The sequence below is a fragment of the Moraxella sp. FZLJ2109 genome, from assembly GCF_024296965.1.
GTDB lineage: Bacteria > Pseudomonadota > Gammaproteobacteria > Pseudomonadales > Moraxellaceae > Moraxella.
This window is the reverse complement of record NZ_CP101112.1, coordinates 1,960,232-2,190,917: the sequence shown is the minus strand read 5'-3', so window position 1 is coordinate 2,190,917 and position 230,686 is coordinate 1,960,232. Positions and strand designations below refer to the sequence as shown.

General features: G+C 43.9%; 216 protein-coding genes, 3 tRNA genes and 6 pseudogenes (1 of these 225 only partly in view). 132 read left to right on the top strand and 93 right to left on the bottom strand.

From position 1 onward, the window contains the following. The 5 genes from narJ to glp form a co-directional block, all read left to right on the top strand. Positions 1–186 carry the 3' portion of a nitrate reductase molybdenum cofactor assembly chaperone gene (gene narJ / locus NKU06_RS10465; RefSeq protein ID WP_254730848.1) on the top strand. It extends 612 nt beyond the left edge of the window, so the window shows 186 of its 798 coding nt (coding positions 613–798); the start codon falls outside the window, past its left edge; the stop codon is at positions 184–186. Then, entirely contained in the window at positions 183–911 is a 729-nt protein-coding gene (gene narI / locus NKU06_RS10460) for a respiratory nitrate reductase subunit gamma (RefSeq protein WP_254730846.1), read from the top strand. The genes narJ and narI overlap by 4 nt, the downstream gene beginning before the upstream one ends. Positions 912–1,136: 225 nt before the next feature. Beyond that, positions 1,137–1,565, top strand: a complete 429-nt coding sequence (locus tag NKU06_RS10455; RefSeq protein ID WP_254730843.1) for a hemerythrin domain-containing protein — start codon at positions 1,137–1,139, stop codon at positions 1,563–1,565. A 92-nt stretch (positions 1,566–1,657) separates the two neighbouring features. After that, positions 1,658–2,719, top strand: a complete 1,062-nt coding sequence (locus NKU06_RS10450) for a peptidylprolyl isomerase (RefSeq protein WP_371928012.1) — start codon at positions 1,658–1,660, stop codon at positions 2,717–2,719. A gap of 13 nt (positions 2,720–2,732) precedes the next feature. Continuing rightward, the gene (gene glp, locus NKU06_RS10445) at positions 2,733–4,010 is read left to right on the top strand and encodes a gephyrin-like molybdotransferase Glp (protein ID WP_254730840.1); all 1,278 of its coding nucleotides are present in this window, start codon (positions 2,733–2,735) and stop codon (positions 4,008–4,010) included. Between the two features lie 4 nt (positions 4,011–4,014). Here the strand turns inward: glp and NKU06_RS11740 are convergent, their stop codons facing one another. The 13 genes and pseudogenes from NKU06_RS11740 to NKU06_RS10385 all read right to left on the bottom strand — a co-directional run bounded on the left by NKU06_RS11740 (position 4,015) and on the right by NKU06_RS10385 (position 13,342). Then, complete coding sequence (locus NKU06_RS11740) at positions 4,015–4,170, bottom strand: type IIL restriction-modification enzyme MmeI (RefSeq protein WP_371928054.1); 156 nt, start codon at positions 4,168–4,170, stop codon at positions 4,015–4,017. 24 nt (positions 4,171–4,194) lie between these two features. Continuing rightward, positions 4,195–4,557, bottom strand: a pseudogene (locus NKU06_RS11735) (type IIL restriction-modification enzyme MmeI); the annotation flags it as partial. A 142-nt stretch (positions 4,558–4,699) separates the two neighbouring features. Beyond that, positions 4,700–5,320 (bottom strand): ATP-binding cassette domain-containing protein, encoded by a 621-nt coding sequence (locus NKU06_RS10435; protein ID WP_371928011.1) that lies wholly within the window; start codon positions 5,318–5,320, stop codon positions 4,700–4,702. Further along, on the bottom strand, positions 5,317–6,006 hold the full coding sequence (gene modB, locus NKU06_RS10430; RefSeq protein WP_254730834.1) for a molybdate ABC transporter permease subunit: 690 nt from the start codon (positions 6,004–6,006) through the stop codon (positions 5,317–5,319). Before modB ends, NKU06_RS10435 begins: the two co-directional genes overlap by 4 nt. Continuing rightward, positions 6,003–6,797 (bottom strand): molybdate ABC transporter substrate-binding protein, encoded by a 795-nt coding sequence (gene modA / locus NKU06_RS10425; protein WP_254730831.1) that lies wholly within the window; start codon positions 6,795–6,797, stop codon positions 6,003–6,005. Before modA ends, modB begins: the two co-directional genes overlap by 4 nt. Further along, positions 6,790–7,278, bottom strand: coding sequence for a molybdenum cofactor biosynthesis protein MoaE (locus NKU06_RS10420; RefSeq protein ID WP_254730828.1), 489 nt, complete (start codon positions 7,276–7,278; stop codon positions 6,790–6,792). Before NKU06_RS10420 ends, modA begins: the two co-directional genes overlap by 8 nt. Position 7,279: 1 nt before the next feature. After that, complete coding sequence (locus NKU06_RS10415) at positions 7,280–7,531, bottom strand: MoaD/ThiS family protein (RefSeq protein ID WP_253223598.1); 252 nt, start codon at positions 7,529–7,531, stop codon at positions 7,280–7,282. After that, positions 7,521–8,018: a cyclic pyranopterin monophosphate synthase MoaC gene (moaC, locus tag NKU06_RS10410; protein ID WP_253223597.1), complete on the bottom strand. Its 498-nt coding sequence runs from the start codon at positions 8,016–8,018 to the stop codon at positions 7,521–7,523. Before moaC ends, NKU06_RS10415 begins: the two co-directional genes overlap by 11 nt. A 24-nt stretch (positions 8,019–8,042) precedes the next feature. Further along, positions 8,043–8,693 carry a molybdenum cofactor guanylyltransferase gene (locus tag NKU06_RS10405; protein WP_254730825.1) on the bottom strand — a complete coding sequence of 217 codons (651 nt, stop codon included), beginning with the start codon at positions 8,691–8,693 and terminating at the stop codon, positions 8,043–8,045. Between the two features lie 22 nt (positions 8,694–8,715). After that, entirely contained in the window at positions 8,716–9,282 is a 567-nt protein-coding gene (moaB, locus tag NKU06_RS10400) for a molybdenum cofactor biosynthesis protein B (protein WP_254730822.1), read from the bottom strand. A gap of 77 nt (positions 9,283–9,359) precedes the next feature. Beyond that, entirely contained in the window at positions 9,360–10,421 is a 1,062-nt protein-coding gene (gene moaA, locus NKU06_RS10395) for a GTP 3',8-cyclase MoaA (protein WP_254730819.1), read from the bottom strand. A 129-nt stretch (positions 10,422–10,550) separates the two neighbouring features. Further along, positions 10,551–11,210: a two-component system response regulator NarL gene (gene narL / locus NKU06_RS10390; protein ID WP_254730816.1), complete on the bottom strand. Its 660-nt coding sequence runs from the start codon at positions 11,208–11,210 to the stop codon at positions 10,551–10,553. Between the two features lie 101 nt (positions 11,211–11,311). Then, positions 11,312–13,342, bottom strand: a complete 2,031-nt coding sequence (locus tag NKU06_RS10385; RefSeq protein ID WP_254730813.1) for a type IV pili methyl-accepting chemotaxis transducer N-terminal domain-containing protein — start codon at positions 13,340–13,342, stop codon at positions 11,312–11,314. A 375-nt stretch (positions 13,343–13,717) separates the two neighbouring features. Between NKU06_RS10385 and NKU06_RS10380 the strand changes: the two genes are divergently transcribed. Together NKU06_RS10380 and NKU06_RS10375 are read left to right on the top strand one after the other, a co-directional pair. Next, positions 13,718–14,923: a nitrate/nitrite transporter gene (locus NKU06_RS10380; RefSeq protein ID WP_371928053.1), complete on the top strand. Its 1,206-nt coding sequence runs from the start codon at positions 13,718–13,720 to the stop codon at positions 14,921–14,923. Positions 14,924–14,981: 58 nt separating this feature from the next. Beyond that, positions 14,982–16,328 carry a NarK family nitrate/nitrite MFS transporter gene (locus NKU06_RS10375; protein WP_254730807.1) on the top strand — a complete coding sequence of 449 codons (1,347 nt, stop codon included), beginning with the start codon at positions 14,982–14,984 and terminating at the stop codon, positions 16,326–16,328. Between the two features lie 93 nt (positions 16,329–16,421). On the opposite strand, the gene NKU06_RS10370 is transcribed toward NKU06_RS10375, so the two are convergent. After that, positions 16,422–17,216: a HesA/MoeB/ThiF family protein gene (locus NKU06_RS10370; RefSeq protein ID WP_254730804.1), complete on the bottom strand. Its 795-nt coding sequence runs from the start codon at positions 17,214–17,216 to the stop codon at positions 16,422–16,424. Positions 17,217–17,353: 137 nt separating this feature from the next. On the opposite strand from NKU06_RS10370, the gene NKU06_RS10365 reads away from it, so the two are divergent. The 7 genes from NKU06_RS10365 (at position 17,354) to NKU06_RS10335 (ending at position 22,999) form a co-directional block, all read left to right on the top strand. After that, the gene (locus NKU06_RS10365; RefSeq protein WP_254730801.1) at positions 17,354–17,782 is read left to right on the top strand and encodes a MarR family winged helix-turn-helix transcriptional regulator; all 429 of its coding nucleotides are present in this window, start codon (positions 17,354–17,356) and stop codon (positions 17,780–17,782) included. Between the two features lie 137 nt (positions 17,783–17,919). Continuing rightward, a complete protein-coding gene (locus NKU06_RS10360) occupies positions 17,920–19,572 on the top strand; it encodes an FAD-dependent monooxygenase (RefSeq protein ID WP_254730798.1) in 1,653 nt (550 codons plus the stop codon). 13 nt (positions 19,573–19,585) lie between these two features. Beyond that, the gene (locus NKU06_RS10355; RefSeq protein WP_254730795.1) at positions 19,586–19,771 is read left to right on the top strand and encodes a DUF2783 domain-containing protein; all 186 of its coding nucleotides are present in this window, start codon (positions 19,586–19,588) and stop codon (positions 19,769–19,771) included. Between the two features lie 150 nt (positions 19,772–19,921). Then, complete coding sequence (locus tag NKU06_RS10350) at positions 19,922–20,581, top strand: thiamine phosphate synthase (protein ID WP_253223585.1); 660 nt, start codon at positions 19,922–19,924, stop codon at positions 20,579–20,581. A gap of 37 nt (positions 20,582–20,618) precedes the next feature. Further along, positions 20,619–21,302: a response regulator transcription factor gene (locus NKU06_RS10345; protein WP_254730792.1), complete on the top strand. Its 684-nt coding sequence runs from the start codon at positions 20,619–20,621 to the stop codon at positions 21,300–21,302. Beyond that, positions 21,295–21,651: a YnfA family protein gene (locus NKU06_RS10340; RefSeq protein ID WP_254730789.1), complete on the top strand. Its 357-nt coding sequence runs from the start codon at positions 21,295–21,297 to the stop codon at positions 21,649–21,651. The genes NKU06_RS10345 and NKU06_RS10340 overlap by 8 nt, the downstream gene beginning before the upstream one ends. Before the next feature lies 1 nt (position 21,652). Then, on the top strand, positions 21,653–22,999 hold the full coding sequence (locus tag NKU06_RS10335; protein WP_254730786.1) for an ATP-binding protein: 1,347 nt from the start codon (positions 21,653–21,655) through the stop codon (positions 22,997–22,999). Positions 23,000–23,032: 33 nt separating this feature from the next. On the opposite strand, the pseudogene NKU06_RS10330 reads toward NKU06_RS10335, so the two are convergent. After that, positions 23,033–23,320, bottom strand: a pseudogene (locus NKU06_RS10330) (IS30 family transposase); the annotation flags it as partial. Positions 23,321–23,392: 72 nt separating this feature from the next. On the opposite strand from NKU06_RS10330, the gene NKU06_RS10325 reads away from it, so the two are divergent. Further along, on the top strand, positions 23,393–23,701 hold the full coding sequence (locus NKU06_RS10325) for a transposase (RefSeq protein WP_254729037.1): 309 nt from the start codon (positions 23,393–23,395) through the stop codon (positions 23,699–23,701). Next, a complete protein-coding gene (locus NKU06_RS10320; protein WP_371928052.1) occupies positions 23,662–24,567 on the top strand; it encodes an IS3 family transposase in 906 nt (301 codons plus the stop codon). The genes NKU06_RS10325 and NKU06_RS10320 overlap by 40 nt, the downstream gene beginning before the upstream one ends. Here NKU06_RS10320 and NKU06_RS10315 read toward each other — a convergent pair. From NKU06_RS10315 to NKU06_RS10305, 3 genes are all read right to left on the bottom strand, one after another. Continuing rightward, complete coding sequence (locus NKU06_RS10315; protein ID WP_254730781.1) at positions 24,504–25,223, bottom strand: IS30 family transposase; 720 nt, start codon at positions 25,221–25,223, stop codon at positions 24,504–24,506. The two genes, NKU06_RS10320 and NKU06_RS10315, sit on opposite strands and share 64 nt — an antisense overlap. A gap of 205 nt (positions 25,224–25,428) precedes the next feature. Then, complete coding sequence (locus NKU06_RS10310; protein WP_254730778.1) at positions 25,429–26,421, bottom strand: peptidylprolyl isomerase; 993 nt, start codon at positions 26,419–26,421, stop codon at positions 25,429–25,431. A 220-nt stretch (positions 26,422–26,641) separates the two neighbouring features. Continuing rightward, complete coding sequence (locus NKU06_RS10305) at positions 26,642–29,500, bottom strand: LPS-assembly protein LptD (protein WP_254732059.1); 2,859 nt, start codon at positions 29,498–29,500, stop codon at positions 26,642–26,644. Positions 29,501–29,756: 256 nt separating this feature from the next. Between NKU06_RS10305 and NKU06_RS10300 the strand changes: the two genes are divergently transcribed. The 3 genes from NKU06_RS10300 (at position 29,757) to NKU06_RS10290 (ending at position 31,729) form a co-directional block, all read left to right on the top strand. Then, positions 29,757–30,791: an aminoglycoside phosphotransferase family protein gene (locus NKU06_RS10300; RefSeq protein WP_254730775.1), complete on the top strand. Its 1,035-nt coding sequence runs from the start codon at positions 29,757–29,759 to the stop codon at positions 30,789–30,791. 12 nt (positions 30,792–30,803) lie between these two features. Continuing rightward, a complete protein-coding gene (gene murU / locus NKU06_RS10295; protein WP_254730773.1) occupies positions 30,804–31,511 on the top strand; it encodes an N-acetylmuramate alpha-1-phosphate uridylyltransferase MurU in 708 nt (235 codons plus the stop codon). Between the two features lie 142 nt (positions 31,512–31,653). Beyond that, positions 31,654–31,729, top strand: a tRNA-Gly gene (locus tag NKU06_RS10290). Positions 31,730–32,038: 309 nt separating this feature from the next. On the opposite strand, the gene NKU06_RS10285 is transcribed toward NKU06_RS10290, so the two are convergent. After that, the gene (locus NKU06_RS10285; protein WP_254730770.1) at positions 32,039–32,257 is read right to left on the bottom strand and encodes a helix-turn-helix transcriptional regulator; all 219 of its coding nucleotides are present in this window, start codon (positions 32,255–32,257) and stop codon (positions 32,039–32,041) included. Positions 32,258–32,398: 141 nt separating this feature from the next. Here NKU06_RS10285 and NKU06_RS10280 point away from each other — a divergent pair, with 141 nt between their 5' ends. The 9 genes from NKU06_RS10280 (at position 32,399) to NKU06_RS10240 (ending at position 42,699) form a co-directional block, all read left to right on the top strand. Then, positions 32,399–32,614, top strand: coding sequence for a hypothetical protein (locus NKU06_RS10280; protein ID WP_076555708.1), 216 nt, complete (start codon positions 32,399–32,401; stop codon positions 32,612–32,614). Between the two features lie 9 nt (positions 32,615–32,623). Beyond that, positions 32,624–33,799: an Arm DNA-binding domain-containing protein gene (locus NKU06_RS10275; protein ID WP_254730767.1), complete on the top strand. Its 1,176-nt coding sequence runs from the start codon at positions 32,624–32,626 to the stop codon at positions 33,797–33,799. 29 nt (positions 33,800–33,828) lie between these two features. After that, on the top strand, positions 33,829–34,128 hold the full coding sequence (locus tag NKU06_RS10270) for a hypothetical protein (RefSeq protein ID WP_254730764.1): 300 nt from the start codon (positions 33,829–33,831) through the stop codon (positions 34,126–34,128). A gap of 218 nt (positions 34,129–34,346) precedes the next feature. Beyond that, the gene (locus NKU06_RS10265; RefSeq protein WP_254730761.1) at positions 34,347–34,895 is read left to right on the top strand and encodes a hypothetical protein; all 549 of its coding nucleotides are present in this window, start codon (positions 34,347–34,349) and stop codon (positions 34,893–34,895) included. 206 nt (positions 34,896–35,101) lie between these two features. Continuing rightward, the gene (locus tag NKU06_RS10260) at positions 35,102–37,189 is read left to right on the top strand and encodes a hypothetical protein (protein WP_254730758.1); all 2,088 of its coding nucleotides are present in this window, start codon (positions 35,102–35,104) and stop codon (positions 37,187–37,189) included. After that, positions 37,179–40,199: a site-specific integrase gene (locus NKU06_RS10255; RefSeq protein ID WP_254730755.1), complete on the top strand. Its 3,021-nt coding sequence runs from the start codon at positions 37,179–37,181 to the stop codon at positions 40,197–40,199. The genes NKU06_RS10260 and NKU06_RS10255 overlap by 11 nt, the downstream gene beginning before the upstream one ends. A 155-nt stretch (positions 40,200–40,354) precedes the next feature. Continuing rightward, positions 40,355–41,005, top strand: coding sequence for a LexA family transcriptional regulator (locus NKU06_RS10250; RefSeq protein WP_254730752.1), 651 nt, complete (start codon positions 40,355–40,357; stop codon positions 41,003–41,005). 111 nt (positions 41,006–41,116) lie between these two features. Next, on the top strand, positions 41,117–42,397 hold the full coding sequence (locus NKU06_RS10245) for a Y-family DNA polymerase (RefSeq protein WP_254730749.1): 1,281 nt from the start codon (positions 41,117–41,119) through the stop codon (positions 42,395–42,397). Further along, positions 42,394–42,699 (top strand): integrase core domain-containing protein, encoded by a 306-nt coding sequence (locus NKU06_RS10240; protein ID WP_254730746.1) that lies wholly within the window; start codon positions 42,394–42,396, stop codon positions 42,697–42,699. Before NKU06_RS10245 ends, NKU06_RS10240 begins: the two co-directional genes overlap by 4 nt. A gap of 526 nt (positions 42,700–43,225) precedes the next feature. On the opposite strand, the gene NKU06_RS10235 is transcribed toward NKU06_RS10240, so the two are convergent. The 8 genes from NKU06_RS10235 to NKU06_RS10205 all read right to left on the bottom strand — a co-directional run bounded on the left by NKU06_RS10235 (position 43,226) and on the right by NKU06_RS10205 (position 47,997). Further along, the gene (locus tag NKU06_RS10235) at positions 43,226–43,654 is read right to left on the bottom strand and encodes a hypothetical protein (protein ID WP_254730743.1); all 429 of its coding nucleotides are present in this window, start codon (positions 43,652–43,654) and stop codon (positions 43,226–43,228) included. Positions 43,655–43,769: 115 nt separating this feature from the next. Further along, the gene (locus NKU06_RS10230) at positions 43,770–43,907 is read right to left on the bottom strand and encodes a hypothetical protein (protein WP_254730740.1); all 138 of its coding nucleotides are present in this window, start codon (positions 43,905–43,907) and stop codon (positions 43,770–43,772) included. A 205-nt stretch (positions 43,908–44,112) separates the two neighbouring features. Further along, complete coding sequence (locus NKU06_RS10225; protein ID WP_371928010.1) at positions 44,113–45,123, bottom strand: hypothetical protein; 1,011 nt, start codon at positions 45,121–45,123, stop codon at positions 44,113–44,115. 1 nt (position 45,124) lies between these two features. After that, on the bottom strand, positions 45,125–45,277 hold the full coding sequence (locus NKU06_RS11730) for a LysM peptidoglycan-binding domain-containing protein (protein WP_371928009.1): 153 nt from the start codon (positions 45,275–45,277) through the stop codon (positions 45,125–45,127). Between the two features lie 67 nt (positions 45,278–45,344). Beyond that, complete coding sequence (locus tag NKU06_RS10220; RefSeq protein WP_254730734.1) at positions 45,345–45,734, bottom strand: hypothetical protein; 390 nt, start codon at positions 45,732–45,734, stop codon at positions 45,345–45,347. Positions 45,735–45,838: 104 nt separating this feature from the next. After that, positions 45,839–46,795 (bottom strand): PoNe immunity protein domain-containing protein, encoded by a 957-nt coding sequence (locus NKU06_RS10215; protein WP_254730731.1) that lies wholly within the window; start codon positions 46,793–46,795, stop codon positions 45,839–45,841. Positions 46,796–46,823: 28 nt separating this feature from the next. Beyond that, the gene (locus NKU06_RS10210) at positions 46,824–46,982 is read right to left on the bottom strand and encodes a hypothetical protein (RefSeq protein ID WP_254730728.1); all 159 of its coding nucleotides are present in this window, start codon (positions 46,980–46,982) and stop codon (positions 46,824–46,826) included. Between the two features lie 250 nt (positions 46,983–47,232). Beyond that, positions 47,233–47,997 (bottom strand): T6SS immunity protein Tdi1 domain-containing protein, encoded by a 765-nt coding sequence (locus NKU06_RS10205; RefSeq protein WP_254730725.1) that lies wholly within the window; start codon positions 47,995–47,997, stop codon positions 47,233–47,235. A gap of 102 nt (positions 47,998–48,099) precedes the next feature. On the opposite strand from NKU06_RS10205, the gene NKU06_RS10200 reads away from it, so the two are divergent. Then, positions 48,100–48,408, top strand: a complete 309-nt coding sequence (locus tag NKU06_RS10200; RefSeq protein ID WP_254729037.1) for a transposase — start codon at positions 48,100–48,102, stop codon at positions 48,406–48,408. Then, positions 48,369–49,274: an IS3 family transposase gene (locus NKU06_RS10195; RefSeq protein WP_371928051.1), complete on the top strand. Its 906-nt coding sequence runs from the start codon at positions 48,369–48,371 to the stop codon at positions 49,272–49,274. Before NKU06_RS10200 ends, NKU06_RS10195 begins: the two co-directional genes overlap by 40 nt. On the opposite strand, the gene NKU06_RS10190 is transcribed toward NKU06_RS10195, so the two are convergent. From NKU06_RS10190 to NKU06_RS10180, 3 genes are all read right to left on the bottom strand, one after another. Further along, positions 49,211–49,492 (bottom strand): hypothetical protein, encoded by a 282-nt coding sequence (locus NKU06_RS10190; protein WP_254730723.1) that lies wholly within the window; start codon positions 49,490–49,492, stop codon positions 49,211–49,213. The two genes, NKU06_RS10195 and NKU06_RS10190, sit on opposite strands and share 64 nt — an antisense overlap. Positions 49,493–49,768: 276 nt before the next feature. Then, positions 49,769–51,061, bottom strand: coding sequence for a type VI immunity family protein (locus tag NKU06_RS10185; RefSeq protein WP_254730720.1), 1,293 nt, complete (start codon positions 51,059–51,061; stop codon positions 49,769–49,771). A 23-nt stretch (positions 51,062–51,084) separates the two neighbouring features. Continuing rightward, a complete protein-coding gene (locus NKU06_RS10180; RefSeq protein WP_254730717.1) occupies positions 51,085–51,492 on the bottom strand; it encodes a hypothetical protein in 408 nt (135 codons plus the stop codon). A gap of 574 nt (positions 51,493–52,066) precedes the next feature. On the opposite strand from NKU06_RS10180, the gene NKU06_RS10175 reads away from it, so the two are divergent. The 23 genes from NKU06_RS10175 to NKU06_RS10065 all read left to right on the top strand — a co-directional run bounded on the left by NKU06_RS10175 (position 52,067) and on the right by NKU06_RS10065 (position 69,714). Then, positions 52,067–52,210 carry a hypothetical protein gene (locus NKU06_RS10175; RefSeq protein ID WP_254769556.1) on the top strand — a complete coding sequence of 48 codons (144 nt, stop codon included), beginning with the start codon at positions 52,067–52,069 and terminating at the stop codon, positions 52,208–52,210. A gap of 29 nt (positions 52,211–52,239) precedes the next feature. Next, positions 52,240–53,313, top strand: coding sequence for a hypothetical protein (locus NKU06_RS10170; protein ID WP_254769555.1), 1,074 nt, complete (start codon positions 52,240–52,242; stop codon positions 53,311–53,313). Between the two features lie 116 nt (positions 53,314–53,429). Beyond that, a complete protein-coding gene (locus NKU06_RS10165; protein WP_254732057.1) occupies positions 53,430–54,194 on the top strand; it encodes a prolipoprotein diacylglyceryl transferase in 765 nt (254 codons plus the stop codon). 4 nt (positions 54,195–54,198) lie between these two features. Continuing rightward, positions 54,199–55,245 carry a hypothetical protein gene (locus tag NKU06_RS10160; protein ID WP_254730710.1) on the top strand — a complete coding sequence of 349 codons (1,047 nt, stop codon included), beginning with the start codon at positions 54,199–54,201 and terminating at the stop codon, positions 55,243–55,245. Positions 55,246–55,254: 9 nt separating this feature from the next. Then, complete coding sequence (locus NKU06_RS10155; protein WP_254730707.1) at positions 55,255–56,772, top strand: radical SAM protein; 1,518 nt, start codon at positions 55,255–55,257, stop codon at positions 56,770–56,772. 335 nt (positions 56,773–57,107) lie between these two features. Continuing rightward, the gene (locus tag NKU06_RS10150) at positions 57,108–57,416 is read left to right on the top strand and encodes a transposase (RefSeq protein WP_254729037.1); all 309 of its coding nucleotides are present in this window, start codon (positions 57,108–57,110) and stop codon (positions 57,414–57,416) included. Beyond that, positions 57,377–58,282 carry an IS3 family transposase gene (locus tag NKU06_RS10145; protein WP_371928036.1) on the top strand — a complete coding sequence of 302 codons (906 nt, stop codon included), beginning with the start codon at positions 57,377–57,379 and terminating at the stop codon, positions 58,280–58,282. Before NKU06_RS10150 ends, NKU06_RS10145 begins: the two co-directional genes overlap by 40 nt. A 185-nt stretch (positions 58,283–58,467) precedes the next feature. Beyond that, complete coding sequence (locus tag NKU06_RS10140) at positions 58,468–58,836, top strand: hypothetical protein (RefSeq protein ID WP_254730704.1); 369 nt, start codon at positions 58,468–58,470, stop codon at positions 58,834–58,836. Positions 58,837–58,851: 15 nt separating this feature from the next. Beyond that, entirely contained in the window at positions 58,852–59,319 is a 468-nt protein-coding gene (locus NKU06_RS10135; RefSeq protein ID WP_254730701.1) for a hypothetical protein, read from the top strand. Positions 59,320–59,393: 74 nt separating this feature from the next. Further along, positions 59,394–59,702 (top strand): transposase, encoded by a 309-nt coding sequence (locus tag NKU06_RS10130; RefSeq protein ID WP_254729037.1) that lies wholly within the window; start codon positions 59,394–59,396, stop codon positions 59,700–59,702. Next, a complete protein-coding gene (locus NKU06_RS10125) occupies positions 59,663–60,568 on the top strand; it encodes an IS3 family transposase (protein ID WP_371928036.1) in 906 nt (301 codons plus the stop codon). The genes NKU06_RS10130 and NKU06_RS10125 overlap by 40 nt, the downstream gene beginning before the upstream one ends. A 242-nt stretch (positions 60,569–60,810) precedes the next feature. Continuing rightward, positions 60,811–61,845 carry a hypothetical protein gene (locus NKU06_RS10120; RefSeq protein WP_254730698.1) on the top strand — a complete coding sequence of 345 codons (1,035 nt, stop codon included), beginning with the start codon at positions 60,811–60,813 and terminating at the stop codon, positions 61,843–61,845. 785 nt (positions 61,846–62,630) lie between these two features. Continuing rightward, complete coding sequence (locus NKU06_RS10115) at positions 62,631–62,942, top strand: hypothetical protein (protein WP_254730694.1); 312 nt, start codon at positions 62,631–62,633, stop codon at positions 62,940–62,942. A gap of 15 nt (positions 62,943–62,957) precedes the next feature. Next, positions 62,958–63,800, top strand: a complete 843-nt coding sequence (locus NKU06_RS10110; RefSeq protein ID WP_254729032.1) for an integrase core domain-containing protein — start codon at positions 62,958–62,960, stop codon at positions 63,798–63,800. Further along, positions 63,797–64,420: a hypothetical protein gene (locus NKU06_RS10105; RefSeq protein ID WP_254730691.1), complete on the top strand. Its 624-nt coding sequence runs from the start codon at positions 63,797–63,799 to the stop codon at positions 64,418–64,420. Before NKU06_RS10110 ends, NKU06_RS10105 begins: the two co-directional genes overlap by 4 nt. A 238-nt stretch (positions 64,421–64,658) precedes the next feature. Continuing rightward, complete coding sequence (locus NKU06_RS10100; protein WP_254730688.1) at positions 64,659–65,012, top strand: polymorphic toxin type 44 domain-containing protein; 354 nt, start codon at positions 64,659–64,661, stop codon at positions 65,010–65,012. Between the two features lie 53 nt (positions 65,013–65,065). Next, positions 65,066–66,250: a hypothetical protein gene (locus NKU06_RS10095; RefSeq protein ID WP_254730685.1), complete on the top strand. Its 1,185-nt coding sequence runs from the start codon at positions 65,066–65,068 to the stop codon at positions 66,248–66,250. A gap of 382 nt (positions 66,251–66,632) precedes the next feature. Next, entirely contained in the window at positions 66,633–66,806 is a 174-nt protein-coding gene (locus NKU06_RS10090; RefSeq protein WP_254730682.1) for a hypothetical protein, read from the top strand. 28 nt (positions 66,807–66,834) lie between these two features. After that, positions 66,835–67,794, top strand: coding sequence for a PoNe immunity protein domain-containing protein (locus NKU06_RS10085; protein ID WP_254730679.1), 960 nt, complete (start codon positions 66,835–66,837; stop codon positions 67,792–67,794). Between the two features lie 105 nt (positions 67,795–67,899). Further along, the gene (locus NKU06_RS10080) at positions 67,900–68,295 is read left to right on the top strand and encodes a hypothetical protein (protein WP_254730676.1); all 396 of its coding nucleotides are present in this window, start codon (positions 67,900–67,902) and stop codon (positions 68,293–68,295) included. 19 nt (positions 68,296–68,314) lie between these two features. Beyond that, positions 68,315–68,887: a DUF2345 domain-containing protein gene (locus NKU06_RS10075; RefSeq protein WP_254730673.1), complete on the top strand. Its 573-nt coding sequence runs from the start codon at positions 68,315–68,317 to the stop codon at positions 68,885–68,887. Then, the gene (locus NKU06_RS10070; protein WP_254730670.1) at positions 68,871–69,374 is read left to right on the top strand and encodes a hypothetical protein; all 504 of its coding nucleotides are present in this window, start codon (positions 68,871–68,873) and stop codon (positions 69,372–69,374) included. The genes NKU06_RS10075 and NKU06_RS10070 overlap by 17 nt, the downstream gene beginning before the upstream one ends. Positions 69,375–69,537: 163 nt before the next feature. Next, positions 69,538–69,714, top strand: a complete 177-nt coding sequence (locus tag NKU06_RS10065) for a hypothetical protein (RefSeq protein ID WP_254730667.1) — start codon at positions 69,538–69,540, stop codon at positions 69,712–69,714. Here the strand turns inward: NKU06_RS10065 and NKU06_RS10060 are convergent. After that, the gene (locus tag NKU06_RS10060; RefSeq protein WP_254728721.1) at positions 69,711–70,364 is read right to left on the bottom strand and encodes an IS1595 family transposase; all 654 of its coding nucleotides are present in this window, start codon (positions 70,362–70,364) and stop codon (positions 69,711–69,713) included. The two genes, NKU06_RS10065 and NKU06_RS10060, sit on opposite strands and share 4 nt — an antisense overlap. Positions 70,365–70,763: 399 nt before the next feature. Here NKU06_RS10060 and NKU06_RS10055 point away from each other — a divergent pair, with 399 nt between their 5' ends. Both NKU06_RS10055 and NKU06_RS10050 read left to right on the top strand, forming a co-directional pair. Continuing rightward, a complete protein-coding gene (locus NKU06_RS10055) occupies positions 70,764–71,093 on the top strand; it encodes a hypothetical protein (protein ID WP_254730664.1) in 330 nt (109 codons plus the stop codon). A gap of 85 nt (positions 71,094–71,178) precedes the next feature. Then, on the top strand, positions 71,179–72,261 hold the full coding sequence (locus NKU06_RS10050) for a type VI immunity family protein (RefSeq protein ID WP_254730661.1): 1,083 nt from the start codon (positions 71,179–71,181) through the stop codon (positions 72,259–72,261). On the opposite strand, the gene NKU06_RS10045 is transcribed toward NKU06_RS10050, so the two are convergent. Beyond that, on the bottom strand, positions 72,247–73,113 hold the full coding sequence (locus NKU06_RS10045) for an IS3 family transposase (protein WP_305884404.1): 867 nt from the start codon (positions 73,111–73,113) through the stop codon (positions 72,247–72,249). The genes NKU06_RS10050 and NKU06_RS10045 overlap by 15 nt on opposite strands. Then, positions 73,113–73,421: a transposase gene (locus NKU06_RS10040; protein ID WP_254729037.1), complete on the bottom strand. Its 309-nt coding sequence runs from the start codon at positions 73,419–73,421 to the stop codon at positions 73,113–73,115. Before NKU06_RS10040 ends, NKU06_RS10045 begins: the two co-directional genes overlap by 1 nt. Before the next feature lie 277 nt (positions 73,422–73,698). Between NKU06_RS10040 and NKU06_RS10035 the strand changes: the two genes are divergently transcribed. Beyond that, positions 73,699–73,851, top strand: coding sequence for a hypothetical protein (locus tag NKU06_RS10035; protein ID WP_254730655.1), 153 nt, complete (start codon positions 73,699–73,701; stop codon positions 73,849–73,851). 109 nt (positions 73,852–73,960) lie between these two features. Then, on the top strand, positions 73,961–74,941 hold the full coding sequence (locus NKU06_RS10030) for a DUF1542 domain-containing protein (RefSeq protein ID WP_254730652.1): 981 nt from the start codon (positions 73,961–73,963) through the stop codon (positions 74,939–74,941). Positions 74,942–74,979: 38 nt separating this feature from the next. Here the strand turns inward: NKU06_RS10030 and NKU06_RS11725 are convergent, their stop codons facing one another. The 5 genes from NKU06_RS11725 to NKU06_RS10010 form a co-directional block, all read right to left on the bottom strand. Further along, positions 74,980–75,093: an IS3 family transposase gene (locus NKU06_RS11725; protein ID WP_371928050.1), complete on the bottom strand. Its 114-nt coding sequence runs from the start codon at positions 75,091–75,093 to the stop codon at positions 74,980–74,982. 464 nt (positions 75,094–75,557) lie between these two features. Next, complete coding sequence (locus tag NKU06_RS10025; RefSeq protein WP_254730649.1) at positions 75,558–75,674, bottom strand: helix-turn-helix domain-containing protein; 117 nt, start codon at positions 75,672–75,674, stop codon at positions 75,558–75,560. Positions 75,675–75,732: 58 nt separating this feature from the next. Continuing rightward, positions 75,733–76,422, bottom strand: coding sequence for a hypothetical protein (locus NKU06_RS10020; protein ID WP_254730646.1), 690 nt, complete (start codon positions 76,420–76,422; stop codon positions 75,733–75,735). 389 nt (positions 76,423–76,811) lie between these two features. Then, complete coding sequence (locus tag NKU06_RS10015) at positions 76,812–77,747, bottom strand: hypothetical protein (protein WP_254730644.1); 936 nt, start codon at positions 77,745–77,747, stop codon at positions 76,812–76,814. A gap of 104 nt (positions 77,748–77,851) precedes the next feature. Further along, positions 77,852–78,343: an NF045616 family extracytoplasmic (lipo)protein gene (locus NKU06_RS10010; protein WP_254730641.1), complete on the bottom strand. Its 492-nt coding sequence runs from the start codon at positions 78,341–78,343 to the stop codon at positions 77,852–77,854. 45 nt (positions 78,344–78,388) lie between these two features. On the opposite strand from NKU06_RS10010, the pseudogene NKU06_RS10005 reads away from it, so the two are divergent. From NKU06_RS10005 to NKU06_RS09995, 3 genes and pseudogenes are all read left to right on the top strand, one after another. Beyond that, positions 78,389–78,747: pseudogene (locus tag NKU06_RS10005) on the top strand (hypothetical protein). A 490-nt stretch (positions 78,748–79,237) separates the two neighbouring features. Continuing rightward, a complete protein-coding gene (locus NKU06_RS10000) occupies positions 79,238–79,657 on the top strand; it encodes a lipoprotein (protein ID WP_254730638.1) in 420 nt (139 codons plus the stop codon). A gap of 32 nt (positions 79,658–79,689) precedes the next feature. Continuing rightward, positions 79,690–80,106, top strand: a complete 417-nt coding sequence (locus NKU06_RS09995) for a hypothetical protein (RefSeq protein WP_254730634.1) — start codon at positions 79,690–79,692, stop codon at positions 80,104–80,106. Positions 80,107–80,361: 255 nt separating this feature from the next. On the opposite strand, the pseudogene NKU06_RS09990 reads toward NKU06_RS09995, so the two are convergent. Then, positions 80,362–80,627 (bottom strand): annotated as a pseudogene (locus NKU06_RS09990) (transposase); the annotation flags it as partial. Between the two features lie 52 nt (positions 80,628–80,679). Here NKU06_RS09990 and NKU06_RS09985 point away from each other — a divergent pair. Together NKU06_RS09985 and NKU06_RS09980 are read left to right on the top strand one after the other, a co-directional pair. Beyond that, entirely contained in the window at positions 80,680–80,988 is a 309-nt protein-coding gene (locus NKU06_RS09985) for a transposase (protein ID WP_254729037.1), read from the top strand. Next, positions 80,949–81,854 (top strand): IS3 family transposase, encoded by a 906-nt coding sequence (locus NKU06_RS09980; protein WP_371928049.1) that lies wholly within the window; start codon positions 80,949–80,951, stop codon positions 81,852–81,854. The genes NKU06_RS09985 and NKU06_RS09980 overlap by 40 nt, the downstream gene beginning before the upstream one ends. Positions 81,855–81,861: 7 nt before the next feature. Here the strand turns inward: NKU06_RS09980 and NKU06_RS09975 are convergent. Beyond that, positions 81,862–82,272 (bottom strand): annotated as a pseudogene (locus NKU06_RS09975) (IS1595 family transposase); the annotation flags it as partial. Positions 82,273–82,333: 61 nt separating this feature from the next. Here NKU06_RS09975 and NKU06_RS09970 point away from each other — a divergent pair. The 8 genes from NKU06_RS09970 (at position 82,334) to NKU06_RS09935 (ending at position 89,906) form a co-directional block, all read left to right on the top strand. After that, the gene (locus NKU06_RS09970; protein ID WP_254730628.1) at positions 82,334–82,753 is read left to right on the top strand and encodes a hypothetical protein; all 420 of its coding nucleotides are present in this window, start codon (positions 82,334–82,336) and stop codon (positions 82,751–82,753) included. A gap of 478 nt (positions 82,754–83,231) precedes the next feature. Then, positions 83,232–84,206: an IS30 family transposase gene (locus NKU06_RS09965; RefSeq protein ID WP_254728850.1), complete on the top strand. Its 975-nt coding sequence runs from the start codon at positions 83,232–83,234 to the stop codon at positions 84,204–84,206. 204 nt (positions 84,207–84,410) lie between these two features. After that, a complete protein-coding gene (locus tag NKU06_RS09960) occupies positions 84,411–85,973 on the top strand; it encodes a WG repeat-containing protein (protein ID WP_254730625.1) in 1,563 nt (520 codons plus the stop codon). Positions 85,974–86,061: 88 nt separating this feature from the next. Continuing rightward, complete coding sequence (gene ybeY / locus NKU06_RS09955; RefSeq protein WP_254730622.1) at positions 86,062–86,532, top strand: rRNA maturation RNase YbeY; 471 nt, start codon at positions 86,062–86,064, stop codon at positions 86,530–86,532. A gap of 820 nt (positions 86,533–87,352) precedes the next feature. Continuing rightward, positions 87,353–87,619, top strand: coding sequence for a HigA family addiction module antitoxin (locus NKU06_RS09950; RefSeq protein ID WP_254730620.1), 267 nt, complete (start codon positions 87,353–87,355; stop codon positions 87,617–87,619). A 36-nt stretch (positions 87,620–87,655) separates the two neighbouring features. Further along, complete coding sequence (locus NKU06_RS09945) at positions 87,656–87,868, top strand: hypothetical protein (RefSeq protein WP_254730617.1); 213 nt, start codon at positions 87,656–87,658, stop codon at positions 87,866–87,868. A 33-nt stretch (positions 87,869–87,901) separates the two neighbouring features. Beyond that, entirely contained in the window at positions 87,902–88,423 is a 522-nt protein-coding gene (locus NKU06_RS09940) for a hypothetical protein (protein WP_254730605.1), read from the top strand. 271 nt (positions 88,424–88,694) lie between these two features. Then, positions 88,695–89,906 carry an ATP-binding protein gene (locus tag NKU06_RS09935; RefSeq protein WP_254730602.1) on the top strand — a complete coding sequence of 404 codons (1,212 nt, stop codon included), beginning with the start codon at positions 88,695–88,697 and terminating at the stop codon, positions 89,904–89,906. 67 nt (positions 89,907–89,973) lie between these two features. Here NKU06_RS09935 and NKU06_RS09930 read toward each other — a convergent pair whose 3' ends face one another. From NKU06_RS09930 to NKU06_RS09920, 3 genes are all read right to left on the bottom strand, one after another. Continuing rightward, complete coding sequence (locus NKU06_RS09930; RefSeq protein ID WP_254730599.1) at positions 89,974–91,230, bottom strand: Fic family protein; 1,257 nt, start codon at positions 91,228–91,230, stop codon at positions 89,974–89,976. A 296-nt stretch (positions 91,231–91,526) separates the two neighbouring features. Beyond that, the gene (locus tag NKU06_RS09925; RefSeq protein WP_254730596.1) at positions 91,527–91,805 is read right to left on the bottom strand and encodes a helix-turn-helix transcriptional regulator; all 279 of its coding nucleotides are present in this window, start codon (positions 91,803–91,805) and stop codon (positions 91,527–91,529) included. Positions 91,806–91,915: 110 nt separating this feature from the next. Next, entirely contained in the window at positions 91,916–93,043 is a 1,128-nt protein-coding gene (locus tag NKU06_RS09920; protein WP_254730593.1) for a Fic family protein, read from the bottom strand. Positions 93,044–93,651: 608 nt separating this feature from the next. Here NKU06_RS09920 and NKU06_RS09915 point away from each other — a divergent pair. Together NKU06_RS09915 and NKU06_RS09910 are read left to right on the top strand one after the other, a co-directional pair. Next, complete coding sequence (locus NKU06_RS09915; RefSeq protein WP_254730590.1) at positions 93,652–94,533, top strand: transporter; 882 nt, start codon at positions 93,652–93,654, stop codon at positions 94,531–94,533. A 362-nt stretch (positions 94,534–94,895) separates the two neighbouring features. Then, positions 94,896–95,675 (top strand): MipA/OmpV family protein, encoded by a 780-nt coding sequence (locus NKU06_RS09910; protein WP_254730587.1) that lies wholly within the window; start codon positions 94,896–94,898, stop codon positions 95,673–95,675. A gap of 195 nt (positions 95,676–95,870) precedes the next feature. Here the strand turns inward: NKU06_RS09910 and yghU are convergent, their stop codons facing one another. From yghU to NKU06_RS09880, 6 genes are all read right to left on the bottom strand, one after another. After that, a complete protein-coding gene (yghU, locus tag NKU06_RS09905) occupies positions 95,871–96,689 on the bottom strand; it encodes a glutathione-dependent disulfide-bond oxidoreductase (RefSeq protein WP_254730584.1) in 819 nt (272 codons plus the stop codon). Positions 96,690–97,015: 326 nt separating this feature from the next. Beyond that, a complete protein-coding gene (locus NKU06_RS09900) occupies positions 97,016–98,974 on the bottom strand; it encodes a 2-oxo acid dehydrogenase subunit E2 (RefSeq protein ID WP_254730582.1) in 1,959 nt (652 codons plus the stop codon). 26 nt (positions 98,975–99,000) lie between these two features. Then, positions 99,001–101,739, bottom strand: coding sequence for a pyruvate dehydrogenase (acetyl-transferring), homodimeric type (gene aceE / locus NKU06_RS09895; protein WP_254730579.1), 2,739 nt, complete (start codon positions 101,737–101,739; stop codon positions 99,001–99,003). Positions 101,740–102,076: 337 nt separating this feature from the next. Next, positions 102,077–102,550, bottom strand: coding sequence for a bacterioferritin (bfr, locus tag NKU06_RS09890; RefSeq protein ID WP_254730576.1), 474 nt, complete (start codon positions 102,548–102,550; stop codon positions 102,077–102,079). A gap of 18 nt (positions 102,551–102,568) precedes the next feature. Next, positions 102,569–103,063, bottom strand: coding sequence for a bacterioferritin (gene bfr, locus NKU06_RS09885; protein ID WP_254730573.1), 495 nt, complete (start codon positions 103,061–103,063; stop codon positions 102,569–102,571). 428 nt (positions 103,064–103,491) lie between these two features. Continuing rightward, positions 103,492–103,686, bottom strand: a complete 195-nt coding sequence (locus NKU06_RS09880) for a bacterioferritin-associated ferredoxin (RefSeq protein ID WP_254730571.1) — start codon at positions 103,684–103,686, stop codon at positions 103,492–103,494. Positions 103,687–104,057: 371 nt separating this feature from the next. Between NKU06_RS09880 and NKU06_RS09875 the strand changes: the two genes are divergently transcribed. The 3 genes from NKU06_RS09875 (at position 104,058) to NKU06_RS09865 (ending at position 108,160) form a co-directional block, all read left to right on the top strand. Beyond that, positions 104,058–105,191, top strand: a complete 1,134-nt coding sequence (locus NKU06_RS09875; protein ID WP_254730568.1) for a WG repeat-containing protein — start codon at positions 104,058–104,060, stop codon at positions 105,189–105,191. A gap of 57 nt (positions 105,192–105,248) precedes the next feature. Further along, complete coding sequence (locus NKU06_RS09870; RefSeq protein WP_254730565.1) at positions 105,249–106,661, top strand: L-serine ammonia-lyase; 1,413 nt, start codon at positions 105,249–105,251, stop codon at positions 106,659–106,661. Between the two features lie 242 nt (positions 106,662–106,903). Continuing rightward, positions 106,904–108,160 (top strand): NRAMP family divalent metal transporter, encoded by a 1,257-nt coding sequence (locus tag NKU06_RS09865; RefSeq protein WP_254730562.1) that lies wholly within the window; start codon positions 106,904–106,906, stop codon positions 108,158–108,160. Positions 108,161–108,305: 145 nt separating this feature from the next. Here the strand turns inward: NKU06_RS09865 and NKU06_RS09860 are convergent. Beyond that, a protein-coding gene (locus tag NKU06_RS09860; protein WP_254728775.1) for an IS3 family transposase occupies positions 108,306–109,759 on the bottom strand; the annotation gives its coding sequence in 2 pieces (ribosomal slippage) (positions 108,306–109,249 and positions 109,249–109,759; 1,455 coding nt in all). 234 nt (positions 109,760–109,993) lie between these two features. On the opposite strand from NKU06_RS09860, the gene NKU06_RS09855 reads away from it, so the two are divergent. After that, complete coding sequence (locus tag NKU06_RS09855) at positions 109,994–111,187, top strand: ornithine--oxo-acid transaminase (RefSeq protein WP_254730559.1); 1,194 nt, start codon at positions 109,994–109,996, stop codon at positions 111,185–111,187. Positions 111,188–111,318: 131 nt separating this feature from the next. Here the strand turns inward: NKU06_RS09855 and NKU06_RS09850 are convergent, their stop codons facing one another. Continuing rightward, positions 111,319–112,044, bottom strand: a complete 726-nt coding sequence (locus tag NKU06_RS09850; protein WP_254730556.1) for an NAD-dependent epimerase/dehydratase family protein — start codon at positions 112,042–112,044, stop codon at positions 111,319–111,321. Positions 112,045–112,410: 366 nt separating this feature from the next. On the opposite strand from NKU06_RS09850, the gene rpsT reads away from it, so the two are divergent. After that, complete coding sequence (rpsT, locus tag NKU06_RS09845) at positions 112,411–112,677, top strand: 30S ribosomal protein S20 (RefSeq protein WP_078253793.1); 267 nt, start codon at positions 112,411–112,413, stop codon at positions 112,675–112,677. Between the two features lie 81 nt (positions 112,678–112,758). Here the strand turns inward: rpsT and NKU06_RS09840 are convergent, their stop codons facing one another. The 3 genes from NKU06_RS09840 to pdxA form a co-directional block, all read right to left on the bottom strand. After that, positions 112,759–113,610 (bottom strand): symmetrical bis(5'-nucleosyl)-tetraphosphatase, encoded by an 852-nt coding sequence (locus NKU06_RS09840; RefSeq protein WP_254730553.1) that lies wholly within the window; start codon positions 113,608–113,610, stop codon positions 112,759–112,761. A gap of 93 nt (positions 113,611–113,703) precedes the next feature. After that, positions 113,704–114,549, bottom strand: a complete 846-nt coding sequence (gene rsmA / locus NKU06_RS09835; protein ID WP_254730550.1) for a 16S rRNA (adenine(1518)-N(6)/adenine(1519)-N(6))-dimethyltransferase RsmA — start codon at positions 114,547–114,549, stop codon at positions 113,704–113,706. Positions 114,550–114,679: 130 nt separating this feature from the next. Next, positions 114,680–115,765 carry a 4-hydroxythreonine-4-phosphate dehydrogenase PdxA gene (gene pdxA / locus NKU06_RS09830; RefSeq protein WP_254730547.1) on the bottom strand — a complete coding sequence of 362 codons (1,086 nt, stop codon included), beginning with the start codon at positions 115,763–115,765 and terminating at the stop codon, positions 114,680–114,682. Between the two features lie 123 nt (positions 115,766–115,888). Between pdxA and dnaB the strand changes: the two genes are divergently transcribed. The 8 genes from dnaB to NKU06_RS09790 all read left to right on the top strand — a co-directional run bounded on the left by dnaB (position 115,889) and on the right by NKU06_RS09790 (position 126,923). Next, positions 115,889–117,289: a replicative DNA helicase gene (dnaB, locus tag NKU06_RS09825; protein ID WP_253223533.1), complete on the top strand. Its 1,401-nt coding sequence runs from the start codon at positions 115,889–115,891 to the stop codon at positions 117,287–117,289. Positions 117,290–117,413: 124 nt separating this feature from the next. After that, positions 117,414–118,529: an alanine racemase gene (gene alr / locus NKU06_RS09820; RefSeq protein WP_254730544.1), complete on the top strand. Its 1,116-nt coding sequence runs from the start codon at positions 117,414–117,416 to the stop codon at positions 118,527–118,529. Between the two features lie 172 nt (positions 118,530–118,701). Then, complete coding sequence (gene argF / locus NKU06_RS09815) at positions 118,702–119,622, top strand: ornithine carbamoyltransferase (RefSeq protein WP_254730541.1); 921 nt, start codon at positions 118,702–118,704, stop codon at positions 119,620–119,622. Positions 119,623–119,821: 199 nt separating this feature from the next. After that, positions 119,822–120,511 carry an SIMPL domain-containing protein gene (locus NKU06_RS09810; protein ID WP_254730538.1) on the top strand — a complete coding sequence of 230 codons (690 nt, stop codon included), beginning with the start codon at positions 119,822–119,824 and terminating at the stop codon, positions 120,509–120,511. A gap of 22 nt (positions 120,512–120,533) precedes the next feature. Continuing rightward, the gene (locus tag NKU06_RS09805) at positions 120,534–121,589 is read left to right on the top strand and encodes a L,D-transpeptidase family protein (RefSeq protein ID WP_253223529.1); all 1,056 of its coding nucleotides are present in this window, start codon (positions 120,534–120,536) and stop codon (positions 121,587–121,589) included. A 245-nt stretch (positions 121,590–121,834) separates the two neighbouring features. Then, positions 121,835–125,422: a bifunctional proline dehydrogenase/L-glutamate gamma-semialdehyde dehydrogenase PutA gene (gene putA / locus NKU06_RS09800; RefSeq protein WP_254730534.1), complete on the top strand. Its 3,588-nt coding sequence runs from the start codon at positions 121,835–121,837 to the stop codon at positions 125,420–125,422. A gap of 77 nt (positions 125,423–125,499) precedes the next feature. Continuing rightward, on the top strand, positions 125,500–126,024 hold the full coding sequence (locus NKU06_RS09795; RefSeq protein ID WP_254729162.1) for a helix-turn-helix domain-containing protein: 525 nt from the start codon (positions 125,500–125,502) through the stop codon (positions 126,022–126,024). After that, positions 126,000–126,923: an IS3 family transposase gene (locus NKU06_RS09790; protein ID WP_371928037.1), complete on the top strand. Its 924-nt coding sequence runs from the start codon at positions 126,000–126,002 to the stop codon at positions 126,921–126,923. Before NKU06_RS09795 ends, NKU06_RS09790 begins: the two co-directional genes overlap by 25 nt. Before the next feature lie 88 nt (positions 126,924–127,011). Here the strand turns inward: NKU06_RS09790 and NKU06_RS09785 are convergent, their stop codons facing one another. The 10 genes from NKU06_RS09785 to NKU06_RS09740 all read right to left on the bottom strand — a co-directional run bounded on the left by NKU06_RS09785 (position 127,012) and on the right by NKU06_RS09740 (position 138,109). After that, positions 127,012–128,331, bottom strand: a complete 1,320-nt coding sequence (locus tag NKU06_RS09785) for a S41 family peptidase (RefSeq protein WP_254730528.1) — start codon at positions 128,329–128,331, stop codon at positions 127,012–127,014. 30 nt (positions 128,332–128,361) lie between these two features. After that, positions 128,362–129,921, bottom strand: coding sequence for a 2,3-bisphosphoglycerate-independent phosphoglycerate mutase (gene gpmI, locus NKU06_RS09780; protein WP_254730525.1), 1,560 nt, complete (start codon positions 129,919–129,921; stop codon positions 128,362–128,364). Positions 129,922–130,018: 97 nt separating this feature from the next. Beyond that, on the bottom strand, positions 130,019–131,548 hold the full coding sequence (gene purF / locus NKU06_RS09775) for an amidophosphoribosyltransferase (protein WP_253223508.1): 1,530 nt from the start codon (positions 131,546–131,548) through the stop codon (positions 130,019–130,021). 93 nt (positions 131,549–131,641) lie between these two features. Next, positions 131,642–132,151, bottom strand: a complete 510-nt coding sequence (locus NKU06_RS09770; RefSeq protein WP_254730523.1) for a CvpA family protein — start codon at positions 132,149–132,151, stop codon at positions 131,642–131,644. A gap of 12 nt (positions 132,152–132,163) precedes the next feature. Further along, positions 132,164–133,192: a quinone-dependent dihydroorotate dehydrogenase gene (locus tag NKU06_RS09765; protein ID WP_253223506.1), complete on the bottom strand. Its 1,029-nt coding sequence runs from the start codon at positions 133,190–133,192 to the stop codon at positions 132,164–132,166. Between the two features lie 139 nt (positions 133,193–133,331). Next, entirely contained in the window at positions 133,332–133,880 is a 549-nt protein-coding gene (locus NKU06_RS09760) for a methylated-DNA--[protein]-cysteine S-methyltransferase (RefSeq protein WP_254730521.1), read from the bottom strand. 58 nt (positions 133,881–133,938) lie between these two features. Further along, positions 133,939–134,880: a signal recognition particle-docking protein FtsY gene (gene ftsY, locus NKU06_RS09755; protein ID WP_254730520.1), complete on the bottom strand. Its 942-nt coding sequence runs from the start codon at positions 134,878–134,880 to the stop codon at positions 133,939–133,941. Between the two features lie 364 nt (positions 134,881–135,244). After that, entirely contained in the window at positions 135,245–137,365 is a 2,121-nt protein-coding gene (locus NKU06_RS09750) for a PhoX family phosphatase (RefSeq protein WP_254730519.1), read from the bottom strand. A gap of 101 nt (positions 137,366–137,466) precedes the next feature. Beyond that, positions 137,467–138,000 (bottom strand): DNA-primase RepB domain-containing protein, encoded by a 534-nt coding sequence (locus NKU06_RS09745; protein ID WP_254730518.1) that lies wholly within the window; start codon positions 137,998–138,000, stop codon positions 137,467–137,469. Next, positions 137,960–138,109, bottom strand: coding sequence for a hypothetical protein (locus NKU06_RS09740; RefSeq protein ID WP_254730508.1), 150 nt, complete (start codon positions 138,107–138,109; stop codon positions 137,960–137,962). Before NKU06_RS09740 ends, NKU06_RS09745 begins: the two co-directional genes overlap by 41 nt. 112 nt (positions 138,110–138,221) lie before the next feature. Between NKU06_RS09740 and NKU06_RS09735 the strand changes: the two genes are divergently transcribed. The 3 genes from NKU06_RS09735 to NKU06_RS09725 are packed head-to-tail and all read left to right on the top strand — an operon-like array spanning position 138,222 to position 140,805. Next, positions 138,222–138,971, top strand: coding sequence for an XRE family transcriptional regulator (locus NKU06_RS09735; RefSeq protein WP_254730506.1), 750 nt, complete (start codon positions 138,222–138,224; stop codon positions 138,969–138,971). Between the two features lie 36 nt (positions 138,972–139,007). After that, entirely contained in the window at positions 139,008–140,150 is a 1,143-nt protein-coding gene (locus NKU06_RS09730) for a DUF262 domain-containing protein (protein WP_254730497.1), read from the top strand. Continuing rightward, entirely contained in the window at positions 140,131–140,805 is a 675-nt protein-coding gene (locus NKU06_RS09725) for an MAE_28990/MAE_18760 family HEPN-like nuclease (RefSeq protein ID WP_254730494.1), read from the top strand. The genes NKU06_RS09730 and NKU06_RS09725 overlap by 20 nt, the downstream gene beginning before the upstream one ends. Here NKU06_RS09725 and NKU06_RS09720 read toward each other — a convergent pair. Continuing rightward, the gene (locus NKU06_RS09720; RefSeq protein ID WP_254728721.1) at positions 140,802–141,455 is read right to left on the bottom strand and encodes an IS1595 family transposase; all 654 of its coding nucleotides are present in this window, start codon (positions 141,453–141,455) and stop codon (positions 140,802–140,804) included. The two genes, NKU06_RS09725 and NKU06_RS09720, sit on opposite strands and share 4 nt — an antisense overlap. 133 nt (positions 141,456–141,588) lie before the next feature. Next, positions 141,589–142,608, bottom strand: coding sequence for a DNA cytosine methyltransferase (locus NKU06_RS09715; RefSeq protein WP_254732056.1), 1,020 nt, complete (start codon positions 142,606–142,608; stop codon positions 141,589–141,591). A 201-nt stretch (positions 142,609–142,809) separates the two neighbouring features. On the opposite strand from NKU06_RS09715, the gene NKU06_RS09710 reads away from it, so the two are divergent. Genes NKU06_RS09710 through NKU06_RS09700 form a run of 3 tightly spaced genes read left to right on the top strand, consistent with a single transcriptional unit; the run spans position 142,810 to position 143,623 of the window. Next, a complete protein-coding gene (locus tag NKU06_RS09710) occupies positions 142,810–143,160 on the top strand; it encodes a helix-turn-helix domain-containing protein (RefSeq protein ID WP_253223497.1) in 351 nt (116 codons plus the stop codon). After that, the gene (locus NKU06_RS09705) at positions 143,160–143,366 is read left to right on the top strand and encodes a hypothetical protein (protein ID WP_253223496.1); all 207 of its coding nucleotides are present in this window, start codon (positions 143,160–143,162) and stop codon (positions 143,364–143,366) included. The genes NKU06_RS09710 and NKU06_RS09705 overlap by 1 nt, the downstream gene beginning before the upstream one ends. After that, a complete protein-coding gene (locus tag NKU06_RS09700; RefSeq protein ID WP_254730483.1) occupies positions 143,363–143,623 on the top strand; it encodes an ImmA/IrrE family metallo-endopeptidase in 261 nt (86 codons plus the stop codon). Before NKU06_RS09705 ends, NKU06_RS09700 begins: the two co-directional genes overlap by 4 nt. Positions 143,624–143,687: 64 nt before the next feature. Here the strand turns inward: NKU06_RS09700 and NKU06_RS09695 are convergent, their stop codons facing one another. The 8 genes from NKU06_RS09695 to NKU06_RS09660 form a co-directional block, all read right to left on the bottom strand. Beyond that, complete coding sequence (locus NKU06_RS09695; protein ID WP_254730480.1) at positions 143,688–144,125, bottom strand: HIT domain-containing protein; 438 nt, start codon at positions 144,123–144,125, stop codon at positions 143,688–143,690. Between the two features lie 94 nt (positions 144,126–144,219). Beyond that, positions 144,220–147,786 carry a transcription-repair coupling factor gene (gene mfd, locus NKU06_RS09690; RefSeq protein ID WP_254730477.1) on the bottom strand — a complete coding sequence of 1,189 codons (3,567 nt, stop codon included), beginning with the start codon at positions 147,784–147,786 and terminating at the stop codon, positions 144,220–144,222. Between the two features lie 164 nt (positions 147,787–147,950). Further along, the gene (locus NKU06_RS09685; RefSeq protein WP_254730475.1) at positions 147,951–149,405 is read right to left on the bottom strand and encodes an aldehyde dehydrogenase family protein; all 1,455 of its coding nucleotides are present in this window, start codon (positions 149,403–149,405) and stop codon (positions 147,951–147,953) included. Between the two features lie 62 nt (positions 149,406–149,467). Beyond that, positions 149,468–151,111, bottom strand: a complete 1,644-nt coding sequence (gene mdlC, locus NKU06_RS09680; protein WP_254730473.1) for a benzoylformate decarboxylase — start codon at positions 151,109–151,111, stop codon at positions 149,468–149,470. 75 nt (positions 151,112–151,186) lie between these two features. Further along, the gene (locus NKU06_RS09675; RefSeq protein ID WP_254730471.1) at positions 151,187–152,548 is read right to left on the bottom strand and encodes an MFS transporter; all 1,362 of its coding nucleotides are present in this window, start codon (positions 152,546–152,548) and stop codon (positions 151,187–151,189) included. 463 nt (positions 152,549–153,011) lie between these two features. Further along, positions 153,012–153,923: an IS3 family transposase gene (locus NKU06_RS09670; RefSeq protein WP_254732055.1), complete on the bottom strand. Its 912-nt coding sequence runs from the start codon at positions 153,921–153,923 to the stop codon at positions 153,012–153,014. Then, on the bottom strand, positions 153,914–154,438 hold the full coding sequence (locus tag NKU06_RS09665) for a helix-turn-helix domain-containing protein (protein WP_254730468.1): 525 nt from the start codon (positions 154,436–154,438) through the stop codon (positions 153,914–153,916). Before NKU06_RS09665 ends, NKU06_RS09670 begins: the two co-directional genes overlap by 10 nt. Before the next feature lie 135 nt (positions 154,439–154,573). Next, entirely contained in the window at positions 154,574–155,872 is a 1,299-nt protein-coding gene (locus NKU06_RS09660) for a lytic murein transglycosylase (protein WP_253223489.1), read from the bottom strand. Positions 155,873–156,232: 360 nt separating this feature from the next. Between NKU06_RS09660 and NKU06_RS09655 the strand changes: the two genes are divergently transcribed. Genes NKU06_RS09655 through NKU06_RS09645 form a run of 3 tightly spaced genes read left to right on the top strand, consistent with a single transcriptional unit; the run spans position 156,233 to position 158,425 of the window. After that, the gene (locus tag NKU06_RS09655; protein WP_253223488.1) at positions 156,233–156,565 is read left to right on the top strand and encodes a YbaB/EbfC family nucleoid-associated protein; all 333 of its coding nucleotides are present in this window, start codon (positions 156,233–156,235) and stop codon (positions 156,563–156,565) included. 34 nt (positions 156,566–156,599) lie between these two features. After that, positions 156,600–157,193 (top strand): recombination mediator RecR, encoded by a 594-nt coding sequence (gene recR / locus NKU06_RS09650; protein WP_253223487.1) that lies wholly within the window; start codon positions 156,600–156,602, stop codon positions 157,191–157,193. A gap of 11 nt (positions 157,194–157,204) precedes the next feature. Continuing rightward, positions 157,205–158,425, top strand: a complete 1,221-nt coding sequence (locus tag NKU06_RS09645; protein WP_254730465.1) for an HRDC domain-containing protein — start codon at positions 157,205–157,207, stop codon at positions 158,423–158,425. A 115-nt stretch (positions 158,426–158,540) separates the two neighbouring features. On the opposite strand, the gene NKU06_RS09640 is transcribed toward NKU06_RS09645, so the two are convergent. Further along, on the bottom strand, positions 158,541–159,857 hold the full coding sequence (locus NKU06_RS09640; protein ID WP_254730462.1) for a Na+/H+ antiporter family protein: 1,317 nt from the start codon (positions 159,855–159,857) through the stop codon (positions 158,541–158,543). Positions 159,858–160,128: 271 nt separating this feature from the next. Between NKU06_RS09640 and lon the strand changes: the two genes are divergently transcribed. Then, positions 160,129–162,567: an endopeptidase La gene (gene lon / locus NKU06_RS09635; protein ID WP_254730455.1), complete on the top strand. Its 2,439-nt coding sequence runs from the start codon at positions 160,129–160,131 to the stop codon at positions 162,565–162,567. Positions 162,568–162,679: 112 nt separating this feature from the next. Continuing rightward, positions 162,680–163,291: an inner membrane-spanning protein YciB gene (locus NKU06_RS09630; RefSeq protein WP_254730451.1), complete on the top strand. Its 612-nt coding sequence runs from the start codon at positions 162,680–162,682 to the stop codon at positions 163,289–163,291. Positions 163,292–163,484: 193 nt separating this feature from the next. On the opposite strand, the gene NKU06_RS09625 is transcribed toward NKU06_RS09630, so the two are convergent. Continuing rightward, positions 163,485–163,856, bottom strand: a complete 372-nt coding sequence (locus NKU06_RS09625) for a hypothetical protein (RefSeq protein ID WP_254730448.1) — start codon at positions 163,854–163,856, stop codon at positions 163,485–163,487. A 173-nt stretch (positions 163,857–164,029) separates the two neighbouring features. Further along, a complete protein-coding gene (locus tag NKU06_RS09620; RefSeq protein ID WP_254730445.1) occupies positions 164,030–164,251 on the bottom strand; it encodes a hypothetical protein in 222 nt (73 codons plus the stop codon). Positions 164,252–164,564: 313 nt separating this feature from the next. On the opposite strand from NKU06_RS09620, the gene NKU06_RS09615 reads away from it, so the two are divergent. Beyond that, entirely contained in the window at positions 164,565–164,864 is a 300-nt protein-coding gene (locus tag NKU06_RS09615; RefSeq protein ID WP_254730443.1) for a YciI family protein, read from the top strand. Positions 164,865–164,873: 9 nt separating this feature from the next. Beyond that, positions 164,874–166,793, top strand: coding sequence for a tRNA (5-methylaminomethyl-2-thiouridine)(34)-methyltransferase MnmD (gene mnmD / locus NKU06_RS09610; RefSeq protein WP_254730441.1), 1,920 nt, complete (start codon positions 164,874–164,876; stop codon positions 166,791–166,793). Positions 166,794–166,881: 88 nt separating this feature from the next. On the opposite strand, the gene NKU06_RS09605 is transcribed toward mnmD, so the two are convergent. Further along, entirely contained in the window at positions 166,882–167,523 is a 642-nt protein-coding gene (locus NKU06_RS09605) for a MarC family protein (RefSeq protein ID WP_254732053.1), read from the bottom strand. Positions 167,524–167,656: 133 nt separating this feature from the next. Here NKU06_RS09605 and queC point away from each other — a divergent pair, with 133 nt between their 5' ends. From queC to NKU06_RS09590, 3 genes are all read left to right on the top strand, one after another. After that, the gene (queC, locus tag NKU06_RS09600; RefSeq protein WP_253223478.1) at positions 167,657–168,358 is read left to right on the top strand and encodes a 7-cyano-7-deazaguanine synthase QueC; all 702 of its coding nucleotides are present in this window, start codon (positions 167,657–167,659) and stop codon (positions 168,356–168,358) included. Positions 168,359–168,467: 109 nt separating this feature from the next. Beyond that, positions 168,468–168,809: an SMR family transporter gene (locus NKU06_RS09595; protein WP_254730438.1), complete on the top strand. Its 342-nt coding sequence runs from the start codon at positions 168,468–168,470 to the stop codon at positions 168,807–168,809. 26 nt (positions 168,810–168,835) lie between these two features. Next, positions 168,836–169,462: a TetR/AcrR family transcriptional regulator gene (locus tag NKU06_RS09590; protein WP_254730436.1), complete on the top strand. Its 627-nt coding sequence runs from the start codon at positions 168,836–168,838 to the stop codon at positions 169,460–169,462. Between the two features lie 78 nt (positions 169,463–169,540). Here the strand turns inward: NKU06_RS09590 and NKU06_RS09585 are convergent, their stop codons facing one another. Then, positions 169,541–170,854, bottom strand: a complete 1,314-nt coding sequence (locus tag NKU06_RS09585) for an NCS2 family permease (protein WP_254730433.1) — start codon at positions 170,852–170,854, stop codon at positions 169,541–169,543. Between the two features lie 234 nt (positions 170,855–171,088). Between NKU06_RS09585 and NKU06_RS09580 the strand changes: the two genes are divergently transcribed. After that, positions 171,089–171,574, top strand: a complete 486-nt coding sequence (locus tag NKU06_RS09580) for a peroxiredoxin (protein ID WP_254730430.1) — start codon at positions 171,089–171,091, stop codon at positions 171,572–171,574. A gap of 11 nt (positions 171,575–171,585) precedes the next feature. Further along, positions 171,586–172,800, top strand: a complete 1,215-nt coding sequence (locus NKU06_RS09575) for a glycosyltransferase (protein WP_254730427.1) — start codon at positions 171,586–171,588, stop codon at positions 172,798–172,800. A 166-nt stretch (positions 172,801–172,966) separates the two neighbouring features. On the opposite strand, the gene NKU06_RS09570 is transcribed toward NKU06_RS09575, so the two are convergent. Together NKU06_RS09570 and mnmG are read right to left on the bottom strand one after the other, a co-directional pair. After that, positions 172,967–173,923, bottom strand: coding sequence for an AEC family transporter (locus tag NKU06_RS09570; RefSeq protein ID WP_254730424.1), 957 nt, complete (start codon positions 173,921–173,923; stop codon positions 172,967–172,969). A 200-nt stretch (positions 173,924–174,123) separates the two neighbouring features. Beyond that, entirely contained in the window at positions 174,124–176,025 is a 1,902-nt protein-coding gene (gene mnmG / locus NKU06_RS09565) for a tRNA uridine-5-carboxymethylaminomethyl(34) synthesis enzyme MnmG (protein ID WP_254730421.1), read from the bottom strand. A 507-nt stretch (positions 176,026–176,532) separates the two neighbouring features. Here mnmG and NKU06_RS09560 point away from each other — a divergent pair. The 15 genes from NKU06_RS09560 to nrdA all read left to right on the top strand — a co-directional run bounded on the left by NKU06_RS09560 (position 176,533) and on the right by nrdA (position 191,810). Continuing rightward, positions 176,533–176,608 (top strand) — tRNA-Val (locus tag NKU06_RS09560). A gap of 4 nt (positions 176,609–176,612) precedes the next feature. Further along, a tRNA-Asp gene (locus NKU06_RS09555) sits at positions 176,613–176,689 on the top strand. Positions 176,690–176,841: 152 nt separating this feature from the next. Further along, complete coding sequence (gene alr / locus NKU06_RS09550) at positions 176,842–178,089, top strand: alanine racemase (RefSeq protein ID WP_253223470.1); 1,248 nt, start codon at positions 176,842–176,844, stop codon at positions 178,087–178,089. Between the two features lie 230 nt (positions 178,090–178,319). Further along, on the top strand, positions 178,320–179,555 hold the full coding sequence (gene alr, locus NKU06_RS09545; RefSeq protein WP_254730419.1) for an alanine racemase: 1,236 nt from the start codon (positions 178,320–178,322) through the stop codon (positions 179,553–179,555). Positions 179,556–179,630: 75 nt separating this feature from the next. Further along, on the top strand, positions 179,631–180,542 hold the full coding sequence (locus tag NKU06_RS09540; RefSeq protein ID WP_254730413.1) for a bestrophin family protein: 912 nt from the start codon (positions 179,631–179,633) through the stop codon (positions 180,540–180,542). A 60-nt stretch (positions 180,543–180,602) separates the two neighbouring features. Then, positions 180,603–181,505 (top strand): glycosyltransferase family A protein, encoded by a 903-nt coding sequence (locus tag NKU06_RS09535; RefSeq protein ID WP_254730410.1) that lies wholly within the window; start codon positions 180,603–180,605, stop codon positions 181,503–181,505. Positions 181,506–181,737: 232 nt separating this feature from the next. After that, entirely contained in the window at positions 181,738–182,361 is a 624-nt protein-coding gene (locus NKU06_RS09530; RefSeq protein WP_253223466.1) for an aminodeoxychorismate/anthranilate synthase component II, read from the top strand. 24 nt (positions 182,362–182,385) lie between these two features. Next, the gene (trpD, locus tag NKU06_RS09525; RefSeq protein ID WP_254730407.1) at positions 182,386–183,474 is read left to right on the top strand and encodes an anthranilate phosphoribosyltransferase; all 1,089 of its coding nucleotides are present in this window, start codon (positions 182,386–182,388) and stop codon (positions 183,472–183,474) included. Positions 183,475–183,506: 32 nt separating this feature from the next. Then, positions 183,507–184,334 carry an indole-3-glycerol phosphate synthase TrpC gene (gene trpC, locus NKU06_RS09520; protein ID WP_254732051.1) on the top strand — a complete coding sequence of 276 codons (828 nt, stop codon included), beginning with the start codon at positions 183,507–183,509 and terminating at the stop codon, positions 184,332–184,334. Positions 184,335–184,383: 49 nt separating this feature from the next. Beyond that, positions 184,384–185,442, top strand: a complete 1,059-nt coding sequence (gene trpS / locus NKU06_RS09515; protein WP_254730404.1) for a tryptophan--tRNA ligase — start codon at positions 184,384–184,386, stop codon at positions 185,440–185,442. Position 185,443: 1 nt separating this feature from the next. Continuing rightward, on the top strand, positions 185,444–186,340 hold the full coding sequence (locus NKU06_RS09510) for a ScpA family protein (protein ID WP_254730402.1): 897 nt from the start codon (positions 185,444–185,446) through the stop codon (positions 186,338–186,340). A gap of 8 nt (positions 186,341–186,348) precedes the next feature. Then, positions 186,349–186,915, top strand: coding sequence for an SMC-Scp complex subunit ScpB (gene scpB, locus NKU06_RS09505; protein WP_254730400.1), 567 nt, complete (start codon positions 186,349–186,351; stop codon positions 186,913–186,915). 227 nt (positions 186,916–187,142) lie between these two features. Then, positions 187,143–187,943: a Sir2 family NAD-dependent protein deacetylase gene (locus NKU06_RS09500; RefSeq protein WP_254730398.1), complete on the top strand. Its 801-nt coding sequence runs from the start codon at positions 187,143–187,145 to the stop codon at positions 187,941–187,943. Between the two features lie 156 nt (positions 187,944–188,099). Then, positions 188,100–189,074: a 23S rRNA pseudouridine(2605) synthase RluB gene (gene rluB, locus NKU06_RS09495; protein ID WP_254730395.1), complete on the top strand. Its 975-nt coding sequence runs from the start codon at positions 188,100–188,102 to the stop codon at positions 189,072–189,074. A 459-nt stretch (positions 189,075–189,533) separates the two neighbouring features. Next, the gene (gene nrdA / locus NKU06_RS09490) at positions 189,534–191,810 is read left to right on the top strand and encodes a class 1a ribonucleoside-diphosphate reductase subunit alpha (RefSeq protein WP_254730393.1); all 2,277 of its coding nucleotides are present in this window, start codon (positions 189,534–189,536) and stop codon (positions 191,808–191,810) included. Between the two features lie 114 nt (positions 191,811–191,924). Here the strand turns inward: nrdA and ppk2 are convergent, their stop codons facing one another. From ppk2 to glmM, 3 genes are all read right to left on the bottom strand, one after another. Further along, entirely contained in the window at positions 191,925–193,142 is a 1,218-nt protein-coding gene (ppk2, locus tag NKU06_RS09485; protein ID WP_254730389.1) for a polyphosphate kinase 2, read from the bottom strand. Between the two features lie 248 nt (positions 193,143–193,390). Beyond that, on the bottom strand, positions 193,391–194,026 hold the full coding sequence (pdxH, locus tag NKU06_RS09480; RefSeq protein ID WP_253224677.1) for a pyridoxamine 5'-phosphate oxidase: 636 nt from the start codon (positions 194,024–194,026) through the stop codon (positions 193,391–193,393). A gap of 162 nt (positions 194,027–194,188) precedes the next feature. Then, on the bottom strand, positions 194,189–195,544 hold the full coding sequence (gene glmM, locus NKU06_RS09475; protein WP_254730386.1) for a phosphoglucosamine mutase: 1,356 nt from the start codon (positions 195,542–195,544) through the stop codon (positions 194,189–194,191). A gap of 394 nt (positions 195,545–195,938) precedes the next feature. Between glmM and NKU06_RS09470 the strand changes: the two genes are divergently transcribed. Beyond that, positions 195,939–196,847, top strand: a complete 909-nt coding sequence (locus NKU06_RS09470; RefSeq protein ID WP_254730383.1) for an alpha/beta fold hydrolase — start codon at positions 195,939–195,941, stop codon at positions 196,845–196,847. A 4-nt stretch (positions 196,848–196,851) separates the two neighbouring features. After that, the gene (locus NKU06_RS09465) at positions 196,852–197,634 is read left to right on the top strand and encodes a CPBP family intramembrane glutamic endopeptidase (RefSeq protein ID WP_254730380.1); all 783 of its coding nucleotides are present in this window, start codon (positions 196,852–196,854) and stop codon (positions 197,632–197,634) included. A gap of 52 nt (positions 197,635–197,686) precedes the next feature. Here the strand turns inward: NKU06_RS09465 and dusA are convergent, their stop codons facing one another. The 4 genes from dusA to NKU06_RS09445 form a co-directional block, all read right to left on the bottom strand. Beyond that, positions 197,687–198,658, bottom strand: a complete 972-nt coding sequence (gene dusA / locus NKU06_RS09460) for a tRNA dihydrouridine(20/20a) synthase DusA (protein WP_254730379.1) — start codon at positions 198,656–198,658, stop codon at positions 197,687–197,689. Between the two features lie 279 nt (positions 198,659–198,937). Beyond that, positions 198,938–200,968 carry an exodeoxyribonuclease V subunit alpha gene (recD, locus tag NKU06_RS09455; RefSeq protein ID WP_254730357.1) on the bottom strand — a complete coding sequence of 677 codons (2,031 nt, stop codon included), beginning with the start codon at positions 200,966–200,968 and terminating at the stop codon, positions 198,938–198,940. Between the two features lie 56 nt (positions 200,969–201,024). Further along, positions 201,025–204,912, bottom strand: coding sequence for a UvrD-helicase domain-containing protein (locus NKU06_RS09450; protein ID WP_254730355.1), 3,888 nt, complete (start codon positions 204,910–204,912; stop codon positions 201,025–201,027). Continuing rightward, entirely contained in the window at positions 204,909–209,171 is a 4,263-nt protein-coding gene (locus NKU06_RS09445) for an exodeoxyribonuclease V subunit gamma (RefSeq protein WP_254730353.1), read from the bottom strand. The genes NKU06_RS09450 and NKU06_RS09445 overlap by 4 nt, the downstream gene beginning before the upstream one ends. Before the next feature lie 161 nt (positions 209,172–209,332). Here NKU06_RS09445 and NKU06_RS09440 point away from each other — a divergent pair, with 161 nt between their 5' ends. From NKU06_RS09440 to NKU06_RS09385, 12 genes and pseudogenes are all read left to right on the top strand, one after another. Beyond that, positions 209,333–209,494, top strand: coding sequence for a hypothetical protein (locus NKU06_RS09440; protein ID WP_254730340.1), 162 nt, complete (start codon positions 209,333–209,335; stop codon positions 209,492–209,494). 58 nt (positions 209,495–209,552) lie between these two features. Next, complete coding sequence (gene dnaE / locus NKU06_RS09435) at positions 209,553–213,293, top strand: DNA polymerase III subunit alpha (protein ID WP_254730338.1); 3,741 nt, start codon at positions 209,553–209,555, stop codon at positions 213,291–213,293. 56 nt (positions 213,294–213,349) lie between these two features. After that, positions 213,350–213,999 (top strand): annotated as a pseudogene (locus NKU06_RS09430) (IS1595 family transposase). 53 nt (positions 214,000–214,052) lie between these two features. Then, positions 214,053–214,874, top strand: a complete 822-nt coding sequence (locus NKU06_RS09425) for an RNA methyltransferase (protein ID WP_254730336.1) — start codon at positions 214,053–214,055, stop codon at positions 214,872–214,874. A gap of 196 nt (positions 214,875–215,070) precedes the next feature. Further along, positions 215,071–215,877, top strand: coding sequence for a serine O-acetyltransferase (cysE, locus tag NKU06_RS09420; RefSeq protein WP_254730334.1), 807 nt, complete (start codon positions 215,071–215,073; stop codon positions 215,875–215,877). 41 nt (positions 215,878–215,918) lie between these two features. Next, positions 215,919–216,485 carry a DNA-3-methyladenine glycosylase I gene (locus NKU06_RS09415; RefSeq protein WP_254730332.1) on the top strand — a complete coding sequence of 189 codons (567 nt, stop codon included), beginning with the start codon at positions 215,919–215,921 and terminating at the stop codon, positions 216,483–216,485. Positions 216,486–216,542: 57 nt separating this feature from the next. Next, complete coding sequence (locus NKU06_RS09410; protein ID WP_254730329.1) at positions 216,543–217,652, top strand: FUSC family protein; 1,110 nt, start codon at positions 216,543–216,545, stop codon at positions 217,650–217,652. Positions 217,653–217,841: 189 nt separating this feature from the next. After that, positions 217,842–219,737 carry an RNA polymerase sigma factor RpoD gene (gene rpoD, locus NKU06_RS09405; RefSeq protein WP_254730326.1) on the top strand — a complete coding sequence of 632 codons (1,896 nt, stop codon included), beginning with the start codon at positions 217,842–217,844 and terminating at the stop codon, positions 219,735–219,737. Positions 219,738–219,838: 101 nt separating this feature from the next. Next, complete coding sequence (locus NKU06_RS09400) at positions 219,839–220,993, top strand: AAA family ATPase (protein ID WP_254730323.1); 1,155 nt, start codon at positions 219,839–219,841, stop codon at positions 220,991–220,993. A 100-nt stretch (positions 220,994–221,093) separates the two neighbouring features. After that, positions 221,094–221,396, top strand: a complete 303-nt coding sequence (locus NKU06_RS09395) for a YbeD family protein (protein ID WP_253223442.1) — start codon at positions 221,094–221,096, stop codon at positions 221,394–221,396. A gap of 66 nt (positions 221,397–221,462) precedes the next feature. Continuing rightward, entirely contained in the window at positions 221,463–222,791 is a 1,329-nt protein-coding gene (locus NKU06_RS09390) for an exonuclease SbcCD subunit D C-terminal domain-containing protein (RefSeq protein ID WP_254730319.1), read from the top strand. A 32-nt stretch (positions 222,792–222,823) separates the two neighbouring features. Next, positions 222,824–226,741 carry an AAA family ATPase gene (locus NKU06_RS09385; protein WP_254730315.1) on the top strand — a complete coding sequence of 1,306 codons (3,918 nt, stop codon included), beginning with the start codon at positions 222,824–222,826 and terminating at the stop codon, positions 226,739–226,741. Between the two features lie 122 nt (positions 226,742–226,863). Here the strand turns inward: NKU06_RS09385 and prfB are convergent. The 5 genes from prfB to NKU06_RS09360 form a co-directional block, all read right to left on the bottom strand. Further along, a protein-coding gene (prfB, locus tag NKU06_RS09380) for a peptide chain release factor 2 (RefSeq protein WP_253223439.1) occupies positions 226,864–227,959 on the bottom strand; the annotation gives its coding sequence in 2 pieces (ribosomal slippage) (positions 226,864–227,886 and positions 227,888–227,959; 1,095 coding nt in all). A 104-nt stretch (positions 227,960–228,063) separates the two neighbouring features. Then, positions 228,064–228,738, bottom strand: coding sequence for an HAD family phosphatase (locus NKU06_RS09375; RefSeq protein ID WP_253223438.1), 675 nt, complete (start codon positions 228,736–228,738; stop codon positions 228,064–228,066). 133 nt (positions 228,739–228,871) lie between these two features. After that, positions 228,872–229,573: a YidB family protein gene (locus tag NKU06_RS09370; protein WP_254730312.1), complete on the bottom strand. Its 702-nt coding sequence runs from the start codon at positions 229,571–229,573 to the stop codon at positions 228,872–228,874. Between the two features lie 204 nt (positions 229,574–229,777). Further along, positions 229,778–230,278 (bottom strand): hypothetical protein, encoded by a 501-nt coding sequence (locus tag NKU06_RS09365; RefSeq protein ID WP_254730309.1) that lies wholly within the window; start codon positions 230,276–230,278, stop codon positions 229,778–229,780. A gap of 53 nt (positions 230,279–230,331) precedes the next feature. Beyond that, entirely contained in the window at positions 230,332–230,592 is a 261-nt protein-coding gene (locus tag NKU06_RS09360; RefSeq protein ID WP_253223435.1) for a succinate dehydrogenase assembly factor 2, read from the bottom strand. Between the last annotated feature and the right edge of the window lie 94 nt (positions 230,593–230,686).

Sequence of the window (230,686 nt, the reverse complement as noted above, 5' to 3'; positions counted from 1 at the left end):
GAAGAAGAAGTGGTGGACTTTTTGTCCGCCGAACAACAAGACCGCTGCCCAAGCAACCAAGTCAATCAGCGCGTCGCTGAAACCTTGGCGCAAACCGCTAATAAAAACGCCGAAATCCCTGTACATTGGGTCGGCTTTGACAAACCGAATACTCGCACCAACCGTGATAAAGGGGTGAACCTATGACAACTGCCGTAACCGCCGCATCAATGGGGCTTGATCATCTTAATTGGCTACAGATTTTTGTTTTTGGCGTGTATCCTTATATTGCCTTGGCTGTGTGCGTGATCGGCACTTGGGCACGCTTTGATCTGTCGCAGTATTCATGGAAAACCGGCTCAAGCCAAATGCTCAATGACAAAGGTATGCGCATCGCAAGTAACCTATTTCACATCGGCATCATTGGCATTTTGCTTGGGCATTTTGTCGGTATGATGACACCTGCTGCGATTTATCATCATTTCATCAGCACCGAGCATAAGCAGCTACTGGCGATGGTCGCAGGTGGTGTGATGGGTGTACTGTGCTGGATTGGTCTTGCCATGCTTCTAATCCGCCGCTTTACCGATCCGCGCATCAGCCATACTTCTAGCTTCGCTGATAAGATGATTTTGGTGATCTTGTTCATTCAGCTGAATCTTGGCCTAGGCACGATCGTGGCATCGACTCAGCATATGGATGGCTCGGTGATGGTCGCGCTGTCAAGCTGGGTGCAGAACATCACGATTTTGCGCCCTGTACACGCGCTCAATCAGCTGCATGACATCGGTCTTGTGTATCAGCTGCATGTGGCATTGGGGATTACCATCATTTTACTGTTCCCATTCACGCGCCTTGTGCATATCATTTCTGCACCGATTTGGTATTTGGGTCGCAATTATCAAATCGTGCGTCAGAAAAAAGCACAATAAACCACCAAGAATAACTATAATAATAAACGCTATCAGCTCCACCACTGACCACAAAGGCTTACGCATCCTTGCCTTTGTGGTTTTTTTATGGCAGTTTATTATGAAATTATGGTAAATTATTAGGATAAATTATTGAATCAAGTTATTAAGCCAAAACACCAAAGCCGTATCAGTTTTTGAGCTAAAATAACAAAATCATCATCTTATAAACCCCAAGGACAACGCATGAAACGCCATCCTTATCTACAGCCTTTATCTCGCGAACATCATTTAGGCTTGGCGCTTGCCAATCATGCAAGACATTGCCAAGATCCTAATGAGATTCACACACATTGGCAAGCGATCACGGCATATCTTGATCAGCAGATGCAGCAGCACTTTGCCATCGAAGATGGGCTGATCGCACAGTTCGTCACTGACAGCGGTGATTCAGACGCGATGGCACTGATCGCCCAGATGCAAGGGGAGCATCGCGATATGGATAAACTTCGACATACTACTGATCCAAGCTTGACAGACCTGCATGCCTTAGCCGATGCCTTGACGGCGCACATTCGCTATGAAGAGCGGCAAGTATATCCAGTGATTGAGCGGATTTTGGATGATGTGCAGCTATTAGCGATTTATCACGCCAGCCATCCTGATGTCAAATAGGCGATAAATCCGCCCACATTCCCCCAAAGAAGTATGGCAAAATCTGCACCCATCCTTGATAATGGCTTATCATCAATCTTAAGGGGAAATGTATGAGCGTTGGCACTTTTACACCGTCAGCAGACAAGACCGACACTAAGCCTACCACAGGTGGCTGCGGCGGTGGCTCATGTGGCTGTGCAGGTGAGCACGAACAGACGCATACCGTCGAAGAATTTACACCGATTGGGCTTGTCGAAGACGATGACGGCATTCGTATCATGCCGACTTCAGATGATCTGACCAAGCCATCATCAGATGCTGAATTCATCAAAAAAGCACTCAGCGAAGAAAAATCCAATCACAGCAATCTGATCGCATCCAGTCGCCAAACCCTGCCAAAAATCAGTGTCAATGGCGTAGCAATCCCAGAATCTGCCATCGCTGCAGAGACCCAGTATCATCCTGCCAAAAGCCAAGAAGACGCGCTGTATCTAGCCGCTCAAGCCCTAGTCGTGCGCGAGCTACTGCGCCAAGAAGTCGCCAAGCAGCAGGGCGATGACGCATGGAAAGCGGACGAAGAATCCGCGATCGCCGCACTCATCGAACAACAAGTCCACGCCAAAACGCCTGATCGCGCCATCTGTCAGCAGTACTATGACGCCAATCGCGCGCAGTTTATTACACCGCCGATCATGAAAGTGCGCCATATCCTGCTGAGCAGCCCGCCCGAAGAAGGCGAAGAGCGACTACAGCTAAAAAAACAAGCCAGTGAAATCATCACCACACTTAGCCAAAGCACAAGCCGTGACAGTGATTTTATTGAATTTGCGCGTCGCTACTCGGCGTGTCCATCCAAAGAAGATGGCGGCGAGCTTGGCGTGATCCAAAAAGGCAGCACTGTGCCTGAGTTCGAAAAAGCAGTATTCGCGCTGCCTGTGGGTGTCGGCGTCAATCCGATCGAGACACGCTATGGTGTGCATATCGTCGAAGTGCTGGACAGACAAGACGGCAAGCAACTTGATTTCGATGGTGCGTATCCGATGATCGAAAATCAGCTCAAGCAGCAGTCATTTCACCACAGCCTGTGCGATTATTTATTTGAACTAAGTAAAAAAGCAGACATCGTCGGCATCGAGCTTAGCATGAACGAAGAAAATGTCTATCGTGGCTAATAAGTAGGTGAATATGATCAGTGTCAATCAATTAAAACAAGCCATCAGCGAGCGTGTCGCTGCCTATACCGCCATAGATAATCCTTTATCAGCTCGTCAGACGATGCGTATCGCGCTTGATGATGCCTGCCATCACATACTGGCGACAGACATCACAGCCCATCTGGATATCCCACGCCAAAACCTATCGGCAATGGACGGCTTTGCGTTTGCTCATGGTAGTGATCTTGGTGATGGCAGTATGCATGAGATCATCGGTGAATCGTGTGCAGGTGCGCCGTTCGTAGGCGATCTGAAAGCCAATCAAGGCGTACGCATCTTCACAGGTGCAGTCGTGCCAAGCGCGTGCGATACGGTGGTAATGCAAGAAAATACCAACTTCACAGACATCAAAGACACACTGGATAAAAGCAAACCCTATCAAATCACACTCACCAAATCCGCCGCCATCGGCGCGAACATCCGCCGCCAAGGTGAAGAGATCAGCCGCGGTGATGTGCTGCTGCACACAGGCAAACGCCTAAACCCCAGTGATGTCAGTCTGCTTGCCAGTATGGGCTATAATGCCGTGGCTGTCTATGCGCCACTTGTGGTGGGGATCATCGCCACAGGGGATGAGCTGGTTGCCATTGGTAATTCACTGGATAATTTAGCACAGATTTATAATTCGAACACACCGACACTCAAGGCATTATTGCAAAAGCTGCCAATCACCATCAAAGACTATGGCATCACCAAAGACACACTCGATGCCACCATGCAGACAGTTGCGCGCGCCATCAAGGAGTGCGATGTCATCATCTCCAGTGCTGGGGTGTCGGTGGGTGATTATGATTTTTTGACCCAAGTGGTTGATAGTCTTGGTAAAATCAATCACTATAAAGTGGCGATGAAACCGGGTAAGCCCTTTGTCTTTGGGGAATTTGGTGATGGTGATCGCACGGTGCTGTATTTTGGATTACCAGGCAATCCACTCTCCACCGTGGTCGGCTGTATCAACTTCGTGCGTCCTGCACTGTGGCAGGCATTAGGTGCGATTGATCCACCACAGATTTTAAGATTATCTGCACAATCTGCCAATGCGATCAAGAAAAACGCAGGGCGGCGCGAATATCAGCGCGGATACTTTGAGCAGGGTGAACATAGCTTGGTGGTGTCATCCGCCAGTGCCCAAGACTCGCACCGCATCAAGCAACTATCACAAGCCAACTGCCTGATCGTCCTAGATGAAGACTGCACAGGTGTGGCAGCAGGCGATCAGGTGATGATCGAAGTGTTTGATTGGGCGTGATGGGTCAAGCCATCTCCCCATAACGCTCAAACAAAAACGCCACTCGCTCGGCTTCATCTTTAAACTTTTCTTTACGATAGGCTTTGTCCACTGCCAAATCTAAATTTTTATGAGCTTGCGTTAATGCGGCGATGATGTTGGCTTGTTCTTCTAGGCGCATTTGGCTAACTGAGTCACGCATGAAGCCAAATAGATGAATATGATCGGCTAATCGGCAAACTTGAATAATGGTCTGCATCATCTCAGGCGTATCAGCTTCCAAGTCATACAAATGCAACCACTCAAAATCACAAGTGATGACATAGCGCGGCAGATCTTCGCGCGCGACTTTGGCGGTGGCTTATAGATAGTCGATGGCTTGCAGATAGGCTTTATTGAGATCTTGACCGCGAGATTTCTGTTCGCAGATCAGCTTATCACGCCAAAATACATCGATGAAACCTTGTGAGCCTTTGAGCTTTTTGAGCCCAGCTTCAAAGATGGCGAAAAACTCATTCCAAAAGGTTTGGCTTTCGGCTTTTTCGCTGGTTTCGTCCGCCCAACGCAGGCTGAATGCTCGGGCGTTTTTTTGATGATTTGATTGCGTAAAACGGCATGGTGCTTCCTTTGTAGCCTAAAGGTTCGGTGGCGGTATTGTAGCACAGTTTCACACAGGATGGGGTAGGGGATAATGACACCAAAATGCCACTTTATAGATAATAAATCTCATCTGTCAGCCGTTCGATCTCTGCCTTGTCATGGCTGACATACAGCATAGGAATGTCGGTGCTGTCGATCACAGTTTGGAAAAATGGCAAAATCTCAGCCTTATGCGCACCATCCAATGCCGATAACGGCTCATCTAATAGTAAAAGTCGCGGCGAATACAGCAGGGCGCGACCTAGGGCAACGCGCTGCTTTTCACCGCCAGAGAGTTTGGCAGGCATCCGCTTAGTCAAGTGTTCTAATTTTAATAATTGAACAATCTCATCAGGGTGGAATTTTTGTTCACTTAAAGTGATATTGCGATAGCCATAGAGCAGATTATCCATCACGCTTTTGTGGGGAAATAGCTGTGCGTCTTGGAATACAAGTCCTGTGCGGCGGCTTTGGATGGGAATATTGGTGCGCGTTTGGGCGTCGAACCACACTTGATCATCGATACTGATGATGCCTGATCGCGGTGTGTGAATGCCTGCGATCGCGTGCAGAATGCTGGTCTTGCCCGTGCCTGATGCGCCGTATAGTCCGATGACTTGTGCAGAGCTACACAGATCGACATCGAGCATGAATCTACCCAACTCTAGGGTGAATTGACAATTAAAACTCATCGTCCTAGCCTTGTTTTTTGGATACGGTTATACCACTGCGCAAGCCACATCGCGACGAACGCCACCGCGATGCTGATGAGCATTAAGCGTAAGATTTTCTCATCGCCATTGGGCTGCTGTAGTAGACTGTAGATCGCCAAAGGCAAGGTGCGCGTCTGTCCTGCGATATTCCCCACGAAGGTGATGGTCGCGCCAAACTCACCAAGGCTACGACAAAAGGCAAGCATTGCACCGACCAAGATCCCAGTTTTTGCCAAAGGCAGGGTAATGCCAAAAAATACCTGCAAGCGACTTGCGCCCAAAGTCATCCCCGCGATCTCAAGCCGTCTATCCACAAGTTCAATGGCAAGACGCACCGACTGCACCATCAAGGGAAAGCCCATCACGCTACTTGCCAAGACCGCACCTTTCCAATCAAAAGCCAAAGTCATGCCGATCTTGGCTAAATACTGCCCAAGCACGCCTTGACTGCCGAAGGTAATCAAGAGCAAATACCCTGGTACGACAGGCGGCAATACCAAGGGCAAAAATACAAGCGTCTCAAGCAAAGACTTACCAAAAAATTCCTTACGCGCAAGCACATAACCCATCAGTAGCGCAGGCAGAATACTGATAGTAAGACTACTCAAAGCGATCTTGCACGACAGCGCGATCACTTGCCATTCGTCATGGCTTAGACCCATCATGGCAGCACCACAAAGCCGTATTTATGATAAATCGCCTGCGCTTGCTTACTTGATAAAAAATCCACATACTGCAAAGTAGCATCACGCCCACTTACCATCGCCACAGGATAGATGATCGGATCGTGGCTGTCAGTAGCAAATCGCGCCACCACGCTTACGCGATCAGATGCCGCGACATCGGTGGCATAGACGATGCCAAGCTCGCACTCGCCTTTATCGACGAAAGTCAGCGCCTGTCTGACATCTTCGGTCTCGACAAGCTTGGGCGTCAATGCCTGCCACATTCCCAAGTGGCTCAAGGTCTGCTTGGCATATCTGCCTGCAGGGACGCTATCAGTATTACCGATACACAGCTTACCACGAAAGACAGCAACATCGAAGCTGCCATCATCGGCGATTGGCACAGTGGTCGGGTGATTTTTTGGGGTGATGAGCACAAGCCGATTGGACAGTAGCTGATGATAAGCCTGATTTGCCAAAGCTTTCTTATCAGCCAAATACGCCATCCACGCCGTATCCGCTGAGATAAAGACATCGGCAGGGGCGTGATTTTCGATTTGCTTGGCAAGCGTGCCTGATGATGCATATGATGTGTGAATGCTGATGCCGTTTTGGGCTTGATAGATGGCATTGATCTCATCGATGGCATTGGCAAGGCTCACTGGCGCAAAGACGGTCAGGCTATCTTCTCCATCATTACGCGCGCCATCAGACTGCGTACAAGCAGCTAGCACCATCGCCGCCATCATCCAAGCCATTCGCGCCATCGTCTTAACCCATTGATCAGCCATTATTCGACAGCCACAGACTCTCATCGCTGTCAGTGTAGAACTCTTGTTTCCACACAGGAATCTCAGCTTTGATCGCGTCTAGTAGCCAGCGACACGCATCAAAAGCAGGGTAGCGATGGTGTGCCGTCACGCCGATCCACACCGCCATATCACCGATGGCAAGATCACCGATGCGGTGCATGGCGACGGCGTGTTCGATGTCAAATTTGGCTTTGGCTTTCTTGATCAAAAGCTTGCCTTGATTGAGTGCAAGCTGTTCATAGCCATAATAAGTCAGCCGATCGACAGGGCGAGCATTGTTGTGATTACGCACCCAACCTTCAAAGGTCGCAAGTGCACCACAGCTACCATCGAGTAGAGATTTTTTAAGCACAGTTTCATTAATCGGCGTATCCATCAGCGCAAAGCCATCAGTAATGGCAGTCTGATACGCGTCATCATGACTTAATGTGATAACTGATGATCCTTGGTGTAGTCGCATATCAGCCCCCTGCCACAGGTGGAATAAAAGCAATAACATCACCATCATTTGCAGGTGTATGCCAATCGGCGATGTGATGATTGATCGCCACAGCAAGCTCATCTTGGCTAAGTGTAAAGCCATAGCGATCGCTTAAATCTTGATAAATCTTAATAAGATCACCGCTATCGACAGTCAGCACTTCTTCATCACGCTGTACGATCTCGGCTAAGCTTGCGAAATACAGCACGGTGATTGTTACATTATTTGACATAATCAGACTTTCCCCCAGTTTTATTGACAAGGCAAATATCACTGATGGTGATGTCATGGCTTAGTGCCTTGGTCATGTCATAGACGGTCAAGCACGCCACAGATACCGCAGTCAAGCTTTCCATCTCTACGCCTGTCTTGTGCGTAACCTTCGCAGTGGCAGTGACGATGATCGCGCACATTTCATCATCATAAATAAAGCTCATCTTAATGGTGTCAAGTGGTAGGGCGTGGCATAGCGGGATGAGTTCATGGGTTTTTTTACCCGCCATGATACCTGCGATGTGCGCGGTGGCGGTGATGTTGCCTTTTTTAGTCTGTCCATCGGTTTGCTTGATCGCTTGATAGATATCCGATGGAAAAATCACCTTGCCTGTGGCGGTGGCGGTGCGCGTGGTTGCGACCTTGTCACCGACATCGACCATGGTAATGTTGCCATCTTTATCCAGATGACTTAGGGTGTGAGTGTGTGCTGTATGATCTGTCATGAGTATATTTATTAGATTAAGTTATCAATGATATGCTTGTAAAGCCAAATGAAAATCTTGTAAAGTATTAAAATTCACTAACTGCCGCCACGCACTCGGCACAGTGACAGTCGCAGTACGCTGATCAGCCAAAAACCGCATCACCGAACGCTCGCCTGCATCCAGATACGCCATCAAGCTTGGCAGAAGTCGCGTATGATACAGTCCAAGCAGTGGATAATCCTTATGATCTTTCAGATAGATCACATCGTAGGGCAGAGCGTGCGTATCGTTTTGCTCATCATTATTCACAGATGTTTGTGAAAGCTTGTCTTGTAAATGTACAAACAGCCGATCCGCCTTGATAAGACTATCGCAGCTGATGATAAGCAGATAGCCATCTGCTGTGGTTGGATTTTTCATCACATATTTCATCGCGCCGCAGATGGCAGACAGCGCACCTGCACCTTTGCCATCGGTATCGCTCGGCAGATGGTCGCTGATCGTCTGCACTGATGATTGCTTGCTGAAGTTTTTGCCATTATCAGCAAGCAATACAGGACAGCCGAGCACCTGTGCGTGGCATAGATGATGATCAAGCACGGTCTTACCATCAGGCAAGGGCAGCAGTGCCTTGGGCTGTCCCATACGGCTGGACTGTCCCCCTGCTAGGATTACGGCGGCAGATGGCTGCATAGGGCTTAAGCCTTTGGCAGGCTTAGTGCGATGGATTTTCGCGCAGCAGATGCGGCACGAAGTTGCACGGACGCGTGCGATTATCCAGTTGGTCTTTGATGATGCCTTCCCAACCCGTACGGCACGCACCTGTCGAACCTGGTAAGCAGAAAATCACCGTACTGTTCGCCATGCCTGCCACCGCGCGCGACTGTAGCGTGGACATACCGATTTCGCCATAAGACAAATGACGGAACATCTCGCCAAAGCCTTGCACTTCTTTATCAAACAGTACCGACAGCGCTTCAGGCATATTATCACGATGATAAAAACCCGTACCGCCTGTGGTGATGACGGCATTGACATTCGGATCGGCGATCCATGCACTCACTACCGCGCGGATTTGATAGACATCATCAGTGGTAAGTTTGCGATCGATCAGCGTATGACCTGCAGCGATTAGACCATCCGCCAGATATTTGCCCGATATATCTTCATCAAGCGTCCGCGTATCCGACACCGTCAGCACCGCGATATTTAGCGGTACAAAAGGCTTGTCGGCTTTTTTGGTCTCTGGTTTGTGATTTGGGTCATTGCACAGTTCGCACATGGTGATTTTCCTTGATTGAGATTTTTACAATAATAAATAAGTGGCAAAGATGATGGCAAAGTCAATTGGCAAAGCAATCAACCGCCAACCATCGACAGATTACGCATGATACCGCTATCGGCACTGTGTAGGTGGTGATGTTCAGGTTTGATTGGCATCAAGCCTTGCAGCGCACCGATCAAGCCATCGGTATCGCCTGCGCTCAGATAAGGGCGGATGTCATAATTTTGGTGATCGAACAGGCACAGATGCACTTTGCCAAGACTGCTGACGCGCAAGCGATTGCAATTATCACAAAAACGCGGCGCATACGGCTCAATCAAGCCAATCTTGCCCAGATAATCAGGGTGTCTGTATTCGATCGCAGGGCCGCCATCTGTAGGGCGCGCCGTCGCCGCCCAGCCATGCTCTTGTAAGTAGGATTTGATGTGCTGACTGCTTGCGTGCTGCGCAAAAAACAGCTGACTGTTGTCCGATGTCTGCATGAACTCGATAAAGCGGTAAGCGACAGGACGATCTTTGATGAAATCAAGAGCTGCCATCAGATTATCATAAGCAGTGTCCGCCATCAAAATCCCATTTAATTTCAATGAGATATCAGTAGTATCAAGCAGCTTATCAATGTCATGTAGCAGCTGTGGCAAGCTGTCATGTCCTGTGATCTGATGGAAAATGGCAGGATCAAAGCTATCAATGCTGATGTTCAGCTTATCCAGTCCTGCGCTGCGCCAAGCCGATAGGTGCTTGCCAAGCTTATAGCCATTTGAGCTGATGCACGCGGTCTGAATGCCTGCAGTGGATTTGGCAAGGGCGATGATGTTGGGTAAATCACGGCGCACCGATGGCTCGCCACCAGTAAGACGCACCTTGGTCGTGCCAAGCGCAGCGAAGCCTGTGAACAAGGTTGAAATTTCATCTAAGGTCAATTCGTTATCAGGTCGCTTACCTTGATAACCGTTCGGCAGACAATAATTGCAGCGAAAATTACAAAAATCGGTCACAGATAAGCGCAGATAAGTCAGCTTACGATGAAAATGATCCGTCAGATGATCAGGGGTCAATTCACTATGATGAAAAACAGAACCAGACAAGCGATGCTCTGCAAGGGCTGCAGATGGGGTGTGGATTGACTTTTTCATGACAGTGAACTTATGGGCGTTGCCTCGGTGATGGGTATGGCACTACTATAACAAAGTTCGGCAAACGCCCCTATAACCCCATGGGCAGGGTTTGTGTCGGATTACTACTACTTTGGGTGTATGCAGGGCTTATAATTGATACTGTCCCACCGCCCAGACCGCGATCTCGACACGCGTACGCAGACCGATTTTGCCCAAGATATGCTTAACATGAACCTTCACCGTCGATTCGGCGATACCAAGCTTATTGCCGATCATCTTATTGCTCATGCCTTGGGCGATCATCTGCGCCACTTGCACTTCGCGTTCTGTCAGCTCATAGCCGCTGTCAGCTTGCACAGGTTTTCGCATCGCTTGGGCCAGGATTGGCGCAAGGCTTGGACTGATCACCAGCTCCCCACGCAGAATCTTGCGCACATCGGTGATGATCTCTTCAGGCTCCATGTCCTTAAGTAAATAACCATCGACGCCCAGCTGCAGCGCGTCTTGGACATCTTTGCTGTTATCCGATACGGTGAATAACAAAACCTTAGTCTCAAGCCCAAGCTCGCGGATCTTTTTGAGCGTCTCGATGCCGTTTAGCACCGGCATACTGTGATCCAAGATCACCAAATCCACCGACTGCTCCGCCAAAACCTCCAAAGCTTCCGCACCGTGATTGGCTTCGGCGATGACTTGCACATCTTTTTCTAGGCTTAATAAATCCGCCAAGCCGCGGCGCAGCATCGGATGATCATCGACAAGCAATAGACGCGCAGGACCGGCAGCGGTGAAGATTTTTAGGGTCATGGAAAAATCCTTAAACTGATATAAATTTAAACGATATGTAAATTTGGCTAAACTTAGTCGAGATAATGTCAATATATTATCAATAAAATTAATAAAATAATTCAGCAATTCATTCTTTCATAAAACTTCGGCAAAAAGCAAATCTTAACAATCGTGCCCGATGGCGCGTTATCACGGATCTGAAATTCACCGCCTAAGCTGTGGGTGCGCTCTAGCATGATCTTGAGCCCATGATGCTGCTGACCGCCTGCGTGCTTAGACAAGCCCACGCCATCATCGCTGATCTGCAGATGCACGCGCTGACCTGTATCATCCGACTGCTGATATAGCTGGACAGAAACTTGCTTGGCGTGCGCATGACGCTGAATGTTCGACAGTGCTTCACGGGTGATTTGTAATAAATCAATCTGCTCACCTGCGCTTAGGTTTTGGCTTAGGATACGATTATCAAGCGTGATTTGAAAATTGCCCTTAGCCGCGAACTCATCACACGCTTGCTCGATGGCGTGATCGAAGCTGCCTGATGCGATTTTTAAACGGAAAGTGACCAACAGCTCTCTTAGCTGTGTATAAGCGCTATCAAGCCCAGTGCGCGCCTGTGTCAGCACTTGTAATAGGCTGTCGCTTGACTGTGCCACACTTTGCCCATCGGTGCTGCCGTCAGCATTGGCATCAGTATTTTGCGCCGCTTCAGACAGCTGACGCGCGTGCGTGCCAAGCATGGCAAGCTGAATCTTCAGATACGACAGCGACTGCGCCAATGAGTCATGTAGCTCGCGCGCGATGGTATTGCGCTCTTCTAATAAGATCAGCTGATGCTCTTGCTGACGCTGCTTTTGGATGGTGAACACAAGGCTGATTAGGCTTGCTAGTGACCGCACAAGCTCATCGGCGACAGCAGGGTTTGGGTGCGCGCTTGACTGCTCATGCACCATCAGCTCACCCCAATAGCTGTTCTGCGCGCTGATCGGATAGATGCGCGTCGTTGGGCGCGACTTGAGCGAACACTGTGCGCAGTTGCCGATGGTGCAGATCTTGCCCATGCGCGGCGCTGATGCATCTTGATCATGTCCGTGATAATCATCCAACTGATGGCTGTGAATGCTGACGCTGTCTTTGATCGAACCTTCTTTGGATGAGATGATAATCTTATTCGGATCGGTCGTATCCATCACCAATTCATCGACATCATTGATCTTTAAGCGATCATGCAAGCACAGCGTAAAGCCGAAATTTGGATTAATCTTGGAGAAGTTTTCAAGCAAGTGATGCAGCTTGGATAAAGTCACTGGCTCTTGGTTTAATTGATTAGAAAAATGATACAATAAAGTCAATAGTTGATTGGCTTGGGTTAGATGCTGCGTTTTATTTTGTACTTCTTGGTTCAGCTTGGCTTGATGCGCGCTGATGGTATTTGCCATGTCATTGAACGACTTGCTCAGCGTCTCAAACTCACGATAACCTGCTAATAGCGCAGGCACATAATGCCCACTGCGAAAATGCCGCGTGCTAAAAATCAGCGAACGAATCGGACTTAGTACATTGTGCTTCAGCTCATACATTCCCATCAATAGCGTCAATAAAATCACCACCAATGCCGACATCTGTAGTACCTGCTGCCAGTGCTGACGGCGTTCGCTGCGCACTTGGATGCTCTTGGTCAGCTCATTGGCAGCGGTGATATACTCGCCTGATGCATCAAGCACGGCAGGGGCGTTATTTTCAAGTAAAGCAGGCTTGAGTACCTGTTGCCAATGCTGCATCAAGGCTTGGGTTTGTCCATCGATCTCCGTATCTTTATTACAAAGCAAATCTTGATACGCATCTAGTACATCAAGGCGCGACTGCATATCATTGATCAGCTGCTCATTGATCGGCAGATTCGGATCAAGCTTAAAATGCGTATCGATCGGCAAGGTGGTATTGGTCTTTAGCAGATAGTTAATTCGATAAGTCGCCATGCGAATCGAGCCGACCGAGTTTAAGGCTTGAGCGTCCGATTTTGACACCCAAGCCAGCAGCGCCGATGTACTTGCTGTCGCCGCCGCGAAAAACACGATCATGCACACCGCCACCCACGCGCGCACCGACAGCGATCTGGGCAAAATGGCATCGAGTCGCAAGTTTGGCATATATACCCCCAAAAAGCCATCGGATTTTTAATCAGTGAAAAAATATTGATTATAATCAGCCAAGCCAAAACAAGTCTTTGAAAACACTGACAATTATACGCTAATCCCTGAGAAATCCAACTACCGCTTAAGTAGTAGTTGATGGTATTTTAGCCAAAAGGAGTGTCTTAAATGCTTGATTTAAATCAACTAATTCAAAAAATTTTCACTTTATTATAGTTTGTAAATCTTCCTTACAGCCGTTCAATCCAACCTTATGATATTGAACGCATTCTTGTTATGTTAATTTAACATAGTTAAACAAAAGAGCATCTCATGGCTACGAAATCCACCCTTGTACTCATCTCATCAACCATCGCTTTTACGGTGTGTTTTATGATTTGGATGATGTTTGCTGTGCTTGGTATTCCCATTCAGCAGGCACTTGATTTGAACGAAACGCAATTTGGCTTATTGGCTGCCACGCCTGTGCTGACAGGTTCGCTGGTGCGTTTGCCACTTGGCATGATGACGGATAAATACGGCGGACGCATCGTGTTTTTTGTGCTGATGTTGTGTACCGTTCTGCCGATTTTTTTGATGGGTTATGCTGATCAATATTGGCAGTTTTTGTTATTGGGTCTGTTTGTCGGTTTGGCAGGCGGCTCGTTCTCAGTTGGCATCGCCTATGTCGCCAAGTGGTTCGACTCAAGCAAACAAGGCTTTGCCATGGGTGTGTTCGGCGCAGGTAATGCCGGCTCAGCCTTGACCAAAATGGTCGGCCCTGCGATCATCGCCATGGGCGCATCGACTGCTGTGAGCGCGGCAGAAGGGTGGCGGTTTTTGCCAAAGGTCTATGCAGGCATCATGCTAATCACTGCAATTGGCTTTTGGTTTTTTAGTTTTGATAACAAAGCACATCGCACCGCAAGCAATGTCAGTATCAGCAGTCAATTAGCTGTGCTAAAAGATAAAAATGTTTGGCGATACAGCCAATATTACTCGATCGTCTTTGGTGGCTATGTCGCATTGGCATTGTGGATGACCAAATATTATGTCGGCGAATATGGCTTTAGCCTGCAGACAGCGGCATTTTTGGCGGCGTGTTTTAGCTTACCCGGTGGTGTTTTGCGCGCACTGGGTGGCTGGCTGTCGGACAAATATTCAGCACATACCGTCACTTGGTGGGTGCTGTGGGCGTCATTTTTGCTGCTGTTTGTGCTGTCATATCCACAGACATTTCTCACCATTCAGACGGTCGATGGCGAACAAAGTTTTTATCTCGGCTTAAATGCCACCGTCTTTACTGTCTTGATTTTCTTACTTGGCATTGCCTTTGCCATCGGTAAAGCATCGGTGTTCAAATACTTGTCCGATGAATATAAAGACAACATGGGCGCGGTCTCAGGCGTGGTCGGTTTGGCAGGTGGCTTGGGCGGCTTTATTCTACCGATCATGTTCGGTGCTGCCGTGGACATTACAGGCGTGCGCTCATCAGCATTTATGATCATGTTTGGCGTGGTGTGGGTAAGCTTGATTTGGATTTATTTATCAGAAGTTAAGCCAAAAATGGAAAAAGACCATCAGCCAAAACGCGGCTAATTGTGTAAAATTTATTAAAAAATACTCGCACACATAATGTGCGGATTTGGAGAATGTAATGAAAGATGAACTCAAAGGCGGTCGCCGTATTGACGACTGGCAACCAGAAGATGAAGCCTTTTGGGAAAATGGTGGCAAACAAGTTGCCAGCCGCAATCTATGGATTTCAATCCCTGCGCTACTGCTTGCCTTTGCGGTGTGGGTGATTTGGTCGGTGATCGTCGTGCGTATGCCTGAAGTGGGCTTTGGCTTTGATAAAGCGCAACTGTCGTGGCTGCTTGCCTTACCTGCCTTATCAGGGGCGACGATGCGTATTTTTTATGCCTTTATGGTGCCGATTTTCGGTGGCAGACGCTGGACGACAATCTCAACCGCATCACTACTGATTCCGACCGTGTGGCTTGGTTTTGCAATCCAAAACCCTGACACGCCGTTCATCACCTTTGCGATCATCGCGCTGCTGTGCGGCTTTGGTGGGGCGAATTTCTCATCAAGTATGTCGAACATCTCGTTTTTCTACCCAAAATCCAAGCAGGGCATGGCATTGGGTCTAAACGCAGGGCTGGGTAATTTGGGCGTCTCAGTGCTGCAGTTCGTCGTGCCTGTGGTGATTGGCTTTTCGCTGTTTGGTGCATTGGCAGGTGGCGGACAAGTCACCCAAGAAGGCAAGACGCTGTACTTACAAAATGCAGCTTTTGTCTGGGTGATTCCGATCGTCATCATGACACTGCTTGCTTGGTTTGGCATGAATGACTTAAGCGGCGCGAAAGCATCATTTAAAGAGCAATCGGTGATCTTTGGGCGTCAGCACAACTGGATCATGTGCATCTTATACCTAGCGACTTTCGGCTCATTCATCGGCTTTAGCGCGGCTTTTCCGATGGTTATCAAGCAGTCTTTCCCTGAAGTCGATCCTTTAAAAGTGGCATTTTTGGGCCCGTTGGTCGGTGCATTATTCCGTCCTGTCGGCGGCTGGCTGTCGGATAAATTGGGTGGTGCGCGCGTAACTTTGTACAACTACATCATCATGACGGCGGCCGTCATTGCGGTGATGCATTTTCTAAAAGCAGGAAATTTCACCGGTTATTTTGCTTGCTTTATTGTGCTGTTTATCACCACAGGTATCGGTAATGGCTCAACTTTCCGCATGATTCCTGTGATTTTCCGCACCATGCACGAGCGCCTAAACTCGCCAGATCTCATCAATCAAGCGCGCAAAGAAGCAGCGGCTGTGGTGGGCTTTGCAGGGGGTTTTGCGGCGTATGGCGGCTTTGTCATCCCAAAAATGTTCGGCTCAGGTCTGGGTGTCAATGGCACTTTCATCGCGCTGATCGTATTTTATGTGGTGTGCATCGTGCTGACATGGTGGTACTACAGCCGAAAAGGGGCTGAATATCCGTGCTAAGATAGCAGATATTGTGAAGTTTATATAAAATAAAAATGGCTTAGATTTTTTGCTAAGCCATTTTTTATTGTGTTTATTTTTTTAAACGATTAATTAGCGCAAAGCGCAAGTCGGACAAATTGGGTTTTTATTAAATTGCATTTTCTGTAAACTTGCACGCGCGCCGTGCCAAATCACCAACTGATTGGCGATGGTATTGATGTCCTTGCCCAGATAATGCAAGGCAACATCTGCGCCTAGTGCGCCAATCATCGCCACCGTGCTTGCCAACACACCCGATGTCGCGCAGTTGGCTTGCTTAGCTTTTGGTGCACCAAAAACACAAGTGTAGCAGCCTGTTTTATTCGGTTCGAACAGAGCCGCCTGCCCAACTTCTGCGATCGCAGATAAAGACAACAGCGGCGTGTTCAGCTGCAGACTGGTTTGGTTCAATAAAGTTCGGATGGTAAAATTATCACTACAATCAATCCATAGATCTGCGTGAAGATTGTGTAGATGATTTACAATATTATCATGATCCAGTTGGGTATGGTGTGCGTGGATGTCCACCAGTGTATTTTGTGCGCTGAGTGCTTGTTTGGCGCACAGCACTTTGGGTTTGCCGATGTCATCTGTCGTATAAAGCAGCTGCCGCTGTAGGTTACTGTCATCGACGGTGTCATGATCAAATAGATGCACCACGCCCACGCCTGCACGCACCAGTACAGGCGTGACCATCGCTCCAAGTCCGCCCATGCCGATGATGGCAATGGTGCTGTTTTTGAGTCGAAGCTGTGCATCGATGTCCCATCCGTCCAATAAAATCTGACGGCTGTAGCGCATCATCTCAGCATCGCTCAGCATATCGATGGGGTGTTTGTCGCTTTGATTTGTTAAGTTTATTGACATAATACTTACTCGTTGTATATTGGTATAGTCTGCCTATTTTATTTATCAGCGTCAATACACCTTATGGATAAGCGAATGGGCTTAAATTTTGGGGTGAAAATTGTTATACTTCAATTTTCATTATCAAGAAATTTCCCATGAGCACCTTCATCCTAGACGAATTTTTGACCTATAAATTACACCGCCTATCCAAGCTCATCGACCAAAAGCTTGACTTTGGCAACGATGAATACGACATTTCCTACAGCGAAGGACGAGTGCTTGCGGTGATTGGCTATCATAAGACTTTGTCGGTCAATGGGCTTGCCAACAAAAGCAACCTTGATAAAAGCCAAGCCAGTCGCGCTACCGCAGCCCTTGTGGATAAAGGCTTGGTCGCCAAAACCAAAAGCGATAGAGACAGCCGCAGCTTTGAGTTAAGCCTGACCGCTAAAGGGGAGCTTGCCTATCACGCCATCATCCCGCGTATCCATGAGCGTAATGAGCTTGCCTTGTCCGCTTTAGATGATGATGAGCGCAAGCAATTACTTGCCTTGCTTGATAAAGTGGTGGATGGATTGGGGTGATATTCTAATCATCATCAATTATCATATTTTTCAATAAATATCACAGATTTACCGACAATTGAAATCTTGAATGCATGGCATTATTTTCTTATAATAGTTGCGTACACAACTAATTTTTAGCATAAGGAAATGAGCCAATGACGCACAATCCCACCACCACACCGCGACACTCTTTGTACCACGATTATATCGTCCATCCGCATTTTTATCCCAAAGACGGCACGCAAACGGATGCGCCTGTTACCATCGTCGGCGCAGGTCCGATTGGGCTTACTTCAGCGCTGCTACTTGCCAAGCAAGGCATCAAATCCATCGTGTTGGCAAGCGAGCTACAAGTCTCTGAAGGCAGTCGCGCGCTCGTTTATACCAAGCGTTCGATGCAGATTTTGCACACAGCAGGGGTGGCAAAGCGCATTGTTCAAAAGGCTTTGCCGTGGACGGCAGGCAATTCGTTTTATCATGGCAAGCAAGTATTTCGTATGCAAAACCCAAGCGATGATCACGATGTCTTTGCACCGCTTAATAACTTGCAGCAAAACCACCTTGAAGGCTATTTAATCGATGAAGTACTAGCCAACCCAAATATTGAACTTAGATTTGGCAATCTATTGATCGATTTTACATCTGAAACTAATGGCGTGGTACTGAAAATTGACACGCCAGAAGGTGAGTACAGTTATAAGACGCCTTGGCTGATTGCTGCAGACGGCGGTCGCTCTTTTGTACGCAGCAAACTTGGGCTGAAGCCTGAAGGCAGCAGCTATGAAGGGCAATTTGTGATTGTCGATATTAAGGTGGAGTTGCCGCTGCCGACCGAGCGTTTGGCGTATTTTTCGCCTGAATGGAACAAGGGCAATACCATTTTATTGCACAAAGAACCCGATGGCATTTGGCGATTTGATTATCAGCTGCCACTAGAAGTTTCTAATGAAGAAGCGCTAAAACCTGAAAACATCGCTCACGCGGTCAATTCTCAACTTGCCATGATGGGCTATGGCGATTTGCCTTGGGAGCTGGATTGGGGTTCGGTGTATTCGGCGCGTGCTTTGACTTTGCCAAATTATGTCTATGATCGCATTTGCTTTGTTGGTGATGCGGCGCATTTGTTGCCAATTTTTGGGGTGCGTGGGGCGAACACGGGCTTTCAAGATGCCATGGATTTGTGCTGGAAATTGGCAAGTGTGATTCAAGGCTTTGCAAGTGAAGATTTGCTAAATAGTTATAGCGATGAACGCGTCACGGCCACGCGTGAGATTATTGATGAAGCGGGCAAAAGCACGCGCTTTATGGCGCCACCGAGCAAGGGCTTTCGTCTGCTGCGTGATGCGGTGTTGTCGCTATCACTTGAGCATGAATTTGTTCGTCCGCTGTATCATTGGCGCACATCGCGACCACACAGTTATACGCATTCTAGCTTAAATGCAGCAGGCGATGATAATGCGATTATGCACGCAGATCTTGCCAATGGTAGCCTATTCCCTGATGTCAAAATGGATGATGGTAGCCTATATGATGCCTTGGATTATCAGTTTACTGTGGTCTATTTTGGACAGACAGTACCACAGGATTTACACGATGAAATCACAGCCATCGCTAATAAATTACCAATTAAACTTGTAACAATCAGCGACGCCAGTGCTGATGTTGTGGTGGATGCTGCTGTGATTGATGCGCGCTACCATGCTCAAAGTGGTGAAGTCTATTTGGTGCGTCCTGATCATCATATCGCAGGGCGTTGGCAGAGCTTTCAAAAAGATGCTATCAATACCTATTTTGATAAGTTTAACTAAATAAGGAAAAATTATGAAACAACTAACAACTCAAGAATTGGAAACCATTTATGATGCTTTGGCAACCGCGCTGGATGGTATCAATGAAGAAAAGCAGCTGTTATTTTTGACCAAATTAACATTATTGCTTGCCAATGAAGTGGGTGATCTGCCCGTCATCGAAACGGCAATCAAATCCGCTGCAACTTTTGAAAACTAAAACAATCCAAGCAAATCATAGATACACCAAGTTGGCTTTTTTAACTTGGTGTTTTTTATACCCAAACCCCTACATCATTCATCAAAATTTATTCGAAAATAAGTTAATAAAGGTCTATAATAGGCAAGAATAATGACAAGGAAATTTGCCATGGCACAAAATACAGACAAAGCACCGAAATTGTACTTACTAACCAATGACGATGATATTCACACCTTGCTTGATAAGCTTGAGCGCGTGCTATCTACTGGCGTAGTATCGCTACTGCAAATCCGCCGCAAAGCCACGCTGAAGCAATTCGACCTTGCCACCGTGTATAAAGAAGCCGAGCTGATCGTCAGCCTTGCCAATGACTACGACATCGATATCGTGATGAATGATGATCTTGAGCTGGCTTCACACTTTGGTACAGGGCTGCACCTAGGGCAGCGCGACGGCAGTGTGCGCGTGGCGCGTGAGATCTTAGGCGATGATGTGGTGATTGGGCGCACTTGTCATGCTGATATTGCATTGTTTAAAGAAGCTAAACGAGAAGGGGCGAGCTATGGTGCGATGGGGACGGCATTTGCATCGATCACCAAACCACGCGCAAGCATCGTACCGCGTGAGATCTTACGAAAAGCAAGCCAAGTGGATCTGCCGCTGTGCGTGATTGGTGGTGTCGCACTTGATAATATCTATCAGCTGCGCGATGATCTGCAAGGCACGCCACTGGACTACATCGCGGTGACGGCTGACATCATGGGGCATTCGGTGGACACCATCGAACAAAAATGCCACGCATGGGCAAACAAGCTACAGCACTGGTAATTATTAAGAATTTATTAAAATTAAAACTTGGTGAGTGATGAGAATTTTATTGGTCGAAGATGATGCGTCCTTGGGTCAGACTATCAAAGACTGGCTGGATATGGACGGCTTGGCAGTTGATTGGGTACAAAGTGCAGCGATGGCGATCGGCGCGCTCAAGAACCACAGCTATGACTGCGTACTATTAGACCGCGGTCTGCCTGCGATGAGCGGCGATGAAGTACTGCGCTTTATCCGCAGTGATCGGCTGCCTGTCGCGGTCATCATGATCACCGCCCAAGACAGCATCAAAGATCGCGTGACGGGTCTTGACTTGGGTGCAGACGATTATCTGATCAAACCCTTTGATTTAGAAGAAATGTCAGCGCGCATCCGTGCCGCAGTGCGCAAATACAGCGATACAGCACGCACGCCGCTACTGACGCACCAAAGTGCAGCAGGGCGTATCACGCTCAATCCTGCCGCCAAGACCGTCACGCTCGATGATGCACCCATCGCACTCACCCAAAAAGAATACATCGTCCTACACCGCCTGCTGAAAAATCCCCAACACATCATCTCAAAAGAACAGCTCGAAGATGCGCTATACAGCTGGGGTGATGAGATCGAAAGCAACGCCATCGAAGTGTATATCTCACATTTGCGCAAAAAACTTGGCACGGCAAGTATCAAAACCATTCGTAAACAAGGCTACACATTAAGTGAGAGTGATAATGTCTGATCACTTCACAAGTTTTTCACTGATGCGTACGCTGTTGTTATTTTTCGTGACTGCTGTTGCTGAGATTTTGGGCTGTTATTTTCCGTATTTGATGTTCAATCAAGGCAAGTCCGCTTGGTTGTGGCTGCCGACTATCATAAGCTTATTGGCATTTGTGTATCTACTTAGCCTACACCCTGATGCATCGGGTCGTATCTATGCAATGTATGGCGGTATCTATATCTGCACGGCATTGATTTGGCTAAAAGTGGTGGATGGCGTCAGCCTAAGTACATGGGACATCACAGGGGCTGCTGTGGTGCTAGTTGGTGCCTTGATCATCATCCTACAGCCGCGTCAGGGGATCTGATATGAGCACCGCCGTTTCTTTAAAATCCCAACTGATCAAAAGCAGTTTGTTCATCAGCTTGCTATGCGCCATACTTGGCTTTGTACTGATTTGCCTATCGGTTTCTTATAGCAATGATGAAGTGTTTGATGAATTACTAGAAAGCAATGCCCATGCACTGCTTGGTGAAAATAGCGCTGCTTATCCTGACATAGAGCACAGTTTACAATATCTCAATGATGAGATGGATATTGAATATCAAGTTTATAATCAATCAGATCAATTAATAAGCAAAACTGAACACGCACCGACAGTGGCATTTGTTGATCAATTTGATCATGACAGCTTTTATAATGTCTGGCAAGATGGCAGACTGTGGCGTGTGTATGCCGCACATGATCATGACCAAAACCGCTTCGTACAGATCGCTCAGCCGTGGCGACAGCGTATCGAATTTGCCTTGCCGATCGTTAGTAATTATGTCGGTTTGATGCTACTACTCATCATCGCGCTGGCACTGGGTAATGCATGGTCGGTGCGCAAAAATCTTAAGCCGCTCAATCAGCTGCGTGAAGAGATCAGCCAAAAGCACCTACAAAATCTAACACCGATCACGCCAAGCGTTATCATCAGCGAAACCAAACCGCTACTAACCGCGATCAATGCCTTATTCACGCGGCTTAGTCAAGCCAAAGAAGCCAACGAACGCTTCACCGCCGATGCATCGCATGAGCTGCGTACGCCACTGTCTGCGGTTTCGATGAAGCTACAGCTGCTTGCGCGTAAATATCACGAGCAGCCTGCCTTGACCCAAGATCTGGATGTGCTGCGTCACGATGTCGGACGCATGACACAACTGGTGGAGAGTCTATTGACCTTAGCACGGCTCGATGATGAGGCGACAACGGCTGCGCTTGAGCCTGTGAACATCGGTGATCTGATCAATGAAGTTCGTACGCTTCATCACGCCAATATTATGCATAAGAACAAACGCCTAGATGTGCGCATATCGGCGGATGTCGCAGTGCTGAGCTTATCGCTCAATCGTCAGCTGATACTTGTAGCACTTGGTAATCTGATTGATAACGCGCTAAAATACGGCGGCGATACCATCTGCATGAGTGCGGTACGACAGGGTGTACAGCTTATCATCACTGTGGCAGATGATGGTGATGGTGTCGATGGTACGGCCTTGGCGCGATTGGGCGAGCGCTTTTATCGCGTTTTGGGTACAAATCAGCGCGGCTCAGGCCTAGGCTTATCCATCGTCACCAAGATCGCCGAATATCATCACGGTAGTGTCGCGATCACGACAGGCATGCCATTAAGCGGTTTGGCAGTCAGTATTCATCTACCGATCACGCAATGATTTTATCCACTGATTTATCATACGCTTGAATTGTCAAACCAACTGCAACACCTTTTGATAATAAACCTCATAAGGTGTTCGCCAATTTAAACATTTTCTCGGTCGTAGATTAAGTCTAGCAACCTTTGTTTGTATGTATTGTTCATCCCACTGGTTAATATCTTGTTGCTTTGGAAAATATTCCCGAAGCAACCCATTGGTGTTCTCATTACTTCCTCTTTGCCAAGGCTGGCTTGGTGGTGGAAAGTAGAAGTTTGCTTTTAGACTGTCTGTTACTTGTTTGTGTTTGGCAAATTCTTTTCCCCTATCTGGCGTAATGGTAAACTGTACCGGTACAATATTCCCAGACACCCCATAAGAGGTTATACTACCCCAAACTAGGAGTAATCTCTCATGACAAAACAGCGTAAGCAGTACAGCACTGAGTTTAAACTAGAAATGGTCAAACTCATTGAAGAGCAAAATCAGCGTGTTGTTGATGTTGCTAGGCAATATGATATCGGTAAATCTACTTTAGAAAACTGGCTTAAACGTTATCGTCTTGAACTTCAAGGCAAGCCATTAGCCACAGGTCATGCTCTAACACCAGAACAACGAGAGCTTGAACGACTTCGTAAAGAAAATGCCCAGCTAAGACTTGAGCGAGATATTTTAAAAAAGGCATCCGCTCTATTAGCTCAAGACAGCTTACTATCCCGCTAATAGAGCAATTGATGGGGCAATACAGCATCAGTAAAGCAAAGCTGTGTCAGCTATTTGGTATTTGCCGAAGTACTTATTATGTCAAGCAAAAACCAAAACTGCCAACACGTAAAGAGATTAATCTGCGCCTATGGGTAAAACAAGCGTTTGATTGCTCTAAAGGATCGGCAGGCTCTAGAAGTATTGCTGCTATGGTTAGTCGTGCTCATCAGATTAAACTAACACGCTATAAAGCGCGTCAATTAATGAGAGCACAAGGACTCATCAGTCGCCAAAGCATCAAGCATCGCTATCGCTTAGCTGATCAAGCACATACAGTGCATGACAACTTGCTTAAACGGCAGTTTGCACCAGCTGCACCCAATCAAGTATGGGTATCGGATGTGACGTATATTCACACCAAAGCAGGATTTTGTTATTTGGCAGTGGTGATGGATTTATATGCCAGACACATCATTGGCTTTGCCATGAGTGATCGTCCAAACAGTGAGCTGACCACCAAAGCATTAATCATGGCTTATACCATACGCTTTCAACCAACCGGTGTGTTATTTCATTCAGATCAAGGATCTCATTACACCAGTCGCACCTTTGCTGATACTATTGCTAGATGTAAGATGACACACAGTATGAGCAGAAAAGGCAACTGTTGGGATAATGCACCAACAGAAAGATTCTTTCGAAGTTTTAAATATGAGTGGATGCCAAAACATGGTTATGAGAATATTCATGAAGCAAAAGTAGATGTGGCAAGTTATATTCTTGGCTATTACAGTCAACTCAGACCCCACAGCTTTAATAACTACCTAAGCCCTGTTGAAAAAGAACGACAGTTTTTTAACAAAACCCTCTTAGGGGTTGTTTGAAAATAGTTGACCGGTACAAACACAGGGTGATTGGCTAAAGCATGGATGATTGCTTGACTGATTAATTCTGCCTTTTTGGCTTTAGCGGTTGCACAAATCAAAAAGCGACTACATCTATCCACCAATGTCACAAGACAAGCCTTGCCTGATTTACCCAATACTGTATCAGCTTCCCAATCACCAATTCTTAGGCGTTCATTGGCAATCTGTGGTCTGTCTTTAAGATGATGAGTAATTGGTATCTTACCTCGCTTTTCTTCATGGTTTTTGGTGTGACGAGTTCTGCCTTTGTGCCTTAGCTTTCTTGTGGCAAGCTTACCATCCACATCAAATAAGCCCTTGTATAACCCTCGATAGATGGTTGCATAGCTAATCTGTATTTGACTGTCTTCATAGGCTAAACGATGTTGTATTTGCTCAGGTGACCATTGGTGGTTAAACAGCTTGTCTTGTACTAAGTTAAATACAAGTGGGTTATTAAGCTTTAACTTAGGGTGACAAGCCTGTCTTCTTGTTTGGTATAAGCAATTTGCCTTGGTTGCTGAATAATTGCCATCATAGCCATTTCTTTTTATCTCACGGCAAATGGTGGATTTGGCTCTGCCTAACCGTTTGGCAATCATACCAATGGATTTGCCCAAAGATAGTAAAACCATTATCTTTTCACGTTCATCTATGCTAAGATGTCTATAAGAAGTGTTCATATGCTTTAATGTCTTGTTTTGTGTGGTAACTTAATGATACATTAAATTGATGAACACTTCTTTTTTATTTGGTGTTGCGGTTAGATTGTAAATTCAAGCGAATAAAAAAACAGCGCTTGATACCAAACGCTGTTTTTACATGAATTTACCACCAAAATCATTCCAAGATCTTGATATACGCCGATGAGCGCAACTCTTGTAGCCAATCTTCTTCAGCTTGTGGCGCTTGGCGTGTGAATAGATACTCGCGCGCGGCATTTTTGCGGTATTGATTGGTGACATCGCGCTCGCGTTTATTATCCACTTTTAGGATATGCCAGCCAAATTGTGAACGGAATGGCTTAGAATAGCTGCCTGCTTCGGTGGTTTTCATCACAGTTTCAAACTCAGGCACCATCTGACCTTCAGACACCCAACCTAGGCTGCCGTATTGCTCAGCTGAACCTGGATCATCTGAATAAGTCGCCGCTAAAGTTTTAAAATCAGCGCCTTTTTCGATCTCAGCGTACAGGGCGTTGATTTTTTGTTCAGCAATGGCGGCGTTTTGAGTATCATCGATACGCGCTAAGATGTGGCTGGTTTGCCATTCTGGGACGAGTACCTGATCAGAGTTGGCGATTTTTGCGCCTTCTGGTGAGCGTAGGAAAGTCTCAATCTCTTGATCGCTGATATACACGCGGTTTTCGACTTGGTTTTTCCATAGGGCAGAGATTGCCGCATTTTCGATCAAGCTGTTGCGCAGCTGTGCGTATTGACCTGCTTTTTCGCCATCAAGTTTGGCTTGCAGTTCGCTTAGACTGGTCAAGCCTTGCGACTGGGCAATTTGTAGCAGTTGCTGATTGATGACATTTTCGTTGGTCACCATGCCTGAGCGATTGATTAGGCTCATTTGTAATTTACGCGTGATCAGCTCGTCAAGTGCTAGCGTGTTAATTTGCTTTTGGGTTGCTTCAGTGCCTGCCTTGCGCAGCTGCTCACCGATCACCGCCGCTGCTGTGCTCAGCTCACTTTTTAAGATGACTTCATCATTCACCAAAGCCACGACACCATCGGTGCTGTTACCTGATAAAGATGCATGAGCAAGCCCAGTGGTCAGCACCATGCTACTGATCGCGATTGCCATCGCCTTGGCCAAAAAATTTTGTCGCATAAAAATATCCTAAACTCTCAAAAGGCGGCGCTACGCGCCATCACTATTTGTATAAATGGCACAAGTGTAGCATTTGTCTTGACAATCGTCAAACTCACAACGGCGGCGTTTTGACAAATCTGCACGGTAGTTACAAAATTGCTAATCTTGTGTAAGCTATGTGTGCCAAATTGATCGGCAAACACGCAGCTTTGACCACAGCTGATCAGCAATTAGCTGATTAGTAATTGCGCTCCCACGCACGCTGCGCCTGATCATAGCCAAGCACACGATCGCTCAGCAAACGATTTAGCTTGCCGCCTGATGTGATGCCATTTAGGCGAAACTCCGCCATGATCGCCGTGTTCGGCTTATCTTGCGGATTGATCTCATCGCGATAACGGCGCGCATAGACCGACAAGCCGTAGCAGCAGTCTTCATAATTGACACCAACCAAAGCATCCAGTAGCAAATCATTACGATAATCATACTGCGCCTGTCCAAGCAGTCGCCAGCTGTTATTGATCGGGAATACAGCCGATGCGGTATAAGCTGACAGCGGACGCTGATTGGTCGCACGGTGTTCTTTGCGCTCGATCACGCCGAAGTTGAACAGATATCTGTCGTCTTGTTGGTAGCGTAGCTGTACCGCGGCACTGTTCAGATCATAGCTTGGCGTGAACGCACCTGCTGTATCGATCCACAGATTATCCATCGGCTGCATACTAGCTTGCCATGCCAGACCAGAGCTTTTGCCAGTATAAACTTCACTGCTGTCAATACCGACACGCAAGTCATCCAACAAAATCTGCTCAGCCAAATTACCTTCAAAGCGCGTACGACCTGAGCTATCGATGTAGCGATAATTAATCGCAGGGGTTACAGCGTGTAGATCTTGGATGCGGTCATAGCCCAGATACCAACTGTCGGACAATAGCTGATCATAGCTTGTCTGCGCGATACCGGTATCGAAATTTGGAATGCCTTCTTGGTCGCGGTAGGGCGTATAAGAGTATTTGATGTGCGGTGTCAAAGTCTGATAACCGCCCAAGCTTTTATCATATAAGCCAAACGGACTGCCTTGTTTTTGGAAAAATAAACCTGCATCGACACTTGCTGTTGGCGCAAATACCGAATAAGAACCGTCTTTTGCGCTTAAGTTTTGCGCCGCCAAGCTGTCTTCGTCATAGCTGGCATAAAGGTGCGTTAGGCTTAATTTTGGCGTGACATAGCCCCATGATTTGATCATTGGATAGCTTGCCGAGATTTGGTTATACATACGCACGCCGCTTTTTTCGGCTTCTGAGCCATCTTTGATTGATTTTTTGAAATAAGCAGTGTTGTGCACGCCTGCGATGTCAAGATTTTCATCAAAATGCGTCCATGTCTCTGGCACGCGATAATTGATCGACAGCTGCGGCAGACGCGCATAAGGGCGGTCTTTATCAGCGATGCGCACACCGCCAAGATCTGTACCGTCCAAACGCTGAAAATCTTCTACGCGCAAATCGGCAAAGATATTTTCGTTAAAATACTGCACACCAGCACGACGCGGTAAGTTCAGTTCATTATTTTCAAGGTTTAATGAATCAAAATCCGACAGATATTTGGCATCAGACAGACGCTGATACAGGGCATATGCGCTCAAATTCTTGATGGACTTAGAACGCCACAAATGATCATAACGGATGCGATAGCGATCTTCGTTGTTGAACTCTTTATCACTTGGTAAATACGATGTCGTCAAAGTGCCTGCGCCAAGATGATTGGTCAGATAACGAAACTCACCTGTGATCATCGGGTTGCGATTGGTAAAGATGGTCGGCGTGATGGTCGCGTCATAGTTTGGCGCAAGGTTTAAATAATAAGGCGCGCTGACTTCAAAGCTGCCTGATGCACCAAAACCCACCGACGGCAACAAAAAGCCTGTGGCGCGGCGATCATCGATCGGGAAATTAAAATAAGGCAAGTATAAGACAGGCACTTCTTTAACGCGCAAAGTAGTATTACGCGCGACCGCTCTGCCTGTGTCGCTGTTAATATCGATGCGTTCGGCATCCAGATGCCATTTGCGATTGGTTGGTGGACAAGTGGTGAACATCACATCTGACATCTGATATTCGCTGCTACTCAGCTTATCCATCTGACCTGCATAGCCATGCGCACCAATGCTGGTGCTGGCAAAAGCAACATCGGTTGCGCGTGCGGTCGTGCCATCGGTATCGTACTGTAGATTATCTGCCACACCGATGATGCCTGCGCCATTATTGGCTGTGCCTGCATCGCTAAACTGCACCTGACCTGATGCCACCGCTTCACCTGTGACGGTGTCAAGCTTGATCTTATCTGCCATCACGCGCTGACCGTTTTGTTCGACGATGACATTACCTGATAATTCAGCATAACGCTTGGCATCATAATAGCCATAATCCGACTGCGAATAGATCGCGCCTGCAGGCAGGGCGGTGCCACTGCTATCAGTCTGCGCGCTGACTGTCGCGCTTTGGCTTTGCGGGTGCAGCCACACGCCTTGACAGCGCGCATCGTGGCTTGGTAGGGTCTGATAGCTTTCGGCAAGCTTGGCTAGACTTTGGCTTTTTACGCCATTACCTTCAAAGCCTAAGCGCGCGATAAGCTGATCAGCAACCGATGGCTCGGTATTGGCTTGTGCGGTATTGACATCGCCTTGTGCATCGGCTTTTAGGACGGCTTGATCGGCGGTATTGGCGGTCGTATCAGTCGCATCAGTGGCTTGCTCCGCTTGTTCTACTTGCTCAGCTGCTTGGGTATCTTGTGTTTGAGCGGCAATGGCATCAAAATCCACGCCGTCAAAGACATTGGCATCTGTGTTAGCCGCTGTATCAGTCGCACCAGTGTTTGCACTTTGTACATTCACGCTTTGAGCGTTGGCATTGATCACATCTGCGGTTTGTTCAGCCAAGCCTACGATCTGCTGATCAATCACCAATTCAGCATTGGCAAATGGCGCGACAGGCAAGATAATCGCACCAAACAGCACGCTTTTGATCGCCAAATGCAGCGGCGATTTGACGGCAGATGATGACATTGCACGGCGACGAGAAGACTGACGATGACGCATATTCACAAGTTTTGCCCTAAAAAAATACACAAATATCTGCCTATTTTACACTATTTTTGGGGTGAGTGCGAAAAATTTGGCAACACTTGCCAAAGAAAATCAAGCAATCATTGCTCGTTATTAACTTTGTCTAAATGGCGTGAAAAATTTGTACGCACAAGTAGCCAAAAGCCAACAAATTTACTGGTGAAATCAGCGAAAATCGGCTAAACTAAGACACATTTTCAATGAAATAAGATTTTTTAAGGATCATATTATGAGTGACGCTCGCCATGATGAGATGATGAGTTTTTTGAATGCCAATATTGCCAAGGGCTTTACGGTTGAGAGCCTAGCAGGGGACGCCAGTTTTCGCCGTTATCACCGCATTCATCTACCTGTCGAAGCTGAGACGGGCAAAGAACACATGACTTATCTACTGATGGATGCGCCGCCTGAAGTTGAATCTATCGATCAGTTTTTGCATGTGTGCGACATCTTAAGTGAAGCGGTGAATGTGCCTGACATCATTGCGCGTGATATTGAGCGTGGGTTTTTGTTGTTACAAGATTTTGGCACGGTCGAATTTGCCCATCTGATCGCTGACGATGCCGCGAATAAAGATGCCTATTATACCAAGGCGCTACAGACTTTAGTTCAACTACAAAGTATCGATCCGCACGCCGATCTGCCTATTTATAGCGCGGAGAAATTGGCACAAGAAATGGATCTGTTCAGCGAATGGTTCTTACCATTCATCAAAGTGAAAATGAGTTCAAATGCCCAAAAAATGTGGCAAACTTTCAAAGATAAAATCATCGCCGACATTCAATCTCAACCACAAGTGATCGTTCATCGTGATTATCACAGCCGCAATCTGATGGCAGATAAAGGCAGTGATGCGCTTGGTGTGATTGATTTTCAAGATGCGGTGATCGGTGCTTATACTTATGATTTGGTGAGCCTTGTGCGTGATGCATACATCGATTATGATGAAAATTGGGTAGAAAAACGCATTCATGAGTTCTATAAACTGATCGATGCACCTGTTGATTTGGGCAGCTTCATCGCCGAGACGAACATCATGGGCATTCAGCGTCACTTAAAAGTGTTGGGCATTTTTATCCGCCTATCAGAGCGCGACGGTAAGCATCGTTATCTTGAAAATATCCCAAAAGTCATGCGCGATCTGCGTGCTGAATTGTCATGGCTACAATCAAATCACATCAGCGGTGTGTATGCAGAATTTTTAGCTTGGCTTGAAAAAGATGTCTTGGCAAGCTATCAAGAAAAGTTCAAAAAATACCTATAAAAGCGAAATCACATGATCAAACAAGCAATGATTCTGGCAGCAGGCAAGGGTACGCGGATGCGTCCTTTGACCTTGACCACGCCAAAGCCACTCGTCCCTGTCGCAGGCAAGTCCTTGATCGTCTGGCACATCGAACGCCTTGCCGCTGCTGGCATCACGCATATCGTGCTGAACGCAGGCTATCTGTCTGATGTGCTGATCGCAGGCCTGGATGCGCTGGATCTTGAGAATAAACTTGGCATCACACTGAATATCTCTGTCGAAGAAGGCGAGCCGCTTGAGACAGCAGGGGGGATTAAATATGCACTGGATCAGGGCTTGTTGCACGATGCACCATTTATCTTGGTCAATGGCGATGTGTGGACAGAGTTTGACTTTGGCGCGCTTTTGGCGCATGAGCTGCAGGACAATCTTGCGCATTTGGTGATGGTACCCAATCCTGAGCATAATCCCAATGGTGATTTTGTGCTGCATGATGGCAAGCTTAGTAGCAAGGCGGATAATAGCACGGCTGAGACGACTTTTGCAGGCATCAGCGTGATGTCACCAAAGATCGTCACAAATGTCGCGCAGGGCGAGATCGCCGCACTTGCACCACGCCTAAAGGCAGCGATGGCAGATGGGCGTGTAACTGGTGAAATCACTGCCGCCAAATGGGTGGATGTCGGTACACTTGAGCGCTTGGCAGAAGTTGAAGCGTATGTGCTAGGTAAGGATTAAGCAAAGTCTTTGTATTTATTGATAAAAATTTTTGCAAAAATCGCAAATTTTTTGAAAAAAGTGCTTGACGGAGAAATTTAATCCTGTATAATACGCACCCATACAGCGACAGATGCTAAGCAAATAAGCAAAACGCTGATATGCGGGAATAGCTCAGTTGGTAGAGCACAACCTTGCCAAGGTTGGGGTCGCGAGTTCGAATCTCGTTTCCCGCTCCAAATTTTAAAAAGTCCAAATCGAACGGTTTGGGCTTTTTTGTTGTTTAAAATCAAGGGTTTGGGCGGTTGTTTCTTTGTATTGTTGTGTGACCACTTTTCTTTACTTGGTCACTGCCGATTTTGATGGTGACCAAAAGGTGTCCACTTTGGTGACCAAAGGTATTTTTTGACACACTGTGTCAATTGCCAATTTGACCCCAACTCGTTTTTGTGCCATCTTTTTCAATCTTAAGTACAAATAAGTAATTTGCCAACAAGAAGCATTTTGTAAATCACAAAATGCTTCTTGTTGGCACTCACAATCCAATCCTATTTGGTAAACTCCGAATTTGGTACATGCTCAAAAATATCCCCTACTTGCACATCTAACGCCTCACAAATTTTATCAATTGTCTCAAAATCAATCCGTGTTGTTTGGTCATTGTAAATCTTATGTACTGTGGATTTACTAATCCCCGTCATGCGAATCAGATCTGCAACTTTCAATCGTCTTTGTGCCAATAATACCGGCAAATTGCTTTTAATCATCAAAAACTCCAATTTTTTTGCAAAAAGTACTTGCATCGAATAATAAAATACGCTAATATACTTCCATCGAAGTACAAAAGACTTCAAAAGAAGTGTTTATGATTTCGATATTTATATTTTCGACTTCAAATGGAGAATATTATGACACAAACCTACCTCACCACTCAAGAGCTTTCGCAGATGATTAAATATGATGAGCGTACCATTCGCAATCAGCTAAAGGATTCTGTATTGATTGAAGGCATTCATTACTTTAGACCATTTGGCGGTCGCAAGATCTTGTATATCTGGGAGCAGATTGAAAAAGATATGCGTACTGGCATTATGGGTAGTATTAATGGTATGGCACTACAATAGGAGAGTAATATGGCAACAATTACCAAGCGATACAACAAATTGATTGTCGATTTTCGATATTTGGGCAAGCGCTGCCGAGAAACAACCAATCTGACTGACACACCGGCAAATCGTAAAAAGCTTGCTAAGGTGCTTGAGAAGATGGAAGCGGAGATTTTATTGGGTAGTTTTCGTTATGAGCATTATTTCCCAAAGAGTGATAAGGCTGCCTATTTTGATGCGCTCAATGACCGACGATTAAGCCTACAAAGCGATACGCCGTTATTTAAAGAGTTTGCAGAACTGTGGTTTGAAGAAAAGCAGATTGAATGGCGTAAAACTTATCAGGAGAAAATTATGATTATCCTAAACAAGTATTTATTGCCTAAGTTTGCAAATCGGGCTTTATTTATGATTGAAAAGTCGGATGTCTTGGCATTTCGTAGTTCCCTCGCCAAAGTGACCTACAATAATACCAAGAACACCCTGTCTGCAGCCAGAATCAATGCAATTATGACCACATTGACTATGATACTAAAAGAGGCGTCAAAACGCTACAACTTTGACAATCCTTGTGAAGATATTAAGCAGTTAAAGACACCAAAATCACAGATTGAGCCGTTTAGTATTGATGAAGTGTGGCAATTCATCCACGGTGTGCGAGCTGATTATAAAAACTACTATATCGTACGATTCTTTACTGGTATGCGCACGAGTGAAATTGATGGATTGACATGGGAGCATGTGGATTTTGAACGCAAAGAAATCCGTATCAGACAAGCATTGGTCAATGGCGTGATGAGTGAACCTAAGACACTAGAATCTAATCGTGAGATTATGATGTCACCATTTGTCTATGAAGCACTCAAAGCGCAGTATCAGGTGAGCTATGGCAAATCCAAATTTGTCTTTTGTTCGCACACTGGAGAGCCGCTTGACTATCACAATGTCAATCGCCGTATTTGGCACCCAACCCTAAAAAACCTTGGGTTAAAGCCAAGAAGTGCTTATCAGACCAGACATACAGCTGCGACATTGTGGCTATCAGCAGGAGAGGCGCCTGAATGGATTGCACGGCAAATGGGTCATGTCAATACCATGATGCTATTTAAGGTGTATAGCCGTTATGTACCAAACGCCACTCGCCGTGATGGCAGTGCTTTTGAGGCATTACTACTAAACAGCCAGCTTGAACAAGCCAGCTAACTCAATGACTGATTTTAAGGAATGTATTTATGAACAATCTATTTGCAAGCACTCAACCAATGCACAATCAATCACTTAACTCAATGACAGCCATGCAATTGACCAGTAAGCTGACCAAGCAGCTGATTATCTCACTCAACATCCAAGAGGGGCATGGACTGTGTTATTTTCTTGGTGTCAGCCCATGCTATCAAAACTACTTGGCAATCTGGCGATGGGTGATGGGCCAAGTAGAAGCATTAAGCACACAAACGCTTGATGACTACACCTTTGATCAGCTGTATTATGATCTAGAATCTTACTTTGTGCATCAGTTCCCAACGGGGTGAGTGATATACAAATGGGTTAGAATTAAGAGATATTTTAGAAAAATAACATACCGTCTGGAAATATTCAGGCGGTATTGTTATTTTATGTCATTTATAGTAACGTTTAGCAAACTATCTTTGCAATTATACTAATAAAAATTCTGAATTTTCTATAAATATTATTGTACAATACAGGTGATTTGATTGATAAGAAAATCAATACAATAAAAGGAGTAATTATGAAATCCAAAAATAAAAAATCTGAGGAAATCAAAAGGCATCATATCCGCATTCATCCCAAATGCATCCCTATGGCTGAACTGATAGGTAGGTACGGCGCGACTATGCCTATGCCTGTGCTAGATATCGACCCAGACCAATACCCGCCTGTTGTTGTCAAGCTTTCAGCTACCGAGTATCTATTGACTCAAAATTATCTGGCTTTTATTCGTCAAATAAATCAGCCAGAAATCAATGTTCAAATTGATAAAACCAATAAGGCTGTATCAGATAAGATGCTAATGCGCACCATAGGTTTAGAATTATGCGACTTATTTATTAGGCGGTGCAAAATAGAGCCTGAAATTGAGCAAATGCTTTTTGAACAAAGCGAAGTAATTTTTGATGGAAAGAGAACGCATCAATATATCTGCGCCTTAGGTAAGTGGAGCTACGATGACCTTAAGAATGCTCGAAGGCTGCGACGAGCAAAATCCGATCTACCAGCGTTTAGTTTGATTGACTATCTATACGTTAGTGGCTTGCCTACTAAGGGGGGTTTACAATGAGCTTTGATCGCTACCTGACACTCAATGATAAAAATACTGATTTAAACTCACCAACTCAAGATGATCTGACATACCTGAGAAATTGTCTGTGCACCCTTGCATCTTGTGTACCACGCATCGCAGATCATATTCACATCCCTGCGCATGAGCCATGTATTGTTAGTAAAGATATGCTTCATCAGATATTTCGCAAATATAAAGGAAGAATGACTCAGGATGAATATCATGAGCTGCAATCTGCTTTAGCCAGTTTATACCATGTCAGTAGTGAGTTTGATGCCAATCACCCTGATGAGCAGTGGCAATTAATTGGTAAGCTGTGTCAATGTCTGTGTTATTTTATCGCTCAAAATGACCGTATTCGCATCAAAAGCACCAGTCAGTTTCTGCGGGTTCGCAGCAATCCAAGGTCAAATCATTATAGCGTATGGACGGCAAGTACTGATCTATTAAAAGCTGATTCGCTAAAGCTTATGCTGGATTGTATGCAGGATTTTGAGCAAAACGAAGCACACCGCTATGACCCATCAGAGCAAGCGATGTACCATGACTTGCTTCTCATTCTTCAGTCTTGCTACGAACAAAAACTTACCTCAGGGCGCAGCAAGAGTGCTAAAGAGCGCGGGAAAGATAAAAACGCTCGTAAAGCCGCCCAGTTTGAAGTCATTCCCCACGACTACGATGCTGATATTGATGCGATCGAGCTGTCTGAGATGTTAATCTGGCAGCGTGACAGTAGTCGAGAAAGCTTTGAGAAAATACCACTGGATGAAAGGCAAACCCGCACTGTCATTGGCATTAACAATAAACAGCTTAGTAGTGCAGAAAAATATGACATACGGTTGGTGATCAAACGCACTCAAGCCGCCCATAATCACGCCAATCTGAATGAGTTTATGTCCGATACCAGTTTGCGAACTATGCCGATTGAGCTGGCTTATAAAGTGTGCAATCAGCTGCTATGGTTTTTTAATGCCGGTGGACGCTATCAAGATGCTGCCGCGTGGCTGCTGATCGGCATTTGTACGGGTCGATTATTTGAAGAACTGATTGCAGATTTAACCTCTTGCGAGAAAACACATAGACTCATGGATCGCAAATCACCAAGGTTTGATGTCATAGTCACAATCAGCCCACAAGCATCTAATGCACTCACTCAAAAATTCGATATGCTACAAAACGGTAGCAATACGCTCTCATTACCCTTACCAGATGCTATTCATCAGCATATCATCAGCCAATACAAACACATCAATAAAAATGAAATGCAAGCACAAATTATTGAGTTGATTGATGTGCTAAAGATAGAATGCGATTTACCCTTATTAACTGAAAATCGGCTAAAAAATCTGCTTTACAAAACTTTAATTTCTCAAACTGCTGATATACTGCTGGCATCTGTCATCACAGGACGTAATAACAAAAAGATGGCAAGCTCTTTTTATTGTAGCCTGCCGAAACAGAAGATATTAGGCAACTACCTAAGTGCCATCAAACAAATTTCACCAGCATTGCATCAATTGCTATCCGTAGATATGCTTGATGCAGATGAACAAAGCCAAACAATCGGCAGTTATCATGTAATCACACCACAAGCTGTAAGCAAGATCATGCAAGCACTTCGCGAAAACGCTATACGGCTCAAACAACGTTATGACAACGATCATAGTAATGATAGCTTTATTGCATATTTTAATGCCTATGCAGCTTGGCTGTGGCAATTATCCTTGCTATTGACCAGTGTGCGCCCTGTGATTGGCTCACCGGGCGCTTTATCTCAATACGATCTTGATTTGGGCTTATTGCGCGTCAGTGACAAACAACAGCGCAGCCATGGGAATGCCCGAATAGTGCCGCTGTGTCCATTTTTAATCACGCAAATCAAGCAATATGTTGCGTTTTTACACCATGTCAAACAAAGTATTGGGTTTCGCTCTTCGACGCTTGCTACCGCCATTGATCAAATTTTGTCGGGTGATCGAGCATTACTCAATACTGTCGATGAACATTTGCACCTAAGCGAAATCAGACCGTCAGCCATGCAAAATATTGGCATCAAGGATTGGTCAATGCCAGATAACTGGGCAAGGCACTTTGTGCGATCTTATCTATCAAGAGAGCTGCAGGTACCAGAAACACTCATGCTTGCCATCTACGGTCATGAACTTGATGGACAAGAGCTGTTGCGCCCGTCAAGCTCACTGGGATTGGGTTCAATAAAAGGTGTCGCAGATGCTTTTGAGGTAATGGCAAAACAACTTCAGCTACAGGGGGTGATAGCGTATGGCGACTAATAAAACCAACACCAAGAAATTACGATTCCTTGTAAAAGAAGCCTGTCAAATTCATTATGACAAGCTTCTTGCACGCTCTGCTGAACTTACTGATGATTCATATTATCAAATGTATCAGCAGATTTATAATGATATTATACAAAATCATCAAAATAGTGATCGCGTTAAGGTTCAGCAATATATTTTTCAGTATTTTTACAAGCTTAAAAAGGCGCTTGGTTTACCAATACCTCTACCGAATTTATATATCAAGCCCAAACGAGAGAAAAATTCGATTGAGTCAGAAGACATCATGGCAAAAATCCGTGAGTCAAGCCTGATGGGAAAGCGGTTGCAACAAGCTTGGCGAGAAAATTTACATCAGATGAGTCCAGCTCAAGCATTTGCTGCATTACACGCCAGTCTTTGGATATATTCTGGTGTGCAAGATGAGCAGCTTTGGCGGCAAATCTATCAGCATATCATTGATAAAAAGCCACTACTTAGGCTAGGCAATGCGCTAATACTGACTGTAGAGATCCCTAGTAAAAGCTATGGATATCATCCCAGATTCAGCACGTCCACGCTGGAAGATGTGGCAGAAAATGCCGACGCTTTGTTATTTATCACTCGCCATATCGTCATTGATGATGTCAGCTTGATGTGGATTGCTTATATCAACCGCCATCTCCAAGGCAAAATGCCGACATTTGAACAAACCCAGAAGGCGTTCGATCAACTGATGCAGACCTGTCTGCAAATCGACAGGCCAAAGCCCCATCACTTTAGTACAATACAAAAGGGTTTGTATCTTGCCAGACAAACCTTTAAAAATTCACAGCTGGATATGCAAATGTCTGCCATTGTCAGCGATCAGCAAAAACACACGAGCATCGGCAGTGATCAGTGGAACAAATATCACTCACCAAGCTTTAAACCACTGACATTAGCGCTATCCGATGAGCTGTTTACCACGACTTCGCCCATCAAAAAAGGTAAGGCAGAGCCAATCGATAAACCAGCTGTATATAAATCCGATCTAGTGCGTGAAATAAGAAATATCCTAAATCAAACCAACACCACAGCCATCAAATCGCTTAAGGGGATTGCCAGTCAGACACAAATAAGTGCCCAGCTGGGTCTGATTTACTGGATAAGCGATCTACTTAACGGCGTAAAATCTACAAGTGCCCAACGCTATTTAAGCGAGGTTGGCGATTGGTTTTTACATTTTGTGCAAGATCAAGACATAACTACTTGGGATGCCGATGATTTTATCAATTTATATGAAAATATTATTTATCACTCCAATAAGAAGAAGATAGGCTACACAGCAACTGTGCTCAGATCCTTACACCGATCTTTGCAAAGGCATTTTGTGAGCATTCCCGGTGTTGCAATTGCAAGTAAAAGTGATGGCATGGTGGTTGAGCCTGTCCTTGTCGCACCTATTATGTATCGGCATATCCGAAATCTGATACACTCATCGACACTAAGTGAACATAATCAAAAAATATTGGACATCATCTTTATTCTTTTGTATCGCACAGGCATGCGGATCAATGAGCTTTTGGGGCTTAAACTTAGGGATTTTGAGTATGATTACAAGCAAGAACAAGCAGTCATCCTAAATATTTTGGTACGTCCCAACGGTTATCGTAGTATCAAATCTGACGATGGTCATCGTAGGCTTTGCCTGCAAGCATTGCTCAAGCCATCCGAGCTACAATTGGTGCATGAGTGGTATTTGTTACGCAAACAAAGAAATGAGACTTTCTTTTTGACGCTAGAGCACAAATCTGGTGCACTTGAATATCATGAAATCCAAAAGCCAATCTCGGTGATATTGGATACTTTGCCTTATAAGGTGACCCCGCACGGCTTTCGCCATAATGCCATCAGTGTGATGGCGATGATTTTGGGTGGCGCAGATGCGCTCTTGCCATATTTTAGCGACTACAGCAGCGATGAGATATTGGCGATTAAGCGCAAGTTTTTGGGTGAATGTCATCAGATATCGACAACAGCATGGAGCATCTTGGCAGAATTTGCCGGCCATTCATCGCCTGAAACGACATTTTCTAGCTACATTCATGTGGCTGATTTGATTGCGTATAGTCAAATGGCTCATGCGACGATTGAAATGCCTGTGACTTTAGTGGAGACGCTGACAGGTCTTCGTCGCCAAAGTTTTAGCGACAATGGGCGTCGCGCCTATGATAAAGATAGCGGCATGGTGAACCTAAATGATATTCGCACACTGATAATCAAGCAATTGGGTGCCAATTGTTATCGCAGACCTGCTCGTGTTACACTACCTGCCATCAAAATCACGTCACACAAAGCATCAAGCAAAAATCAGATGCCTGATATCCTAAGAATTGATGTACATACAGCTGTGATGAAGTTTTTGAAGAAGCTGCAAGACAATTACTCATTTGAGCACGCCAAATCTGAAGGCTTGGATTCGGTCAAAGCAGAGAAGATTAAGGGTTATATTGACACGCAACGCGGGCAATTAACACCCTATTTTGGGGATAAAGGCAAAAAGAATCCAAATCAATATCTGCCGATCAAACCCAAAACCAAACAGGAAATCACTTTACTGCACAATTTACTTAAAAATTTGGGTGAATTATATCAGACAGATCGCAAAGCATTTGATGATTTTGTGGTGATTTTACGCAGTGCAAGCTTTGTAAGCGGTCAGATGCGAATGCCTTTTAAGGATCGGGCGCAAGTTTATCGATTTGCACAAATCGCCGTCAAGCTACTTGACAAAAAGTATTGGCGGATAGAAGTTGCTGCAAGGTCTGATGTTAAAAAGTCTATCAATCTAAACCAAGAATTGGCTCAATTAAAGCAAGAAACCGCCATCACTGCCAAAAAATCAACTCGTGCAAATAGCTCTTATACGGGATTTTTGATATCAAATACCTATACCATCGATAAGAAGAAGCATAATGGCGTTGCCATATTGCAACATATATGCTTTTTATTGGTGGTGGGGATTGATGCTTTCACAGTTTAGATTGTTAGCCAAGCATAGCCGATGATGTGTCTGCGTGTAGATACATCATTGTCATCAAATAATCAGATCTTGTTTTGGTATTAATCGCAATGTCACACCTTGACCCCATCCACCTTTTCATATATGATAACCGAAACCTTTTTCAAGACACCACCATGACCCAATCAGATGACACCAAACCCGAATCTCGTCCCAAATCCACACACGGCGGTCGCCGTGCAGGTAGTGGTCGTAAGCCATCCCCATTTGGTAGTCCTGTGGCAAAGAAGATTCCCAGAAACTTATTGCCGATGGTGGAGTCTTTAATTCAAAAGAATAAAGCAGGTAAGCTGGGTGTGGTATTGACTACAGGCTCTGTACCATTAGATGCGCTTGTCGTACATCCTAATCCAACTAAGCTTGACTTACCCATCGCCACAGAGAAAATCCCTGCAGGCTTTGCATCGCCTGCTGAAGGCTATATCGAAGATTATCTCGATTTTAATGAATACTTAGTACGCAATCAATCATCGACCATCATCGCTCGCTGTGGTGGCTATTCGATGTTAGATGCTGGGATTGATAAAGATGATTTATTGGTCATTGATCGTGCCATCACCCCAAGCCATCGAGATATTGTCATGGCGGATTTGGGTTCTCAATACACCATCAAGCGATTACACATCTTAAATGATGGATGTGTCGAACTACATTCTGAAAACAGTCGTGGTGATGAGCGTTATCCTAACTACACCTTTGGCGATGGCGATGAACTTGCCATTGTCGGTGTAGTGATGCATGTGATTAAGGATGTGCGTAAGCGATAAGCCATCAATATCACTTAACTTGTTCATATTGAAAAGAGTTACCAATTTCAAATTGCAATCTGATAAACTTTACAGTATCATATCGGTAACTTTTTTCAAGATGATGATTTGATGTACGCACTGATTGATGGCAATAGCTTTTATTGCTCTTGTGAGCGGATTTTTAACCCTAAGCTTAAAAACAAAGCTGTGGTTGTTCTATCAAACAATGATGGCTGCGTAGTGGCTCGCACGGCTGAAGCCAAAGTGCTTGGCATTAAAATGGGTGTGCCGTATTTTCAGATCAAAGACTTGGTTAATCGTGGAGCGGTCATCGCCTTTTCAAGTAACTATGAGCTCTATGGTGATATCTCTGCTCGGATGATGAACACCATTGCAAGCCTTGTGCCAGCCGTTGAGATTTATTCGATTGATGAATGCTTTGCGGATTTGACAGGGATTAATCAAGCGGATTTACTAAAGCTTGGCAAAGAGATTAAAAACAGAGTCTGGCAATGGGTAGGTATCCCTACGTGTGTCGGTATTGCACCAACTAAAACACTGGCTAAATTCTGCAATCACCTTGCCAAAAGCTATCCACAGCACTTTGGCGGTGTGGTAGTTTGGAATGATTGGTCAAAAGATATTCAAGACAGAGCCTTAGCAAGTCAAAGCGTTGATGAAATATGGGGCATTGGTAGCCAAACAGCACTACAGCTTAAGCAATTAGGCATCAATACTGCCAAAGACTTTGTCGATGCTGATCGCCACTTAATCGCCCATCATTTTAATGTCGTCACCCAAAGAACATGGCAAGAGATGAATGGCAAATCCTGTGCAGGACTTGAAATTGAAGAGCCAAAGAAACACATCATTAGAAGCAGAAGCTTTGCTAAGGCAATCACTGAGATTGAGCCATTGCAATCAGCCATCGCTTATCATATCGCTAGTGGTGCCCAAAAGCTCAGAGAACAAAACACTCTAGCTCATACGCTAACCGTTATTATTCGAACCAATCCATTTGGCAATCATCAGCAGTATTATGGCAAAAAGACCATTGTCCTTACCAAAGGCAGTAACGATACTCGAGTGTTAAACCAACACGCCCAAAAACTGCTTAAAATCCTATACAAACAAGGCTATCACTACAAAAAGTGCGGTATTGAATTGGGTGGGATTGAACCCATCCATCGTGTGCAGTATGATTTATTTGCAAAACAAGATGAATTTGAGCATTTAGAAAATCAACATCTGATGCAAACACTTGATGCCATTAACAAGCAATTTGGCAAAGGCAAGCTGATTTTAGGCTCGCAAAAGCTGTCTGATGACTGGCAGATGAATCGGGGCTTTATGAGTCAAAGGTTTACCACGCGTTGGGATGAGTTGTTGCTGTTGCCAGATGTAAGATGACACACAGTATGAGTAGAAAAGGCAACTGCTGGGATAATGCACCAACACAGCGTTTCTTTCGAAGTTTTAAAACCGAATGGATGCCAAAACATGGCTATGAAAATATCCAAGAAGCAAAACTAGATGTGGTAAATTATATCCTTGGCTATGACAGTCAACTCAGACCCCATAGCTTTAATAACTACCTAAGTCCTGTCGAAAAAGAACGACGGTTTTTTAACAAAACCAGAAATAAAAATACAGGGTTTAATATAGTAGCAAATACCTGTAAAATATCAATCAGGTACAATACAACCACCTGATTTTAGATAATCGTCAGAATAAAATGTAAAATATTCACAATAGACCATCTTATTAATATTTGGATTAAATGGATAAAATTTAACATCAAACATAAAAAAATCAAAAATATTTAAAAACACTAAAAATAAAGAAACAAAGAATATCAGTTTAAATTTCTTTAGTAGCACTCCTTTTAATTTTTTGTTAATCATTAATAAAAAATAAACGATAGGAACTACAACCATAAGATTTAATAGAAATCCAAGATAATAAAAATCAAAAAAATTAGATATTGATTTAGAACACCAGCTCCAAATAAAGGTATATACAGAGCGAGTATAAAGTACGCTAACCCAATAAAAACTAGTGATAATCCAAGTAGAAAACACGATAGCGTGTAATAAAATCTTAATATTAATCATCTATTCTAAATCCTATACCTGAGGTTTGAGTATATTGTCTTTATGAAAAGCAGCAGTTACTTTCCACCGCTTATAAGAAATAAAAATACAGGGTTTAATAATAGTAGCAAATACCTGTAAAATATCAATCAGGTACAATACAGCCACCTGATTTTAGATAATCGTCAAAAAAATAAGTATGGTATTCACAATAAGTAATTTCATTAACACTTGGATTAAATGGATAAAATCTAACATCAAAAACAATGAAATCTATATTAGATAAAATTACAAAAAATAAAGAAACAAAGAATATCAGTTTAAATTTCTTTAGTAGTACTTCTTTTAATCTTTTATTAATCATTAATAAAAAATAAACAATAGGAACTACAACCATAAGATTTAATAGAAATCCAAGATAAAAAAATCCAAAAACATTCGCAATAGATTTAAAGCACCAACTCCAAATAAAGGTATATATAGACATACCGCTAAGCACAGAGACCTTATAAAAGTTGGTGATAATCCAAGTAGAAAACACGATAGCGTGCAATAAAATCTTAATATTCATCATCTACAATCACCTATTGATAGTCAGAACATTGCCTCAACTGCTTGCCATATAACACCCGACCCTGATTGACACAAAAGTCAAATCCAGAAAAGCCATGCCCGCCATGATCATACTGCTACAGTGCGCAGGGTGCGTACAACGCACCATTGAAACAGATTTGCTTAGTAACATCAACAACACGCTGATTTTGTTCTTCTATGAGTTCCATTTCTAGTTTAAACTCAGTGCTGTACTGCTTACGCTGTTTTGTCATGAGAGAATGCTCCTAGCTTGGGGTATAAGCTTTTATGGGGTGTCTAGGAATGTTGTACCAGTACAACCTAAGCCCTGTCGAAAAAGAACGACAGTTTTTTAACAAAACCCTCTTAGGGGATGTTTGAAAATAGTTGACCGGTACAGTTTGCTAAGTGGGATGGTAGGTTGAGTTATGTATAGTTGGTGAGCAATGCCAAAAATCACTATTTGTTCTCATTCTCTCCCCAGTATAAAGATTTGTACCATTCATTCGCTTCTTCTGGGGTGGCGATTTTAATATTTGGATCTTTGGTACATTTCATGCCATGCTGATGAAATAAAGCGGTTAAAGCATCAAAAGCCAACGATGTTTGTGCAAATTCATGATCATCTTGAGCATAAGCGAAGTATTGGCAGGCTTTATCTAAATTCTTGGTAGTACCAAAACCAAAAGCATAAAGTTGGGTCAGATAGGGTAGCAACTCAGGGTCATGTGAGCGTTCAAAATAATGACTGATGACAGTAAAGAATTCATTGGCGGTCTTGGGGTTGGTCAAAGCTTTAAAATCACGCAAATCAGCGTAAAAATAACTCTCTCCCCAGTTAAAATAATCATCTTCTGCTTTATAACTTTGATTGCTGGCAATAAAAGAGATATAACCCCTTAGTAAACCTTTATCTTGTGCTTTTGCCATGACAAGCTCGTAGTAATAATCGTTAATCATTTCTTTTAAGAACTCGTCGCTTTGGTAATTACTAAACTCCTTTAAGGCTTCATAATATGTTTTGGTTTCTAACTCATCATAAGCATGGTCGGCATACCAGTCAATAATATGCCATTTGGCATTCATCTGTCCTTTTCTCGCCAATTCATAATAGACTTTGCCATCTTGATATTTATCCTCATCTGTATAGGAAAAGTCAGGGTCGTTAAGGTCGGCAGTCAGTTTTGAAGCTTGCAATGCGTATATCGCATCCAGATGACCTTCGCTGGCCAGTTTTTTGACAATCATCATCTCTACGATCTCTGGTTCATGATAGTAGCTATCACGAAAAAATTCCACCGCTTTAGATGTTTGTCTTGGCGTCCATCTTGGATGGGCAAGCCAAGGGTGTTTGCTACTCACGGTGGTTTCTCCGATATGATTGGATTGATTTGAATTATTGGTATCAGTTGGCTGACAAGCCATTATCAATGCTGTGCATGATAATAAAATAGCATACTTTAACATCATGTTACTGTCCACATGGAATAAGAAGTTTTTGTCCGATTTTAAGATTGTTAATGTTGGATAGGTTATTTCCCTTGGCAATGGCATTAATTGTTGTACCATGTTGTTTGGCAATGGTTGCCAGACTTTCGCCTTTATGTACGGTGTGGATTTTCATCTTACTAGAGTTACTTTGTGGATTGCATTGTACGGGTTAAGTAATTTTTTCCTGTATCAGCGTAACTTCAATCATAACATATAAAACAAGAATATTCCCTGGTAGACATTTCACACACCCAATAATCACCAATAATGGCATCATATTCTTTGTTTAGGTATTTATTTTTGGTGGTGATATTTTCAGAATATTTTAAAAAGGTATAATTTTCATCATCATTACCCGAATCTATTTTGATATGAGTTTTTGCCCAGTTTTCTAGATATGAACAACTTGGTTTGTTAAAGTAATTGGACTTTATAATAAAGGTTTTGTGAGATTTTGAGCCAGGGAATATCTCTTCAAGGTATTGAGCTCTATAAATCTCAACTTCTTGATTGTGACTATACCAAACATATAAGCCTCCAAGAAAAATGATGAGTAAAATCATAAAAAATTTAAAGATTGATTTGTGCATTTTGTTCTTCTATAAGTTTTACCATTTCTAGTTTAAACTCAGCGCTGTACTGCTTACGCTGTTTTGTCATGAGAGATTACGCCTAGTTTGGGGTAGTAAACCTCCTATGGGGTGTCTGGGAATATTGTAGTGGTACAGTCTGAGACGGTGGCAGACTGGTTTTCTTGTAGAATATTTGCGGTGTCATATTTAAGATGAGGCGATGATATAATAGGCTTGGGATGGTGTTGTCTTGCCCATGCAACCAGATCTTTGGGATAATGAATGAATTTTTGCAAAGGCGTGTCGTCTAGATCAAATAGATAAACAAGGCAAGCTGGGATAAAGTCCCAATAGCCAAAATAGCCAACACTCTCTTCTCTAAGATGACTGTTATGCCACAGCTTATCATTATGGTATTCGTACCATTCTTCTAGATTTTGTCTGAGTTCATCAATGATGGTGTCTTTGATTTTTTGGGTATTGCCTGTGTGATGATACAAATCATCTAGGCAGTCGCAAATAATTGTATACCAAGGGTTGTTGTATAAACCGCCGTCCACATTGCCAGCTCGCACTTCTTGCACAAGACCACTAAGTCTAAATAAACGGTCAGTCATTGCATCGGTGGCATCAAAGACATCTTGGTTTTGACCTTCTGCCAACAGTTTGATTTTGGGTAATAACTCACGGCAATCCAAGAGATAGGCAAGACTGATAAACTGTAGGACTTTGTCAGAATTAGAACCTAAAACACTTGGTAGACTGCCTTCATCATAATGATGTTTAGCAATGGCAGCCGCTTCATGCTCTTTGCATTCGATACATTTGTATAGATAAGGGGTAAGGGTGTTGATGTCATCACCTGCGGTATAGGCAAGTAGGAGTTGTCCGTAATATACATCAAATAGATACAACCAGTTTGGCTGTAAATCCACCTCTAGAAAGTTAAATTCTTTGGTATAATAACCTTCATCATGAATGTGTTCTTCTATCAAATTATCCCAATAAGGCTTAATTTTCTCATAATAATCTTTGGTCATAAACTTCTGACGGCGTTTTTGGATAAAGGTGTTTGGCATAAGATGCTCCTAGGTTGGTGTTAATGGATTATTTTGCTTTTTTAGTCTGTTTGGGCTTGGCTTGAGCTTTTGGTTTGTTGGCATTGGCAACACGACCGTTGATGGATTTATCAATTTCTGCGTCCGTCCAATGAAAGGTGGGGGTGTGGTCTGATTCATGTTCTTCATCGTTGATGGATTGACCCATAGGACTTTTTGCCAATAGTTCCATGTGGTTTTCGGTGGCAGGTGTCTTAAGGGAAAAGCCAAACTGGATCAGACAGACAGACAAACAGACAACAATAAACAAAGATGCAAGCGTATGTTGACAAATTGCACTAATGAATTAAATTATCATAAATATAGGGGGTTGGTCAATGATGGGATAAAAATAGGGCATAAGAATAATCCAATGCCCGAGTGTGAGAGTTTTGGTTGACTTTGATGTAAGGATATGTCTATTTTTTGACTTGATTGAGGGTTTCTTGTGGGATGAGGCTTAGGCCATAGTCGGTGAGTTTATACCATACATAGCTTTTTGACTTGGATAAGTGTGTTGGCGTTGGGTAGCTTGGGGCGATATCACCAACATTAAGATGAATGAGTTTTTTAGTGATAATATCTTGGTAATAGCCTGAGACAGTGGCAGGTTGACCCTCTTGTAAGGTGTTATTTGTGTCATATTTAGCAGGACGTGTTGTTGAGTTGTTTTGAGAGGCGACAAAAGCCGCAGCACTTTCTGGGGTGATGCCTAAATTATCCACTACTTTGTTAATATCCATCATAATTTCAAAGGGCTGTAATTGGGTGATAAAGTTAATGTGTTCAAAGATATTAACCTTTTGGACATTTTGCAGAAGTTGCTTACCGCCCAAGGCAATGGCTGGCACAAAGGTATAAATTTCATCTTCTTTGAGTTTACCATAACTGGCAAGACAGCGGTCAAATAGATAGTTGTTCTTTCTATCAGGAATGTCAAATGTTTTTTTATCACGCATACCATTGGTATCTAAAAACGTTGTCAAACTAATGGCATAGTCTTTTTGGCTAAGCTGATAATCATCTTTTACCCATGGAAAGATACGAATATAGTCTATGTCAATCTTTAAGCTAGAGTTGGTGTGTCTGCCACTTACTTTTAAGTTGCCAAATGCGGTGCGTCCAAACACATACCAATCATCGTGAGCATAAAATGGGGTGGGCTTTAAGATTTCATCAAGCAAGTCGGCATAATCATCGGGGTTCACTAGCCAAAACTGTACCGGTACAATATTCCCAGACACCCCATAAGAGGTTATACTACCCCAAACTAGGAGTAATCTCTCATGACAAAACAGCGTAAGCAGTACAGCACTGAGTTTAAACTAGAAATGGTCAAACTCATTGAAGAGCAAAATCAGCGTGTTGTTGATGTTGCTAGGCAATATGATATCGGTAAATCTACTTTAGAAAACTGGCTTAAACGTTATCGTCTTGAACTTCAAGGCAAGCCATTAGCCACAGGTCATGCTCTAACACCAGAACAACGAGAGCTTGAACGACTTCGTAAAGAAAATGCCCAGCTAAGACTTGAGCGAGATATTTTAAAAAAGGCATCCGCTCTATTAGCACAAGACAGCTTACTATCCCGCTAATAGAGCAATTGATGGGGCAATACAGCATCAGTAAAGCAAAGCTGTGTCAGCTATTTGGTATTTGCCGAAGTACTTATTATGTCAAGCAAAAACCAAAACTGCCAACACGTAAAGAGATTAATCTGCGCCTATGGGTAAAACAAGCGTTTGATTGCTCTAAAGGATCGGCAGGCTCTAGAAGTATTGCTGCTATGGTTAGTCGTGCTCATCAGATTAAACTAACACGCTATAAAGCGCGTCAATTAATGAGAGCACAAGGACTCATCAGTCGCCAAAGCATCAAGCATCGCTATCGCTTAGCTGATCAAGCACATACAGCGCATGACAACTTGCTAAAACGGCAGTTTGCACCAGCTGCACCCAATCAAGTATGGGTATCGGATGTGACGTATATTCACACCAAAGCAGGATTTTGTTATTTGGCTGTGGTGATGGATTTATATGCCAGACACATCATTGGCTTTGCCATGAGTGATCATCCAAACAGTGAGCTGACCACCAAAGCTTTAGCCATGGCTTATACCATACGCTTTAAGCCAACCGGTGTGTTATTTCATTCAGATCAAGGATCTCATTACACCAGTCGCGCCTTTGCTGATGCCGTTGCTAGATGTAAGATGACACACAGTATGAGTAGAAAAGGCAACTGCTGGGATAATGCACCAACAGAGCGTTTCTTTCGAAGTTTTAAATATGAGTGGATGCCAAAACATGGCTATGAGAATATCCAAGAAGCAAAAGTAGACGTGGCAAATTATATCCTTGGCTATTACAGTCAACTCAGACCCCACAGCTTTAATAACTACCTAAGCCCTGTTGAAAAAGAACGACAGTTTTTTAACAAAACCCTCTTAGGGGTTGTTTGAAAATAGTTGACCGGTACAAACCCCCCATTATCCAAACAAGCAAAGCCTATCTTTTCCCAAATATACCAAAGCGGTCTTGGAAAAAAATTAGCATAGGTTTTGATAAAAGCTTCGGTTGGTTTGGGGCCTTGTTCTATTTTGACATTCCCTTCTTCGGTCATCAAATATTCTATATATTCATCGGTAATCTGTTTAGCATCAGCATCTAAGTTTATCATGTTATTTACACCTTTCTAGTTGTACATTCATGCGAGTAGTCGATTTGTCAGGTAGGTTTTCAACTGCTTTGTCAATGGCATCTACTCGAGTAAGTTTTTGGTCAAGTAGGTCTATCGTATTATGGGGTGTCTGGGAATATTGTAGTGGTACAGGGAGTCCTAATTAGCAGTCAAGTGGGTTTGTAAAGGCTGTATGGATAACTTGAGAAATAAGACTGATTCAATCTAGCATATAGCAAGCATGGTGGTATAAAGCATCCTTGCTGTATGCTAGATTTACAAAACTTCCACCAATGTCCAAGCAATCTTCATGGCTTCTACAGTACGCCAATTGGCATCCATGTGGATGAAATAAGGAGCGATGTCACCTTTTTTGAGTACGACATATTGGCGATAGTCTGTCAGTCTGCCATCAGAAGCGATATTGTGGTGTCTAAATTGCTTACGATTGTAGTCATATTCATCCAAATAAATATAACGCCCATCTTGTTGGCATACCTCCCCAGTGTTCAAGGTGGTGATTTCACCCGTAGCCGTCTTAATGGGCTCAGCCGTGATATCAGAGGTTGTCTGCTGCGGGAATGTGCGCCATAGCTCAGGATTATCAAAGCGTCTTAGCCATAGGTCGGTAAAGTAGGCGTTAAAGGTTTGGCGACCAACACCGCCATCATACTGATTCATTCTTGTCAAAGAACCATATCGCCCGTTTCGCATCGGGCGGCAGATATCATTGATGTCAAGATAGCTTTGGGGAATGGGCTTGTCAATAGGTAGTAACTGTGGCACTTCATCAGCAATCAACAGCACACCATTATCATAAATCTTATGCGCCACAGATTTGGCAGTTATCTGTTCCAATAACTTATCCCTACCTCCGATACGCTGTGCCAAATCATCGCTAATATAAGTCCACCAATCAATGCTGCGGATACCATGGTGCATGACAACCGCATCCCATGTATCAATAATATTAATGCCAAAAAACTGTTTGGCTTGATTTAATAAATCTATACTATACTGCTCTTCATAGCCTATCGCCGAACCCAAACCCATATAAGCAAAGTACGGGTTTAGCTTATGAATACAATAATTAAATAGATTAACAATCATCACCTGTTTATCAGGATTGAAGAAATCTGCCCTATCCACCCGAAATCTAAGCTGACTAATATCCTCCAATTTCCAATCTCTCTCGGTCATACAAAACAATTCATAAGGTACCGCCTCCTCCATGAGCTGATGACTGCCTGCCGACACAAACCACTCAATGATATCATCAGGGTCTTTACGCTCTTGCAGGATTTCATTGAAACTAGGTAGCTTGTCAAACGGCTTTTCTTTCCACCTGCGATTTTTGGGGTTAAATCCCCAAGTAATGTGCTCTCCAAATAGTGCCATATATTGGTCAATGCAGTCTCGTAACTGCTCACGCACTTCGGGCAAGTGCCCATCTCGAAAAAATAGACAGGCGGTTAGATGTACATCATTAACGGTGACTTCCTTATCATTGATAACATCATAATAATGAAAGTCCTCTTTGTACTCATTCATCTCTTCGAGTGTTTTCATGGAGTCTCCTGTTTGGCTTGTTATTAGTGCGAACTTGCATAGCCAAGACCAACCCCCAACACCGCAAGACCTGTTGCAGGCGTACCTACAATGGATGCAATAATAGCTACCGTCACAACGGTAGCACCAAAAGCAATTGTGGCAATTGTGGGTTTATTTATAAATTGTGCCAATGGCATATTTTGATTATAAGGATTCTTTACATTAACATAGTTAGGGGTTAAAAACAATGAATTAAAGTCCGCCCGTGATTTAATGGCTGTAATATATGTTTCATATGGCTGAGTCCTAGGATCTTTTCTGTACACATTGCAATGACAGTCTCTTTCTTTCAGCTCTCTGAATTGATTTGGGCCCGCAATTCTTTCATAGGCTTCTTTCTGTTCTTTAGTCAGCCTATTGTAACGGTCAACTAATTTGTAGCAGTACACCAATCCCGCAGCCCTCAATAAGTGGTACAATACCATCAAAATGAGGATAAACCATGAGACCACCAAGACGAAGCTTTGGTGCAGAGTTTAAATTAGAAGCAGTAAAATTAGCCACAGACAAAGGCTACAGCGATTTTAATATCTCTTAAGAGCAAAAATACCAAGCAATCAAGACATTAAAATCGCATGGCATCAAAGCATGACTGCAAGCAAAAGGTATCACGGTTGGCTTGTATTTAGTGCGTAAGCTCATGAAGCAGCAAGGCTTAATTTAGCAAACAACCGCAAAAATGGCGTTATCAAGACAAAGACCGCCAAATATTTGATAATATTCTGGCATGACAGTTTAGTCCCAAGCCTCATATAACGGTGCTTTGTGGTGATACAACTTATCTGAAGGTTTGTCAGGTATAGTGATTTGGAAAAGAGCCAAACTCTTCTTGGCAGACTTTTTGGGCGATGTACAAGGTCGCCAAGCGGTGCTGACCAATCAATGTTGGGTGCCTACAATAAATTATATGCACGGTGTCAAAAAAGAAGATTTATAATAGGTTTTATGAAGATATGAAAAAAGATGAAAATCTGTATGATGTTGGTCAAAAAAGATGCTCAAGGCAACTATATCAGTGGTCGTATGGCATTTATTGGTAGGATTGCTAAAGATTACCATAAAGCTATGGATAAATACTCTTTTGCGGTTGAGGCGTACTTAGAGTAATTGGCTAAAGAAAATATTGTGCGTGGCGTATGAAAAAATGGGTTAAGTATTCTTTAATAAGCCTAGGTGTCATCATCTTGGCAGTGATTATCTTTATTGGTTATTTATGGATGTGGTTGCAAGATGTGAATGAGGCAGCCAAGGCGTATGAAGAAAGGAGAGAATACATGCTTAAAAATCCCCCTGTATATAACAAAAACGAAAAAGGCGAGTATCGCATGGTGGTGAGACTTGGCGAGTCACCAGAGTTATTAGACCAAAGAAATCCCAATCTATTTGCAAGTGAAGGTGTTGTTGCGGATTTGGGTTCTAATCGCCCTGTATTGCCCTTTGCCGAAATTCCCAAGATTCATCTTGAGATGTTGGATGAGAACTACGAACGCGTATTTGACTTGGTAGGATTTAAAGATATTGTCATTTATGGAGGTGCTGAGTGGATAGGTGTGAGTGATATGCGCATTCACTTATTTAGAATACAAACTTGCGAGTTTTGGGAGAAGCCTTGTACGCCTGAGATGGTCTCAAAAATGCGCTATGAACAGTATTGGCAAATCGTGGGCATGCTCAAAAAATATGGTTGGAAGCCTTATGTACCAATGGTGGGATATAAAGATGAACCATATGGTTATGCAAGGGTATTTGGTGAAGAGTCGTGGACAGTGGATCTGCAAGCTCATCTTGATAGGGGGCGAGCCATTAATGAGAGCGACTTTGAATATATACTTCCACCTTATATTGTTTATCCAGACGGCTATTATGTGGATACATATGATAAATGGCAAAAATATGCCTTTGATAGAGATTTGCTGATATTTTTTTATAAAAACAACCTATTGCTACAATTGAGTATTGGTAACGCAACTACAACCATTGATATTGTAACCAATACCGACAGCTTTTTTTATCGTTATGATGAATTTACCCGCACCGAAAAATGGAAAGAATACCTAGCCGCCGACATCCCCAAATGGCAAGCTAAGCGCAAAGAAGCTGAAGATATCCTACGAGCCAAAGGCTATACCATTGATGAAAGCTATGTGGATGCGCCTTTACCCAAAGAGTTTTTGGAGTGGCAACAAGCCAAGCAATCAAATTCAAAATAGTGTTGAGATGGATGGTGTGCATTGCCATCATCACCATATCGAATGGCTTGTTACTTATTGCGTGCTATAGGATGTGTTATGACTGATATAATTAAGATAGAATTAGGATGTTTGTGATGATACCTTATTATCCATTATCACCAGAAATGGCTCATATTGTTCATTTTATCTTTGAATGGGCAGGAGTGATGATTGGGGTGCAATATTATCGAATGTTAAAAAAACGCCATGTTCCCCATCAACAAGGAATGTTTGAACGCAAAACCTTTGCGGTGTTAATTGGTTGTATTTTAGGGGCAGGCATTGGCAACAAGCTATTGTTTGTGGTGGAGAATCCCTTGGTATGGCAACAGTTCGGTTGGGTGTCTTTGATTTTTGGGCAGACCATTGTCGGTGGTATGTTAGGCGGTTTGATTGGTGTTGAAATCGCCAAAAAAATCGTCGGTGTGCGAGAATCTACAGGGGATTTATTTGTTTTGCCATTGGCAGTTGGGTTGTGCGTTGGGCGAGTAGGGTGTTATTTGGCAGGACTACATGATGGGACATTTGGCGTAGCGACAACTTTGCCGTGGGGCGTTGATTTTGGTGATGGGGTGATTCGACATCCAACGCAATTATATGACATTGTAGCAGTATTGGTTTTTGTTATCATATTGCAGCGTTATAGACAGCGTTTGATGGTCGTTGCTGGTTTGAGTTTTAAATTATTTCTAGCCAGTTATTTGGCGTGGCGATTTTATATTGACGGATTAAAGCCTGTACCGTATGCTTATGCATATGGTTGGTCAGGGATTCAATGGGTGTGCTTGATTGCATTAATGCTATATCTGCCTATTGTTTTGCGAGATTTAAAATGCCTAATGGTGCATCACCGAGGATAAAATTATGACTGATGTAAAGACACCACAACAAGAGCCTGATGAGGATACTCAAAGTAATGAGGCCAAATTGGCAAAATCCGAAGGGCTGTGGTCGGGGATATTTTTGGGTATATTACTGACACTGATGGTCGGCGGTGGGATATGTTGGGGAATATTGAGCAATATTGGCGGCTCACAGGGTAATGCTGTCGATATCGAAGAGATGCCCAATGATGATGGTCAAAGTCTTGATTTATTAAAACAAATTCAAGACAAAGCCAAAAATGATGCCACCGCAGGCAAAGAAAAATGGATGTATTCCCATGTGCTACAAACTGCGTGGATGAGAAATAAATTGGCACTCAAATTAACCGCTCACGAAATCGAACAGCAGTCCACTGAGTATTTTGAGCAAGCAGTGGCATTAAAACAGCCCAATGCCTTGCATGAACAGGCCAAGGTGTTAGTTCTTAATTCCCTAGAGCCAATCGACCAAAATTTTGTTTCATTTCAAGAGTCCAAAATTCGCCTTTCGGCACAAACAGAACAGGGATTTGATCTATTGGCACAATCCTATAATCAGCAGTGTAATTTTATCAATACTGAAAATGCTGGATGGGATACTTGGTTAGCATTTATTCAAAATGATCCATCGGTGGGGTATTCGGATTTGGATACTGGGTATCAAGAAATGCTATCCAATCCAAATCTACAAAGCAATCAAGCTGCATTTTTTAAATTATTGGCAATTCATGCTTATGAGACGGCGCATTGTTCTTCAGAAGGTGATACAAAAAAAGCCATCTTGGAGCGCATCATTCATGTCGAGAACTATCCTTATTTGCATTTGGTGTATGATTATGTCGTCGCCAAACAGCTAGAACTACAGGATTTGCAATATTTGCTAGAGCGCAAAATCCCAGAAAATCAACAACAGCAATTTGAGCAGGATGTAAAGCTCCTAGAAGAGCAGTATCAGCACTATTTTGCCAACGCCAGTCAAAAGAGTGTGGTGCATGATGAGGCCGCAGCTGCTGGTCCAGACCCATCCTATCTCTTATTATTTAAATAAGGAAGTGCCATGTCCCGCAAAAACCGACCATATCATTTTTATGATACCACGACTTCGGTGTGTAGCCAGTGTTTATATCCCGTTGAAGCCAAAATTATCTTTAAAAACAATCAAGTTTATATGGATAAATGGTGTCCAGTACATGGTAATGAACGTGTCTTAATCATGGACGATGCAGACTATTATCGCAACTGCCGAGAAGTGTACGTCAAGCCGCCTGAGATGCCAGAGCGATTTGCAACAACCATGCACTATGGTTGCCCTTATGATTGCGGACTTTGCCCTGACCATATGCAACACTCTTGCTTGTCGATTGTGGAAATTACCGATGTCTGTAACTTAGATTGTCCTGTGTGTTTTGCGGATAGTGGATTAAGCCGAGAACAAAAATTTCCGCACCTTGCCTACCGCCATAAAGATTTAGAGACTGTCAAACGAATGTTAGATACTGTGGTCAAATCAGAAGGCGAGCCAGATGTTGTGCAATTTTCAGGCGGAGAACCAACCTTACACCCACAACTTTTTGAGATTTTAGATTACGCCAAAACCTTACCAATTCGCCATTTAATGATTAATACCAATGGCATTCGTCTCGCCAAAGAGCCTGAATTTGTTGCAAAATTAGCAGAATATGCCCACAGCACCAAAGGACAAGGCTTAGAAATTTATTTACAATTTGATTCTTTACATGATGAACATATCCACATTTTGCGTGGAGCAAATTTGGCTAAAATTCATGAGCAAGCCTTAGCCGAATTAGAAAAATACAATCTATCTACAACATTAGTGGCAACCATTAAAAAAGGCGTGAATGATGGTGAATTAGGCAATATTATCCGTCATGCTAGCCAATACCGTTGTGTGCGTGGTGTCAGCATTCAACCACTATCAGAAGCGGGACGAGTTGGCTTAGATGAACAATTATTGGACGATAAAAAACAACGTTTAACCATTTCAGAAATCCGCCGAAAAATTGCACAGCAATCTGATATTTTTAGTTTGGATGATATTGTACCAGTTCCTTGTAATCCTGATACTTTGGCAATGGGCTATGGCTTTAAAACGCCAAAAGATGATGGTACAGGCTATGACATCACCCCATTAACACGCTACATCACCCCTGATGTGATTATGCAAGGTGGAGCAAATACCATTTTATTTGAACAACAGCCCGAAATGCACGCCAACGCTAAGGGGCAGCTGATTAAGGTGCTAAGTACCAACCATTCTCCAGAATCACAAGCAAATTGTTTAAGTGAATTGCTGTGCTGTTTACCCAAAATTCAAGCACCACATTTAAGCTATGAAAATGTATTTCGTATTTTAGTGGTGCAGTTTATGGATATTGATAATTTAGATATTCGCTCGCTAAAAAAATCATGTATCCATTTTGCCCAAGAAAATGGACAAATGATTCCATTTGAAAGTTATAATTTATTTTATCGTGATGATAAAGCAAAAAAACTGGCAGAAATACGAACTCATTTGGAGCAGAGCTTTAGGGTGAGAAAAGGGCGGATTATTTAGTTATGTTAATGTCATGGATTACCCTTAAAACCCTTTTATTCACAATGTACCGGTACACTATTGGTAACTTATGTCAGCGTGCCACAAATCAACCCACAAACCAATCAATTCTACCGAACCGTCTATCAAGGTTAAACAAGGAGAAATATCATGAAAACCAAAACAATACTTATTTTATCAATCCTCCTATCATCCCTAACCCTTACCGCCTGTGATCCATTCAAAGGCTTAAGAGACTATGGACAAGAATCAGGGGCAAATGGGAAGTGTACCGGTACAATATTCCCAGACACCCCATAAGAGGTTATACTACCCCAAACTAGGAGTAATCTCTCATGACAAAACAGCGTAAGCAGTACAGCACTGAGTTTAAACTAGAAATGGTCAAACTCATTGAAGAGCAAAATCAGCGTGTTGTTGATGTTGCTAGGCAATATGATATCGGTAAATCTACTTTAGAAAACTGGCTTAAACGTTATCGTCTTGAACTTCAAGGCAAGCCATTAGCCACAGGTCATGCTCTAACACCAGAACAACGAGAGCTTGAACGACTTCGTAAAGAAAATGCCCAGCTAAGACTTGAGCGAGATATTTTAAAAAAGGCATCCGCTCTATTAGCTCAAGACAGCTTACTATCCCGCTAATAGAGCAATTGATGGGGCAATACAGCATCAGTAAAGCAAAGCTGTGTCAGCTATTTGGTATTTGCCGAAGTACTTATTATGTCAAGCAAAAACCAAAACTGCCAACACGTAAAGAGATTAATCTGCGCCTATGGGTAAAACAAGCGTTTGATTGCTCTAAAGGATCGGCAGGCTCTAGAAGTATTGCTGCTATGGTTAGTCGTGCTCATCAGATTAAACTAACACGCTATAAAGCGCGTCAATTAATGAGAGCACAAGGACTCATCAGTCGCCAAAGCATCAAGCATCGCTATCGCTTAGCTGATCAAGCACATACAGCGCATGACAACTTGCTAAAACGGCAGTTTGCACCAGCTGCACCCAATCAAGTATGGGTATCGGATGTGACGTATATTCACACCAAAGCAGGATTTTGTTATTTGGCTGTGGTGATGGATTTATATGCCAGACACATCATTGGCTTTGCCATGAGTGATCATCCAAACAGTGAGCTGACCACCAAAGCATTAACCATGGCTTATACCATACGCTTTCAGCCAACCGGTGTGTTATTTCATTCAGATCAAGGATCTCATTACACCAGTCGCGCCTTTGCTGATGCCGTTGCTAGATGTAAGATGACACACAGTATGAGTAGAAAGGGCAACTGCTGGGATAATGCACCAACAGAGCGTTTCTTTCGAAGTTTTAAATATGAGTGGATGCCAAAACATGGCTATGAGAATATCCAAGAAGCAAAAGTAGACGTGGCAAATTATATCCTTGGCTATTACAGTCAACTCAGACCCCACAGCTTTAATAACTACCTAAGCCCTGTCGAAAAAGAACGACAGTTTTTTAACAAAACCCTCTTAGGGGTTGTTTGAAAATAGTTGACCGGTACAAACATCTTCAGTATTGGAAAATCAAAGAAGAAGAAAACCCCACCTGCAAAGACGCTCGTGGTCGTAAACGTCCATGTGTCTAATGATGAAATAAGTGGCGTGAAGCAGTAAGTTTCACGCCATTTTGACACTACCCCAAACTCGCTGTCAAACTCATGTTTGAAATTATGAAAGATATTGGTATTAATCGTAATTATGATTTTAGTAAATATGACATAAACACTTTTGATGGTGATATAATGCTACAAGGACTTTCCAAAGACCTAATTGATAAAGCTTGGAATAAATACCAAGACTACAAAACCAACAAAACCCAATACTTTGTCAATGAAAACATCATCAATGGCAATCAACAGGGTATGACCTGCTATGTGAGTATCCAAGATGCTCAAAAAAGTAAAATCCTATTTCATGACTATCTACACTGGTGTAGTAGCATGGACAGAAAGTTTTTAAGTCTGATTGGTACACAAGTGAGTGTCCCCCAAATCAATCCACAATCCAATCAATTTTATAGAACTGTTTATCAAGGTTAAACAAGGAGAAATACCATGAGAGCCAAAACACTACTTACCTTAACCCTACTTTTAACATCATCCCTAACTCTTACCGCCTGCAATCCCTTAAAGGGTTATGGTCAAGAGGCAGGGGCAGGTGGAAGTAAACGTAGTGGACTTCAAAATGCTCGAGGGGATGATGTATGGGGTTGTCAGGGTGAGCAAATATCAGGTTTGGGTTTTTTAGATAAGTATGGTTTACCCCGTGAAATCGGCGGTAACTTTATCTGTGATGGCGATACCCCCAAACTCCCCAAAGACTGTCAAGGTCGTGAAATCCGTAGTGAGGCGGAATTTATTGCTTTTTGGCAAAGACATCAGTTTCCTATTGGATTGCCTTATTATGATTGTGTTAATGGGGTTCCTAAAGTAAAAGCAGAACATCTTCAGTATTGGAAAATCAAAGAAGCCTCTAACCCCACCTGCAAAGATTCTCGTGGTCGTAAACGTCCGTGTGTCTAGATGAATTGTACCGGTACAATATTCCCAGACACCCCATAAGAGGTTATACTACCCCAAACTAGGAGTAATCTCTCATGACAAAACAGCGTAAGCAGTACAGCACTGAGTTTAAACTAGAAATGGTCAAACTCATTGAAGAGCAAAATCAGCGTGTTGTTGATGTTGCTAGGCAATATGATATCGGTAAATCTACTTTAGAAAACTGGCTTAAACGTTATCGTCTTGAACTTCAAGGCAAGCCATTAGCCACAGGTCATGCTCTAACACCAGAACAACGAGAGCTTGAACGACTTCGTAAAGAAAATGCCCAGCTAAGACTTGAGCGAGATATTTTAAAAAAGGCATCCGCTCTATTAGCTCAAGACAGCTTACTATCCCGCTAATAGAGCAATTGATGGGGCAATACAGCATCAGTAAAGCAAAGCTGTGTCAGCTATTTGGTATTTGCCGAAGTACTTATTATGTCAAGCAAAAACCAAAACTGCCAACACGTAAAGAGATTAATCTGCGCCTATGGGTAAAACAAGCGTTTGATTGCTCTAAAGGATCGGCAGGCTCTAGAAGTATTGCTGCTATGGTTAGTCGTGCTCATCAGATTAAACTAACACGCTATAAAGCGCGTCAATTAATGAGAGCACAAGGACTCATCAGTCGCCAAAGCATCAAGCATCGCTATCGCTTAGCTGATCAAGCACATACAGCGCATGACAACTTGCTAAAACGGCAGTTTGCACCAGCTGCACCCAATCAAGTATGGGTATCGGATGTGACGTATATTCACACCAAAGCAGGATTTTGTTATTTGGCTGTGGTGATGGATTTATATGCCAGACACATCATTGGCTTTGCCATGAGTGATCATCCAAACAGTGAGCTGACCACCAAAGCATTAACCATGGCTTATACCATACGCTTTCAGCCAACCGGTGTGTTATTTCATTCAGATCAAGGATCTCATTACACCAGTCGCGCCTTTGCTGATGCCGTTGCTAGATGTAAGATGACACACAGTATGAGTAGAAAGGGCAACTGCTGGGATAATGCACCAACAGAGCGTTTCTTTCGAAGTTTTAAATATGAGTGGATGCCAAAACATGGCTATGAGAATATCCAAGAAGCAAAAGTAGACGTGGCAAATTATATCCTTGGCTATTACAGTCAACTCAGACCCCACAGCTTTAATAACTACCTAAGCCCTGTCGAAAAAGAACGACAGTTTTTTAACAAAACCCTCTTAGGGGTTGTTTGAAAATAGTTGACCGGTACAAATAATCAGTAGTTTGAATAAATAATCATGCTACTTTATGAAAACTTATGGGTCAAAAGCTGAGGGTTACCTCCGCCAAATCGCCAACAAAAACATAGATAGCTAAGAGGTAGTCATCAATGAAAATAAAATACAGATACTTTGCCCTTGTACCTTTGTTGCTACTGCCTTTATTATTTATCAATGCACAAGCCAAATGCACACCCATTAAAAGTGAGACGACCATGAACGCTCAAACATCCCCCAATGAACAAAAACAAGCCATCATTCAAATGAAAAAAGAAGGCTGTGATTTGTATTACAAAAATCCCAAGTTTTTTGATGCCACGCAGTCAGGTTATGGATTTAGCTTTATCAGGCCCACCGTACCATTCTCTGAAATTTATGACACCAACATCATCATCCTAGATGAAACGGGGCAATATGCATTTCATTGGCAGGGGTTTACGGATCTTTTTTTGGTTGATGAAGGAGGTGAATTAAACATATTATATTTTGATGGCAGCCTACCAAAAAGAAAGTTTGGCGTGGTCAATGATTATTGGGATAGAGAACTGGCATACCAAGAACTCTATAACAAGGCAAACTATAGCACTGATGAAGTAGAAAAAGCAGAAGCTCAAAAGCAAATTGATAAAATTAATCAAGAAAAAAACCGACATCTATACGACCAATATGCCGAGCTACTAAAAAGAGTTAAATTATATGGATGGAAACCCTATGTGTCTTTTGGAGAGCGGGCAGGAGGTCCAACAGATGAAAATGGCAATTACTATACTTTTGCTCATCCCCGAGTAATTGCCAAAGATGCTTGGGAAATAGAACGTGCTCAGCAACTAGCTTTAATGAATGGCGACAATCTAGCAGACGAAATTTCAGTATCACTAGATGGCTACTATATCGACAGTTTTGACAAATGGCAACGCTATGTCAATGTTAGGGAAGACAATAATCCTGGTATTTATGTGCAATTTTACAAGGATAATTTGCTGTTAACCCTTAATGTGGATAATATTACACCAAGTATTGAGATAAAAACCAACACAGCTCACTATTTTTACTTATACGACGAAGAAACCCGCATCAAAAAATGGAAAGAATACCTAGCCACCGACATCCCCAAATGGCAAGCTGAGCGCAAAGAAGCTGAAGATATCCTGCGAGCCAAAGGCTATACCATTGATGAAAGCTATGTTGATGCCCCACTGCCCAAAGAGTTTTTGGAGTGGCAACAAGCCAAGCAATCAAATTCAAAATAATCTTAATAAAGATTCATCGGTCTTGGTTGTTGTTGATGTCTTAACCTTGAATATATTTTTTGATGGCACAGGCAACAACCTGTATAATGTGAAAGCAGGTGTCAGGGTTAATGATGACGCTGGATAACAATGGCAAACCGAATAGGAGATTTTTTAATGGTTAAACCTTATATTAATATTATATTTATCTTAATAGCGAGTGCATTTCTTGTATCATGCTCCATCCCAGAAGGGTGGTATTATTGATAAATAAAAATGAACCAAGTTGGTTTGAGCCTAGACATCTATCAGCCCGTTTTTTTGGCATAAAGCATGGTCTGATAGATGTTAGATTATGAGTGTCAAAAAAATAAGCAATAATTCGATATAGGATACGAAATTTGACGTCTAAGCTTTATTCTGTTCTTATCTATATTATTGTAGGTATAAGTCTGGTATCCTGTTCAAAGTTGAGGGCGGTGGTTATTACCCTTATGACTACGGTTTCCCATATTATTTAACCGAACCAAATGCAAAAGATTTATCAAATCCTTTGTTTGTTATTTATAATCCTGGTTTCAAAATCCCAGTAGAATAACTTGGATAAATCAATCAAAATGTACTCACCGCTAAGCTTTTGGGATTTTGCGGGTGTGGCATAGTGGCCAATGATGGCCGTACAATGATGAGGGTAAAAGCTGATGTTAAAACATTATTTAATTGCCATTACCACAGCGACTATTTTGTGTATTGGCGGTTTTTTTGTATGGTTTTTTTATCCCTTAATAGAGAGGGGTATTATACAGATGATGGATACAACTCCACCCACACCCCAAACCGTCACCCTGCATTTTGGTCATCAAGGTATACGAGATTTTTATACTTATACGCATGGTGAGAGTGATGATTATCCTGAGATTATGAGTTTTTATGAATTACATTGGGATTTGAATAACACAGGAGTTATCAATCTTAACCACTTTGGCTCAACTACGACCATTTCTAATGTCATCTGGGCAATGGGTACTAAAAACAGCAGACACACCCATGGCATCGGTGGTCTTGATGTGCATGCAGACCTTAGTTGTAAGATAAACTACCGTTGTTTACAGTATTAAGGTAAAATACTGCAAATGAACATTCATAAAAATACACGATTGCTTCCCTACCAACGGGAAGCCATTTGGACTGCTTATCACAAGAACAGGCAGTCAGTTACTTCACTAGCATTGGAGTACAAAGTATCAAGACCTACCATTTACAAAGTCTTAAAACTTGCTCGTGTTAAGCTACTCAAGCCCCAAGCCAGTACCAACAATCGCTTTAAACAAGCCAAATATGGTATTAAACGCCTTGCTAAAGTTGAACAATCCATACAGGATAAGCTCAAAAAGCAAGCCAAGCGATACAATAAGTCCTATCCTGGTGAGATGGTGCATGTGGACACCAAACGCCTGCCCTTGCTCAAAGGACAAAATGCCAACAGTCCTAGAGAATATCTATTTGTTGCCATAGATGACTATTCTCGCGAATTGTATGCTGACATCATGCCGGATAAAACAGCCTTTAGTGCAACACAGTTTCTTGTAGAACAAGTGATAGAGCCATGCCCCTACAAAATTGATGTGATTTATTCTGACAATGGCACAGAATATAAAGGCACAAAAGACCATGAATTTTCTCAAGCCTGCTATCAAAACAACATCAATCAAAAATTTACCAAAGTAGGTAGGCCACAAACCAACGGCAAAGCTGAAAGGGTCATACGAACATTAATGGAGCTTTGGCATGATAAACATGAATTTGTCAGCAGTGAGCATAGAAAGCAAGAATTAACCAGATTTCTTAATTTCTACAACACTGTTAGACCGCACTCATCTTTAAGTAAGAAAGATGAGACTACTGGCAAGACTTTAACTTTTACTCCTTATGAGTGGTTAGAGTTTTATTTTAAGCAAAGTGTAAATAACGCTTGAGTTTCTTACACCTTAGTAAAACAAAGTTTGCCACTGCTGAACAAGCCTATCAAGACTATGTAGCACTTATCACTGCTTTTAAACAGGCAGGGTGGCAACAGTATTTTAGACCTTGGAATGCTAGAATTGCCAAAGAGGATAATGTTAAAATCTTAACTTATGATAACCCTGATGATGTACCTGATGATAGATATGTGTTTAATACAAGATTTTCATCGGATAGCTTAACACCCCTAACCTTTGAGGAGTGGCAATATATGATTGCCAAGCAAGAAAAAGATGGCTATGGTTTTGTATTTAACTCAAATCTTTATCTTCGTGATATTGTTGTTTGGATAAAGATTAGCCCATTTGAAACCAAGCCAAATCCCATCTCTGGTCAGCCTGACCTTAAATATTATCAAGTACGTTATGAATTTAACACTGCCAAATATGATTTCTATCGTAGCATTAGGGGTGAAACAATTGAAGAGTTAAAACAAGAGTATGATGATGAGTATGAAACAGACAAAAGAGTCCGCCAAGACGAAGAAGATACAGCCATCCGTGCAGGCTTTCGTATTGACGAATCCTACCAAGACCCTGATATGTGGCAGTATATTATAGAGCCTGCTTATTAGCTTGAATATACAATCCAAGTGCAAAAAGATGATTGAAAACTCTTTAAATCTACTCTTTGCTAAGTGGAATGGTGGGTTGAGTTATGTATGGTTGATGAACAATGCCAAAATCTGAAAAAGGCAGATTTTATTGGATGGGTGTCGCTATCCTGTCAATAGTCGCAGAGGTGGCATTGCTTTATCATTATGGATAGGCATAGTTGATACAGGCAACCCTTGGGATCATAAGTGGCAACTAGTGAAAGATGATAGATTTAATAAAAACAGCAAAATTACGGTACATAGACCAACGCAAAGAGGTATACCTTCCGAAAGCCATTATCATAAATATAAAGATTATGACTATTTCTATGATGTGTGGTCAAATATTCATTATGGATACTTAGGACTAAGTGTTGGATTTTCTGAAAAAGTCTTACTCTCAGGTTCTTGGGTGCAACAAGTCGGGAGTGATATTAAACCTGCATTCAAAGAAAAAAGACTTCCTAGGGCGGATACCTTGGATGATCATACCTATACTATGCGAATTAATACAGGATTTAGCAGTGAGAAAATTTCTATTTATCAAGATTTGGAGGGGAATGATTTGTAAGGAGGGCGTGAAAAAGGATAAAATGCTTACAAAGGTAAGGTTATAGGATGTTTATGGAAGAGACTAAGCAAAGCAACCTTAATTTAAACAAATTTGGTAGATTAATAGGGCTTGTCCTAATATTAGGACTATTGACTGGTATGTCTATTTATAAGAGGCATCAGACGATTGGTAAGGCAGAATATAGCGTCGGTGTCAATACCATTCGCGGCAATGATGTACAAACTAATTTCAATTCGCACTTGATTGGTAAGGATGGTCAGCCAATTTTTTGGTTTAATTATATTGGTTCTTCTGGTGGCTCAGGTGTGGTCGATGCTTCTATTGGCTTGGACAGTATGCAACGCACGGAAGGCACATGGGAGATTCCTGCAGGTTTTAAGTTGATGTGGCTATCCATGTACGAAGGGCAAGGACAGGGTCAGTTTTTTGAGTTGGAAGGATGGCTGCCTTATACTGAAATTAAGGAGTCGTTTGACGAAAAAATTTTTAAACTATTTTATAATAGTGAACATCGTGCTCTCTCCAATGACCGTAACTACGAACATTTAGTCTTTCTCATTGCTCCCAAAGGCAAAGTCTATGTTTATGTCTCAGGCTACGAAGCTAAGCTACTTGGTGTTTATCAAGGCAAGCCTATTGATTATGACTGGTGGCAGTGGAAATTGGATACTGCTACCAATAAGGAAGAATACCAAGCATTAAAACAAGGCGAGCACAGCTACAAAACCATAGGAGGTACACATATTGATATTGACGACAGGGAAGCCTTCATTCAAGCATTTCGCAGACCAGAAGATTTTGAGATAATGAAGCAAATGCCTCTCTACTACCACGAAGGTTTTTTTAATCCTGTGCAATGGACTTTTAAGATTTCAGGACGTAATGCCAAATTGCTTGCATACGAATCTCAAATGCTCAACGGCGAGGTTCGGATTGTTCACAAGCCCAAAGAACAAACCACCCCTCTGCATGCTATTCCTGTAACACTAATGATTGATTTTTTAGTTGAGGATCAGGCGTATCGTTATTTTATAAATCTATCTGGAAATGAATCTAGCTTGGGTGGCAAGCACTCCACCGAGCTTTACCAATTCTGGCAAGATAACTTTGACACCAGTCAACCTGTTGAGATAGAGGTGGAGCTGTTTGCTGATGACACACTCAATGTGTGGTATAAGCAAGGCGATAAAAAACTGTTGTCTGAAGTAGTGGATGTTACAGAAGTTGACAGATAATAAGAGTTGAGTCTAGGAGATTATCATGGCACATGATCAGTCAGGCGGTACAGGAGCAAGCCCTGCCAAAAAAAGCAACACGCACCCCTATAGGTGTCGCACCAACTAGCAAGCCCGCCAATACTCGTACTGTACCAGCCAACTATTTTCAAACAACCCCCCGAGAGGGTTTTGTTAAAAAACTGTCGTTCTTTTTCAACAGGGCTTAGGTTGTACTGGTACAGCTCTATTTTTATCCCATTGACCAACCCCCTATATTTATGATAATTTAATTCATTAGTGCAATTTGTCAACATACGCTTGCATCTTTGTTTATTGTTGTTTGTTTGTCTGCCTGATCCAGTTTGGTTTTTCCATCAAGACACCTGCCACCGAAATCCACATGGAACTATTGGCAAAAGGTCAATCCATCAACGATGAAGATCATGAGCAAAACCACACCCCCACCTTTCATTGGACGGACGCAGAAATTGATAAATCCATCAACGGTCGTGTTGCCAATGCCAACAAACCAAAAGCTCAAGCCAAGCCCAAACAGACTAAAAAAGCAAAATAATCCATTAACACCAACCTAGGAGCATCTTATGCCAAACACCTTTATCCAAAAACGCCGTCAGAAGTTTATGACCAAAGCGTATTATGAAAAGATTAAACCTTATTGGGATGATTTTATTGAGTATATGTCAACAGACAATAACTATTATGAGAATGAATTTAATTTTTTAGCAGTAGACTTACAGCCAGACTGGATAATGTTATTTAATGCCTATTACGAACAACTCCTACTTGCCTATACCGCAGGTGATGACATCAACACCCTTATCCCTTATCTATACAAATGTATCGAATGCAAAGAGCATGAAGCGGCTGCCATTGCCAAGCATCATTATAAGGAGGGTAGTCTACCAAGTGTTTTAGGTTCTAATTCTGACAAAGTCCTACAATTTATCAGCCTAGCTTATTTGTTAGATTGCCGTGATTTATTGCCTAAAATTAAGCTGTTGGCAGAAGGTCAAAACCAAGATGTCTTTGATGCCACCGATGCAATGACTGACCGTTTATTTAGACTTAGTGGTCTTGTGCAAGAAGTGCGAGCTGGCAATGTGGACGGCGGTTTATACAACAACCCTTGGTATACAATTATCTGCGACTGCCTAGATGATTTGTATCATCACAAAGGCAATACCCAAAAAATCAAAGACACCATCATTGATGAACTTAGACAAAATCTAGAAGAATGGTACGAATACCACAATGATAAGCTGTGGCATAATAGCCACCTTAGAATGGAAGATGAATATGGCTACTTTGGCTATTGGGACTTTATCCCAGCTTGCCTTGTTTATCTATTTGATCTAGACGACACGCCTTTGCAAAAATTCATTCATTATCCCAAAGATCTGGTTGCATGGGCAAGACAACACCATCCCAAGCCTATTATATCATCGCCTCATCTTAAATATGACACCGCAAATATTCTACAAGAAAACCAGTCTGCCACTGTCTCAGGCTGTACCACTACAATATTCCTAGACGCCCCATAAGCGGTTATACTACCCCAAACCAGGAGTAATCTCTCATGACAAAACAGCGTAAGCAGTGCAGCACTGAGTTTAAACTAGAAATGGTCAAGCTTATAGAAGAACAAAATGTACAAATCAATCTTTAAATTTTTTATGATTTTATCCATCATTTTTCTTGGAGGCTTATATGTTTGGTATAGTCACAATCAAGAAGTTGAGATTTATAGAGCTCAATACCTTGAAGAGATATTCCCTGGCTCAAAATCTCACAAAACCTTTATTATAAAGTCCAATTACTTTAACAAACCAAGTTGTTCATATCTAGAAAACTGGGCAAAAACTCATATCAAAATAGATTCGGGTAATGATGATGAAAATTATACCTTTTTAAAATATTCTGAAAATATCACCACCAAAAATAAATACCTAAACAAAGAATATGATGCCATTATTGGCGGCTATCGGATATGTGAAATGTCCACTACAGAGTATGTTTGTTTTATATGTCATGATGAAATTTAAGGTCTAATAGATATTTTTCATGATAAAATTAGACTTTGCCCCTAATGAACATACCATCCAACTCACAAGCCCCAAAGAGTTTAGAGTCAAAGCTGCAGGGTCAGAACTACTCATCAACAACCAAGGCATCTTCCTCACCACCCCAAACACCTTTCAAGTTAAGAGTAATGAGAAGGTGATGGAAGGAGGGGAGAGGGTTTTGGCAGAACTACCGTCATTTCCAACTTCTGGTATATATAGCAGACGATTTGACTTTAGCCAATTATTTGATTTAGAAGAGTTAAAGAGAGGGGTTAAATACAAGCTGATTAATCACTCGAAAAATACCAGTATGACAGGATTTTTAGATGAATTAGGTAGAACAACCAGGGTATTTGGCAACGATCAAGACGAAATAGAAGCAGTTATTATAGGTCATGATAATAGCGATGAGTTGATTATGTACGAAGTTCAAGATAATTTCAGTGTTTCAGATTCGGATGAGTCTATTTGTTGCGCATGCGAAACCGAAGATATGAAATTAAATTCAATGGACAACAACCTAAATATTGAAGATAATCTAGAGGAGGATTATCATGATTTTGGCAGTTAGATTTTTGTTGACATTTACTTTGCTTTTATTTGTATGCACTAGTAATGCTAATACTGGTTATTCCCTGGAAACAAATTTAGGTAAAGATATTATTTATCGCGAGATAGTAAATGAAAGCATTTGTGGTGATCAAATTAGACTTAAATCGCAACAAAGAATTTTAAAAAGACATAACTTAATTAATAATGAAAAATCAAGCAATAAATATGCATGGCTGTCAAGCCCTTATGATTGCACACTTGTATCTATAAAAAACCAAGATTTTTACATTTATCATATTTATGATAAAAACACGCCGACATATGTTTTTATTTTACTAAATAAGACAAACAAGGAATATTTATTGGCTGTCGTAGATAGAGATTATACTCAAGATATTTCGAATGGCAGGGTTGGTTATATGGGAACACTTGTTACCAATAAAAAAGTGGTGCAAGTATTGCAAAACTACATCGCCAATCAAACATACGGAGGAGTCAATCAATGAGTTTTGTAAAACCAGTTAAAGGCAATACCTATCCTGATAACAGAAAAGGGTTTTTGTACGCTCTTTCAAGACGAGAGTCTAGTTCAGACTTAAATCTTCCCGATTATCATACAGTTAATCTTAAGCCACAAAGAGTCCATAGTCAAGGTCATAGAGAATATATATGAGAATTTTTAATGATATTACCGCCCAGGTGATAACAGACAATGAAAAAAATCAAAAACTATTTATATTATTGAATAATAAGCCACTAAACATCATTGTTGATGGATGTTTTTTAAATGCTGTGGTGGAAGTAGATATAAATAAATTTATTGGGGCTGTAGTAGATAAGGTCTAAATCCCACACCATTTTCTCAATATTTTAAGCTGATTAGATGGTGTACTGTAGTTAAATCTAAACTCACATTCTTTGATAAAAAGATGGAAGTTTTTCTTGTCAATGCCATTGTATTTTCTAAGTACTCGTTTAGCTTGAGACCAGAAATTTTCAATGCCGTTGATGTGGTTGTGGTCTTTGACAAACTCTTTGGAATGATTGATGCGAAAGTGTTTAAACTCACTCACATCAAGAGCATTATAGCTTCTGTAACTATCTGTGTAAACGATGCTATCTGGCTTGATTTTGCTTGAGATGATAGGCATTAAGGTGCTTTGCTTGGTATCTTTTACCACAACAGTATAAACCTTGCCATTACGCTTCAAAAGACCAAATACAGCTGTTTTACCACCAGCGCCACGACCTCGCTTACCTTTGCGAATGCCACCGAAGTAGCTTTCATCAAGCTCTACTTCACCATCAAACAAAGTGTGAGCTTCAAGGTTGAGATTATATTCTATCACAAGTCTGATTTTGCGGTAAAATAAAGCTGCTGAATTGTGCTGAATGCCAAGCAAATCACTTGCTGTTCTAGCAGTAACTTGTGCAACAAAAAATTCAAGCAGTTTTATTTGAACTTTTTTACTTAATTTACAACGAGTTATCTTCATGTTTGTAGTATAGCATAAGTGCTAATCTACTACAGCCCCAATTTATTTTATTTGTAACTTATGATTGTCCTTTTGAAGAAACATTAAGTGTTTATCTAATTGATACAATGAATGCATTAGTTCTTGATAGTTTGTGGATGGGTTTAATGTATGAAACAGATATTTTTTTGGGTGTAAAAATTGAGAATGACAATATTATATTCAAATTTATTAGTAATAAATTGTGGTGCTTAACATATTTAAAGCATGGATTTTTTAGTATTTCTTATTTCTTAGAAGAATTGAGAAATCCTATTGTTCATAGAAAATTATCTATCAAATATCACCTAAAAATAAAACATATCTAAATTACAATATAGAATATAGGAAATAAATGCAGCTACCTCTGGGGTGTTTAGGGTGAAGAGTAATGAGAAGGTGATGATGGGAGGGGAGAGGGTGGAGATGATCATACCTAAGCTTAAAAATTTATTTGTTGGTCAATATATCATTGCATCTAGCCGAACCAATCAACCATTGGCGAATTATCCATATCAAATCAATGTCAGCAATGGCAAAAAGATTCAAGGTAGAACAAATGCACGTGGCGAAACCATGATAGTAACCACAGCCAATGCTGAAAGTTTGGAATTGGTTAATAAGCGATCTAAGCCAATTAAAACCCGTTCACTCTATGTGGCGGGCGGGAGCTGTATGGATTTGTTTTTTGAATACATTGATGATGAATGAATTGTAATTTGTTATAATTACAATTTGATCAATTCCTAATATATTATCAAACCCTAATAATATTCAACGATACAAGGAGTTCTTTATGATTAACATCGAATACACCCCACCCACCGATGAAGCCATTATCTATGAGCTAAAAAAGGCAGAAGATGAGATTTTGTTACAAAAACAGACAGGCGATATTTATGCCAAGCTGTCGTTTATTATTTTGGTTTATTTTAAAAATGATAATAGTCCAGAAAAAAAACTAAAAACCATCAATCTACTAGAAAGATTCAAAGCTCGCTATCCGATGAAAGCGCATTTTAAAAAAGGCTCAAGAGGTTTTGTTAAATTAACCGACAAAAGTTTTGAGAGTACTAAGGCTAAATTTTTGGCGTTTGAAGATTATTCTGATGCCATAGAATGGCACATCACTTCCAATACCTCAGGAGAGTTTGCTGAAGATTATTTTATTGGGACGCTGGCACGAAGTTTTTTGAGCTATTTAAAAATTCATCTGCCAGTAAGTTTACTGTACACCGCAGAGGGCAGAGCTGAGATCCAAGATTGGGTGGATGATGTGCTTAGTACCTATGATGGTGAGATATTTCACGGTTATGCAGGTTTAAGCACGCGATTACCCTACGACAGACATCCTTATGAATATTATGAGGCTGATGTTGCCAAAGACTATTGGGGCATTACCGCAGATGGTTCGGCGTTCTCAACCAGTGATTGGTATGATGGTATTCGCAGTATCAGCTGGCTGAGCTTTATTGGTCAGCCCTTTGTGGATAAAGTGGTGGGACAGCCGTATTATGCCCAAACTCTCAATGCCTATCCACAGGTTGAGGTAAGGATGGTAGGACAGACCATGGTTATACAGGCAGGCAGCTTGCCTAGAGTTGCCAACAAGCATCAGCCACTGCCTCTTGCTTATGTGGTGGCAGCGCATTTAACACGTCCTATTCAAACGCCACATACACAATATGGCAGTGGTGCATTTTTTTGGATTAATGCTTATTATTGGCTTAGACGTTGGGATAATGACAACTTTGAAGAAGGGGTGCTAAACCCTAAGGGTAATAAGCCAAATTTAGTCCCCATCTTTGGGCAAGCGTTTAGCAATCGCCCTTATCATATCGTACCATGTACCGGTCAACTATTTTCAAACAACCCCTAAGAGGGTTTTGTTAAAAAACTGTCGTTCTTTTTCGACAGGGCTTAGGTAGTTATTAAAGCTGTGGGGTCTGAGTTGACTGTAATAGCCAAGGATATAATTTGCCACGTCTACTTTTGCTTCTTGGATATTCTCATAGCCATGTTTTGGCATCCACTCATATTTAAAACTTCGAAAGAAACGCTCTGTTGGTGCATTATCCCAGCAGTTGCCCTTTCTACTCATACTGTGTGTCATCTTACATCTAGCAACGGCATCAGCAAAGGCGCGACTGGTGTAATGAGATCCTTGATCTGAATGAAATAACACACCGGTTGGCTGAAAGCGTATGGTATAAGCCATGGTTAATGCTTTGGTGGTCAGCTCACTGTTTGGATGATCACTCATGGCAAAGCCAATGATGTGTCTGGCATATAAATCCATCACCACAGCCAAATAACAAAATCCTGCTTTGGTGTGAATATACGTCACATCCGATACCCATACTTGATTGGGTGCAGCTGGTGCAAACTGCCGTTTTAGCAAGTTGTCATGCGCTGTATGTGCTTGATCAGCTAAGCGATAGCGATGCTTGATGCTTTGGCGACTGATGAGTCCTTGTGCTCTCATTAATTGACGCGCTTTATAGCGTGTTAGTTTAATCTGATGAGCACGACTAACCATAGCAGCAATACTTCTAGATCCTGCTGACCCTTTGGAGCAATCAAATGCCTGTTTTACCCATAAGCGTAACTCAATCTCTTTGCGTGTTGGCAGTTTTGGTTTTTGCTTGGCATAATAAGTACTTCGGCAAATACCAAATAACTGACACAGCTTTGCTTTACCGATGCTGTATTGCCCCATCAATTGCTCTATTAGCGGGATAGTAAGCTGTCTTGTGCTAATAGAGCGGATGCCTTTTTTAAAATATCTCGCTCAAGTCTTAGCTGGGCATTTTCTTTACGAAGTCGTTCAAGCTCTCGTTGTTCTGGTGTTAGAGCATGACCTGTGGCTAATGGCTTGCCTTGAAGTTCAAGACGATAACGTTTAAGCCAGTTTTCTAAAGTAGATTTACCGATATCATATTGCCTAGCAACATCAACAACACGCTGATTTTGCTCTTCAATGAGTTTGACCATTTCTAGTTTAAACTCAGTGCTGTACTGCTTACGCTGTTTTGTCATGAGAGATTACTCCTAGTTTGGGGTAGTATAACCTCTTATGGGGTGTCTGGGAATATTGTACCGGTACACCACACAGTGGCCTGTGGCAACCTGTAGGCTTTGTTTTTGGTGAGGGCGAATGGCAAAGTATGTATCTACAACAAGGCATGCCCTTTCCAGAGGAGGGGGTGTATCTTGAAGATGGCAAAAAAAGATTACGTAATGCAATCGATTGGCGTCTGATTAGCCGAGAGGATGGCGGTGCGATTGTTATGCCTAATCCGCTATAGGGGTGGTGATGAGTCGATACGATGTTGAACAAAGAATGGAATTCATCACCAGAATTGCCAAAGACTATCACTTTATTATGCTCAATTATAAGACAAAAGTAGAGGGTTATATGCAGTCCATTGTCAATGGAAAAGTTGTAGAGGGCGATGGTGATTTTTAATGTAGTTAAAAAAACAGTAAAATACACTGTTTTGGGTGTAATAACCCTTATCGTATTATTTTTACTATTGATATATACCTTGGTTTTTATTAGTGGCGTGGAGTATTACATGAAACCAAAACAAGACAACACACCTGTGGTATTAAATAAAAATGAGCAAGGCGAGTATCGTATGGTAGTACGCCTTGGTGAAGATGCTAGAACACTCATTCAAAGAAACCCTAATCTCTTTGTCAGCAGAGAGTATGATGGCTATCCTGTGGGTTTTTTGCGCCCTAGGTTTTCTTATAAGGAAATCCCTAATGTGCGCTTGGAGCTATTAGATGAGGATTATGAGCTGGCATTATCTTTGAATGGTTTTGAAACAGATATTATGTTGGCAAGTGAAAACGAACCGCTAAATGTAGGGTTCTTGAGTGCACACCTGAAAGCAACAGGAAATATTCATAGAGCGGTAAAAGCATCCGAGGCTTTTAGTGATAAAGTTGAAGAGATACAAAATGCTACACATCTAAGCAATGAAGAGAAAACTAAGCAGATAGATGCCATCACACAAGCCTTTGAAGAACAAGAAAAACAATACGAGATAGAAACTTCTAAAAAACTCTATCAGCAATACCAAGACATTTTGGCAGTACTAAAAAAATATAATTGGAAGCCTGATTTGTACCCATATTCGCCTAGGATTTTTGGTCAAGAATCTTGGGTATTGCAAGGTGATTACAAGTATGGCCATCTTATTGATAGGGATGGTTTTTATATTGACAGCTATGAAAAATGGCAAAAATATGTTGAAGATGATGATATTTTTGTGTGTTTTTATCGTAAAAATCTACTGTTGCGGTTATCGGTCAATGATTTATCTCCCCGCCTAGAAATAGAAACCAATACTTCTCACTATTTAAATAGAGAAGATGACAGATGGATGGAAAAACTCGCCGCCGACATCCCCAAATGGCAGGCCCAACGCAAAGAAACTGAAGATATCCTACGAGCCAAAGGCTATACCATTGATGAAAGCTATGTCGATGCCCCATTACCCAAAGAGTTTTTGGAATGGCAACAAGCCGAGCGGCTAAATTCAAAATAATCTTAATTTGTAGTGGTACACCAATCTGTAGCGATCAACTAATTCAACAGTCCCTGATAAGTTGATTTTGCTGGAACTGGTGCCAGACCTTGATTGTATTGATGTGAGCGAATGTGATTATAATACATCACATAGTCTTTGACATCCTTCATTACACTTTCAACATCACGATAACCGCCTTTTGGCATCCACTCATGTTTAAAACTACGAGACCATCGCTCCATTAAGCTGTCATGCCAGAATATTATCAAATATCTGGCGGTCTTTGTCTTGATAACGCCATTTTTGCGGTTGTTTGCTAAATAAGCCTTGCTGCTTCATGAGCTTACGCACTAAATATAAGCCAACCGTGATACCTTTTGCTTGTAGTCATGCTTTGATGCCATGCGATTTTAATGTCTTGATTGCTTGATATTTTTGCTCTTAAGAGATATTAAAATCGCTGTAGCCTTTGTCTGTGGCTAATTTTACTGTTTCTAATTTAAACTCTGCACCAAAGCTTCGTCTTGGTCGTCTCATGGTTTATCCTCATTTTGATGTTAAATTCTAGTGAATGACTAGCTTTGCTTGTTCCTGTGCGAATACCATCAATACCATGAGTTTGGTAGAGATTCACTCAGTTTTGGATGATAGGGCGTTTAATACCAAACGATTTGGCTGTGCTGCGGTAACTATGTCCTGTTAAATAATGCTGAATGACGGACAGTTTAAAGCCCATTGTGTATTTGGTCATAAAAACACCCCAAAGGTTGTATAACTTTTGGGGTGCGGTTCGCTTGCTGTCTTTTTATTTACCTGTAAAAAATACGAATTTCATTAAAATTATTGATTTTATCCAAATTTTTTTCAGCATAATCAATATCTTGCTGATTGTGGTAATTTTTAAAAAAAATAAAATCCACTATCACATTTTTATTCTTTTTTGAAACAAATCTTTTGTGAACAATCAAAGCAATTTCATCTTGATTGCCGGTATTGCTTTTTTGTATTATTTGTTCCAAAAATTCAAGATTAAATTTATCAATATTAAATTTTGATAAATCAAAGCTCCCATGGTATTTGCTTGAATGTATAGCGATAATTTTCTCAGATGTAGGTTCTATTTCTACAGTTGTCCTAATATCTCCAGACCCAAACGAAAAATGAGTGATTTTTTCTTTATTTTTTCTTGGATCTTTATACGCAGTAGGCGTATAAAAAATACCGAATTTATCCAACTCATTGATCATCTTTGACTCACCCAACATTAAGCTTAATTGAGATTCAAACAATTCAATTTCACCAGTTTTAATTTGTGATACCATTTTTTGTGTATTTTCATCTCCTTTATCGTATGGTTTTAAAGCTTTTATCCAATCACTACGATAAATATGCTGAATGCTGTTATTTCCTTTTTCTATAAAAAACTCCGATTGGTGTAGATAAAAATAACTTACTATTGCCGTTAAAGCAATCAGGATGATCAATGATAACTTTTTCATACAACTCAAACCTATTATAATCTTCTTTTTTGACACCGTGCATATAATTTATTGTAGACACCCAACATTGATTGGTCAGCACCGCTTGGCGACCTTGTACATCGCCCAAAAAGTCTGCCAAGAAGAGTTTGGCTCTTTTTGCTTTGGTATCATTTGGCTGGGCTTCCATCTCTTTTTAGATATCCAAAATTCTTTTAATGCGTTGTTGTTTTTGAGCATTGGAGGCATAAAAACATCGTTGTAGCACAGCAATTTGTTCGTGTTCTGCAACCTTTATCAAACCCTTTATGTTCACCAACCATACATAACTCAACCTGCCATCCCACTTAGCAAAGAGTAGATTTAAAGAGTTTTCAATCATCTTTTTGCACTTGGATTGTATATTCAAGCTAATAAGCAGGCTCTATAATATACTGCCACATATCAGGGTCTTGGTAGGATTCGTTGATGGAGAAGCCTGCGTTTTTGGCACGAGATTCATGGTCTTGACGGATGCTTTTGTATGTTTCATACTCATCATCATAAGCTTGTTTTAACTCTACGACTGTTTCTCCCCTAATACTGTTATAAAAATCATATTTGGCAGTGTTAAAATGAAAATCCACCATATACTGCTCCAAATCAGGTTGGTCGGGGACTGGGTTGGGTTTGGTGGCGGTTTTTTGAATATTTATCCAAACCGTAACATCACGAAGATAAAGATTTAAGTTGAATACAAAACCATAGCCATCTTTTTCTTGCTTGGCAATCATATATTGCCATTCTTTAAAAGTTAGGGCATTTACACCATCAGAAGCAAAACCAGAACTTAAGATAATATCATCACTCTCTTTATCACTATGTGAAAGTAATTTAATATTATCCTCTTTGGCAATTCTAGCATCCCAAGGTCTAAAATACTGTTGCCATCCTGCCTGTTTAAAGGCGGTAATGAGTGCTACATAGTCTTGATAGGCTTGTTCAGCAGTAGTAAATTCTACTTGGCTAAGTCCTGCTTGTATATCCATACCGCCAACACCATCAGTACGCTCCCCATGTCGCGCAACAAAGATGGAAAAAACATGGGGAATTGTTGTTGTCTTGCCAAAATGCTCAAGCTTGACAATACCTAAATTTGGTGGTTGCCAATGATACCTATCAAAGCTTAGAGAACCTGCCGTTTCACTATAACCCAAATAACGATGATTGTCTTTCACACCTTGATGACCAAAGTGTAGAGTTACTTCTTGAGGGAGTGGCTTAGGTGGGCTATCAGCTTGACAAGCTTGTAAGCTCATCACGCCAATGATAAATACCATCAAAACAAATAATAATCTTATCATCATATTCTCATCAATAAGCAGGTTCTATAATATACTGCCACATATCAGGGTGTACCAGTGCACCCCTAACCAATAACAACTTCCAAGATGCGACCCAACCAGGCACATCAAAAAAGCCGTCGCTTGAATCGCCACCAAATGCCACGATGGTTGCTATATGCTTTATCACTGCATACTTGTGTACTCCAACCCTGTGAATCACGCACATACTCTGCTTGATTGATTTGTAATTTGCCATTATTTTCTACTAGGCAAAAGTAAGAGCTAGCACTGTATTTACTGCTAGATACAACATAAATATCATTTAGTCTATAATTAAAGTCTGAAAACATAAAACAGCTTTCAGGACTTTTTAATATGGATAGGTCGCCAGTAAAAGAGACTCTTTGTCCTTCTTTTTCATCATCTACAGATGGCTCGCTATTCTCAAGAACCAGATGATAATTGTCTGCTTTTTGATTATTATCTTTTTCGTCATACAAATAAAAGCAAGGTTGATTGTTTTTTATTGCAATCAACACTCCACCATCATTAGGTTCTCCTTTTTTACAAGCAGTAAGAGCAGTCAATACCATCAAAATAGTTAACAAATTTTTCATTCAAGAAATTCCTATTTAATAATATCAAAACATTCTGTCCATTTGATGTTTTTGGGTAATAACAAAGGTTCATTTGAATTTTTTGTACTTGAAGTTTCTGCTCGTTCGGCAGCTGATTTGCTACAAATACACCCAAATTCAGCAGCTTTATTCTATCATAAAATCAGACTTGTGATAGAATACCATCTTAATCTTAACTTAAGGCTAAAGAATTGTTTGATGGCGAAATAGAGCTTGATGAAAGCTATTTTGACGGCATTTGCAAAGCCAAGCGTGTTTTAAGCAAGTACAATGGCATTGACAAGAAACACTTTCATCTTTTTATCAAAGAATGTGAGTTTGGATTTAACTATGGCATACCATCCAATCAATTAAGATTGTTAAGAAAATGGTGTGGGGTTTAGGGGGTTTATCTAGTACAGCCCCATCTTTTATATTTAGGAAATAACTTATGGTGTGCCGGTTTATCTTTTTGATGTTGAGTTTATTTTTAACAGCCTGCTTTGACGACAAAGTGATACCCGATAAACTGCCTGAGGCTTGTTTGGGTCAGTATTATTCCCAAAAAATAGAAATTTTGAATGGTCATGTTATAGATTCTACATTTAGCTCCAATATATCGGATGCAAATTTCAAATTGTCTCCTAGGATATATAATAATGGAAAGCAGGATGTGGATATTTATAATAATCCGTTATTTCATGAAGATTACAATATACTTAGTTTAACGGGGACTCCAAGTAACACAAGCCCTATTAAGGTGGATATTAATTATGATATATATAAACATATGTTTTCATTTTTTGAGCCGAGTGATGGTTATAAGAAAACATATGTAATCAATGTAAAACAGTGCAATTAGTTTTGCTATATTTTTGTCAAATTGGAATGGATATGAATAAGAAAATATTTTTCCTAGCAGGTTTGATATTGTTATTAACAGGTTGTAGCAAAGCCACTTTTTATCCAGATGTTTTACCTGATGCTTGCTTAAATCAATTTTATGAAGCAAAGATTAAAGTTGGTGGTGGTACTGTTGTGTCAAGTGATTGGATAAAATACGGTCAAGTGTCTGATGAAAATTTCAAATTAAATGCAAGAATGTATTTTAGTGGGTATGGGCATAGGGATATTACAGGTGCTTTGATAGCCGATTACGATGGCAATGAACTTACCGTGTCAGGTACACCCACCAGTTTAGAGCCGATTGATGTAAAGATTAATGTTGCTTTCTATAAACATATGTTTTCATTTTTTGAGCCAAGTAATGGTCATAAGAAAACATATACAATTCGTGTAAAACAGTGCAATTAGTTTTTCTATATTTTTGGAAAACGGGAATGGCTGTGAATAAGAAAACTTTTTTAGCAGGTTTAATATTGTTATTAACAAGTTGTAGCAGGGCTACTTTTTATCCAGATACTCTACCCGATGCCTGCCTCAATCAATTTTATGAAGCAAAGATTAAAGTTGGTGGTGGTACTGTTGTGTCAAGTGATTGGATAAAATACGGTCAAGTGTCTGATGAAAATTTCAAATTAAATGCAAGAATGTATTTTAGTGGGTATGGGCATAGGGATATTACAGGTGCTTTGGTAGCCGATTACGATGGCAATGAACTTACCGTGTCAGGTACACCTACGAGCTTAGAGCCGATTGATGTAAAGATTAATGTTGATTTTTATAAACATATGTTTTCATTTTTTGAGCCGAGTGATGGTTATAATAAAACATATACAATTTATGTCAAACAGTGTAATTAATATTAATAAATAATTAATGTAATTCAATTTAAATTATTGTATCATAGAATTAATAGATGACAATTTATTAGTATTTCTAGAAAAATTTATCATACTGATATTATTTGAAGATTTTTAGTTGGGGTAAAGACAACTACACCATTAAGACCAATGTGAATTTTTCTGACTTTCGCAAACATATTTTCCAAATATATGTATTTGGGTAGATGCTCATAATAAAAAAGGGGCTGTAGTAGATAAGGTCTAAATCCCACACTATTTTCTCAATATTTTAAGCTGATTAGATGGTGTGCTGTAGTTAAATCTAAACTCACATTCTTTGATAAAAAGATGGAAGTTTTTCTTGTCAATGCCATTGTATTTTCTAAGTACTCGTTTAGCTTGAGACCAGAAATTTTCAATGCCGTTGATGTGGTTGTGGTCTTTGACAAACTCTTTGGAATGATTGGATTGATGCGAAAGTGTTTAAACTCACTCACATCAAGGGCATTATAGCTTCTGTAACTGTACCGGTACAATATTCCCAGACACCCCATAAGAGGTTATACTACCCCAAACTAGGAGTAATCTCTCATGACAAAACAGCGTAAGCAGTACAGCACTGAGTTTAAACTAGAAATGGTCAAACTCATTGAAGAGCAAAATCAGCGTGTTGTTGATGTTGCTAGGCAATATGATATCGGTAAATCTACTTTAGAAAACTGGCTTAAACGTTATCGTCTTGAACTTCAAGGCAAGCCATTAGCCACAGGTCATGCTCTAACACCAGAACAACGAGAGCTTGAACGACTTCGTAAAGAAAATGCCCAGCTAAGACTTGAGCGAGATATTTTAAAAAAGGCATCCGCTCTATTAGCACAAGACAGCTTACTATCCCGCTAATAGAGCAATTGATGGGGCAATACAGCATCGGTAAAGCAAAGCTGTGTCAGTTATTTGGTATTTGCCGAAGTACTTATTATGCCAAGCAAAAACCAAAACTGCCAACACGCAAAGAGATTGAGTTACGCTTATGGGTAAAACAGGCATTTGATTGCTCCAAAGGGTCAGCAGGATCTAGAAGTATTGCTGCTATGGTCAGTCGTACTCATCAGATTAAACTCACACGCTATAAAGCGCGTCAATTAATGAGAGCACAAGGACTTATCAGTCGCCAAAGCATCAAGCATCGCTATCGCTTAGCTGATCAAGCACATACAGTGCATGACAACTTGCTTAAACGGCAGTTTGCACCAGCTGCACCCAATCAAGTATGGGTATCGGATGTGACGTATATTCACACCAAAGCAGGATTTTGTTATTTGGCAGTGGTGATGGATTTATATGCCAGACACATCATTGGCTTTGCCATGAGTGATCGTCCAAACAGTGAGCTGACCACCAAAGCATTAATCATGGCTTATACCATACGCTTTCAACCAACCGGTGTGTTATTTCATTCAGATCAAGGATCTCATTACACCAGTCGCACCTTTGCTGATACTATTGCTAGATGTAAGATGACACACAGTATGAGCAGAAAAGGCAACTGTTGGGATAATGCACCAACAGAAAGATTCTTTCGAAGTTTTAAATATGAGTGGATGCCAAAACATGGTTATGAGAATATTCATGAAGCAAAAGTAGATGTGGCAAGTTATATTCTTGGCTATTACAGTCAACTCAGACCCCACAGCTTTAATAACTACCTAAGCCCTGTTGAAAAAGAACGACAGTTTTTTAACAAAACCCTCTTAGGGGTTGTTTGAAAATAGTTGACCGGTACAAACCGTCTGTGTAAACGATGCTATCTGGCTTGATTTTGCTTGAGATAATAGGCATTAAGGTGCTTTGTTTGGTATCTTTTACAACAACAGTATAAACCTTGCCATTACGCTTCAAAAGACCAAACACAGCTGTTTTACCACCAGCTCCACGACCTCGCTTGCCTTTACGAATGCCACCGAAGTAGCTTTCATCAAGCTCTACTTCGCCATCAAACAAAGTGTGAGCTTCAAGGTTGAGATTATATTCTATCACAAGCCTGATTTTGCGGTAAAATAAAGCTGCTGAATTGTGCTGAATGCCAAGCAAATCACTTGCTGTTCTAGCAGTAACTTGTGCAACAAAAAATTCAAGCAGTTTTATTTGAACTTTTTTACTTAATTTACAACGAGTTATCTTCATATTTGTAGTATAGCATAAGTGCTAATCTACTACAGCCCCATAAAAAAATAGGAGCTTAACAATGAAACGATTTTTTCTGTGGTCTATAGGCTTTATGTTTGGACTTTTTGTTTTATTTATAGTGAGCTATCTTGTACTGTATTATGCTTCAACTAGACCTGAGTTTACCACCCAAGAATTACCCAAAGCACGCCTCAATCAGTCTTACCATGCAAAAATTCAGATAGAAGGCATAGTTGCTGATGAAGATACTACAGTTTTTTCTTCAAGCACTGATATTATGGTAAAGCCCAAAGTATATGAAACCAATAAAGACATATATAATAAACCTGTTTATAGAACAGATTACTCGGACTTAACTATTGCAGGTACACCCACCAAGCTAGAACTCATCACCATTCAAGTACAGGGGAGATTTTACGATGCAATGTTTTCAGGCAAAGAATTTAAAAGAACATATACTATTGAAGTGTTGGAATAGGTGGTAAAATATAATATTCACCTAATTAACCATAAATAAAAACTCTCATGCCAAAACTTTTTTTGATAACATCAAAGCTATGCTTGTTTTTATCAGTATTTCCCTTGCTTTTTATTGAATACAATAAAATTTGTTTTGGATATGATAAATATTCAATAATGTATTTATATCAAATTAATGGCACAGGGGGTGATGATGGTGTCGCATTTAAATTATTGGCGATATTTACTTTTTTCTTTGCATTATTTTTGTCCTTAGTAAGAAATAAAATTGGCTATGCTTTTTTGTTTTCTGTTTATTTTATATGTCAGTATTTTATATTTTTATTTATAGAAAGCTCAACTGTTTGGAATATGATATGGTCATCGATTATTTATTGTCTTGAATTTACAATCTAACCGCAACACCAAATAAAAAAGAAGTGTTCATCAATTTAATGTATCATTAAGTTACCACACAAAACAAGACATTAAAGCATATGAACACTTCTTATAGACATCTTAGCATAGATGAACGTGAAAAGATAATGGTTTTACTATCTTTGGGCAAATCCATTGGTATGATTGCCAAACGGTTAGGCAGAGCCAAATCCACCATTTGCCGTGAGATAAAAAGAAATGGCTATGATGGCAATTATTCAGCAACCAAGGCAAATTGCTTATACCAAACAAGAAGACAGGCTTGTCACCCTAAGTTAAAGCTTAATAACCCACTTGTATTTAACTTAGTACAAGACAAGCTGTTTAACCACCAATGGTCACCTGAGCAAATACAACATCGTTTAGCCTATGAAGACAGTCAAATACAGATTAGCTATGCAACCATCTATCGAGGGTTATACAAGGGCTTATTTGATGTGGATGGTAAGCTTGCCACAAGAAAGCTAAGGCACAAAGGCAGAACTCGTCACACCAAAAACCATGAAGAAAAGCGAGGTAAGATACCAATTACTCATCATCTTAAAGACAGACCACAGATTGCCAATGAACGCCTAAGAATTGGTGATTGGGAAGCTGATACAGTATTGGGTAAATCAGGCAAGGCTTGTCTTGTGACATTGGTGGATAGATGTAGTCGCTTTTTGATTTGTGCAACCGCTAAAGCCAAAAAGGCAGAATTAATCAGTCAAGCAATCATCCATGCTTTAGCCAATCACCCTGTGTTTACCATTACGCCAGATAGGGGAAAAGAATTTGCCAAACACAAACAAGTAACAGACAGTCTAAAAGCAAACTTCTACTTTCCACCACCAAGCCAGCCTTGGCAAAGAGGAAGTAATGAGAACACCAATGGGTTGCTTCGGGAATATTTTCCAAAGCAACAAGATATTAACCAGTGGGATGAACAATACATACAAACAAAGGTTGCTAGACTTAATCTACGACCGAGAAAATGTTTAAATTGGCGAACACCTTATGAGGTTTATTATCAAAAGGTGTTGCAGTTGGTTTGACAATTCAAGCGTTTAAAAATTTTTATATAGAGCTATCTACAAAGGTATAGTCATTAATACTAATAATTTGATGATAGATATAATTTCTTAGATTCAAGTAAGAACTGCAACGTTTAAATAAGGTTCTTTTTTAGAACACCACTTGAGGTAAAATCTAGTTTTTAGTGCGTTGCACTTGAATCTGTCTTTTAATGAGAATTTAATATGTACGAATTAAAGAATTTACAGCAAAAATATGATGATGTCATTGAATGTAAATATGGTGATTTTTTTATTGTTGCCCTCAATGGAAAATATGGTCTTATCCATTATACTAATAGTGTAATTCTAGCAACAAAATATGATGCTATATCTTTACAATACTATATTCATCCACAATTAGAATGTGGATTATATTTTGCTTTTGTAACACTTAATGGTAAAATGGGGATTATAGATTGTACAATGCCTCAAGTAAAAGAACTAACACCATGTATATATGATAAGATTATGCCATTTAATGAAAATATGGCAGGTGTATGTCTAACCAAAAATCAATTTAAATTATTTAAAAAACAACAATGGGGATTTATTGACTGTCATGGAAATGAAATCATTACACCGCAATTTGACCAAATTATTTATCCATTTATTAAAGAAAGTGCTTATGTTCAGCTGAATGGTAGTAGTTTTTTTATCAATAAAGCAGGCCAGCGGATCACTTACAATATCCCAAATGAATATCAAGAACAAACAAGGATATTATATGATAATGTTTTACAACTCAATGAATACTTCCGTCAAAATGATGACCACTATCAAACTAAAAATAAAGATTTAACTTTATTTTATTGGTATGCTCCGTATGATTTAAGTCGATTAGAAAATAAACCTGAAAATTATGATTATCAGGAAGAATATAAATCCTATAATCAATTACGAGCAAAAATGCGTTTGGAACAAGTTGATGATTTAAATGAATTATTACAACAAGAACGACATCGCCCACTTTTAACAGTCAATTTTGAAGCATCAGCCAAAATTCATCGCCATAAAGTAAAAGCGGAAATTTGTTTTGTGGTTTTATTGGAAAATGAGCGTATTTATTTAACCAAAACACAAACTTTGTTTGGTAGTTATATAGATATGGTACAAGATAGCCAACCATTTGATTTTAATAATTTAACTAATGAAGATATTCAACATTTTAATTTATTACTACAATATGTTGAACGAGCATGTAATGATTTAGAAATTTATACCGAACAAAATCAAGGTATATTCGTTCATCAACATTTTAATGTAGAAGATGATATTGCAAGACTTATTGAATTATTAGATTTCAAGCAGAATTTAAGCAAAAAAGAACGTAATAAAATTAAAAAAGATTATCTTGAATTGGTCAATCATTCTGATAAATTCCGTAAGAAATTGGAAAAATTATTTGACTTAGAAAAAGACGAATTAGAAGATGCAGAAAATGACTATCTTTCTTATCTTTTATTAACTTATTATATTGAACATTATGCTGATGATTGGAAATTTGATTTTGAACAATTAAGTAGTTTTATCACAGATAAGATTCAGCAACCTTTTATGATTAATCATGATGATTACAAAAAAGGTATTACTCATATTAATACCCAACTACAATCTCAATCCATATATTCTCTGATGGATATTAATTCAGGTTATGATAATTGCCATTATATTGTAGTTAAAACAGAAGATGAAGATGAAATCTTAACACTGAGTAAACGCTTAAATCTTACTATTAGTGATGTCTAAATTTAAATTGTTAATGATACTTTACTATAGGTTTTTAAAATGAAAACACTTATCATGACACCTTATTTTTAGCATTTCTTTAGCTAATATGAATATCGACTTAGTTTTACAGCAAGATTTTATCTCACCTGAATTGACACTGAATGAAGACAATTTACAACACGTTATTACAACTACATTACAACATATTGAGTTTGAACAAGATGTTGAAATTGGTATTGCCTGTGTGGATTTGGCATATAGCCAAGAATTAAACCATCAATATCGCCAAAAAGATAAACCAATCAATGTACTATCTTTTCCAAGTGAAATTCCCGCCGATATTGTTGATGAATTGGAACAATATCCATTAGGGGATTTAGTAATTTGTATTCCTGTCGTTTTAACAGAAGCAGAACAGCAACAAAAATCAGCAACCGCACATTTTACCCATTTAGTGGTGCATGGCGTATTACATTTATTGGGCTATGACCATGAATTAAGTGATGAAGATGCAGAAGAAATGGAATGTTTGGAAATCGAAATCTTAGCTAAATTAGGAATTGATAATCCATATTAATGATTTTTTTAGGCTTGAATTGTCAAACCAACTACAACAAACCCTTTGTTGCTTATAAGCATGGTATTGGTGATCCATTAGATCCTTTTGCTTGGAATATAATTGAACAGCAGTTAAAAGATAGGTTGGCAAAAAAGAACATTTCCCAACCAAGAATATGCTAGTCTGGCGTGAACCACACCCCAATATGCTAAAAAATTTGTAGCTTAGTATCTTACAATACACCATATAGTGCAAATAAATATTTTTCGGCATATAAAAACACGACCAATGGTCGTGTTTTGCAAAATCCATACCTTCCTGACCACCTATTCCACTCCAAATGGGCATCAATTCCGATTTAAAATGACTAGTGATTTCAGTGAACCCTGTCCATCTTGGTTGAGTCTCTATGATTATTATGGTGTTAATTTCTTTCACATAGATTTGCCTGCTAATGTAATCAAGCATGCTTGATGAATGGTGCGAACAAGTATGGCATCGGCAATGGTTATCTCAGGAAATAAATAACCTATGTTAAGCTGCAACAGAATACTAGCTAGCAATCAGTAAACTGCTAATATTGGATTGTATGCCAGTACCCAATAAATGCAAAATCTTTTACATTTGACAATCAAAGGTTGTTGTTATTGGATGATTAAATAGAGTGGACTATGCAACAATCTTTTCCATTTGGCTATTTTAACCCAAATGGAATTTTTGGTTATTATCCAGGACAACTCCTTTATTTATGGTAAAATACACCAAAGGGCAGGCAATCACTACCAAGACTGCAAATACTTGTTAATTATTGCCTACACGATAACATCATGGAGCGCCTATGTCCAACAACAGCATGAGACCAATTCATGTGGGTGAGATACTGCGTGAAGAATTTTTAAAACCTTTGGGGTTGCCAGTAGCGACTTTGGCTGAGTCTTTGGGTGTTGCGCCTGACCATCTTAATGATATCATCGGTGAGCGGAGTGGTATTAGTACAGATACTGCTTTAAGCTTGGCAAAGTATTTTGGCAATAGTTCTAGATTTTGGCTGAACTTACAAAATACCTATGAGCAACAACTTGCCAAAACAGCCCATTTCAAATAACCTCAGAACCATCACAGCATAAAAAAGGGAACTCATATGGAACAAGCAAGCACCCAAAAGCTGACACTTCAAGACTATGCGCCCAAACACTACATCGAAATATCAGAGTTAGAAGAGAACTTTGATTACTGGATGGAAGTTGTCGAAAAAGATGTGATTGCTATTATAAAAGATGGAGAACCTAAATTTTGTATGGTACCTGAATTTATTTATGCTCAGATGATGGCTTATACATCTTTGGATGATTGAGACAGTCATTAAATTTATGACAATCTAAAACCCATGAAAGACTTACCAACGCGTATCTTTGATGCCTTTTGTGAAGGGATATTGGATACTGCTGTGTTTTATAGCAGTGATGATGCGTATTTGTATCGATTGGATGAATATAGACAAGTCTTTGAAAGACTGGCTAAAGATACTGACATCCATGTGATTTATTATGATTTTGCTGATGTGCAAGTATCTATTTATCAGCATTTTATGTCGCAGATGATTGCAGCTGTTTGTCCCAATCAAGCAGATAGCTGTTATTCTCTTAGAGTTGTATTTGAGCAAATTATCTCAGGTAATCAGCGATATTTGTTAATACTAGATAATATTGAGTGTTTATATCAACCATCTAATCTTCAATCATCTGAAATCAAAGATTTCATCGGCTCATTGCGCACCTGCCTAGATGCCTATCGAACCAATATCCGCACAGCTATGTTTTGCCGAGATACAGCAAACTTAAGAAAACTGTATCATGATTACCATGAGCCGTTTTATTGTTTTGGATATTTGCAGGATGTGGGGAGGTGAACATCCTTTGATCAAAACGCTTAAAGGCAATATCAACTCCACTTTACCAATCCATATCCCACATTTCCAGTTCCAACAAAGTGAGAGGCTTGGGACAGCTTCATCGTAATTTGTCGTAAATTATCGTATTTTATCTCAGTTTGTTGCCAATTGACTTTTGGGTGATTATTTTTATGATTGAAACTTTGTTATTTATAGAAAAAGTTTCAAGTATAATTGAAACTTTTTCTATATCAAGGTAAAATATCAATTATAGTTTTAGGATTTTACCATGAAAAAAGATTTGGTTTATCGCCAAAAATACCTTGAAGCGGTACGCCCGTTTATCGGAAAACGTCTAATAAAAGTGTTCACAGGGCAACGCCGTGTGGGCAAAAGCTATTTGCTGTTTCAGATTATGCAAGAGATTCAAACAGCGGATGAAAATGCCCACATTATTTATATCAACAAAGAAGACTTGGCGTTTAGTCATATTACAACCGCAGAGCACCTGAATGATTTTGTGCAAGAGCAGAAAAAGAGCGGTCAAAATAATTACATTTTTATCGATGAAATTCAAGAAATTACAGATTTTGAACAAGCGTTGCGTTCGCTTTTATTAGATGACGAATTGGATTTGTATTGCACGGGTAGCAATGCTCATTTGCTTTCACGGGATATTGCAGGCAGCCTGAGTGGGCGAGCGATTGAAATTAATGTCCACTCCCTGTCCTATTTTGAATTTCTTGAATTTATGAAACTGGACGATAGCGATAAATCGATGTCACTGTTTTTGAAATATGGCGGTTTACCTTATTTGAAAGACTTGCCGTTGCAAGACAACATCGTGTTTGAATATCTACGAAATATTTATTCCACCATTGCCATTCGGGATATTGTGAACCGTTATTCATTGCGAAATGTGCAATTTTTAGAGCAGCTTACGCAATTTTTAGCAAGCAATATTGGCAATTTGTTTTCTGCTAAAAAAATCTCTGATTTTTTAAAATCGCAGAAAATTACCACATCAAGCATGCAGGTACAAAATTATGCGGAATATCTTGCCAACGCCTTTTTAATTCACAAAGTACCACGCTATGATATTGAAGGTAAACGCATTTTTGAGATTGGCGAAAAATACTATTTTGAAGATTTAGGTTTGCGAAACGCCCTGATTGGCTATCGGGTACAAGATCGTGGCAAATTGCTTGAAAACTGCATATTCAATCATCTTCAAATCGCAGGTTATGATGTCAAAATCGGCGGTTTAAATAGCCAAGAAATTGACTTCGTGGCAGAGAAGGATGGTGAACGTATATATGTGCAGGCGGCGCTGACCATTAATGAAGAAAAAACACTTGAGCGAGAACTTGGCAACCTGCTGAAAATCCAAGACAACTACCCGAAATATGTGGTGACAATGGACGAATTTGACGGCAATACTTTTGAAGGGATACAGTGTTTGAGTTTGAGGGCATTTTTGAGAGAGATTTTGGGTGGATGATGCATCGGTACACCAAAATCTCAAACCATGCAAAACATACCTTTAATTAAAGCACTTAAAGGCAACATCAATCCCGCTTCACCAACAAATACCCCTTACCACGACCATTACGCACAGTGGTTGCCAATCCCATGCTCTCAAGTTCATTGAGTAGCTTACGAGCGGTACTATCTGAGATGCCAAGCTCATTAGATACTTGTTTGGCGGTCAAAACCTGATCAGCTGGCGTATTGGTGAGTAGCTGATACTGATGGATACTAAGATTGCTATAATCAACAGCCAGATTTGCAGGTGCGGACTTTGACATAGATTGTGATGCTTGGTCAATCGATAACAGCGCCTGCAAATCGCTAATAGCACGATTAATGATAGTAAGCTGATAAGCAATAAAATAAGTCATATCCAATTCATCAGTTTCTACATCAATATAGCTTTGCGCATACTGCTTGGGCGCTTTGTGCAATAAGCGACTGATGGAGATATAATCAAAATGCGTATAGCCTGATTTTTGTAGCGACCAATAAAACAAAGCTCGGGCAGTTCTACCATTGCCATCACCAAAAGGATGAATAAAGCCGAGTAAAAAATGCAGAATAATCGCTTTGACAATCGGATGGATAAAGTCATCCCCCTGATGATCGGCATTAGCAAAATCACAATACGCCTGCATCAAGGTCGGTAGCGTCTGCCATGCAGGGGGTTGATGGACAATTTGCCCATCATAATCAGCAATGACAATCTCATCATCTTGGCGAAATTCACCCGAAATCGCATCATTGTCAATCGCACCTTCTGTGGCGATGCGATGTAATTGCAAAATCATAGCGATATCAAGCGGTTGATTTATTTGTTGTTTCACTGCTTGCATCAAGTGATAATTATTGACAATCATCACTTCGCTTTTGTTTATAGGTGCACGGCGACTGCCGAGAAGTTCTTTGGCAACCTTGCGTGTGGTGGATGCACCTTCAAGCTGAGCACTGGTAATCGGCTCTTCAAAGAGCAGTTCTTCGGTATCAATGGACCATTGCCATTGATGATAGCGATGCTCAATATGATATAGCTTGGCTTGTAGGCTGTGTGGTAAGCAATATGAGAATTGATAACCGCCAATATGCATCGACTGCATGATGGTATGACGGTTGAGTTTTTGAGCAAGCCAGCGCCGTTTGCTGTTAGTTGGGTGACGATAGCGAAACTGCTCCCATGACAAATAACGCCCCTTGGCATCTGTCGGTGGATGCTCTGCCAAATATCCCAAAAGCACAGGCGAAATATCACTTGCTTCTAGTTCTGATAAAGTAGGTGGCTTGGGTAATTTCATTGTTATTTTCCATAAAATATCGCAATTTATCGTATTTTACCTTATTTTATCGTAATTTGTCGTAAATTATCGTATTTTATTTCAGTTTGCCGCTAATTGACTTTGGGTGATTATTTTTTTATGATTGAAACTTTTTCTATTTAAGGCTAGGGGTCAATTATCATTAGGGAAAGTTGTAGTCTTGAATTGTCAAATTATCAAACCCTTGTTTTGTTGATATATCTCATCCAAATGCTTGGCAATCATTGCAATGATTGTACCAGTACAAAACACTCAAATAACGAGTCGGCTGATAGTTACTGATCATAAGCGAGCACCTCAGCGATGGTTTTGGGTTTGATTGCTTCAGGTTTGGTTAATTCCATAAACCGAGCAATATCATCCAAAATCATCCACAATAACAAAAAGTTCTTTAAAGAAATATGACCTGTATCCTCAAACCGACGAATGGTTGGCTCAGGAATCAAGGATTTTTCAGCCAGTGCTCGGCGTGATAGCTTGGCATCTTTGCGTTTTTGTTTTAGATACGCCGCCAAAGCTAAGCGTGCATCAATATCGTCATACAGATGAAGCATAACCAATCTAAACTCAGTTTAGTTTTGATATTATTTTATCAAATTTACGGGATTTTTGGTAGTTTTTGATAATATTTTGTCAAATTCATGTATGAATAACTTTTTTGTTGCTACCCCACAAGACAACTCAGCTCATAACTTTGACTGCGTCCAGAAGCTAGCGACTTCACCAAAATTCCTTTTTCAACCAAATCATTGATGTCTCTTAGAGCGGTATCTGTGGATACTTTTGTGATACTCGCCCATTTTTTGGTGGTAAGTTTGCCATAAAAATCGCCCCAAAGCTTATTAATCATCACTACTTGTCGTGGATTGAGTGATGTGTGGCGATATGTATGCCAAAACTGTGACTTAGCGACAACCTTTTGTGACTGAGCGAGTGCTTGTATCAAAGCCGCTTCTAGATTGGTTAAAAACCAAATTAGCCATTCGGTGGCTGATGCCAAGCCCCTTTGAGTTTGTTCAAGTATGTGATAATATTCACGACGATTGACAAGAATTTGTGCGGACATACTATAAAATCGCTGTGGACTGCCATCGCTTTTGGCAAGCATCCGCTCAGTGAGTGCACGAGTTAGACGACCGTTACCATCATCAAATGGGTGTAGCGTGACAAACCACAGGTGTGCAAGCCCTGCCTTAATTGCCAAATCAAGTCCCGTATCATCATCGTTATACCACCGAAAAAATTGCTCAAGCTCATCGGGCAGTCTATCGGCCTTTGGTGCTTCAAAGTGTACTTTGGCTTTGCCATAGGCACCTGAAACCACCTGCATCTGGCCATTGGCATCATCTCGTAATGCACCCACATTAATGTCATACATACCGCTTAGCCCTTGTGGGAATAGTGCGTGATGCCAACGACAGACTTCATCCAAGGTTAATGGCAAATCAAATCTTGAAGTTGCCTTAAGCATCATTTCAACAATCGCTTCCACTTCATAGCTTGGCGTAACAAGCTGATGCTGATACAGTGCTTCAATACCTAAGTGCCGTGCAACCGAAGAGCGTACCTGTTCAGTATCGAGATATTCACCCTCAATCTCCGATGTCTTAATCACCTCCAATGTCAAAGCCTCAAGACTAACCTCAAGCGGTAAATCAAACCCAAGGCTGCTCATCTGCCCTAACAAGCGCCCTTGAAGCAGACGAATGCGGGCGACAAGGGGGAGTAGCTGCACCTCATCAAGCTGCCAATCTGTCCAATTTGGATATTCATGAATATAAGTATCAACCATCACTATTCTCAATTTTGCCACATCTGCGGTAATTATACCACATATTCTCCGCAAAATATGCGGAGAATAACACCATCAATCACCGCAAAATTAACATACCACACCCCAAATCAAACTGATAAATTACAAGATTTGAATAAAAAAAATCTAATATTATTAAATAGAGAATATACACTTAAAATAATTCAAATTCATCAATATCTGTAACTTTCATTAGCAAGCACAAGGGCAAAAAATTTAAAATTATGATAAAATACGAAAAATGATGGGGTAAATTTACCCTATTGGTTTTCGTGCCAAGATATAAAAAGACATCAGACAGTGTAATCAGCATTCACACTGATAATAATCATAAGATATTGATATATAAAGAGATTATTTGAGGTAAAATAAGGGTATTTAGCAAAAAATAGTCGCCCGAGATTGCCAAGGTTGGGGTCGCGAGTTCGAATCTCGTTTCCCGCTCCAAATTTTAAAAAGTCCAAGTCAGATGATTTGAGCTTTTTTGTTATACATCTTTCTAACAGCTTCTCCAAATTTCATCACCATAATAGCACCAGTCAATTTCTAGCGGACTTCCAAGCAAGATAAAATCCGCAAACGCCTTTATGATAATTCCACCATCATATCAATCCAATAGGCAGCACAGGAGTTACCGTAATGAAAAAAAATGGATCTTTACAGCACTGGCCAGACTTGCCATCAGCACCCAAGCACTCGCCATCGAAATCTCACCGGGTGATAATGATTTGACACCTGCAGGTACCAATGCCTTACTGGTTTATCAGCAATTTGCCACGACCGATCGTTTGCGCGAGCAGGGCAAGACAGTATCTGATCAATTTGGCCTTGACACATCGATGATCGTGCTGCGCTATTTTCACACATTTGGCATCAATGAGCGATCAACACTGGATCTGGATACTTTTGTGCCATTTGTCAAAGCCACAGGCAAGCACGATGCGGCAGGCATTGATATCAGCGGTGTGGCAGACTGGACGGTCGCAACCACATATCGGCGTAAGCTGAACGAGAATAATGACGCATTGATCTTAACAGGACTGCTAAGCTTACCAACTGGCAGCCGCGAGCTGAGCAGTGATCACTTAAGCTTATATGTGCAAGCTGGCTATGTCAAAAATTTTGGTAAAAAATGGTCAATGGATATGACTGGCGATGTGATTTTCTACGGCAAAGATAGTAATAATTTTAAGAAAGATGTCTCATTTGAAATTCAGCTCATCGGTCGCTATCACATTGATGATACGCTGTCACTGGGCGCAGGCCTTGGGCATCTGTGGGGCGGCGAAACCACGGATGCCGATGGCAATAAACAGTGCGATCGCCTGCAAAGCACCAATATTCGCTTAACAGCGTCAAAGTGGATTGACAATCATCAATTCCAACTGCAGCTAGGTCGCGATCTGTCTGTCAAAAATGGCACGGTGGAAAATGCACGAGTCAATCTGCGCTATGCTTATGTTTTTTAATCTGTAAATCCATCATTTGGCTGACTTGATGATTTGTAAGCGGTACACAAATCATCAAGTCAGTTTGATAAAAATACAAATCTATCAATATCAATAACTTACAGCATAAACACAAAACGCCGTTATACTTTATACTTCAGAACTTCATGTCATTTAACATAATATACATTATGCGAAGTATAAGCAATCGGACTTAAGCAAAAAATCCGCCACATTTTCTCACTAAATCATCCATCTGCCAAACAAATCCACCGCGTAAGTTTCACCAATCGCGCCGTTTATAAATTCTTAACACAAATCTTCCCACAGCACCCATGATTTGCTTTATAATAAACCCATGAATGACACAGCTTGGAGAATTTATGAAAACCAATTTTCGTCGTATGCAGCCTGTGATGGCACTTGCTTTGCTGCCACTGGTCTCGGTCAATCCTGATGGTCAGCTGCCTGTTGATCCAAATGCACGCCTAACCATCGGCGCAAATGCCACTTATAATGTCAGCGGCTATGCGACCGATGATGATTTCAGCTTTATGCCACAAGCCTTTTATGACAACAACCGCGTCTATGTTGAAGGCGCTGAAGCTGGTTTTTATCCTTATAAAGATGCCAATGATCATGTGCGCGTCGGTATCAGCTATGATGGCCGTGAATTTGATCCAAGCGATGCGCTTGATGTCGCTCAGCGCGAACTGGATAAGCGCAAATGGTCAGCACTGGCACACGCAAGCTATATGCACATCACACCATATGGCGGTTTGCGCGTGAAAGCCACCACCGATGCCTTGGGTCGCCACGATGGTCAAACTGTGACTTTGTCGCATTTATCGAAATTTAATTTTGCGGACAATAAAGTCACCGTATATCCTGAATTTGGCGCTGTATGGCAAAGCAAAGACTACAATCAATACTACTACAGCGTCTCAGCTGCCGAATCAGCGCGCACAGGTGTCGATGCTTTTCAAGCCAAATCAGGCTGGATGCCATTTGCCACCGTCACCGCAAGCTATCAGCTGACCGATCATGTCAGCATCTTTGGTAATCAGCGCGTCGAATGGCTGTCATCCACCCAAAAAGACAGTCCGCTGACTGATGATGACATCGATTCTAAAACGCGTGTCGGTGTCAATTATAAATTTTAAGCCAAACTTCATCAATTTGACTCAAAACCAAATAGCTTAAAACAAGCATAAAGGGCGTATCAAGCGCCCTTTTTTATTTACTGAATTAAACCGTTCAAGAGCTTTGATAATCTTAAAAAGCTCTATTTAAATTTGAACAAAAAAGCGCCAAAGATACCCTTTGACGCCCTATTGCTTACCGCCCTTTTGCAGGCTTTAAGCATCGGTGGCTAGTTCTTGTAACACCAAGCTTTGCGCCGCTTGTACTGTCGGCTTGGTAGCCATCATCTTTGCCCAGCGGATGATGTGCGTATATTCATGCACCGCCAAGAATTTCGCCGCGTCATAATGCTCGCCCACATACAGCTCGCCTAGACACAATCTGCCATACCAAGGATAAATCGCCATATCTGCAATGCTGTATTCATCGCTCATAATGTACACTCTATCCGCTAAGTGTTTATTTAGCACATCTAATTGACGCTTGGTCTCCATCGCATAGCGGTTAATCGGATATTCCATCGGATATGGCGCATATGCATAAAAATGCCCAAAGCCACCGCCCACAAATGGCGCAGAACCCATTTGCCACATTAGCCATGAATACAGCTCGGCCTTGTCACGCGGTTCACTTGGTATAAAGGCTTGATGCTTTTCTGCCAAATACAGCAAAATTGCCCCACTTTCAAACACAGGAATGGCAGGCGTGACGCTGCAATCAAGTAAAGCGGGAATCTTAGAATTTGGGTTGATCTTGACAAAATCCGAGCCAAATTGATCGCCATTCATGATATTAATCTTATAGGCATCATAACTCGTGATTTTACCAAGAGATTTTAGCTCTTCTAATAAAATATTCACCTTAATGCCATTGGGTGTGTTTAGCGAGTATAGCTGATACGGCGCATCACCGATTGGCAGCGTCTGCTCATGCGTCGCTCCTGCAGTTGGGCGGTTTGTCCCGCCAAATTTACCCCCTGCTTTAGCTTTGACGCTTTCATAATCCCAAATGGCAGGTGGTGTGTAAGTTGTCATGGTTTTTCCTTATTGGTCTTTTAAAAGAATGTGAGTTTCTGGCAAAAAATCATACTTATATGACAAATCAGCTTCAAAATCTTCCATTATTACCTTTAAAAAGTCGCACAATTATATTGATAATTGATTGATTTTAAAAGAGATTTTTATAGGTCTATTGCATACACCCGCGAATGATTTTAGGCTCAGCTAATTATATTAGTCATTGTAGCAGGTTTTAGCATAAAGCATAAAGGCAAATCTTATAACAGACGCCCTTTTTCACCAATATTTTATAGCAAAAAAAGGCAGCATAAAGCCACCTTTTTTGTTTCGCCAATACTTGATTACATCAAAATCAAGCGTGGATCTGCCAATAGCTTAGCGATATAGCGAGTGAATACCGCAGCATCAGCACCGTTGATGGCGCGATGGTCATAAGACAGTGACAGCGGCAACATCAAGCGTGGCTCAAACTCTTTGCCATTCCAACGCGGCTGGAAGGTAGATTCTGAGATGCCCAAAATTGCAACTTGTGGGAAATTGACCAGCGGCGTGAAGTAAGTACCACCCATATTGCCTTGACTTGAGATGGTGAAGCTTGCACCTTGTAGCTCTTTGGCAGTAAGCTTCTTATCTCGTGCTTTCTTGGCAAGCTGACCGATTTCGATCGCAAGCTGCTTGATGCCCTTGTCTTGAGCGTCCTTAATGACAGGAACAATCAAGCCGTCATCAGTTGCAACGGCAATCCCCATATTGACCGATTTACGGATGATCATCTTGGTATTGTCATCAGAAACATGGCTGTTGAACTTCGGATGCTGAGTCAATGCATACGCCACCGCCTTGACGATGAATGCCAAAATGGTCAAGCCGATGCCTTGAGCCTTGAACTCACCTTTTAGCTCATTACGCATGGCTTCGGTCTCAGTGATGTCCGCTAGGTCAAACTGAGTGACTTGTGGAATCAAGGTATTAAGATTCAGCTGTGGAATAGAGACTTTTTGTAGTCGAGTCAGCTCAACAGTCTCAATCTCACCCCAGATTTCTTTGTTTGACATATCTGGTAGTGGTGGCAAGCCAACAGGTGCCGCTGCAACTGGTGCACTTGCAGCTGCTGCAGGCTTGGTAGCACCACTCATCACGCTCTTAACAAAGCTGAATAGGTCTTCTTTTAGAATACGGCCATGTGCAGCAGTGCCTGTCACTAGGCTGATGTCCACACCCATCTCACGCGCAAGCTTACGCACCGCAGGGCCTGCATGGACATTGCGTGCTTTTTCGTTCACGACAGTCTCAGGCAGCTTGGTGCTTGCAGCAGCTGGTGCATCTTTTGGTGCTTCTGCCTTTGGTGCAGGGGTAGCGGCAGGTGCTGGTGCGGCTGCAGGGGCAGCTTGTGCTACTGGTGCAGAGCCTGCGCCTTTGATGGTGATAAAGGCTTGACCATTTGACACTGCATCACCTTGTTTGACAAGGATGGCTTCTACCACACCATCAACAGGTGCAGGCACTTCTACAGATGCTTTATCAGATTCAACCAAAATAAGTGATTGATCCTTAGTCACAGTATCGCCAACAGCAACCATAATATCAGCAACTTCAGCACTATCTACACCAAGATCAGGTAAGTTGTGAGTTTGGCTGCCAGCAGGGGCGGCAGCGGCTTGTGGTGCTGGCGCTGCAGGTGCTGATGCAGGTGCGGCAGTTTCTTGAGCAGCTGCTTGTGCAGGAGCTGCTGCGCCTACGCCTTTAATGGTAATAAAGGCTTGACCGTTGGTGACTGCATCACCTTGATTGACAAGGATAGCTTCTACCACACCATCAACAGGTGCAGGCACTTCTACAGATGCCTTATCAGATTCAACCAAGATCAATGGCTGATCCTTAGTGACAGTATCACCGACTTTCACCATGATGTCTGCAACTTCAGCACTATCCACACCAAGATCAGGCAGGTTGTGCGTTTGGCTACTTGCAGCAGTGGCAGGTACTGGTGCGGCTGCAGGGGCAGCTTGTGCCACTGGTGCAGGCTCGGCAGCAGCTTGTGGTGCTGGAGTGGCTTCTGGTGCAGGGGCTGCTGCGCCTGATTCCACGCTAAATAACACCGTGCCTTCACTGATGCTATCGCCAACATTGACATGAACAGCGGTGATCGTACCTGCAACGGGTGCAGGCACTTCTACAGATGCTTTATCGGATTCAACCAAAACAAGGTTGTCATTTTCGCTGATGGCATCGCCGACTTTTACCATGATTTCGGCGACTTCAGCACTTTCTACACCCAAATCGGGGGCTTTGATTTCCATCATATTCTCCTATACTTGGGCGTTAATTAGTGTTCATCAACCAGTTCAGGCACTGGGTTTGGTTCACGAGTTATCTTCGGTGCTGGCGCATCTGGGAAGTGATCGTAATGCGGTTGTGGCTGCCATGCAGGCGCTTGATCAGCATCGATGTCGAAGCTGTTGATCGCATCTTGTACCAAGCGCGCATCGATTTCGCCTTCATCTGCCAATTTCTTCAAGGTCGCAACGACGATATGCTCAGCATTGACATTGAAGAAGCTGCGAAGTTTCGCACGGCTGTCAGAGCGGCCAAAGCCATCTGTACCCAGTGTCGCATATGGACGGCTGTCAGGTAGCCAGCCACGGATTTGCTCTGAGTAGTTGCGCATATAGTCAGTTGCTGCGACAACGATACCTTTATGCTGTGCCAACTGCTCAGTAACCCATGGGGTTTTTTGTTCTGCAGTTGGGTGTAGGCGGTTATAATCATCGCACGCCATACCGTCACGAGTCAGCTCATTAAAGCTTGTGACGCTCCACACATTGGCAGTGATGCCAAATTCATCTTTTAGGATGCGAGCGGCTTTTTGGACTTCGCGTAAGATGACGCCAGAACCCAATAGCTGTACCTGTGTTGAGCCATTGTCTTCAAGCAGATACATACCGCGCTTGATGCCTTCTTCAACACCTTCAGGCATCGCTGCGTGTTCGTAGTTTTCGTTCATCAAGGTGATGTAGTAGTACACGCGCTCACCTTTGCCATACATACGGCGCAGACCGTCATGCATGATCACCGCAAGCTCATAGCCATAGCATGGATCATAAGTCACACAGTTTGGCACAGTGCCAAATAGGATGTGGCTGTGGCCGTCTTGGTGCTGCAGACCTTCACCGTTTAGAGTGGTGCGACCTGCTGTTGCGCCAAATAGGAAACCTTGTGCTTGGCAGTCACCTGCTGCCCATGCCAAGTCACCAACGCGTTGGAAACCGAACATTGAGTAGTAGATGTACATTGGAATCATCGGTAAAGCATTCACTGAGTAGCTGGTCGCCAAGGCAATCCACGCACTCATCGCGCCTGCTTCGTTGATGCCTTCTTCTAGCATATGGCCATCTTTAGCTTCGCGATAACCCATCAGAGCTTCAGCATCTTCAGCGACATAGTTTTGACCTACTGATGAGTAGATGCCAAGCTGACGGAACATACCTTCTAGACCGAAAGTACGCGCTTCGTCTGGTACGATTGGTACGACATGCTTGTTCAGTGCTTTGTCTTTTAATAGTGCTGACAATAGACGGACAAATACCATCGTGGTTGATTGCTCTTTGCCTTTTGAGCCCTGTAGCACTTGATCAAAGATTGACAGCTCAGGCACTGGCAATGGGATATGACCACTGCGGCGTGATGGCAAGTGGCCACCCAATGACTCACGGCGACCCATCAAGTATTTGTATTCTGCCGAATCTTCTGATGGGCGGTAGAATGGCAATTCTTTTAGCTGCTCATCAGTAAATGGCAAGTCAAAACGGTCACGGAAATATCTTAGACCATTTTCATCCAGTTTTTTCAATTGGTGCGCTTTGTTCACCGCTTGGATTTGGCTTGATAGACCATAGCCTTTAACAGTTTTGACAAGGATAACCGTAGGCTGACCTTTGGTTTTCATTGCTTCAGCATAAGCAGCATAGACTTTCTTCGGATCATGGCCGCCACGGTTTAACTGCATGATTTCTTCGTCTGATAGATCTTTGACCAGCTCTTCTAGCTCTGGATATTTGCCAAAGAATTCTTTACGGACAAATGCACCATCACGCGCGGTGTATAGCTGATATTCACCATCAACCACTTCTTCCATACGCTGTTTTAGCGCGCCTGATTTGTCTTTGGCAAGTAGTGGATCCCAATGATCGCCCCAAATGACTTTAATCACACGCCAGCCTGCACCGCGGAATACCGACTCAAGCTCTTGGATGATCTTACCGTTACCGCGTACTGGGCCGTCTAGACGCTGTAGGTTACAGTTAATCACCCAGATTAGGTTGTCAAGCTTCTCACGGCCTGCCATTGAGATCGCGCCCAAGCTTTCTGGCTCGTCCGTCTCGCCATCACCTAGGAATGCCCACACTTTACGATCTTCATCTTTGATCAGACCGCGGTTGGTTAGGTATTTTTGGTTACGCGCTTGATAAATCGACATCAAAGGACCAAGACCCATTGATACCGTTGGGAATTGCCAATAATCAGGCATTAGATATGGATGCGGATAGCTTGATAGACCTTTACCATCGACTTCACGGCGGAAATTGACAAGCTGCTCTTCAGTCAAGCGACCTTCTAGGAATGAACGCGCGTACATACCTGGTGCGCCATGACCTTGATAATAGATCATATCGCCGCCATGGTTTTCGCTTGGAGCGCGCCAAAAGTGGTTAAAACCTGTCTCATACAAAGTCGCTGATGACGCGAAAGTCGCCAAGTGACCGCCCAAATCATCGTTATTTAGGTTGGCTTTCATAACCATCGCCAACGCATTATAACGCATCAAAGCGCGTAGCTTACGCTCCATGTGCAGATCGCCTGGGTAAGTTGGCTCATCTTCTACAGGAATGGTGTTGATATAAGCAGTATCTAGGCGGTTGAATGGCAAGCCTTCTTGTACTGCCATGTTATACAAGGCTTTTAGTAGAAACTGCGCGCGATCTTTGTCGGCGTTTTTGATGACCGATTCGAATGCGTCTAACCACTCTTGGGTTTCGACATGATCGGTGTCATTATAATAACTCATTACAATTATCCTACATGATTGAGCTATGCCACAACGAACATAGCGGTTATTACATCTGCATTGGCTTGACAGATGTGGCTGATGGTTTTATCCACAAGAAACAACTGTGAACAAAAAAATTTCCTTGCTATTATAAAAGCATTGACAGAAAAAGTTTATTCTTAAAAATAAATACCGAAATAACAAACATTTATTTTGGAAATATTGTCAATTTATAACATATTATTTCTTTGTAAATCAGCCACTTAGCCGATGCTATTATAACAAATTTTCCCCAGTTTTATATACAAAAAAATCCCCAAATTTCACTTTGGGGATTGTATTTAGCATACACTGGTTATTCTTCACTGGCTTTTAGCTGGATATAGTTTTTGATACCCATGCTTTCGATCAGCTCGTTTTGGGTATCTAGCCAATCGATATGCTCTTCGTTACCATCTTTAAGCTCAACCAACAAAGCGCGCGACACATAATCACGATGCTCTTCGCAGATGACGATTGCTTCGATCAAGGCATCATGCTTGCGTTTTTCAAGTTTTAAATCACAGCCAATGATCTCGGCGACATCTTCACCGATCAAAAGCTTGCCATATTCTTGTAAATTTGGCAGACCTTCAAGCAACAAGATACGCTCAATCAGCTTATCTGCCCATTTCATCTCTTGGATTGACTGCTTATAAAATGCTTCGTTCAGCTCGACGATGCCCCAGTTTTTCACGATGCGCGCGTGCAAAAAATACTGATTGATGGCGACCAATGACAAACCCAGTGCTGAGTTTAATGCGCGGATGACTTTTTTATCTGCTTTCATACATCTCTCCTATGATGATCAGTGTGCAGCGGTCGCCTGTACCGCTTCGCCTGCCATGCTTTGTAGATAATTTTCAAGTCCCATCAGCTCAATCAGACGCAGTTGCTGCTCTAGCCAATGCGCATGATCTTGCTCGGTATCTTCTAGCTGACGCACCAACATATCACGCGTTACATAGTCACGCTCCGCTTCACACAGTGCAATGCCTTCTTTTAGATGTTGTTGGACGCTGTATTCTAGCTCAAGATCGCTTTTTAGCATACTTGGGACATCGGTGCCGATATTGATCGCGCTCACTTGCATATTTGGCGTACCGCCCAGCATCAAAATACGCGAAATCAATAGCTGCGCGTGCAAGGTCTCATCTTCCATCTCATGATGAATGCGGTCGTACAGCTTGCCCAAATGCCACTCAGCATACAGCTGTGAATGGATAAAATACTGATCACGAGCGCCAAGCTCACCGCCCAATAAAAAGTTCAGATAATCAATGACTTTTTGAGATGATTTCATCACATTCTCCCGCTTTATCGAAAATTTTTGTCAAAAAGTTTATAAAAAGTTGCATGATAATTATACTAACACAATTAAACAATAAATCCACCACCAGTTTGTAATACTTCTGAACTGCGAACGCTTTACACTCTGATAACAGCTTGCAATTGCCAATTGGATGCATTTTGTACATTTTTTACCGATTTGCCACCGATTAATTTATTTAAGCCATTGATAATTATCATAAAATCTATAAAAATAAATTGAAACTGGTTATCATTTAATTTTATCAAAGTGAAAATAATTATCGATTAATAAAATTCACGGTAGTAATACAACTCAAAATAAAACCCGATCGTACAAGACAGTAACAATCGGGTAATATTTTAAGTGTTAATTTGGGATGGAATTGGCTATGAATTTAAAAATTTTTTAGCCCAAATCCATCAACCTGCCATCACATCAATGGCAACAAAATTGGCTTCATGCTCATCGATCAAATCCTGCACCATCGGCACGCAGCAGCCACAGCAGGTACCAACTGACAATGCATCTTGCAACCCTTCCATGCCATTGACGCCTTGGGCCAGTGCGGTTTTGATTTGGGTATCTTTGACATCATGACAAATACAAACATACATAGCGGTTATCCAGTTTTGGTTGTTTACACTTGATGAAAAGTGTCAATTATAAATGACAGGACTTGAATAAGTTTCGCTCTCAAAAGCGAGTGATTCTTGTTTATGGGTTTATAATAACAATAATTGTTCCCATTTGCAAATGATTTTATCAATTATTTCAAAGATTGCGATACAAATTTTCAATCAAAGATGGACTTTTAATCAGTTATGATAAATCAGCAGAAAATCCTGCTGTTTTGTTGCTTTGCTGACAGTTTTACACTATACATTTGGCTTGGCTATCGTTACAATAATCACTGATATTGCTAAGTTTTTTGGCTTAATAAAGCTTGCCTATTATTCACCTTACATATTTTATAGATTTAAACTTCATGAGCCACATTCGCCCTTTTGTTCTAACTTGTCTTGGTCTTGGCTTGACGGCTGTCAGCATGGGGACGGCACACGCTTGCCAAGTACCAAAAAGCGATTATAAAAATGTCAGCTGCACCGCACAAGCAGGAGTTTTTTTGGCAAGTAAAGACGATGGCTCACCTGTGGCATTGCTGGATAATAAAGGCAAAAAAACCGCCGACCTGTTTCGCTATCAAGCCGTGCTTGGTGCTGTGATGGGCGATGGGCTATTGCCTGTACAATTAAACGGTAAAGTCGGCTACATCAACCGCGCAGGCAAAGTGGCACTGACGCCGAATTTCGACCGTATGCCGACAGGCTCATGGGCGCGCGGTGTGCATGATGGACGCATCGTCGTACGCAAAAATGGCGCGTTCGGCGTCATCACCACCCAAGGGCGCACTGTGGTGAATTTCGATAAAGCCATCAGCAATATCACCGATTTTCAAAATGGCGTTGCAACCGTCACACGCGGCAATCAACGCTATCAGATCGATACCACAGGACAACGCTTACCTGATACACCAAATGTAGCAAATAATGTCGCCACCAATACTACAGCGACAGCAAACCCAGCTCCCGCCCAACCGCCAAGCTACACGCGTACGATCTCGCCACCTGCATCGGTAAGCATCACACAAACCAGTAGCAATTTGCTTGGCACACCGACCACCGTGCCTGTCGAAAGTACTGTCAGCCCTGCATTCGTCAGTAGTACCACCATCACGCCGATCACTCAAACGCCAAGCACTGTGACCACACGCACTGTAAATAATGCGCCGCAGTTTTTCCCACAACAAAACGGTGGCAAATGGGGCTTTGTCGATAATCAAGGCGTGGCGATGATCCAATACGCCTTCGATGAAGTCAAAGACTACAGCGAAAATATGGCAGCGGTGCGTGTCGGCGATCGCTGGGGCTTTATTGATAATAAAGGTGATTTGGTGATTGATTTTCGCTTTACTGATAGTGGTATCGTCAAAAACAGCACATCGAAAGTCCGCCCATTGACGCCGCTGAAGTTCGTACAAGGCAAAGCATGGATTGGCAACTTGGTCGATGGCACAAAAATGTGCATCAACACCCAAGGTGTAAGCGTGTCTTGTGGGTGATGTATAGTTTTTTTACTTTTTAGGATAATTAGTTTTAAGAATTTTTAAGGAGATATCATGATCAGCGTTTTTGAATTATTTAAAATCGGTATCGGTCCATCCAGCTCGCACACGGTCGGACCGATGGTAGCTGCCAATCGCTTTTTGGCAGAATTGGGCGATCAGCTGCCTAAGGTAATCAAGCTGCACATTGAGCTGTATGGCTCGCTGTCATCAACAGGTAAAGGCCATGCGACCGATACGGCGATTTTATTGGGCTTGCTTGGTCATGAACCGCGCAGCATTGACACCACAAAGACCGATAAATACCTTGCACCAATTTTCGAATCACAGACACTGAACCTAGGCGGCACACACGAGATCAGTTTTGATGTGCATAAGCACCTATTATGGGATGATAACGCCCTATCTGCCCATCCCAACGGTATGAGACTGGTGGCACATTTTGGGGATGCCAAGCCATTTGCACGCACTTATTATTCGATTGGTGGTGGCTTTATCAAAGATGAATTTGAAATTCATGAACTGCCTGATGACACTGCAGTATCGCCCTATCCTTATGATTTTAATAGTGCTGAAATGCTTGCTAAGCTGTGCGCCAAGCACGATATGCGCATTAGCGACATCATAATGGCGAACGAAACTGCCGTACGCACAGAAGATGAAGTCAAAGAATATCTCAATGAAATCTGGCACACCATGCAAGCTTGCGTCACCCAAGGCTGTAAAGTCGATGGCATCTTACCGGGTGGCTTAAATGTCAAACGCCGCGCCAAAGCCCTATACGAGCAGTTGTCCAAAGAATATGGCTATTCTGGCAATGGCGGCCTGCTTGCGATGGACTGGGTGAATCTGTATGCGCTCGCCGTCAATGAAGAAAATGCCGCAGGCGGTAAAGTCGTCACCGCACCGACCAATGGCGCAGCAGGCATCATCCCTGCAGTGCTACATTATTATCGCGGCTTTATTCCGTCATTCAGCTTCGATGGTGTGCGTGAATTTTTGCTCGTCGCAGGCGCGGTGGGCGCTTTGATCAAGCAAAACGCATCCATCTCAGGTGCAGAAGTCGGCTGCCAAGGTGAAGTTGGCTCAGCCTGTGCGATGGCAGCGGCAGGGCTTGCTCATGTACTAGGCGGTAGCGTTGCTCAATGCCTAAACGCCGCCGAAATTGGTCTTGAGCACAATCTAGGACTGACCTGCGACCCGATTGCAGGACTCGTGCAAGTGCCTTGCATCGAACGCAACGCCATGGCATCGGTCAAAGCCATCAATGCGGCACGCCTTGCCCTGCGTGGCGATGGCAGTCATCATGTCTCACTGGACAAAGCCATCGCCACCATGAAAGCAACAGGTATGGATATGATGGATAAATACAAAGAAACTGCTAAAGGTGGACTTGCTATCCATGCTACCGATGCCATGAATCGTATCGATTTGGTAAATATTGGCAGTGGCTTTAGTCAGTGCTAAATATCAGCCATGGTTCATCCAATTTTTTATTTATACACCGATCAGTTAATCCCTTTTTATCAAGCGGTCAGCTCCATGACCGTTTTTTTGCCGTAGTGCTTGAAGCAAGTTATAATCAACATTCCGAAATTGAATTTGCCATTTGTACATTTTGTGTTATTGTAACTTACCAAATTTTTATAAGATGATCTTTTTGCCGTATTAAACGGTAATTTTTTGGAGTGCCATTGGCAATTGATATTATGACACAGCATACAGAACAAATCGGTAGTAGCCATAAGCTCAACTGGAGAGCTTTTGGTCCAGGGATTTTGATGGCATCTGCCGCCATCGGTGGTTCGCATCTGGTAGCATCGACCCAAGCAGGTGCGCTATATGGTTGGCAATTGGCAATTATGATTATTCTTGCCAACTTGTTCAAATACCCATTTTACCGTTTCGGCACCGAATACGCTTATAGTACGGGCGAGAGTCTTGTGGCAGGCTATGCCAAGCTATCTCGTTTTTATATTTGGGCGTTTTTTATCTTGTGTATCCTTTCGGGCATTATCAGCACAGGTGCGGTTGCGATTTTGGCATCAGTCATTCTTGGCTATATGCTACCGTTTGAGCTGAACACTTTAGCCTTGGCTGCCATCGTCATGTTCTCATCATGGCTGTTGCTATTTGCTGGTCACTACAAGCTACTTGATGGTGTCACCAAATGGATCATCGTGGCGTTGACCGTGGCGACCGTGGCAGCGGTATTTGTGGCGATGGGCAAGCCTGCTGTTATGGCACCTGATTTTATTCCTGCATCACCTTGGAACTTGGCAGCGCTTGGCTTTATCATCGCCTTGATGGGCTGGATGCCGGCACCGCTTGAATTCTCGGCGATTACTTCTGTATGGACCGCTAAGAAAATTCGTACCGATCACACCAGCCGCTACCAAGGCATGATTGACTTTAATGTCGGTTATCTGACTTCTGCGATTCTGGCACTATTTTTCTTGGCATTGGGCGTATTTGTCCAATACGGTATAGGCGAAGAGATCGCAATGCAAGGCGGTGCTTATGTTGGTCAGCTCATCCAAATGTACACCGAAACCATCGGTGAATGGTCTCGTCTATTGGTTGCATTCATTGCATTCTTATGTATGTATGGTACGGTGATTACCTGTGCTGACGGCTATGGCCGTACTACTGCCGAATGCCTATCGCTGATTAAAACCAAAACTACTGACGAAACCGAAAAATTCGTCGCCAAATGGACCGCATTTTTTATCATTGCAGGCTATGGCTTAATTGCATTTTTTATGGGTCAGATGGCAGCGATGCTGAAGTTTGCGATGATCACAGCGTTCGTCACCGCACCAATTTTTGGTTATCTCAACTATAAGCTGATCAAAAAAGAAGGCAACATCAGCACTGGCATGACGCTATTTGCTCTAGCAGGTATCGCGTTCTTGTCAGGCTTTACCATTTTGTTCTTGTTGCAATTTGGTGGTATCATTGGCTAATTAAGACTGTATTAGCCATCACAGAGCCAACCACCCTATCACGCCATGCATCATGGCGTGATTTTTTTATATTTTCTGATGATTTGATCAAAAAATTCACATAAATTTGAACCGACCCCCAATTCTTAGACACTAAGATTAACGGTTAAGGTTTCATCAAGGACTGAGTTCTGTATTGTACAGGACTCAGTCCTTTTAATTTGCTCTTTATTCTATCATGGTTGTAGTAGTGAATGTACTCATCAATCACTTTTCTAAGCTCATCTGGTGAAGTGAATTTAGTTTTCTCATAAAATATCTCTTCTTTTAATGTCCCAAAGAAACTCTCTATCACTGCATTATCCAAGCAGTTACCTTTTCTTGACATACTTTGGATAATGTCATTGTCTTTTAAGGTTTGTTGGTAATTGCTCATTTGATAATGCCAGCCTTGGTCAGAATGCAAGATGGGTTTGTCATCACCAGTTAGCGTTGTTATGGCTTTGTGTAGCATGTCTTGCACTAACTCATAAGTCGGTCTGTCTTTGATACTGTAGCTAATGATCTCACCATTATACAAATCAATGATGGGTGATAAATACAGCTTTTGCTCTTTGATACCGCCATCATAAGTTTTGCTTTGTATTTTAAACTCAGTGACATCTGTTGCCCATTTATGATTGGGCTTGTCTGCTTTAAAATCACGGTTTAAGACATTGGTAGCGATTTTGCCTACTCGTCCACGGTAAGTGCTGTGTTTGCTTCGCTTACGACGAATTACTGCTTTAAGCCCAAGCTCGTGCATTAGCCGTTGCACTTTTTTATGATTGATAACAAAGCCTAACTGCTTTAGTGCTAGGGTAATACGCCGATAGCCATATCTGCCTTTGTGAGCGTGGTAGATGTTTTGGATTTTATCTTTGATAACAGTGTCTTGCTCAGGTCTGCTTAATTGTTTTAGATGATAGTAAAAAGTACTTCTTGGTAAGTGTGACACGTTAAGCAAATCATCAATCAGATAGGTTTGCCTTAATTCTTGCACAATCATCACTTTTTCTTGGGTGATGATGCGTTGTGTTTTTGACGAATTAAGGCATCGAGCTTTTTTAGATAAGCATTCTCAGCTTCTAGATATTGAATGCGTCTGAGTAACTCGGCGTGTTCATTGGTTAGTGTTTTATCTGTCCTGTCCACCTTGGCTGTTTTAGCTACTTTGCTTGTTTTCGTTGCTTTGGCTACTTTATCTGATTTATTGGTTGATTTGCTCATAGGTCTTCTGCCTTTAGGTTTGGGAGTAAGTCCCATGATACCATGAGTTTGATAAGCTTTTAACCATTGAAAGAGCACACTTGGGCTACTGATGTTTAATTCAGTGGCAACTGTTGGCATAGATTTGCCAGAGAGTAATTGTAATACTGCTGTGTGTTTAAATGCTGGTGAATAACTGGCTTTGCTTGTTCTTGGGCGAATGCCATCAATCCCATGAGTTTGGTAGAGTCTCACCCAGTTTTGGATGATAGAGCTTTCTATGCCAAAAAATTTGGCTGTCTGATTGTAACTATGTCCTGTTAAATAATGTTGAATGACGGACAGTTTAAAGTCCATTGTGTATTTGGTCATAAAAACACCCCAAAGGCTGTCTAACTTTTGGGGTGCGGTTCAATTTCACAAGGTTTTTTGGTTATTTTGGCTTGCAAAGTTCAGCCAAGGTGATAAAATGGTTTTTTGTTGTCATTTTTGGTCGTCGGTGTGATTGACCATCCAACAAAAAGGATTTTGCCAACTATTGGCACATTAACCAGGTATCACTTGGCTTCATATTAAGTTGTACTGAAATTATAAGGATTATCAATCATGACAATCTCACAAGATCTAATCAAACAAACCGAAACCTACGGGGCGAACAACTACCTACCCCTACCTATCGTCATCTCAAAAGCCCAAGGCATCTGGGTAGAAGACCCTGAAGGCAATCGCTATATGGATATGCTCAGTGCCTATTCAGCAGTGAACCAAGGTCACTGCCACCCAAAAATCATCCAAGCACTCAAAGACCAAGCCGACCGTGCGACGCTGACCAGCCGTGCATTTCATAACGACCAGCTTGGCCCATGGTACGAAAAAGTCAGCAAACTGACTGGCAAATCTCGTGTGCTACCAATGAACACTGGTGCTGAAGCGGTCGAAACTGCCATCAAAACTGCAAGGCGATGGGGTTATGATGTCAAAGGCGTAGCGGACAATCAAGCCGAAATCATCGCCTGTATTGGCAATTTCCACGGTCGCACGATGGGTGCCGTATCACTATCTAGCGATGACGACTACAAGCGTGGCTTTGGCCCGATGCTTGGCGGTATCAAGCTTGTGCCTTATGGCGATCTGGATGCACTACAAGCTGCCATCACACCAAATACAGTGGCGTTTTTGATTGAGCCAATCCAAGGCGAAGCTGGCATCAACATCCCACCACAAGGCTATATGAAAGCAGCCTATGATGTCTGCCGTGCTAATAATGTATTATTTATCGCTGACGAAATCCAAGCAGGTCTTGGACGCACGGGCAAGCTATTTGCCTGTGAGCACGAAGGCTTTGTGCCCGATATGTATATCCTAGGCAAGGCATTGGGCGGTGGCGTATTCCCTATCTCATGCGTGGTCGCTGATGATGATATTCTGGGCGTGTTTAACCCTGGCTCACACGGCTCAACATTTGGCGGCAACCCATTGGCATGTGCCGTCTCTATCGCTGCACTTGATGTGCTTGTGGACGAAAAATTGGCAGAAAACTCAGCTGAACTCGGTACATATTTCCTAGCTGAGCTACAAAAAATCCAAAACCCGAAAATCAAAGAAGTGCGCGGTCGTGGCTTATTCATCGGAGTTGAGCTAACTGAAGCTGCTCGCCCCTATTGCGAACACCTAAAAGAGCTTGGGCTACTGTGTAAAGAAACGCACGATACTGTAATTCGCTTTGCGCCACCATTAATCATCACCAAAGATGAGCTGGATCAAGCCTTAGTAAAAATCCGCGAAGTGCTGTCTGCTTAATTTATTCTGCTAATTTGGGCTAAATTCAAGCACAAAAAAACAGGTCGTTGATTGGCGACCTGTTTTTTTGTGATAAGAATTTATAAAGCTAAGCTTTTATCTAGGCTGTCAGCACACTGCTGTCAGCGCACTTACTCCACCATCGCAAATTTTCGTAAGGTCTGCTTAGGCTCGGTCAATTGGCGCATTTGATCATGAGTGATGACTTGTAGTCGCTGAGCGGCTTTTTGGCTTGGGCGTGTATGCAGTCGATATGCCACCAGAGCGATGCTTGCTGCGGCACGCTGCGGCGTCAATGGTACAACTTGATTGATGCCGATGACGCTGGTGATGGCGTTTTTGGCAGATTTGAGCAGTTGGCGCGCACCTTTGACCGATAGGCTTGGCGTTTCACTGGTTAATTTACTTAATCGGAAAATCAGCACTTCTTGGAAATTCAGCGTCTTAAGATAATATTCCACATCCGCCTTGGCGATGAGTTCTTCGTTGAACTGTGGCTTTTCTGCACCTGTCATAGATAAGAAAAAGAACCGCCCAACGCCTTTGGCATGACACACGCGCGCAAACTCCATATTATAAAGCACATTGACTTGATAAAATTCATCACGACTGGCGGTGTGTTCCTTAGCAATGCCAAGACAGCTGAATGCATCGGTATCTTCACCGATAGAGATCGATTCGATAGTCGTCGATAGCGACTGAAAATCAGGCACATGATACACGAGCATATTTTCGCTCATCACCTTAGGCTGTGTGCGCGTGATCAAAATTACCGTCTCGTACATCGTCGCAAGCTCACGAGCCAATGCCTGACCGACACGCCCTGACCCCCCGATGAGTATGGCTTTTGTTTTCATCGCTTGAACCTACATTATGATCATGATATCACCAAGTCATCGCCTGATGCGCCCTTTGCTGACTTTTTACCCTATCTTGGCCAAATTACAATCAGCAACGCGATATTCTAGCACAATTTGTCAAAAAATCATCCAATTATCCCCATTAGGCACACAGGCAAATTGCTACAAAATATAAATTTTGACTCATTTATCGCGATTTTCAGCCGAGATTTGCAACTTTTTTGTAATTAATTATTGTGAGATGGCATGAAATTTGGTAATATAGGCGTTTATATTGTCCAAGCTATCAAAGCACCTCACCTTTGATTGCACCCACTTTATTCTTACTTTCAACTTTTTTATTTATCTATAAGGATAAAACACATGGCAAACTCTGCACAAGCTCGCAAACGCGCTCGTCAAAACACCAAGCGTCGTCAGCACAACGCATCTCAGCGTTCAATGGTTCGCACTTTCATCAAGCGCGTAAACGCTGCCATCGAAGCGAAATCATACGAGCTAGCAACTGAAGCTTATAACAAAGCTGTGCCAGTAATCGACCGTATGGCTGACAAAGGCATCATCCACAAGAATAAAGCTGCTCGTCATAAGAGCCGCCTAAACGCTGCGGTAAAAGCACTAAAAGGCTAATCGCATCTTGTGATAAAAAAAGACCCAAGCTAAGAAGTTTGGGTCTTTTTTATAGTTTAAATTTGTGCTTATAAACAAGGCTTAAGTATCGGCTTTTGCGCCCACCTCGATCACCGCGCCATCACTCAGACGATACGCCACCAAAGTACCGCCCCACACACAGCCACCATCAAGTGCACGCACATTGCGCGTCTCAACTTCAGCACGCAGCGCTGCCCAATGCCCGAATAAAATACGGCGTTCACGCACCACGAACCACTCGAACCACGGACGAAAATCACTCGGCATGACATCGCTCAGCGTTTCTTTGAACGAAAATTCCAACAAGCCTGACTGTGTGCACAAGCGCATCCGCGTCAAGTAGTTGGCGATGGCGCGCATTCGCTTATAGCCGTTTAATTTCTCTGACCATTCTTCAGATTTTTTGCTATACAGATTTGGTAATAAGCGATCAAGCTGCTTTAGGCTGCCGCTTAATTGCTTTTCAAGCTCTTGGGCATAGCCGTGCGCTTGCTTGATCGTCCAATTCGGTGGAATGCCTGCGTGTGTCAAGACCGTACGATCACTTGGAAATACCAATAAAGGCTGTTTGCGTAGCCAGTTTAATAGCTCATCACAATCAGGTGCGACAAAAATCGCAGCAGTTTTATCCTTAGGCTTAGGCGGTAAAATCCCACGCCAAGTGGCGATCAAGGTGATGTCATGATTACCAAGTACAGTAGTCAGCGCGCCAATGTCGGACAGTCGCTTGACTTCTCGCAGTGTCGCCAAAGAATCTTCACCGCGTGCCACGATGTCGCCAGCAAGCCAGATTTTGTCTTGGGTTTCGTCAAATTCTAACGCTTCAAGCAAGCGATTGAACGCCGAAAAACAACCTTGCAAGTCGCCGATGACATACTGATGACGGTATTTTTTGGTTTTTTGAAATTTCATAAATCTAAACAATAACAGCAACTGTACAACAAATTACTTATAGGTCATTATTAATTAAATCTTCATCAATAAGCATAATCATCACAAGCAAATTTAAGCGTGATGATCCACCACCAAATCCGCTAAGCGCACAAACTGCTCAACGCTTAAAGTCTCAGGTCTCGCCTGCGGATTGATGCCGACAGAGTCAAAGGCAGCTTCATCAAGATTTGGCAGCAGCGCATTCGCCTTAAAGATCGCGCGCAAAGTCTTACGACGATGATTGAATACTTCACGCACCACTAAGGCAAAAACCTTCTCATCTTTAGCAACGATCGGCTTGGTAGCATATGGCGTTAGGCGAAATACCGCACTGGTGACTTTCGGCGGCGGGTTGAACGCGCCTTTTGGCACGGTCAGCAGATATTCAGACGCACAGTGATATTGCATAATCACTGATAATCTGCCATATTCTTTGCTACTTGGCTCGGCGGTGATACGATCAACCACTTCTTTTTGGAGCATAAAATGCATATCACGGATGACATCACTAAACTCAAGCAAGCGGAACAAAATCGGCGTTGAGATATTGTACGGCAGATTACCCACCACGCGAAACGCCCCTTTGCCGACCTGCTCAGCTAAGGCACGATAATCGACCTCCATCGCGTTTTGATTAATAATTGTAAAATCAGGATGACTATTAGCACCGATATTAATCTTAAGTTGTGCGGCAAGATCACGATCCAGCTCAATCACCGTCATGCCATCGACTTCAGCAAGCAAAGGCTCAGTCAAAGCCCCAAGCCCTGGCCCAATCTCAAGCAAATTATCCGCACGGTCCAAACGGATGGAAGTAACGATCTGCCCGATGACGCTTGTGTCGTGTAAGAAATTTTGCCCAAAGCGCTTGCGTGGGGCGTGTTTGGCTTCTCGTGGAGTCTTAGGAATGATATGCATAGGAGTAACTTATAAATTTGTATAATTAACCCTTTATCATACCATGAAATGATGAATTTTGGTGAAATTTTTGGGATGGGTGGCGGTTTGTGGTTGCTGGGTTTTAAAGACCCAAAGGCATAAGGTGTATTTACACCCCGCTCATCCGATCAGCATAACTGATAGCCTGTAATAAGCTTGAGCTGCTTGCTTTGCCCGTCCCTGCCAAATCCAGTGCCGTGCCATGATCCACCGATGTGCGTACATACGGCAGACCAAGTGTGATGTTCACCGTATCGCCAAAGCCATGGGATTTCAGCGGTGCCAGACCCTGATCATGATACATGGCGATCACCGCATCGCAGACATCCAGATGGCGGCGGGTAAATAGCGTATCGGCAGGCATGGCTAGGCTGATATTCATGCCATTATTGATAAAACCTTGTAAGACAGGATTAATAATTTCCATCTCTTCTGATCCCAAATGTCCGCTCTCGCCTGCGTGCGGATTGAGCCCGCAGACTAGGATTTTAGGCTGCTTGAGTCTAAATTGTGCAGTCAGTGCATCATGGGTGATACGCACGGTATTTGCCACTTCATCGCGAGTAATGGCATCAGGCACGGCGCGCAGTGGCAGATGCGTCGTCACCAGCGCCACTTTCATCACGCGATTGGCAAGCATCATCACCACCTTATCGCAGCCTGCCTTGTGCATGAAATACTCAGTATGTCCACTGAACATCTTGCCATTATCCAGTGTGATATTAGCATCAACCATGACAGATTTTTGGATCGGTGCGGTAACGATGGCGCGGATTTGACGCCGGATAGTAAGCAAATGCGCTAGATGCAGCTGACGCTCGACCATATGGGCATTGTTTACTGATAATTGCCCTGCCATTACTTTATCAGCGCAAGGTATGTGCATTATCACAACATTATGATTAAGATTATCTACATTATCTTGGATAAAATTATCAGGCAGCTGCGCAAAATCATCTGGCGCATCGATCACTGCATAGTCAAGCGCAGTCGTGATTGTACCTTGTGCTTGCAATGCCTTGATACGCTCAGCAAAAGCAGTAGCATCAGCACAAATAATAGTTTTACCATAAAGCGCATCTGCATGATGACACAAGACATCGATGACAATATCCATACCGATGCCTGCAGGCTCGCCTGTGGTGATGAGTAACGGGCGGGCGTGTGATAAAAGGCGTGAATCTGCGTGCAACATGGATACATTTCCTTACGGGAAGATGGTGGGGATTTTTCGCTTTTTGTGCGATTTTGTGCTACAATTTGTGCTTGAATTTCACCATATTTTAGCAGCTTTTTTGACCCATCGCCACCAATACCCATGACCGATACCAGCACCCGAACCGACAGTTTATTGACCCTACAGCCACCGCATAACATTGAGATGGAACGCAGCCTACTTGCGTCGCTGATGGGTATGAGCGAGTCTTTTGACAGCATTGATACCATCATCAGCGCTGATGATTTTTATGGTGAACGCCACAAGAAAATCTTCGATGCCATCAGTCATTTGGCGCGTATCAATGAACCTTATGACAGCTTGATGGTGCATGATTATCTGTCGCGCGTCGATCAGCTATCAGCTGTCGGCGGTGAAGAGTATCTATTGCAGATCAACCAAAGCCCTGTCAGCTTTTTTAACTTGGTCAATTATGCCGAAAAAGTGCGCGATCTGGCGGTATATCGTCAGCTGATCAAATCGGCAAATACCATGCTAAATCTGGCTTATCACCCAAAAAAACAAACGGTGACAGAGATTTTGGACACCATCGAAGCGGATATTTTTCGCATCGGTGAGAATTTTGCCAAAGGTACAAATAAAGAAGGTCCGCAGCGCATCGATGATGTCTTGACCAATGTCAGCAATCTGTTGAGCGAAATTCGCCTGCGTGATGGGGGTCTGGTGGGGATTGATACAGGTTTTGAAGAATTAAATAACAAAACCTTGGGATTTCAGGCGGGTAACTTAATCATCCTAGCGGCGCGCCCTGCGATGGGTAAGACGGCACTTGCGCTGAATTTTGCACAAGCTGCGCTGAACGCCAACAAAGCCGCCGTGGTATTCTCGATGGAAATGCCTGCCGAATCGATCGCCATGCGTATGATCTCAGCATGGGGACGCATTCACCAAGCCAAGCTGATGGCAGCCGATATGGAAGAGTCTGAATGGGCGATGTTTATGAGCGCGACTGCATGGCTACAGGATAAGCATCTATATATCGACTCGCGTTCAGAGCTCACCCCCAGTGAAGTGCGCGCCACCTGCCGCCGCCTTGCAAAGAACCATCCAGATGGATTGGGGCTTGTCGTCATCGACTATCTACAGCTGATGCGCGTACATGGTATGGACAGTCGCGTCAATGAAATCGGTGAAATCTCACGAAGCCTAAAAGCACTGGCGCGTGAACTTAACTGCCCTGTCATCGCCCTATCTCAGCTCAACCGCAGCCTAGAATCGCGCCCGAACAAGCGTCCGATGATGTCGGATCTGCGTGAATCTGGGCAGATCGAGCAGGACGCGGATTTGATCTTATTCGTCTATCGCCACTGGTACTACCATCAAGACAAACCTGAAATCCAAAACCAAGCCGAGCTGATTATCGGCAAGAACCGTAGCGGTGAGCGTGGTACTGTACCGCTGCGATTCTTGGGTGAATATGCGCGCTTTGAGAATCTGCTCAACGATGAAGAATTTGCCTATTTAGAAGAAGATGACGGCTGATTTTTGTGCTTTTTTCAGTATTTTCATGATTATTTATATAAAATAATTTTAAATTTATCTTATTTTACTGGATAAAACAAGATACGATATTTATCAAATTTTTTAAACTATATGTGATTTTTTTATGCGTACTGCTACTGTTACCATCGATGCTGCCGCGTTGGCGCACAATTTACAAGTAATCAAATCTCAGCTACAGCCTGATACCAAAGTGCTTGCCATGGTCAAGGCTGATGCCTATGGACATGGGGTTGATAAGGCTGTGCCTGCACTCATTGCCGCTGATGGCTTTGGGGTGGCGTGCATGAGTGAAGCCCTAGCAGTCGAATATGCCTTGCGCGCCGTTGATACTGTGCGTCCTGTGGTGCTGATCGAAGGGGTATTTAGTCGCGATGAGTGGCTGGATGCCATCACACATGACTTCGGCTGCGTGATTCATCATGATGAGCAGCTACATTGGGCACTTGAGCATAAGCCAAGTGATGACAGCTTTTGTCGCACCATTTGGCTAAAATACAACACCGGCATGAACCGTATCGGCTTTGGCGCTGATGAGATCATTGATAAAGCCAAACTGCTCATTGACGCAGGTTATCAGATCATTTTGACATCACATTTTGCCTGCTCAGACGAAAAAGAACATCCGCTCAACGCTGTGCAGATCGAACGATTTAACCATGCCTTGCAAGCCATCTTACAACTACAAAGCAGTGCTCAAGGCTCACTGTGCAACTCAGCAGGGATTTTCAATTTCCCACAAGTACATCATAACTGGGTGCGCGCAGGCATTGCCCTATATGGCGCGAAGCCTGTCGCTCACTGTAGTGCAGCTGATTTAGGGCTATTGCCTGCGATGACTTTATCTGCCAAGATCATGGCGATTCACACGCTCAATGCAGGCGATTCGGTCGGCTATGCTGCCTTATGGTCAGCGACAGATGCGCACAAAATCGCCATCGTCAGTATCGGCTATGGTGATGGCTATCCACGCGTGGTTGATGGCGCAAAGGTAAGTATCATCAGACAATCAGGGACAACCACTTGCGCCATCATCGGACGCGTGGCGATGGATATGCTGATGATCGATGTCGATGGCGTGGATGTTACCATTGGTGATGATGTGATCTTGTGGGGCGATGCGCCGCACATCGATGAAGTGGCGATGTGTGCCAATACCATCGGCTATGAGCTGATGTGCCGCTTGACCACACGCCCAAACAGACAGCTTACCAATAAATGATTCAACAAATCAATTTATCTGTGTCTGCAGTCCATACCAGCGATTTGACCACCAAACCCTGCATCATCACGAACTTTTGGTAAAATTGCCAAAAGCACTAGTCAATCGCTTGTGTGGGTGCTATACTTAATCTTTTCTCACCATTTATTGATCACTCACGGAATTTGTTCTCATGAGCGTACGCCATTTTCGAAACCTGTTGGATCTTAGCCCTGCTGAATTAGAAGCCATCATCCAAAGAGCCAGTGAACTGCGCCAAATGCAGCATCGTGGCGAGATTTATCGCCCTTTTGTCGGTCGCACTTTGGGCATGATTTTTGAAAAATCATCGACGCGTACACGCATTTCGTTCGAAGCAGGCATGGGTCAATTTGGCGGCCATGCGATTTTCTTATCGCCAAAAGATACCCAGCTGGGTCGCGGTGAGCCGATCGAAGACTCTGCAAAGGTTATCTCAAGCATGGTCGATATCATCATGATTCGCACCTTTGAGCACGCCAAGCTTGAGCTATTCTGTGAGCATTCATCTGTCCCTGTGATCAATGCCTTGACCGATGACTTTCACCCCTGTCAGCTACTTGCCGATATGCAGACTTTCCACGAGCATCGCGGCAGTATCAAGGGCAAGACCGTGACTTGGGTTGGCGATGGCAATAATATGTGCGCATCGTACATTCTTGCAGCGCATCAGTTCGGCTTTCATTTGCGCGTGACTGCACCTTATGGCTTTGAGCCAAATCCTGAGCTGATCGAAGAATACAGCCATTGCGTCACTTATGTCGAAGATCCCCAAGAAGCTGCCAAAGGCGCGCACCTAATCGCCACCGATGTCTGGGCAAGCATGGGTCAAGAATCTGAGCAGCTGACACGCGCGCGCCGCTTTGCTCCTTATCAAGTCAGCCCTGCGATGCTGGATAAAGCCGATCCTGATGTGCTGTTCATGCACTGCTTGCCTGCGCACCGCGGCGAAGAGATCAGCTTTGATCTATTAAACGATCCGCGTTCGGTCGTATGGGACGAAGCCGAAAACCGCCTACACGCCCAAAAAGCCTTAATGGAATTTTTATTAAAAGATAAAATCAAGCTAGACTAAGCAGCTGTTTATTTTATCAGATTGATTTAAGGTGATTTTTAAGATAATAAATCCTAAAATCACCTTTTACAACTTTGATACAAGCTGATTTACGCGTTTCTACGATAAATATACAGTTTTTGACATATTCTGTTACAATGGCTGAGCGATTTGGCTTTATAATGCCATTATCATTCACACAAACAAAAGGAGCGCTATGATGAAAAACTTAACCAAAAGTTTATTGATGGGTGTATCATTATTGGCAAGCACGGCTGCGATCGCCGAAGAATACAACCGCGTAAGCTTCAATAGTGAAGTCAAAAGCGAGATCACGAACGATGAGATTCGTGCAAGCCTGACCAAAACCGCACAAGCATCTGCCGCGCGCGACATCGCCAATGAACTCAACCGCAGTGTCAATGCCGCCTTACAAATCGCCAAACGCTATCCTGAAGTGACCGTAACGACAGGTCGCCAAAATACTTATCCGCGTTATGATAATAAAAATAAGCTGATCGGTTTTACGGGCTCGGTGACATTGGATCTTAAGAGCCAAAATTTTGAGAAAGCCAGTCAGCTGATTGCCGATCTACAAGAAACGATGGTGATGGATAACCTAAGCTTCGGCGTGTCACAAAAGCTGCGTGACAGTGAAGAAAAACGCCTACAGCTAGAAGCGATTCAGCGTTTTAGCGATGAAGCCAAGACCATCAGCCATGCCTTTGGCGCAAGCGATTATAAGATCGTCAATGTCAATCTGGGCGGCAGTAACAGCTACTATCCGCGCCCTATAATGGCGATGTCAAGCATGAAAACTTTAAGCGATGGTGTCGAAGCGCAAAACTTCGAAGCAGGCAATACCACCTTGACTTATAATGCCAATGGCACCATTGAATTGATAAAATAAGTGTACTTTTTGAGATGTAAGTATGAAAATGATCAAACCTTTAGCGCTGGCACTGACTGGCGCACTTGCTTTTGGTAGCGCGCACGCAAGCCTTGATGGCGACATCATCGGCGGCGAAGTGATTCTGCCAACCACAAGCACCAGCAATGCCATCACCAAAGACGGTAAGCGTGTCTCGGCACTGGAATTGACCGACTATGCACAGCAGGTCAATGAAGCGGTGTGGTCGCCGAACATGAATGTCAATACCGCGATGACGGTAAAAATGCAAGCATTGCTTGACTGGAATCACGCATCACCTGGCGCGATCGATGGCGGTTGGGGTAATAACAGCAAAAAAGCACTGATCAATTTTCAAAAAATCAAAGGCTTGGAAGTCACTGGCAAAATGAACCAAGCGACTTGGGATGCGCTGATCGCAGGCGCGCCAAAAGATCAACCTGTGCTTGTGTCCTACACGCTGACCGATGACGATGTCGCAGGCCCATATGCCAAGCAGCTGCCTGAAGATGCAGCATCACGCGCCAAGCTGAAGGGCTTGTATTATGAAAACATCATCGAGATGCTAGGCGAGCGATTCCACATGGATGTTGCTTATATCAAAAAAATCAATCCAAACAAAAAGTTCGTGGCAGGCGAGACCATCACAGTGATCAATACTGGCAAGCCACTGAACACCAAAGTGACGCGCGTGGTCGCTGATAAGGCTGAAAACACCTTGTTCGCTTATAGCGATAATAAGCTTGTCGCCACTTATCCGACCGTCGTTGGTAACAGCCAAACCGCAGCACCGACAGGCAAATTCAAGCTTGGCACAAAAGTAGAAATGCCAACTTATAAAGCTACCGTCAAAGACGAAAAAGGCGTCACCAAAACCTATGTGCTACCAGCAGGTCCGAACAGTCCTGTCGGTGTGGCATGGATGGGTCTGGACAAGACAAGCTGCGGCATTCACGGCTCAGCCATTCCTGAAGTGGTCACACGCCTATCAACCGTCGGCTGTATCCGCTTGACCAACTGGGATGTGATGGAGCTGTATCCATTGATCAGCCAAGGCGCAGAAGTCGAAATCCGCTGATTGACCAATCCCAAGCCCAAAGCCCAAAGCCCGTTCATTATGAATGGGCTTTTTTGTGCTGTTTTATAAATTTGCCTTGTGTATGAGCTGAACGGACCAGCCAAGTAATCACGGTGATGGTTATTTGTCATCGCTTTCACTTAACTGATTTTCATAGATTAATATTGTTTTCAATGTTATAATGAATTGTTTTATTTTGGTTGCAATTTTATTGCCTTGCTGTACTTTTTTATGAAGGATGAATCATGTTCCAATTCACCCAACCCCAAAGCCCCCTACGCGACGCCATCACTTCTGCTTATCGCTTGGATGAAGTGACTGCGGTCAGTAATCTGCTTGCTACATTGCAGTTTGATGATGCGCAAAAACAAGACATCAATGCCCTTGCGCGCCGCCTAATTACCCAAGTTCGTGCCGACCGCAGTAAGTCATCAGGCGTGGATGCACTGATGCAAGAATTTTCACTATCGAGTGAAGAAGGTGTGGCATTGATGTGTCTTGCTGAGTCGCTACTTCGCATTCCAGATACTGCGACACGCGACCGCTTAATCCAAGACAAACTTGCTGATGGTGACTGGAAGGGCCATGTGGGCAATAGCCCATCGATGTTCGTTAATGCGGCAGCTTGGGGCTTGGTATTGACTGGCAAATTGACACAGCCTACCAATGAGGGTGGTCTAGGTTCTGCCTTGACGCGCGTCCTACAAAAAGGCGGTGCGCCATTCATCCGCGCAGGCGTGAATCATGCGATGAAAATCCTTGGCAAGCAATTTGTCACAGGTCAGACCATCACCGAAGCACTTGCTAATGGTAAAGAGCGCGAGAAATCGGGCTATCGTTTCAGCTTTGATATGCTGGGCGAAGCGGCAATGACCCAAGAAGATGCCGATCGCTACTACCAAGACTATGTCACCGCCATTCACGCCATCGGTAAAGATGCAGCAGGTCGCGGCGTATATGATGGCAATGGTATTTCAGTCAAGCTATCAGCCATCCACCCACGCTATTTCCGCGCGCAGCATGAGCGTGTGATGACTGAGCTATTACCACGCCTAAAAGCACTATATATGCTGGCTAAAGAGTATAACATCGGTCTAAACATCGACGCCGAAGAAGCCAACCGTCTGGAGCTATCACTTGATTTGATGGAAAGCTTGGTATCTGATCCTGATTTGGCAGGTTTTAACGGTATCGGCTTTGTAGTGCAAGCTTACCAAAAACGCTGCCCTTATGTGATTGATTTTCTAATTGACCTTGCTCGTCGCAACAACCAAAAACTCATGATTCGTCTAGTTAAGGGTGCATATTGGGACAGCGAAATCAAATGGGCGCAAGTCGATGGCATGGATGGCTATCCAGTTTATACGCGCAAAGTACACACCGATGTGTCATATCTTGCTTGCGCCAAGAAGCTATTGGCAGCACAAGATGCGATCTTCCCACAATTTGCAACGCACAACGCACAAAGCCTAGCCACCATCTATGAGATGGGCAAGGATAAAGAATTTGAATTCCAGTGCTTGCATGGCATGGGTGAGACACTGTATGACCAAGTGGTTGGCGAGAAGAACTTGGGTCGTCGCGTGCGTATCTATGCACCAGTCGGCACGCACAAGACACTGCTTGCCTACTTGGTGCGCCGCCTACTTGAAAATGGCGCGAACTCATCATTTGTCAATCGCATCGTCGATGAAGATGTCAGCATTGATGAACTGATCGAATCACCGATTGATGTGGTTAGCGCAACTGGTATCACGCCAAACCCACTGACCCCAGCACCACGCCGTATCCTTGGTGAGCGCGACAACTCAAACGGTCTGGATCTATCAAATGAGCATGTACTGGCTCAGCTACAGACCAATATGCAAGCTGCTGCACAGATTGAGTTCAATGCCGCATCATTGACCACAGTCAGTATCACAAGCCAAGCTGCCCACGCGGTACAAAACCCTGCCGATCATCGCGACATCGTCGGTCAAGTCTCGTTCATCGACGCTGCCAGTGTGCCAAATGTCATCACTGCTGCCATCGACGCCCAAAGCACTTGGCAAGCAGCCAGCCCTGCTGAGCGCGCTGTCATCTTGCGCCGCTTTGCTGATTTGATGGAAGAGCCAACTCGCATGGCGCTATTGATGATGGTTGCGGTACGCGAAGCAGGTAAGACACTACTAAACTCAATTGCTGAAGTGCGTGAAGCGGTGGATTTTTGCCGTTATTATGCCGACGAAACCGAACGCTTGAACCTAAACAGCCCTGTGGGTACAGTCGTGGCGATCAGCCCATGGAACTTCCCATTGGCAATCTTCGTCGGTGAAGTGGTCTCTGCCCTAGCCGCTGGTAATACCGTCGTAGCTAAGCCAGCTGAACAAACCAGCCTAATCGCTCACCTAGCCGTCTCATGGCTGCATGAAGCGGGCGTACCTGCCAATGCTCTACAACTGGTACTGGGTGCAGGTGATGTCGGCGCGGCATTGACTTCAGATGAGCGTATTGACGGTGTGATTTTCACAGGTTCAACCGATGTCGCTAAGCGTATCAATAAGCTATTGGCTGCGCGCTCTGACAATCCGGTCTTGATCGCTGAAACTGGCGGCATGAACGCGATGATCGTCGATAGCACCGCACTGCCTGAGCAAGTGTGCCTGGATGTCTTGGCATCAGCATTCGACTCAGCAGGTCAGCGCTGCTCAGCCCTGCGCATCCTATGTGTCCAAGAAGACATCGCCGATCACATGGTTGAGATGATCAAAGGTGCGATGGATGAGTTGGTGGTGAATAATCCTGCAGCACTGGCAACCGATGTCGGCCCTGTGATTGATGCTGAAGCACAAGAAAACTTGCTTAACCACATCAACAACCTAAAACAAATCGCGCCATATCACGAAGTGGCAATCAAGTCTGATGCACCAAGCTCAACTTTTGTTGCGCCGATTATGTTTGAGCTAAAAGACCTATCACAGCTGAAAAAAGAAGTCTTCGGCCCCGTGCTTCATGTGGTTCGCTTTGCAGCGCATGAACTGGATGATTTGATTGATAATATCAACAAAAAAGGCTTTGCGCTGACTCATGGTATCCACAGCCGCATCGACAACACCATCGAGCATATTGCAAGCCATATCGAAGCAGGTAATGTGTATATCAACCGCAACATCGTAGGCGCAGTCGTTGGCGTACAACCATTCGGTGGCCATGCGATGAGTGGTACAGGCCCGAAAGCTGGTGGTCCATTCTATCTACAGCGCCTAAGCAAGCTTAGTACTTGGAATACGCCAGCACTGGATAAAGCTGCAGAGATTAACGAAGCCGCTCTAGCCAAAGTATCAGCAGTTGCTGCCAAGCTTGGTCTAAACAGCAATGAGCAAGCCGCCTTTGATGCTGCCGTCAAAACCGCGCGTGCAACTTCGCTTAATCACGGTGTCAGCACCCTAGCAGGCCCAACGGGTGAAGCCAACACCCTATCATGGCACGCACCAAAATCAGTCGCCATCTACGGCGGTGATAAAGCACAAAGCATCGCAGCCTTAGCACAGCTTGCTGTCAATGGTACACGCGCGCAAGTTTGCCCTGCACACGCTTTGGCGGATTATGTAAACGAACTACAAGGTGTACTAGAAGTCGTCGAGCAACCAGCTGCTGACAACAACGACATCATCATCGCCCTATCAGCCATGCCATGCGACGAGCAAGTGCGTCTAGCAGGCTTGGACGGTGCGATTCGCCGCGTGATCGATGCGACCAACGGTCTGGACTTCACCCGTCTGTACCACGAAGTCAGCCAAAGCTACAACACCACTGCTGCAGGTGGTAACGCAAGCTTGATGGCATCAGCGTAATTATTTACACTGAAATATAAAAAATGCACTCTTGATGAACCGCACCCCAAAAGTTAGACAACCTTTGGGGTGTTTTTATGACCAAATACACAATTGACTTTAAACTTGAAGTCATTGATCATTATTTAACAGGACATAGTTACCACAACACAGCCAACTCTTTTGGTATTAAACGCTCTATTGTCCAAAACTGGGTGAGACTCTACCAAACTCATGGTGTTGATGGTATTCGTATCAGAAAGAGCAAAGCTAGTTATTCACCAGAATTCAAACACACTGCAGTATTACAACTACTTGCTGGTAAATCCATACGCACTTTGGCGATTGAATTAAATATCAGTAACCCAAGTGTACTGTTTCAATGGTTAAAAGCTTATCAAACTCATGGTATCATGGGACTGACTCCTAAACCCAAAGGCAGGCAATCTATGCTAAAGACCAGCAAAGCAAGCCAAACATCCAAACTTGATGAACAAAAGACCCATGCTGAATTGATTGCTGAATTACAACACTTACGCATGGAGAATGACATCTTAAAAAAGTTAGAAGCCTTGGAGCGTCAGCAAAGAAAAAGCAAATCATCATCAATAAAATCACAGTGATTGACGAGCTAAGGCAGATTTATCCATTAAAACAATTACTGACTTATCTTGGTGTTGCCAAAGCAACCTTTTATTATCACTTAAAGCAATTCAAGCAAAAGGATAAACATCAAGACATCAAAGATGCAATCAAAAAGATATATCACACCCATCAAGGCAGATATGGCTATCGCAGAATCACCCTTGCCTTAAAACAGTTAGGCTTTGTCATCAATCATAAAAAAGTGTGGCGACTGATGAACCAAATGGGACTGAAAGCACGGATTCGCTCTAAACGCAGATTTAGTGCTTATCAGGGTAAGGTGGGTAAAATCGCTGATAATGTACTCAAGCGTGATTTTAAAGCAGATCGACCCAACCAAAAATGGGCGACTGATGTCACTGAGTTTAAAGTGTTGGATAAACAAGGTAATGTCAAAAAGCTTTACTTGTCTCCCATCATGGATTTGTTTAATGGAGAAATTGTTAGCTATCAGATGCACAGTAGCCCAAATTATGGCTTGGTTGCCAAGATGCTTGATCAGGCACTAAAGCGACTGCAAGCAGATGATAATGCTGGCAACGATAGCAGCAAACCACAATTGATTCTGCATTCAGATCAAGGCTGGCACTACCAAATGCAAAATTATCAACAAACCTTAAAAGACAACAACATCATTCAAAGTATGTCAAGAAAGGGCAATTGCTTGGATAATGCGGTGATAGAAAGCTTCTTTGGCACATTAAAAGAAGAAATCTTCTTTCATGACAAACATCAAAGAAGATTTACCTCCATTGATGAGCTTAAACAAGCGATTGATGAGTACATCCATTACTACAATCATGATAGAATAAAGATTAAACTAAAAGGACTAAGTCCTGTAAAATACAGGCGCTTAGTCCTTGACCAAACCACTTAATTTAAACCTAGTCCTTAATCTTAACTTTGTCTAAGATTTGGGGGTCGGTTCAAATCATCTTGAGTGCTTTTTTATTGAGCTTAATAAACTACTGCTTAAAGCTCAGTCCTTCTCCTGCAGGCAAGCGCCCTTGTTGCATCAGATTCAGTGCCAATTGTAGCCAATCCACACCGCTACCATCAGGTGTGTTCTCAAAGCTGACATCGGGCACGACACCGACGCGATCGATTTTTTTACCTTTTGGGGTTAGGTAATGCGCGGTGGTTAGCTTGATCGCTTGGTTGTTACCAATCGGAATCACTGACTGCACCGAACCCTTGCCGTAGCTTGTCTCGCCAACAACAAGCGAGCGATCATAGTTTTGTAAGGCACTTGCTAAGACTTCAGATGCTGATGCTGAATAGCGATTTTGTAGCACGATGACAGGCAGGTTTTCAAACATTGCCGAGCCTTGTGTTTCAAGCACGCGCTCGATACCGTTTCGGTTCTCAACTTGGGTGACGACTTTCTTTTTCATGAATAAAGACGCCACATCGACCGCCGCATCCAGAACACCACCTGGATTGTTACGCAAATCCAGCACCACACCATGAATCGGTGTGCCGATTTTATTGATATGATCAAGGATATCTTGGCGTGTGTTATTTTGGAATACAGGCAATTTGATCACCGCGATACCATCGCGCATCACCACTTCGATTGCACTGTGCTGCATTTGGTTGCGCATCAAAATTACCGTGCGCTTAGACCGTCCCGCCTTAGAATAAGTGATCTCAACATTCGTACCCGCAATACCACTCAAAAGCTGCGCGACATCATTTTCGCTGTGGCTTTGAGTCAGCTTGACATCACCAATCTGATGCAGGTAATCACCAACCGTGATGCCTTCATATTTGGCAGGTGAATCGGCAGCGACTTTGGTCACAACCCAATGCACATCAGCAGGCTGCCACACCGCTTCCACGCCGATACTTGCAACATTGCCACTGGTGAATGATTGCAGATTGGCAAAGGCGGTGGCGTCCAGATACTCAGCATTACGATCAATGCGGCTTAGCATGCCGTTAATCGCGTGATACATCAGCACTTCATCATTGACAGGCTCGACATATTCGCGGCGCATCATGTCGATCGCTTGTACGAAGGTCTTGAGTGTATTTGGGCTGATGGCAGCAAGTGGCACGCGCCCTTGGTGCAAGCCTTCGATACCGTACAAAGGATTTGGGCGTGTCTCCAGCACTTCTAAAGATGGTGTATCCGCTGAGCTTTCAGGCGCGTCAGTCGATACCACCGCTTGTGTATCCACTTCTGGTGTATCAGCTGCGTGCGCGTATAAGACCGCACCACCCATCAATCCAAGGCACATCATCGCTGCCATCAGCGGATGTGTCATTTTAACTCTTGGCATGAAAAATCCTTGATGAAACATCAGTTTGACTCAGACAAGCAAGCTTTCGCCCGTCATCTCGCTTGGCTTATCAATACCCATCAAATGCAAAATGGTCGGTGAGACATCACACAGCTTGCCACCATCGCGCACGCTGACATCTTTATCGCCAACATAGATGAACGGCACAAGCTCAGTGGTGTGCTGTGTATGTACTTGTCCGCTTTCATAATCCTGCATTTGCTCGCAGTTACCGTGGTCAGCGGTAATCAGCAGATGACCATTTGCCGCGCGCACATGCTTGACAACTTCACCAATACAAGCATCCACCGCTTCTACCGCCTTGACCGCCGCATCAAATACGCCTGAATGCCCCACCATGTCGCCATTAGCGAAATTCACAATCAAGACATCATATTTGCCAGAATCGATGGCGGCATTGAGCTTCTCAGTGACTTCAAACGCGCTCATCTCAGGCTTAAGGTCATAGGTCTTGACATCAGGGCTATTGACCAAAATGCGGTCTTCGCCATCGTACAGCTCTTCGCGACCACCACTAAAGAAGAAAGTAACATGGGCGTATTTCTCGGTCTCAGCGATGCGCAGCTGTGTCTTGCCAAGGTTTTGTAGATATTCGCCCAAAGTATTGGCAAGACTCGTTGGATAATACGCAATGCTGGTTTTTGGGTTGTTTTCAAGCTCATCAGAGTATTTGGTCAGCATGACAAATGCCGATAGCTCAGGCACGATGTGGCGATCAAAGCCATCAAACTCAGCATCAACAAAGGCAAGGCTAATCTCACGCGCGCGGTCAGCACGGAAATTCATAAAAATCACGCCGTCATTATCACAGACCACGCCATCTTCTTCAATGAAAGTCGCTTGGACGAACTCATCGGTCTCACCTTCTGCATAAGCAAGCCCAATCGCTTCAAGGGCTGAGCTTGCCGTGCGCACTGATTTGCCTTCGGTCAATAGCTCAAAGCAGGCTTCGACACGATCCCATCGCTTATCGCGATCCATCGCATAAAAACGACCAATGACGCTTGCGATTTTGGCATCGCCATCAAATTCTGCATTGATTTGTTCAAAATAATTTTCAAGATCAGCTACATAACCTTCTGCTGATTGTGGCGGCGTATCGCGACCATCCAAGAAAGCATGGACAAAGACCTGCATCGCGCCTTGGCTTAGGGCAAGCTTTGCCATCGCCTTGATATGATCAATGTGTGCGTGTACACCGCCATCAGATAATAAGCCTAAGATATGCACCGCGCCTTCATTATCCAAGGTCGCCTGTACTGCTGCTGTCAATGTAGGATTTTTAAAAAATTCGCCAGAGTCAATATCATTCATGATACGCGTCGAATCTTGGAACAGAATGCGACCTGCACCAAGGTTCATATGACCGACTTCAGAGTTGCCAAATTGACCATCAGGCAAGCCCACATCCATGCCCGAGCCTGAAATCAGACCATTAGGACAAGTGGCGGTAAGCTGATCCAAATTCGGTGTATTCGCTGCAAGCACCGCATTATCTCGCGGATCTTCACGATGACCAACACCGTCTAGAATCATCAGTACATGGGGGATTTTTTTATTTTGGGTCATGACTTACTCCGATTTGTCTATTGTACCAATTGGCAAATGAATTTTGGGCATTATAGCACAAAAAAGCACCCAAATACATTGAGTGCTTTTGTAGTGATTAGACCGCTGAGACGCCTGTCATATCCACAGGGGTATCGACCAGTGATACGCCCTTGTCTTTGGCAGCATCGTTGCGCTTGTTCTGTAGCTCGGTCAGATACGCTTCGTCGATCTTACCTGCGATGTATTTACCATCAAATACCGAGCAGTCAAAACCATGCACGCGGCTGTGCTTGGTATCATTCACTGCTTCGATCAGATCATCAAGATCTTGGAAAATCAAGCGATCAGCACCGATAATCTCGCGCACTTCTTCGACACTGCGACCCGATGAAATCAGCTCACTGCGCACTGGCATATCGATGCCATAGACATTCGGATACATCACAGGGGGTGCAGCTGATGCAAAAAAGACATTCTTCGCACCTGCATCGCGTGCCATCTGAATGATCTCATGACAAGTCGTACCGCGAACAATCGAGTCATCAACCAGTAGGACATTTTTGTTTTTAAATTCTAGCGATACGGCGTTCAGCTTTTGGCGTACGCTTTTTTTGCGCTGCTGCTGACCTGGCATAATAAAGGTGCGGCCGATGTAGCGGTTTTTGTTAAAGCCTTCGCGGTATTTGACATTCAAATGATGCGCAAGCTCAAGCGCAGAATTACGCGAAGTATCAGGAATCGGAATCACCACATCAATGCCGTGATCTTCACCCCATTCACGCAAAATCTGCTCTGCCAATTTCTCACCCATACGCATACGCGCCTTATGCACTGAGATATTATCAATGATCGAATCAGGACGCGCAAAATACACATATTCAAAGATACAAGGCGTGTACTGACCTTCTTTGATCTCGACGCACTGATGCGTGTGGATGCTGTGATTTAAATCAATAAAAATCGCTTCACCTGGTGCAACATCGCGAATGACTTCAAAGCCTAGAGCCTGTAGCGCTACTGACTCTGAAGCCACCATGTACTCGACACCTTTTTCGGTCAAGCGGCGGCCATAAATCAACGGACGAATGCCATTAGGATCGCGAAACGCCACCATGCCATGACCCGTGATCAATGCCACCACACCATATGCGCCATCGCAGCGTTTATAGACTTTTTTTAGCGCTTCAAAAATATCACTCGGCTCAAGTGAAGTCTTGGTGAATTTTTGCAATTCATGGGCGAAAATATTGAGTAATACTTCAGAATCAGACTGAGTATTCAGATGGCGACGGTCTTCTTCGTACAGCTCGCGCGCAAGCTTATCGGCATTGGTCAAGTTGCCATTATGCGCCAAAGCGATGCCATATGGCGAGTTGACATACAAAGGCTGCGCTTCAGCAGTGCTGGATGTGCCTGCTGTCGGATAGCGCACATGACCGATGCCGCAATTACCCACCAAGCGCACCATGTGCTTATTCATAAACACATCACGCACCATGCCATTGTCTTTACGCAGGTATAGGCGATTGTCTTTTAGGGTGACAATGCCTGCCGCATCCTGACCGCGGTGCTGAAGCATGGTTAGACCATCATACAGCATTTGATTGACAGGTTCATGCGCCATGATACCGATTACGCCACACATAGTTGCTCCAAGTTATTGATAATGAGTTTTAAGATAATTTATCAAATAAATCTTAATTAATAAATTGTCAAACTTATCAAATTCAAGCGATTTTTATTGATTTTGATAAGGGTTTTCAAGCTGTTTATAAGTCTCGCCAAAAGCTTCTTGTAATAAGGTTTTTGCCACGGGTGCATAAGGTAATAGTGCAGGCGAGAGTACCGAATTTTGCCACAGTACTGTCTTAGCAAGTAGCGGCGCGGCGACACTTAGCACAATCAGCACCTTTAGCACGCCAGTCATCGCACCCAATAGCGCACCTGCCATACGATCGATAAAGCCAAGCTTAAGCACTTTTAGGCTTTTGGCAATCACGCCTGCCACCATGCCGACGATGACGACCACCGCCACCATGATAGACACAAAAGCCAAAGCAATTTGTAAAATTGGATTATCAATGACACTGGTAAAAAAGATCGCAAAATCATCGGCAAATTTCGATGCCAAAATCAGCGCCAAAAGCCACGACACCATAGATGCCAAAGTCTTAATCGCGCCTGCACTAAAGCCACGCCACAATCCGACAAAGACCACAAGACTAATGGCAATATCCAATCCGTTCATTGATACGCTCGATTATTGCGACTGCTCATGGCTTGCAATGCTGTGCACACAATCGCTGATCAGTGACGGACCACGATAGATCAAGCCTGAATACAGCTGCACGGCTTTTGCACCTGCTTGGATTTTCTTCAGTGCAAGCTCACCGCTGTCAATACCGCCCACGCCGATCAAATCAATCTGATCGCCAATCCGCTTGGCAAACTCAGTCAAAATCAAAGTACTTTGGTGATTAACAGGACGACCTGACAGACCACCTGCTTCATCAGCGAAGCGATAGCTTTCCACGCCCGTGCGCGACAAAGTGGTGTTGGTCGCGATCAAACCATCAATCTCAAAATCAAGCACCGTCTGTGCAATCTCATCAACTTGCTCAAGGTCAAGATCTGGAGCGATTTTCAGTGCGATCGGCACATAAAAACCATAGCTGTTGGCAAGTTTCATTTGGCAATTTTTGATGCCATCAAGTAGCTGCGCCAACGCATCGGCACTTTGTAGATCGCGCAAGTTTTTGGTATTTGGGCTTGAGATATTGATGGTGATATAACTTGCATAAGGATAGACGCGCTCAAGACAATAGATATAGTCATCGAGCGCATTTTCAACAGGAGTGATGGCATTTTTGCCAATATTGATACCAAGCACGCCTTTATAACGCGCGCGTTCGATATTGGCAATCATCTGATCGACGCCATCATTATTAAAGCCCATGCGGTTGATGATCGCGCCTGCTTCTTTTATGCGAAATAGCCGCGGCTTATCATTGCCCGCTTGTGGCATCGGCGTGACCGTACCGACTTCCAAAAAGCCAAAGCCCAATTCTGATAAGGCATCGATATACGCGCCATTCTTATCCAGACCTGCAGCAAGTCCCACGGGGTTCAATAGCTGTACACCCATGCAAGTGGTCGGCAATGCCTGCTTACCATAGCCAAAGCCCAGCAGATTGGCGCGATCGGCTTTTTCGAGCAATTCTAAGGTGGTCTCGTGTGCCTGCTCTGGATCCATACTAAATAGAATCGGACGAAGCAATGCATAAGACATAGGCACACCTTTGTTAAGAATTGAAGTTAAGAGAAAAAATTTCGCCTAATTATAGCACAACATCCCAAAAATTTAAGCAAATTCTTAGTAAATTTACAGATTGGCAAACATCAAGGATTTGTGTGGGCGCGCTGCTTTATTAAAACTGATGCATTTCGTGTTCAAGCAGTAGTTTTTTGATCCATGTACCGCCCGTATAACCACCCAAGCCACCATCACTTGCGATCACACGATGGCACGGAATGATGATACTGATGGGGTTTTTGCCATTGGCATTGGCGCAGGCGCGAAAGGCGGTAGGCTTGCCGATACTTTGGGCAAGCGCAGCGTAGCTGATGGTCTGTCCGTGGGGAATGTGACATAAAGCCTGCCAGACACTTTGCTGAAATGGCGTACCAAAGGACAAATCAAGCGGCAGCTCAAACTGCGTTCTTGATCCTGCAAAATACCCATCCAATTGTGCAATACAGTTTAATAACACCGCATGATTTGCATCCGCTTTATCAAGACTTTCTTGTGGTATCAATACATCATCTGCCGTGTGATTGGGCATAATTTTATCAAGCAGCTTATTGGTCTTATCATCATACCAATCAAGCGCAATCAGATGCTGATTCAGTACAGTCAGCTTAAGGTTTGGTAAGCCAAATGGTGGTTGGTAGGTGGTGCTGATGGGTTTTGTCATCATATTTTATTATCAATTAAAAATAAAAAGCATCACCAAATACGGCAATGCTTTTTGTCAGTTATTCATCTTTTTCTAGCAGTGCATCGACAAATTCTTTGGGTTCAAATGGCTGCAAATCATCAATGCCTTCGCCCACGCCAATAAAGCGGATTGGGATATCGGTATTTTGAGCGATGTTAAACACCACGCCGCCTTTGGCTGTGCCATCAAGCTTGGTGATGCTGATGCCTGTGATATTCACCGCTTCAGAGAATACCTGCACTTGATTGATGGCGTTTTGACCCGTGCCAGCGTCCAGCACGATCATCGTCTCATGTGGCGCAGTCTCATCGGCTTTTTTCATCACGCGCACGACTTTTTCAAGCTCTTGCATCAGATGCGATTTATTCTGCAAGCGCCCTGCGGTATCAGCGATCAAGACATCAATGCCCTTGGCGCGTGCCGATTGCATGGCATCAAAAATCACCGATGCACTGTCCGAACCATGGCCTTGGGCGATGACAGGAATGCCGTTTCGCTCACCCCAAATCTGCAGCTGCTCGGTCGCAGCAGCACGGAAAGTGTCGCCCGCTGCCAGCATGACTGATTTGCCTTGTTTTTGTAGGCGCTTGGCAAGCTTACCGATGGTGGTGGTTTTGCCCACGCCATTGACACCGACCATCAAGATCACATAAGGCTTCTTCTCGGTGTCAATATCAAGCGGATGCACCTTGGGCGCAAGAATATCGTGTAATTCAGACTTTAGCGCCTTGTACAGCGAATGCGAATAAATCAAATCACCGCGCGCGGTCTGCTCGGTCAGATTCTTAATAATGCGATTGGTGGCATTGACGCCGATGTCCGCGACAAGCAACTGATCTTCAACTTCTTCTAACAGCTCATCATCAATCTCTTTACCACCGACCAGTACATTCACCAAGCCTTCGGACAGATTTTTGCTCGACTTAGCAAGCCCTGCTTTCATGCGAGCAAACCAGCCGCCTTGTTCGTTTTCGCTCATAATTCGCCTTTTGTATGAAATTTTTAAAATTAGCAAGATTGTAGCATAGATTTAATGGAGCGTGTTGTACTTTTATATTTGTCATTAAAAATGAGATAAATCACAGTATTTTCTAGGAAAAGTCTGTGGGTGATATTAGAATATCGCCCACAGACTTTGACGCAGAAAATCAAGATTCAGCCATTTTTAAGACAAAATGGAAAAAATTCACTAAATTATTTCTAAACTATAAATAATGTTATAAAGGTTCAGCACGCTCCAACATTTCACGCACGAAAAAACCCCGAATAAATTCAGGGCTTAACTGGGTGGATAATTGTGTGATTTGTTGATTTTGAGAACCAATTTTTTAAAATTGATAAACCTACAATGATTCACCCAAAATCACACCGCCATCATCTTTGGTAATCATCACGGTGGCTGAGCGTGGTACTTTACCGCCTGCGACCGCACCCCATGCCACATCAGGGTGGTCTTCACCAGGGTGTTGAATGTTGATAAACAAAGTCTTAAGATCTGGGGTCATGGTGATGCCTGTCACTTCACAGCCCTTTGGACCGACAAAGAACCGTTTGAGCGTATCATCGGACGCCATCATGCCCACAGGGGTGTTTTTGCCCGTGGTGGTGGTGACGATTTTGCCATCGCCGACACGGTTTGGTAAGGCAGCCAGTAGCATACAGTTGGTGGTCTTGGTATAAGCACCATCATCGGTTTGAATCCACAGCACACCGCGTGGGTCAAAGTACAAGCCATCAGGCGATGATAAATCATTATCCGTACTTAATCCTGATAGGTTTTGCTCGGTCAAATCATTTGGCGCAGCGAACAGGTACACATCCCAATTAAAGCTGGTCGCAGCATGGTCACCATCTTTTTCGTGCCAGCGGATAATGTGTCCGTGTTGATTGCCTTTGTCATTATAACTGCGTGGGTTGGCGGCATCTGTGGCATCAGGTGTGCGCTTAGAATTATTGGTCAAGGTTACATATACTTCGCCTGTGATTGGGCTGACCGCTACCCATTCAGGGCGATCCATTTTGGTCGCGCCAAGTGCATCGGCAGCTAGGCGTGCATGGACGACAATATCGGCTTGATTGGCAAAGTTATACTCCTTGTGCTTGACCGTATTCATGATCAAAGGACGCCACTGCCCTGTGCCATCGGCATTGAATACGGCTACATACAGCGTACCTTCGTTCATGTATTTATCGCCAGCTTTTAGACCTTTGCCGATGTCTTTTGGCGACCATAGTGCCTTTGAGACAAACTTATAAATATACTCACCACGCGCATCATCACCCATATAAAACACGATAGGCTTACCTGCCACCGCTGGGGCAAAGGCACAGTTTTCGTGAGCAAATCTGCCAAGGCTTGTGCGCTTGATGGCTTTGGCTTGTGGATTGAACGGATCGATCTCGACGATATAACCAAAGGCATTAAAGCCATTGCGATAATCATCGTGCGCTGTCTTACCGCGCGCGGTGATGTCCCAGCGGCTAAATTCATCGGCAACGACGCCATCTTTATCATCGGCAGTGTGCCACAGATAGCCGCCACCTGTGCTGTTTTCTTTAAGTCCATAGCGTGCCAAAGCAAGATCAGCTTGCGCACCAATTACGGCTTTGTCTTCACCACGCGCAAAGACATTTAAGAAATTCTCTTCGGTGGTCAAATAAGTGCCCCATGGTGACGCGCCTGCACCGCATTCATTGTTGATACCCCAAATGGTCTTGCCGTGCTTGTCATACTTGGTCTGTACAAGGCTTGCACCGCTTGCTGCGCCTGATAGCTGGGTCATGGTGCTGCTGGTGTAGCGTTTGTTAAAGCGGGAATTTTTGACCAATTCAAATTGACCATTGTCCTTACGCACTAGCTCAACCACAGACACGCCATGAGCGTTAGCATCGCGGCGGACATCCATAGCAAGGCGTTTTTTACGATAAATTGCTGCGGCATTGGTATCTTCCTGTGTGTACATACCCATAGGGTGTAGGTTGTCATTGGTGTATTCGTGGTTGATGGCAAGCAGACCGCGGTTTGACTGATGTGGGTCAAATTTGCCATTACTCATACCATAAAAATTCATACCATCATGGTTATCACCCATGCGATACATGAACGATTCGCCTGAGTGCTTGCGGTCATCGCGAAACGGCTCAATGCCATCGACAAGCGGCTCGCCTAGGTGCAAAAATGCTTTGGCGGTATAGCCTTCAGCGACCATCATCTCATTGCCTGTATAATGTGGCACGGCTTTGAATTTCAGGCTCTGTGGGCGCGGTAGATTCATCGCGCCTGCCGTCGTCTTGGCAAATGCACCATTGCCCATCATCGGCAATGCGCCAAACATTGCCATCGCTGTCAAGCCTGCACCACCCTTTAGCACCGTGCGGCGGCTGATAGCTTGGTCAAGTAAGTTTGCAAATTCTGGATTGTCACTGGTGTTCGAATCTTCGATATAATCATGCGGATGCTGCATTGTAGATTTCCTTATGGCTATGATGTGATGATCGCTCATCTAAAAGTTGCGCCAATTGTAGCAAGCAAACATGACAGCTTATTGACGATCCGATGACAGTTTTATGACAATTTTGCATAGTGAAAGGTGATAAAGTTTCTTTGGTGCGGCTGTAGGCTTACCAGCCATGCCATCAGTTCATCACAGCTGTACGCCTTATCGATGTGTAGCGTGCGCGTGGTGAATGGCGCGGATTCTACGCCGGTTTTGACTTTATGATGTATAAAGCCATCGACACGCATCACCCTTGGTAAATCATGAATTGCCTTATCTGGTGCATCGCCCTGCTTGGTGAAATACTCAATCAAACGCTTTTGGCAGTCACTAAAGTGTGCCGTTGGTATCTCATCAGACAGCACCCAGTAAGCATGATGTTTATCTTGGCTTGACTCATTAATGATGCTTGGCGGTAGTGGTAGCGACTGTAAGCGAGCCACACGATCGGCATCAGGGGTGTCAAAGTCTAGGAACAAGGCTCGAATACCGATGATGTTTTCTTTTTTACACCCTTTGCCATCGGTCTGATTGACGGTGACATACACGCCTGCACCCTGCTCATTGAGCCTGTGCAGTTCGTCTTTGACATCGTCGTACATCCCCCCACAGCTGGCGAGTCAGTGCAGGGCTTTTACGGTCGGCATTATCATCAAAAGTTTGATAGAGTGATGGCGTACCGTGTGATAGTTGGTTAATTAATGGGGTCATTTTAGATTCCTTTGAGTTTTGGACAAAGGTCTGCTGCTTTAAGCATTTTACTTTTTATAACCTTTGTAATAAAATGAAAATATATCTAATAACTTGTTTAATTGGAGTAGGTATGAATTCACTTGGTGAACGCCTTAAACTAGCACGAGAAAATAAAAATCTTTCTCAGCAGGAAGTTGCTGAGCGTGCAGGCATGAGCCAACCAACTTACTATAAGATTGAAAGTGGCAAAACCAAACGCACAACCTATCTCAATGACTTGGCTCGTGTGCTTGGCGTAAGTGCCGATTGGCTTTTGACTGGTCAAGGCTCAATAACCGCCGACACCCCACCCCAAGCCGAAAAATCCAATATTATTAACGACCTAAAAGCACAGATTGAAGCGATGCAATCTGGTGGCGTACTGACTGCTGAGCAGGCGCATGAGATTGTCGATACAGTGCGTGTTGCGATGCCAACAAATGATGTACCGCTCATCAGTTGGGTGGCAGCCGGCTCATGGTCTGAAGTTTCACTTGTGACCCTAGATGATGCCTTGGGCTATTATCCACGCCCACGAAATCTATCAGCCGATGGCTTTGCACTCAAGGTGCGTGGTCGCTCGATGTGGCCAGAGTTTCGCCCTGATGACATCATCTATGTCGAGCCGAATGTCTCAACACTTGCATTCAAAGACGGTGATTTGATCGTGGTGCAGTGCAACGATGATACCGAAGCAACATTTAAGCAGCTGGTACTTGGCGAGACTGAATCTGATATGTACCTAAAGCTGCTTAATCCTGACTGGCCAGAACAAAAGATGCTACCGATGGGCGAATGTCGGCTTGTGGGTAAGGTGGTTGGGAAGTTGGTGGAGTATTGATTCCACAGGTTTAATTTATAAATTAGGAAAAAATATATGCAACAAGAACTATTTTCTTCTTTTGATGAAGAACGGATCAAAACTCAAATCTCTGAAAATCAAAAACAGTTTGATTTTGACATTAGAGAATATCCAATTGAAGTTTTGGTGCAAAAATTTAACCCGTCCAAACAAACAGAGCCAGAAATATTTATTCCCGACTATCAAAGGGAGTTCGTTTGGGATTTACAGCGACAATCTTTGTTTATTGAATCGTTATTGATTGGCCTGCCCATTCCCTACATATTTGTGGCAGACATTGCTGACGATGAGCAAGACTATGTTGATGGTAGGGTTGAGATTGTAGATGGTGCTCAGCGAATGCAAACCATCTATGCTTATGTTAATAATCAACTAAGACTGCAAGGTATGCAAAGATTGCAATCATTAGAAGGTAGTATTTTTGATGATTTGCCATTGGCACAACAGCGTCGCTTTAACCGCACCACCATTCGACTCATTGAGCTTAAGAATATTGATGAAGATGGCAGACGCATGATGTTTGAAAGACTGAATACAGGTGGAAGCAAGCTAACCGATATGGAAGTGCGTATAGGGTCTGGGGATAGTTCATTTGTCCATTTCTTAAAAACTTTAGCTGAGAACAAGGAAGTACAACAACTGATTTGTGTAGCAAAAAATAAGGAGAATCGCAGAGAGCGAGAAGAGTATATTTTAAGATTTTTTGCTTATCGTGATAGATATCAAAAATTTGGAACAAGAAACAATGGGGAGTCCAGTAATAGTGTTGCCGGCTTTTTAAATGACTATATAGAGCATATAGATACCGATTTTGACGATGTCAAGAAAGTAGAAATGGAAAAACAGTTTTTTGATATGCTAAATTTTGTTAAAGCTCATTTTAGACATGATTTTAGAAAGTCAAAAAATGCCAAGTCCATTTCTAGAATTCGTTTTGAAGCGATTGCTGTTGGTTCAAGCTTGGCACTGGCTGAGAATCCAGATCTTGTCCCTGATGATACTACATGGGCGTATACTGACCAAGATTTCTTAACCATGATTCGTTCTGATGCAAGCAATTCAAAACCTAAAATCATTAACAGGATTGAGTTTGTTAAAAATAAACTTTTAGGCAAAGAAATCAGTTTGGATAAGCAAGATGATTCAAATTCAAAATAGACATCTAAAAGCTGCTTATGAAGAATTTCAAGTACGGCTGCATGAAGTGGAATCTTATATTGATTTTGTGGAAAAGGCATCCAAGATCGATGCCCCACACCTTATATCAAATAAGGCTGACTCCTGCGAAGAGCCCTATGAAATTAGCAGGGAGCTTACCAAGACACTGCGAGCCAGCTCTTATTTGATGTTGTACAACCTTTTAGAATCCACCATGAGCAATGCCATTGATTCCATCCATGAAACAATAAAATCCGAACAGTGCGATGTCATGGATTTATCTAAAGAATTACATAAAATTATTTTAAAAAATATCCAAAAAGGATTAACCGAAGAAAAAATCGCAGAACTATCAAACAATAACTTAGATCATAGAGAGCGACTATTTGATCTGGGTTATAATAAGAAAAAATTATTCCGTGGCAATATTGACTACAAAATCATTTCAGATTATGGTAAGAAATATGGTTTTAAACCCCACCCCATCCCCCAAGAGAATCAAGAATCCCTAGTTTGGGACGCAAATGTCATTTTTAAAATTAAGATAGAAAGAAATAAGCTAGCGCATGGATCTGTATCCTTTGAGACCTGCGGTGCCGAAATGGCTGTTGAATCCCTGCGTAATAATTTAGGGGCTGTAGTAGATAAGGTCTAAATCCCACACCATTTTCTCAATATTTTAAGCTGATTAGATGGTGTACTGTAGTTAAATCTAAACTCACATTCTTTGATAAAAAGATGGAAGTTTTTCTTGTCAATGCCATTGTATTTTCTAAGTACTCGTTTAGCTTGAGACCAGAAATTTTCAATGCCGTTGATGTGGTTGTGGTCTTTGACAAACTCTTTGGAATGATTGATGCGAAAGTGTTTAAACTCACTCACATCAAGAGCATTATAGCTTCTGTAACTATCTGTGTAAACGATGCTATCTGGCTTGATTTTGCTTGAGATGATAGGCATTAAGGTGCTTTGCTTGGTATCTTTTACCACAACAGTATAAACCTTGCCATTACGCTTCAAAAGACCAAATACAGCTGTTTTACCACCAGCGCCACGACCTCGCTTACCTTTGCGAATGCCACCGAAGTAGCTTTCATCAAGCTCTACTTCACCATCAAACAAAGTGTGAGCTTCAAGGTTGAGATTATATTCTATCACAAGTCTGATTTTGCGGTAAAATAAAGCTGCTGAATTGTGCTGAATGCCAAGCAAATCACTTGCTGTTCTAGCAGTAACTTGTGCAACAAAAAATTCAAGCAGTTTTATTTGAACTTTTTTACTTAATTTACAACGAGTTATCTTCATGTTTGTAGTATAGCATAAGTGCTAATCTACTACAGCCCCATAATTTAAGCAATGTACAGGCGGTACTGTTGGGTGTGTTTCATGGGCTTGATATGTATATGAATGACAAAAAATATCTTAGAAATTTAGATGGTTAATATGCAAAAGCCATCAAAAAACTCATCCCAACCACTTCACCCAATCTAACAGGTACAGCATTGCCAATCATTCTAGAAATGGCTGTCATATTGATGCGTTCTGCAAACTGATAATCTTCGGGAAAGGTTTGAAATATGGCAGCTTCTCTAAGTGAGATGGCTCTGTCCTGCTCAGGATGTCCAAAACGACCATTACCATAGCCTGTGCATAATGTTGTCATTGTTGGTGCAGGCTTATCCCATGACATACGACCATAGACACTACCATAGGTTTTGCCAGAGCTTTTTTTGTGACATTCAGCAACCAACTCTTTAGGCCAATCACGCCAGCTGCCGCCCTGCTTAGATGCCTTAATCCGCTTCATATTCAGCTCACTCAGACCAGAACTGAGATGCAACGAATCTTCAGAGCATCTCTGCCCAGCTGCAATAGGTACCAAATGCCCAATGGCGTCCTGTACTGTCACTGGTGACTCATGCGTCGTGGGGATTAGCTCTATCTTGCCGATACGACTTGCGAGAAGCACATGGCGCTTGCGATCTTGGGGAATGCCGTATTTCACACATTCCACCTTTTGGGCTGACACTTGATAGCCCAAGTTTTCTAGTTTGGCCACAAAGTCATGATATACTTGATGCTTGGTGACATCAGGGACATTTTCCATTGTCACAAGCTCAGGGCGTACTTCATCTATCAATCGGGCAAAATGATAGAGCAGTGGATATTTCTTATCCATGCTTGTATCCCTGCCATTATTGTAAGTGGAGAATGGCTGGCATGGGGCACACCCTGCCAGTAGGCGCACCGCACCATCACTATACCAACTTTGGATCTCATCAGCAGTGACATCCGCTACGCTTTTTTGGATGAATGTAGCATTATTATTATGTTCATAGCCATAGCGACAGGCAGCGTCAATATCATAACCTGCTTTCACCTGGATTCCAGCTTTAATCAGCCCAGCGGTGAGACCACCGACACCACAAAATAGATCAACTGCTTCTATTTTTTCCATAATATCACTCAAAAAAATAGCCCATTGGCGGATATTATAATCCATTTGGCTAAAAAACTCGAGTTATTTTTTTACCACCCCACACGGGTGGTTTTTTATTTAACATATTTTAAGATTTTTTCTTGACAAATAATTATCCTATAGGATAATATATATCTGACAAGATTTATTTCTTGCTCAATCATCATTAGGAGCTGTTTTATGGCAACCGTTACAGAATTTGGTAAAATGCTTAGAATATTACGCATTGAACATAATATCATGCTAAAAACCATGGCGGAAAATATTGGCGTATCTGCACCTTATTTGTCAGCAATTGAGACCGGCAAAAAGCCAATTAATGCCAATTTGCTAAACAAAATTATTGACTATCTCGGACTATCCGCACAACAAGCCAATGAACTTGTTGCGGTAGCAAGTACGCTTGAGCAGGATATTGTCATCAAACCTGCCAATGACTGTGAGGCGGAGCTGGCATTAATGTTTGCACGCAAACTAGACAATCAAACACTAGACATTAAAAAAATCATGCAGTTTTTAAAGGAGGTATAATGTTAAATAGTCTGCATTTATACAATAAAGGCGTGCGTGTCAAACCACGAAGCAAGCATGAAATTAGAGGCTTTGCCCGTCTTGTTCGCCAGCACTTTCAAGACGACATACACAAACCCTTTGATGTATTAAATTGTCTTGAGATTGATTTGCCCAAAGCCACAGCCTATGACTTTTCTTTTGAACCAAAGGAAAAAGCTACATGAAAGATGTGGAAGCGTCTGTATCACCGGATGATGTGGTGATGTACATTAGACAAGATGTATTTGACGCCTTGTATAATAATGATAGTCGTGCAAGATTTACTATAGCTCATGAATTTGACCATTTATTCATGCACAAAGGTATCGCAACCACTCTGAATCACAGCAACCCATCAGCACACAAACCTTTTGAAGACAGCGAATGGCAAGCCAACCAGTTTGCTGCTGAGTTATTAGCGCCTTTAGGCGGATTTTTGTAGTACGCTATGCAGTATGTTATCATACTACAAAATACAATTCCCTTATAAATCAATGGTTTATATATCAAACATCCATCTTCCAATCAAACGGCATCTCGTGATGACCGCGCAACGCCATCATCAGAGTCTGCTGCATATGATTCAGCACTTCGGCGGTATATGGGATGGCAGGCCTGCCCCACACAGGATTTGGCCACGCCACATCGTTTTGGTAGCGGACAATGTGATGAAAATGTAGCTGCGGCACTTGATTGCCCAAAGCAGCGACATTCATCTTATCAGCACCGAAGATTTTCGCCATTTGGCTAGATACCCAGCTCGACTCGCGCAAAAACTGCACTTGATCAGCATGGCTTAACTCATAAATCTCTTTTACGCCCGACACACGCGGCACAAGAATCAACCACGGAAATTGACAATCATTCATCAGTCGCACGGTCGATAATGGAAAATCCCCCACCAAAAAAGTGTCCTTGGCAAGGGTTGGATGTAGTTGAAACATGGTCTTTCTCTTTATAATCTTAACTTATCTTAAATGGCGATTCGCCAAAACGCCGTTATTATAGCACAAATTTTCACCGCTTGAAAAATTTCCATCAGCCATTTTCTACCAAATTCTGCTCAAAATACAGCAATAATTCCGCCACTTTATCCAGTCGCACCTGTACATCCATCTCGGTTTTGGCGATGAATTTAAGCATCGTCGCCCCTTGCATACGATAGCCATCATGAGACTGAATCAGCTTGATAATCGCAAGCCCATCGACAGGCGTATCAGCCTTAAATTCCATACTGATGCTATGACTGGCCGCATCGATTTTACTAATACCCACCGCTTTGGCGCGAATACGGCAGCGATGCACGGCAAATAAGTTTTGGGCAGGCACAGGCAGCGCACCGAAGCGATCAATCATCTCCGTGCGAATGTCAATCAACTCACTGACTTCATCGACATTACTAATGCGCTTATAAAACAGCAGTCGCTCATGCACATCACCCAGATAGTCATCAGGAATCAGTGCGGACGCATGAATATCGACTTCACTGACCAAATCCAATGGCGTGGCAAGGCTTGGTGTCTTACCCTGCTTAATCGCACGAGTCGCACGCTCCAGCATATCCATATACAGCCCAAAGCCGATGGTCTGCATATTGCCTGATTGCTCCTTGCCAAGAATCTCGCCTGCACCACGGATTTCTAGATCTTCGGACGCCAGCATAAAACCTGCGCCAAGGGTGTTCGCGCGCGTAATGGCGTTTAGGCGTTTTTTAGCATCACTACTTAATCCCTTGATTGATGGCACAAGTAAATAACAATACGCCTGATGATGACTGCGCCCCACTCGCCCACGCAGCTGATGCAGCTGTGCGATGCCAAATTTATCCGCGCGATTGATGATAATGGTATTGGCATTCGGCACATCGATGCCTGTCTCGATGATGGTACTGGCGACTAGGACATTGAATTTTTTGTGATAAAAATCACTCATCACCGCCGCAAGCTCACGCTCATGCATCTGCCCATGCGCCACCGCCACGCGCGCTTCACCAATCAGCTCGCGCAAGCTTTCTGCCGCCGCTTCGATACTTGCCACATCATTATGCAGATAATACACTTGTCCACCGCGTAAAATCTCGCGCAAAATCGCTTCTTTGATCACTTCATCAGACTTTGCCATCATAAAGGTCTTAATCGCCAAACGGCGTGCTGGCGGCGTGGCAATGATTGAAATGTCCTGCATCCCAGACAGTGCCATATTCAGCGTACGCGGAATCGGCGTGGCGGTCATGGATAGGCTGTCAATCTCGGTTTGCATTGCCTTAATCCGCTCTTTATGCCGCACCCCAAAGCGATGTTCTTCATCGATGATCATTAAGCCAAGCTTATAAAACTTCACGCCATCTTGCAAGATCTTATGCGTGCCGATGACGATATCCACCTTGCCGCTTGCGACATCTTCTAGCACCTTATCATGATATTTTTTATTGCCAAAACGCGACAAACTCTCGATACGCACTGGCCAATCCGCGAAGCGATTGATAAAGCTGTCTTCATGCTGCCCTGCCAAAAGCGTCGTCGGCACCAGTACCGCCACTTGATAGCCTGCCTGCACCGCGATGAATGCCGCACGCATCGCCACTTCAGTCTTGCCAAAGCCGACATCGCCACAAATCAGGCGATCCATCGGTTTAGACTGCTTCATATCATGGATGATGGCATCAATGGCGGCGGCTTGGTCAATGGTCTCTTCAAAGGCAAACTGACTGGCGAACAGCTCATACTGCGCCATATCCACCCCAAAGCTGATGCCCGCCTTGGCATTGCGCCGTGCTTGTACATTCAAAAGCTCGGCTGCGACATCATGAATCCGCTCAAGAGCTTTAAGCTTAGCCTTCTCCCATTTGCCCGAGCCAATTTTGGACAATACCACCGCTTCAGAATCCGTGCCGCTATATCGCCCGATCAAGGCAAGATTGGTAATTGGCACATAAATGCTCGCATCATCGGCATATTTTAGATGAATAAACTCCTGCTCACCTTCGCCGACATCCAGTACGATCAAGCCATGATAGCGACCAATACCATGCTCAAGATGTACCACAAGCGACCCTTCGGATAATTCCGTCACCGACTTGACCAAAAACGCCTGCGACACACTCGACTGACGACGGCGACGCGTCTGCAATACCTGCCGCCCAAAAATCTGCGTCTCACTAATCACACAAAAGCCATCATTACCATCCAGCCACAACCCCCGTTCAATTGGCGCAACACTGATGGCAATGCAGTCTTGGTAAAATTTATCTTTATTATTGATAAACTCATCAAAGCCCTGCACGACTTGAGTGGCGATCTTACCTTTTAATAATTCTAAAATAATCTCACGGCGACCTGCACTCTCTGCAACCAACAAAACAGGCACTGATAAATCCGCCACATACTCAAGCAATGCTGACAGCGGTTCAGCATTTTGGTGATTGATCGGTAAATTTGGCGGTGGTGTGATGGTCAAACCCGCAAGCTTAACGGGTGTATTTTCTGCTTTATCAATCAGCATGCGTGGGAATGCTTTGAGCGCTTGATGAAATTCATTATTTGGTAAAAATAAATAATCAGGCGGCACAATTGGCAAATCTTTATCATGTGCGCGGGCATTATAACGACCAACCACCTGCTGATAAAACGCATCGTGATGACTGGATAAATCAGCATGGCTGACAATCACCGCATCATTGGGCAAATACGCAAAAAAACTACCCGCGCCCAGCCATTCATCGAGATCAAAAAACAGCGGCGCATAATACTCAATCCCTTGTGGGGCAATGCCTGACATCACATCATGATACAGCTCGATCTTGCGATGGCTTGCGTGGGGAAATAAGCTTGCGAAATTATGACGAAAATGCTCGCGCCCTGCTTCTAGCGCAAATTCACGCGCAGGCAACAGGCGGAATTCTGAGACTTTGGCGACTTTTGGCAGTTTATCAGCCAATAAATTATTCAGCCCTGCGATACTGTCTTTTTTAAGTTTTTCTAATCTATCATCACTGAGTGTGCGCTGTGTTTCTGGATCAAAAAACTTAATACTCTCGATTTCATCATCAAACAAATCGATGCGAAACGGCAAGCTTTGACCGATGGCAAAAATATCAACAATGCTGCCACGCACCGCAAATTCACCTGGCTCAAAGACATTATCAACATGCAAATATCCTGCGCGCGCCAAGCGATCTTTTTCATGATTCAGATCAAAACGATCACCGACCGCCAAATCAAAATGCTGACCGATCAGCCAGCTTGGTGGTGCAAGTCTTTGCATCAAAGTCTGCACGCTCACCAGCAGCACACCTATTTTTGGCATCTTGGTCAATAGTGCGATTCGCTCTGAGATGATGTCTTGGTGAACCGATAGCTGATCATATGCCAAGATTTCCCAATCGGCAAAGATGTGCGCCGTCACCCCAAAAAAGGCAAGCTCCGTCTCAAGTTGATTGAGTTCATTTTGGCTATTAGTCACCATCACCACAAGCCGCTCTTGGCTTTGGGCGACCAACGACAGCCAATAGCCAAGATCTGAGCCTGCGTGTAGCGGCACGGTGGTTTTATAATTGGCTTTGGTGGGCAGTTCAAGGATTGGGCTAGAATGATGTGTAGCAGTCATGGTGTTATTGATGGGAATAATTATGAGAATATTGAGCAAAATTGTGGTTATTTTAGCATAAATCGCTTGGCGGTTTTGCGTGATTTTGATTTTTAAAAGCATAAAAAACAAGCCCAGTGAAGTGCTGAGCTTGTTTTGAGATTTTGGGTTTAACTGCTTAACAATTAAGCGGTAGCACCCGGTTGTAGCACGATGTGTTTTGATTCTAAGAAATCTTCCATCGCCGCCAGACCGCGCAGACGACCGACGCCTGATTGCTTGTAGCCACCTTCTTCGAACTCTTCGCGCATCACCACCCAGTCATTGACCCAGATAGTGCCTGCTTCGATTTCGCGTGCAATGCGCAGTGGGCGATCGACATCATTACTCCAGATGCTCGCTGCCAAACCATATTCACTGTCATTGGCAAGCTTGATGGCTTCGCGTTCAGTTTCGAATACTTGCAAGGTCAAAACAGGGCCGAAGACTTCTTGCTGCACCAAAGCGGCTTTGTTGTCATTCACTTCGACCAAGGTTGGGCGATAGAATGCGCCTTTTGATAATGGACCATCGGTGTATGGGCCGCCGCGGACGATGACTTTTGCACCTGCTGCGATGCCATCTTCGACCATCTGATCGACACGCTTGACGCTCTTGATATCAATCATCGCGCCCATCTCGCTGCTTGGGTCTGATGCTGGACCGACCTTGACAGATTCTAGTGCTTCAGCTAGGCGTTTGGTGACTTCTTCTGCCACGCCTTTTTGTACCAAAATACGGCTGCCTGTCATACAAAACTGACCTGCAAAAGTCGTCAAACCTGCGCGCACCGTTGGGATCAGCTTGTCGATATCAGCATCATCAAAGACGATGTGTGGTGTCTTACCACCAAGCTCAAGACCGAAGCGTTTGAGCTGTTTTGCACCTTCTTCCATCAGCGCACGGCCAACGACAGTCGAACCTGTAAAGCTGATGCTTGGCACATCTGGTGATTCGACGATGGTTTCTAGTAGCTCACGCTCACCTGTCACCATATTGATCACACCTTTTGGTAGTGATGGCACTGATGCTAGGATTTGGGCGATCAGATGGTTCAGTAGCGCGGTTTGACCAGGCATTTTTAGCACTGTGGTACAGCCTGCTGCCAGTGCTGGAGCAAGCGAGCGGATCAGCAGCGCCGCAGGTGAGTTCCAAGGCGTACTGATACCGACAACGCCCACAGGTTCTTTTAGTAGCATTGACATCTTACCTGCTGACCATTCAGCGGCGCGGCCTGCTTGGGCATAGATCATCGCTGCACCATAGCGTAAGCCTGACATCACAAGCTGCACTTCAAACGCCGCTTCTGGGACGATTTTACCATTCTCGACAGCCAGTGCTTGCACCAGTTCTTCTTGACGCGCTTCAAAAGCATTCGCCAAATCGTTCAGCACTTTATAGCGCAGTTCGCGGTCATAGCGCCAATTGGTCTCTTTAAACGCACGCTTGGCAGCACTGATCGCTTGCAGTGCTTCGGCTTTACCGCCTTCGACATAAGTGCCGATCACTTCACTGGTGGCAGGGTTTAGCGTTTCGCGCTGGATGCCTGTATTGATCCATTTGCCATCGATCCAATGGGTTGCGTGTGGTAGAGTTGCCATGGTCATTCTCCTTGAGATTGTTAAATTAAAATTCAATGATGTTGATATGATTATTTATAAAATTAGTAAATGTTACCTTGATTTGGATCGACGATGATCTCGATCAGGTTTGAATGCTCTGATTGCAATGCTTGTTCAAAGGCTTTTTGCAAATCATCTGCATTATCCACTTGATAGCCTTCACTCATGCCGTGACCTGCCGCGATTTTGACATAGTCAAGTCCAGTGAAGCTGATACCAGGGACATTGTTATAACCAAGCAATTTACTGAATGAGCGCATCGCACCATAGCCGCTGTTGTTCAGCACAATCACGGTCAAAGGCACATCAAGGTCAGCTGCCGTCCACAGCGCTTGGATAGAGTACATCATCGAGCCATCACCGATCACCGCGATCACGCGCTCAGTAGCTTTATCCTTGTCCGCATCTTTGGCTGCCAATGCCACGCCCACTGCTGCTGGCAGACCGTATCCCAAGCCGCCACTCGCCATGGTCATAAAGCCGCGATTGCGATTGACTGGGAAATGACTTTGGATCGCTGGGCGGTGTGATGGCGCTTCTTCGACCAAGGTCACGGTATCTGGCACCATACTACGAAGTAGCTGTACTGCATAAGCTGCTGACAGTGTTTCGCCTTTTTCAACTGGGTTGCGCACAAGTGCTGGTACAGCTTTGGCATTGGTAGCAACGCTTTGGGCTGCCAGATGTTGGTTAATCTTCGCCACTGATTTTGCCAAATCACCCGATAGGCTAATGGTCGGTTGTACGGCAGCCACCGATGAGATGGTAAGCGCGTGGTTAGCAACAGACAACTGAATCACTTGTGTGCCTTGTTTTAGGCTAAATTCCCCAGGGACATGGAAAGTAAAGGCGGGCGCACCGACGATCAGTACCAGATCATAGTCTTGTAGTTTTTTGGCGGCATCGCTTGGGATCGCTGACAAGAAACCTGCAAACTGCGGATGACTTTCTGGGAAGACACACTCATGACTGACAGGCGCGGCATAGACTGGCGCCTTGAGCGTCTCAGCAAGTGCCACTACTTCATCGAAGCCATTATATACACCAAGCTCTGAGCCTGCGACGATAGCCGTATTGGTACTTTTGGCAAGTTTATCAGCGATGTCTGTCAGTGCTGATTCATCGGCTGCGCCTTGTGGTTGAACCTGTGGCACTTGGATGTATTCCGCTGGCTGATTCCAGTCATCGCTTGGGATAGATACGAAAGTTGGGCCTTTTGGTTCTGCCATCGCGATTAGATAAGCTTGCAAGATGGCTTTTGGCACATCAGCAGCACGCGCAGGCTGTACGCTGTATTTGACATAAGGGCGTGGGAAGGCATCGGCTTGATCGGCAGCTAGGTACGCTTCATCAAGCAGTAAGCTGCGCGCTTGCTGACCTGCGGTGACGACCATCGGTGTCTGGTTTTTATAAGCTGTAAAGATATTGCCAAGTGCATTGCCTAGACCTGCCGCTGAGTGCAGATTGATGTAGCTTGCGTTGCCTGTAGCGCGGGTGTAGCCGTCCGCCATACCGATGGCGCTGGCTTCTTGGAGCGCTAGCACATAGCGAAAGTCTTCTGGCCAGTCGGTCAAGAAATCAAGCTCGGTCGAACCAGGGTTGCCAAAAACAGTGGTCATGTTCAAATCACGAAGTAGCTTGTGCACGACTTGACGCACGGTTGGTTGATTGTTTTGAGTTGTCATAACTTACTCCTTGTGTATTTCAAATTATTGTTGTTTACTTATTAATTTATGTTGCCTATGTTAATTTTATTCCGATTATTTGGCGCGATGGTATCGTACGCCCATGTATAGGATGAATATGGTTGCGATCGCGACAGGTACTGTCATCCAAGTCATGATACCACCAAATCCCATGTTGTGTCCCAGTAGATAACCGCCAAGTAATGAGCCTGAGATAGAACCGAATCGACCGATACCCAATGCCCAGCTCACCCCTGTGGCGCGTGCTGATGTCGGATAAAAGGCAGCTGCCAACGCATTGAAACCCACCATACCACCACTGATGGTCACGCCGATGATTAGAAAACTTGCGATCAGCCAAGCGAAATTGGTGTTAAACATTGCTACTGCCAAAGTAATCAGCGAACCGATGCCCAACGCAATACCCAGTGCCTTATAAGGATTGACACGATCCATCAAGCCGCCGATGATCAGCGCGCCCACTGTACCACCGATTTGGAATAGGGTCGCCAATGTCGCTGCTTGTGATTGTTCATAGCCAAGTAAACCGAACAAAGTAGGCAACCAACTGGTATAAACCGCGATGTACGCCATGGTCATAAAGAAGATCACCCACAGCATCGCTGTACCCACGCCCAACTCTTTATTAAATAACTTGGCGATGGCTGATTGTTGTGCTGTTGCAGGTGCGGAAGCCGCGTTTAACGATGATTTTTCACCGACGAACTGTACACCTTCGTCCACATGACCGATTTTATTCAGATAAGTGCGGATTTTCTCTGGGTGCTTATGCTTTTCGGCAAGATACTTCGCAGACTCTGGTAAAAACAGTGCCAAGACGATGATCGTCACAAGCGACACCCAGCCACCGAAAGCAAGCACACCCTGCCAGCCATAGTGCGGTAATAATGCTGCCGCCACAAAGCCCACCAACGCCGAACCTGCTGTATAACCACAGAACATCACCGCGACGATCAAAGAGCGCACCTTGATCGGTGTGTATTCAGACACAAGCGTGATCGAGATCGGCATCGCTGCGCCCAGTCCCAAGCCTACGATCAAGCGCATCACCGTAAGCCCTGAGGTACTGCTCATCATACTTGCCAAGACGCTGAACGCACCGAAAATCGCCACCGAAATCAGCAGCACCATCTTGCGACCCAATTTATCAGCAAATGGACCTGCGGCAAATGAACCAATGGCAAGACCGACCATACTCGCGACCATCGTCGGATTCAGATCCGATGGCGTGACATTCAGGCTTTCTGCCAATGCAGGGCCGATAAAACCCATCACCGCTGCCGCATAGCCGACATATAAAACGATGATAAAACCCAAAATGATGGTCAAATATTGAAAAAATGATAAAGGATTGTCATCTAAAACTTGCTGGACGGCGATGATTTTGCCATCCGCTGTAGGATTATTATTATTCATCTTGTGCATCCTTTTGGTAGTTCTTTTACTTGTTGTTCTTAATGGCGTTTATGATACGCTTGTTTTTTTGATTAAACAACGCCAAAACTGCAATACTATGTTGTTCAAATTGCAAAGATAAAATCGATAAAAATGGAAAATTCCCTGTTGTTTGTCAATCGATCCTAATTATTTGACTGCTTAATTTTTATCCAATCTTTATCTTGTTATTAATTGCATGAATATTATGCAATTTAATCATAAATTTAATTTATCTATAGTATATAGAAATGGAGAGGGAGTCAAATTATTTATAATAATAGTTTGTATTAATAATTTTAATAGTTATGCTTAAATTTTGTACAATTCGTATAATACAGATTTTTTATGATTTTGCAAGTTATGGACATAAAAAAAAGAACGCCCCAAACTTGAACCGACCCCCAAATCTTAGACAAAGTTAAGATTAAGGACTAGGTTTAAATTAAGTGGTTTGATCAAGGACTAAGCGCCTGTATTTTACAGGACTTAGTCCTTTTAGTTTAATCTTTATTCTATCATGATTGTAGTAATGGATGTACTCATCAATCGCTTGTTTAAGCTCATCAATGGAGGTAAATCTTCTTTGATGTTTGTCATGAAAGAAGATTTCTTCTTTTAATGTGCCAAAGAAGCTTTCTATCACCGCATTATCCAAGCAATTACCCTTTCTTGACATACTTTGAATGATGTTGTTGTCTTTTAAGGTTTGTTGATAATTTTGCATTTGGTAGTGCCAGCCTTGATCTGAATGCAGAATCAATTGTGGTTTGCTGCTATCGTTGCCAGCATTATCATCTGCTTGCAGTCGCTTTAGTGCCTGATCAAGCATCTTGGCAACCAAGCCATAATTTGGGCTACTGTGCATCTGATAGCTAACAATTTCTCCATTAAACAAATCCATGATGGGAGACAAGTAAAGCTTTTTGACATTACCTTGTTTATCCAACACTTTAAACTCAGTGACATCTGTTGCCCATTTATGATTGGGTTTGTCTGCTTTAAAATCACGGTTTAAGACATGATCAGCGATTTTGCCTACTTGTCCACGGTAAGTGCTGTATTTGCTTCGCTTACGACGAATGACTGCTTGAAGTCCAAGTTCATGCATCAATCGTTGTACTGTTTTATGATTGATGATAAAGCCTAACTGCTTGAGTGCTAGAGTCATACGCCGATAGCCATATCTGCCTTTGTGGGTATGGTGTATCTGTTGAATTTCATGTTTTATTGCTTGATGCTTGTCAGCCTTGGCAAGCTGCTTTAGATGATAATAGAATGTTGCTCGTGCAACACCAAGATAAGTCAGCAATTGTTTTAGTGGATAAATCTGCCTTAGCTCGTCAATCACTGTGATTTTATTGATGATGATTTGCTTTTTCTTTGCTGACGTTCCAAGGCTTCTAACTTTTTTAAGACATCAAGCTCCATGCGTAAGTGTTGTAATTCAGCAATCAATTCAGCATGGGTTTTTTGCTCATCAGGTTTGGATGTTTGGCTTGCTTTGTTGGTCTTTAGCATAGATTGCCTGCCTTTAGGTTTAGGAGTCAGTCCCATGATACCATGAGTTTGATAAGCTTTTAACCATTGAAACAGTATACTTGGGCTACTGATGTTTAATTTGGTAGCAACTGTTGACATGGATTTACCAGCAAGTAGTTGTAATACAGCAGTGTGTTTAAATTCTGGTGAATAACTAGCTTTACTCTTTCTGATACGAATACCATCAACACCATGAGTTTGGTAGAGTCTCACCCAGTTTTGGACAATACAGCGTTTAATACCAAAAGAGTTGGCTGTGCTGTGGTAACTATGTCCTGTTAAATAATGATCAATGACTTCAAGTTTAAAGTCCATTGTGTATTTGGTCATAAAAACACCCCAAAGGTTGTCTAACTTTTGGGGTGCGGTTCAACTGAACGCTCTTTTTTGATAGATGGTGCTGCATGGTATAGATGGTTTGGCAAATAGACCGCTTCAGCCATATACTTGTGCACTTGGGTCAAATCACCACAACAGATTACTCGCTGAGTTCATGCTGATAAAGCCATCAGGAATCTGACCATTCGCTGCTTGCCACTTGGCAAATGCCTTACGCGTATTACTGCCTGCCACACCATCGACACCGCCTGTGTCATAACCCATGTCAGTCAGCTTGCGCTGTAGGCTTTGCACCTGTGTGCGTGATAGCGGCTGCTCATCGCGCGGCCAAGATTGCACCAGTCCACTGCCGCCACCGATGCGCTTAGCCAATAGCGCAACGCCCAGCGCATAGCTTGATGAGTTGTTGTACACGCGGATGACTTCGAAATTCTTGGTCAATAGCAGTGCTGGACCGTTTTTGCCTGCAGGTAACCACAGCTCGGCAAGCTGATCACCGCCGAAGCTTTCACCACCGACCGCGCTTAAGCCTGCGCGCTTCCACGCATCTAAACTCAGCTTACCGCCGTTTAGCAGATTATAATCAAAACCTGATGGCAAACGCACTTCATAAAATGGCGCAAGACCACGCACCCAACCTGCATTGCCCAGATAGCTTGCCGTTGAGCTTAGTGCATCCGCAGCATTCCAAGGGTCTTTATGACCATCATCATTGCCATCGACGCCTTCGGTGATCCAAGTACCAGGGATGAACTGCGTGTGACCCATGCCGCCTGCCCACGAGCCTTTGAGCTGTGATTGATAGACATCGCCACGCTCGATCATCTGCGCCATCGCCAGCAGTTGATTTTCAGCGAAATCACGGCGGCGGCCATCGTACGCAAGGCTTGATAGTGCGTTGATCAGATCCATCGAACCACTGGCAGCACCGAATGATGACTCCATACCCCAGATGGCAGTGGTGATTTCTTTGGGCGTGCCGTACAGATTTTCGGCGCGTGATAATACGCTAAAGTTATCATTCAGCTTCGATTTGCCTTGGCTGACGCGCGATGATGACACTGCGCCTTCGACATATTCCCATGGCATTTTGGTAAATTCTGCTTGGCTGCGATCAAGGTCAATCACGCGCTCATTAAGACTTGCGCCCGCCATCATACTGTTGATCGTACTGGCGTTCGCGCCTTTTGCGATCGCACGATTAATAAAATCACTGCGCCATGCATCGAAGCTTGAGTACACGCCTGCCGTCTGCACTGGAGCAGGCTTGACCACCACTGGGCGTGGCTGCTCGATCACCACAGGCTTGGTCTCAGGGGTGATGACTTTGATCGGGGCGCGCTGTGCTGGCTGACTGGCACACGATGCCAAAAATAGCACGATACCAGTTACCAAGGCGCTTTGGGCAAATTGCTTTTGGGTCATAAAATTCATCCGTTATCAGTTGAGCGGTTTGGGCAAACACTTTAGCAAGATTTGCGCAAAAAGTCGATGATTATATTTTTATGTTTTGTTATTTATGACTGATTTTTATACAGATTTATTCTAAGTTTATTCCAAGCAACGCGGCGATACTTTGACAAATTGCCCCATTTTTACACCCATGCCATCATCTTTAAAAAAAAGCATCAATCACCCTGCTGATGCTATTTTTGCCAAATTTCTTAGCAGTCATACAAACCCAAACTTGTGATTTTTTGACAAAATTTTTATCAATTTGTGCTATACTAAATCACTTTTTAACCCCATATTTACTCTATACATTCAGACAATTAGGATACGATTATGAACATTCAAGCCCTAATGCAACAAGCGCAAGCCATGCAAAAGCAAGTTGAGAAAAATGTCGAAGCTGCCAAAGCAAGCCTTGCCACCAAAGAAGTGCACAGCGAAGCAGGCAATGGCTTGGTCAAAGTCACCATGACAGGTCGCCATGTCGTCAAGCGTCTGACCATCGACCCAAGCCTAATGGACGACGAACCTGATATGATCGAAGATCTGGTCGCCGCTGCGATCAATGATGCCGTGCGCCAAGCCGATGAGCTGTACGAAGAAGTGATGGCGGGCGCGACTACTGGTATGGGCTTGCCACCGAGCATGAAAGGCTTGTTCGGCTAATCTATCCGTCTAGCGAAAATATCGAGCAATCATCGTGCTGACCCCAAAACTTGACAAACTCATCAAAGAGCTGCAAATCCTACCAAGTGTCGGTCAAAAATCGGCGCAGCGGATGGCGCTCGCGCTTTTGACCAAAAAACGCGCACAAGGGCTAAACCTAGCCGCCGCGCTTGAGATCGCCATGCGTGAGATCATCGAATGTGCGCACTGCCATTCGTTCAGCGATGATGAGATTTGTCCGATTTGTCGCGATGTACGCCGTGATGATGGCGTGCTGTGCGTGGTCGAGAACGCATCGGATGTTTTCGCCATCGAACAAAGTGGCGGCTATCGTGGCAAATATTTTGTGCTTGGCGGTCATTTATCGCCCATCGATGGCATCAATGCTGATGATCTACACATTGATGAGCTGATTTTTCGCCTAAAATCAGGCGGCGTACGCGAGCTGATCCTAGCCACAGGCGCGACCGTCGAAGGTCAGACGACAGCGTTTTTTATTTATGATGCCGCCAAGCCCTATGTGGAGAAAATCACGCGGCTTGCCCAAGGCATTCCGATCGGCGGTGAGCTTGAGTATATTGACAGCATCACCCTACACCAAGCCTTACAAAACCGCGATACCATTTGACCGATATTTCCATGACTACTTTAGCCTTGCCAAGATACGCCACCGATCTTCATGCATTAGATGAGCTGCCGACCCACTGGGTGCAGACCACGGATGCGCTGTATGCGCTGATTGATGAGATTGACAGCATCGATGTCGTCGCGCTCGATACTGAGTTCATCAAGCGCACCACTTATTATCCCATCCTTGCGCTAATTCAGATCAATACCGGCAAAGCGATCTATCTGGTCGATGCACCCAAGCTTGATCTGACCGATCTGTGGCAAGCCTTAATCGAAGTGCCGACGATGGTGTGGTATGCCTGCGGTGAAGATTTGGGGATTTTTTATTTACTTGCCAAATGCCCACCACTGAACAATGTCTTTGATGTACAGCTTGGTGTGGCGTATCTGTCAGGCAAACTACAAATCGGCTACAGTCAAGCCGCTGATGAAATCTTGGGCGTGCATATCGATAAAGGGGAAAGTCAGTCAAATTGGCTGGCACGCCCCTTAACCCAAGAACAAGAAAACTATGCTGCCAATGATGTGCGCTATCTGCTTGCGCTATATCAAGCGGTACAAAGTGAGCTTAAAGCACGACAGCTGTACGACTACGCCTGTGAAGACAGCCACAGCTATGCTCATGAACTGCACGACACGCAGAATCTGCCTGATGATCAGCTGTATTTGGATCTGATCGCGCCGATTTATACGCGTCGTCAATTGACACTGCTACAGCAGCTGACCATATGGCGTGAAGCCTTAGCACGCGCAACCAACGAACCTCGCAGCTTCATTATCGGTAAGCAAGCCCTACGCGAAATCGTGCAGCAGATGCCTGATAGCATTAAGCTGTTGGCGCGCACCACCATCAACCGTGCTGCCCTGCGCCGCTATGGAGATGAGATCGTGCGCATCGTCCGTCAGGTCAATGCCATGAGTGAAAATAACCTACCGCCGATGCCGCCGCCGTCTTATCACAGCAAGGATAAACCGTTCAAAAATGCGGTCAATGACGCGGTCGAAAACTTCAGCCAAGCCACAGGCGTGCCTGCAATTTTATTATTAAAAAATCGCTGGATCAATCAGCTGCTACAGATCACCGCCTTCGATGGTGATATCAGTGAATTACCGCGCGAATTGCACGGCTATCGCAAGGCGCTGATTGTCGAGCAGATTTTGCCGATACTTGGTGAGTACAAGGCGCAGATTGTGTCTGTATTTAATCAGCCGCCACAGTCGGCATCATAATTGGTGTCGTATGCCAAGCCTGATCAAATGACAATTTTACTAGGTTTATAAATTTTAAGCCAATAAAAAGCCAAGTATTACACTTGGCTTTTTGTTTAGCGGTTATGATAATACCTTATAATACCATCGCCGCAATCCAACCAAAAATAATCAGTGGAATGTTATAGTGGATGAAGGTCGGAATCACCGAATCTTTGATGTGATCATGCTGACCATCGGCATTAAGACCCATTGTCGGACCTAAGGTCGAATCCGACGCCGGTGAACCTGCATCACCGAGCACGCCTGCTGTCGCCACCAGAGCAATGGTCGCAGGCACACTAAAGCCCATCGCCATGCATAGTGGTACATAGATGGTGGCAATGATTGGCACCGTTGAAAATGACGAGCCAATGCCCAAAGTCACAATCAAACCAACGATCAGCATCGCCAAGGCCGCCATTGCTTTGTTACCGCCAAATAGCTGCATCGCACCATCGACCAATGTATCGATCTGTCCTGTGGCTTTCATCGCTTCAGCAAAACCTTGGGCGCAGATCATGATAAAGCCAATCATCGCCATCATCTTGATACCGTCATTAAAGACATCATTGGCTTCACGCCACTTAACCACGCCAGTTGCCATAAATACCGCAAAGCCCACAAGCGAACCGATCAGCAGTGAGTCTGTCATCAACTGCGCGCCTAATGCCACCAAGATCGCACCGATCGCCACCGCAACATCATAGCCATTGACTTCACGATTTGGCGCATCTTTGGCGATCTCGATATTCTGATACGCACGCGGCTTACGATAAGTGACGAACACCGCCATTAATAGACCAAGCAGCATTCCTGCCGCAGGGATTGCCATGGTACTCATCATCGAGATGTCGCCTGTGACCATGCCTGCGTCATTGATATTTTTTAGGATAATCTGATTTAAGAAAATATCACCAAAGCCATACGGAATGAACATATAAGTATTGACCAGACCAAAGGTCAAAATACACGCCACCGCACGGCGATCCAGATTCAGTTTATTCATCACAAGCAGTAGCGGCGGTACGATCAGTGGAATAAAGGCAATGTGAATCGGCACGATGTTTTGCGACATCATCGCCATCACCACAAGGATAATGCACACCAGCCACTTCAGCTTGGCAGCACCATCGGTATGATTCACCTGCGCGATCAATTTATCTGCGACCATCTGCGGCAAGCCAGAATGCGCAATCGCCATCGCGAACGCACCGAGCATCGCATACGACAGCGCGATCTCCGCACCATTTTTGATACCACCTTGAAACGCTGTCAAAGTATCAGCCACCGACATACCTGCGACCAAGCCGCCGATCAGCGCACCGATCACCAAACTTAACACCACATGGACGCGCAGCAGCGACAGCCCTACCATCGCAATGACAGCGATTAAAACTGCATTTATCATCATCATTATTCCAAAAAGCAAAAAATATCGAACAAATCGTTCAAAAAAATCACACAAAATAAGCCGTCTATTATACCGCAAAATTAAGAATAAAAATTTGATAAAAAATATATTAAAATCAATCACTTAACAAAATTATTATTATAGACAATTTCAAAGTAGCAACACTGGTGCAAGATTTGATGAGAAATGTTCATTCACTTGTCATAAAAAACTTGCAATTTCTCCCAATCGCCACCATAAACCCATCATCTTGTAAAAAGGAATCACAACAATGAGCAAACAAAACATGCCAAACTTAGAATCCCTACCATTATTAGCGGTGCGTGATGTCGTCGTCTATCCGCATATGCAAATCGCGCTGTTTGTTGGCCGCGAACAATCGATCAAAGCCATCGAACTTGCCCAAGATCTGCACAATGGCATGATCGTCGTCGTCTCCCAAAAAGACTCGCTGAGCGAAGAGATTAACACCGATAATCTGTATCAATTCGGTACACGCTGCCAAATCGTCAGCACCATGCCGCACGATTCGGATGATAAATGCATCAAGGTGCTGATCGAAGGTATCGAGCGCGTACAAGTCGATGCCATCAGCACAGTCGATGACAAGCCTGAAGAAAGCTTGCTTGCACACTTTGTGCCTGCACCGATCACCCTAAGCTACAGCCGCGATGAGATCGACGCGCACAAAAAACTGCTGCTCGATCTATTCAGTGACTATGCCGATGGCAGCTTAAGAAACTCGCGCGAGCTGATCAAAGTAGCGAGCAAATTCGATAATTTGCTTGAGCTGATGTATTTTATCGCCACACGCACGCAGCTGGCTTTGGACAAAAAACAAACCTTGCTAGAGTCGGACAATGCCGAAGAGTATTTCAAGATTTTGACCGACTATTTCACCAGCAGCAAAACCGAGCGCAACATCGAAAATGAGCTTGAAAATACCGTGCGCAAGCAGATGGAAAACAATCAGCGCGAGTATTTTTTGAACGAAAAAATGAAAGCCATCAAAAATGAGCTGTCTGATCTGAATAATGGCGCGGACGATGATGATCTTGAGCTTGAAAATCGTCTAAAAGATGCTGATCTGCCTGATGATGTGCGCAAAAAAGCCGAAGCTGAGTTTCGTAAACTAAAAATGATGCCTGCCACTTCATCAGAAGCATCGGTGGTGCGCGGCTATGTCGAATGGATTCTTGACACACCGTGGAATAAGGCAAGCAAGGTTTCGATCAATCTTGAAAAAGCCAAACAAACACTGGATAAAGACCATTATGGACTGGACGATGTCAAAGATCGCATCTTAGAATACCTAGCGGTGCAGTCGCGCGTGAAGCAAATTCGCGGCCCGATTCTGTGCTTGGTAGGTCCACCGGGTGTGGGCAAAACTTCACTGGGTGAGAGTATTGCGCGTGCCACAGGTCGTAAGTTTGTGCGCATGGCATTGGGCGGTGTGCGTGATGAAGCAGAAATCCGCGGTCATCGTCGCACTTATATCGGTGCAATGCCCGGTAAAATCGTGCAATCACTTGCCAAAGTAGAAGTGAAAAACCCACTATTCCTACTTGATGAGATCGATAAGATGGCGCAAGATTTCCGCGGTGATCCAGCATCGGCATTGCTTGAAGTGCTTGATCCATCGCAGAACTCTAGCTTTAATGATCATTATTTGGATTTGGACCTTGATTTATCGCAAGTGATGTTCATCTGTACTGCCAACAGCATGAACATTCCGCCTGCCCTGCTTGATCGCATGGAAGTCATCCGCTTACCGGGTTATACTGAAGATGAGAAAGTGGCGATTGCCAATAATTATCTAATCCCAAAAGCACTAGAACAAAACGGCCTGGGCAAAGATGAGCTTGACATCACCGACGATGCAGTGACGAGCATTATCCGCCATTATACGCGTGAAGCTGGCGTGCGTAATCTTGAGCGTGAGATTAACAAAATCAGCCGCAAAGCGGTACGCTCACAAGTCGAAACCTACGGCACTAAGCCGAAAAAAGGCGTAAAATTCGACACCGTCGCGGTCAATGATGACAATATTTCAGAATATCTGGGCGTCAAGCCATTTGATTATGGGCTTGCCGAGAAAGAACCTGAAATCGGCCGCATTACAGGACTTGCTTGGACATCGGTGGGTGGTGAGCTATTGACCATCGAATCTGCAACCATGCAAGGCAAAGGTGAGCTGGTATTCACAGGATCGCTGGGTGATGTGATGAAAGAGTCTATCCGTGCTGCGATGAGTGTCGTGCGTGCAGGTGGCGAACGCTTTGGCATTGATTATGAGAAATTCAAAAACACGGATTTGCACATCCATATGCCAGAAGGCGCAACACCAAAAGACGGTCCATCAGCAGGTATCGCTCTGACCACAGCCATCGTCTCAGCCATGACAGGCATCGCCATCCGTGCCGACATCGCCATGACAGGTGAAGTAACTTTGCGTGGCAAGGTGCTGCGTATCGGCGGCCTAAAAGAAAAACTGCTGGCTGCTCATCGTGGTGGCATCAAGCAAGTACTGATTCCTAAGTCAAACGAGCGTGATTTGGCAGAGATTCCTGACAATGTCAAAGAAGGTCTGACCATCACCCCTGTTGAGAGCATCGATGAAGTGCTGGCAGCGGCTTTGGTCGAAAAACTTCGCCCTATCCCGCCAAAGGTCATCACGCATGACGCACCATCGGATAAAGTCGTCAGCTAAACCGCATGATGAATCGCTTGCTAAGTGTTGATTTGCTGGATAATTATACACATTATTTGGCGGATTGGCACTTGGCAAGTTTTTATGATGAATTACTATTAAGATATCTAATATGAAAGCCTTGATTGATTTTATTCCGCTGATTGTCTTTTTTTATCTGTATAAAACCACCGAGCCGACCAACGCCGAACATCCCATCTTGCAGTTGATCGGCTCAGCAGGCGTGGATAATAATCATGTGCTTGTGGCGACCGCAGGCCTAATCGCATCGACGGTGATTGTCTATGGCTTTTTATTCATCAGCCAAAAATTCCGCCTAGAAAAACAGCAGTGGTTTGTGCTACTGATGACCATCGTGTTTGGTGGGATTACTTTGGCATTGTCCGATGATTATTATATCCGCCTAAAAGCCATCATTATCAACCTTGCCTTTGCTGGGGGTCTGCTGATCTCACCGCTATTTGCCAAAGATAAGACACCGATTGTCAAAAAACTGTTCGGACAAATCTTTGAACTCACTCAATCAGGCTGGCACAAGCTCAATCTGGCTTGGGCAGGTATGTTTGGCACAATGGCAGGTTTGCACGCATTTTTTGCCTTTGTCTTTGCAGATGGCAAATACTGGGGCGAATTTACCGCCTTTGGTGATATGATTTTGATGTTTGGCTTTATTGCGGTGATGTTTTTTAGCTTACGGCGTCATATCCGCAAAGATATTCAATAATCAGATGCCCTGTGATATACCAATCATAGGGCTTTTTTATAAAGGTCAGCATGGTGCATACAACACACGATCAACAACCCATCTAAGCAATGGTGTGCGGTACATAGCCTGCTGTACTAATTAAGACCAATGCCTGTTGGACAAAATCAGATTTATGCCCTTGAACATGGATGGTCATTTGGGATTTTTCAGCTTAACTTCTTTGACGACAAGTCTTTTCATCTCTAAATAAATCATGCTGACAAATATCATTATTAGGAAAATCTGGCACGAAATACCCTTTCTCTTTCATGCAATAAGCAGCGTGTATATAACCATCCATGTTTTGTATCATCATATGTGAATTATCACTGGTATTTTCAAAACCACAGGCAAGCATGTCTGCCTTGGTTTTTTCAGCCAACTTACTGCCTTGTTTCGGAAATTTTCCGTGATACCTGTAACTTTTATAAGCGTATGGAAAATCAAAAGATTCCGCCATTAAGCATCCGCTTAACATTAGCATACTAATGATGAAAACAAGAGGTAACAATGATTTATGCAATATCTTAAACATCGCTTTCATTCTCCTTGATTGTCATTAATCTCTACCGATGGTTGATAGACTGGCAACCATCTTGGAAGGTCTGTCATGGTGCGTTGTACACACCCCACTGAACTGTATTTTTTACTTAATTTACAACGAGTTAGCTCTATATTTGCAGTATATTATGTGTGCTAATCTACATCAGCCTCAATTCAAATATCAAATAAATTATAATCTATCACACATCCATCCCATGCATAAATAATGATGCAACTTTGTTCAAGAAAAATTTCTAAATTTCCTTCTTTGTCACTCAATATTTGTAGAGAAACCAGTTTCCCACTCTCTAAAATAACCTCTTCTCCCCAAGGCTCTATTATAATAATTTTGGGGTGATCTTCTAAATTTTTTATAGAAAATTTATGTTTATTCATTGTCATTTCAACCTTAATCCATCATGGAAATTATTTTTTCATTAATGCCACTCTATTTTTTAGCAGTACAGCAGGGTACGCACGGTGCACCATTAACTCAAACTGTTTGAGTGGTGCATTATTACACACCCACTGTACTATTTTAATTTCATTGACAACAATCCAGTGTATCACTTTCTAGATATTTTTGGTAGACGCTAAATACCGTTTGCAATACCACTCCATATCCACAGGATAAGTTGCTATTTTTTACATAGATTTTTTGGTAAGACAGTTGTATAATTTTATAAAAATTCACCACTTAGGAATGATTATGCCACTATTTGCCATCATCGGTCATGATGTCGCTGACAGCACCGAAAAACGCCTACACGCCCGCCCTGCTCATATCGAACGCCTAAGTGCACTCGATGCCCAAAATCGACTGGTCGTCGCAGGCCCAAATCCCATCAAGCATGGCGAACCTGCGATGAGTGGTAGTATCATCATTGCACATTTTGATGATCTTGAGCAAGCACAAGCTTGGGCAGCTGATGATCCGTATATCAGCGGTGGCGTATATAGCCATGTTGATGTCAAGCCGTTTATCCAAGCCTTGCCAAAGCTTGACTGACAAATACCGATGACCCAACTTCAGCGCGCCAGCATCCATTGGCAGACCGATACTCAAGGACATACCATCCCTGTATCAGAAGCCTTTGATGATGTGTATTTTTCTCGAGCAGGTGGACTTACTGAGACGCATTATGTGTTTTTGCAAGGCAATCAGCTGCCTACGCGTTTTGCCAATCTGCAAGCCCATCAAAGCTTTGTCATTGCTGAGACAGGCTTTGGCACTGGGCTGAATTTTTTGGCGACTTGCCTTTTGTGGTCGCAAAATGCACCAAAAAATGCTCGTCTGCACTTTATCAGTACCGAAAAATTCCCCTTATCGTTGGATGATTTGCAACTTGCACTCACCGCTTGGCGAGATGAGCATACCACACCATGGATTGATGCGTTGTTGTCGCAATATCCGCTACTGATGGCAGGTTGTCATCGCTTGCATATCAGCGATCAGATTACACTGGATTTATGGTTTGGGGATGCGCTTGAGAGCTTTGAGAGCATTTTACATACATCATCAGCTAGACGGACTGCCAGCGATACAGCGATCAAAGGGGTGGATGCGTGGTTTTTGGACGGCTTTGCACCGAGCAAAAATAGCGATTTGTGGTCGGATGAGCTATTTGCACTGATGGCACAATTATCCGACACCCATGCCACCGTCGCCACCTTTACCGCAGCTGGCTTCGTCCGTCGTGGATTGATGGCGGCAGGCTTTGAAGTCCAAAAAATCAAGGGCTTTGGGCATAAGCGAGAAATGCTCACGGCACAAATCCACAATCAGGCGACAAATACGATAGCACCGCCAAAGTCCATCGCCATCATTGGTGCTGGTATCAGTGGCGTGATGAGCGCCATTGCCCTATCTCGCCGTGGCCATCGGGTTACTTTGATTGATAAAAATCTACCCATGAGTGGTGCGTCTGGCAATCCTAGAGCACTACTTGCACCCAAACTGACCCTACTTGGGCAAGCCATGCATCATCTGCCGACGGTCAGTTTTTTGTACGCACAGCGTATTTATAAAAACTTGTCAAAATCTTTACAAGAAAGCGATACCCATAGCGCACCGATTTTTGAACCGACGGGTGCGGTGGATTTTTTATTACCCAGTCAAAAATCCGCCGAAAAACGCAGCGCACAGATCGCTCCTTATCCTGACGCACTGATTTATCAGATGGATGACAGCGGCTATCAGACAGCGGATATTGCCACTTTTGTGCCATTGGCAGGGCTTATCAATACCCAAAGCATCGCCAAACTTATCGCTCATCTACCAAACATCACCGTCATCCAAGATACAGTAGATAAGCTTGAAAAATCCGATAATTCTATTAATCTATACTTATCAAATGGCGGTGTGCAGTGCTATGATTCTGTGGTGATTTGCGCAGGTTTTGAAAGTGAGCTTTTGGACGATACACTGTTTAAATGCCGTAAAATCCGTGGGCAATTATCATGGGTCACTTTCCCACAATTACTGGCACAAAAAGGACTGCCCAAGACACCGATTAAATACGATGGCTACTGTGCAGCCTTTGATGATGATGGCGAACACAAGTTCTTATTTGGTGCAAGCTTTGTGCGAAATTCCACCGATACCACGATATCACTCGATGAGCATCGGTTTAATTTATCCAAACTAACCGCCGCCCTGCCTGATATCGCAGCCATTTTGCCTGATGTCAATGAATTTCACGGTAAAGTCGGCATTCGTGCGCAGACACCTGATTATCATCCTTTGGTTGGGCAGATTGATACGCAGCTGTTTACGCTGTATGGCATGGGTTCAAAAGGCTTTAGCTTTGCACCGCTTTGCGCTGAGATTTTGGCAGATCTGATGGATGGGACGATTTTACCAATTGATCAGGTTTTATTAGACAAGCTAAACCCGAAACGCGAAAGACTGCAAACCCCTTTGACAGACTTGGCATAAATTAGCGGTATCAGCCAAACAAAAAGCGTCTATATTTTATATACAGACGCTTTTTGTTTGGCTTCTCATTAAGTTACAATACATTAAGTTACAGCGCCAATTGTGGGAAAATATCACGCACACCATTGACGACGATTTCCACCGCCAATGCCGCCAGGATAATACCCATGATACGATTGGTGACATTCAGACCTGTTTTGCCAAGCACTTGACTGATACGCCCTGCTGCCATCAATGACACATAACAGAACAGACTGATTAGCAATCCTGCGACAACGATCAGTACCATCGATAGCGTGCTTTGCACTTGTGAAGAATAAATGATCACCGTCGAGATACCACCCGGACCGATCATCATCGGAATGGCAAGCGGCACAACCGCCATACCAGTCAGCGCGCTGGGATCTTTGGGCGCGTGGTGTAAGTCATCATGATTGGGCTTGGCAGGGTTATTACCATCATTCATCATACCAAGCGCAATCAAAAACAGCAAAATCCCGCCTGCCACACGAAACGATCCCAAAGAAATCCCCAAGCCACGCAGCAATACTTCACCAAACAGTGCAAAAAATGCAATCACCAAAAACACGGTAGCACTGGCGATACGCGCAACTTTCTTCTTATCACTTGCCGCATAACCATCGGTGAAATTGACAAACAAAGGAATGGCTGCCGATGGATTGATCAGCACCACAAATGCCAAGATAATTTTGAAAATTTCTGCTTCGATGTCCATGTGCGCTATGATGAAAGTCTTAAGGGGTTTGTCATTGTAACACACTTCACGCACTGCTTGTCAATTATCAAAAAGCGGAACATTATGGTACAATAACCGCACTTTTTATAACTATATATCAGCCATTATGACTTACCAAGACCAAACAGCCGTCGTGCTTTTCTCGGGCGGACTTGACTCCACCACTTGCCTATACTGGGCAGAATCACAATTCAACCGTGTCGTCGCCATCAGTTTTCGCTATGGACAGCGCCACTCCAGTGAACTGAACGCCGCCATGCGCATCGCAAAATCTCTAGGTGTCGATCATCGCATCATTGACATCGACATCGCGCAGCTTGGTGGCTCAGCCCTGACTGATCATAATATCGCCGTGCCTGACCACGACGACAGCATCGTCTATGATGACAGCACCGCTGTTGCGCCCATCACCTATGTGCCAGCTCGCAATACCATCTTTTTATCCTATGCACTTGCCGCAGCTGAAGTCAGCGGCGCATCGGCGATTGTCATCGGTGTCAGCTCGGTCGATTATTCAGGCTATCCTGATTGCCGCCCTGATTTTATCGCTGCATTTGAGACTTTGGCAAATCTTGCCACCGTTGCCGCGCGCCAAGGGCATAAGCTTGAAATCATCGCACCACTACAAACCCTTTCAAAAGCCGAAACGCTACAACTTGGGCTACAGCTTGGCGTCGATTATAGCCAAACCGTGTCATGCTATCAGGCGAACGAACATGGTGAAGCGTGCGGCGTCTGCGACAGCTGTCATTTGCGCCGTCAAGGTTTTATTGATGCAGGTGTGGCTGACCCAACACATTATGCATAATTGTAATTTTGCCAAATCAGCGGGTGATATTCATCCGCTTTTTCTTGCCTTTATTGAATAAATCCTATAAAATACCGACCAGTTGGTTTTTAATTTAGTTGTACGCATTATGACACCCACCACGACCGCTTATGTACTACTCGGACTTGCCATCATCACCGAAGTCACAGGCTCGACATTTTTGGCAAAATCCGACGGCTTTACCAAGCTTATCCCCACCACCATCACGCTGATTTGCTTTATCATCGCGTTTTATTTGCTTGCCCAAGTGGTAAAAACCATTCCACTTGGCATCACCTATGCGATTTGGTCTGGTGTAGGCATTGTGCTGACCGCACTGATTGGCTTTTTTGTATTAAAGCAGTCTTTGGATTTACCTACCATCATTGGCATCATCTTAATCGTCGCAGGGGTGATTGTGATGAATGTATTTTCTAATGTCACACATTGATGATTATTTATTAGGAAAATTGAACAATGACAGATTTATTTGCAAACGCAGAAGCGGCAGAAACTACATTGGTAGAATTGGACGATGCTGCCAAAGCCGCCAAAAATGACACGCCCAAAAAGCGCAAAAATAACCCAGAAAAGCTGCGTCATCAGCTGATTCTCGCTGCCAAAGATTTGATGATTCATGATGGCATTGCCAATTTATCCATTCAAAAAGTCGCTGATGCTGCAGGGACAAGTAAAGGCGGATTGTTTCATCATTTTAAAAATAAAGAAGAGTTGCTCTCGGCGGTGATTGGGCTATTTATCGCACTGCTAAACACAGCGATTTTACTAGAAATTGAACAATCTGGGCAGGTATCGGGCTGTTTTAGCAAAGCCTACGCCAAAGTGATGTTTGAAAATCATGAAATTGGGCTAAACAGTGAATGGGCAGGGTTGATCCGCTCGATCACAGGTGATGCATTGATGCAAGCACAGTGGTCGGATTGGCTTGCCCAAAAGCAGCGACAATTTGCTGCAACTGACAGTGAAGCGCACCACCTGCTGATGCGCTATGCCGTTGATGGCGCGTGGTTTGATCCGACACTGGCAGAAGATGGCGATAAATTTATGCAAGTTTATCAAGCGATCATGGCGATGGCTGATTGAGATTTTTTTAGATAAAATAAAACCCTGCTCAATCATATCAAGCAGGGTTTTTGTTATGATAAATTTAACAATCAAAGCTTAAATCGCATAACCCAAGGCATAAAACGCCACAAGTACCACAGCGATCAGCACTGTGCCGATATTAAGTTTGTTAAACTCACCTGAGATCACACGGCCCAATACCAATGCACCAAAACCAAGCATGATACCCGTTACAATGTTTGCCGTCAGCACGATAAATACCGCACATACAAGACCGCTCATCGCACCGACAAAATCATCAAAATCAAGCTTTGAGACATTGCTCAGCATCAATAGACCCACATACATCAAAGCAGGCGCAGTCGCATAACCTGGTACCAAAAACGCCAATGGCTGGAAAAATAACATCAGCAAAAACAGCACGCCAACGATAATCGCCGTCAAGCCCGTCTTGCCGCCGACCGCCGTACCTGCCGCCGACTCGATATACACCGCAGCAGGCGCAGTACCAAAGACACCCGAGAACAAGCTACTGACCGAATCTGAAGTCAAAGCTTTGCCGCCATTGATGATCTGACCATCTTTATCCAGCAAATTCGCCTGACCTGCCACCGCACGAATCGTACCTGTCGCATCGAAAATCGCCGTCATCACAAGGGCAAATACCACAGGCAAAATCGCCGCATTCAGCGCGCCCATGACATCCATCTGCAGGAACAGTGACTCTTCGCCAAAGCTTGGCACTTTCAAGATTGCACCATCAAATTTTACCGCAGGATCAAAAATCAGACCGATCACCGTGATGGCGATGATAACCCATAGGATACTGCCTTTGACTTTTAGTTTTTCTAAACCAATGATCGCCGCCAAGCCAAGCAATGACATAATCACAGGCAATGAGACAAATTCCCCCATCGTCACGGGCAGACCTGCGTCATTTTTCACCACCAAACCCACGCCATTTGCAGCGATCAGTAGCAAAAATAGACCAATGCCAATGCCGGCACCGTGCGCGATGCTTGATGGCAAATTGCGAAGAATCCACGCACGAATCCCCGTCACCGAAATCAAGGTGAACACCACACCCATCAAGAAAATCGCACCCAGCGCCACAGGAATGCTCACGCCCTGCCCAAGCACAAGGCTAAACGCGGTAAATGCCGTCAAAGAAATGGCACAACCAATTGCCATCGGCACATTCGCCCACAGACCGATCAAGATCGAGCCCAGACCTGCGACCAAACAAGTGGCAATGAATACCGATTCAGCAGGAAAACCTGCTTGTGAAAGCATATTTGGCACAACGATGACTGAATAAACCATCGCCAAAAAAGTGGTCAAACCCGCAATCACTTCTTGACGCACGCTTGAGCCACGCTCGCTGATTTGTAAATAGGAAGACAAAGACATATTAAACCCATGAAAAATGCTCAAAAGAGCCATGATGTCAGATGACAACAACTGTTAAACGGTGCAAAAATCATGATACACCTTGGATAAAACCCATTATTTTACCGTATTTGTCGCTTGATTTACAGAAATTTCTTGCAAATTTACAAAACTTTGTGCTGTTTTGTAACTGAATTTGGGAGAAAAATTTGCTAAAATAGCAGCAATAACCATAGATTACACCCAAGGATTTTTATGCTAAAAAACAGTCACGAGACCATCACTCTGCCAGAGTTCACCGTCACAGTGGTTAATACACAAGGCGAGCAACAAACCACCCTGCCAAACCTAATGGCAGGCAGCGACAAGGGTTTGATCATTTATTTTTATCCTAAGGACAATACCCCTGGTTGCACTGTACAAGCTGTTGATTTTACTGCTAATTTTGATAAATTGGCTGCACTTGGCTACCGTGTAATCGGCGTGTCACGCGACAGCGTCAAATCGCATGGCAATTTTATCGCCAAACAGTCCCTAAATATCGATCTGATCAGTGATCCTGATGAAGTTTTGTGCAAGCATTTTGATGTCATCAAAGAAAAAATGCTGTATGGCAAAACCCATCTTGGTGTGGTGCGCTCTACTTTCGTCTATGATAAAAATGCTCAGATGATTGGCAGCTTTCGCAATGTCAAAGCCAAAGAACATGTTGATCAATTATTGAAATTTCTAAGTAATTAAGCCACAAATTCATGAAAGTTCTGCAGCTGTCATCATCACTCAAGCACGATGAAGCCGAGCGCGGCATTTATCCGATTTCACGCGCGCTGATCAAGGCAGGTCACACATCAATCATCGTCGGTAGTGCTGATCGGGATAATGAGCTGATCACACGACTGGTGCGCGATGGTGCGATTTATCATCAGATGCCGATGCCCAAAAAAAGCTGGTGGGCACTTCGGCACATCTTCGCGCTCAGACGACTGATTCTCAAGTATCAGCCCGACATCATCCATGTGCATTCACGCACGCCTGCATGGGTACTGCACTGGGCGCTACGCCCTTATCCAGAAGACTTACAGCCAAAAGTCGTCTCAAGCCTGTACGGATTTTATCCGCTAAACTCATACTCAAAAGCTCTATTTCAGGCAGATAAATTGATCAGTTCTTCCAAAAGTATTGATACCTATTTTCGTAAAAAGCTTGCACCAAAAAAAGATAAGAAAGATAATGATAAACTGCCTGACATCACAGATTCGCTAATCTGTGTGCCGCGCGGTGTCGATCTGCGCAAATATCCTTATCGCCATCATGCATCGGTGTATTGGCTGCATCAGACCTTTGCGCAGTTTCCTGAGCTTGAGCATAAAAAATGGCTGATTTTCCCCACCATTGTCGGATCACAATACGGGCAAGAGTGGCTTGTAGATATTTTAGGTAATTTAAAAGAAAAATTCCCAAATATCCATGCAGTGATCATGGATGATGATCCTAATACACGCCAAAACCAATGCGTATTTTATGAAGAATTCGTCCAGCGACTTCATGCCTTAGGACTGTTTGATCGCGTGACATTCGTCGGGAAATCACCGCCTGATATGAAAGAGTGGCTAGCATCTGCCAATGTCGTGCTTGCGCTTGCCAATCATCCTGAAAGCATCGGCATGACTGCGCTACAAGCCATCCATCTTGGCACGCCTGTCGTGGGTTGGGCAAAAGGGGCATTTGCTGATATTTTAAACGACTTATATCCGCAAGGCTTGGTCAAAGAACAGACCGCGCGCGCCTTATGCCAATCGGTGAAATTTCAGCTTGCCAATCAGATTCGCCCTGCAATGACGCACGAATATAATATCGAACAAATGGTCGCAGGCACGCTGTCTGTGTATCAGGCACTTTGTCCATTTTGTCAGCTGGTCACCAAAGATCGCCATGATAATTTGGTGGCGGTTACGGCTAAGTCTTGAGAGATTTACTTTTGGTTTGATTGATTGACAACAAAACCACTTTAGCATCTATGAAAAAACTGTCCCGCATGGCACATTTCACACCATCGGGACAGTTTTTATTTTTATCTTAAGTCAAGCTTGGCAAAGTGTTCAATGTGATGATTTATACTTCAAATCACCCACCTCACGCCAAGCCAAGCACCCTGAGCGCTGCCATGCCTGCTGCCATGCCAATCATTGCAAAGACCGTGGTAAAGCCCAAGATATTCGCCGCCAAGACATCATTACCACCCATTGCCTTTGCCATCACATAGCTTGCCGCCGCCGCTGGACTTGCGATCATCAAAAACAGCACACCCATCTCCACGCCTTGCAGCCCAAAGCCTAGGCCAAACAACACTGCCACAACAGGCGCGATGATGATGCGCCCAATGCTCGCCTGCATCGACACGCCTGAGAGCGACAGCATGGATTTAAGATTGAGCGTTGCGCCTGCGCAGATGAGCGCCAATGGTAATGCCACCGCGCCAAGCAGCTCACCAGTTTTGATGATGAAGCTTGGCAAAGCAGGCAACCCGACCGCCTTATAAGCAAAGGCTGCAACCAGCGCGATGACCAACGGGTTTTTAATAATATGTCCGATGATACCTGTGGCTTGTGCCATGATGCCGCCTTCGGTTTTGGCGGTGCGTGATAGCGTGATGACTGCCAAGATATTATAAACAATGGTCAAAATGCCCATATACACCGCGCCGACACTCAATCCATCTGCGCCATAAGCATTCGCCACCACCGCAAGCGACATAATCGCCATATTTGAGCGAAACACTCCTTGGACAAATACGCCCTTATCTTCAATTTTCTCTACAAAAAACTTAGCATAAATTTCAGCCAAGATAAATAGTGTTAAAGTACAAGCAAGCCCAGCGGTTAAGAGATTTACTTGCTTAGCAATATCGACATTACTTTTTAATACGCTAAAAAATAACAAGCAAGGTAAGCAATAATTAAACACCATATTTGTCGCCACTTGGATAAAGCCTTCGTTGACTTTACCTTGCTTTTTCATCATAAAACCAAGCAGCATTAACAGCAAGTTTGGCAAAGTGATGGAGATGGCAAAGATGATAGCGGCAAGCATGATGATTTCCTATATTTTAATATTTTTACACAAATCAAGTTTTACAGTCATTATAAATAACTTAGGCTGAAAATGATTCTTCAGCCTAAGTTTGTATGATTGTATAAAAATAAAATAAGACTAGGCGGCGAGTCGCAGATAGTACAGGTAGTACAGCAAGACAAGCCAACGCAGTATTATTTTGAATTTTATAGACCATATTATTGGGATAATTGTTGCAGTTTCTTATGCTTTTTAAGCGTCATGGCAAGCAGACTTACCGCCGCTGGCGTCACACCACTGATACGCGACGCTTGGGCTAGGGTCGCTGGTCGCACTTGACTTAATTTTTGTACGATTTCATTTGACAAACCCGACACCGCAGTATAGTCAAAATTAAGCGGCAATGGCGTATTTTCAAGGCGCTTCATCTGCTCGATTTCATCATTTTGGCGATCGATATAGCCTGCGTATTTGACAGCGATCTCAATCTGCTCACCGACTTCGCTACTCACCGCACTGTCAGCGACTTTTGCAATATCACCAAAGCTGATATTTGGACGCTTCAGCAAATCTAATAGGGTATTTTCTTTGGTCAATACTTCATCAGTATTTGCCATAAATGCCTTGCCAATGGCGTTATTCGGCGTCGCCCAAATCTCTTGTAGGCGCGCAGTCTCAGCACTGATGGCATTCATCTTCTCGCAATACGCCGCCCAGCGCGCATCATCGATCAAGCCAAGCTTACGCGCAGTCTCAGTCAATCGCTGATCGGCATTATCTTCACGCAGCAGCAGACGATGCTCGGCACGACTGGTGAACATACGATACGGCTCTTTAGTCCCGTGCGTGATCAGATCATCGACCAATACACCAAGGTAAGCTTCATCGCGGCGCGGCGTCCAAAACTCTTGATCTTGCGCGGCACGAGCGGCGTTAATACCTGCAAGCAAGCCCTGCGCTGCTGCTTCTTCATAGCCTGTCGTGCCATTGATTTGCCCTGCAAAATACAGACAGTCAATTGACTTAGTCTCAAGCGTCGGCTTTAGATTCTGTGGATCAAAATAATCATACTCGATGGCATAACCAGGGCGCGTGATGTGTGCATTTTCAAGCCCTTTCATCGAGCGAATGAACGCCACTTGCACATCAAAAGGCAGGCTCGTTGAGATGCCATTTGGGTACAGCTCATGCGTGGTCAAGCCTTCAGGCTCAATAAAAATCTGATGACTGTCTTTATCAGCAAAGCGGTGAATTTTATCTTCGATCGATGGGCAATAACGCGGGCCGACGCCTTCGATTTTACCGCTGAACATCGGACTGCGATCAAGATTATCGCGGATAATATCATGTGTGCGCTCATTGGTATGCGTGATATAGCACGGGATTTGGCGCGGATGCATCGACACATCACCCATATAACTCATCACAGGCAGCGGCGTATCACCAGGTTGTTCAGTCATCACGCTAAAATCCACCGTGCGCGCATCGATACGAGCAGGCGTCCCTGTCTTGAGACGGCCCACAGGCAGCTGAAGCTCGCGCAAACGATCCGCCAAACGAATCGCTGGCATATCCCCCGCGCGTCCACCGCTTTGGCTCTCAAGCCCGACATGGATCACCCCGCCCAAAAAAGTCCCCGAAGTCAGCACCACCGCTCGCGTATCAAAGCGCACACCCGTGGCTGTCACCACCGCCACCGCACGACCATTTTCGACGATGATGTCATCGACAGGCTGCTGAAACAGATCAAGATTTTCTTGATTTTCAAGCACATGGCGAATGGCAGCCTTGTATAAAATGCGGTCAGCCTGCGCACGCGTGGCACGCACCGCCGCCCCTTTGCGACTGTTCAGCACACGAAACTGAATGCCTGCCTTATCCGTCGCCAGCGCCATCGCCCCACCCATCGCATCCACTTCACGCACCAAATGCGACTTACCGATACCGCCGATAGCAGGGTTGCAACTCATCTGCCCCAAAGTCTCGATATTGTGCGTGATCAGCATGGTGGCAGCCCCCATGCGCGCCGCTGCCAATGCCGCTTCTGTGCCTGCATGACCGCCACCGACGACGATGACATCATATTTTTTTGGGAAGGTGTAGGTTGTGGTATAGCTCATGGTATGCCTGCAGATGATCTGTTGTAATATTTGTGCGAATTTATGTCAATAAGGAAAATGGCGACTATTTTAGCATAAATTCAGCGTTTTTAATATTGCTGTGTTATTTTTGCTTGGGTTTAGATTTTTTTGCAATAAAATTTAGATCAAAGTTTTGATATTGATTGGTTTTTTAAACCGATTATCAAAAATCATCATCGCTAAGCTGTGTCTTTTTCTTAACTTTAATCATTTGAAAATCAAAAACCAAACTCAGTTTGCCAAAACCTTATCCAAAATATGCAAATTTATCATTATAAAATTATAATATAAATCAATGATTTATAAACTTTATGCAGAAATTTATGAAAATTTATCGAAAAACATTTGACACCTGCCAAAATTTCTATATAATACGCACCACAACGAACGAACACAGCAATGAAATAAAGCGTGTAAGTTTAAGTAACTTAAAATACAATACCTTGACACAGTATCAAATCACAAATTTAAGTGATAAGTATTTTAGGGTGGTTAGCTCAGTTGGTAGAGCATCTGCCTTACAAGCAGAGGGTCAGCGGTTCGATCCCGTTACCACCCACCACTATGCAGCGGTAGTTCAGTTGGTTAGAATACCGGCCTGTCACGCCGGGGGTCGCGGGTTCGAGCCCCGTCCGCTGCGCCACTATTCATCGCATTGCGATACTTTGAATCTCAAGTCTTTGGCTTGGGATTTTTTGTTTTTATGTCAAAAATTTTATAATTTATAGCATATCATTATTTACATTCTGGTTTCGGTTGGTTACAATGTTGCAATCATTCACAACCAAAAGGAACTTGAAGATGAAGACCAAACCTACTTTTCTAGCTCTTGCACTATTCGGTGCGCTTTCAGTTGGCACTACTCATGCTGCACCGATGCTGCATACACTTGGCGATTACAGCTACGCCGCCAATCACGCCATCACCAATGCCTATCTTGAGATCGATGTTCAGGCTTTTGAAGATAATATCACCAATCTTAGACAGACCCTAGGTGAAGAGACGAAAATCTGCGCCGTTCTAAAAGGTGATGCATACGGTCATGGCATCGATCTGCTGATGCCAAGCGTCATCAAATTGGGCGTATCATGCATTGCCGTCACCAGTAACGAAGAAGCGCGTGTTGCGCGTGCGCATGGATATCAAGGCATCATCAATCGCGTTCGTATCGCAAGTGGTGACGAAGTTGAATCTGCGCTTGCGTACGATATTACCGAATTGGTGGGTAGCCTAGATCATGCCAAAACTTTGGATAATATTGCCAAAAAACATGGCAAAGTTATCAACTTCCACTTGGCACTAAATGCAGGCGGCATGGGTCGAAATGGTCTGGATGTGAGCAACAAAACAGGTCAAAAAGACGCCATCGCCATCACCAAGCTATCGAATCTGAACATGACAGGCATCATGACGCACTATGCTTTTGAAGATGAAGCATTTGTTCGCGAAAGCTTGGCGCAGTTCAATAAACAAACCGATTGGCTAATCAAAGCTGCCAAATTGGATCGCAAAAAATTAACCCTGCATACCGCCAATTCATTTGCTACCGCTTTGGTTCCTGAGAGCCGCTTGGATATGGTGCGCCCTGGTCGCTTGATGTATGGCGATCCTGTCGGCGGCGTTGAACTGCCATCAAAGCGAATCATGCAGTTCAAATCAAAAGTTGCTGCCGTGCATTTTTATCCAAAAGGCACAAAAATTGGCTATGATGGCACTTATGAATTGACACGCGATTCGTATCTTGCCAACCTGCCCCTTGGCTTCTCTGATGGCTACCGTCGCATCTTTAGCAATAAAGGTCATGTACTCATCAATGGGCATCGCGCGCCTGTGGTCGGTAAAACTTCAATGAACACCACCATGGTCGATGTGACTGATATCATGGCAAAACAACCTGTGAAAATTAATGATGAAGTGGTACTTTTTGGTAAGCAAGGCGATAGTGAAGTCACGCAAGCTGAGATTGAAGAATTAAACGGTGCACTGCTCGCCGATTTATATTCTGTTTGGGGTAATTCAAATCCGCGTCTGATTAAGCCATAACCAAACTTTAATCAAGCTTGATTGGCAAGCCCTTTTATGAACCATCGATCCTAGATTAATGGTTCATTTTTTATTTAAAGTTACCAAAAGCTGATTGTAAATTATTGATAATCTTTTGCTTAATCCGTAATTTTTTCACCTTCATACTTATAAAAATACAACATACCCTTTACTCAACGGATGCATTTGGTTACAATAACAAATTCTTTCACAACCAAAGGATCTGGATCATGAAGACCAAACCGACTTTATTATCGCTCGCCCTAACGGCACTACTATCTACCAGTGCGGTACAGGCAGCACCGATTTTGCAGACGCATGGTGATTATAGCCATGCCAATCACAGCAAGGCAAATGCGTATCTTGAGATTGATGTTCAAGCGTTTGAAGACAACATCACACGCCTACAAAACACCCTAAATGACGGCACAAAAATCTGCGCCATCATGAAAGCTGATGCCTATGGCAACGGCATTGATCTGTTGATGCCAAGCATCATCAAACTTGGCGTGCCATGCATCGGCATCGCAAGTAATGAAGAAGCTCGCGTGGCTCGTGCGCACGGCTACACAGGCGACATCATGCGTGTGCGTCTAGCCAGTGGTGATGAAGTCGAAGCGGCGCTTGAATATAATATGACCGAATTGACAGGCAGCCTTGAGCACGCCAAAACCCTAAGCGATATCGCCAAAAAACATGGCAAAACGCTAAACTTCCACTTGGCACTGAACGCAGGCGGCATGGATCGTAACGGCATCGATACTGATACCAAAACTGGCAAAAAAGACGCCGTCGCCATCACCAAATTACCAAATTTCAAGATCACTGGCATCATGACGCATTATGCCTTTGAAGATGAAGATTTCGTCCGTGAACGCCTTGCTAAGTTCAACGAACAAAGCGCATGGCTGATCAAAGCTGCTAAGCTTGATCGCAAGGAACTGACCCTACACACCGCCAACTCATTCTCAACCATTGCCGTACCCGAAAGCCATCTTGACATGGTGCGCCCTGGTGGTCTGATCTATGGTGACACCATCGATGCCAAGCCTGCTTATAAGCCGATCATGAGCTTTAAGACCAAAGTTGCTTCGGTGCAGTTTTATCCTGCTGGCACGACAGTTGGCTATGATGGTACGCATACTTTGACGCGCGATTCATACCTTGCCAACTTGCCATTCGGCTACTCTGATGGCTATCGCCGCGCCTTTACCAATAAAGGCATCGTGCTGATCGGTGGTATGCGCGCGCCTGTACTTGGTAAGACTTCAATGAACACCACCATGGTCGATGTCACCGACATCGTCGCCAAGCACCCTGTCAAAATCAACGATGAAGTGGTGATCTACGGCAGCCAAGGTGATGAGCGCATTACCCAAGCAGAAGTCGAAGAGATTAACGATGCCCTATTGGCGGATCTGTACACCATCTGGGGCAATTCAAATCCACGCTTAATTAAGCCATAATCCATTCTTATGATGAACCATTGATCCAAGTCAATGGTTCATTGCTTTTTGGTCAATCAATAAAGAGTAATACCCATGATCGTCCGTGATAAATCCAATAGTCTCAAACTGCTGTTCGTGTGGCATGGCACTGTCCTACCTAAGGTGCTGCCAGTGATTATCGGGATCATGTCACTGTCAATGGTTGCGTGGGCGTTGGCGCATTTTCGCTTGTATCATGTGCACAGCGTGCCTGCAGTGGGTTTTACACTGCTTGGCGTGGTGATTTCGATTTTTTTGGGATTTCGCAACAACGCCTGCTATGATCGCTGGTGGGAAGGTCGCAAGCTGTGGGGGGCGCTGATCGCCAACACGCGCCATTTTACGCGCGATACGCATTTTCTACCCCCTGCGGTGCGTGAGCAGCTACTGATGGATATGCTGCTGTTCGTCTCCCTATTGCGTGATCGCTTGCGCCAACAAAAAATTACACGCGCCCAGTTTACCTATCAAGCGATCGATAATACGCGCCTTGATGCCCTAGATACGCATTTTAATGCACCACAAAAAGTGCTTGAAGCCATGCAAAAACAGCTGATCGATGCCGTCAATCAAGGACAAATCAGCGACATCATTTATACCAGCATTCATAAGCATCTAATCGAGATGGGCGGCATTCAGGCGGGCTGCGATCGCATTTTGAGCACGCCTTTACCGTTTCCGTATTCAGTGCTGTTGCATCGCGCGGTGTATTGTTTTTGTTGGATTTTACCGTTTGGTCTTGAGTCGGTGATGGGGATTTGGACGCCGCTGTTGGTGGGATTTTTATCGTATCTACTCCTTGGATTGGATGAACTAAGCCAACAATTAGAAGAGCCATTTGGCAATGATGATCATAATTTGCCACTAGATACCATCGTACGCTTGATCGAGCGTGAGACTTTATCACTCATGGATAAGCCACTGCCTGATGCTTGGCGAGCTGATCAGTATTATAATTATTCTTAGCTTGATTTGGATGATAAATTTTATTAAAATATTTCTAAATTTTTATTATGCGAATTTCTTATGACTACCACGCCAACCGTTGCCGTCATCACCTCATCCATCGGCCGTGCATCACTGCTTGACACCATTGACTGTATCAAACAACAAAGCTACCCTTGTCGGCATTATATTTTTGTCGATGGCGAAAAACATCATCGGGCAGTCAAAAAAATGGTCAAAGACCATCCTGAGATTGTCGTCACCTATCTGCCAGTCAGTACTGGCGCGACCGGAATGTGCAACTCCATCATCAATGCCATTGCGCCATTTATCGCGACCGAAGATATCATCTGCTATGTCGATGATGACAATACAGTAACACCTGATCATGTTGAAACATTTGTTAATGCTTTCTTAACTAATGATATCCATTATGCCTATTCGCTACGCTATCTACATTCAGCAGAAGATGATTTTTATATACCTGACAACTTGGAATCATTGGGTTTTTGGACGCTTGGTAAAGAGCATGTCATTACTGTAGATTTTGAATTAAAAGACAAAAAATACACCTCTACGGTTGTGCAGACCAGTAACCGCACCGCTTTGATTGATACCAATTGCTATGCTTTTAGCCGCAACCTAGCACAGCATCTTGCCAATACTTGGATGATCAACGGTAAATACAATGATCAAAACATCACACAAGCATTATTAAACAGCCCAAATCTAACTGGCTTTTGTACTGGCAAACGCACTGTCAATTACACAACACTGATGAAAAATTTTGTACAACCGCCTCAGATAATCTATGATAATTTATCTGCAAAAACCAAAGCCGAAAAACGCAGTGTTGAAAGACAGTTATTTTTAAGCTATATGGATTTTATTGAACAGATCACGGCATTAAATCGCCCATGGGAAACGCCTACATTATTCAAAAACAACCAATTAATCCCAGTGATAAATCAGTCAAATAGTTAATAATACACTACGGAAATATTGGGCAAAATTACATCAAGCTTGATGGTACAACTTTAAGCTGATTAGTTGTGCAGTATATTCAGCTTGTTTACGAAGTCCACCCACTTATATTTAACCCAAAGCAAAAAAGTGGTACAATAACCCAATTTATCGATGGTTTTACTGTTGTTCAAGTAATTTTTTTAATAATATTTGATAATAAGCGTGATGTCTATTATAAAAGGAAACTTCCATGATTCTCATGATCGACAACTATTGCAGTTTTACTTATAATATTGTTCAATATTTTGGTGAACTAAAGCAAGACATCACCGTGTGGCGTAATGACGAAACCACTTTGGATGAGATTATCAAGCTTGCTCCAAAAGCAATCGTGCTCGGCCCTGGTCCTTGCAGCCCAACCGAAGCTGGCGTGACACTTGAGATTCTTGAAAAACTCTCTGGACAAATCCCCATCTTAGGCGTCTGTCTTGGTCATCAGGCCATCGGTCAGGCCTTTGGCGGTCAAGTGGTGCGTGCTGGCGAAGTGATGCATGGCAGACTCTCACAGATGCATCATACCAACCAAGGGGTGTTTGAAAACTTGCCAAATCCATTCACCGCCACACGCTATCATTCACTGGTGATTGATAAAAATACTTTGCCTGAGTGTTTAGAGATGACTGCATGGACAACTCATGATGACGGCAGTATGCAAGAAATTATGGGTGTACGCCATAAGACGCTGGATGTCGAGGGTGTGCAGTTTCACCCAGAATCCATCCTGAGTGAGCATGGTTATCAGCTGTTTAATAATTTTTTGAAACGCTGTGGACTGGCTGTGCTGGACGATGACAAGCTGCCACAAGTTGCTTAACTCATCAAAACCTAAGGATATATCATGACAACCGCACAAAAAAGCCCAAGCGACATCGCCAATTTGCCTGACGATGCCATCCATGCCATCTTGACCGATGCACTTGCCAAGCTCCTCAAGCACATCGATCTAACCGATGAGCATATGCGTGAAGTGATGCTCATCATCATGCAAGGTCGTTGCCCTGATGCTTTGATGGGTGCACTGCTCATCGCTCTGCGTGAAAAAGGCGAATCCATCAGCGAGATCAGCACCTGCGCTAAGACCATGCTTGAGCTGGCTGACACCATCAGTATCTGTGATGCCAATGCCGTGGACATCGTCGGCACAGGAGGTGATGGCTCAAATCTATTCAATGTCTCAACGGCGTCCGCCTTTGTGGCAGCAGCAGCAGGCGTGACCATCGCCAAGCATGGCAACCGTGGCGTTTCCACCACTTCAGGCTCATCAGATGTACTCACCCAAGCTGGTGTCAAGCTTGATATCGCCATCGATAAGACTCGCCAAGCCATCGACGAAATCGGCATCGGATTTTTATTTGCACCCAACCATCACCCTGCCATGCGTCATGCCATCGGTGTGCGCCGCCTACTCAAGGTACGCACGATTTTTAATATCCTAGGCCCGCTGACCAACCCTGCTCATGTCAAGCGAGCAGTCATTGGTGTGTTTAGTCCAGAGCTGTGTGAGCCGTTGGCATATGTCTTTGAAAAACTTGGACTGCATCATGTGCTAGTGGTGCATTCTGCCGATGGCTTGGATGAATTTAGCCTAGCATCACCAACCCGTGTCGCTGAGCTCAAAGACGGTCAGGTGCATGTCTATGACTGCAATCCCGAAGATCTCGGTATCGCATCCAAGACCCTGCATGGCTTACAAGTAGCATCATCTGCCGAAAGCCTTGCGCTCATCAAACAGGCACTACAAGCAGGTGAAGCTGACGCCACTATCCAAAAAGCCCGTGAAATGATCGCCATCAATGCTGGTGCCGCCATCTATGTCGCAGGGCTTGCACCGACACACAAAGATGGCGTACAAATCGCCCTTGCCACCCTACAAAGCGGCAAAGCATGGCAAAAATTAAGTGAATTTGCTGCTTTTACCCAAAGCTAACTTGATGACATTATTCAATAAAATTAAGAACTATCATGACCAATACACCAAGCATCTTACAAAAAATCGTTGCCACCAAGTTTGATGAAATCACCGCTGCCAAAGCCAAGATCAGCCAAGATGATCTGCTTGAGCGTGCAAAATCCCATAAACCGCGGGGCTTTGCCAACGCATTGCGTCGCATTGACACCACCAAAGGTCAAATCGGCATCATCAGCGAAGTCAAAAAAGCATCGCCATCAAAGGGGATTATCTGCCAAAACTTTGATCCTGTCATCGCCGCCACAGGCTATGAAAAAGCCGGTGCTACCTGCCTATCAGTACTCACCGATCGTGATTATTTCCAAGGTCATGATGACTATCTGATCGCTGCTCGCTCTGCGGTGAGCTTGCCTGTTCTGCGTAAAGATTTTATGGTCGATGAGTATCAAATCATCGAATCTGCCGCCATCGGTGCTGATTGCATTTTGCTCATCATGGCGTGCCTAGATGACGACACCGTGCACCATCTGCACAAGACAGCGACTGATTTGGGGCTGGATGTCTTGATTGAGATTCACACCCAAGATGAGCTGGAGCGAGCACTACACCTACCAAAATCATCGCACAACATCTATGGCATCAATAACCGAGATCTCAACACCTTTCAAGTGGATCTTGAGCATAGCATTCGCCTAAGTCAGCAATTATTTGCCGCACTTGGTGATGATGCTTTAGTTGTCAGCGAAAGCGGTCTGAACGATGCTGATGACATTCATTTGATGCAAGCCAATGGCATTCATCACTTCTTGATTGGTGAGCAGTTTATGAAAACTGATGATGCAGGCGTGGCGCTTGCCCAACTGCTAAGCACTATCTAAGTCGGTTATTGTTAAATTTTATTTATAGATTATACTATTGGATTATCTCATGAGCGAACAAAAAAAACGCATTTTAACAGGTATCACCACCACAGGCATTCCACACCTAGGTAACTATGTCGGCTCAATCCGCCCTGCCATCGCATCTGCCAACGCTGCCATTGATGCAGGTGATGGTGATGCTTTTTTCTTTTTGGCGGATTATCATGGCATCATCAAATGCTTTGATCCTGAAGAGATTCACCGCTCAACCAGAGCCATTGCAGCGACTTGGATTGCTTGCGGTCTTGATCCTGAAAAAGTCACCTTTTATCGCCAGTCAGATATTCCTGAGATTCCTGAGCTTGCTTGGGTGCTCAACTGCTCATGCGCCAAGGGCTTAATGAACCGCGCCCACGCCTACAAAGCCGCCGTCGATGCCAATCTGTCCAAAGAAGACACCGACCCTGATTACGGTATCAGCATGGGATTGTTTAGCTATCCTGTATTAATGTCAGCAGATATTTTGATGTTCAACGCCACTCATGTACCTGTAGGCAAAGACCAGATTCAGCATATTGAGATGGCTCGTGATATTGCAGGTACTTTTAATTTTAAATACAAGCCATTATTCACCGAACCAAGTGCTGTCGTCGATGAAAATACGCCACTATTAACAGGGCTGGATGGTCGCAAGATGTCAAAAAGCTATGGCAACACCATTCCGCTATTTGGCGATGGCAATCCACAGATTGACCCCGAAAAAGCACTCAAAAAAGCCATCATGCAGATTGTCACCAACTCGCAGCTGCCCGAAGAACCAAAAGACCCTGACAACTGCACGATTTTTGAGATTTATAAAGCGTTTGCAACAGAGGATGAAATCAATGCACTGGCTGAGCAATATCGCCGTGGTATCGGCTGGGGTGATGCCAAAGAGATTTTATTTAATAAAATCAACAGCGAAATTGCTCCCTACCGCGCTCGCTACCTTGAGCTGATGAATAACCCAAAAGAGCTTGAAGAAATTCTACAAATGGGTGCCATCAAAGCACGCCGCCAAGCCCAAAAACAGCTTGATAAGACACGCCGTGCCATCGGCATCAAGCCATTAGCCAAGCTTAAATAATATGAGCGAAAGCCAACCATTAACATCAGAAGAGCAGACTCAAACCGACACAGGTGTGCGTATTTATGACACGCCTGTGCTGAGCCTGCCTGAAGATTTATACATTCCACCGCAAGCATTTGCCATTTGGCTTGAGCAATTTGCTGGTCCTTTGGATTTTTTGTTGTATTTGGTCAAGAAAAATAACTTTGACTTAACCGAAACTGCCATTTTACCCATTACTGAGCAATATCTTAGCTATATCAATGACTTGGATGAAGAGTATTTTGAGCTTGCTGGTGATTATCTCTTGATGGCAAGTACGCTAATCGCCATCAAATCCGAGCTACTGCTACCACAGCATGGGATCAGCGATGATGAAGCCAGTCCAAAAGCACGCTTAATTCAGCGATTAGAAGAATACGCACAGATCAAAACTGCCACCGAACGGCTTGATCAGCTGATGCGCCTTGAGCGTGATGTATTTTTGGCATATGCCAGCTTCCCAAGCACCGAAGCCATGCAGCGGGAACTGCCTAATTATTCGCCGCAGATTCTGGTCAATAGCCTTGTTAATATGCAAATCCGCCCTGATGTCAGTATGCACACGGTCAAGGCAGATCCCGTGCAGCTGCCTGAGCGTATCGCGAGCATTACGCGCGTGCTGAGCGAAAAAGGCGTGGCGAAATTCAGCGAATTGATTGATGTCTCCCAAGGTAAAATTGGCATTGTGGTGAGTTTTGTCGCGATACTTGAGCTGATCAAACGTGGCTTTATTGGCTTTGATACGCCTGAGATTGAGCTGATCGAAGATGATGCCAGCCTAAAATCCGCCACCAAATCCAACAAATCCAAAAAAACTATCAGTCATAATTATGGGCGTGATGTTACTGCCCAAAGCTTGCATTGGTTACACTAAGGGTCATCATGTCTAATCATACTCCCGAATTTTTAAAGACACATCAAAAAGCCGAGACTTTCAGCCGATATATTGAAGTTTTGCTACACGCTAGCGAATCACCACTGACTGACAGTGAGCTAAAAAAGCACTTGATGATTGGCAATAAAGAATTAAATGATGCCTTAGCAGTACTTCAAGAGCGCCTAAGTCATGGCGTATTGACACTGAACAAAACTGCCAGTGGCTATCGTCTGCAAATCAAAGACAACTACAGCGGACTGATTCAGCAGGTTTTCCCCGAACGCCTAGAGAGTCTCAGTCAAGCACTGCTTGAGACCTTAAGCGTCATCGCTTATAAACAGCCTGTCACTCGCTCAGATATCGAGCAGGTGCGTGGAGTGACGGTGTCTAGCCATATTTTACGCCAACTGTTTGATAAGGGCTGGATTGTCGAAAACGGTCATAAGGACACCTTGGGTCGCCCTGCACTACTGCATACCACCAAGGCGTTTTTGGATGCATTTGGGCTAAATAGCCTTGATGAGCTGCCGCCATTGCCTGATTTAGAAAGATTAAACGTGCGATCAAATTAGCCTTTTTCAACTGGCGTAAATCGCTAAGGTGCTGAGCACACAGCACAATAAGCAATCACCGCTCGGTATACCAAATCAAATTGATAAACCGTGCAAGTGTGCAAGATGGTAATCCGCCCAAAGCTTGCCCACCCGTTGATTTTTACTTATAATTCAGCTTATCACACAAAAAACTGCTAAGCTTTGTGTTTAATTACTATGGACATTTGTGATCAATAAGGACAGCCATGCAACAAATTAAAACTTTGCTACACTCTGCCGACTGCCTACTCATCACTGCAGGTGCAGGCATGGGCGTAGATTCTGGATTGCCTGATTTTCGGGGCAATAGCGGTATGTGGCAGGCCTATCCTGAGCTTGGCAGACAGCAGATAGATTTTACCAGTATTGCCAATCCGCAAGCCTTCGCCAAAAACCCACGCTTGGCTTGGGGATTTTATGGTCATCGCTTGGCTTTGTACCGCAAAACCGTGCCACACGCAGGGTTTGAATATCTGTTAAAAATCGCCGAACACCTTGATTTGCCATACTTTGTCTTTACCAGTAATGTCGATGGGCAGTTTGCCAAGGCAGGGTTTGACCCTGAGCGAATTTATGAATGTCACGGCTCCATTCACCATCTGCAATGCACACAGCCTTGCTGTGATGAGATTTGGACTGCCGATATCACGCCTGTGATTGACAATGACAAATGCTTGTGGCTTGGCGAGTTGCCAAGTTGTCCGCATTGTGGCAGCCTTGCTCGTCCCAATATCTTGATGTTTGGCGATTGGCATTGGATTAGCGCTCGTAGCGATGAGCAAGAATCTCGCCTACAAGCATTTCTTAGCAAGCATCAAAACCCTGTAGTTATCGAAATGGGTGCAGGGACTGCGATACCGACCGTACGGCGTTTTGGTGAGCGTTACGCCCCCAATCTGATTCGCATCAATCCACGAGATCATGCCCTGCCTACTCGTGGTGGTATCAGCCTGCCTATGGGTGCAAAATCAGGTGTTGAGATGATTTGGCAATCGCTTATTGGGTGAGTTTGGGCAAAGACTCGGCACATGAGGTTTGTGATTAAAAACCCATCTAAATTACAAATCCATACTCAAAAGTCTTTGCACCACTTACCCAAATCCGATATAATTAATCCTTTTCACATTGCGAAATGTTATTATCCACTTATCAGGAAATTTATCATGACTGAACAATTTACCCCCGACATCACAGACAGCATCGACGGCAAACCTGTCGGTGAAAAGCTACAAAAACTTCTAGCTCGCATCGGTCTTGGCTCTCGCCGTGGTCTTGAAGAAATCATCAAAGCTGGCCGTATCTCCATCAATGGCAAGGTTGCTACACTGGGTGATCGAGCCAGCTTGACCGATGAAATCCGTGTCGATGGTCGCCCTGTCCGCCTAAAAGCCGAGCGTGAAAAACGCCGCCGTGTGCTTGCCTATTATAAGCCTGAAGGGGAAATCTGCTCTGTCAGTGATCCTGAAGGTCGTCCAACGGTGTTTGACCGCCTGCCAAAGCTCACCGGCGATCGCTGGGTGATGGTTGGTCGCCTAGATATCAACTCATCAGGGCTACTGTTATTCACCAATGATGGCGAACTGGCTCACCGCTTGATGCATCCATCCAGCCAAGTCGTGCGTGAATATGCCGTGCGTGTCCTAGGCGAAGTCACCCCACAAATCGCCAGCGCGCTGACCGCAGGTGTCGAGCTTGAAGACGGCTTTGCCAAATTTGACGACATCAAGGAAGGCGGCGGTACAGGTGTCAATAAATGGTATCATGTCACCATCAAAGAAGGCCGCAAGCGTGAAGTGCGTCGTATGTTCGAAAGCCAAACCCTGAAGGTCTCTCGCTTGATTCGCACCCGTTATGGCACGATGATTTTACCAAAAGAGCTACGCACTGGTCGCTTTATCGAACTTGACGCCAAAGAAATCGGCAAATTGGTCGAATCTGTCGGTCTGCGTCAGCGTCAAGGCACAGGTCTAAATACCGCCGCCAAAGAAAAACAAGCGCGTATCCATAAAAAGCCGCTCAAATCTCGCGAAGTGCGTCGCAAAAAGCATGAAGAATACGAACGCCGTCAAGAACGCCAAGATCGTCGTCCATCTCAAAAGACGCCATCTTTTAAGACGGCAAAGTTTGTTAAAGTATAAAAAACTGGTAAATTTAATTAGTTTTATTAAACTATACTAGGGAAAATTGTGATGGCAATTTGCCCTTTTTATTGATACACATATTTCATTATCATACAACAATCTGTATGAATTTTGACCAAAACATACAATCCATTTAATAGAAAATTTATGTAGCATAAAACAACAAAACCATTAGAGATTCAGTTACAAAAAACTTTGAAAAAATATCATTTGCTAACACCTTGATATTATTAGCTCAACCAGTCATAAAATGAAAAATCATAGAAAAGTACGATTTTCAAGTCTTGAAATTTAAAAATTTTTAGTCTATATTGTGCCATTATTAAATCCGATCACTACATATAGTATAAATACTATATGTAGTGATCGATATAAACATTGCGAAAATCTCATCAAAATCAAAGATTTTTTAGATCAAACCCCAAGTTGAATGACAATAGATAGGCGGAATTTGCTATGACACATATTGACAAAATCAAAGTGACCAAGCGAGATGGACGCTTAGAGCTTATTGACCTTGAAAAAATTCATCGGGTGATCAACTGGGCAGCAGAAGGTTTGGACAATGTATCCGTTTCTCAAGTTGAGCTAAAATCTCATATCCAATTTTATGATGGCATTCGCACTCGTGATATTCACGAAACCATCATCAAAGCAGCAGCAGACCTAATCAGTGCCGAGACGCCTGATTATCAATATTTGGCGGCTCGTTTGGCAATTTTCCATTTACGTAAGATTGCCTATGGTGAGTTTGAGCCACCACATCTATATGCCCATGTCCAAAAATTGACCGAACATGGCAAATATGACAAGCACATCTTGGCCGATTATAGCGTTGATGAGTTTAATGAGCTGAACGACTATATCGACCATAGCCGTGATATGAACCTTGCCTATGCTGCCGTTGAGCAGATGATGGGTAAGTATTTGGTACAAGACCGTGTGACCAAGCAAGTATTTGAAAGTCCGCAGTTTTTGTACATCTTGGTCGGGATGTGCCTATTTGCCGCTTATGATAAGGCAGAGCGACTGGACTATATCAAGCGTTTTTATGATGCGACTTCTAATTTTTATATCTCGCTACCAACACCCATCATGGCAGGTGTGCGTACGCCGACTCGCCAGTTCAGCTCATGCGTGCTGATTGAATGCGGGGACAACCTTGACAGCATCAATGCCACCACATCAGCCATCGTCCGCTATGTCTCGCAGCGTGCTGGTATCGGTATCAATGCCGGCGCCATCCGTGCACTCGGCAGTCCTATCCGTGGTGGTGAAGCACAACATACTGGCTGTATTCCATTTTTCAAAATGTTCCAAGCAGCGGTCAAATCCTGCTCGCAAGGCGGCGTGCGTGGCGGAGCGGCCACCCTATTTTATCCGCTATGGCACTTAGAAGTCGAAAGCTTACTTGTACTGAAGAACAACCGTGGTGTTGAAGACAACCGTGTTCGCCACATGGATTATGGCGTACAGCTGAATAAAACCATGTACACTCGCTTAATCAAAGGTACAGAAATCACCCTCTTCTCACCATCAGATGTGCCGGGGCTGTATGAAGCATTCTTTGCTGATCAAGACGAATTTGAGCGACTCTATACACTGTATGAAGCTGATGACAGCATCCGCAAGCGTAAAGTCGCTGCCAGAGATTTGTTTAGTCTCATGCTACAAGAGCGTGCCAGCACTGGTCGTATCTATATCCAAAATGTCGATCACTGCAATACGCACAGCCCATTTGACTCAAGCATCGCACCGATTCGCCAATCAAATCTATGCATGGAAATTGCTCTACCAACCGCACCGCTTGACAATATCAATGATGAAAAAGGCGAAATCGCTCTATGCACACTATCAGCGATTAACCTTGGCAAAATTGAGAATCTATCCGACATCGAAGAGCCTGCCGAGCTGATTGTGCGTGCATTAGACGCTCTGCTTGATTATCAAGATTATCCAGTCATCGCCGCCAAAAAAGGCAGCATGAACCGCCGTACCCTTGGTGTGGGCGTCATCAACTATGCCTACTATCTTGCCAAAAATGGTACTCGCTATTCGGATGCAGCGGCATTAGGTCTGACGCATCGCACCTTTGAAGCGTTGCAATATTACCTATTAAAAGCATCAAACAAACTTGCCAAAGAGCAAGGTGCTTGCCCATGGTTCCATGAGACAACCTATAGCAAAGGTATCTTACCAATTGATACTTACAAAAAAGACCTTGATAGCATCTGTGCCGAACCACTGCATCTAGACTGGGAAGGTTTGCGTAGCGACATCATGACCTATGGTCTTAGAAACTCCACCCTATCAGCCTTGATGCCATCAGAAACCAGCTCGCAGATTGCCAATGCGACCAATGGTATTGAGCCACCTCGTGGTTTGGTGTCGGTCAAAGCAAGTAAAGATGGCATCTTAAAACAAGTCGTGCCTGAGATTGAACGCTTGGCATCTCAGTATGAGCTACTGTGGAATATCCCTGACAATAACGGCTATCTACGCCTTGTGGGTATCATGCAAAAGTTCATTGACCAGTCCATCTCAGCGAACACCAACTATGACCCTGCCAAATTTGAAGGCAATAAAGTACCAATGAAAGTCTTGATTCAAGACCTATTGACCGCTTATAAATTTGGTGTCAAAACCTTGTATTACCACAACACCCGTGATGGTGCAGATGATGCCCAAGGCGACTTGGATGATGGCTGCGCTGGTGGGGCTTGTAAGTTGTGATTGGTAAATCATACTGACGGTATGGCTTTTTAAGTTAAATTCTATCTTTCACCATCCAAACAAAAACCGCAGTATCACACTGCGGTTTTTGTTGTTTACATCAATTACAAATGCTTATTTCTTTGGCAAGACTGGTGTTTTTGCCGCAGCGCGTTTTGCTGCTGGTTTTGGCTTGGTTGAGACGACGGTCAGATTTGTGTGCTCATCCATCTCATACAGCGCACCGGCACGGCCGACGATCAATGGATCGATATTGCCGATTTGTGCTGAATCCTTGTTTTCATAGTTCAGCTTGTTCAGCACATAACGCATGGCGTTCAGACGCGCACGTTTTTTGCAGTCTGATTTGATCACAATCCAAGGCGCTTCAGCGGTGTCAGTGTTAAAGAACATCGCTTCTTTCGCCAAAGTATAATCATCCCATTTGTTCAGAGATGCTTTATCCACTGGTGATAGCTTCCACTGTTTCAATGGGTCGTTCTCACGGCTGGCAAAGCGTGCTTTTTGCTCTTCACGCGTGACTGAGAACCAGAATTTCACCAAATGAATGCCCGACTCGACCAAATGCTTCTCAAACTCAGGCACTTGGTGCATAAAGATGCGATATTCTTCATCGGTACAAAAGCCCATCACGCGCTCAACAACTGCACGGTTGTACCACGAACGGTCAAACAGCACAATCTCGCCTGCTGTTGGTAAATGCTGCACATAGCGTTGGAAATACCATTGACCGCGTTCTTGATCGGTTGGTTTCTCCAGTGCAACGACACGCGCGCCACGCGGATTGAGATGCTCCATAAAGCGCTTGATCGTACCGCCCTTACCTGCTGCATCACGACCTTCAAAGATGATGACCAATTTTTGACCAGTGGCTTTGATGTGGTGTTGTAATTTTAGTAGTTCGATCTGTAGCTTGTATTTTTGCGCTTCATAATTTTTGCGGCTTAGGCGATATTTGTACGGATAGCCACCTTCACGCCAGTTGTCCGACAGCTGCGTATCGCGTGATTTATCGGTGCGCACTTGGCTTGCAACTTGTGCCACTGGCAGATATTCGCTCAGCGTTTGACCCAGTTCCACCAACTCTTCTGGGGTAGCGTGCTCGATCAGCTCTTCGACTTGACTGACGGTATTTGGCATCACTGCTTTTGCTGCGGCTTTTTTGCCACGCGCGCTGGTTGTTTTGGTAGCTGCCTTGGTGGTTTTTGGCTTAGTCACTGCTTCAGCTTTGGTCGTTTGCGTACTTACGGTGTCAGCCTTGATCACTGATGATTTTTTTGCTTCAGCATCTGTGCTTGCTGTTGAAGTTTTGGTGGTGGTGTTCGTAGCCATACTCTCTCCTAGTTAAAAAAATAAAAAAAACATCAGTACGCCAAAGTCTATGCCATCACAGCCATGACCATCAGCGAAAGTTTCAAATCACTTAATAAATCCTATTAGTATAGTACCACGATAAAAACCGCTAATCAACCATGATTTGAATCAATTTTATGCGATAAATACCATCCAATTCACCGTACCATTGATGGTGAACATATTGTGCGATCATACTAATAGGTCAAGTTATCCGATGTGAATAATCACGGCAACAATCTGACCACTTGCCATGTATCACCATCAGTGGTATAGACCATGCGATCGTGCATACGACCAACACGCCCTTGCCAAAATTCCGCGCGGTCGATGACAAGCTCATACCCACCCCAAAATGCTGGATAAGGCACGACATCGCCATGCATATGGTCTAGCAGCTGATATTTATCTTCCATGGTTTGGCGGCTATCGACCACACCACTTTGTGGCTCGCTCACCCACGCACCCAGCTGACTTTCGCGTGGTCGCTTGGCAAAATAAGCCGCTGACTTTTCTGCACTCACCTTCTCAATACGACCTGATAGGCGCACTTGACGCTCTAATCCTTGCCAAAAAAACAGCATCTCAGCATTGGGATTATCCGCGATGTCCTGCCCCTTGTCGCTGTCATAGTTGGTATAAAAAACCACACCGCGCTCGGTCAACTCACGCATCAGCACGATGCGCACGCTCGGACGCTGATCTGCGCCACAAGTAGCAAGGCTCATGGCATATGGCTCGGGCAGCTGCGCCGCTACTGCATCATCAAACCATGTGCGAAACAGCTCAAATGGCGTCACTGGCAGTCCTGTATCAGGTAAAGTGTGCTTCTCATAAGATTGTCGTTGGTCGGTTAAATCCATCATCACTCCCCTTTTATGGTCGGTTATTTTGGTTGGTTGTTTGTCATTTTATTATACAATAAATCCTTAATTTATGTATGGATTTTATACATCATCAAGCACAAAAAATGCCAACTCATCAGTCGGCATTTTTATTATCGCTCATAGGCTTATCTTAACAAGTTAAGCCAAAATTCGCTTCACCTGCTCAGCCAATTGCTCTGCCATCTGCTGACATACGCTCGAATCTTGATGCTCGACCATCACGCGGATCACAGGCTCAGTGCCTGATTTGCGAATCAGCAAGCGACCTTTACCAGCAAGCTCGGTTTCCGCTTGATCAAAAATTGCTTTTAGTTCAGCATTGGCATATGGGTCGCTCATTTGCGTTAGGCGCACATTGATCAGCGTCTGTGGAAATGGCGTGTAGCCTTGGGTCAGCTCACTGAGCTTTTTGCCCGTCTCCGCCATGCAAGACAACACTTGCAGACCCGCCACGATCGCATCACCTGTGCGGCTCTTATCTAGACATAGGATATGACCCGATGGCTCACCGCCAATTGTCCAGCCATTCGTCTCTAGATCTTGCATTACATAGCGGTCGCCGACTTTAGCACGGTGGAACTTAATACCCATCTCGCCCAATGCCAACTCTAGTGCGACATTACTCATCAGCGTACCGACCACGCCTTCAGGCTGTAAGTGCTTAGCAAGGACATACAAGATACTATCGCCATCAACGATATTGCCATGCTCATCGGTCATGATGATGCGATCGCCATCACCGTCTAGTGCGATACCAACATCAGCACCATGCTCACGCACCGCAGCTTGTAGCACTTCAGGATGGGTTGAGCCACAGTTATCATTGATATTGATGCCGTTTGGGTCGTTATGAATGGCGATGACTTTCGCGCCCAGCTCTTTTAGCACGCGTGGCGCGACGCTGTGACCTGCGCCATTGGCACAATCGACGACAATTTTAAGATGTGATAAATTATAATGATAAGGAAAACTACCTTTGCAGTATTCGATATAGCGACCTTTGGCATCGGCGACACGATGATTCTTGCCGATACTGTCTGCCTTAATGCCCGCCAATCGCGCCAATCGCGCATCGGTATCACCAACCAATGCATCGAGCTCGACATTGATCGCATCTTGGATTTCGTCTGAGATTTTTTTGCCTTCGTGCGAGAAGAATTTCACGCCATTGTCCTGATACGGATTGTGACTGGCGGAAATCACCACGCCCATGTCCGCATGGAAGCTCTTGACAAGGTGTGCGATCGCAGGCGTCGGCAATGGGCCAAGCATATAAACATCCACGCCTGCCGCGTTAAAGCCCGCCTGCAGTGCCGCTTCGATCACATAGCCCGACAGTCGCGCATCTTTGCCGATCAATACGCTTGGACGCTTGTTCGGATTTATCTCAACCAACACACGCCCCGCGCCAAAGCCTAAGCGCAATAGAAAATCAGGGGTAATTGGGAAAGTGCCAAACTGCCCACGAATGCCGTCAGTGCCGAAGTAACTCATTGTCAATCCTTAATTTTTTTTGGTGGAAATGCCTGCCAATTGCCTTGGCTTTTGCCCCAATTGGTCAGATTTTAAGCAGATTAAAAAACTGCACAGATTATAGCACACGACGGCGATAAATTTGCGTTATCAATGCGTAACTTTGGTATCATTTTTGCACTTTTTATTGGGCCAATCAGTGTATAATTTTTACTGGTAAATCGTGCAAAAATTCGCTATGCTAAGCAGTTCTTAGCCAAATTTTATAAGCCATCATTATTATAGTCAAACAAATTTGAAAACAGATTAGGAAAATGCGCGAAGTTGTACAAGAAGCTGTACAAATAGCACGACCAATGTGTTTGATGTAAGTATTATTTAAAAGTTGGCAGATCGTATAATAAAGAGTATATTCATGGAAAATCTTAGCTGCTCCCAAATCACAGCATTATCACGCTTACCCAAATCAGCACTGACAGACAAGCCTGTGCTGCATTTTGTCCATGCCAATGGTGTGCCGACACCGACTTATCAGCCGATTTTGGATGAATTGGCGTCGATTTTCACCATCGAAAGCATTGATTTATTGGGTACGGACAGCCGTTATCCTGTGGATGATCATTGGCAAAGCCTGACGCGGCAAGTTGGCGACAGCATTGATGATGCTTGTCATAAGCATGGCGTGGCAAATGTGGTTGTCATCGGGCATTCGGTGGGAGCGATGACAACGATGCAGACGCTGCTTGCCAATCCCAAGCCAATCAGCCAAGCGATACTGCTTGATCCATCGCTTTTAACTGGCAAAAATAGCTTAACATGGCATTTGGCAAAACTCACTGATCAACAAATCGGTCGTATAAAAAAATTTCGTCATCGTCTGATTGATAAATTATCACCAGCATCCAAGTCCAAATACCGCAAAGATACTTTTGACAATCACGAACAAGCCTATCAAGCCTTGAGAAATAAAGGCTTATTTCGTCCTTTTGATGAAGCTTGTTTTGATAATTATATTAAATATGGATTTATAAAAACCGTCGATGGCAAAGTAACGCTTGCTATTCCAAAGGCGGTGGAAGTGGCGATTTTTCGCACCATTCCATCTTTATATTGGTATAAATCCATCGTGCCACGCCGTCCGCTTAGCATCATCGCAGGCAAAGACAGTCATTTTACCGCCATCGGCTCGTATCGCGATGCGGCGCAGAGATTTGGCTTAAATGTGCAATATGTCGAAGGCTCGCATATGTTTCCACTGGAGCATCCGCACGCGACCGCACAAGTGATTTTGCACACCATTGCCCGCCAAATCAGTGAAGCATGATGCGATGAGCCATTCAGCGATACCATCAAGCCAAGCACCGCCCAAATATCCACCGTCAATCGCCGCTGCCTTGATGGCGATGGTGGTCGCGACGATGTTCGCCTTACAAAACGGCTGGCTGCTACTCTTGCAGACGCTGGCTGATTTTACACCATATCATGCCATTAGCGATAATACTTTGCTTGTGATGTCGGTGGTGCTGACGGCGGTATGCTTGGTGTGGCTGATTGTTTTTTGGCAATATTTTCGCATTCGTAAAGACAGCGTAAGTACTGCACAAGCGCGCAAACTGTGGCAAAGCTATCTTGCGCTACTACCAATGGATGGACGCGTGTTTTGGCGGTGTCTGTGGGTGTTTTTGCTAATTGTCTTTATCGCAAGCCTGCTTGCCAATTTGGCGACGACCGCACTATCGCCCACGCCATCAGCAGACGCAGCGCAGATGATGGGGCATGATACACCGATGTGGCTATTTGCCTTAATGGTGATGGTCTGCGCGCCCATTTATGAAGAGCTGATTTGTCGCGGTTTATTTTGGCGGCTTGGTGAAGATATTTTTTCGCACTTTACCGATAATACTAACCATATCACTATTTTAACCAGTCTAATCAGTAGCGGTGTATTTTCACTATTGCATTTTCAATATAATCTAATAGATACAGGCGTAATGTTCGCCGTGGCATTAGGTCTATGTTATGCACGCGTGCGGACAGGTTCAGTATTTGCGCCGATGCTATTGCACAGTATTAATAACAGCTTGGTGCTACTGCTACTGATTTTGGATTAGGCTTGAATAATCACATTTAACCAGCCCAAGCCTTATAATATAGCCTGCCAACTTACATTCTGTTTTGCTCAAGCACTTGCTCGCCTGCTTGGCGAATCTCTTCAAGCGTTAACGATGGTTTACCACTCAACGCCTGTCGCCACGCACGCGCACCGCTTAAGCCTTGGAACAAGCCCAAATAATGCCGTGTCAGGGTCGCAAGATTCGTGCCTTCATCAGCTCGCATTTTAAGATAATTTAGCAATTCTGTAAAAATATCGCGACGGCTTGGCAGTGGCAAATCCCACAGTGCATTGCATTCTGCCATCAGATAAGGATTGTGATAAAAAGCGCGCCCAATCATCACACCATCGACATGACGCAGATGCTCACGGATGGCATCCATGTTATCAATCCCGCCATTGATCTCAATGTTAAGATCGGGAAAATCCTGCTTAAGCCTATAAATGTCTTCGTAGCGCAGTGGTGGAATTTCGCGGTTTTGCTTAGGTGATAGACCCTGCAGCCACGCAATACGCGCATGAGCGATAAAATGCGTACAGCCAGCCACCGCTACCGTCTCGACAAAATCGCGCATAAATTCATAACTGTCAAAATGATCAATGCCAATGCGATGCTTGACAGTCACAGGCTTATCGGTCACCACCTGCATCGCCTTGACCATCGCCGCCACCGTCTGCGGCTCTGCCATCAGGCACGCGCCGATTTTATTGTGCTGCACGCGATCGGACGGACAGCCAACATTGATATTGTACTCATCATAACCCTTGGTATCGGCGATTTGCACCGCTTGCGCCATCTCATCAGGATCAGAACCGCCTAGCTGCAGCACCACAGGATGCTCGCTGCCGTGAAATTTCAGCACATGATCGGCATTACCCTTTAAAATCGCATTGGTACTGATCATCTCGGTATATAGATGAATGTTCGGATTGAACAGCCGTGCAAAAGTACGAAAATCAGAAGTTGTCCAATCAATCATCGGTGCAAGGCTAATTCTCTTATTACCCATAAAATCAGTCATTTATAAAATTCTCTTTGTTTTTCAAGCGTTTAATTGCAAATCTTTATCTATTTTTACTTGTGTTTGTTTGTGATTACTTGCGTTTCGTACAATTTTGCTCGCCAAATTTGCACTGTATTTGTACCATTTTTGCCAATTTTTTATAGTGCAAATTATATAACGCAAACAAAAATCTGATCACAAATGTTTAGCTAATTTAATCAATTTAAAGCATCCAATATTGCGGATAATACAAATAAAAACCTGCGATTCTACTTGGTTTTGCCATCATTGTAAAGTTTATCTCTGTAAAGTCTCAATGATACCAAGTCCTGTTTGTCGTACAGTTGGCGTGATTAATGCGGTCGCGATCGCCTTTTGCATGCTAAAAAGCTGCACACGCGCTTTGGCACGCGTCACCGCCGTATAAATCAGCTCTTTTGACAGCAGTCTTTGGCTGCTTTCATCGAACACGATCGCCACCGTCTCCCATTCCGAACCTTGTGATTTATGCACCGTGATGGCATAGGCGGTGACAACCATCGCTTCAGACAACAGCTCCGCCGACAGCATTTTTATCGTTTCACCTTCAAAAAACACCATCAAACCTTGCTCGGTATGCAGACAAATACCAATATCACCATTAAATAATTCTAAATCATAACGGTTCTCAACCACCATCACCACACGCCCTTGATACCACGGTGAATTTGATGGTTTGCCCCCCAAATACTTGCGATGCATTTTTGATAAAAACGCATTGATCGCATGATCACCATAAGCACCAATGTGCGACGCGCACAAAATGCGATATTCATTCAGTGTTTTGAATAATTGTGCCACTTCTTCGTGTGCTGATTGATCAATTTTTGGTAAATTACCGTACAATGATTGGGTCTTTTTAAAATACGACTGATAAGATTCACTTAAATATTGATAGCACCGCTCTTGAGTATGATTATCATCAAGTGATACAAATTCAAGTGTTTGTTCAGTGTCAATCAACTGTTGTAATTGGCTAAATTTATCCTGTTGATCACCTTTGATCAGTTTGGCAAGCTTACCCACACCTGAAGTGTCGGTAAAACGCTGTGATTGCTCAAGCTTACAATGTAGATCAGCCAATGATGACATACGGCATAAATCGGCAAGCACCGCCCCTGCATCCACCGCCGCAAGCTGATTAGCATCCCCCAATAAAATCACGCGCGCACCCGTCGCCACCGCTGCCATCAGCTGGCACGCAAGCTCCGCGCCAAGCATGGATGCCTCATCAATGATCAGCATCCGATACGGCAGCGGATGATCAGCGTGGTAACGCGGCACACCCGTCGCACCAATGCCCAGCAGGCGATGAATGGTCTTCGGTTCAGGCAGCAGCATCTGCACATCAGCACCGAGCGCCTTTTGTAGCGACTCACTCATACGCTGCGCCGCCTTACCTGTAGGCGCTGCCAATGCCAATGATGACAACACATCTGGATCGGTTTTTAGCAGCGCCAAAACAATCTGCGCCACCGTATAGGTCTTACCCGTACCTGGTCCGCCAGTGATCAAGGCAAAAGCTTGATTGGCGACCAATTTCACAGCATCTCTTTGCTTTTCATTTAATTTATCTAAATTATCAGCTGTGAAAGGTGGCACTTGCGCAGCCCTAATCCGCCCAATATGATACATCAGCCCTGCTTCTGCACGATAAGCACGATTGAGCCAAAAATACACCGATGATCGCCCGATCCAATAACAAATCGGCTGCAAGGGTGCGCTTTTGTCCAATGATTTGACATCGTGTAAATTGGCAAAAAATACACTCGATAATCGCGCAGCCCATGCCAATACATCATCCGCACAAAGCACGCGCATGGTATAATAAGCACGCAATAGCCACACAATCTCATCAATCACCGCCATCATCTGCGTGCGTGACAATGATCTTTGCTGTGCGCCAAGCAGCATCAAAAACCGAGTACGCTGCTCACTAAGCCAATGCTGCACATCAGCACCATCCGCCAAAGCTTGTGCAAATTCATTTAGCAAAGCTACAAAATCAAACCCATCATCAAAATATCTCTGCAGCCGCTCAAATATCGGCTCAAAGCACAACAGCTGCCATGTTGGCAACCCCACATCCTGCATATCTTTCGGCAGAGTAAGCACCGTATGCCCTGCTGATAATAATTGCAGCAGTGTGCCATGCAAAAGATAAAAATTTGCTTCATCTGATTTTTGTAAATTCAGTGGTGCAGCAAGCATGGATTTTTGGTCATACCAATGATCATGCTGATGGATACGACGCACCACATAACGGCTGATACTTTCTGATAAATTCACAATGAATTACTCTTTGAAAAAATTTAATTATTAATCGCCTGATAATGATAAAAAACTTAACCAAACAATGCATCAACCGCCAAAATAAGCTCAAGCGGTGGCTGCCAAACCATGCGCCCACACTGCGTATCATCTGCATACACACCGCGCAAGAACAGATATTCCACCGCGCCCAGATATTGGGCTTCATTACCTGCATAATTATTAAGTTTTACTTTCAATAAGCGATGCAATGCTACTTGATAAATTACTGCCTGTAGCCAATAACCCGCTTGCGCCATCGCTGCCTGTAGTGATGCAGGCTGATAGTCACTCATCTGCGCGCCCAGATAATTGGACTTATAATCGACGATATAAAACTTGCCTTGATATTCATACACCAAGTCAATCTCGCCACGCAAATAGCGATACCAAATATCTGCCTTATCAGCCTTTAGCACCAGTGGTTGATCGCTGTATTTCTCGAATACTTTGTTAAGTTTTTCGATACTGAAATTAGGTGACAGACCTAAGGTAAAGCCCAATTCTCGCACTTGATTAGCAGGTGCGATGCTCGCAAGGCTGACACCTGACGCACCAAATGGCACATGAACGATATCATTTAGCCATCGAACCAAGGCTTGATGCTCGTTATCATCATTGTCTATAAAGTCGCTGCGGTACTTAAGCGGCATGGATAATCGGCGTGCAAGCTCATCGACTTGATTGCCAATTCTACCTATTTCGATTCGCTCTAGTACTTGGTGTAAAAAATCCCCCGCTGCACTGCCTTTGATAAATCGCGTGCGAATATCATCCTGCATAGGTGTTATGATCTGCGTCTGATTACTCGGTGTATTGTTAAGTAAATCTCCATGCAAATCAGTCATCGCAACCAGTTCATCATGGTCTGGCATCTCAGTCAAAATGGCTTTAGAATTGGCATCCAACTGACCGATCATCGCAGTAAAACTGGTTTTTTTCGTACCATAAAAAAGCTTGGTCGCCATTACCTTACTCCAATCTTTATAGGCAATTGGCTGAGTCTCTTCGATCGCTGTCGATACTAATTGCGTACTATTTAAGGCAATCTCATCCAAATCAATCACATCAATCAGATCTGCCATACGCTCAGGAATTGTTAAGCTACCATCAAAACAATCAAGCCACTGATATAAGGGTGCATCAGCGATATTGCGCTTGCTGGCTGTGGTGGCTGCCACCAAAAATACTTGCTCGGATGCGCGCGTTAATGCCACATAACCCAATCGGCGCAGCTCAGCCATCGCTTCTTCATCATCTAATTCTTTATAATAACTTGATGATTCTTGCTTGTACGGCACAACAGAAATGGCACGCGTCAAATCATCACGGTTATAAGCGTAAAATTTCTGATCATTTGCTCGGCTTGATCTTGCTTTGTTCAATTCCAAAACATAAACAACCGCGAATTCCAGACCCTTAGACTTGTGTATCGTCATCAGATTCACACCTGTTTCGCTAGGTAGGACGCGCTGTGTATTATCTTCGTCCGCTGGTGCGTTAAGCTGTGCTTCATACCAACTCAATAGCTGCAACTCATGCAGCTGACCTTGAGCACTGACGATTTCTACCAATTGCCAAAGGTCTGCTAAATAACGCTCACCTAGGCGCGCTGCCACCAACCACAAGCCGCCACTACTCGTAAATGGCGTATCAGATAACGCAAAATTCAGCGCACTTGCCACACCATCGTTTAGCCATTTTTCATGAACTTGTTGCAAATAAGCCAATAAAGCTGCCTTGTTAAGCGTACCAAACCCATCAAGCACTACCTGCTCGCCTGCCATCAAAGCCGTCGCTTGATCTAATGTCATGCCCACGATACAACTGATCAAAAATCTGCCCACGCACCCTGCCGAACGGCTATTGAGCACGGCAGAAAGTAGCGCGTACAAATCTTCACCTGCATCAGTCATGAACACATTTTGCGCACGCGCACTGATCGCAGGGATGTTTAACGCGCCAAGCTCATGTTTTACCGCTTCTAAAGTATCATGCGTTTTTGCCAATATCGCAATATCGCTTGGCTGCAACACGCGATCACCAAGTCGATGCCCGTCTGCCAATAGCGTATTGATATGCTGACACATCTTGGTGACAATCCCATCTTTTGCATCTGCATGGATGATTGTTAAGTTTTTATTCGGTAAATGTGCGTTATTATCCGTATTTTTTTTCCAAGATAATTTTGAATTTTTATTAAATGCTTGGATCTGATGATAGCGAATGCTTTGACCCAAATTGGCATGGTTTGACCAATCGGTAGATCCTGTATCAACAAACCATCGGTTCAGCGCATTGATCAGTGGCTCACTTGAGCGGCGATTGATGTCCAGCACCAAAGATTGATCCAGAATCGGTGGCTCATTTTGGGTTTTACCATAAGATTTTAGCCAGTTGTAATTGGCAACATCACCACCACGAAAGCGATAAATCGCCTGCTTAGGATCACCCACCAAAAGCAAAAAATCACGCGATGCTCGCGGACGCTCACCGCCGACCAGCTGATATCGGGTCGCTTGCTCGCGCTGAGCTTTTAGCCCCTGTAAATACACGCGCTCGATCAATAACGCCTGCAAGCCATTAATATCCTGCGACTCATCGATCAGCGCCACAGGGTACTGATGGCGAATATAATTGGCAAGCGCAGCATCTTGCAGCGCGTCGGTCAGTCGCACCATCTGCATGACAAAAGTCGTCTCACCACGCGCTTCAAGCATCGGCATCAGTGATGTACGCACGCTAGCTGCCACACGGTAACGCAGCGCATCATAATGATATTGCGCACGAGCGATCAGCAGCTGATACAGCTCATGAATCGCCGCCACGCGCTGCCATGGTAAAGCATTAAAGCGCACTTTGGCATCGGCATCGACACCGCTTTTTTTAAAAAAATCCGTATCGACAAACTTAGTAAACTGCTCCAATGCTTCGATGTGATGACCAGATAATTCAGCTACAAAATCAAGCCGATGGGTACGGATCAATGATAAAATCTCAGGCAAAGATCCCAGTCGATTTGGTGCGGCTGATCGTGCATTGATACCAATCTGATCACGATATGTTTTATTTAAAAAAGGTAAAAAATCTTCGATATTGATAGCAAGAACTTCATCGAGTAGATTGTTAAGCTTATCATAACCATCGTCAAGCGCAGGCACTTCATCAATCGGCGCATGATAAAAATCAATCACCGTCTTGACCTGCGCGCTCAAGCCATCAACATCACTAAAAGCGTGCGACTTATGTGCAATGATTTGCTTGTATATACTCGGTGATTGTACCGATAATCGCGACTGCTCGGCACGCAGCCTGTCATGCACCAGTGCACGGATCAATGCCGATTCATCCGTGAGCATCTGCCGCTCACTCGCCTGTCCTGTCTGCAAGCCAAATTCTTTGAGCCATTTTTGCGCAAGGCTATCGAGCGTACCGACGAATAATTTATCCAAAGTCATCAGCACAAGCGCAGTGCGGCGAATGGTCTCATCCAGTGCATCTGCGCCAGTCTGTAGGATCTGTACAAGCAAATGCTGATTGATCAAATCTTCACCATCGACGCCCACTGCTTTGGTTGCTGTGATTAGCTCAGCTAAAATATCAGGTACCACAGATGATTCGACACCGAACCAGTGCGGATATTTTGGCTGTACATTTTTTAGCCAGCGCACAAGTGCATAAAACGACTGTAATCGCTCATAAATCCGCTCTTGCATTTCAGCCGCCGCCGCCTTGGTGAAAGTCGTGGCGATAATGCGTTCAGGTGCGTACTTTTTCTCAATCAATAGCCGCAGAATGATCCCTGTCAGCGTCCAAGTCTTGCCCGTACCTGCCGATGCCTCGATCAGATAGCCGCCTGTCAGCTTGCAGGCGATGGCAGCAGGGATGGTGCTATTTTGTGTATTTTGTACTGACTGTGTCATGACACACCCCCTTGTTTGCCTTGCAGTTCTTCAGGTTTGCACAGTGTTTTTGGCAAGCTTTGATATAGTGGATACACGATTGGCAATGCTCGCGCCGCTTGCTCTAGCGGATCACTTGCGCCCAAAATCAGCTGCCACGATGGGTGCTGACTGCTGTTCACGCTCCATGTATAGCCTTTCACCCATGCGTCATACAGTCGCGGTGTCAATTCATCATTTTGCCACCCATCATTGACCGCAAAAGTGAGCGCCGTCTCACTGGTAATCGGTAGTGGTAACTTTTGCGACAAGAGTCCAAGCGTAGCAAATCCCGCCAAAATCCGCTGCGCATCCTGCCATAGCACAGGCTGATAGCAGATGGCGGTCTGTTCTTCGTCAAATCCCAAAGGTTTTAACACTAATGAACCTTGGATAAACTTACGAATACTGACATGATTATTATTAGATATATCTTGATTATCAGTCTTACACACCACTTGCCAAGCCAAATGCATAAGCCAACCATTGACGATGTTTTTGGCAGTTGCTTTACTTGGTGAAATCGACAACCAATATGGCTGATCAGCATCTGCGACATTTGCCGATACGGTCATGGTTTCACTACCCACATTCAGCGCGATGGACTGCTCATAAGTGCCGCTGATTAATTGCGAATAGTGCAGATGTCCGCAATCACTGCGTAGATTTTGTTGATCAAAATTTAATAATGCATTTGCCGATACAGTGCTGTATAACGCTTCTGCACTCTGCTCAAGCGTTTGTAATTGAGACGCCAAACTGCCAAAACGACTCTCTCCAGCTGGCAATAATTTATCAAAATAAATCGCATAAAACTCATCGTGCGCCTGTGTGTTTTCTAAGGCAGTAAGCATCGTCTCTTCGCTCATCGCCACACCATCAAAAATACCACGCGCCATCGCTTGGATGATGGCATCATTGAGCTGATATCGCCCCAAGCCATCGAGTCCCAATGGCTCTTCTACATCTTCATCGTCTTCTTCGGGCATCAGCTCAATCTTATTATTTAAATAATTTAATGAAAATTTATGCTGCCAAGTACAAATATTCTCCATAGACACCATCATCGGCACGATAATCTCATGGTGCGATAACAAGGCATCCACCATCTTATCCACCCCTTGCTCATCGTGCTGCTGCGCCGTGATGATGCGTGCGATCTGCTGATAAGTCGCATCATCAGGTAAAGTGACAATCACGCGATCATTGGCTTGTGTGGCAGCATCTAAAATACCGCGAATCTTCTGCCACAGTGGCGCAGGCGGCAGATATGATTGTTCAGATTTTTTAATTTGTTCGATCGCGTGAATTAACCGTGCTCGTACCCAGTCTTGTATCTGCTTCTCATCAGCATCAGTGCTTTTATTAGGCATTTTTGGTGTGATTTTGTCATAGAAATTTGCCGTATCAAAACTGGTCGCCGTATGGTGCGTCACCAGATATGTCTGCACCACGCTTGGCATGGCAGCGATGATGGCATTGGTGATTTGCTCGCGATCAAAGCGATTGGCATCGGTATCATCTGTCGAATTTTGTGCATATAGCAAGGCATGAAAATCATTTTGCCAATCAACACCCGTTTTAAAAAATTCTAATAATTCAGACACGGGCGCTGCGGGTAATAATTCAGTCACCCCATCAGATGCAACGCTGTTATAAAAAATCATACACGCATCACGACTGCACAAAATCGCATCCAAAAACGCGCCATTATCATCATCTTCATTCATGCGATCGCCGCGACGCTTCAGCCCTGCGCGCATCAGATCCATACGACGCACGCCATCACGGCGCGGAAATGCCGATAAATTCATATCAAGCATTACTGTTAAGCCAAATGGCACACTGCGCAGCGCACCGAATCGCGCAAAGGTGATGACATTGGCAGGCTCGGCACTGATGGCTTGACTCTGTAGCATACTGTTTAGACTTTCTAATACAAACTGTAGGCTCAAGCGAATCTCATGGCTGTCTTGCGCATCACTTCCTTCATACTTATAAGTATGATGCTTGTGATAATATTGATTGGCGCGCAGACTGGCTGCCATGCTGTTTTTGGCTTCAAAAATTGCACGCATTTGCGCGGTATCTTTAAGATTTGCAAAATAACGATCAATGACATCATACTCGATCTTATCAAGCCAAGTCTGCACGCGATCAACCCGATCATATGCACCATAGCACGCAGATAAGCCTTCATGAATACGGCACAAAGCACTGATGATAGGCTCATCTGCTAGGCTGACAGTGAGCACAGGTGCGGTTGCTTCTTGGAACACACCTTGTTGCCAGTGCAGCGGGTAGAACAGTTTATTTGGCTTGGATTGTTCATCAGGGATTAATAATCCTGTCACCAAGCGATCAAGCGCATAGCTAAAACTGTAGCGATAATCAACATCGTACTCATCGAGCGTCATCGCCAAGTGCTCTGCATCAAAGCCACGACGAAATCCTGCTTGGGTCAAAAGCTCACAAGCACGGCTCATCTGTTCAAAATCAAGCCCAAAGCTTTGATATACTGGCGGTAGCATCAGCCATTCAAACACTGTCTCACGATAAAACCGCGCGCCCCGCCCACCAAGCAGTGTATAAAATCCTGCGATCGCATTCATCAAAGTCTCAATACTGCGATTGGTCGTGCCCGTGATCTTGGCAGGCAGCCGCAAGCCATCTGCACCCACACCATCATCGAACACCAAGCGAATCAAATCTTCGGCTGCAGCGACATCAGGCAGATACACCACGACATCGGATAAATGCCGTGCACTGCCATCAGCATTAGGAATGTTCAAATACCGTGCGATCATCACGCGCGCGATCTCAAGCTGTCGTTTTAGACTGTGACAAGCATGGATACTTAAGCTTGCAAACTGCCCATCGTCAAACAAATGCATTGGATGCTTAGGCTGATTTTTCTCAGTCAAGCTTGCCAGCGCCTGTGTCAGCCACTGCTTAGACATCCCTGTTTCATCAAGCATCAAGATGTCTTGCTTTAGCTGTGCCAGTAGCCCCACAGGTTTTGGGTCATTGACAAATTGATCCATCCAACTCACCTGCCAATCACGCGGCATTGGCAGCTCATCTGTGCTATCACTTGACGGTTTTTCATAATAATACTCACCACCAGACATATCGGCAAGCATTGCGAAAGTCTCTCGAGACTCTTTAGCTAATCTTGATAATAGACTGTGCCCATGATCCTTCAGATACACCGTATCAGGATGAATGATACGCTGTGTCATCAGCCAGTTTTTATCAACAATATCCGCCCAAAACATCTTTGATGGATTAAAATGCAGCAGCTCTACATCGATCAAAGTCGATAAGCGCTTCAAAAACTGCAGCTCTACCACAGGAATCTGCTGCACGGTGAACAGATACAAGGCTTTGGGTAATTTGGCAAGCGCCGCCTGATATACTGCTGCACCGCGTGCGCCGCTCAGCACCTGCCAAAACCGCTGCTCCAACGCTTCACGATATGCATACACATCCGCAAATAACGCCTGCCACAGATAACGCAGCTGCATCTCAAGCTGATGATAATGCGCAATCAGCCATTCAGGCATCTCATCATCATGATACACCTGCTCAAATCGCTGTTTTTCAGCAAGCATGACATCGACAGACTTAGGCAGTGGCGTATTGTGCGTCCAAGCGGCAAGCCATTCTGGACGATGGGTCAAATATTTGACATATACCGCCGCCAGCTCATCACACAGCTGCCAAATGCGCTGCTCAGATAATTGCGGCTTTTGGCTGTGCGGATTTTCTTGATATAAAAAGTGCAATAAGCTGTGCAGTGGATGTGATTGATTATTTAGAATTTCTATCAGTTTCTCACCTTGAAATTCACAAAAAAATCCAAATAAACGCCACCGCATCACCGACGCAGACAGTACCGCCACTTCAGGCACTTGTAAGGCATCATCACGCCCTGCAGCATGAGTAAATTCTGCATCGACCTTAAGCACTGCTTGGATCATCTGCCATTGATACTGCCCCCAAAATTGCGCGGTCAAAAGCGTGCTGATTCCCACTTGTGACGCCACCGATTTGGTCAGCCAATCACCCAATACCATCGATGGCACGATCACCGTAAATGGCGCAAAAATTTGTGCCGACAGCGCGCTCATCGCACCACCATCAGCATTATCCTGACTGCTGTGGCTGTGCTGCTTATAAATCTCGATCAAGCGCGATAACAGCACTTGTGTATCATTGGACTGAGTGATGGCAAACATGGTAAATTCTATGCTTTAAATTACTGGTGTATGAATAAAAAAATTTATCAATAAACTGCATTGCAGATCATCTCACAATTTTACCGAGTTTTTTGTCAATTATCCATGACTATCATGCTATAATTGCCAAATTAATCAGCCAATTAATCACTTGCAAAACCATGAATGCACCACTACCACCCAATCATGCGCCCAACAAGCGTAACGCTCGCCCAAAAGCGCACTTCTCGCCTGCGCGAATTTTTCGTTTGGCGATTTTGATCTTGGGATTTGCCTTGATTGTCTTTTTATTATTTACCAATAGCTCATTGCTGATGGGCTGATTTTATATTGATAAGTATTTGATTTATAAAAGCTTTTAAAATGGATTGTTGATAAACTATGTCATTTGTTCATTTGGGCGTGCGCAGTGAATACGCCATCGTCGATTCCATCATCCGTATCAAAGCATTGGTAAAAGCCGCTGCTGCTGATGGTCAAACCACGCTTGGACTTGCCGATTGGAACAATATGTTCGCTGTCGTCAAGTTTTATAAAGCCTGTATCGGTGCAGGGATCAAGCCTGTGATCGGCACGGAGTTTGTCATCGGTAATGCCATCAGTCGTGAAGATGAAGACAATAAATTCAGCGTGATTCTATACGCGATGAACAATGACGGCTACCAAAACTTGCTGCGCCTAGTGTCGGATGCTTATACCGAACGCCCGATGGGAGCCAATGGCTCGGTGAGTGTCTCAACACCGATCATCACCAAAGAAGCTCTCTTTTCTCGTGCTGATGGCATCATCGCAATCCTAACATCACGATCAGAGATCTACTCGCCGCTAATGGGCAATCACCCCGAAAACGCCCTGCCCATCATGCAAGCATGGCAAGCAGTCTTTGGTGATCGGCTGTATCTGGGCATCAAGCGCACGCACCCATCTGACAACCTATTTAACGAACAAGCCATCATCCAAGCATCATCACTTGGCATTCCCATCATCGCGCACAATGATGTACGCTTTATGAATCCGCGCCCTGAGAGCACAGGCGGCAAAGATGATGATGTCAGCACTGATTTTGATGCGCATGAAGCGCGTGTCTGTATCGCCAGTGGCTACACACTGGGCGATCCGAACCGTCCACGCATTTATAGCGAAGCACAGTATTTCAAGACCCAAGCTGAGATGGTGAAATTGTTCGCAGACTTACCGCAAGTCATCGAAAATACCGCCTTGCTTGCCAGTCGCTGCAATGTCACTTTGACGCTTGGCATCAATGTCTTGCCTGATTTTCCCATTCCTGATGGTGAGACGATTGAGTCATTTTTCCGTAAGACCGCAGCTGATGGCTTAAATAAACGCCTTGATAAGCTCTATCCTGTCAGTGAGCGTGCTGATGACTGGGAAGCGGTGCGAAAGCCCTATGATGAGCGGCTTGATTATGAGTTGGATATCATTCTTAAGATGGGGTTTCCAGGGTATTTTCTTATCGTGATGGACTTTATCCGCTGGGCGAAAGCCAATGGCGTGCCTGTCGGTCCAGGGCGTGGCTCGGGTGCAGGCTCACTGGTCGCTTATGCCTTGAACATCACCGATCTTGATCCTTTGCGCTATGATTTGCTGTTTGAGCGGTTCTTAAACCCAGAGCGCGTCTCGATGCCTGACTTTGATATTGACTTTTGTATCGAAGGGCGTGACCGTGTGATTGACTATGTCGCGCGCACTTATGGACGCCAAGCGGTCAGCCAAATCATCACCTTCGGTACGATGGCGGCGCGTGCGGTAGTGCGCGATGTCACGCGTGTGCAAGGTAAGCCCTTTGGCTTAGGCGATCGTATCTCAAAACTTATCCCCAAAACCCCTGGTATCAGCCTAGATGATGCCCTAGAGCAAGAACCGCAGCTGAAAGATTTCATCACCGATGAAGATAATCCCGATCACGATGCCATCGTTGAGATTTGGGATATGGCGAAAAAGCTTGAGGGTTTGACGCGTAATGTCGGCAAGCACGCAGGCGGCGTATTGATCGCACCCAATCGCATCAGTGATTTTAGTGCGGTGTATTGCGATGATGAAGGTCATCCTGTCAGTCAGTTCGATAAGGACGATGTCGAAGCGGTAGGCTTGGTCAAATTCGACTTCTTGGGTCTTCGAAACCTAACGGTCATCCAAGCAGCGATTGATAACATCAACAACACGCGTAAGGCGCTCGGCGAAGATCCGATTGACCTTGATAAGCTACCGCTCGATGATGCTGCGGTGTATGAAGGCGTACTTCAAGAAGCCAAAACCAGTGCCGTGTTTCAGCTAGAAAGCTCAGGCATGAAAAAATACCTAGCGCAGCTTAAGCCATCAAACATCGAAGATGTTATCGCGATGTGTGCGTTGTATCGCCCCGGTCCGCTTGAGTCGGGCATGGTCTCGGATTTTATTGACCGCAAGCATGGTATCCAAGAAGTCGCCTATCCTGATCCAAATTTTCAGCACGACTGGCTACAGCCTGCGCTTGAGCCGACTTATGGCGTCATCGTCTATCAAGAGCAGGTGATGCAGATTGCACAGATTTTGGCAGGTTATACGCTTGGTGGCGCTGATATGCTGCGCCGAGCGATGGGTAAGAAAAAACCTGAAGAAATGGCAAAGCAGCGCTCCACTTTCGTCGATGGCGCGATCAATCAAGGCGTGGATGGCGCACTTGCAGCGCAGATTTTCGATCTGGTAGAAAAGTTTGCCGGCTATGGTTTTAACAAATCGCACTCGGCTGCCTATGGCGTACTTGCTTATCAAACCGCCTACTTAAAGCACTACTACCCTGCCGAATTCATGGCGGCGGTACTGACATCAGAGATGGATGATACCGACCAAGTGGTCTTCTTGCTCGGTGATTGTAAAGATAATTTTGACCTAAATGTCATTCCGCCGAGTGTCAATCACAGCCAATGGAAATTTGTCGTCCGCGACAGCAAAACCGTTGTCTATGGTCTTGGCGCGGTCAAAGGCGTGGGCGAAGAAGCGGTAAACAGCATTGTTGCTGCGCGCCGTGATGGACCATTCCGTGATTTATACGACTTTTGTAATCGTGTGGATATTAAGAAAGTTGGTAAACGCTCTTTAGAAGCATTGATCAAAGCAGGCTGTTTTGATATCCTTGCCGAGACACTAAAGCCACATTATATCGGTGAAAATTTCGATCACAGTTATCAGATCCGCCGCGGGCTGTGGCGTCAGCTGCCTGAAGCGATGGCTGCCGCCGACCAAAACCGCCAAAACCAGTTGGCAGGTACTTTTGATCTGTTTGCCGAAGTCGATGATGGCTTATCCGTTGCGCCAGTACTTGATGATGTGGTATGGGATACCCAAGACCGCTTACGCTATGAGCTTTTGACCTTGGGGCTGTATTTGACAGGTCATCCACTCGATGAATATCGCGGTGAATCTAGTCTATATACCACCGTTGGCAGTGTATTAAACCTGAGCGATACAGGCTTTAAAGGCACATCAAAAGTCGCAGGCGTGATCTATGATGTCGCGCACTTTGGTAATCGCAGCGTGATCAAAATCGATGACGGCACAGCACGCGTGGAGTTCAGCTGCTATAACGACACCTTTGCCCGCTATAGCAAGATTCTCACCACTGGCAAAAAAGTCCCTGCTTACGATGAAGAATATCAAGCGGTGATGAAAGTCGATAAAAATAACCCAAATGCCGAGCCTAAGCGCGACATGATGGACATCGCCAATGTCATCATCGCCAAAGTCAGCGTGCGCGAAAGCGATGATGGACGACTGTTCATGCGCCTACAAGGGGCTGAGCCGATCGAGCAAGCACGCCTAAGACGCTTAAGCGAAGTACACATCAAGCTGCCATCGAATAATGTAGATAAACTGCATAATATCATCGCTTTATTAAAAGAAAATAGCCCACCGCCACAGGCTTTGGCTTACCAAATCGATGAAGACGATGATGCACCAAGCACACGCCACGCGGATTACTGCGTGCCCGTTGTCTTGTATGTGTATGATGATTGTAGCATCAGCCGCATCAATGTCAATGAGCGTTTCCGCTTATATCCAAGCGAGCCGAACATCGCACGACTCAAAGCCTTGGTCGGCGTTGATCATATGATTTTTAGATAAAATTAGGGGCTGCCCTAGATAATGACCAAAAACTCCATTTAGGTTAAAATATCCAAATGAGAAAAAGTCGTCTAAGTCAGCATAAACAAAATAAACTCATTGAGCTGTTTGTTGCAGGTATTACTGCAAGAACAGCTCAATGAGTCAATGTAAACAAAACAACCGCTGCTTACTATTTTCATCGACTGCGCTTACTTATCTATCAGCACAGTCAACATTTAGAAATGCCAGATGGTGAAATTGAAGCTGATGAAAGTTATTTCGGCGGCATCCGTAAAGGTAAACGCGGTCGTGGTGCTGGTGGTAAAACAGCCGTCTTCGGTCTTTTAAAGCGAAACGGCAAAGTTTATACCGTTGCTGTACCTAATACGCAATCAGCGACTTTACTCCCCATGATACGAGAAAAAGTAAAGCCAGACAGTATTGTTTACACAGATTTCTACAAAAGCTATGATGTGCTAGATATCAGTGAGTTTAATCACTTTAGAATCAATCACGGCACACACATTGCCACAAAAAACAAAATCACATTAACGGAATTGAGAATTTTTAGAATCAAGCAAAACGACATTTGCGTAAGTTTAACGGTATTCCCAAAGATCATTTTGAGCTGTATCTGAAAGAATGCGAATGGCGTTTTAACAACAGTGACTTAAAATCTCAAATTTCCATTTTAAAACAATTAGTTAGGGGTAGTTTGGTTTAGTTATCTAGGACGGTCCCTAAGATTTTTTATCATTAATAAGCAAAGAAAAAGCAATGACAACCACAGCCCAACACTACTTAGCACAGATCCGCATCGTCATGGTTGAGACCACCTTGCCTGCCAATATCGGCTCGGCAGCGCGCGCCATGCACACCATGAGTTTATCTGATTTGGTAGTAGTCAATCCACGCCTGCCAATCGATGACACAAGCCATGCCAATGCCGCAGGCGCAACCCAAGTGCTATCAGCGGCGCGTATCGTGCCGACGCTGGATGATGCTTTGGCGGATTGCAGCTTGGTTTTCGCTGCCAGTGCGCGCAGTCGGCAGATGCCGCGCCCTGTGGTCACACCACAGATGGCAGCACAGATCGCACAGACGCACTTTGGTACGCATTCATCGCAAACAGATGGCGCGTTGCCGACGATTGCCATTTTATTTGGGCGTGAAAATCATGGACTCAATAACGATGAACTTGGCATGGCGCATTATCACATCCAAATCCCTGCCAACCCTGCTTATCCTGTGCTTAATGTCGCTGCCGCCATTCAAGTCATCGCAAGCTATCTATATGAGCAACTGGGTTTTGATGGCAATCACAGCACCAAACAAACCCAAGGTGTCGCGCAGATCAGCCACCCGCTTGACATCAGCATTCGCAGCGACTGGGATGAGCCTGCCGCCACGCACGCACAGATGGCAAGCCTTGATGATGCGATCATCAGCCTAATGCAAAAGCTCAATCTTGCCAATGATCAAGATTTAAAACACCTGCCTAATCGCTTGGCGCGCTTAACGCACCGCCTGCAGCTTGACCAAAAAGAATACGCACTAATTCGCGCCCTGCTTGCTAAGCTTGACCAAAAAATTAAGTAGCCAAATGGTATAATCGACCACAAAATATTTGTGATGACTTGATAATTACTCCAAGCACCGCTACTATGTTTATCGGTATCTATCAGTTTGGATGAGTGGTTCATATTTACAGTTTAAGATCAGTCATTTAAAATCAGTAAACAAGCACTGGTTTATATATTTAGGTTTATTAAAATTAAAAAGTTAGGAAATTAATATGTCAGTATTTGCCAAACTCTGCGCGCTCAAACAAGCCATCAGTGAAGATGTCAGTGCCGTCCTAGAACGCGACCCTGCTGCTCGCACCAAAGCCGAAGTGCTGCTTACTTATCCTGGTATCCACGCGCGCATCATGCACCGTGGCGCGCACGCACTGTGGAATGCCGATCAGAAATTTTTGGCGCGTGCGCTGTCGCACTTTAGCCGCTGTACCACAGGCATCGAGATTCACCCTGCCGCCAAGATTGGCAAACGATTTTTCATCGATCATGGCATGGGTGTGGTGATCGGCGAGACTGCCGAAATCGGTGATGATGTTACTTTATATCATGGTGTCACCTTGGGTGGTGTGTCTTGGGAAAAAGGTGCAAAACGCCATCCGACATTGGGTAATAATGTCGTCGTCGGTGCAGGCGCGAAGATTTTGGGCGGCTTTAGTGTCGGTGATGATGCCAAAGTCGGCTCAAATGCTGTCGTCGTCAAGCCTGTACCAGCAGGTGCGACCATGGTCGGCAGTGCTGCACGCATGATCGTCAAAGAAGAACCCGTCAGCCCAACCGAACACCAAGCCCAATCCGAGCATCTGTTCAATGCCTATGGACTTAAGCCCAATGCCAAAGATCCTGTGGCATCCAGCATCGCCGCCTTGCTTGCTCACATCCAAGACCAAGATAAGCAAATCTGCGAGCTGATGAACGCTGTCAAGACATTAAACCCAAATTTTACACCCAAGACCATCAAGTCTATCTGTAAAGATGATTTATCCGTACTGGATGATGATGGCGCAAATGACTTCACCATCTAAGTTGTATCATTAGCAAAATTAAGTAGTAAAAGGCGTAACTCATGACCACGCGCTGCACTTGGTGCTTATCCGATCCAATCTACATCGCCTATCATGATCAAGAGTGGAGCAAGCCTGTCTATGATGACGATACGCTCTTTGCCCTGCTGTGCCTAGAAGGGATGCAGGCAGGTTTAAGCTGGATTACGATTTTAAAGCGGCGCGATGCTTATTATCAAGCCTTTGATGGCTTTGATGCTGCCAAGATTGCTTTATATGATGACAATAAAATCGATGAACTCATGCAAAACACAGGCATCATCCGCCACCGTGCCAAGATCGTTGCCATCATTGATAATGCCAAAGCTTATCTAAAAATCAAGCAAAATCAGTCGTTTAGCGATTATCTGTGGGGTATTACCACGCCCGATGGCAAGCAAATTGACAACTGTCCTAGCACGCCAAACGACATCCCTGCCCAAACCGAAGCATCCATCAGACTTGCCAAACAGCTGAAAAAAGATGGCTTTAAATTCGTCGGTGCAACCATCTGTTATGCCTTTATGCAAGCGGTAGGCATGGTCAATGATCATGTAGTAGAGTGTGAATTTCGTTCATCATCGCATTGAATATTGTTGTTTTTGTTTAATAATTATTAAAAATAAACATCGTATGAACACACCATTATGACAACCAGATCACCACAATGCACAACGATAACATCACTGCTCAAGCGGCAGATCAATGACCTAATTCGCTTTAATCATCAGCATTCTCGCGCATGGCATATGCCTGTCATGGCAGCGATCGCCACCAGTTTTCCGATTTTTCTTGGTGCGTATTTTGATCAGTTATCATCAGGGCTTGTGGCATCATTGGGCGCGATGGTATTTTTAAATTTACCTTATCAAGGCACATTCTTCTTTCGCATGACCCAAGTCTTAGCGTGTAGTTTTGGCTTTGTGGCATGTTATGCCGTGGGTTTGATCACCCATCTAGAGCCACGATTGACCTTACCGTTGCTGTTTTTCGTTACTTTTTGGGTGGCGTTATTTGGTCGCTATTTTCGCCTTACACCACCTGCTGGGACTTTTATTCTGATGGCGGCGGCGATTGCGCTGTTTATACCGATTGCACCGCTTCAGATTCCTTTTTATATTGGCTTGATCGGCTTGGGCTGTTTATTTTCAGGGGTGATTGCGTGTATTTATACGCTGTCTTTATTCGCAGGCGGCAAGCAAAACACCCACAGCGAGCCTTTTGTGTATCGTGATGACATGATGGTCGATAGCGCACTGGTCGCTACGACAGTTACTGCATCATTGGCAGTGGCGCTGCTGTTGGGTATGTCGCGTCCGTACTGGGTGGCGGTGAGCTGTTTTACCATCATCACAGGCATGACGGTGCTGAGCATTTGGACCAAGCAATTACAGCGCGTGGTCGGTACTTTTTTTGGCATGGCGGTGGCTTGGGGCTTGCTGCTATTTGATCTAAATCCTTGGCAAGTTGCCATCGCCATGCTGCTATTGGTGGTGATTATTGAGACGCTGGTGGTGCGCAATTATGCCCTAGCGATTGCCTTTGTTACACCTTTGACCATCTTGATGGCAGAATACAGTAGCCAAGTCGTGCACACTGCCAATGCCGAGACATCGGTGATCATTGCCAGATTTTGGGATACTTTATTGGGCTGTGTGATCGGTTTGCTTGGCGGTATGATCATTCACAGTCGCCGCCTGCGCCCAAGCCTGCATCGATTTGACCAACGACTTGCGCGGATTTTTCGCATCAGCTAAGGCGATATACATCAAGCAGCTTTAGTTTAAGACTTTAAATTTACTAAGCCTTGCCAAAATATGCACAAACTTCTGATAAGCTGGTTGAAATTTTGGCAAACCATACCCACATATAGGCTATTGAATCCATACCCAAACAGCGGTATAATTCATTGTTTACCCCTTTTGCCACGACAAAAAGAGCACATCATGATCAACGAGACCACCACAGGCAGCGAAGATTACCCAGAATCATCATCACAGCTTGCAGAGCTGATTCGCCTTGGCAAAGAACAAGGCTATTTGACCTATGCCGAAGTCAATGACCAACTGCCCGACTCGGTGACCGAAAGCGACCAAATCGAAGACATCATTCAAATGCTGACCGATGTCGGCATTCAGGTCTTTGAAGTCGCCCCAGATGACGATGACATTTTGCTTGCCGATGGCGGCAGTGATGACGACATGGCGGCCGATGAAGCGGCGGCGGTATTGGCATCGGTTGAGACTGAACCGGGGCGTACCACCGATCCTGTGCGTATGTATATGCGCGAGATGGGCACGGTTGATCTGCTGACGCGCGAAGGTGAAATCGGTATCGCCAAGCGTATCGAAGAAGGCACACGCGAAGTGCAGTATATCATGGCATATTGGCCGGGTACTGTTAAGCTAGTCTTAGATGAATATCAACAAGTGCTTGATGGTGAGAAGAAAATTTCTGATGTCGTATCAGGCTTTTTGAGCCTAGAAGACACCGAATTTGAACTCAATGACGATGCAGAATTGGAGCTTGACACACCAAAAGCTGACGCACCTGAGATCGATGATCTGGACGATGACAGCGAAGATGATGACGGTGATACACCAATGGATGCTGATGCTGATGATTCAAACCTTGACCCTGAAGAAGTGCGCACACGCTTTGAAGAGCTGCAAGCTTTGTATGACAAGACGCAAGCCGTACTTGAAAAACACGGTCGTGGTAGCAAACAGGCTAAAGCTGCCGAAGATGAGCTTGCTAACCGCTTTATGCTAATCAAGCTTAACAATCGCTTGTCAGATCAAGTGATGGAATTGATGCGCGAAGTCTATGAAGATGTCCGCGCGAACGAACGCCGCATCATGAAATTGGTGATTCGCCGTGGCAAGATGCCTTTAGAAGAATTTAAGAAAACTTTCCCAAGCAACGAAACCAATGTCGAGTGGCTTGCTCATCGTATTGATGGCAAACCTGCTTTTGCTGAGACCTTGGCAAAAATCGAAAAAGATGTCGTTGCCCTACAAGAAAAAATCCTAGCACACGAACTTGCCCTAAAAATGGACATCCGTGACATGAAAGCTGTCGCGCGCCAAATGGCAATCGGTGAAGCCAAAGCCCGCCGCGCCAAGAAGGATATGGTCGAAGCCAACTTGCGTCTGGTGATTAGCATTGCTAAAAAATACACCAACCGTGGTTTGCAGTTCCTTGACCTAATCCAAGAAGGCAACATCGGCTTGATGAAGGCGGTGGATAAGTTCGAATACCGTCGCGGTTATAAATTCTCAACCTATGCTACATGGTGGATTCGCCAAGCGATCACTCGCTCGATTGCCGACCAAGCGCGCACCATCCGTATTCCTGTGCATATGATTGAGACCATCAATAAAATCAACCGCGTCAGCCGTCAGCTGCTACAGGAAATGGGTCGCGAGCCGACACCTGAAGAGTTGGGCGAACGCCTAGACATGGACGAAGCCAAAGTCCGTAAAGTGTTAAAAATCGCTAAAGAACCAATTTCGATGGAGACGCCGATCGGTGATGATGAAGATAGCCACTTGGGTGATTTTATCGAAGATAATACCATCTCAAGCCCGATTGAGAACGCGACCGCTGAAGGCTTGCGTGAAGCCACGCGCGAAGTGCTGGATAATCTGACCGAAAGAGAAGCTAAGGTACTAAAAATGCGCTTCGGTATCGATATGCCAAGCGATCACACGCTAGAAGAAGTCGGTAAGCAATTCGATGTTACGCGTGAGCGTATCCGTCAGATTGAAGCCAAAGCCCTGCGTAAGCTGCGCCATCCATCGCGCTCAGAGCATTTGCGTTCGTTCTTGGAAAATGATTAATTTTAGTTTGGCGAACTCTACAAGCTTGTCATTTTGGCAGGCTTGTTTTTTCTAAACAGTTTTTATCTTATCAGATAATCAATTTACAAATCAGATATTTTATGAAAATTTTACAATCTAAGCATTACAAACCGCGTCGTATCATCAGCGAGCGACACATTAACGGTGACTATCATCTACAGAGCCAAAGCATCGATGAACGCCTGAACGCGGACAATCACCCTTTTGAAGGCTTGATCGGCGCGATGATGGCATCGATTAATTTTCGTGGTGATGATATTGTCATCAAAAAAGAATTTTTAAAGGATTTTGTACAATGCACCGACTACAGCACCGCACATTATAATGGACAAACGGGCATTTTTTATGCAGGCGAGCTGTGCTATTATCACCCAGAGTATGAGTTTTTCTTATTACTCAATGAAGATTTGAGCAATGAATATGACAAGACCATCATCGAAGCAGGTTTTTATAGCGTGATTCGACTGGGCTATGACAACCAAAAAGCTGATAATCTTGCCAAAATTCGTGAATTTTTTGACCGTTATTTATCCAAATACACCTCACAAGATGCCAAGATTTCGCTGCTATTAAAAGAAGGTCAAGATTTGGTGTTTAAGACCCACAGCATCAAGCCACTGAGCCTTGATTTGAACACCATGTACAATGACGACTTTTTGCCCGTGCATCGCAAGATCAAAGATGAGCTGACTCAAAGCAACAAAGGCGTGGTGCTACTCCATGGCGTGGCAGGTTCAGGCAAGACCAACTATATCAAATGGCTGACCGCGCAAGTCCCTGATAAAAATTTCATCTTTGTGCCGAACAATCTGATCGGTGCGCTTGCCGAACCGCAGTTCATGAGTATGCTTATTGACAACAAAAACTCAGTACTGGTGCTTGAAGATTGCGAAAATTACATCGCTGAGCGCGTCGGCGGCGGCAACACTTCCGATGTGGTCTCAACCATTCTAAATATCGCCGATGGCATCTTATCCGATGTGCTTGAATGCCAATTTATCTGCACTTTCAATGCCGATCTCATGGACATCGACCACGCCCTATTGCGCCGCGGACGCTTGATCGCCGAGTATCAATTCACCACCTTGAGCGTGGAAAAAGCTAATCAGTATTTGGCATCACAAGGCAAAGACATTGTCGTGACAGAGCCAAAAACACTGGCGGAGATTACCAACATCGACGAAGTGCATTATCAAAGTGAGAAAAACAAAGGCAATTTTGGGTTTATTTCTTAGATACCGACTGGTTGGTTTTTTTGTCAAGCTTAAGTCTCTCTTGAAATCAACCAACCAATCCCCATATACAGCTTAACAAACTATTATAAGGAATACATCCATGACAACACAAACCACACCACTACGCACCGAGATCCAAACGCCAGAATTGTGGAATTTTCCGATGGATTATCCAATGAGCATCATCGGACATGAAGGTCATCGTGAAGAACTTCTTAATGAAGTAAAACTGATTTTGGCGGAGATTTTCCCAGAATTTGATCACGCCACCATTCAAGTGCGCCCTTCTCGCACTGGTCGTTTTCACTCACTGCGCCTAAGTCTGTACCTGACTTCTGCCGATGAAGTGAATCGCCTATATACCGCACTGGATAACGCCAAAACCGTGCGTACTGTGGTATGACCCAATCCAAAGACTGCCTTTTGTGCAGTCTTTTTTCTTGTTTTAGCATAATAAACTGATACGGACATGACGCTCAAAACCCATCTGATTGGTGAATTTGACACCAGCCACAGCATTCCTGATAAACCTAAGAATAATTTAAGAATACTACATACTTCTGATTGGCATCTGGGTAAAATGCTATATAATCAAGCGCGCTATGATGAATTTGAAAAATTTTTAGCTTGGCTACACGATCAGATGAAAGCATTATCCGTCGATGTGCTGATTGTCGCCGGTGATATTTTTGACACCATGACACCAAGCAACCGCGCTGAGCATCTATATCATGAATTTCTTGCCAAGACTTATCGCGCTAATCTTAGTCATGTCATCATCGTTGCAGGTAATCATGACTCACCGACCAATCTACAAAAAACCAAGGATGTGCTTGGCGTGCTCAACACCCATGTCATCGGCACACCAAGCCATGATCCTTCCGATAATGTGATTGTACTTAATAATGATAAACAAGAACCTATCGCCATCATCATCGCTGTGCCCTATCTTCGTGATCGTGATGTGCGTAGCAGTGGCGACAATCAAAGCGACATCGACCGCAATAAGCAGCTATTGGCAGGCGTTGCCAATCATTATGACACACTGACAAAAATTGCGATAGAAAAACAACAACACATTAGCAAAACTTATCAAAAAGCCATCCCAATCATCGCCACAGGTCATCTATACACGGCAGGCTCTAGCCCATCATCCGATGATGACGGTATGCGCTCGTTACAAATCGGTACACTGGGACAAATCAACGGCACCATCTTTGATTCTGCCATCGACTATGTCGCTCTAGGGCATATTCATCGTGCGCAAATGGTCGCAAATCGTAAGAACATTCGTTATTGTGGCTCGCCGATTGCCATGGGCTTTGGTGAAATTGGTCGTGCTAAAGAATGCTTAGTGATTGATTTTCAAGAAAAAAATCATAAAATTGACTCACAAGCGTATCAGCTGCCCATCCCTGTATTTGAAAATCTTGCTCGTATTAGTGGCGATTTTGATGAAATCAGCGATGCGATCAATCAGCTCAAATCCTTAGATGCTAATATTTATCTTGAGATCGAATATACTGGCAAGGCGCTATTGCCAAATCTAAAATCCGACATTGATAAGCTGATTGAAAATTCCCAATTAAGCGTACTTGCTACCAAAATCCCCAGAATTCGCAATCGTACGCTTAAGCAGACACAAGCACATATTAATTTAGAAACACTGAACGAAATGGATGTATTTGCTCAGCGATTGACAACTGCCGATCTGAGCGATATTGAGAAATCAGAGCTGACCGCTGCATATGCAGAAATCGTCAGACACATCCATGAAGAAGATGGGCAAAATACTTAAATATCCTTATTTGATAAGTTTTTATAAATAGTATGAAAATTCTAAAATTACGCTTTGAAAACATCAACTCGCTCAAAGGCAAATGGGAAATTGACTTTGAAGACATGGCATTTGATGACAATGCCCTATTTGCCATCACGGGTGCGACAGGCGCGGGCAAAACCACCATCTTAGATGCCATCTGCCTTGCATTGTATGGTGAAACACCCCGCGTGAAAATCTCACCTAGCCAAAATGAGCTGATGAGTATCGGTACGGCATACTGCTCAAGTGAAGTTATTCTACAAACTGGTGGCAAAATCTACCGTGCGTTTTGGTCACAGCGCCGCGCCAATCAAAAAAGCGATGGCAAGCTACAAGCTGCCGTGCGCGAACTTGCTTTATTAAAATCCACTGATGACAATGCAGGTCAAATCCTACAAGAAAAAGCAAGCCTTGTCAAAGCCAAAATAGAAAAAATCCTAGGCATGACGCTTGAGCAGTTCACGCGCTCAGTAATGCTCGCTCAAGGGAATTTTGCAGCTTTTCTACAATCTGATGCCGAAAAACGCGGTGAAATTCTTGAGCAAATCACTGGCACGCAGATCTATGCCAGTATCGGGCAGGCAGTTTTTGAAAAGCACAAATCCCTGACCACACATTTAAAAGAGCTGAATACCAAGCTTGGTGAAGTCAAGCTTTTGGGTACTGATGCCTATGAATTATTATTAAGCGAAATCAATCAGTCCAATCAACAAAAAACCACGCTTGAAAATGATCTAAAGGCTTGCAGTGAGCAATTAAGAGAATTTAAACAATATCAAGAATATATCAAAGAGGAAAAACATTGGCGGGATCAACATCAAAAAGCCCTGCAGGATGTAGCAGCCTTTGCTAACGAACAAAAAAAGCTGGATCTTGCCAAGAGCGCACAGTCACTTGAACCGCTGTATCAAAAATTTCAAGACCTGAACAACCAACAGCAGCAAAAAACCAATGAGCTAAACGCACTCAATGATAAGCTACCTTTATTAAAATCAACTTATCAATCTGCCAATAAAATCAAGGAAAATCTACAAGCATCTTTGCAAGAAAATATCACAGCATTCGATGAAATCAAGCCTGTGCTTGCGAAAGTGCGCAGCCTTGATCAGCAGCTTGTGGTGGATATAGCAAAACTAGACACCATCAAACAAACCCATCAAGACAATTGCACCACTCTACAAAATACACAGCAAGCGCTCGCCAATACCCAACAAACCAAAACCGATACCCAAAATCAGCTCAATAATATTACAGAGCAGCTGAGTGCATTTGACCATAATAATCATGAAAAAATTCTTAACACACTCACTCTTGGTCAAGAGCAATATCAGCGCGTACTAAGCGATACCGATGAGATTTATACACAGCAGCAATCCGCTCATACCAATCTTATTCAGCTTCTTAATCAAAGAAATCAGCTGCGTGCAGATTTTAAACAAACCAAATTACTGCTTGAGAAGCATAAGCTTGATGCTGATAATTTGACTGAAAATATTGTAGATATACTTGATATTAAAGCTCAAGATTCGGATAATGCATGGGATTATCAAAGTCTATCAAATTATATCGATGATATTAAAAATACACACCGTCAGGCACAGCAGTCTGAGCAACAACTAACCGCCATAGCTCAGCTGTATCTGCAGCATGAGCCATTAAATGCTGAATTACAAGATTTACAAGTACAACTAACTCAAAATCAGCATGAGCTTAAGGCGTTAAGCTCTGAGCTTGATGCCATCACCGCATCATATCTTGATGCTGAAAAACTGTATCATAGCCTAGTAGAAAATCATGAGCTTCATAAGCAAATCTTACATATGAAAGCGCATTTTGATGAGCTCAACGATGGCGATCCTTGTCCTTTATGCGGTGCAACAGAACATCCCTACAAGTCTTTGCCAAATTATCTCGACGGCACACAAGCTCTGCAAGCAAAGCAAGCACTTGATGATCAGCAAGTAAAACTCAATGATATAGTGCAGCAAAAATCGTCACTTGAAAAGCAGCACTACGCCCTGCTGACCCTATTAAACAATAAGAAAAATAATGTAGATCAACTACGCAATAAGTCCAATCAACTGATGCATCAATTGAATCAATCATGGGCCACTTTACCACAAGACTTGGTGCAAGACTTACCATATGATACACTGCCAAATCATTCACAGTTTGGTGAATTTCATCAGCAATATCAGCAGAAAATTGTGCAGCAAGCACAAATTATTCAGCAGGCAGATGCACAACTTCGCGAACTGTCACAAGCTCTTCACCATCAAGAAAAGCTACAAATTACTCACAATACTCAAATCCAAAGTGCTGAACAGCTGCAACTTGCCATTGTGCATGAATTACAAGGATTTTACCAATTACAATCCAAGCTTGACTCACATCTTAATTCTGCGGATTCTTTGCTGAAAAATTTTGGTGCACTATCGATATTCAAAGATCAAGATTTATTAATTCAATTACAAAATTATTTGTCTAATACCAGTCATAATATTCAAACACAGCCCCATATCGACACCCAAGATACGAATGCCATTCGCTTACTGACCAGTGATGATTTACCTGCTATTTTTAAGCTTGATGACGGCTTAAGCCATCAGCTTGCCGATGTGCTCAATCAGACGCTTATGACACTACAAGAGCAGCAAAGCACTATTCACGCTTTACAAAACAAACATCAAGAACTTAATAATAAACTTATTAAAATCAATACCTTAGAACAAAATCAGCTTGAGCAAATCGCACGCTTAGAGCCTATCGTCAAGGCTCAATCTAATGAGATTGATACTCAAAGCCAAGCCATCAATGCACTAAAACAAGAACGCACAACGCTATTTGCAGAGCAATCAGTCGATGCAGTAGAAAGCGAATATCAAAAGAAAATCACCGAACTACGAGATGAGTTAAACAAACAAACCGAGCTTCAACAGCAGCTGGCACTGGATCAGCAAACTGCAATCAGCACCATCAATACCGTCACGACCTTACTTGATGAGATGATGCAAAATCTTGAGCAAGCCATGGCGGGTTTTGAACAGGCATTAAGTACATCGCCTTTTACATCACAGGCAGACTTTTTATTTGCTTTATTGGATACGCAAGAGCTAGAAACGCTACAAAATCGCTCAGATGAATTAAATAAAACCCTGCATAATTCTGAAAATTATTTACACAACATCGCTGACAAATTATCGCAGCTTAAGCAAAATAATCCTGATATTATTACACTATCTGCAGATGAATTAAGCGCCAAAGAACAAACCATCAGCGATCAGTTAGCACAATTAAATCAGCTAATTGGCAATCTTACCAACAAAAAACAGCAAGAAGACATCAATCGCAGTTATCAAGCTGATCTTATCAATCAGATCGAATTACACAATGAAAATACAGCCGTTTGGGCAAAGCTTGATGCGTTGATCGGCTCGGCAGATGGTAAGAAATATCGCAATTTTGTGCAAGGCTTGACACTGGATTTGGTGCTACATCATGCCAATCAAATCCTTGGCAAGATGACTGATCGCTATGTACTGATTCATGATGGCGAACACGCCAAAGCCCTTGAGATACTTGTCACCGACCTATATCAAGGCGATGCCATTCGCAGTAGTAAGAACCTATCAGGTGGTGAGACTTTCATCGTAAGCCTTGCACTGGCACTTGGATTATCTCAGATCAATAGCCAAAAAGTGCAAATTGAGTCGCTATTCTTAGACGAAGGCTTTGGTACACTCGATGAAGATGCACTGGAAATGGCGCTCAATACTTTATTTGAACTTCAACAAAACGGCAAAAGCATCGGCATCATCAGTCATGTCGCAAGCTTAAAAGAACGCATCGAAACGCAGATCATCATCGAAAAATCTGCCAATGGAGCAAGCATTATTAAGGGTGCAGGTGTGAGTCGGTTGGGTTGAAGAATCATTCATCCCAACTTGCAATCAGACTTTCTATGTAAATATAACAACAAGCAATTCGACTGACCATATAGAAAACCACACCTTCTTCAGATGCGGTTTTTCTTAACAAGCAACAACAATCACAGCCCCGCTTTCAAGCTCGCTTCGATAAACTTATCCAAATCACCATCAAGCACCGCACCTGTGTTTGAAGTCTCAACACCAGTGCGCAAATCCTTGATGCGTGAATCATCCAGCACATACGAGCGAATCTGACTGCCCCAGCCGATGTCCGATTTGCTGTCTTCAAGTGCCTGCTGCTTTTCCATGCGTTTTTGCATTTCTAGTTCATACAGCTTGGCACGCAACATTTTCATCGCCGTGTCTTTGTTGGCGTGCTGTGAGCGTTCGTTCTGACACGCCACGACCACGCCCGTTGGTTGGTGAGTAATACGCACTGCAGAGTCTGTGGTATTGACATGCTGACCGCCTGCGCCGCTTGAGCGATAGGTATCGATACGCAGATCGGCAGGATTGATGTCGATTTCGACATTATCATCAATCTCAGGCGAGACAAACACCGCCGCAAACGAAGTATGGCGACCATTATTACTATCAAATGGCGACTTACGCACCAAACGATGCACGCCGATCTCGGTACGCAGCCAACCAAAGGCATAATCACCCTTGACATGGATCGTCGCAGACTTAATGCCCGCCACGCCACCTTCAGACACTTCCATCACATCTGCCTTAAAGCCGTGACTCTCGCACCAGCGCAGATACATACGCAGCAGCATCTGTGACCAGTCTTGCGCTTCTGTACCACCCGAGCCTGCTTGGATATCCAAATAGCAGTTATTGGCGTCCATCTCGCCGCTGAACATTCGCTTAAATTCCAAATCTTCCACTTTCGCGCGCGCCGCATCCAGCTCTGCTTGCACATCATCCAGTAAGCTTTCATCTTCAGCTTCCACCGCAAGCTCAAGCATTGCTGCCGCATCATCTAGGCTAACATCCAAGCCTTCGATCACGCCGATGATGCCATCAAGCACAGATTTTTCTTTGCTAATCTTAGTGGCAAGTTCAGGATTATTCCAAAGCTCAGGATTTTCAAGCTCCAGATTGACTTCTTCTAGGCGTTCTTTTTTGCCTTCGAAGTCAAAGATACCCCCGAAGTTCTTGACCGCGAGCGGCTAGGTCTTTGATTTGCTCTTGATAAACGGCGATTTCCATGATGACTCCAATAATGTATCAATTTAAAACAGGCTATTATAGCAATTTTGGCGACCATTTGCCATCATAAGGTACATGAAAGCTACAGCCAAACCACATTAAGCTTACATTGACCAATCGACGATTTGCCAGTCGTTATTTTGTGCGTGTTCTTTTAAAATCGCATCAGGTGTCACGCAAACTGCTTCATCAGCGAAACTTAACAATGGCAAGTCATTTTTTGAATCTGAATAGGCGATGAGCTTATCAAATGCCACGCCCTTGTCTGCATAAGCTTTGATCAAGTTTTGTAGATGATAAATCTTACCATCTTTAAAATTCGGACGATCGGCGACTTTACCTGTATAGTGATTATCCACCACTTCAAGGCGCGTGGCTAAAGTATGCACACTATCCACCCCAAAAAGATTGGCAATCGGCACAACCACAAAGTCATTGGTTGCGCTGATTACCACGACGACATCGCCATTATCTCGATGCTTTTTGATTTGCTCGATTGCCTTAGGTCGCATATTTGGCTTGATCCAAGTGTTTAGATATTCTTGACGATATACATCCAAATCCGCCATCTTCTGCGTATGCAAAAATGCCGCAACAAATTCATTATATTCCACCGCATCCAGCGTGCCAGCGATATAATCTTGATAAAATTTATCATTGGCATCGGCATAGACTTTGGCATCCACCAAGCCTTTTTCAACGATGAACTGCCCCCAACTGTGATCGCTATCGACATTGAGCATTGTCATGTCAAGATCAAATAAAGCAAGATTTGGCATAGGCTTATCCTTATCATAAAAATCACGCCATTATCGCCAATCTTAAGCTAAGTTGCAAGGTTTTGGGCGAATTTTAGGCACAAAAAAAGCAGCTGATGTAACTCGGCTGCTTTGATGTCTTATTGAAAATCAATCAATATTTATTAGCTTTGATCTGCGCTAGGATTTGCGCGATTTCATCATTAGCTTCTTGCTCGGTGCTTAAGTCACCTTGTGGGGTCAGATCATTCATCACCTGCGGCAATAGCTCGGCGATACCTTGGCAAACTTGATCTTGGCTTGCACCTGTTTGCGCGCACGCCGCTTGGATTTCACTCTCGCCAAACAGACGCTGAATATCACCTGCATCGATGCCATCATTATCGGTATCGATATTTACCCATGATTGCGCTTGGTTATTCATGCCGCTGCTGCTAAATTTACCCAAAACACCCGACAGGCCGCCATTTTTTTGGATAAAAGTCAGTACGATTGGCAATAGCGCAAGCAGTAGCGCGCTTTTATTCATGCCGCCTTGCGCGCCTTGATTGCCGCCGCCCAGCACACTAGCTAAGATACCGCCCAAATCGGTTGGGCTGGCATTGGTTTTTTGACCACCAAGCAGACCACCCAAAATCGCATCCAAGCCTTGTGCTTGTGATGACTGACCGCCCAATACCGAACCAAGCACCCCACCCAAAACGCCACCCATGCCCTGATTAGACTGACCTTGACTCATCGCACCTGCCAAGCCGCCCAACAGACCACCCAAACCGCCTTGGGCTTGCTGCTGCGACTGCTGTGATTGTGCGGCATTTTTGATGACTTCAGTGACAATGCTTTGTAATAGACTCATAAGATTTCCTTAATAAAATTACTCTACAATAATACAACGATACTATCTTAAACAAAGCCACCTGCCAGTTCTATGGCAATTGTGTAATGATTTGTGCGACATTGGAAAAAGTGGTTTTGGTAAAAAACTCCATCAATGCTGATATTACTGAATTTGATTAATGAAACTGTTGCGTACAGGCGTATCGCATATGCCCTTGATTGTTCAGCCGGTATTCTTACCCACAAAACGAGACAGTACCACAAGTTGCCCAAAGGCTTGCGCGCTTAATTGATCGGCATAAATCACCACCGTAAGTGGCGTCTTAACAGGAATGACGACGAAAAATTTCAGCACAATCACCTGAGTTAATCCTAAATCCACCAAGCGACATTCATCAAAATACGCTTGATAAATCAATGGCTTATCGCGATTTTTATCCGCTTTATTCTGTGGCAGCTGCAACAGCCAAATGCCATCCAAATTATCAGCAACAATCTTAATAGGTATAGATGAGCGCACAGCCGCGTGCCACACGCTAGCACCGATACTGACGATAAATAAAATCAACCACTGCCACCACGCAAGCGATACGATGGCACAAATCAGCCACACAAGCCCCGCCACGCCAAGCCACATCAGCCAAGCATGGCGGCTGTTTACTAGGTGCAGATCAATCGCGATGGCTTTTTTGGCATTGGTAAAAGCTTGTGCGCCACCAGTCATTATTACTTATCCATGAACATTATAGCCAGCAACGCAGGTATTTGACACCACTATCAAGCACCGTGTTTCAGCTGCTTCATCTTAGCGATCAGCTCCGCCACCGCCGTCTCTGCAGGCTTAGCCTGATCCATAAAAAACAGCAGCAAATCGGGATCTTCATAGGTCAGCATAGTCTCAAATGCCGCTTGCTCATCGCTATCGGCAGTCAGATATGTAGTTTTGACATAAGGATCGATGTAGTAATCCAGCTCCTTAAGTCCGCGGCGCGCTTGATAAATAATACGGCGCTGATGATCGGTTGGTGTGATACTCATATAATTTTCCTTCAAGGTATTTATCGTAAAATTAACTTATCAAATAATATAACCACCTGGCGGTTTTTCAAGATCTTTGACAAGTTAAGATGGT

Coding starts and splice junctions, on each gene's coding strand:
- narI (WP_254730846.1), top strand. CDS start 183: ATGACAACTGCCGTAACCGCCGCATCAATGGGGCTTGATCATCTTAAT.
- NKU06_RS10455 (WP_254730843.1), top strand. CDS start 1,137: ATGAAACGCCATCCTTATCTACAGCCTTTATCTCGCGAACATCATTTA.
- NKU06_RS10450 (WP_371928012.1), top strand. CDS start 1,658: ATGAGCGTTGGCACTTTTACACCGTCAGCAGACAAGACCGACACTAAG.
- glp (WP_254730840.1), top strand. CDS start 2,733: ATGATCAGTGTCAATCAATTAAAACAAGCCATCAGCGAGCGTGTCGCT.
- NKU06_RS11740 (WP_371928054.1), bottom strand. CDS start 4,170: ATGCGCCTAGAAGAACAAGCCAACATCATCGCCGCATTAACGCAAGCT.
- NKU06_RS10435 (WP_371928011.1), bottom strand. CDS start 5,320: ATGAGTTTTAATTGTCAATTCACCCTAGAGTTGGGTAGATTCATGCTC.
- modB (WP_254730834.1), bottom strand. CDS start 6,006: ATGATGGGTCTAAGCCATGACGAATGGCAAGTGATCGCGCTGTCGTGC.
- modA (WP_254730831.1), bottom strand. CDS start 6,797: ATGGCTGATCAATGGGTTAAGACGATGGCGCGAATGGCTTGGATGATG.
- NKU06_RS10420 (WP_254730828.1), bottom strand. CDS start 7,278: ATGCGACTACACCAAGGATCATCAGTTATCACATTAAGTCATGATGAC.
- NKU06_RS10415 (WP_253223598.1), bottom strand. CDS start 7,531: ATGTCAAATAATGTAACAATCACCGTGCTGTATTTCGCAAGCTTAGCC.
- moaC (WP_253223597.1), bottom strand. CDS start 8,018: ATGACAGATCATACAGCACACACTCACACCCTAAGTCATCTGGATAAA.
- NKU06_RS10405 (WP_254730825.1), bottom strand. CDS start 8,693: ATGCAGCCATCTGCCGCCGTAATCCTAGCAGGGGGACAGTCCAGCCGT.
- moaB (WP_254730822.1), bottom strand. CDS start 9,282: ATGTGCGAACTGTGCAATGACCCAAATCACAAACCAGAGACCAAAAAA.
- moaA (WP_254730819.1), bottom strand. CDS start 10,421: ATGAAAAAGTCAATCCACACCCCATCTGCAGCCCTTGCAGAGCATCGC.
- narL (WP_254730816.1), bottom strand. CDS start 11,210: ATGACCCTAAAAATCTTCACCGCTGCCGGTCCTGCGCGTCTATTGCTT.
- NKU06_RS10385 (WP_254730813.1), bottom strand. CDS start 13,342: ATGCCAAACTTGCGACTCGATGCCATTTTGCCCAGATCGCTGTCGGTG.
- NKU06_RS10380 (WP_371928053.1), top strand. CDS start 13,718: ATGATTTGGATGATGTTTGCTGTGCTTGGTATTCCCATTCAGCAGGCA.
- NKU06_RS10375 (WP_254730807.1), top strand. CDS start 14,982: ATGAAAGATGAACTCAAAGGCGGTCGCCGTATTGACGACTGGCAACCA.
- NKU06_RS10370 (WP_254730804.1), bottom strand. CDS start 17,216: ATGTCAATAAACTTAACAAATCAAAGCGACAAACACCCCATCGATATG.
- NKU06_RS10365 (WP_254730801.1), top strand. CDS start 17,354: ATGAGCACCTTCATCCTAGACGAATTTTTGACCTATAAATTACACCGC.
- NKU06_RS10360 (WP_254730798.1), top strand. CDS start 17,920: ATGACGCACAATCCCACCACCACACCGCGACACTCTTTGTACCACGAT.
- NKU06_RS10355 (WP_254730795.1), top strand. CDS start 19,586: ATGAAACAACTAACAACTCAAGAATTGGAAACCATTTATGATGCTTTG.
- NKU06_RS10350 (WP_253223585.1), top strand. CDS start 19,922: ATGGCACAAAATACAGACAAAGCACCGAAATTGTACTTACTAACCAAT.
- NKU06_RS10345 (WP_254730792.1), top strand. CDS start 20,619: ATGAGAATTTTATTGGTCGAAGATGATGCGTCCTTGGGTCAGACTATC.
- NKU06_RS10340 (WP_254730789.1), top strand. CDS start 21,295: ATGTCTGATCACTTCACAAGTTTTTCACTGATGCGTACGCTGTTGTTA.
- NKU06_RS10335 (WP_254730786.1), top strand. CDS start 21,653: ATGAGCACCGCCGTTTCTTTAAAATCCCAACTGATCAAAAGCAGTTTG.
- NKU06_RS10325 (WP_254729037.1), top strand. CDS start 23,393: ATGACAAAACAGCGTAAGCAGTACAGCACTGAGTTTAAACTAGAAATG.
- NKU06_RS10315 (WP_254730781.1), bottom strand. CDS start 25,223: ATGGTTTTACTATCTTTGGGCAAATCCATTGGTATGATTGCCAAACGG.
- NKU06_RS10310 (WP_254730778.1), bottom strand. CDS start 26,421: ATGCGACAAAATTTTTTGGCCAAGGCGATGGCAATCGCGATCAGTAGC.
- NKU06_RS10305 (WP_254732059.1), bottom strand. CDS start 29,500: ATGCGTCATCGTCAGTCTTCTCGTCGCCGTGCAATGTCATCATCTGCC.
- NKU06_RS10300 (WP_254730775.1), top strand. CDS start 29,757: ATGAGTGACGCTCGCCATGATGAGATGATGAGTTTTTTGAATGCCAAT.
- murU (WP_254730773.1), top strand. CDS start 30,804: ATGATCAAACAAGCAATGATTCTGGCAGCAGGCAAGGGTACGCGGATG.
- NKU06_RS10285 (WP_254730770.1), bottom strand. CDS start 32,257: ATGATTAAAAGCAATTTGCCGGTATTATTGGCACAAAGACGATTGAAA.
- NKU06_RS10280 (WP_076555708.1), top strand. CDS start 32,399: ATGACACAAACCTACCTCACCACTCAAGAGCTTTCGCAGATGATTAAA.
- NKU06_RS10275 (WP_254730767.1), top strand. CDS start 32,624: ATGGCAACAATTACCAAGCGATACAACAAATTGATTGTCGATTTTCGA.
- NKU06_RS10270 (WP_254730764.1), top strand. CDS start 33,829: ATGAACAATCTATTTGCAAGCACTCAACCAATGCACAATCAATCACTT.
- NKU06_RS10265 (WP_254730761.1), top strand. CDS start 34,347: ATGAAATCCAAAAATAAAAAATCTGAGGAAATCAAAAGGCATCATATC.
- NKU06_RS10260 (WP_254730758.1), top strand. CDS start 35,102: ATGACTCAGGATGAATATCATGAGCTGCAATCTGCTTTAGCCAGTTTA.
- NKU06_RS10255 (WP_254730755.1), top strand. CDS start 37,179: ATGGCGACTAATAAAACCAACACCAAGAAATTACGATTCCTTGTAAAA.
- NKU06_RS10250 (WP_254730752.1), top strand. CDS start 40,355: ATGACCCAATCAGATGACACCAAACCCGAATCTCGTCCCAAATCCACA.
- NKU06_RS10245 (WP_254730749.1), top strand. CDS start 41,117: ATGTACGCACTGATTGATGGCAATAGCTTTTATTGCTCTTGTGAGCGG.
- NKU06_RS10240 (WP_254730746.1), top strand. CDS start 42,394: ATGACACACAGTATGAGTAGAAAAGGCAACTGCTGGGATAATGCACCA.
- NKU06_RS10235 (WP_254730743.1), bottom strand. CDS start 43,654: ATGATGAATATTAAGATTTTATTGCACGCTATCGTGTTTTCTACTTGG.
- NKU06_RS10230 (WP_254730740.1), bottom strand. CDS start 43,907: ATGACAAAACAGCGTAAGCAGTACAGCACTGAGTTTAAACTAGAAATG.
- NKU06_RS10225 (WP_371928010.1), bottom strand. CDS start 45,123: ATGATGTTAAAGTATGCTATTTTATTATCATGCACAGCATTGATAATG.
- NKU06_RS11730 (WP_371928009.1), bottom strand. CDS start 45,277: ATGAAAATCCACACCGTACATAAAGGCGAAAGTCTGGCAACCATTGCC.
- NKU06_RS10220 (WP_254730734.1), bottom strand. CDS start 45,734: ATGCACAAATCAATCTTTAAATTTTTTATGATTTTACTCATCATTTTT.
- NKU06_RS10215 (WP_254730731.1), bottom strand. CDS start 46,795: ATGCCAAACACCTTTATCCAAAAACGCCGTCAGAAGTTTATGACCAAA.
- NKU06_RS10210 (WP_254730728.1), bottom strand. CDS start 46,982: ATGGGTCAATCCATCAACGATGAAGAACATGAATCAGACCACACCCCC.
- NKU06_RS10200 (WP_254729037.1), top strand. CDS start 48,100: ATGACAAAACAGCGTAAGCAGTACAGCACTGAGTTTAAACTAGAAATG.
- NKU06_RS10190 (WP_254730723.1), bottom strand. CDS start 49,492: ATGATAAACTTAGATGCTGATGCTAAACAGATTACCGATGAATATATA.
- NKU06_RS10185 (WP_254730720.1), bottom strand. CDS start 51,061: ATGAAAACACTCGAAGAGATGAATGAGTACAAAGAGGACTTTCATTAT.
- NKU06_RS10175 (WP_254769556.1), top strand. CDS start 52,067: ATGAAAATCTGTATGATGTTGGTCAAAAAAGATGCTCAAGGCAACTAT.
- NKU06_RS10170 (WP_254769555.1), top strand. CDS start 52,240: ATGAAAAAATGGGTTAAGTATTCTTTAATAAGCCTAGGTGTCATCATC.
- NKU06_RS10165 (WP_254732057.1), top strand. CDS start 53,430: ATGATACCTTATTATCCATTATCACCAGAAATGGCTCATATTGTTCAT.
- NKU06_RS10160 (WP_254730710.1), top strand. CDS start 54,199: ATGACTGATGTAAAGACACCACAACAAGAGCCTGATGAGGATACTCAA.
- NKU06_RS10155 (WP_254730707.1), top strand. CDS start 55,255: ATGTCCCGCAAAAACCGACCATATCATTTTTATGATACCACGACTTCG.
- NKU06_RS10150 (WP_254729037.1), top strand. CDS start 57,108: ATGACAAAACAGCGTAAGCAGTACAGCACTGAGTTTAAACTAGAAATG.
- NKU06_RS10140 (WP_254730704.1), top strand. CDS start 58,468: ATGAAAGATATTGGTATTAATCGTAATTATGATTTTAGTAAATATGAC.
- NKU06_RS10135 (WP_254730701.1), top strand. CDS start 58,852: ATGAGAGCCAAAACACTACTTACCTTAACCCTACTTTTAACATCATCC.
- NKU06_RS10130 (WP_254729037.1), top strand. CDS start 59,394: ATGACAAAACAGCGTAAGCAGTACAGCACTGAGTTTAAACTAGAAATG.
- NKU06_RS10120 (WP_254730698.1), top strand. CDS start 60,811: ATGAACGCTCAAACATCCCCCAATGAACAAAAACAAGCCATCATTCAA.
- NKU06_RS10115 (WP_254730694.1), top strand. CDS start 62,631: ATGATGGATACAACTCCACCCACACCCCAAACCGTCACCCTGCATTTT.
- NKU06_RS10110 (WP_254729032.1), top strand. CDS start 62,958: ATGAACATTCATAAAAATACACGATTGCTTCCCTACCAACGGGAAGCC.
- NKU06_RS10095 (WP_254730685.1), top strand. CDS start 65,066: ATGGAAGAGACTAAGCAAAGCAACCTTAATTTAAACAAATTTGGTAGA.
- NKU06_RS10090 (WP_254730682.1), top strand. CDS start 66,633: ATGGAACTATTGGCAAAAGGTCAATCCATCAACGATGAAGATCATGAG.
- NKU06_RS10085 (WP_254730679.1), top strand. CDS start 66,835: ATGCCAAACACCTTTATCCAAAAACGCCGTCAGAAGTTTATGACCAAA.
- NKU06_RS10080 (WP_254730676.1), top strand. CDS start 67,900: ATGTACAAATCAATCTTTAAATTTTTTATGATTTTATCCATCATTTTT.
- NKU06_RS10075 (WP_254730673.1), top strand. CDS start 68,315: ATGATAAAATTAGACTTTGCCCCTAATGAACATACCATCCAACTCACA.
- NKU06_RS10070 (WP_254730670.1), top strand. CDS start 68,871: ATGATTTTGGCAGTTAGATTTTTGTTGACATTTACTTTGCTTTTATTT.
- NKU06_RS10065 (WP_254730667.1), top strand. CDS start 69,538: ATGAGAATTTTTAATGATATTACCGCCCAGGTGATAACAGACAATGAA.
- NKU06_RS10060 (WP_254728721.1), bottom strand. CDS start 70,364: ATGAAGATAACTCGTTGTAAATTAAGTAAAAAAGTTCAAATAAAACTG.
- NKU06_RS10050 (WP_254730661.1), top strand. CDS start 71,179: ATGATTAACATCGAATACACCCCACCCACCGATGAAGCCATTATCTAT.
- NKU06_RS10040 (WP_254729037.1), bottom strand. CDS start 73,421: ATGACAAAACAGCGTAAGCAGTACAGCACTGAGTTTAAACTAGAAATG.
- NKU06_RS10035 (WP_254730655.1), top strand. CDS start 73,699: ATGAGTCGATACGATGTTGAACAAAGAATGGAATTCATCACCAGAATT.
- NKU06_RS10030 (WP_254730652.1), top strand. CDS start 73,961: ATGAAACCAAAACAAGACAACACACCTGTGGTATTAAATAAAAATGAG.
- NKU06_RS11725 (WP_371928050.1), bottom strand. CDS start 75,093: ATGAAGGATGTCAAAGACTATGTGATGTATTATAATCACATTCGCTCA.
- NKU06_RS10025 (WP_254730649.1), bottom strand. CDS start 75,674: ATGACCAAATACACAATGGGCTTTAAACTGTCCGTCATTCAGCATTAT.
- NKU06_RS10020 (WP_254730646.1), bottom strand. CDS start 76,422: ATGAAAAAGTTATCATTGATCATCCTGATTGCTTTAACGGCAATAGTA.
- NKU06_RS10015 (WP_254730644.1), bottom strand. CDS start 77,747: ATGATGATAAGATTATTATTTGTTTTGATGGTATTTATCATTGGCGTG.
- NKU06_RS10010 (WP_254730641.1), bottom strand. CDS start 78,343: ATGAAAAATTTGTTAACTATTTTGATGGTATTGACTGCTCTTACTGCT.
- NKU06_RS10000 (WP_254730638.1), top strand. CDS start 79,238: ATGAATAAGAAAATATTTTTCCTAGCAGGTTTGATATTGTTATTAACA.
- NKU06_RS09985 (WP_254729037.1), top strand. CDS start 80,680: ATGACAAAACAGCGTAAGCAGTACAGCACTGAGTTTAAACTAGAAATG.
- NKU06_RS09970 (WP_254730628.1), top strand. CDS start 82,334: ATGAAACGATTTTTTCTGTGGTCTATAGGCTTTATGTTTGGACTTTTT.
- NKU06_RS09965 (WP_254728850.1), top strand. CDS start 83,232: ATGAACACTTCTTATAGACATCTTAGCATAGATGAACGTGAAAAGATA.
- NKU06_RS09960 (WP_254730625.1), top strand. CDS start 84,411: ATGTACGAATTAAAGAATTTACAGCAAAAATATGATGATGTCATTGAA.
- ybeY (WP_254730622.1), top strand. CDS start 86,062: ATGAATATCGACTTAGTTTTACAGCAAGATTTTATCTCACCTGAATTG.
- NKU06_RS09950 (WP_254730620.1), top strand. CDS start 87,353: ATGTCCAACAACAGCATGAGACCAATTCATGTGGGTGAGATACTGCGT.
- NKU06_RS09945 (WP_254730617.1), top strand. CDS start 87,656: ATGGAACAAGCAAGCACCCAAAAGCTGACACTTCAAGACTATGCGCCC.
- NKU06_RS09940 (WP_254730605.1), top strand. CDS start 87,902: ATGAAAGACTTACCAACGCGTATCTTTGATGCCTTTTGTGAAGGGATA.
- NKU06_RS09935 (WP_254730602.1), top strand. CDS start 88,695: ATGAAAAAAGATTTGGTTTATCGCCAAAAATACCTTGAAGCGGTACGC.
- NKU06_RS09930 (WP_254730599.1), bottom strand. CDS start 91,230: ATGAAATTACCCAAGCCACCTACTTTATCAGAACTAGAAGCAAGTGAT.
- NKU06_RS09925 (WP_254730596.1), bottom strand. CDS start 91,805: ATGCTTCATCTGTATGACGATATTGATGCACGCTTAGCTTTGGCGGCG.
- NKU06_RS09920 (WP_254730593.1), bottom strand. CDS start 93,043: ATGGTTGATACTTATATTCATGAATATCCAAATTGGACAGATTGGCAG.
- NKU06_RS09915 (WP_254730590.1), top strand. CDS start 93,652: ATGATAATTCCACCATCATATCAATCCAATAGGCAGCACAGGAGTTAC.
- NKU06_RS09910 (WP_254730587.1), top strand. CDS start 94,896: ATGAAAACCAATTTTCGTCGTATGCAGCCTGTGATGGCACTTGCTTTG.
- yghU (WP_254730584.1), bottom strand. CDS start 96,689: ATGACAACTTACACACCACCTGCCATTTGGGATTATGAAAGCGTCAAA.
- NKU06_RS09900 (WP_254730582.1), bottom strand. CDS start 98,974: ATGGAAATCAAAGCCCCCGATTTGGGTGTAGAAAGTGCTGAAGTCGCC.
- aceE (WP_254730579.1), bottom strand. CDS start 101,739: ATGAGTTATTATAATGACACCGATCATGTCGAAACCCAAGAGTGGTTA.
- bfr (WP_254730576.1), bottom strand. CDS start 102,550: ATGAAAGCAGATAAAAAAGTCATCCGCGCATTAAACTCAGCACTGGGT.
- bfr (WP_254730573.1), bottom strand. CDS start 103,063: ATGAAATCATCTCAAAAAGTCATTGATTATCTGAACTTTTTATTGGGC.
- NKU06_RS09880 (WP_254730571.1), bottom strand. CDS start 103,686: ATGTATGTTTGTATTTGTCATGATGTCAAAGATACCCAAATCAAAACC.
- NKU06_RS09875 (WP_254730568.1), top strand. CDS start 104,058: ATGAGCCACATTCGCCCTTTTGTTCTAACTTGTCTTGGTCTTGGCTTG.
- NKU06_RS09870 (WP_254730565.1), top strand. CDS start 105,249: ATGATCAGCGTTTTTGAATTATTTAAAATCGGTATCGGTCCATCCAGC.
- NKU06_RS09865 (WP_254730562.1), top strand. CDS start 106,904: ATGACACAGCATACAGAACAAATCGGTAGTAGCCATAAGCTCAACTGG.
- NKU06_RS09855 (WP_254730559.1), top strand. CDS start 109,994: ATGACAATCTCACAAGATCTAATCAAACAAACCGAAACCTACGGGGCG.
- NKU06_RS09850 (WP_254730556.1), bottom strand. CDS start 112,044: ATGAAAACAAAAGCCATACTCATCGGGGGGTCAGGGCGTGTCGGTCAG.
- rpsT (WP_078253793.1), top strand. CDS start 112,411: ATGGCAAACTCTGCACAAGCTCGCAAACGCGCTCGTCAAAACACCAAG.
- NKU06_RS09840 (WP_254730553.1), bottom strand. CDS start 113,610: ATGAAATTTCAAAAAACCAAAAAATACCGTCATCAGTATGTCATCGGC.
- rsmA (WP_254730550.1), bottom strand. CDS start 114,549: ATGCATATCATTCCTAAGACTCCACGAGAAGCCAAACACGCCCCACGC.
- pdxA (WP_254730547.1), bottom strand. CDS start 115,765: ATGTTGCACGCAGATTCACGCCTTTTATCACACGCCCGCCCGTTACTC.
- dnaB (WP_253223533.1), top strand. CDS start 115,889: ATGACCGATACCAGCACCCGAACCGACAGTTTATTGACCCTACAGCCA.
- alr (WP_254730544.1), top strand. CDS start 117,414: ATGCGTACTGCTACTGTTACCATCGATGCTGCCGCGTTGGCGCACAAT.
- argF (WP_254730541.1), top strand. CDS start 118,702: ATGAGCGTACGCCATTTTCGAAACCTGTTGGATCTTAGCCCTGCTGAA.
- NKU06_RS09810 (WP_254730538.1), top strand. CDS start 119,822: ATGAAAAACTTAACCAAAAGTTTATTGATGGGTGTATCATTATTGGCA.
- NKU06_RS09805 (WP_253223529.1), top strand. CDS start 120,534: ATGAAAATGATCAAACCTTTAGCGCTGGCACTGACTGGCGCACTTGCT.
- putA (WP_254730534.1), top strand. CDS start 121,835: ATGTTCCAATTCACCCAACCCCAAAGCCCCCTACGCGACGCCATCACT.
- NKU06_RS09795 (WP_254729162.1), top strand. CDS start 125,500: ATGACCAAATACACAATTGACTTTAAACTTGAAGTCATTGATCATTAT.
- NKU06_RS09785 (WP_254730528.1), bottom strand. CDS start 128,331: ATGCCAAGAGTTAAAATGACACATCCGCTGATGGCAGCGATGATGTGC.
- gpmI (WP_254730525.1), bottom strand. CDS start 129,921: ATGACCCAAAATAAAAAAATCCCCCATGTACTGATGATTCTAGACGGT.
- purF (WP_253223508.1), bottom strand. CDS start 131,548: ATGTGTGGCGTAATCGGTATCATGGCGCATGAACCTGTCAATCAAATG.
- NKU06_RS09770 (WP_254730523.1), bottom strand. CDS start 132,151: ATGAACGGATTGGATATTGCCATTAGTCTTGTGGTCTTTGTCGGATTG.
- NKU06_RS09765 (WP_253223506.1), bottom strand. CDS start 133,192: ATGTCTTATGCATTGCTTCGTCCGATTCTATTTAGTATGGATCCAGAG.
- NKU06_RS09760 (WP_254730521.1), bottom strand. CDS start 133,880: ATGATGACAAAACCCATCAGCACCACCTACCAACCACCATTTGGCTTA.
- ftsY (WP_254730520.1), bottom strand. CDS start 134,880: ATGAGCGAAAACGAACAAGGCGGCTGGTTTGCTCGCATGAAAGCAGGG.
- NKU06_RS09750 (WP_254730519.1), bottom strand. CDS start 137,365: ATGCAGCATCCGCATGATTATATCGAAGATTCGAACACCAGTGACAAT.
- NKU06_RS09745 (WP_254730518.1), bottom strand. CDS start 138,000: ATGTACGACGATGTCAAAGACGAACTGCACAGGCTCAATGAGCAGGGT.
- NKU06_RS09740 (WP_254730508.1), bottom strand. CDS start 138,109: ATGACCCCATTAATTAACCAACTATCACACGGTACGCCATCACTCTAT.
- NKU06_RS09735 (WP_254730506.1), top strand. CDS start 138,222: ATGAATTCACTTGGTGAACGCCTTAAACTAGCACGAGAAAATAAAAAT.
- NKU06_RS09730 (WP_254730497.1), top strand. CDS start 139,008: ATGCAACAAGAACTATTTTCTTCTTTTGATGAAGAACGGATCAAAACT.
- NKU06_RS09725 (WP_254730494.1), top strand. CDS start 140,131: ATGATTCAAATTCAAAATAGACATCTAAAAGCTGCTTATGAAGAATTT.
- NKU06_RS09720 (WP_254728721.1), bottom strand. CDS start 141,455: ATGAAGATAACTCGTTGTAAATTAAGTAAAAAAGTTCAAATAAAACTG.
- NKU06_RS09715 (WP_254732056.1), bottom strand. CDS start 142,608: ATGGAAAAAATAGAAGCAGTTGATCTATTTTGTGGTGTCGGTGGTCTC.
- NKU06_RS09710 (WP_253223497.1), top strand. CDS start 142,810: ATGGCAACCGTTACAGAATTTGGTAAAATGCTTAGAATATTACGCATT.
- NKU06_RS09705 (WP_253223496.1), top strand. CDS start 143,160: ATGTTAAATAGTCTGCATTTATACAATAAAGGCGTGCGTGTCAAACCA.
- NKU06_RS09700 (WP_254730483.1), top strand. CDS start 143,363: ATGAAAGATGTGGAAGCGTCTGTATCACCGGATGATGTGGTGATGTAC.
- NKU06_RS09695 (WP_254730480.1), bottom strand. CDS start 144,125: ATGTTTCAACTACATCCAACCCTTGCCAAGGACACTTTTTTGGTGGGG.
- mfd (WP_254730477.1), bottom strand. CDS start 147,786: ATGACTGCTACACATCATTCTAGCCCAATCCTTGAACTGCCCACCAAA.
- NKU06_RS09685 (WP_254730475.1), bottom strand. CDS start 149,405: ATGGCAACTCTACCACACGCAACCCATTGGATCGATGGCAAATGGATC.
- mdlC (WP_254730473.1), bottom strand. CDS start 151,111: ATGACAACTCAAAACAATCAACCAACCGTGCGTCAAGTCGTGCACAAG.
- NKU06_RS09675 (WP_254730471.1), bottom strand. CDS start 152,548: ATGAATAATAATAATCCTACAGCGGATGGCAAAATCATCGCCGTCCAG.
- NKU06_RS09665 (WP_254730468.1), bottom strand. CDS start 154,438: ATGACCAAATACACAATGGACTTTAAACTTGAAGTCATTGATCATTAT.
- NKU06_RS09660 (WP_253223489.1), bottom strand. CDS start 155,872: ATGACCCAAAAGCAATTTGCCCAAAGCGCCTTGGTAACTGGTATCGTG.
- NKU06_RS09655 (WP_253223488.1), top strand. CDS start 156,233: ATGAACATTCAAGCCCTAATGCAACAAGCGCAAGCCATGCAAAAGCAA.
- NKU06_RS09645 (WP_254730465.1), top strand. CDS start 157,205: ATGACTACTTTAGCCTTGCCAAGATACGCCACCGATCTTCATGCATTA.
- NKU06_RS09640 (WP_254730462.1), bottom strand. CDS start 159,857: ATGATGATAAATGCAGTTTTAATCGCTGTCATTGCGATGGTAGGGCTG.
- lon (WP_254730455.1), top strand. CDS start 160,129: ATGAGCAAACAAAACATGCCAAACTTAGAATCCCTACCATTATTAGCG.
- NKU06_RS09630 (WP_254730451.1), top strand. CDS start 162,680: ATGAAAGCCTTGATTGATTTTATTCCGCTGATTGTCTTTTTTTATCTG.
- NKU06_RS09625 (WP_254730448.1), bottom strand. CDS start 163,856: ATGAAAGCGATGTTTAAGATATTGCATAAATCATTGTTACCTCTTGTT.
- NKU06_RS09620 (WP_254730445.1), bottom strand. CDS start 164,251: ATGAATAAACATAAATTTTCTATAAAAAATTTAGAAGATCACCCCAAA.
- NKU06_RS09615 (WP_254730443.1), top strand. CDS start 164,565: ATGCCACTATTTGCCATCATCGGTCATGATGTCGCTGACAGCACCGAA.
- mnmD (WP_254730441.1), top strand. CDS start 164,874: ATGACCCAACTTCAGCGCGCCAGCATCCATTGGCAGACCGATACTCAA.
- queC (WP_253223478.1), top strand. CDS start 167,657: ATGACTTACCAAGACCAAACAGCCGTCGTGCTTTTCTCGGGCGGACTT.
- NKU06_RS09595 (WP_254730438.1), top strand. CDS start 168,468: ATGACACCCACCACGACCGCTTATGTACTACTCGGACTTGCCATCATC.
- NKU06_RS09590 (WP_254730436.1), top strand. CDS start 168,836: ATGACAGATTTATTTGCAAACGCAGAAGCGGCAGAAACTACATTGGTA.
- NKU06_RS09585 (WP_254730433.1), bottom strand. CDS start 170,854: ATGTCTTTGTCTTCCTATTTACAAATCAGCGAGCGTGGCTCAAGCGTG.
- NKU06_RS09580 (WP_254730430.1), top strand. CDS start 171,089: ATGCTAAAAAACAGTCACGAGACCATCACTCTGCCAGAGTTCACCGTC.
- NKU06_RS09575 (WP_254730427.1), top strand. CDS start 171,586: ATGAAAGTTCTGCAGCTGTCATCATCACTCAAGCACGATGAAGCCGAG.
- NKU06_RS09570 (WP_254730424.1), bottom strand. CDS start 173,923: ATGCTTGCCGCTATCATCTTTGCCATCTCCATCACTTTGCCAAACTTG.
- mnmG (WP_254730421.1), bottom strand. CDS start 176,025: ATGAGCTATACCACAACCTACACCTTCCCAAAAAAATATGATGTCATC.
- alr (WP_254730419.1), top strand. CDS start 178,320: ATGAAGACCAAACCGACTTTATTATCGCTCGCCCTAACGGCACTACTA.
- NKU06_RS09540 (WP_254730413.1), top strand. CDS start 179,631: ATGATCGTCCGTGATAAATCCAATAGTCTCAAACTGCTGTTCGTGTGG.
- NKU06_RS09535 (WP_254730410.1), top strand. CDS start 180,603: ATGACTACCACGCCAACCGTTGCCGTCATCACCTCATCCATCGGCCGT.
- NKU06_RS09530 (WP_253223466.1), top strand. CDS start 181,738: ATGATTCTCATGATCGACAACTATTGCAGTTTTACTTATAATATTGTT.
- trpD (WP_254730407.1), top strand. CDS start 182,386: ATGACAACCGCACAAAAAAGCCCAAGCGACATCGCCAATTTGCCTGAC.
- trpS (WP_254730404.1), top strand. CDS start 184,384: ATGAGCGAACAAAAAAAACGCATTTTAACAGGTATCACCACCACAGGC.
- NKU06_RS09510 (WP_254730402.1), top strand. CDS start 185,444: ATGAGCGAAAGCCAACCATTAACATCAGAAGAGCAGACTCAAACCGAC.
- scpB (WP_254730400.1), top strand. CDS start 186,349: ATGTCTAATCATACTCCCGAATTTTTAAAGACACATCAAAAAGCCGAG.
- NKU06_RS09500 (WP_254730398.1), top strand. CDS start 187,143: ATGCAACAAATTAAAACTTTGCTACACTCTGCCGACTGCCTACTCATC.
- rluB (WP_254730395.1), top strand. CDS start 188,100: ATGACTGAACAATTTACCCCCGACATCACAGACAGCATCGACGGCAAA.
- nrdA (WP_254730393.1), top strand. CDS start 189,534: ATGACACATATTGACAAAATCAAAGTGACCAAGCGAGATGGACGCTTA.
- ppk2 (WP_254730389.1), bottom strand. CDS start 193,142: ATGGCTACGAACACCACCACCAAAACTTCAACAGCAAGCACAGATGCT.
- pdxH (WP_253224677.1), bottom strand. CDS start 194,026: ATGGATTTAACCGACCAACGACAATCTTATGAGAAGCACACTTTACCT.
- glmM (WP_254730386.1), bottom strand. CDS start 195,544: ATGAGTTACTTCGGCACTGACGGCATTCGTGGGCAGTTTGGCACTTTC.
- NKU06_RS09470 (WP_254730383.1), top strand. CDS start 195,939: ATGGAAAATCTTAGCTGCTCCCAAATCACAGCATTATCACGCTTACCC.
- NKU06_RS09465 (WP_254730380.1), top strand. CDS start 196,852: ATGAGCCATTCAGCGATACCATCAAGCCAAGCACCGCCCAAATATCCA.
- dusA (WP_254730379.1), bottom strand. CDS start 198,658: ATGACTGATTTTATGGGTAATAAGAGAATTAGCCTTGCACCGATGATT.
- NKU06_RS09450 (WP_254730355.1), bottom strand. CDS start 204,912: ATGACACAGTCAGTACAAAATACACAAAATAGCACCATCCCTGCTGCC.
- NKU06_RS09445 (WP_254730353.1), bottom strand. CDS start 209,171: ATGTTTGCCATCACTCAGTCCAATGATACACAAGTGCTGTTATCGCGC.
- NKU06_RS09440 (WP_254730340.1), top strand. CDS start 209,333: ATGAATGCACCACTACCACCCAATCATGCGCCCAACAAGCGTAACGCT.
- dnaE (WP_254730338.1), top strand. CDS start 209,553: ATGTCATTTGTTCATTTGGGCGTGCGCAGTGAATACGCCATCGTCGAT.
- NKU06_RS09425 (WP_254730336.1), top strand. CDS start 214,053: ATGACAACCACAGCCCAACACTACTTAGCACAGATCCGCATCGTCATG.
- cysE (WP_254730334.1), top strand. CDS start 215,071: ATGTCAGTATTTGCCAAACTCTGCGCGCTCAAACAAGCCATCAGTGAA.
- NKU06_RS09415 (WP_254730332.1), top strand. CDS start 215,919: ATGACCACGCGCTGCACTTGGTGCTTATCCGATCCAATCTACATCGCC.
- NKU06_RS09410 (WP_254730329.1), top strand. CDS start 216,543: ATGACAACCAGATCACCACAATGCACAACGATAACATCACTGCTCAAG.
- rpoD (WP_254730326.1), top strand. CDS start 217,842: ATGATCAACGAGACCACCACAGGCAGCGAAGATTACCCAGAATCATCA.
- NKU06_RS09400 (WP_254730323.1), top strand. CDS start 219,839: ATGAAAATTTTACAATCTAAGCATTACAAACCGCGTCGTATCATCAGC.
- NKU06_RS09395 (WP_253223442.1), top strand. CDS start 221,094: ATGACAACACAAACCACACCACTACGCACCGAGATCCAAACGCCAGAA.
- NKU06_RS09390 (WP_254730319.1), top strand. CDS start 221,463: ATGACGCTCAAAACCCATCTGATTGGTGAATTTGACACCAGCCACAGC.
- NKU06_RS09385 (WP_254730315.1), top strand. CDS start 222,824: ATGAAAATTCTAAAATTACGCTTTGAAAACATCAACTCGCTCAAAGGC.
- NKU06_RS09375 (WP_253223438.1), bottom strand. CDS start 228,738: ATGCCAAATCTTGCTTTATTTGATCTTGACATGACAATGCTCAATGTC.
- NKU06_RS09370 (WP_254730312.1), bottom strand. CDS start 229,573: ATGAGTCTATTACAAAGCATTGTCACTGAAGTCATCAAAAATGCCGCA.
- NKU06_RS09365 (WP_254730309.1), bottom strand. CDS start 230,278: ATGACTGGTGGCGCACAAGCTTTTACCAATGCCAAAAAAGCCATCGCG.
- NKU06_RS09360 (WP_253223435.1), bottom strand. CDS start 230,592: ATGAGTATCACACCAACCGATCATCAGCGCCGTATTATTTATCAAGCG.